This is a genomic window from Paraburkholderia saeva, assembly GCF_907164555.1.
GTDB classification, from domain to species: Bacteria; Pseudomonadota; Gammaproteobacteria; order Burkholderiales; family Burkholderiaceae; genus Paraburkholderia; species Paraburkholderia saeva.
Genome location: NZ_CAJQZC010000001.1, coordinates 284,439 through 515,124, shown reverse-complemented (window position 1 = coordinate 515,124; position 230,686 = coordinate 284,439). Strand labels below are relative to the sequence as shown.

General features: G+C 60.6%; 197 protein-coding genes, 1 tRNA gene, 3 pseudogenes and 6 riboswitches (2 of these 207 only partly in view). Of the genes and pseudogenes, 81 read left to right on the top strand and 120 right to left on the bottom strand.

Annotation, left to right across the window (positions count from 1 at the left end):
* The 3 genes from LPA36_RS02295 to LPA36_RS02285 all read right to left on the bottom strand — a co-directional run.
* Positions 1 to 1,000, bottom strand: partial view of a glycosyltransferase gene (locus LPA36_RS02295; RefSeq protein ID WP_228874528.1) — the 5' portion only. Its footprint begins 122 nt before the window's first position; only the first 1,000 of its 1,122 coding nucleotides appear in the window; its start codon is at positions 998 to 1,000; its stop codon lies beyond the left edge, outside the window.
* An 18-nt stretch (positions 1,001 to 1,018) separates the two neighbouring features.
* A complete protein-coding gene (locus LPA36_RS02290) occupies positions 1,019 to 1,699 on the bottom strand; it encodes a hypothetical protein (RefSeq protein ID WP_228874527.1) in 681 nt (226 codons plus the stop codon).
* Between the two features lie 633 nt (positions 1,700 to 2,332).
* Complete coding sequence (locus LPA36_RS02285; RefSeq protein WP_228874526.1) at positions 2,333 to 2,698, bottom strand: hypothetical protein; 366 nt, start codon at positions 2,696 to 2,698, stop codon at positions 2,333 to 2,335.
* A 536-nt stretch (positions 2,699 to 3,234) separates the two neighbouring features.
* On the opposite strand from LPA36_RS02285, the gene LPA36_RS02280 reads away from it, so the two are divergent.
* Positions 3,235 to 4,146, top strand: a complete 912-nt coding sequence (locus tag LPA36_RS02280) for a CHAD domain-containing protein (protein WP_228874525.1) — start codon at positions 3,235 to 3,237, stop codon at positions 4,144 to 4,146.
* Positions 4,147 to 4,184: 38 nt separating this feature from the next.
* Here the strand turns inward: LPA36_RS02280 and pstS (LPA36_RS02275) are convergent, their stop codons facing one another.
* Positions 4,185 to 5,216: a phosphate ABC transporter substrate-binding protein PstS gene (gene pstS, locus LPA36_RS02275; protein ID WP_228874524.1), complete on the bottom strand. Its 1,032-nt coding sequence runs from the start codon at positions 5,214 to 5,216 to the stop codon at positions 4,185 to 4,187.
* 336 nt (positions 5,217 to 5,552) lie between these two features.
* On the opposite strand from pstS (LPA36_RS02275), the gene LPA36_RS02270 reads away from it, so the two are divergent.
* Both LPA36_RS02270 and pstS (LPA36_RS02265) read left to right on the top strand, forming a co-directional pair.
* Positions 5,553 to 5,885, top strand: coding sequence for a hypothetical protein (locus LPA36_RS02270; protein ID WP_228874523.1), 333 nt, complete (start codon positions 5,553 to 5,555; stop codon positions 5,883 to 5,885).
* A 242-nt stretch (positions 5,886 to 6,127) separates the two neighbouring features.
* The gene (gene pstS, locus LPA36_RS02265; RefSeq protein ID WP_228874522.1) at positions 6,128 to 7,159 is read left to right on the top strand and encodes a phosphate ABC transporter substrate-binding protein PstS; all 1,032 of its coding nucleotides are present in this window, start codon (positions 6,128 to 6,130) and stop codon (positions 7,157 to 7,159) included.
* Positions 7,160 to 7,246: 87 nt separating this feature from the next.
* Here pstS (LPA36_RS02265) and LPA36_RS02260 read toward each other — a convergent pair whose 3' ends face one another.
* Positions 7,247 to 7,780 carry a hypothetical protein gene (locus LPA36_RS02260; RefSeq protein WP_228874521.1) on the bottom strand — a complete coding sequence of 178 codons (534 nt, stop codon included), beginning with the start codon at positions 7,778 to 7,780 and terminating at the stop codon, positions 7,247 to 7,249.
* 146 nt (positions 7,781 to 7,926) lie between these two features.
* Between LPA36_RS02260 and LPA36_RS02255 the strand changes: the two genes are divergently transcribed.
* On the top strand, positions 7,927 to 8,565 hold the full coding sequence (locus LPA36_RS02255; protein ID WP_228874520.1) for a TetR/AcrR family transcriptional regulator: 639 nt from the start codon (positions 7,927 to 7,929) through the stop codon (positions 8,563 to 8,565).
* Positions 8,566 to 8,721: 156 nt separating this feature from the next.
* Positions 8,722 to 9,087, top strand: coding sequence for a hypothetical protein (locus LPA36_RS02250; protein ID WP_228874519.1), 366 nt, complete (start codon positions 8,722 to 8,724; stop codon positions 9,085 to 9,087).
* Positions 9,088 to 9,220: 133 nt separating this feature from the next.
* Here the strand turns inward: LPA36_RS02250 and LPA36_RS02245 are convergent, their stop codons facing one another.
* Together LPA36_RS02245 and LPA36_RS02240 are read right to left on the bottom strand one after the other, a co-directional pair.
* The gene (locus LPA36_RS02245) at positions 9,221 to 10,576 is read right to left on the bottom strand and encodes a surface-adhesin E family protein (protein WP_228874518.1); all 1,356 of its coding nucleotides are present in this window, start codon (positions 10,574 to 10,576) and stop codon (positions 9,221 to 9,223) included.
* A 249-nt stretch (positions 10,577 to 10,825) separates the two neighbouring features.
* Positions 10,826 to 12,298, bottom strand: a complete 1,473-nt coding sequence (locus tag LPA36_RS02240; RefSeq protein ID WP_228874517.1) for an MFS transporter — start codon at positions 12,296 to 12,298, stop codon at positions 10,826 to 10,828.
* A gap of 240 nt (positions 12,299 to 12,538) precedes the next feature.
* Here LPA36_RS02240 and LPA36_RS02235 point away from each other — a divergent pair, with 240 nt between their 5' ends.
* On the top strand, positions 12,539 to 13,549 hold the full coding sequence (locus LPA36_RS02235) for a LysR family transcriptional regulator (RefSeq protein WP_228874516.1): 1,011 nt from the start codon (positions 12,539 to 12,541) through the stop codon (positions 13,547 to 13,549).
* On the opposite strand, the gene LPA36_RS02230 is transcribed toward LPA36_RS02235, so the two are convergent.
* From LPA36_RS02230 to LPA36_RS02205, 6 genes are all read right to left on the bottom strand, one after another.
* Positions 13,546 to 14,124 (bottom strand): DUF4337 domain-containing protein, encoded by a 579-nt coding sequence (locus LPA36_RS02230; RefSeq protein ID WP_228874515.1) that lies wholly within the window; start codon positions 14,122 to 14,124, stop codon positions 13,546 to 13,548. The two genes, LPA36_RS02235 and LPA36_RS02230, sit on opposite strands and share 4 nt — an antisense overlap.
* Before the next feature lie 86 nt (positions 14,125 to 14,210).
* Complete coding sequence (locus LPA36_RS02225) at positions 14,211 to 14,636, bottom strand: hypothetical protein (protein WP_228874514.1); 426 nt, start codon at positions 14,634 to 14,636, stop codon at positions 14,211 to 14,213.
* A 163-nt stretch (positions 14,637 to 14,799) separates the two neighbouring features.
* Positions 14,800 to 16,980, bottom strand: coding sequence for a TonB-dependent siderophore receptor (locus tag LPA36_RS02220; protein ID WP_228874513.1), 2,181 nt, complete (start codon positions 16,978 to 16,980; stop codon positions 14,800 to 14,802).
* 443 nt (positions 16,981 to 17,423) lie between these two features.
* Positions 17,424 to 18,818: an ATP-binding protein gene (locus LPA36_RS02215; protein ID WP_228874512.1), complete on the bottom strand. Its 1,395-nt coding sequence runs from the start codon at positions 18,816 to 18,818 to the stop codon at positions 17,424 to 17,426.
* A gap of 336 nt (positions 18,819 to 19,154) precedes the next feature.
* On the bottom strand, positions 19,155 to 19,685 hold the full coding sequence (locus tag LPA36_RS02210) for a GNAT family N-acetyltransferase (protein WP_228874511.1): 531 nt from the start codon (positions 19,683 to 19,685) through the stop codon (positions 19,155 to 19,157).
* Between the two features lie 275 nt (positions 19,686 to 19,960).
* A complete protein-coding gene (locus LPA36_RS02205) occupies positions 19,961 to 21,010 on the bottom strand; it encodes a LacI family DNA-binding transcriptional regulator (RefSeq protein WP_228874510.1) in 1,050 nt (349 codons plus the stop codon).
* Positions 21,011 to 21,179: 169 nt separating this feature from the next.
* Here LPA36_RS02205 and LPA36_RS02200 point away from each other — a divergent pair, with 169 nt between their 5' ends.
* Complete coding sequence (locus LPA36_RS02200; RefSeq protein WP_228874509.1) at positions 21,180 to 21,989, top strand: SDR family oxidoreductase; 810 nt, start codon at positions 21,180 to 21,182, stop codon at positions 21,987 to 21,989.
* Positions 21,990 to 22,021: 32 nt separating this feature from the next.
* On the opposite strand, the gene LPA36_RS02195 is transcribed toward LPA36_RS02200, so the two are convergent.
* From LPA36_RS02195 to LPA36_RS02170, 6 genes are all read right to left on the bottom strand, one after another.
* Entirely contained in the window at positions 22,022 to 23,035 is a 1,014-nt protein-coding gene (locus tag LPA36_RS02195; RefSeq protein ID WP_228874508.1) for a LacI family DNA-binding transcriptional regulator, read from the bottom strand.
* A gap of 36 nt (positions 23,036 to 23,071) precedes the next feature.
* Positions 23,072 to 24,154 carry an ABC transporter ATP-binding protein gene (locus LPA36_RS02190; RefSeq protein WP_228874507.1) on the bottom strand — a complete coding sequence of 361 codons (1,083 nt, stop codon included), beginning with the start codon at positions 24,152 to 24,154 and terminating at the stop codon, positions 23,072 to 23,074.
* A gap of 3 nt (positions 24,155 to 24,157) precedes the next feature.
* The gene (locus LPA36_RS02185) at positions 24,158 to 25,060 is read right to left on the bottom strand and encodes a carbohydrate ABC transporter permease (RefSeq protein WP_228874506.1); all 903 of its coding nucleotides are present in this window, start codon (positions 25,058 to 25,060) and stop codon (positions 24,158 to 24,160) included.
* Complete coding sequence (locus tag LPA36_RS02180; RefSeq protein ID WP_228874505.1) at positions 25,060 to 25,968, bottom strand: carbohydrate ABC transporter permease; 909 nt, start codon at positions 25,966 to 25,968, stop codon at positions 25,060 to 25,062. The genes LPA36_RS02185 and LPA36_RS02180 overlap by 1 nt, the downstream gene beginning before the upstream one ends.
* Positions 25,969 to 25,975: 7 nt before the next feature.
* Positions 25,976 to 27,235, bottom strand: coding sequence for an ABC transporter substrate-binding protein (locus LPA36_RS02175; protein ID WP_228874504.1), 1,260 nt, complete (start codon positions 27,233 to 27,235; stop codon positions 25,976 to 25,978).
* A 66-nt stretch (positions 27,236 to 27,301) separates the two neighbouring features.
* Positions 27,302 to 28,681, bottom strand: coding sequence for a GH1 family beta-glucosidase (locus LPA36_RS02170; RefSeq protein WP_228874503.1), 1,380 nt, complete (start codon positions 28,679 to 28,681; stop codon positions 27,302 to 27,304).
* A gap of 232 nt (positions 28,682 to 28,913) precedes the next feature.
* Between LPA36_RS02170 and LPA36_RS02165 the strand changes: the two genes are divergently transcribed.
* The 4 genes from LPA36_RS02165 to LPA36_RS02150 are packed head-to-tail and all read left to right on the top strand — an operon-like array spanning position 28,914 to position 33,382.
* Positions 28,914 to 29,834: a DUF3034 family protein gene (locus tag LPA36_RS02165; protein WP_228874502.1), complete on the top strand. Its 921-nt coding sequence runs from the start codon at positions 28,914 to 28,916 to the stop codon at positions 29,832 to 29,834.
* A 34-nt stretch (positions 29,835 to 29,868) separates the two neighbouring features.
* Positions 29,869 to 30,333, top strand: a complete 465-nt coding sequence (locus tag LPA36_RS02160) for a group I truncated hemoglobin (RefSeq protein WP_228874501.1) — start codon at positions 29,869 to 29,871, stop codon at positions 30,331 to 30,333.
* Positions 30,323 to 30,943 (top strand): methylamine utilization protein, encoded by a 621-nt coding sequence (locus LPA36_RS02155; RefSeq protein WP_228874500.1) that lies wholly within the window; start codon positions 30,323 to 30,325, stop codon positions 30,941 to 30,943. Before LPA36_RS02160 ends, LPA36_RS02155 begins: the two co-directional genes overlap by 11 nt.
* Before the next feature lie 24 nt (positions 30,944 to 30,967).
* Positions 30,968 to 33,382 carry a putative bifunctional diguanylate cyclase/phosphodiesterase gene (locus LPA36_RS02150; protein WP_228874499.1) on the top strand — a complete coding sequence of 805 codons (2,415 nt, stop codon included), beginning with the start codon at positions 30,968 to 30,970 and terminating at the stop codon, positions 33,380 to 33,382.
* A 101-nt stretch (positions 33,383 to 33,483) separates the two neighbouring features.
* Here the strand turns inward: LPA36_RS02150 and LPA36_RS02145 are convergent, their stop codons facing one another.
* Together LPA36_RS02145 and LPA36_RS02140 are read right to left on the bottom strand one after the other, a co-directional pair.
* Positions 33,484 to 33,687, bottom strand: a complete 204-nt coding sequence (locus tag LPA36_RS02145; protein ID WP_228874498.1) for a hypothetical protein — start codon at positions 33,685 to 33,687, stop codon at positions 33,484 to 33,486.
* Positions 33,688 to 33,786: 99 nt separating this feature from the next.
* Positions 33,787 to 34,296 (bottom strand): phasin family protein, encoded by a 510-nt coding sequence (locus LPA36_RS02140; RefSeq protein ID WP_228874497.1) that lies wholly within the window; start codon positions 34,294 to 34,296, stop codon positions 33,787 to 33,789.
* 320 nt (positions 34,297 to 34,616) lie between these two features.
* Here LPA36_RS02140 and LPA36_RS02135 point away from each other — a divergent pair, with 320 nt between their 5' ends.
* Both LPA36_RS02135 and LPA36_RS02130 read left to right on the top strand, forming a co-directional pair.
* Entirely contained in the window at positions 34,617 to 34,757 is a 141-nt protein-coding gene (locus tag LPA36_RS02135; RefSeq protein WP_228874496.1) for a hypothetical protein, read from the top strand.
* Positions 34,758 to 35,095: 338 nt separating this feature from the next.
* A complete protein-coding gene (locus LPA36_RS02130; protein ID WP_228874495.1) occupies positions 35,096 to 35,884 on the top strand; it encodes a sulfite exporter TauE/SafE family protein in 789 nt (262 codons plus the stop codon).
* Between the two features lie 42 nt (positions 35,885 to 35,926).
* On the opposite strand, the gene LPA36_RS02125 is transcribed toward LPA36_RS02130, so the two are convergent.
* Both LPA36_RS02125 and LPA36_RS02120 read right to left on the bottom strand, forming a co-directional pair.
* Positions 35,927 to 36,175, bottom strand: a complete 249-nt coding sequence (locus LPA36_RS02125) for a hypothetical protein (RefSeq protein ID WP_228874494.1) — start codon at positions 36,173 to 36,175, stop codon at positions 35,927 to 35,929.
* A 462-nt stretch (positions 36,176 to 36,637) separates the two neighbouring features.
* A complete protein-coding gene (locus tag LPA36_RS02120; RefSeq protein ID WP_228874493.1) occupies positions 36,638 to 36,976 on the bottom strand; it encodes a BON domain-containing protein in 339 nt (112 codons plus the stop codon).
* A gap of 584 nt (positions 36,977 to 37,560) precedes the next feature.
* On the opposite strand from LPA36_RS02120, the gene LPA36_RS02115 reads away from it, so the two are divergent.
* The 3 genes from LPA36_RS02115 to LPA36_RS02105 all read left to right on the top strand — a co-directional run bounded on the left by LPA36_RS02115 (position 37,561) and on the right by LPA36_RS02105 (position 41,027).
* Entirely contained in the window at positions 37,561 to 39,018 is a 1,458-nt protein-coding gene (locus tag LPA36_RS02115; protein WP_228874492.1) for a TAXI family TRAP transporter solute-binding subunit, read from the top strand.
* Between the two features lie 173 nt (positions 39,019 to 39,191).
* Positions 39,192 to 39,839 (top strand): 2-hydroxychromene-2-carboxylate isomerase, encoded by a 648-nt coding sequence (locus LPA36_RS02110; protein WP_228874491.1) that lies wholly within the window; start codon positions 39,192 to 39,194, stop codon positions 39,837 to 39,839.
* A gap of 204 nt (positions 39,840 to 40,043) precedes the next feature.
* Positions 40,044 to 41,027: a LysR substrate-binding domain-containing protein gene (locus LPA36_RS02105; protein WP_228874490.1), complete on the top strand. Its 984-nt coding sequence runs from the start codon at positions 40,044 to 40,046 to the stop codon at positions 41,025 to 41,027.
* 61 nt (positions 41,028 to 41,088) lie between these two features.
* Here LPA36_RS02105 and xdhC read toward each other — a convergent pair whose 3' ends face one another.
* The 3 genes from xdhC to xdhA are packed head-to-tail and all read right to left on the bottom strand — an operon-like array spanning position 41,089 to position 45,654.
* Positions 41,089 to 41,706: a xanthine dehydrogenase accessory protein XdhC gene (xdhC, locus tag LPA36_RS02100; RefSeq protein WP_228874489.1), complete on the bottom strand. Its 618-nt coding sequence runs from the start codon at positions 41,704 to 41,706 to the stop codon at positions 41,089 to 41,091.
* Positions 41,707 to 41,735: 29 nt separating this feature from the next.
* The gene (gene xdhB / locus LPA36_RS02095; RefSeq protein ID WP_228874488.1) at positions 41,736 to 44,117 is read right to left on the bottom strand and encodes a xanthine dehydrogenase molybdopterin binding subunit; all 2,382 of its coding nucleotides are present in this window, start codon (positions 44,115 to 44,117) and stop codon (positions 41,736 to 41,738) included.
* A gap of 25 nt (positions 44,118 to 44,142) precedes the next feature.
* Positions 44,143 to 45,654: a xanthine dehydrogenase small subunit gene (xdhA, locus tag LPA36_RS02090; protein WP_228874487.1), complete on the bottom strand. Its 1,512-nt coding sequence runs from the start codon at positions 45,652 to 45,654 to the stop codon at positions 44,143 to 44,145.
* 387 nt (positions 45,655 to 46,041) lie between these two features.
* Between xdhA and LPA36_RS02085 the strand changes: the two genes are divergently transcribed.
* On the top strand, positions 46,042 to 47,253 hold the full coding sequence (locus LPA36_RS02085; protein WP_228874486.1) for an MFS transporter: 1,212 nt from the start codon (positions 46,042 to 46,044) through the stop codon (positions 47,251 to 47,253).
* 78 nt (positions 47,254 to 47,331) lie between these two features.
* Here the strand turns inward: LPA36_RS02085 and LPA36_RS02080 are convergent, their stop codons facing one another.
* From LPA36_RS02080 to LPA36_RS02060, 5 genes are all read right to left on the bottom strand, one after another.
* Positions 47,332 to 48,555, bottom strand: a complete 1,224-nt coding sequence (locus LPA36_RS02080; RefSeq protein ID WP_228874485.1) for a pyridoxal-phosphate-dependent aminotransferase family protein — start codon at positions 48,553 to 48,555, stop codon at positions 47,332 to 47,334.
* A 470-nt stretch (positions 48,556 to 49,025) separates the two neighbouring features.
* Complete coding sequence (locus LPA36_RS02075) at positions 49,026 to 50,684, bottom strand: bifunctional aspartate transaminase/aspartate 4-decarboxylase (protein WP_228874484.1); 1,659 nt, start codon at positions 50,682 to 50,684, stop codon at positions 49,026 to 49,028.
* Positions 50,685 to 50,843: 159 nt separating this feature from the next.
* Positions 50,844 to 52,529 carry an aspartate-alanine antiporter gene (aspT, locus tag LPA36_RS02070; protein ID WP_228874483.1) on the bottom strand — a complete coding sequence of 562 codons (1,686 nt, stop codon included), beginning with the start codon at positions 52,527 to 52,529 and terminating at the stop codon, positions 50,844 to 50,846.
* Between the two features lie 196 nt (positions 52,530 to 52,725).
* A complete protein-coding gene (aspT, locus tag LPA36_RS02065) occupies positions 52,726 to 54,408 on the bottom strand; it encodes an aspartate-alanine antiporter (RefSeq protein ID WP_228874482.1) in 1,683 nt (560 codons plus the stop codon).
* A gap of 319 nt (positions 54,409 to 54,727) precedes the next feature.
* On the bottom strand, positions 54,728 to 54,964 hold the full coding sequence (locus LPA36_RS02060) for a hypothetical protein (protein WP_228874481.1): 237 nt from the start codon (positions 54,962 to 54,964) through the stop codon (positions 54,728 to 54,730).
* Between LPA36_RS02060 and LPA36_RS02055 the strand changes: the two genes are divergently transcribed.
* Both LPA36_RS02055 and LPA36_RS02050 read left to right on the top strand, forming a co-directional pair.
* The gene (locus LPA36_RS02055) at positions 54,963 to 55,985 is read left to right on the top strand and encodes a LysR family transcriptional regulator (protein ID WP_228874480.1); all 1,023 of its coding nucleotides are present in this window, start codon (positions 54,963 to 54,965) and stop codon (positions 55,983 to 55,985) included. The genes LPA36_RS02060 and LPA36_RS02055 overlap by 2 nt on opposite strands.
* A gap of 113 nt (positions 55,986 to 56,098) precedes the next feature.
* Positions 56,099 to 57,103, top strand: a complete 1,005-nt coding sequence (locus tag LPA36_RS02050; protein ID WP_228874479.1) for a 2-hydroxyacid dehydrogenase — start codon at positions 56,099 to 56,101, stop codon at positions 57,101 to 57,103.
* Here LPA36_RS02050 and LPA36_RS02045 read toward each other — a convergent pair.
* Positions 57,100 to 57,690 (bottom strand): plasmid fertility inhibition factor family protein, encoded by a 591-nt coding sequence (locus LPA36_RS02045; RefSeq protein WP_228874869.1) that lies wholly within the window; start codon positions 57,688 to 57,690, stop codon positions 57,100 to 57,102. The two genes, LPA36_RS02050 and LPA36_RS02045, sit on opposite strands and share 4 nt — an antisense overlap.
* A gap of 194 nt (positions 57,691 to 57,884) precedes the next feature.
* Here LPA36_RS02045 and LPA36_RS02040 point away from each other — a divergent pair, with 194 nt between their 5' ends.
* The 4 genes and pseudogenes from LPA36_RS02040 (at position 57,885) to LPA36_RS02025 (ending at position 63,041) form a co-directional block, all read left to right on the top strand.
* The gene (locus tag LPA36_RS02040; RefSeq protein WP_228874478.1) at positions 57,885 to 58,679 is read left to right on the top strand and encodes a crotonase/enoyl-CoA hydratase family protein; all 795 of its coding nucleotides are present in this window, start codon (positions 57,885 to 57,887) and stop codon (positions 58,677 to 58,679) included.
* Positions 58,680 to 58,889: 210 nt separating this feature from the next.
* Positions 58,890 to 60,071, top strand: a complete 1,182-nt coding sequence (locus LPA36_RS02035; protein WP_228874477.1) for an MFS transporter — start codon at positions 58,890 to 58,892, stop codon at positions 60,069 to 60,071.
* Positions 60,072 to 60,126: 55 nt separating this feature from the next.
* A pseudogene (locus LPA36_RS02030) lies at positions 60,127 to 61,287 on the top strand (MFS transporter); the annotation flags it as partial.
* A 104-nt stretch (positions 61,288 to 61,391) separates the two neighbouring features.
* Positions 61,392 to 63,041, top strand: coding sequence for a PQQ-binding-like beta-propeller repeat protein (locus LPA36_RS02025; protein ID WP_228874475.1), 1,650 nt, complete (start codon positions 61,392 to 61,394; stop codon positions 63,039 to 63,041).
* 52 nt (positions 63,042 to 63,093) lie between these two features.
* Here LPA36_RS02025 and fahA read toward each other — a convergent pair whose 3' ends face one another.
* Together fahA and hmgA are read right to left on the bottom strand one after the other, a co-directional pair.
* Entirely contained in the window at positions 63,094 to 64,404 is a 1,311-nt protein-coding gene (gene fahA / locus LPA36_RS02020; protein ID WP_228874474.1) for a fumarylacetoacetase, read from the bottom strand.
* Positions 64,401 to 65,723, bottom strand: a complete 1,323-nt coding sequence (gene hmgA, locus LPA36_RS02015; RefSeq protein WP_228874473.1) for a homogentisate 1,2-dioxygenase — start codon at positions 65,721 to 65,723, stop codon at positions 64,401 to 64,403. Before hmgA ends, fahA begins: the two co-directional genes overlap by 4 nt.
* Positions 65,724 to 65,949: 226 nt before the next feature.
* Here hmgA and LPA36_RS02010 point away from each other — a divergent pair, with 226 nt between their 5' ends.
* Positions 65,950 to 66,765, top strand: coding sequence for an EAL domain-containing protein (locus LPA36_RS02010; protein WP_228874472.1), 816 nt, complete (start codon positions 65,950 to 65,952; stop codon positions 66,763 to 66,765).
* Positions 66,766 to 66,822: 57 nt separating this feature from the next.
* Here LPA36_RS02010 and LPA36_RS02005 read toward each other — a convergent pair whose 3' ends face one another.
* Positions 66,823 to 67,608: an IclR family transcriptional regulator gene (locus tag LPA36_RS02005; protein ID WP_228874471.1), complete on the bottom strand. Its 786-nt coding sequence runs from the start codon at positions 67,606 to 67,608 to the stop codon at positions 66,823 to 66,825.
* An 84-nt stretch (positions 67,609 to 67,692) separates the two neighbouring features.
* Between LPA36_RS02005 and LPA36_RS02000 the strand changes: the two genes are divergently transcribed.
* Positions 67,693 to 68,883: an acyl-CoA dehydrogenase gene (locus LPA36_RS02000; protein WP_228874470.1), complete on the top strand. Its 1,191-nt coding sequence runs from the start codon at positions 67,693 to 67,695 to the stop codon at positions 68,881 to 68,883.
* A 134-nt stretch (positions 68,884 to 69,017) separates the two neighbouring features.
* Here the strand turns inward: LPA36_RS02000 and LPA36_RS01995 are convergent, their stop codons facing one another.
* A complete protein-coding gene (locus LPA36_RS01995) occupies positions 69,018 to 69,656 on the bottom strand; it encodes a peroxiredoxin (RefSeq protein WP_228874469.1) in 639 nt (212 codons plus the stop codon).
* 352 nt (positions 69,657 to 70,008) lie between these two features.
* On the opposite strand from LPA36_RS01995, the gene LPA36_RS01990 reads away from it, so the two are divergent.
* From LPA36_RS01990 to LPA36_RS01980, 3 genes are all read left to right on the top strand, one after another.
* Positions 70,009 to 70,311: a DUF883 family protein gene (locus tag LPA36_RS01990; protein ID WP_228874468.1), complete on the top strand. Its 303-nt coding sequence runs from the start codon at positions 70,009 to 70,011 to the stop codon at positions 70,309 to 70,311.
* Positions 70,312 to 70,437: 126 nt separating this feature from the next.
* Positions 70,438 to 70,824, top strand: coding sequence for a phage holin family protein (locus LPA36_RS01985; protein ID WP_228874467.1), 387 nt, complete (start codon positions 70,438 to 70,440; stop codon positions 70,822 to 70,824).
* 81 nt (positions 70,825 to 70,905) lie between these two features.
* Positions 70,906 to 71,358, top strand: coding sequence for a DUF3318 domain-containing protein (locus tag LPA36_RS01980; protein WP_228874466.1), 453 nt, complete (start codon positions 70,906 to 70,908; stop codon positions 71,356 to 71,358).
* 109 nt (positions 71,359 to 71,467) lie between these two features.
* Here the strand turns inward: LPA36_RS01980 and LPA36_RS01975 are convergent, their stop codons facing one another.
* The 7 genes from LPA36_RS01975 to glyA all read right to left on the bottom strand — a co-directional run bounded on the left by LPA36_RS01975 (position 71,468) and on the right by glyA (position 76,138).
* Positions 71,468 to 71,896 carry a type IV pilin protein gene (locus tag LPA36_RS01975; protein WP_228874465.1) on the bottom strand — a complete coding sequence of 143 codons (429 nt, stop codon included), beginning with the start codon at positions 71,894 to 71,896 and terminating at the stop codon, positions 71,468 to 71,470.
* A gap of 17 nt (positions 71,897 to 71,913) precedes the next feature.
* Positions 71,914 to 72,447, bottom strand: coding sequence for a pilus assembly PilX family protein (locus tag LPA36_RS01970; RefSeq protein WP_228874464.1), 534 nt, complete (start codon positions 72,445 to 72,447; stop codon positions 71,914 to 71,916).
* Positions 72,444 to 73,247, bottom strand: coding sequence for a PilW family protein (locus LPA36_RS01965; RefSeq protein WP_228874463.1), 804 nt, complete (start codon positions 73,245 to 73,247; stop codon positions 72,444 to 72,446). Before LPA36_RS01965 ends, LPA36_RS01970 begins: the two co-directional genes overlap by 4 nt.
* The gene (locus LPA36_RS01960; RefSeq protein WP_228874462.1) at positions 73,244 to 73,675 is read right to left on the bottom strand and encodes a type IV pilus modification PilV family protein; all 432 of its coding nucleotides are present in this window, start codon (positions 73,673 to 73,675) and stop codon (positions 73,244 to 73,246) included. The genes LPA36_RS01965 and LPA36_RS01960 overlap by 4 nt, the downstream gene beginning before the upstream one ends.
* Positions 73,672 to 74,238 (bottom strand): GspH/FimT family pseudopilin, encoded by a 567-nt coding sequence (locus tag LPA36_RS01955; protein WP_407674197.1) that lies wholly within the window; start codon positions 74,236 to 74,238, stop codon positions 73,672 to 73,674. The genes LPA36_RS01960 and LPA36_RS01955 overlap by 4 nt, the downstream gene beginning before the upstream one ends.
* A 151-nt stretch (positions 74,239 to 74,389) precedes the next feature.
* Positions 74,390 to 74,884, bottom strand: a complete 495-nt coding sequence (gene nrdR, locus LPA36_RS01950) for a transcriptional regulator NrdR (protein WP_228874460.1) — start codon at positions 74,882 to 74,884, stop codon at positions 74,390 to 74,392.
* Between the two features lie 6 nt (positions 74,885 to 74,890).
* Positions 74,891 to 76,138 carry a serine hydroxymethyltransferase gene (gene glyA / locus LPA36_RS01945; protein WP_228874459.1) on the bottom strand — a complete coding sequence of 416 codons (1,248 nt, stop codon included), beginning with the start codon at positions 76,136 to 76,138 and terminating at the stop codon, positions 74,891 to 74,893.
* A 175-nt stretch (positions 76,139 to 76,313) separates the two neighbouring features.
* Positions 76,314 to 76,414, bottom strand: a riboswitch (ZMP/ZTP riboswitch).
* Between the two features lie 441 nt (positions 76,415 to 76,855).
* On the opposite strand from glyA, the gene ydfG reads away from it, so the two are divergent.
* The 10 genes from ydfG to LPA36_RS01895 all read left to right on the top strand — a co-directional run bounded on the left by ydfG (position 76,856) and on the right by LPA36_RS01895 (position 85,135).
* Positions 76,856 to 77,602 (top strand): bifunctional NADP-dependent 3-hydroxy acid dehydrogenase/3-hydroxypropionate dehydrogenase YdfG, encoded by a 747-nt coding sequence (gene ydfG, locus LPA36_RS01940; RefSeq protein ID WP_228874458.1) that lies wholly within the window; start codon positions 76,856 to 76,858, stop codon positions 77,600 to 77,602.
* Between the two features lie 57 nt (positions 77,603 to 77,659).
* Entirely contained in the window at positions 77,660 to 78,133 is a 474-nt protein-coding gene (gene ybgC, locus LPA36_RS01935; RefSeq protein WP_324250875.1) for a tol-pal system-associated acyl-CoA thioesterase, read from the top strand.
* A 153-nt stretch (positions 78,134 to 78,286) separates the two neighbouring features.
* Positions 78,287 to 78,964 (top strand): protein TolQ, encoded by a 678-nt coding sequence (gene tolQ, locus LPA36_RS01930; RefSeq protein ID WP_090532318.1) that lies wholly within the window; start codon positions 78,287 to 78,289, stop codon positions 78,962 to 78,964.
* 10 nt (positions 78,965 to 78,974) lie between these two features.
* Positions 78,975 to 79,424 carry a protein TolR gene (tolR, locus tag LPA36_RS01925; protein WP_228874457.1) on the top strand — a complete coding sequence of 150 codons (450 nt, stop codon included), beginning with the start codon at positions 78,975 to 78,977 and terminating at the stop codon, positions 79,422 to 79,424.
* Positions 79,421 to 80,410 (top strand): cell envelope integrity protein TolA, encoded by a 990-nt coding sequence (gene tolA, locus LPA36_RS01920; protein WP_228874456.1) that lies wholly within the window; start codon positions 79,421 to 79,423, stop codon positions 80,408 to 80,410. The genes tolR and tolA overlap by 4 nt, the downstream gene beginning before the upstream one ends.
* A 118-nt stretch (positions 80,411 to 80,528) precedes the next feature.
* Entirely contained in the window at positions 80,529 to 81,821 is a 1,293-nt protein-coding gene (gene tolB / locus LPA36_RS01915) for a Tol-Pal system beta propeller repeat protein TolB (protein ID WP_228874455.1), read from the top strand.
* A 19-nt stretch (positions 81,822 to 81,840) separates the two neighbouring features.
* Positions 81,841 to 82,350: a peptidoglycan-associated lipoprotein Pal gene (gene pal, locus LPA36_RS01910; protein WP_090532324.1), complete on the top strand. Its 510-nt coding sequence runs from the start codon at positions 81,841 to 81,843 to the stop codon at positions 82,348 to 82,350.
* 15 nt (positions 82,351 to 82,365) lie between these two features.
* Positions 82,366 to 83,115 carry a tol-pal system protein YbgF gene (gene ybgF / locus LPA36_RS01905; RefSeq protein WP_228874454.1) on the top strand — a complete coding sequence of 250 codons (750 nt, stop codon included), beginning with the start codon at positions 82,366 to 82,368 and terminating at the stop codon, positions 83,113 to 83,115.
* A gap of 162 nt (positions 83,116 to 83,277) precedes the next feature.
* Positions 83,278 to 83,353: transfer RNA gene (locus LPA36_RS01900), tRNA-Lys, on the top strand.
* A 405-nt stretch (positions 83,354 to 83,758) separates the two neighbouring features.
* Entirely contained in the window at positions 83,759 to 85,135 is a 1,377-nt protein-coding gene (locus LPA36_RS01895; RefSeq protein WP_228874453.1) for a site-specific integrase, read from the top strand.
* A 398-nt stretch (positions 85,136 to 85,533) separates the two neighbouring features.
* Here the strand turns inward: LPA36_RS01895 and LPA36_RS01890 are convergent, their stop codons facing one another.
* From LPA36_RS01890 to LPA36_RS01845, 11 genes are all read right to left on the bottom strand, one after another.
* Positions 85,534 to 85,776, bottom strand: a complete 243-nt coding sequence (locus tag LPA36_RS01890; RefSeq protein ID WP_228874452.1) for a helix-turn-helix transcriptional regulator — start codon at positions 85,774 to 85,776, stop codon at positions 85,534 to 85,536.
* 275 nt (positions 85,777 to 86,051) lie between these two features.
* Complete coding sequence (locus LPA36_RS01885) at positions 86,052 to 86,666, bottom strand: hypothetical protein (RefSeq protein ID WP_228874451.1); 615 nt, start codon at positions 86,664 to 86,666, stop codon at positions 86,052 to 86,054.
* 57 nt (positions 86,667 to 86,723) lie between these two features.
* Positions 86,724 to 87,236, bottom strand: coding sequence for a hypothetical protein (locus tag LPA36_RS01880; protein WP_228874450.1), 513 nt, complete (start codon positions 87,234 to 87,236; stop codon positions 86,724 to 86,726).
* 393 nt (positions 87,237 to 87,629) lie between these two features.
* Entirely contained in the window at positions 87,630 to 88,307 is a 678-nt protein-coding gene (locus tag LPA36_RS01875; protein ID WP_228874449.1) for a hypothetical protein, read from the bottom strand.
* 521 nt (positions 88,308 to 88,828) lie between these two features.
* Complete coding sequence (locus tag LPA36_RS01870; protein ID WP_228874448.1) at positions 88,829 to 89,257, bottom strand: hypothetical protein; 429 nt, start codon at positions 89,255 to 89,257, stop codon at positions 88,829 to 88,831.
* 476 nt (positions 89,258 to 89,733) lie between these two features.
* The gene (locus LPA36_RS01865; RefSeq protein ID WP_228874447.1) at positions 89,734 to 90,576 is read right to left on the bottom strand and encodes a hypothetical protein; all 843 of its coding nucleotides are present in this window, start codon (positions 90,574 to 90,576) and stop codon (positions 89,734 to 89,736) included.
* Between the two features lie 461 nt (positions 90,577 to 91,037).
* Positions 91,038 to 92,108, bottom strand: a complete 1,071-nt coding sequence (locus tag LPA36_RS01860; RefSeq protein ID WP_228874446.1) for a hypothetical protein — start codon at positions 92,106 to 92,108, stop codon at positions 91,038 to 91,040.
* 1,274 nt (positions 92,109 to 93,382) lie between these two features.
* Positions 93,383 to 93,676 (bottom strand): hypothetical protein, encoded by a 294-nt coding sequence (locus LPA36_RS01855; protein ID WP_228874445.1) that lies wholly within the window; start codon positions 93,674 to 93,676, stop codon positions 93,383 to 93,385.
* Between the two features lie 586 nt (positions 93,677 to 94,262).
* The gene (locus LPA36_RS29565; RefSeq protein WP_407674209.1) at positions 94,263 to 94,412 is read right to left on the bottom strand and encodes a hypothetical protein; all 150 of its coding nucleotides are present in this window, start codon (positions 94,410 to 94,412) and stop codon (positions 94,263 to 94,265) included.
* A gap of 40 nt (positions 94,413 to 94,452) precedes the next feature.
* Positions 94,453 to 94,917, bottom strand: a complete 465-nt coding sequence (locus tag LPA36_RS01850) for a hypothetical protein (RefSeq protein ID WP_228874444.1) — start codon at positions 94,915 to 94,917, stop codon at positions 94,453 to 94,455.
* A 387-nt stretch (positions 94,918 to 95,304) separates the two neighbouring features.
* The gene (locus LPA36_RS01845) at positions 95,305 to 95,937 is read right to left on the bottom strand and encodes a LysE family translocator (RefSeq protein WP_228874443.1); all 633 of its coding nucleotides are present in this window, start codon (positions 95,935 to 95,937) and stop codon (positions 95,305 to 95,307) included.
* Between the two features lie 837 nt (positions 95,938 to 96,774).
* Here LPA36_RS01845 and LPA36_RS01840 point away from each other — a divergent pair.
* Positions 96,775 to 97,497, top strand: coding sequence for a nitroreductase (locus LPA36_RS01840; protein WP_228874442.1), 723 nt, complete (start codon positions 96,775 to 96,777; stop codon positions 97,495 to 97,497).
* A 32-nt stretch (positions 97,498 to 97,529) separates the two neighbouring features.
* Here LPA36_RS01840 and LPA36_RS01835 read toward each other — a convergent pair whose 3' ends face one another.
* The 8 genes from LPA36_RS01835 to LPA36_RS01800 form a co-directional block, all read right to left on the bottom strand.
* Entirely contained in the window at positions 97,530 to 98,657 is a 1,128-nt protein-coding gene (locus tag LPA36_RS01835; RefSeq protein WP_228874441.1) for an acyl-CoA dehydrogenase family protein, read from the bottom strand.
* Positions 98,658 to 98,666: 9 nt separating this feature from the next.
* Positions 98,667 to 99,863 (bottom strand): acyl-CoA dehydrogenase family protein, encoded by a 1,197-nt coding sequence (locus tag LPA36_RS01830; protein ID WP_228874440.1) that lies wholly within the window; start codon positions 99,861 to 99,863, stop codon positions 98,667 to 98,669.
* A 92-nt stretch (positions 99,864 to 99,955) separates the two neighbouring features.
* Positions 99,956 to 100,741, bottom strand: a complete 786-nt coding sequence (locus LPA36_RS01825; protein ID WP_228874439.1) for an enoyl-CoA hydratase/isomerase family protein — start codon at positions 100,739 to 100,741, stop codon at positions 99,956 to 99,958.
* A 105-nt stretch (positions 100,742 to 100,846) separates the two neighbouring features.
* Complete coding sequence (locus LPA36_RS01820; RefSeq protein WP_228874438.1) at positions 100,847 to 102,223, bottom strand: MFS transporter; 1,377 nt, start codon at positions 102,221 to 102,223, stop codon at positions 100,847 to 100,849.
* Positions 102,224 to 102,587: 364 nt separating this feature from the next.
* Positions 102,588 to 103,562 carry an NAD(P)H-dependent flavin oxidoreductase gene (locus LPA36_RS01815; RefSeq protein WP_228874437.1) on the bottom strand — a complete coding sequence of 325 codons (975 nt, stop codon included), beginning with the start codon at positions 103,560 to 103,562 and terminating at the stop codon, positions 102,588 to 102,590.
* 68 nt (positions 103,563 to 103,630) lie between these two features.
* Positions 103,631 to 104,869 carry a CaiB/BaiF CoA transferase family protein gene (locus LPA36_RS01810; protein WP_228874436.1) on the bottom strand — a complete coding sequence of 413 codons (1,239 nt, stop codon included), beginning with the start codon at positions 104,867 to 104,869 and terminating at the stop codon, positions 103,631 to 103,633.
* 121 nt (positions 104,870 to 104,990) lie between these two features.
* The gene (locus LPA36_RS01805) at positions 104,991 to 106,148 is read right to left on the bottom strand and encodes an acyl-CoA dehydrogenase family protein (protein WP_228874435.1); all 1,158 of its coding nucleotides are present in this window, start codon (positions 106,146 to 106,148) and stop codon (positions 104,991 to 104,993) included.
* A complete protein-coding gene (locus LPA36_RS01800; protein WP_228874434.1) occupies positions 106,145 to 107,332 on the bottom strand; it encodes an acyl-CoA dehydrogenase family protein in 1,188 nt (395 codons plus the stop codon). Before LPA36_RS01800 ends, LPA36_RS01805 begins: the two co-directional genes overlap by 4 nt.
* A 197-nt stretch (positions 107,333 to 107,529) precedes the next feature.
* Between LPA36_RS01800 and LPA36_RS01795 the strand changes: the two genes are divergently transcribed.
* On the top strand, positions 107,530 to 108,258 hold the full coding sequence (locus tag LPA36_RS01795) for a Crp/Fnr family transcriptional regulator (protein ID WP_228874433.1): 729 nt from the start codon (positions 107,530 to 107,532) through the stop codon (positions 108,256 to 108,258).
* A 69-nt stretch (positions 108,259 to 108,327) separates the two neighbouring features.
* On the opposite strand, the gene LPA36_RS01790 is transcribed toward LPA36_RS01795, so the two are convergent.
* From LPA36_RS01790 to LPA36_RS01750, 9 genes are all read right to left on the bottom strand, one after another.
* A complete protein-coding gene (locus tag LPA36_RS01790; RefSeq protein ID WP_228874432.1) occupies positions 108,328 to 109,158 on the bottom strand; it encodes an SDR family NAD(P)-dependent oxidoreductase in 831 nt (276 codons plus the stop codon).
* A 44-nt stretch (positions 109,159 to 109,202) separates the two neighbouring features.
* Complete coding sequence (locus tag LPA36_RS01785) at positions 109,203 to 109,622, bottom strand: MaoC family dehydratase (protein WP_228874431.1); 420 nt, start codon at positions 109,620 to 109,622, stop codon at positions 109,203 to 109,205.
* An 11-nt stretch (positions 109,623 to 109,633) separates the two neighbouring features.
* Positions 109,634 to 110,077: a MaoC family dehydratase N-terminal domain-containing protein gene (locus tag LPA36_RS01780; RefSeq protein WP_228874430.1), complete on the bottom strand. Its 444-nt coding sequence runs from the start codon at positions 110,075 to 110,077 to the stop codon at positions 109,634 to 109,636.
* 64 nt (positions 110,078 to 110,141) lie between these two features.
* The gene (locus LPA36_RS01775) at positions 110,142 to 111,335 is read right to left on the bottom strand and encodes a lipid-transfer protein (protein ID WP_228874429.1); all 1,194 of its coding nucleotides are present in this window, start codon (positions 111,333 to 111,335) and stop codon (positions 110,142 to 110,144) included.
* 64 nt (positions 111,336 to 111,399) lie between these two features.
* Complete coding sequence (locus LPA36_RS01770; protein ID WP_228874428.1) at positions 111,400 to 112,527, bottom strand: CaiB/BaiF CoA transferase family protein; 1,128 nt, start codon at positions 112,525 to 112,527, stop codon at positions 111,400 to 111,402.
* Between the two features lie 48 nt (positions 112,528 to 112,575).
* The gene (locus LPA36_RS01765; protein WP_228874427.1) at positions 112,576 to 113,733 is read right to left on the bottom strand and encodes an acyl-CoA dehydrogenase family protein; all 1,158 of its coding nucleotides are present in this window, start codon (positions 113,731 to 113,733) and stop codon (positions 112,576 to 112,578) included.
* 84 nt (positions 113,734 to 113,817) lie between these two features.
* Complete coding sequence (locus tag LPA36_RS01760) at positions 113,818 to 116,427, bottom strand: LuxR C-terminal-related transcriptional regulator (RefSeq protein ID WP_228874426.1); 2,610 nt, start codon at positions 116,425 to 116,427, stop codon at positions 113,818 to 113,820.
* Positions 116,428 to 116,776: 349 nt separating this feature from the next.
* Positions 116,777 to 117,916 carry an acyl-CoA dehydrogenase family protein gene (locus LPA36_RS01755; protein WP_228874425.1) on the bottom strand — a complete coding sequence of 380 codons (1,140 nt, stop codon included), beginning with the start codon at positions 117,914 to 117,916 and terminating at the stop codon, positions 116,777 to 116,779.
* A 177-nt stretch (positions 117,917 to 118,093) separates the two neighbouring features.
* Positions 118,094 to 120,871 (bottom strand): LuxR C-terminal-related transcriptional regulator, encoded by a 2,778-nt coding sequence (locus LPA36_RS01750; RefSeq protein WP_228874424.1) that lies wholly within the window; start codon positions 120,869 to 120,871, stop codon positions 118,094 to 118,096.
* 474 nt (positions 120,872 to 121,345) lie between these two features.
* On the opposite strand from LPA36_RS01750, the gene LPA36_RS01745 reads away from it, so the two are divergent.
* The 4 genes from LPA36_RS01745 to LPA36_RS01730 all read left to right on the top strand — a co-directional run bounded on the left by LPA36_RS01745 (position 121,346) and on the right by LPA36_RS01730 (position 126,623).
* Complete coding sequence (locus LPA36_RS01745) at positions 121,346 to 122,917, top strand: long-chain-fatty-acid--CoA ligase (RefSeq protein WP_228874423.1); 1,572 nt, start codon at positions 121,346 to 121,348, stop codon at positions 122,915 to 122,917.
* A 699-nt stretch (positions 122,918 to 123,616) separates the two neighbouring features.
* The gene (locus tag LPA36_RS01740; protein WP_228874422.1) at positions 123,617 to 124,738 is read left to right on the top strand and encodes a porin; all 1,122 of its coding nucleotides are present in this window, start codon (positions 123,617 to 123,619) and stop codon (positions 124,736 to 124,738) included.
* Positions 124,739 to 124,906: 168 nt separating this feature from the next.
* A complete protein-coding gene (locus LPA36_RS01735) occupies positions 124,907 to 125,656 on the top strand; it encodes an electron transfer flavoprotein subunit beta/FixA family protein (protein ID WP_228874421.1) in 750 nt (249 codons plus the stop codon).
* 22 nt (positions 125,657 to 125,678) lie between these two features.
* Positions 125,679 to 126,623, top strand: coding sequence for an electron transfer flavoprotein subunit alpha/FixB family protein (locus tag LPA36_RS01730; RefSeq protein WP_228874420.1), 945 nt, complete (start codon positions 125,679 to 125,681; stop codon positions 126,621 to 126,623).
* A gap of 142 nt (positions 126,624 to 126,765) precedes the next feature.
* Here the strand turns inward: LPA36_RS01730 and LPA36_RS01725 are convergent, their stop codons facing one another.
* Genes LPA36_RS01725 through LPA36_RS01715 form a run of 3 tightly spaced genes read right to left on the bottom strand, consistent with a single transcriptional unit; the run spans position 126,766 to position 129,904 of the window.
* Positions 126,766 to 127,902: an acyl-CoA dehydrogenase gene (locus LPA36_RS01725; RefSeq protein WP_228874419.1), complete on the bottom strand. Its 1,137-nt coding sequence runs from the start codon at positions 127,900 to 127,902 to the stop codon at positions 126,766 to 126,768.
* 16 nt (positions 127,903 to 127,918) lie between these two features.
* Positions 127,919 to 129,106, bottom strand: coding sequence for an acetyl-CoA C-acyltransferase (locus tag LPA36_RS01720; RefSeq protein WP_228874418.1), 1,188 nt, complete (start codon positions 129,104 to 129,106; stop codon positions 127,919 to 127,921).
* 33 nt (positions 129,107 to 129,139) lie between these two features.
* Entirely contained in the window at positions 129,140 to 129,904 is a 765-nt protein-coding gene (locus LPA36_RS01715) for an SDR family NAD(P)-dependent oxidoreductase (protein ID WP_228874417.1), read from the bottom strand.
* A 161-nt stretch (positions 129,905 to 130,065) separates the two neighbouring features.
* On the opposite strand from LPA36_RS01715, the gene LPA36_RS01710 reads away from it, so the two are divergent.
* Positions 130,066 to 131,106: an AraC family transcriptional regulator gene (locus LPA36_RS01710; RefSeq protein WP_228874416.1), complete on the top strand. Its 1,041-nt coding sequence runs from the start codon at positions 130,066 to 130,068 to the stop codon at positions 131,104 to 131,106.
* 209 nt (positions 131,107 to 131,315) lie between these two features.
* Here LPA36_RS01710 and LPA36_RS01705 read toward each other — a convergent pair whose 3' ends face one another.
* On the bottom strand, positions 131,316 to 132,812 hold the full coding sequence (locus LPA36_RS01705) for an IS5 family transposase (RefSeq protein ID WP_228874415.1): 1,497 nt from the start codon (positions 132,810 to 132,812) through the stop codon (positions 131,316 to 131,318).
* Positions 132,813 to 132,908: 96 nt separating this feature from the next.
* Complete coding sequence (locus tag LPA36_RS01700) at positions 132,909 to 133,598, bottom strand: bestrophin-like domain (protein ID WP_228874414.1); 690 nt, start codon at positions 133,596 to 133,598, stop codon at positions 132,909 to 132,911.
* A gap of 495 nt (positions 133,599 to 134,093) precedes the next feature.
* Between LPA36_RS01700 and LPA36_RS01695 the strand changes: the two genes are divergently transcribed.
* Positions 134,094 to 137,723, top strand: coding sequence for an autotransporter outer membrane beta-barrel domain-containing protein (locus LPA36_RS01695; protein ID WP_228874413.1), 3,630 nt, complete (start codon positions 134,094 to 134,096; stop codon positions 137,721 to 137,723).
* A 203-nt stretch (positions 137,724 to 137,926) separates the two neighbouring features.
* Here LPA36_RS01695 and LPA36_RS01690 read toward each other — a convergent pair whose 3' ends face one another.
* From LPA36_RS01690 to LPA36_RS01635, 12 genes are all read right to left on the bottom strand, one after another.
* Entirely contained in the window at positions 137,927 to 139,042 is a 1,116-nt protein-coding gene (locus tag LPA36_RS01690; protein ID WP_228874412.1) for a porin, read from the bottom strand.
* Positions 139,043 to 139,190: 148 nt separating this feature from the next.
* Positions 139,191 to 140,789: a purine-cytosine permease family protein gene (locus tag LPA36_RS01685; RefSeq protein ID WP_228874411.1), complete on the bottom strand. Its 1,599-nt coding sequence runs from the start codon at positions 140,787 to 140,789 to the stop codon at positions 139,191 to 139,193.
* A gap of 383 nt (positions 140,790 to 141,172) precedes the next feature.
* A complete protein-coding gene (locus LPA36_RS01680; RefSeq protein WP_228874410.1) occupies positions 141,173 to 142,033 on the bottom strand; it encodes a fumarylacetoacetate hydrolase family protein in 861 nt (286 codons plus the stop codon).
* Between the two features lie 3 nt (positions 142,034 to 142,036).
* Entirely contained in the window at positions 142,037 to 142,450 is a 414-nt protein-coding gene (locus LPA36_RS01675) for a RidA family protein (RefSeq protein ID WP_228874409.1), read from the bottom strand.
* Positions 142,451 to 142,486: 36 nt separating this feature from the next.
* Entirely contained in the window at positions 142,487 to 144,016 is a 1,530-nt protein-coding gene (locus tag LPA36_RS01670; RefSeq protein ID WP_228874408.1) for an aldehyde dehydrogenase family protein, read from the bottom strand.
* 49 nt (positions 144,017 to 144,065) lie between these two features.
* Positions 144,066 to 144,509: a cupin domain-containing protein gene (locus tag LPA36_RS01665; RefSeq protein ID WP_228874407.1), complete on the bottom strand. Its 444-nt coding sequence runs from the start codon at positions 144,507 to 144,509 to the stop codon at positions 144,066 to 144,068.
* A complete protein-coding gene (locus LPA36_RS01660; protein WP_267478891.1) occupies positions 144,506 to 145,273 on the bottom strand; it encodes a ribonuclease activity regulator RraA in 768 nt (255 codons plus the stop codon). Before LPA36_RS01660 ends, LPA36_RS01665 begins: the two co-directional genes overlap by 4 nt.
* 95 nt (positions 145,274 to 145,368) lie before the next feature.
* Positions 145,369 to 146,301 carry a VOC family protein gene (locus LPA36_RS01655; RefSeq protein WP_228874405.1) on the bottom strand — a complete coding sequence of 311 codons (933 nt, stop codon included), beginning with the start codon at positions 146,299 to 146,301 and terminating at the stop codon, positions 145,369 to 145,371.
* A 47-nt stretch (positions 146,302 to 146,348) separates the two neighbouring features.
* Positions 146,349 to 146,894: a flavin reductase family protein gene (locus LPA36_RS01650; protein ID WP_228874404.1), complete on the bottom strand. Its 546-nt coding sequence runs from the start codon at positions 146,892 to 146,894 to the stop codon at positions 146,349 to 146,351.
* Positions 146,895 to 146,943: 49 nt separating this feature from the next.
* Positions 146,944 to 148,494, bottom strand: a complete 1,551-nt coding sequence (locus LPA36_RS01645; RefSeq protein ID WP_228874403.1) for a 4-hydroxyphenylacetate 3-hydroxylase family protein — start codon at positions 148,492 to 148,494, stop codon at positions 146,944 to 146,946.
* Positions 148,495 to 148,664: 170 nt separating this feature from the next.
* On the bottom strand, positions 148,665 to 149,645 hold the full coding sequence (locus tag LPA36_RS01640) for an XdhC family protein (RefSeq protein ID WP_267478890.1): 981 nt from the start codon (positions 149,643 to 149,645) through the stop codon (positions 148,665 to 148,667).
* A gap of 63 nt (positions 149,646 to 149,708) precedes the next feature.
* Positions 149,709 to 150,248 (bottom strand): P-loop NTPase family protein, encoded by a 540-nt coding sequence (locus LPA36_RS01635; protein ID WP_228874401.1) that lies wholly within the window; start codon positions 150,246 to 150,248, stop codon positions 149,709 to 149,711.
* 145 nt (positions 150,249 to 150,393) lie between these two features.
* Between LPA36_RS01635 and LPA36_RS01630 the strand changes: the two genes are divergently transcribed.
* Positions 150,394 to 151,380, top strand: a complete 987-nt coding sequence (locus tag LPA36_RS01630) for a LysR substrate-binding domain-containing protein (protein WP_228874400.1) — start codon at positions 150,394 to 150,396, stop codon at positions 151,378 to 151,380.
* Positions 151,381 to 151,567: 187 nt separating this feature from the next.
* Here the strand turns inward: LPA36_RS01630 and LPA36_RS01625 are convergent, their stop codons facing one another.
* Complete coding sequence (locus tag LPA36_RS01625; protein WP_228874399.1) at positions 151,568 to 153,154, bottom strand: hypothetical protein; 1,587 nt, start codon at positions 153,152 to 153,154, stop codon at positions 151,568 to 151,570.
* A gap of 206 nt (positions 153,155 to 153,360) precedes the next feature.
* Positions 153,361 to 155,250, bottom strand: coding sequence for a GMC family oxidoreductase (locus LPA36_RS01620; RefSeq protein ID WP_228874398.1), 1,890 nt, complete (start codon positions 155,248 to 155,250; stop codon positions 153,361 to 153,363).
* A 155-nt stretch (positions 155,251 to 155,405) separates the two neighbouring features.
* Here LPA36_RS01620 and LPA36_RS01615 point away from each other — a divergent pair, with 155 nt between their 5' ends.
* A complete protein-coding gene (locus LPA36_RS01615) occupies positions 155,406 to 158,150 on the top strand; it encodes a LuxR C-terminal-related transcriptional regulator (RefSeq protein WP_228874397.1) in 2,745 nt (914 codons plus the stop codon).
* A 91-nt stretch (positions 158,151 to 158,241) separates the two neighbouring features.
* Here the strand turns inward: LPA36_RS01615 and LPA36_RS01610 are convergent, their stop codons facing one another.
* The 7 genes from LPA36_RS01610 to LPA36_RS01580 form a co-directional block, all read right to left on the bottom strand.
* Positions 158,242 to 159,663 (bottom strand): aldehyde dehydrogenase family protein, encoded by a 1,422-nt coding sequence (locus LPA36_RS01610; protein ID WP_228874396.1) that lies wholly within the window; start codon positions 159,661 to 159,663, stop codon positions 158,242 to 158,244.
* A gap of 92 nt (positions 159,664 to 159,755) precedes the next feature.
* The gene (locus LPA36_RS01605) at positions 159,756 to 160,943 is read right to left on the bottom strand and encodes a lipid-transfer protein (RefSeq protein WP_228874395.1); all 1,188 of its coding nucleotides are present in this window, start codon (positions 160,941 to 160,943) and stop codon (positions 159,756 to 159,758) included.
* Between the two features lie 147 nt (positions 160,944 to 161,090).
* A complete protein-coding gene (locus LPA36_RS01600; RefSeq protein WP_228874394.1) occupies positions 161,091 to 161,534 on the bottom strand; it encodes a MaoC family dehydratase N-terminal domain-containing protein in 444 nt (147 codons plus the stop codon).
* A 31-nt stretch (positions 161,535 to 161,565) separates the two neighbouring features.
* Positions 161,566 to 162,705: an acyl-CoA dehydrogenase family protein gene (locus LPA36_RS01595; protein ID WP_228874393.1), complete on the bottom strand. Its 1,140-nt coding sequence runs from the start codon at positions 162,703 to 162,705 to the stop codon at positions 161,566 to 161,568.
* A gap of 138 nt (positions 162,706 to 162,843) precedes the next feature.
* Positions 162,844 to 163,674 carry an SDR family NAD(P)-dependent oxidoreductase gene (locus LPA36_RS01590; RefSeq protein ID WP_228874392.1) on the bottom strand — a complete coding sequence of 277 codons (831 nt, stop codon included), beginning with the start codon at positions 163,672 to 163,674 and terminating at the stop codon, positions 162,844 to 162,846.
* 126 nt (positions 163,675 to 163,800) lie between these two features.
* Positions 163,801 to 163,986, bottom strand: a complete 186-nt coding sequence (locus LPA36_RS01585; protein WP_228874391.1) for a hypothetical protein — start codon at positions 163,984 to 163,986, stop codon at positions 163,801 to 163,803.
* A 90-nt stretch (positions 163,987 to 164,076) separates the two neighbouring features.
* Positions 164,077 to 164,898, bottom strand: coding sequence for an IclR family transcriptional regulator (locus LPA36_RS01580; RefSeq protein WP_228874390.1), 822 nt, complete (start codon positions 164,896 to 164,898; stop codon positions 164,077 to 164,079).
* A 114-nt stretch (positions 164,899 to 165,012) separates the two neighbouring features.
* Here LPA36_RS01580 and LPA36_RS01575 point away from each other — a divergent pair, with 114 nt between their 5' ends.
* The 3 genes from LPA36_RS01575 to LPA36_RS01565 all read left to right on the top strand — a co-directional run bounded on the left by LPA36_RS01575 (position 165,013) and on the right by LPA36_RS01565 (position 169,048).
* Entirely contained in the window at positions 165,013 to 165,783 is a 771-nt protein-coding gene (locus LPA36_RS01575) for an enoyl-CoA hydratase/isomerase family protein (protein WP_228874389.1), read from the top strand.
* Positions 165,784 to 166,103: 320 nt separating this feature from the next.
* Positions 166,104 to 167,270, top strand: coding sequence for an acyl-CoA dehydrogenase family protein (locus LPA36_RS01570; protein ID WP_228874388.1), 1,167 nt, complete (start codon positions 166,104 to 166,106; stop codon positions 167,268 to 167,270).
* A gap of 200 nt (positions 167,271 to 167,470) precedes the next feature.
* Positions 167,471 to 169,048: an acyl-CoA synthetase gene (locus LPA36_RS01565; RefSeq protein WP_228874387.1), complete on the top strand. Its 1,578-nt coding sequence runs from the start codon at positions 167,471 to 167,473 to the stop codon at positions 169,046 to 169,048.
* 143 nt (positions 169,049 to 169,191) lie between these two features.
* Here the strand turns inward: LPA36_RS01565 and LPA36_RS01560 are convergent, their stop codons facing one another.
* Positions 169,192 to 170,313, bottom strand: a complete 1,122-nt coding sequence (locus tag LPA36_RS01560; RefSeq protein WP_228874386.1) for a porin — start codon at positions 170,311 to 170,313, stop codon at positions 169,192 to 169,194.
* Positions 170,314 to 170,560: 247 nt separating this feature from the next.
* Here LPA36_RS01560 and LPA36_RS01555 point away from each other — a divergent pair, with 247 nt between their 5' ends.
* Positions 170,561 to 171,265, top strand: coding sequence for a TetR/AcrR family transcriptional regulator (locus LPA36_RS01555; RefSeq protein WP_228874385.1), 705 nt, complete (start codon positions 170,561 to 170,563; stop codon positions 171,263 to 171,265).
* 112 nt (positions 171,266 to 171,377) lie between these two features.
* Here the strand turns inward: LPA36_RS01555 and LPA36_RS01550 are convergent, their stop codons facing one another.
* Complete coding sequence (locus tag LPA36_RS01550) at positions 171,378 to 172,598, bottom strand: CaiB/BaiF CoA transferase family protein (RefSeq protein WP_228874384.1); 1,221 nt, start codon at positions 172,596 to 172,598, stop codon at positions 171,378 to 171,380.
* Between the two features lie 495 nt (positions 172,599 to 173,093).
* Here LPA36_RS01550 and LPA36_RS01545 point away from each other — a divergent pair, with 495 nt between their 5' ends.
* Complete coding sequence (locus LPA36_RS01545) at positions 173,094 to 174,035, top strand: alpha/beta hydrolase (RefSeq protein ID WP_228874383.1); 942 nt, start codon at positions 173,094 to 173,096, stop codon at positions 174,033 to 174,035.
* Positions 174,036 to 174,495: 460 nt separating this feature from the next.
* Here the strand turns inward: LPA36_RS01545 and LPA36_RS01540 are convergent, their stop codons facing one another.
* Positions 174,496 to 176,124, bottom strand: coding sequence for an electron transfer flavoprotein-ubiquinone oxidoreductase (locus LPA36_RS01540; RefSeq protein ID WP_228874382.1), 1,629 nt, complete (start codon positions 176,122 to 176,124; stop codon positions 174,496 to 174,498).
* 648 nt (positions 176,125 to 176,772) lie between these two features.
* On the opposite strand from LPA36_RS01540, the gene LPA36_RS01530 reads away from it, so the two are divergent.
* Entirely contained in the window at positions 176,773 to 177,228 is a 456-nt protein-coding gene (locus LPA36_RS01530; RefSeq protein WP_228874380.1) for an MFS transporter, read from the top strand.
* Between the two features lie 472 nt (positions 177,229 to 177,700).
* Here the strand turns inward: LPA36_RS01530 and LPA36_RS01525 are convergent, their stop codons facing one another.
* Entirely contained in the window at positions 177,701 to 179,371 is a 1,671-nt protein-coding gene (locus LPA36_RS01525) for a recombinase family protein (RefSeq protein WP_228874379.1), read from the bottom strand.
* 212 nt (positions 179,372 to 179,583) lie between these two features.
* Here LPA36_RS01525 and LPA36_RS01520 point away from each other — a divergent pair, with 212 nt between their 5' ends.
* Together LPA36_RS01520 and LPA36_RS01515 are read left to right on the top strand one after the other, a co-directional pair.
* Positions 179,584 to 180,210 (top strand): helix-turn-helix domain-containing protein, encoded by a 627-nt coding sequence (locus tag LPA36_RS01520; RefSeq protein ID WP_228874378.1) that lies wholly within the window; start codon positions 179,584 to 179,586, stop codon positions 180,208 to 180,210.
* The gene (locus LPA36_RS01515; protein ID WP_228874377.1) at positions 180,207 to 180,809 is read left to right on the top strand and encodes a hypothetical protein; all 603 of its coding nucleotides are present in this window, start codon (positions 180,207 to 180,209) and stop codon (positions 180,807 to 180,809) included. Before LPA36_RS01520 ends, LPA36_RS01515 begins: the two co-directional genes overlap by 4 nt.
* A 364-nt stretch (positions 180,810 to 181,173) precedes the next feature.
* Here the strand turns inward: LPA36_RS01515 and trfA are convergent, their stop codons facing one another.
* Both trfA and LPA36_RS01505 read right to left on the bottom strand, forming a co-directional pair.
* The gene (gene trfA, locus LPA36_RS01510) at positions 181,174 to 182,046 is read right to left on the bottom strand and encodes a plasmid replication initiator TrfA (protein ID WP_228874376.1); all 873 of its coding nucleotides are present in this window, start codon (positions 182,044 to 182,046) and stop codon (positions 181,174 to 181,176) included.
* Entirely contained in the window at positions 182,043 to 182,291 is a 249-nt protein-coding gene (locus LPA36_RS01505) for a hypothetical protein (RefSeq protein WP_228874375.1), read from the bottom strand. Before LPA36_RS01505 ends, trfA begins: the two co-directional genes overlap by 4 nt.
* A 521-nt stretch (positions 182,292 to 182,812) precedes the next feature.
* Here LPA36_RS01505 and LPA36_RS01500 point away from each other — a divergent pair.
* On the top strand, positions 182,813 to 183,988 hold the full coding sequence (locus tag LPA36_RS01500) for a DNA cytosine methyltransferase (protein WP_228874374.1): 1,176 nt from the start codon (positions 182,813 to 182,815) through the stop codon (positions 183,986 to 183,988).
* A 95-nt stretch (positions 183,989 to 184,083) separates the two neighbouring features.
* Here LPA36_RS01500 and LPA36_RS01495 read toward each other — a convergent pair whose 3' ends face one another.
* Complete coding sequence (locus LPA36_RS01495) at positions 184,084 to 184,710, bottom strand: hypothetical protein (RefSeq protein ID WP_228874373.1); 627 nt, start codon at positions 184,708 to 184,710, stop codon at positions 184,084 to 184,086.
* Positions 184,711 to 184,839: 129 nt separating this feature from the next.
* Positions 184,840 to 185,523 (bottom strand): hypothetical protein, encoded by a 684-nt coding sequence (locus tag LPA36_RS01490; protein WP_228874372.1) that lies wholly within the window; start codon positions 185,521 to 185,523, stop codon positions 184,840 to 184,842.
* Positions 185,524 to 185,883: 360 nt separating this feature from the next.
* Here LPA36_RS01490 and dcm point away from each other — a divergent pair, with 360 nt between their 5' ends.
* Together dcm and LPA36_RS01475 are read left to right on the top strand one after the other, a co-directional pair.
* Complete coding sequence (dcm, locus tag LPA36_RS01485) at positions 185,884 to 187,278, top strand: DNA (cytosine-5-)-methyltransferase (protein ID WP_228874371.1); 1,395 nt, start codon at positions 185,884 to 185,886, stop codon at positions 187,276 to 187,278.
* 901 nt (positions 187,279 to 188,179) lie between these two features.
* Positions 188,180 to 188,419, top strand: coding sequence for a hypothetical protein (locus LPA36_RS01475; RefSeq protein WP_228874369.1), 240 nt, complete (start codon positions 188,180 to 188,182; stop codon positions 188,417 to 188,419).
* Here the strand turns inward: LPA36_RS01475 and LPA36_RS01470 are convergent.
* The 13 genes from LPA36_RS01470 to LPA36_RS01410 all read right to left on the bottom strand — a co-directional run bounded on the left by LPA36_RS01470 (position 188,416) and on the right by LPA36_RS01410 (position 207,177).
* Positions 188,416 to 188,709 (bottom strand): hypothetical protein, encoded by a 294-nt coding sequence (locus LPA36_RS01470; RefSeq protein WP_228874368.1) that lies wholly within the window; start codon positions 188,707 to 188,709, stop codon positions 188,416 to 188,418. The two genes, LPA36_RS01475 and LPA36_RS01470, sit on opposite strands and share 4 nt — an antisense overlap.
* A 519-nt stretch (positions 188,710 to 189,228) precedes the next feature.
* Positions 189,229 to 192,369: a hypothetical protein gene (locus LPA36_RS01465; protein WP_228874367.1), complete on the bottom strand. Its 3,141-nt coding sequence runs from the start codon at positions 192,367 to 192,369 to the stop codon at positions 189,229 to 189,231.
* A complete protein-coding gene (locus tag LPA36_RS01460) occupies positions 192,366 to 192,929 on the bottom strand; it encodes an ABC-three component system middle component 1 (RefSeq protein ID WP_228874366.1) in 564 nt (187 codons plus the stop codon). Before LPA36_RS01460 ends, LPA36_RS01465 begins: the two co-directional genes overlap by 4 nt.
* On the bottom strand, positions 192,910 to 194,217 hold the full coding sequence (locus LPA36_RS01455) for an ABC-three component system protein (protein ID WP_228874365.1): 1,308 nt from the start codon (positions 194,215 to 194,217) through the stop codon (positions 192,910 to 192,912). The genes LPA36_RS01460 and LPA36_RS01455 overlap by 20 nt, the downstream gene beginning before the upstream one ends.
* Positions 194,214 to 195,281, bottom strand: coding sequence for a ComEC/Rec2 family competence protein (locus LPA36_RS01450; protein ID WP_228874364.1), 1,068 nt, complete (start codon positions 195,279 to 195,281; stop codon positions 194,214 to 194,216). Before LPA36_RS01450 ends, LPA36_RS01455 begins: the two co-directional genes overlap by 4 nt.
* A 903-nt stretch (positions 195,282 to 196,184) precedes the next feature.
* Complete coding sequence (locus tag LPA36_RS01445) at positions 196,185 to 196,637, bottom strand: hypothetical protein (protein ID WP_228874363.1); 453 nt, start codon at positions 196,635 to 196,637, stop codon at positions 196,185 to 196,187.
* Between the two features lie 50 nt (positions 196,638 to 196,687).
* Complete coding sequence (locus LPA36_RS01440) at positions 196,688 to 197,023, bottom strand: hypothetical protein (RefSeq protein WP_228874362.1); 336 nt, start codon at positions 197,021 to 197,023, stop codon at positions 196,688 to 196,690.
* Between the two features lie 1,099 nt (positions 197,024 to 198,122).
* Complete coding sequence (locus LPA36_RS01435; RefSeq protein WP_228874361.1) at positions 198,123 to 199,325, bottom strand: phospholipase D family protein; 1,203 nt, start codon at positions 199,323 to 199,325, stop codon at positions 198,123 to 198,125.
* Positions 199,326 to 199,436: 111 nt separating this feature from the next.
* Positions 199,437 to 199,913: a hypothetical protein gene (locus tag LPA36_RS01430; protein ID WP_228874360.1), complete on the bottom strand. Its 477-nt coding sequence runs from the start codon at positions 199,911 to 199,913 to the stop codon at positions 199,437 to 199,439.
* Positions 199,910 to 200,728 carry a hypothetical protein gene (locus LPA36_RS01425; RefSeq protein ID WP_228874359.1) on the bottom strand — a complete coding sequence of 273 codons (819 nt, stop codon included), beginning with the start codon at positions 200,726 to 200,728 and terminating at the stop codon, positions 199,910 to 199,912. Before LPA36_RS01425 ends, LPA36_RS01430 begins: the two co-directional genes overlap by 4 nt.
* A 275-nt stretch (positions 200,729 to 201,003) precedes the next feature.
* On the bottom strand, positions 201,004 to 202,230 hold the full coding sequence (locus tag LPA36_RS01420; protein ID WP_228874358.1) for a GIY-YIG nuclease family protein: 1,227 nt from the start codon (positions 202,228 to 202,230) through the stop codon (positions 201,004 to 201,006).
* Entirely contained in the window at positions 202,217 to 204,331 is a 2,115-nt protein-coding gene (locus tag LPA36_RS01415; RefSeq protein WP_228874357.1) for a DEAD/DEAH box helicase, read from the bottom strand. Before LPA36_RS01415 ends, LPA36_RS01420 begins: the two co-directional genes overlap by 14 nt.
* Positions 204,328 to 207,177 (bottom strand): class I SAM-dependent DNA methyltransferase, encoded by a 2,850-nt coding sequence (locus LPA36_RS01410; protein ID WP_228874356.1) that lies wholly within the window; start codon positions 207,175 to 207,177, stop codon positions 204,328 to 204,330. The genes LPA36_RS01415 and LPA36_RS01410 overlap by 4 nt, the downstream gene beginning before the upstream one ends.
* A 264-nt stretch (positions 207,178 to 207,441) precedes the next feature.
* Here LPA36_RS01410 and LPA36_RS01405 point away from each other — a divergent pair, with 264 nt between their 5' ends.
* From LPA36_RS01405 to LPA36_RS01370, 8 genes and pseudogenes are all read left to right on the top strand, one after another.
* The gene (locus LPA36_RS01405) at positions 207,442 to 207,780 is read left to right on the top strand and encodes a hypothetical protein (protein ID WP_228874355.1); all 339 of its coding nucleotides are present in this window, start codon (positions 207,442 to 207,444) and stop codon (positions 207,778 to 207,780) included.
* 115 nt (positions 207,781 to 207,895) lie between these two features.
* On the top strand, positions 207,896 to 208,861 hold the full coding sequence (locus tag LPA36_RS01400) for a DUF932 domain-containing protein (protein WP_228874354.1): 966 nt from the start codon (positions 207,896 to 207,898) through the stop codon (positions 208,859 to 208,861).
* Positions 208,862 to 208,876: 15 nt separating this feature from the next.
* Positions 208,877 to 209,074, top strand: a complete 198-nt coding sequence (locus LPA36_RS01395; protein ID WP_228874353.1) for a hypothetical protein — start codon at positions 208,877 to 208,879, stop codon at positions 209,072 to 209,074.
* An 85-nt stretch (positions 209,075 to 209,159) separates the two neighbouring features.
* Positions 209,160 to 209,354 (top strand): annotated as a pseudogene (locus tag LPA36_RS01390) (YqaJ viral recombinase family protein); the annotation flags it as partial.
* A pseudogene (locus LPA36_RS01385) lies at positions 209,353 to 209,625 on the top strand (phage capsid protein); the annotation flags it as partial. The pseudogenes LPA36_RS01390 and LPA36_RS01385, both read left to right, overlap by 2 nt.
* On the top strand, positions 209,622 to 210,572 hold the full coding sequence (locus LPA36_RS01380) for a hypothetical protein (RefSeq protein WP_228874352.1): 951 nt from the start codon (positions 209,622 to 209,624) through the stop codon (positions 210,570 to 210,572). The pseudogene LPA36_RS01385 and the gene LPA36_RS01380, both read left to right, overlap by 4 nt.
* A gap of 69 nt (positions 210,573 to 210,641) precedes the next feature.
* Positions 210,642 to 211,052, top strand: a complete 411-nt coding sequence (locus LPA36_RS01375; RefSeq protein WP_228874351.1) for a hypothetical protein — start codon at positions 210,642 to 210,644, stop codon at positions 211,050 to 211,052.
* Complete coding sequence (locus LPA36_RS01370) at positions 211,049 to 211,252, top strand: hypothetical protein (RefSeq protein WP_324250874.1); 204 nt, start codon at positions 211,049 to 211,051, stop codon at positions 211,250 to 211,252. Before LPA36_RS01375 ends, LPA36_RS01370 begins: the two co-directional genes overlap by 4 nt.
* A gap of 526 nt (positions 211,253 to 211,778) precedes the next feature.
* On the opposite strand, the gene LPA36_RS01365 is transcribed toward LPA36_RS01370, so the two are convergent.
* Positions 211,779 to 212,024 carry a helix-turn-helix domain-containing protein gene (locus LPA36_RS01365; protein WP_228874350.1) on the bottom strand — a complete coding sequence of 82 codons (246 nt, stop codon included), beginning with the start codon at positions 212,022 to 212,024 and terminating at the stop codon, positions 211,779 to 211,781.
* A gap of 246 nt (positions 212,025 to 212,270) precedes the next feature.
* Between LPA36_RS01365 and LPA36_RS01360 the strand changes: the two genes are divergently transcribed.
* The 3 genes from LPA36_RS01360 to LPA36_RS01350 all read left to right on the top strand — a co-directional run bounded on the left by LPA36_RS01360 (position 212,271) and on the right by LPA36_RS01350 (position 217,302).
* Positions 212,271 to 213,623, top strand: coding sequence for a hypothetical protein (locus LPA36_RS01360; RefSeq protein WP_228874349.1), 1,353 nt, complete (start codon positions 212,271 to 212,273; stop codon positions 213,621 to 213,623).
* A gap of 274 nt (positions 213,624 to 213,897) precedes the next feature.
* Positions 213,898 to 213,960: riboswitch (Fluoride riboswitch) on the top strand.
* Between the two features lie 259 nt (positions 213,961 to 214,219).
* Positions 214,220 to 215,755 carry a MutS-related protein gene (locus LPA36_RS01355; protein ID WP_228874348.1) on the top strand — a complete coding sequence of 512 codons (1,536 nt, stop codon included), beginning with the start codon at positions 214,220 to 214,222 and terminating at the stop codon, positions 215,753 to 215,755.
* Positions 215,752 to 217,302 carry a MutS-related protein gene (locus tag LPA36_RS01350; RefSeq protein WP_228874347.1) on the top strand — a complete coding sequence of 517 codons (1,551 nt, stop codon included), beginning with the start codon at positions 215,752 to 215,754 and terminating at the stop codon, positions 217,300 to 217,302. The genes LPA36_RS01355 and LPA36_RS01350 overlap by 4 nt, the downstream gene beginning before the upstream one ends.
* 108 nt (positions 217,303 to 217,410) lie before the next feature.
* Here LPA36_RS01350 and LPA36_RS01345 read toward each other — a convergent pair whose 3' ends face one another.
* Positions 217,411 to 218,172 carry a hypothetical protein gene (locus tag LPA36_RS01345; protein WP_228874346.1) on the bottom strand — a complete coding sequence of 254 codons (762 nt, stop codon included), beginning with the start codon at positions 218,170 to 218,172 and terminating at the stop codon, positions 217,411 to 217,413.
* Between the two features lie 143 nt (positions 218,173 to 218,315).
* A riboswitch (Fluoride riboswitch) is annotated at positions 218,316 to 218,388 on the bottom strand.
* A 185-nt stretch (positions 218,389 to 218,573) separates the two neighbouring features.
* A riboswitch (Fluoride riboswitch) is annotated at positions 218,574 to 218,641 on the top strand.
* A gap of 196 nt (positions 218,642 to 218,837) precedes the next feature.
* On the opposite strand from LPA36_RS01345, the gene LPA36_RS01340 reads away from it, so the two are divergent.
* From LPA36_RS01340 to LPA36_RS01290, 11 genes are all read left to right on the top strand, one after another.
* Positions 218,838 to 219,176: a DUF190 domain-containing protein gene (locus tag LPA36_RS01340; protein WP_324250873.1), complete on the top strand. Its 339-nt coding sequence runs from the start codon at positions 218,838 to 218,840 to the stop codon at positions 219,174 to 219,176.
* A 118-nt stretch (positions 219,177 to 219,294) separates the two neighbouring features.
* Complete coding sequence (gene eno / locus LPA36_RS01335; protein ID WP_228874345.1) at positions 219,295 to 220,587, top strand: phosphopyruvate hydratase; 1,293 nt, start codon at positions 219,295 to 219,297, stop codon at positions 220,585 to 220,587.
* A gap of 262 nt (positions 220,588 to 220,849) precedes the next feature.
* Positions 220,850 to 221,218, top strand: coding sequence for a DUF190 domain-containing protein (locus LPA36_RS01330; RefSeq protein ID WP_228874344.1), 369 nt, complete (start codon positions 220,850 to 220,852; stop codon positions 221,216 to 221,218).
* Between the two features lie 50 nt (positions 221,219 to 221,268).
* Positions 221,269 to 221,340: riboswitch (Fluoride riboswitch) on the top strand.
* Positions 221,341 to 221,577: 237 nt separating this feature from the next.
* Positions 221,578 to 222,525, top strand: a complete 948-nt coding sequence (locus LPA36_RS01325) for a respiratory chain complex I subunit 1 family protein (protein WP_228874343.1) — start codon at positions 221,578 to 221,580, stop codon at positions 222,523 to 222,525.
* Positions 222,526 to 222,531: 6 nt separating this feature from the next.
* A complete protein-coding gene (locus LPA36_RS01320; protein WP_228874342.1) occupies positions 222,532 to 223,212 on the top strand; it encodes a hydrogenase in 681 nt (226 codons plus the stop codon).
* Between the two features lie 2 nt (positions 223,213 to 223,214).
* Positions 223,215 to 224,690 carry a proton-conducting transporter transmembrane domain-containing protein gene (locus LPA36_RS01315; RefSeq protein ID WP_228874341.1) on the top strand — a complete coding sequence of 492 codons (1,476 nt, stop codon included), beginning with the start codon at positions 223,215 to 223,217 and terminating at the stop codon, positions 224,688 to 224,690.
* A complete protein-coding gene (locus LPA36_RS01310) occupies positions 224,687 to 226,174 on the top strand; it encodes a hydrogenase large subunit (RefSeq protein ID WP_228874340.1) in 1,488 nt (495 codons plus the stop codon). The genes LPA36_RS01315 and LPA36_RS01310 overlap by 4 nt, the downstream gene beginning before the upstream one ends.
* 12 nt (positions 226,175 to 226,186) lie before the next feature.
* Entirely contained in the window at positions 226,187 to 226,996 is an 810-nt protein-coding gene (nuoB, locus tag LPA36_RS01305; protein ID WP_228874339.1) for an NADH-quinone oxidoreductase subunit NuoB, read from the top strand.
* On the top strand, positions 226,986 to 228,977 hold the full coding sequence (locus LPA36_RS01300; protein ID WP_228874338.1) for a proton-conducting transporter transmembrane domain-containing protein: 1,992 nt from the start codon (positions 226,986 to 226,988) through the stop codon (positions 228,975 to 228,977). Before nuoB ends, LPA36_RS01300 begins: the two co-directional genes overlap by 11 nt.
* A gap of 60 nt (positions 228,978 to 229,037) precedes the next feature.
* Positions 229,038 to 229,104, top strand: a riboswitch (Fluoride riboswitch).
* Between the two features lie 76 nt (positions 229,105 to 229,180).
* Positions 229,181 to 230,491: a voltage-gated chloride channel family protein gene (locus LPA36_RS01295; RefSeq protein ID WP_228874337.1), complete on the top strand. Its 1,311-nt coding sequence runs from the start codon at positions 229,181 to 229,183 to the stop codon at positions 230,489 to 230,491.
* Positions 230,492 to 230,521: 30 nt separating this feature from the next.
* Positions 230,522 to 230,686, top strand: the 5' portion of a protein-coding gene (locus tag LPA36_RS01290) for a DUF190 domain-containing protein (RefSeq protein ID WP_228874336.1). 174 nt of this gene lie beyond the right edge of the window; only the first 165 of its 339 coding nucleotides appear in the window; it begins with the start codon at positions 230,522 to 230,524; the stop codon falls past the right edge of the window.

Below are 230,686 nucleotides of genomic sequence, written 5' to 3'. Positions count from 1 at the left end.
TCTCGAAGCGGGGCACCTGAAATCGATGCGGCGCTTCAAAGAGGTCGAAATACGCCTCACGATAGTGCTGGATCAACGTGGCCTCGTCGTAGTACGTCTCCATCCACTTTCGCGATGCCAAACCTAGTGCAGTGCGCAGACGCCGGTTCGCCAGCAGTTCCCGCAGCGGCGCCTCCGCTTCTTCCAGCCGCACGTCGACCCAGGGAAGCTCCGTTGCCCCGGTGATTTTCCGCAGTTGACCCTGTACCCGCTGGTCCAGATAACCCACAGTGGGCTTACCCTGCGAGAGCGCTTCAAGCCCGCTCAGGTGATAGTTTCCCGTCACACATTCGTCAATTACAACCGCAGCCCGTTGCTTCGCGCGAAGACATTCGTCGTGCGGCGTATCCACGACGAGATGCAGCTTGCACAATCCTTCACGTTGAAGCTTGCGCAACAGTGCGAGCGTCTGCGGCGCGCCCTTGGTTTCCCATCTCGTCTTCCACGCCGACGTGCGGCCACTTGGCGAAAACATGACGACAGGGAGCCCGTCTTGCGCTTCCATCGGCAGATAGCGCGGATCGTGCAGCGGAATGATATTGGGGACCACGCGCGCAAACGGGTAGTAGCGCTCCGGCCCCTGGGCGATGACAAGCTGCGGTATGTTTTCACTGACGATGCGCGACGCGAGCGCGACGTCGCCCTTTGCCCAGAGATCGGGCGCCGAGTGAAATTGCCGGATTACTTTCTTTTTGCCGAACCTGCCGTGAAACCCGGGCCCGAATGTCTCATCCAGCGAGAAGAACTGGTGGATGTGAATGATATCGGCGGCGGCGATCGCGTCGTGCGCCTCTTCACGTCCGGTCTTCCAGTCGATGTCGACAGCAAACGTGCGTGTCCGGTACGCCGAGCTATTGAACACGATATGACGGGCGCGAATCTCAGTGAGACGGTTAAGCGCCGATACGATATTGCCCGGGCTGCCAGCAACGGGCGTATTGGAGATGTGAACGACATTCATGACAGGTCAGGGTCGCATTCAGGCGGCGGAACGCATTGGGCTCACGGTGGACTGCACAGGGACGAGTGTCCGCCAGTCGATCTTTTCGAAAATGCTGGTGTCGAGCGCACTATCCGGCGAGAGGTTTTTCACGTGTACGCCCATGCTTCGAAGCAACGCCGAGGCACCTCGAAACGAAGGCTCGATGAAGGCTTCGAAATGGGCATCGAGAGAGCTGGGCTGCATGCTCTCCGCCGTTTCGTAGAAGCGCGGTGTACGCTTTGCGTCGAGCAGATCGAGTCCGTGCATGAACACCTTGTCGAAGCCTAGCCAGACAAGTACCTGCAGAGCCGTATAGGCGACCGTCCGGCCGTCCATGACACCGCGTCTCACATTCAGGCTAAAGCCACGCGGTGAGATTTCATCAAACAGTACGGCGTCGGAGCGCGCCTGTGCGTCGAGCAGATCGCGCGCGCGTAGCGAGCGTTTTCCCGCCGGATACAGGATGTCTTCAATCAGGAAGATACGGCAATGGATCTGCTCGAGCGGCAGACACTGCGCTATGTACCAGAGCACGAGCGGCGTGGTGAAGAGCGTGAGGTCCGCTTGAATCACGCGCGCAACGAGATCCGGACGTTTGCGCACAAATCCTGCGTCCACGATGCAATAAAACTCGAAAGGAATGGGGTGCCGGTCCTGTAAGGCAATCGCGCCGTTCACACCCATCACGTGACGAAGATCGAGCGCGTGATAGTCGATATCGTTGACGGACGGCCCGGTCGCAATCAGATGACTTGCAGCAGGTCCCACAACTGAAAGGCTTTGGGCGTTTTGGACTTGAATCTCACGCCCGCCAATTGAAATGCCGGCAAGACAACCGCTGGCGTCGCGCGCTATCGCAACATCGCGCCACAGGCGTTCGTTATGCCGGAACGCGTTGCTGTGAGTCCACCGGTAAAGCAGCTTGAAGAACGTGCCAGACAGCCGCCTGTCGGGCGCCGGCCACGCGTATTTGTCAGCTGCACGCGCATCGCGTCGCGCAGATGTCGTCAACGCCGCCTGATCCCCAGAGATCATTTCATGCCCTGCCCAGAAATGATGGACGAGCCGACAGCGGTCGTCCGAATATGGCGACAGTCTAGTTATTAAAAGGATTACTTCCGTTACCGGAAATATGACCAGAGGTTACGATCGAGAGCCTCTGCAAACAGCGGTAAGGCTGCGTCATGCGCGTGCAGAGAAAACAGGAGACTTTATGGCACGTACGCTGTTCAACCTCGAATCAAGGACGATGCCACTCGCGGTGGCGACGGCAAACGTGAGTGGTCAGGTCTCTTTGACGGACGATGCCCTTCACCTGCCTGCCCATTTGTATTGCTCAACTAGCGTCGCGGCCGCGGCAATCGCCTGATTCCGCCAGCGAATTTCGGATGCGTGGATGACGACGTCTTCGCGCGTCAATGCTTCAGGCGTCCAATGCGCCCGAACGGCTCCAACCGGTAGATAACAGGTTTCCCGATCAATCGCGCCAAACACTTGAAACACCGGCTCGTTTTCAACGCGGGTCCAGATTGCCAACAGGCAGATTACCCGCGCTGCTTCGATGATTCCCAGACGTCCCTCAACAAGATCCTTTGCTCTTGCGTGGATTTTCCGGCAATGCTTTCGCCACAGCGCCTTGTTCTTTATTCCCTCCGGGACGGCAATTTCTTCGCTCATTGCTTCTTTTGAAACCTCGGTTCAAATGTGCGACGATTTTATCGGCAGACTTCTGGTGATTGCCAGGAGAGTTGGCCTCTGAAGTGTCAAGATTTGTCAGCCGCGCTCGCAGGTCAGTGCGCTCAGGCGACTGATACGCAGCTCTTCCGCTGTTCGCCGCCTGCACGCTGCGTCGCGCATTCTCGTCGCGCTGACGATTTGTGCTGTAGTCTTTCAATCACTCGTTGTTCACAAAACGACGCACCGACGTTCGCTTCCCGCTGTGCCAGTGAGTGCGTCGAGCATGAACCTCTGGTGAGGCCGGACGACACCACACCAGCGCAGGCTGTCCACGATGCCAGCCGTTTTATTTTCGGTTTGTAAGTACTTAACAGAATGCGACGCAAGGCTCTGTCACGCCAGGCGGGCGGCGAGAATAGCGCTTTAATAGGGTCAAACGCACTGTATGACAGATGCGGGTAATGGAATGATGCTGCCTCGCAGGTCGTGGGCTTCCGCAGTTCCTTTCACGCTGCTGTAACGAGGGCGTCCCGGACATGAACTCCCAGAATGCTGCATCGACGATAGAAACCCTCGAATCAGCGTCAGAAAGGAAGCGCAAGCCGCGTCCAGTTTCGCTTGCCGAAAACACGCCTGTGGCCGAGGCATTCGGAATCCTTGCAGGATCGATTTCGGCAGAGGCTGTCCGGCGTGCCCGGGCGTTGCGCGCGAAAGCGGATCCCGAGGTGCTGCACAAGCTGCGGGTTGCGCTGCGTCGAATGCGTTCGCTCTATTGGGCCTTTGAACCGCTACTCGACAGAAAAGACTACCGGGCACAGCGCGAGAAGTTCAGATATCTGGCTTACGCAGCGGGCAAGACCCGTGACTGGGATGTGCTGCGCGACATGCTTCTGGCCGCCATATCAACGCACGAATTGACCGGTTCACTGCTTCAGGCGGTCGACGAGCAACGTGCCGCTGCACTCGCGTTCAGTCGCACGACCATTCGCAATGCGGGTATCGAAGAGATGCTGCAAAGCGCATGTGTCTCAGCGCAACAACATCTGGAGCTGTTCGCACCGGCCAGCACCCTGGCGGACCTTGCCGGGGCGCGCGTCGAGGTAGCAGAAAAAGCCCTCAAAAAGCGGATCAAACGCGCGATCCGCTCGGGGCACGGGGATTACGCCGCGCTGCACGACGTGCGGATCGCGGGTAAGCGGCTTCGATATCTGCTGGAGTTCTTCCTTCCGGTTCTCGACAGCAGTCACTCTGAAAAAATCCGGCGCTTGAGCGAAGTGCAGGAAGTATTGGGTAAGGTCAATGACCTGGTCGTCAGCGAGACCTTGCTGCGTCAGTATTCGATTCAGCTTGGCGACTCGGGTGTGACCGAACAGGCGGTGGCATTTCTCGGCGCCCGGAAAATACAGTACATGAACGACGCCCATGCGATGCTGTGCAATCTGAAGTAGTTCAGGCGTTACCGCTTCATATGACACTCACCGCGCTGCTATTCGGCTACCGGCTTTCCTGACGCATCCTTTACCTTTGATTGCCATTGCGCGCGTATCTGGCTAACCACCGGGTCTGGCAAGGAAATGTAATCGAGGTCACGCGCAGCCTGATTTCCATTTTTCATCGCCCAGTCGAAGAACTTCAGGGTCTCGCGGCCGTGGTCAGGTCTGTCCTGCGTCGTATGCACCAGCACAAACGTGGCGCCCACAACGGGCCACGCATCCTTGCCCGGTTCATTAGTCAGGATCTGATAAAAAGATGTTTTCCAGTCGGCGCCATTGGCTGCCGCCCCAAAGGTTTCCGGGTTGGGCTGCACGACGGCACCGGACGCATTTCTCATGGCCGTGTACGCCATGTGATTCTGCCGGGTAAAGTCCCACGCAACATAGCCAATCGCGCCGGGCACATGTTGCACAAAGGTGGCCATACCTTCGTTGCCTCTGCCACCTATCCCGCGCGGCCATAAGACAGTCGCCCCTTCGCCCACCCTGCTTTTCCATTCCGGATTCACCTGCGAGAGATAGTGCGTCCAGATCAGCGTGGTTCCGGAACCGTCAAGGCGGCGGACTACTGCAATCGGCATGTCCGGAAGTTTCATGCCGGGATTGAGCGCGGCAATGGCAGGCGCGTTCCAGCTGGTGATTTTGCCAAGGTAGATGTCGCCCAGCACCTGACCTGAGAGCGTGAGTTGACCGGGCTTAATGTCAGGCAAATTGACTACCGGCACGACACCCCCGACCACTGTCGGAAACTGAAGCAAGCCTTCTTTCGCGAGCGCCTCGTCCATGAGTGGCGCGTCCGAGCCGGCAAAATCCGCTTCTTTCGCGATGATCCTTTTGAGTCCCTCGGTCGATCCGACCGCCTGGTAAATGACCTTGCCGCCGCCGGACTTCAGATAGGCGTCCGCCCATTTCTCGTAGATCGGCGCGGCAAAAGTACTGCCAGCACCCGTAATGTCAGTGGCGTGTGCCGCGACGGCGAGCAGTGCACCCAGAAGGGCCGCTGCTGATTTTTGCACTTGTCTCACGAAGACCTCGCTTTGAATTGTTGTCGGACATCGCGATTACGTCTACAACTGTCTCCATCCGAAGTTGAAGTGCACCCGACGTCGCTGCATGACGAAGGCGCAACTCGACAGATTCCATTACAGGATGCGGGAGGTTGCGAGGCAAATTGAATCGGTCTATCACGCAGCCGCCGTTTCGCGCGCACCCTCGGGTTCATATGCGGTCTATGCTGGAAATCGCTCAAATACTGTTACTAATTTGCCCCGGAATTTTGCTTGAGCGCTTATAGTGGAATCGTGGGCGCCACCAGGGCGACCTCCCACCTCAAGGCATCTCACTTCAAGAGGAGCGACTCGATGACTACCTCTTCCGGTTCCGGTCCGCTGGACACGACGCCTGAGTCGTTGCTGACGCTAGCCGAATTCCTCGAACTCTCGCTCGACGAGGGCGCGCGCGTCGTCATGATGCGTCACGGCACGGACGTCTGTTCGGTATATGTCGGCGATCCGACGAGTGAAGAGGTCGCCTTGACCGACCACGGCACAATCGCAGCAACCGTGGCGAATGAGATACTCGAACGCACCCAGGCCGGCGTCAACCGGATCGCGATAGGCGACCGGACATACCGGTTCGTTCGAAGCTTCACCCATATCGACAACGTCGGCGCCGTGGTATTCGCTCCGGCGTAAACCCGCTGTTCAAGGAGCGGCGGGATGTCATTTTCTGCGTACGGTATGGCGACGCGCCGATCGTCGTCTTAAGCTCGAGACAACTCACGCTCTCCCTCCGCTTTTCACCTGGAACAGTTTTCGCTGTGCTCGCCGTACCTCCCAGACGCTCTGTAGCCAGATGCCAATGCGCTGTCACCGGATTGTCATCAAGCGGGTCTAGCTTCATTCAAGCCCCCTACAAACCTTTCGAGGAGCGCGTCATGAGACCCGCATTGATTGCGATTGCCGGCTTGAGCGGTGTTCTCGTCGCTGCAAGTGCTCATGCCGTCGACATCACGGGCGCCGGCAGCACGTTCGCGGCGCCCATCTATACGAAGTGGGCGGACGCTTACCAGAAGAGCGGCGGCGGCAAGATCAACTATCAGGGCATCGGGTCGTCGGGCGGCGTCAAGCAGGTCATTGCGAAAACCGTAGACTTCGCTGGTTCCGACGCACCGCTAAAGGATGAGGAACTGGCGAAGGAAGGCCTGTTCCAGTTTCCGACCGTCGTAGGTGGGGTGGTGCCGGTGACCAATATACCAGGCGTCAAACCCGGAGAGCTGACCTTGTCTGGCCCCGTGCTGGGCGACATCTTTCTGGGCAAGGTCAAAAAATGGAACGACCCCGTCATCACTGCACTGAACCCCGGCATCAAGCTGCCCGACACTGATATCGCCGTGGTTCGCCGTGCGGATGGTTCAGGAACCAGCTTCATCTGGACGCACTATCTGGCGCAGGTGAATGCCGAGTGGAAAAGCAAGGTCGGTGAAGGCTCAACGGTCAACTGGCCGACTGGCACCGGCGGAAAAGGCAACGACGGCGTAGCGGCTTTTGTCCAGCGATTGCCGGGCGCCATCGGCTATGTCGAATGGGCTTATGCAAAGCAGAACAAGATGGCGTACACCGCGCTAAAGAACCAGGCGGGTTCGATCGTTCGACCGGCCACTGAAACTTTCAAGGCCGCCGCGACTGGCGCCGACTGGTCCAAAACGTTCTATCAGATCCTCACCAACGAACCCGGCAAGGATGCGTGGCCCGTCGTCGGTGCCACTTTTGTCCTGCTGCACGCGGTGCAGGACAAACCGGACCACGGCAAGGAAACACTGAAGTTCTTCGACTGGGCGTTCAAAAACGGCGCGCAGGCTGCGCAGGCGCTCGACTACATCACGCTGCCGGACGCCGTGGTGAACGAGATTCGCACGCAATGGCGCGCAAAGGTGAAGGACGCGTCTGGCAAACCGGTCGCCCAATAAACACCGACCGACATTGCTCAAATCATAAGTGATGCCTCGCAAGGAGCGCAACGGCCGCGCTCCTTGCTGCGCCAGTGCATCGGCTGCTTAAGACCTGGCGGGACGCCCCGTCTTGACTGTTTCGACGGCTGAAACCGCTGCCAGCAAGCGCTTCTCCGGCACTGACGCCAGCAGTAGCAAACCGGCGCGCAGCAACTCGCTTTTCTTCACCGAAACGCCCGCGTCCACGCACTTCTGTTTCAGGATCGCGATCTTTGCGTAGTCCGACTTGGGCATGGTGAAACTGTCGCGGATGACCTTTTCCTTCTTTGCACGCTTTGGCTTCTCTTCTGCAGCAGCAGCGACCGCCTTTGCTTCAACAGTTGCGGCCCGTTTCTGATGCGTTGCTTTTGGCTCTACTTTTGGCTCTACTTTTGGCTCTACTTTTGGCTCTACTTTTGGTGTGGCTTTGCGTGCAGCCTTAGGTGCTGCTTTTAAGGCCGCCTTAGCCGCCGCCCTGGCCTTCACAACGGTTTCAACAACCGTGTCTGCCTGCTTTCCGGACTGCGCATCGGCTTCGGCTGTCGCCTTGGGGAAGTGGAAGGTCTTCTTCGTCGGTTTCTTGATAGTGGGTTCGCTCATTGCGATTTCCTCTTTATAAACGATATAAACAGTATATATCGTTTCCCGTCTTCGCAGACGGGGCGAGCATATTTCAAATCATCCGATAAAATTGACGGTATCACACCCACTTGACGGCGACACACCCACATGACAGCATCGCCCTCATGAACCCAATCGACGACGATACGCAATCATCGGGGCTGCGTGACCGCCACAAGGCCAGAACGCGCGAGAGCATTCTTGGCGCCGTCGCGCTTTGCCTCGAAAGCAATGGACTCGCGAACCTCAGCTTCGCGCAGATTGCGCGGGAAGCCGGGGTGGGCGAAAGCACGGCCTTCCGTTATTTCCCGACGCGTGACGCCCTTCTCGACGCCTTCTGGGAATGGGCGCCCAAGGCCATCCATCGGGATCAATACCCGCGTACGTACGAGGAATTGTCCGCGCGCCTGGGACCCGATTTTGTGAACTTCGACCGGCGCGAATCGCTGATTCGCGGCATGCTGGCCTCACCGGTTGGCAGGGACGCGCGCCGCAAGGCCAACGCGCCTCGCCAGAAGGCATTCCGGGAACTGGTCGACCGTGAGGTCGGGCCGATGCCCGAAGCCGAGCGCAAGCGGCTGTGTGCAGCGATCCAGTTGCTTTACTCCGCAAGCGCGTGGGCCGCTTTCAAGGACTACTGGGATATGGACGGCCGCGAAGCCGCGAGCGCGGCCACCCAGGCAATCGGCGTATTGCTCGACGACGCACGTCGTCGCATGCGACAACAGAAAAAGACTGGCTCAAAGCCTGCCCGCAAGACGTAAAAACAGGACCCTCTTTCCAATGTAAATCTTCCGTCGAGGTCTCTCATGCTCTTTCACGCTTCCATGCCTGCCCGTAACCCCGAAAACGTCGCGCGCGTTATTGCCGAACTGTGGGGCGGATTTCATGCACCGTTCCCCGCGTTTCCGAATTCATGGATGGCGATCGCGGCGGATGACCGTGGCTCCATCATCGAGACCTATCCGTCCGACCATGTCATTCAACCGGGCGACGCGCAGGAGCCCTGCGTTTCGGGCATGAGTGCTGGAGCCCAATACAGCGCGTTTCATATCGCCCTCGCCAGCACACTGACGCCCGACGAGGTGTTCGCGATTGGTGAACGTGAAGGCTGGCGCACTGTGCGGTGCACGCGGGGCGAAAACTTCTTCGACGTGATCGAGCTGTGGATCGAAGATACAACCATGATCGAAGTGCTGACGGATGAAATGCAGAAGCAGTATCTGGCATTCGCCACACCCGCAAACTTCCGGGCCTTTGCAGCAGCCGCAGCGGCTCAGGCGTAAGTCGCATCCCGGGCGCCGGACTTCCGCGGGCTGCGCCCTGCACGTTTTGGGGCCGGCGTCAGGCCGGCCACGATCGCACATGCAGTGTGCGCACATGGCAGCAATGTCGCCCGCGCAAATTCACTCGCGATAACTATCGTTCGACGACCACGCTATCGACCGACGTGTCGCTATCGCCAAAGTCCTTCGATTCCTCGTGCGTGATGATGAAATAGGCGAGCTGCTCAACGTAGTAACCCTTCGCGGAATCGCCGTTAAGCCGCTTGCACGCAAGCGGCCATGCATTGCCCGGCAAACCCGCATTCACCACGGTGGCGTCGGCGACATGTCCGATGCGGCAGTTCATGCCGAACTTCTGAAGCTTGTCGTTACCGGGTACGTTGCGTCCCTCGGTCGCGAACGACACTTCGCTGCCCTCTTTCCATGCGTCACCCTTGACGGTCAGCGTCTGCGCGACGTACACGCCTCTGTTCTCCGAGCGCCGCATGTTCATCTTCGACTTGAGCTGAACGAGTCCAAGCATGTCACGATCGACAAAGAAATCGGGGCTGTAGGTTTCCTTCACACGGTTGATATTGCCGGGTGCCGACCGGAGGTCGATCACGATCTGGCTGGTGTTCATTCGGGTGTTCTTCATCGTTTCGACAAGGCGCGCTGTCGTGAACGATGGCTTGCCCGGGAGTATTGCGTAGAACCCCTCGGCCGGCGTTACGACATCGGCAGACGCGGGAATGCTGTCGATGTCGAGATCGGTCGCGAGGGGTGCCTTTGTCCGCAATGTCTCGCCGCCAATGCCAACCCATGTCTCCGGATCGAAGGGCTTTCCGCAGGCGACAGCCTTGACTGCGACTTCGTAATCGTCGCTCGAATCGAACGGCGTTTCGGCGTCATCGCGCGCGATCATGTTGTCCGTCACCGCACCGTCGGCCGTGAAGTCATAGCCGGTCGTGATCTGAAAGCGGCTCGTCTCGCAGTTCACTTTCACGAATTCACGTTTGGAATCGTACGGCGCGTTGTAAGGCGGATCGAACTGTATCTGCGGATAGTCGTACCGGGTCCATAGCGACGTGTAAGCCCCAGACCGGCTGACGCTGCGCGCATCGACCTGGATCAGCTTGCCTTCGCTGGCGCGTCCGATATTGACGAGACGCTCCGGCCTGACAGGCAGATTGCACGCCCATTTAAAAAGCGAGCCGGCAGGCGCCGCAATGAATTGCGTGGCCTTATAGTGTCCTCGCGTTGTGCCGTAGAGGCGCACCGGAACCGGCCCTGTCGTATAGGCGTCCAGCCATGCCATGCGTAGTGTATGCGCGGAGCAATCGAACTCCAGGGGCGCCTCGATTTTCAGCGGACCTTGTGCGGTATTGCTTGTGCCGCGTTCAACCAGATAGACATGGTCGCCGATCCTGTGCACGGAATCGGCGAGATACGCGACACTGCTATTTTCTGCGACTGGCGTCCAGACTTCCGCCCCTGCAGGCAGGCTCACCAGCGACACACATACGGCCAATAGACCCGAAACCCGATAACCGTGCATTGATCTTTAAAGAAAGGAACGAGATATACGGTTATCGGAAATTCTGGATGAAGTCTTTAGCGGGAGTTCGGAGATAGGTCACGCCACACCAGAGTCGCGAAAGTTGCCCCTTTTCAGCACTACGCGCCAGGCTTCGTCGCGCGCGTGCAAGACCTTCACGAAAGCAGGCAACGTGCCCCGCTGCTCAAGCATGAAACACAGTCAGGCACTTTCTGGAATATGCCCTGCGTTGCGATCACACTTTGGAACACCGAACGCGATCGCCGCTGAAGCGAACAGCACCATGGCGACGTTGAACCACAACGCGACTGCCGCTGCGAAACGCAGACGGTCGGGTTGCGTCAAGGTTGTGAACTGCATCGATGAAAGCGCATCGCTCGTGGTGAGCGCCGTAAAGATAGCGGCCGATATCGCCACACCAAACGCGGTTCCGAGCGACGACGCCATCTTGTAGATTCCCGATGCGGCGCCTGACCTGTCGTCCGGTGCGCCGGCAAGCGCTGCGTCGGTGGACGGCGTTGCGTAAAGACCGAGCCCGGTGCCCAGCAGCGTGAATCCAGCAAACGCAATCACCATGTACTGCGCGGCCGGCAGGAATGTGAACGTCGTCAGCACGATACCCGCGCCTGATGTCGCACAACCCAGCAACATCGGCCGGCGCGGTCCACCCCATCGTTGATGCAGTCGCTCGCCAATCCGTATCGTCGACAGAATCGCCACGAGATAGCCGGCCGTCATCAGGCCGGACTGTAGCGACGACAGGCCCAACACCTGTTGCACAAGCGTCAGCACGATCAGCAACGACCCCGCAGTGCCGTTGAGGAGCAGATTCGATAGCGTGGCGCCCAGATACGTCGCGTTATCGAACAGCCGGAAATCTACGAACGGGTGGCGTCCGAGGCGTTCAGCGCGCAGAAAAACCACCGCGGCAACAGCAAATACCGCGGCCAGAACGAGGACGGCCCGGCTTAGCCAGCCAAGCGCGGCCCCTTGCCCCACCACCGTGTTAAACGCCACCATCGCTACCAGAAAGGCGCCCACACCGACCCAGTCGAATGGGTGTGCGCCTGTTGCTTCGGCCTTGCTTTCTGGCGTTCCCCGAATCAGTACCCAGCTCAAGCCGGCAATCGCAATCGACATCCAGAAGATCGAGCGCCAGCCCATCGTCGAATCGACGAGTCCGCCGAAGAGCGCGCATAGACCCGAGCCGCCCCACGAGCCGATCGACCAGTAGCTCAGCGCACGTTGCCTTGCTTCACCGTTGTAGTAGGCCTTCATCAGTGCGAGCGTCGCGGGCATGATGCAGGCCGCCGACACGCCCTGCAGGATGCGTCCGGTCACGAGACAGATCGCCGTTTCGCACGGCGATATCGCGATCATCAGCGAACCCGCGACGCTGAGCGCAAGTCCCGCATACGTCATTCTCACGCGGCCGAAGCGATCTGCAAGACCACCCGCGACCACAATGAAAACGCCGGAGAAAAGCGCGGTGATACTGATGGAAATGTCGCTGATGCTGTCATTGATCCGCAACTCTGCTTTCATCGACGGCGACACGTTAAGCGTCGTCTGGGCGAAGAGCCAGAACGTCACCACCGCGAGCACGATTCCAAAAATGAGCCGGTCGTCTCCCTGATATGAAGGCGCGACCGCAATCTCGCTGGAATACGTCATGGTGGGTCTCCTCGCTTCCAGGGTGACCGTCTGGAACGGCTGTCTCCAGACGCCTCAAACGGTCTTGTGCGAGCCAGCGACGTTGCACGTATACGGTGCACGCTCCTGTCACACACAAACGACATGCGCATCGCATCAAGCGTCGCTTGAGTCATGCGCATTTCGCGTTTCCTAAGACTAGTCGTCGCTTACGTGTGCAACAATCATGACGAGGCGAAATTGAATCTTACGGTGAGCGCAATGACGGAGATCTGGCATTTGCGTGCGTTTGTCACGGTGATCGACGCGGGTGGTTTTGCACCGGCCGCGCGCCGTCTCGGCGTGTCGGCCGCCGCGATCACCCGCTCCATTGCGACACTCGAACGCGATCTTTCCGTCCGCCTGATTCACCGCACCACGCGGCAACTGCATCTCACGGAAATCGGCGAGCATTTTCTTCAGAAAGCGCGGCAGATTCTTGACCAGCTCGCCGAAGCGGAAGGCATCGCACGTGGCGCGCATCTGGAACCGCAAGGCGAGCTTGCGATCACCGCGCCTGTACTGTTCGGCCGGCTGCATATTGCGCCATTGCTATTCGAGTTTCAGGCGACCTGGCCAAAAGTTAGCGCGCGCGTGCTGTTCATCGATCGCGTCGCTTCCCTGATTGATGAAGGTTTCGATCTGGCGCTGCGAATCGCCCCGCTACCGGATTCGACATTGACTGCCGTTTCGCTGGGCACGGTAAAGCTGATTGTGGTCGGCTCGCCGGCGTATTTTGCGCGGCACGGGGTTCCGGAATCGCCGGCGGACCTGTCGGCTCATCAGGCTATCGGCTTTACGGAAATCGGCGGCGGCGTAAGGCACTGGCACTTTTCCGCAAGCGGAACCGGGTCGCCTGGGCCTGTTGCCGGACCCCAGATCGCCTTAAGGGTGAATGTTGCCGAAGTCGCAATCGAAGCGGCACTCGCCGGTCATGGCCTCGCAAGAATCCTGTCATATCAGGTTCACGATCACATCGCCGCCGGGCGACTGCAACGCGTGCTCGAGCACTACGAGCCTGCGCCCATACCGGTGCATCTGGTGTATCCCGAGGGCCGCATGGCCGCGGCCAAGGTGCGAGCCTTCGTGGAATTTGCCGCTACGCGGCTACGCAGGCACCCCGCCCTTGGCGAGCCGCCGCCCGACGGGCGCGTGAACATCGCTCCGCCACCTTTGACGAGCCGGCCGACGCACATCGATAGCTCGCCGGCAGGCGACACCCCCGCGCGCTAAACGCCCGCAAACGCCGCGGCACAGACCGCGACGCCGATCGTCGCGACGCCGACCGCCATGCGCCGGAGCCATTTCTTGCGCGTGAGCAGCGCGATTGCGGCAAGCGCGATCGAAATCTGGATCAACGTCGTGGCCTGCGCCCAGCGATGATGCTGATGCAGCAGCGATTCACTTGCCGTATTGTCCTTGTCGACTTCGTGTTCGACCGCTTCTGCATGCGCGCGAATGGGTTCCTTCTCGGACTTGTAGCGCTGGGCGTCTGCCTTGAAGCGCTCAAGCGACGCAGGCGTCGATGCACTGAGCGCAGCGCCCAGTTCCGCGAGGTTCTGCTTTTCACCCTTTGCCTGGTAGTAGGCCCAGAGATTGGCGGCTTCAGTCTTGTGGATCGCGGCTTCGTTCTTGTAGAAGAGCGCGAGGTTCTCGTTTGCGCCGCTCTGATACGAACAGATCGCACCGATGCTGGCAAGGATCGCCGTCATCACGGCAATGCGCGAAGCGTGGACGTCGTTATCGTGGTGGCCAGCGTGCTCTACGGCGTGATCGTGCGGGCCGTGCACTTCAAATTCATCGGACATAGGCAATCCTGCGCAAAAGAACGCGATCTTAGCGCATCACCCCGTGTCGAAAAAAATCAGGTAGCCTGTCCCTTCCCACCTTCGCCTTAGCGGCCGCGCGCAGGGGGTTGGGGGTTGTTGGCGGGATTGGTGTCGAACTTCATCACGCTGACGATACCGTCGGCGCCTGCAAGCGCCAGGAGCGCTTCGTGCAGTGCATCCGCGACGTCACCGCCGTACACTTCCTCGCCACCGACGTAGACCGTGAACGACTGGAGATAGCGGGCTTTTTCCGCGGGCGCCTCGATGGTCGCACGGGTCCATTCATAGAGCGGATATTTTTCCACGCCCGTCTTTTCCGCTTCGCTGACGTAGTCGGCGAACGCGTCATACTGACACTTGAGGCTTGCATCATATCGGCGCAATACCTCATTGAGCGCGGTGTGTGCGTGGGCCGCTGCGTCGTCCCGCAACAACGTCGCAAGTTCTGCTGAAACGTTCATCCGCAACTGGTATTGCCATGCCTCTGCCATGTATGCCTCGCCTGCAAACGTGTCTGGAGATGATCGTCATGCTATCCGATCCCGCATGCGTGCAGCGCACACTCCAGGGCGTGCCTCGATGGAACCAGAAAAAACGGCCACAACGTTTCCGTTGTGGCCGCTTTCCTTGCAGCGTATTGGCCCCTGCAGTTGCCTAGAACTGCAGCGTCGCGCTCGCCACTGCAGTGCGCGTCGGCGACGGGCTCACGTAGTAGCCCCACGCCGTCGTCCAGTAGCGGCGGTTCAACAGGTTGTTGATCCCCGCGCGGAAGGTAACGTCCTTGCCCGCAATCCGCGCTTCATACTTGCCGCTCAGATCGTACGTGACGTATGCCGGTACGAACTGCGTATTCGCAGCGTCGACGGCCATGTCGCTCACGTACTTCGCGCCGAACGCCAGCGTCAGCGGACGCATGTACGACGGGTTGTATTCGATGCGGCCCGTCGCCGTAAAGCGCGGCGCGCCGTAGATGCGCTTGCCCTCGACAGTCGGGTCGTCGATATCGACGGCCTTCGTGTTCAGCCACATCACGCCGCCCAGCACGCGCCAGTCGCTTGACAGTTGCACCCAGCCGCTTGCGTCGAGGCCTTCGTAACGTTTGGTACCGTCCTGCACGAAGATGTTTGCCGAGTTCGTGTAGTTGTAGCCCTGGTCGACGCGGAACAGCGCAAGATTGGCGCCCCACTTCTCGCGATCCGTCTTGAAGCCGACTTCATACTGCTTGCTGCGCAGCGGGCCATACGTCGCCGGGAAGTTGGCGTTCATATTCGAAGCCGTACCGCCCTGCTCCAGCGACTCGACGTAGCTCGCGTAAAGCGTCGAGTACGGGTCGGTCTTGAACATCAGCGCAAGCGTCGGCGTGACCGGGTTCGCGCTGTACTCGGCCATCGCCGAGCCGTCCGTGTTGTACGTGTGCTGGCGGAACTGCGTATAGCGCACGCCTACCAGCGCGGACAGACGCGATGTGAACTCCACCGTATCGCTCGCATAGAGCGCGGTTTGCGTCGTACGCGACTGGCGGTACAGGTTTTCGCCGATGTGGACTTCTTCGTTCGTCAGCAGCGTGCTGCCGTAGAGGTTGCCGATGCCGAGGGGATAACCGACATTCCAGCCTTCGCTGTTGTCGTACTCGGTCATCTGCGACTGATAGCCGGCGCCGAACACGACGTCATGCTTCAGGCTCCCGGTATTGAACTTGCCCTGCACCATTGCGTCGACGTTCTGATAGAAGTAACGCGTCATAGCGGCGTACAGCGTGTTCGAGTAATCGCCGGCATCGTTGAACACGTACAGCAGGCTGTCCGAGTTCGTGCGGTTTTCCTTCGCGAAGCGGTACTTCACGCTCGCGTGCCAGTTCTCCGACAGACGATAGTCGAGGCCCGTGCCGAACGAGGCCATCTCGACCTGATAGAAGTTCTGCGGCTGCGTCAGCTGGTGCGTGACCGTGCTGGCGTCAGGAATGCCAAGGCCGGACCCGAACATGAGACCGAACAGCGTGCCTTCGGTTTTACGCTTCTGATAGAACGCATCGGCCGACCACGTCAGGTCCGGCGTAATGCGGAAGTCCATCGCGAGCGAAGCCATCTTGCGGTTCAGATGGCCGTTTGCTTCGGCCGTATTGCCCTGTTCGTTGACGAGGTTCAGGCGGTACCCGAAACGGTCGTCGTTGCCAAAGCGGCCGCCCAGGTCAAGCTTTTCGCTAAACACGCCGGCCGACTGATAGCCGACCGAAAAGCTGCGGTACGGCGTGTCCGTCGGACGCTTGAGCACGTAGTTGACGATGCCGCCCGGCGCGCCGAAGCCGTACATGAAGCCGGAAAGACCCTTGAGCAGTTCCACGCGCTCGAACTGCTCCAGCGCGAGATCGGTGTCCCATGAAGGGAAGCTCTGGCCGTCAACCTTGATGCCGTTCAGCGTGTCGATCGGCAGACCGCGCACGGTGAACATCGAGTTTTCGCTGATCGCGTTGTCGGAAATGGCCGACACAGCCGGATCGTATTTGAAAAGATCGTTGGCGGTGTTCGCATTCAGATCCTGCGCTTCCTCGCTCGTCACGACGTGCGTCGAAAACGGCGTGTCCACCTGCTTGCGCGAACCGAGCGCCCCCGCGCTGATGGAATCCGCAGCTGCGACCGTCGTGTCGCGCGACGCCGTTACGCTCACCGTCGGCAACGCGGCGTCGCCGGTTGCGGCGGCTTGCGCCCATCCGGCCGTCGACAGCGTGGAAAGCGTCAAACCCACGCTGGCCAGCAGCGCAGCACTGAGAAACGACGAAGGGGTACGGCTGAAATTGCGCCCCAACACAGGGCGGCGAACGGTGGTCAGGTTCGGCATATTGTTTTGATCGGGCAGAGCGAAACACCCGTGCGACGCGGGTTTGCGCGGCAAGGCGTCACTCGGACACGTGTGATTAAGCGGAAGGTTAACTGGCGAAAACCGGATCTTAATGCAAGTGATTCGCATTAACAACTGAAATATTTACGAAAGGTATCCGTCGGACATGAGACGTTTTGGAGAGATTTCGCTGAACCTGCCTGCGCCCGGGCCCGGTTCTCGCCGCTGTAGACGGGAGATGCGGGGATCGCAATGAGACCTTCGAAGGCGCGCGGCGCGCCTTCAACGCGTGTTGCACAACGGCGACAGCGAAAAGCACGAAGCCGGCGAACGCAGTTCACGCGGCGTGGCGCGACGTGTCCGCGGACTGACTCAGACGTGTCGATACGTGACTTACAGGCGCTGTCTCATCGCCAACAGATCCGCAGCGAGCCGGCGCGCTGTCACGGCTGATATCGCAACGTGTCCTGTTCGGCCAGCGTGCCAGCGGGCAACGTAACGTAGAACGTCGCGCCGCGATCGACGTTGTTTTCGGCCCAGAGCCGCCCGTGGTGCGTATCGATGATCGACTTGCAGATCGACAGGCCCAGACCGAGCCCCTGTGGCTTGGAAGTGAAAAACGGCTTGAAGATACGGTCCAGCCTGTCGGCTGAAAGACCATGACCGTTGTCACGCACCGCGATGCGAACCCTGTCGTGACCATCGGACTTGAGCGTCACCTTCACTTCACGATCGGCGGGCGGCGACGCATCCATTGCATCGAGCGCGTTGAGCAGCAGATTGAGCAGCACCTGCTGAAGCTGCACCTTGTCGCCGCGTACCGGTTGCAGCGCGCTATCGATATCGAGCGTCACGCGCACGCCGCGCAGTATCGCATTGCTGCGCAGCAGAAACACCGCATCGCGGATCACGCAGGCGAGATCGAGCGGCGCGATGTCCACGTCACCCTTCTTGACGACCGTCCGGATGCGGCGGATCACTTCGCTCGCGCGATGGTCGTCCTTCACGACGTCGTCGAGAATTTCGCGCACTTCGTCAAGATCGACCGGATCGCGCGCCATGAAACGCTGCGCGGCCTGAACATTGCTCAGGATTGCGGTAAGAGGCTGGTTCAGCTCGTGTGCGAGCGAAGCGGTCAACTGACCCATCGTTGATACGCGGCTCAGGTGCATCAGATCCTGACGGTTACGGTTCAACTCGTACCGGTCGGTGCGATCGACGATAAAAGCAAGCGTCATGTTGCGGCCGTTCACGCGTAGCGTCTCAAAGCTAAGATCGACACGAATGTCCTTGCCGTCGCTGCGTCGCGCCCACTGTTCCCGTGACGGCGACGCCCCGTGATTGCCGCGCGCCGGATTCTGGCTTGAAACCGCGGGGACGTCGTGCGCAATGCCGTTCGCCTCGGGTATGAGTAACCTGAAGTGCTTTCCGGGCAGTTCATTTGGCGTATAGCCAAGAAGCGTTGCGGTCTGTGCGTTCGCTCTCGCAATGAAGCCCTGCTCGCCCAGCATCACTGCGGGGAGGGGCAGCAATTCCATCATGTCTTCGACATTGCTGTCGGGCAGGCTGGTTTCGGCAAGTGCATTCGTACGTGAGCGCGGCAAACCGCGTAAACGCGCGGCCACGCCATGCGCCTGACGATGCGCGACGCGCGAAATACCCGTCCCACCAATGCGGTCGACGACTACAGGCTGGCTATGCGATGGGTTGTCGCCCGCTGGAGATGTCCACTGTGATTTGCCGGTATGCGGGGGCACCACGTGAAATTTGCGAAAGATGTCCGCGCGGGCAAGCCACCAGAGAACGATGGCCAGGTTCAGTATAACCAGGGCAGACATAACAATGGTCATAGCCGCGCCTCTATCAAAGGCCAACAGCAAGAGATAGCTGGCATGGTTTACCTGAAGGTACTGCCAGGCGCCACCACTGTCGCCGACGGCGACCTTCTTCACGCATGATGCCGTGCAGGACCATCGGTCTGGAAAAGCGACTGACGCGCAAATGTGCCGGGCTCGCTACGCAAACGGTATTACGTCGAACGTGAAGTACAGGTAACCCTTACAGGTCTGGCAGACATTTTTTAGGTAAGTTAATCCTAGTACGCGCCCTGCGAATAGTAAACTTCGCAAAACCCGCTGGAGCCCGCCAAAAGGCAGCCTGAAAGACACGACGCGTTAAAAGTGGCCTCTTGCGAAGACGCGGTGCGCGCGCAACGGATGATTCGCATCGAGGTCTGGATACAGAAAATCCCGCGAGGGGTCGTGACGAAAGCCGATCCGCTGCGCGGTGCTGGCCGAACGCTGATTCGGCCATGCGACCAGCGCCACGATTTCCTCCGGCACCCCGTGCTGCGATGAGGCATCGAGTACGGCAATTGCGGCTTCGCTTGCGTAACCGTGTCCCCACGCTTCGCGCCTGAAGCGCCAGATGATCTCGGTTGCCGGTGCGATGGGCAGACTGGCGCGCACGGGTTGCAGACCGCAGATACCGAGAAAAGTACCGGCCTGATCCTCAACCACGAGTACGCCCCAGCCGTGTGCTGCAAGCCGTTCGCGCATCAGGTTGAATGCCGCCTCGCTGTTCCGCACAAGAGCGGGACCGCCGAGCCAGACGTTGACCTCGGGATCCGCATTCATCGACACGAGACTGGTCAGATCGTCATCGCGCCAGGCGCGTAGCGCGAGTCGCGCAGTACGTAGCTGCATCGTTCATCTCATCACGCCGTGACCTGGCTATCGTAATCAGAAACAGGCATAAGAGACGGGATGGCCCGGTCGCAAGAATAATTGCACATAAATTTCTCGTGGAATTTCTTTTCCATTTCAGAAGGCCCGCCTGGCGTGGCAACCCGTCATGCTTGATGGCAAGCCATCATTTTTCGGAGTGAAGGTCTGCAAGGCTTCCACTATCGTTATTCCGGCGAGTGGCCGTAGCGTCTGCGAAAGCGGAGGCAGCGACGGCAACGTGAGGCGGCCTGCAGTCAGTCGCCAGGCGGAAGGTTCTCGCGCAGCAGCACCGTCACAGGTATCTGTTGAGGAAACGCGACGCCGGGATTGCGATGGTAATGACGCAGGACAATTTCAATTGAACGCATCGCTTCGCCTGCGGGATTCTGGTCGAGCACGGCGTCGAGTACGCCTTCGATCAGCAGGCGCCGTGAAGCTTCATTGAGTTCATGGCCGACGAACACGGTGGAGCGGACGCGGTCCAGCGCAAGGAGGGCCGCGCCGACACCCTCGTCGCCAACCGAAATGTTGTAGATCCCGCGCAGGTCGGGATAGCGTCGGAAAGCGTCGCGCGTCAGTCGTTCGGTCATCGCCGACTGCTCGCGGCTCTCTATCGTTTCAACGATGTCGCAGTTCGGAAACCGGCGCCGCAGCACTGACCGAAAGCCGCTTTCGCGCTCTTCATGGCCGAGGAAATCATGCATGCCCGTGAGTACGAGCACCTTGCCGCCCGCATCGCCAAGAAAGCGGCCCATGAGTTCGCCGGCCACGCGTCCCGCACATCGGTTGTCGATGCCAACGTAAGCAAGCCGGCCGGTGCCGGGCAGATCGCTGGCAAGTGTAATGACCGGCATCGTGCGACTCAGTTGCCGCAAGGCGGTCGTGATGTCGGGGTGCTCATAGGCAACGATCACGAGTGCATCGGCTTTTTGCGTCGCACGCCGGATCGTATCGACGACACGCGCAGGCTCAAGACTTTCGAAGTACGTCACCGCGCAGATCACGCGTTGCGCCTCGAACGTCTTTTGCGCCACCTCGAAACCCTGCTTGAGCGACACGTAATATTGCGCGACCGGCTGCTGCAAAAGGATCGCGATGCGCAGCCAGCGTACCGAAACCGATTCGAGCGCGCGATCGATCCTGAGCTTGCGCGCCCATTCGAGCACCGCTGTTTCTTTCTCACGCGATACGCCACCGCGCCCGTTCAGCACGCGATCGACGGTCGCTTCGCTGACGCTCGCGGCCTTCGCGATGTCGGCCATGCTCGTTTTGCGGCGCACGATGCTGGACTTGCGGTTAGCCATGAATGGTTCGTGAAGCCCGACAGGATCAGTAGCCGACGATGACACGATCATCGCATCACCGTTGCGGCACATCAAGCCGCGTGAATGAAGCACCACGAAGCACCCGCGTAGACACCGGTTCGAACCGTGACCGGTCCGCATGGATCAAACCTCGATGGAGACACACAGGATGGGACAGTTCGACTCAAAGGTGGCCGTTATCACTGGCGGATCACAGGGACTTGGCGCCGAAATCGCGGCGCTCTTCATCGAACGTGGCGCACGCGGCATCGTGATCTGCGGTCGCTCAAAGGATAAAGGTGAAGCCAGGGCCGCCCAGCTCAGCGAAGCGGGCAGCGCCGAAGTACGCTTCGTGCAGGCCGATCTTTCGCGGGTCGAGGACTGTCAGGCCGTAATCGCCAGCGCCGATCGACACTTTGGACGCGTGGACGTACTCGTCAATGCCGCCGCGATGACCGATCGCGGCACGATACTCGATACCACGCCGGAACGCTTCGACAGTATCTTCGCGACCAACGTCCGCGCGCCGTTTTTTCTCATGCAGGAAGCCGTGAAGATCATGCGCCGCGAGAAGACGGAAGGCACGATCGTCAATATCTGCTCGATGTCGGCAAAGGCAGGGCAACCGTTCATTGCAGCGTACTGCGCATCAAAGGGCGCGCTTGCCACACTGACGCAGAACACGGCGTATGCACTGCTGCGCAACCGCATCCGCGTGAACGGCCTGAATCTGGGCTGGATGGCAACGGATGGCGAAGACCAGATCCAGCGCACCTATCACGGCGCACCGGAAGACTGGCTCGACAAAGCCAACGCTGAGCAACCGTTCGGCCGTCTCATCGATCCTGCCGAAGCGGCGCGCGCGGTGGCGTTTCTAGCGAGTGACGAATCGGGTTTGATGACAGGTTCGATGGTGAACTACGACCAGTCGGTGTGGGGTGCCTTTGACGATACGCCCCATCCCGTCAACGCGCTCTAGCGGATCACGCTATCAGGTTGTCCGATCAGGCGTCACGCGCGTCGCGGCGCCCCAACCGAAGCACGCATCGTCACGGTTACCGGAAAGTCGCGGAAGATTTCCCACGACGTGCCGTAGCATTGATTGACGAGCCAGCGCACGGCGTTCTGCGTCAGCTCTTCAGTGGGAATATGAACCGACGTGAGGCCGGGCGCTGTATAGGCGGCGGAATAGTCATCGTCGTAGCCGATCACCGATACGTCATGCGGCACCGAGATGCCGGCCTGCTGAAGGCGCGCCAGCGCGCTGACAGCCATCGTATCGTTGGCACAAAAAAGACCCGTGAAACGCCGCTTCGAATCAAGCAGCGTCTGCACGCCCGCATAACCGCCCTCCAGCGAGAAGTCCGATTCGACCAGCGCTACATCGGAACGTGCGATACCGTGGCTTGCGAGTTCGTCAAAGAAACCTTCGATACGCGCCTGATTGTCCGATGCGGAGAATGGCCCGGAAATCACGGCGATTTCGCGGTGTCCATACTCGACGAGCGTGCGCGCCGCGAGCATGCCCCCCCGATGATGATCGGCGCAGAACGACGCTTCCGGCAGCTGCCCGGACACGCGATTGAGGAATACGATGCGCGAGTGCATGCTATGCAGCTTCGCGATGTCTTCGTCGTGCAGGTCGTGGCTGATCGCGACAACGCCGTCGCAGTCGCGACCGATCAGAAACTGCACGGCTTCGATCGCACGCTCGCGGGGCGAGGAATCGCCGCATCCTGTCGCGACGACGACGTGACGATGCACCGCACGCAGTTCGGTATCAGTCTGCTTGAGGATCGTGCCGTAGTAAGAGCCGAAAAACGTCGGCACGAACAGTCCGATTATGCCAAGCGATTGCGTCGCCATCGCGCGGCCGATCGACGACGGCCGGAAGTTCAGCTGCTCGATCGCAGCCTGCACGCGCGCGACGGCTTCGGCCGAAACCGGTCCGTTGCCCGATATTGCCCGCGATGCCGTCGACATGCCGACCCCGGCGAGTGCCGCGACGTCTTTCAAGGTTGCCACGCGTGCTCCGATGATCGATATGTTCTTGTATGTCCGCTACAAACGCGAACCGTCGGCTTCGTCAAACAGCGAAACATGTTCGCCATCCAGCGTGAAGTCCGCCGATTCGTCTACAGTAAACGGTGTCTTGTCCTGCGCAATGGAAGCGATCTGGGTGCCATGATAGTCGAGCCATACCACGCGATGGTTGCCCATCGGCTCCACGAGTGAAACCGTTGCCTTGTGCGTCGCAACGGCGCCCAGCCTCACGTCTTCCGGACGAATGCCCAGCACACACGGCGTGTTCACAGTAGGCGTCGTCCTGAACGGATAGTGCGACACGTTCAGTTCCAGATGTGGAAGACGAAACCAGATGCCGTTCTCGCGGCGCTCGAGATGACCCTTTAGCAGGTTCATCGGCGGCGAGCCGAGGAACGTCGCGACAAACAGGTTATCCGGCTTCGCATAGATCTGTGCGGGCGTGCCGGTCTGCTGGATCACGCCGCCACGCATAACCGCCATGCGCGTCGCAAGCGTCATCGCTTCGACCTGATCGTGCGTCACGTAAATCATCGTCGCGCCGAGCTGCCGGTGCAGATGTTTCAGCTCACGCCGCAATTCCGTACGCAGTTTCGCGTCGAGATTCGAAAGCGGTTCGTCGAACAGAAACACATCGGCCTCGCGCACGATCGCGCGGCCGATTGCAACGCGCTGACGCTGCCCGCCCGAAAGCTGCGCCGGGCGACGCTTGAGCAGCGGCCCCAGCTGCAGCATTTCCGCGGCGCGATTGACGCGGCGCGTGATTTCGTCCTTCGGCGTGCCGTTGATGCGCAACGCGAACGAAAGATTGCGCTCGACGTTCATCGTCGGATACAACGCGTACGACTGGAACACGAGCGCGATGCGGCGGTCCTTCGGGTCGGCCCATGTCATGTCCTGGCCGCCGATTTCGATGTTGCCGTCGGTCACGTCGATGAGACCCGCGATGCTATGCAGGAGTGTCGATTTCCCGCAACCCGACGGGCCGAGCAACACAAGGAATTCTCCTGGCTCGACTTCCAGGTCGAGCGCCTCGATCACGGTATTTGCGCCCAGCTGGATCTTCAGATTGCGGATCGATACATTCGATACGTTGGACATGCGTTAGCCCTTGACTGCACCGGAAGCAATACCGCGAACAAACCAGCGGCCGGAGATAAAGTAAATCGCGAGCGGCACCATCGACGTGAGAATCGTCGCCGCCATGTTGACGTTGTAGAGCCGCTCGCCGGTTGTCGTATTGATGATGTTGTTCAGTTGCACGGTCATCGGCAGATTCTTCGTGCCGGCAAATACAAGGCCCAGAATGAAGTCGTTCCAGATGCCGGTCACCTGCATGATGATCGCGACGACAATGATCGGCACCGACATCGGCAGCATCAGCTGCAGGAAAATGCGCCAGAACCCGCCGCCGTCGATGCGCGCCGCCTTGAAGAGCTCTAGCGGAATCGATGCATAGTAGTTGCGAAACAGCAGCGTCATCACCGGCATGCCAAAGATCGTGTGAATGACGACAATGCCGGGCAACGAACTGAAAAGATGGATGCTTGCCAGCACGCGCACCAGCGGATACACCATCACCTGCACAGGAATGAACGCGCCGACCAGCAGGATGGCAAAGAGCGCGCCCGCGCCACGGGGTCGCCAGAACGACAGCGCGTAACCATTCACCGCCCCGATGAAAATAGACAGGAGCGTGCTTGGCACGACGATGCGCACCGAGTTCCAGAACCCCACCTGGATGCCGTTGCAGTCAAGACCCGTACACGCCGACTGCCACGCGGTGCTCCACGGCTCCAGCGTGAGATGAGCCGGCAACGCAAGCAGATGGCCCAGACGGATCTCGGACATCGGTTTGAGCGACGTCACGAGCATCACGTAAAGCGGCAACAGGAAAAAGAGCGCTGCAGTCAGCAGGAACGCGTAGACGCCGATGCGTGCAGGCGTGAAGTGCGAGCGCCGCCTGACAGCTGGCACCGCAGGACGAGCGGCACGGGATACGTTCATCAGACGTCCTTGCGCAAAGCGGCGCGGCTGCGCGCATAGAAGAACGGCGCGAGAATCGCGAGCACCGTGGTAAGCAGCACGATCGAAGCCGCCGAGGCGAGCCCGATATTGGCGCGTCCAAACAGATAGTCCATGATGAATTTCGCCGGCACTTCGCTGGCCGTGCCGGGTCCGCCCTGCGTCATCGCGACCACGGCATCGTAGAGTTTCACGACCATCACGAACAGCAGCACGAACGCCGTCGAGATCGAGGGCCCAAGCATCGGCACGACGATGCTGGCGTAGACACGCCAGCGCGGAATGCCGTCAACGCGCGCGGCTTTCCAGATCTCGTCGTCAATGCCACGCAGGCCCGCCAGCAGCAACGCCATCACGAGGCCGGACGCCTGCCATACGGTCGCGATGACGAGCGTATAGATCACATAGTCCTGCTCGACGATCCAGTCGAAATGCGCATGCACAAAGCCGAACTTGTGCAGGACTTCCTGAATCCCGAGTTGCGGATTCAGGATCCATTGCCATACGAGCCCCGTCGCGACGAACGACATCGCATACGGATACAGAAACACCGTGCGTAGCGCACCTTCCGCGACAACCCGCTGATCGATGAAGATCGCGAGCAGCAGACCAATCACCATGCACGCGACGATAAAGCACGCGCCGTAGATCACGATGTTCTGCAGCGACAACAGCCAGCGGTCGTTGTGAAAGAGCCGCACGTACTGCGTCATGCCCGCGAAGTCGCCCGAAGGAAACGTTCGCGAATTGCTGAGCGATACGCGAGCGGTCCACAGCATCGTGCCCAGGTACGCGAACGCGACCGTGAGCACCATCGGTATCATTGCGACCCAGGCGGCGAGCGGGAACCGCCTGCGTCGCAGGCGGGGTGGCAATGCAAGCGCGACCATCGCGCCGTCAGCTCTTGAGCGCGCTGGCAAACGCCTTCTGCGCGTCGTCGACCGACTGGCTCTTGTTCCAGAAGTTCGTGATCACGTCCGTCAGCGCGCCCTGCACGTCAGGCGGAATCAGCATTTCCGGATTCGGCAGCTGGCGCGATTTGTCCTTCATGATCGCAATGCCCTCTTTCGCGCACATGTCGAGCGACGACTGATCGACGTCGGGACGAATCGGAATCGAGCCCTTCTTCGCGCTGAACGCAACCTGCGCTTCGGGCGACGTCATCACCGTGGCGAGCAGGTTTTGCGCCTTGATCGCCGCCGCGTTGTCGGTCTTCGGGAAGACGAACACGTCGCCTGCCACCATATACGGCGACTTCGGACCAAAGCCCGGGAAGCAGCCAAAGTCTTTGCCCGGCACCTGCTTCGCCGCCGAGAACTCGCCCTTCGCCCAGTCGCCCATGATCTGCACACCGGCCTTGCCTGAAATCACGAGCGCGGTCGCATCGTTCCAGTTACGGCCCGGCGAGCCCGGATCGACATAGTTGTGCAGACGCTTGAACGTGGTCATCACATTTTTGAAGGCAGCCGAGTTGACGGCGTTCTGGTCGCGATCGCGATACACCTTCAGATAAAGATCGGTGCCGCCGACATCTGCGAGCACAGCATCGAACGTGATTTTTTCCTGCCAGGCCTGGCCGCCGAGCGCGAGCGGAATCACGCCCGCCGCTTTCAGCTTGTCGAGGTCGCCGAAGAACTCGTCGAACGTTTTAGGCTCGCCTGCAATGCCGGCCTTCTGGAACGCCGGCTTCGAATAGAAGAACCAGTCCTGCATGTGAATGTCGACGGGCGCCGCGTAGAAATGCCCGTTGACCTTGATGCTGTTCAGGATCGATTCGGGAAAGATCGCATTCCAGTTTTCCTTTGCAGCCACTGCGTCGACGTTGTTCAGAAGGCCCTGGTCGATCAGGTCATGGAACTGCTTCGACGTGTTGAACTGGGCCGCTGTCGGCGGATCGCCACCGACGATGCGGTTGATCGCCGTCGAGCGCGCCTGATCCGCGCCGGCTACCGCGTTGTCGACCCATTGCCCGCCTGCCTTGTTATACGCATCGGCGAACTGGCGGATCGCGGCCGATTCGCCGCCCGACGTCCACCAGTGAATCACGTTGGCCTTGAGCGGCTCGGCGGCCCGCGCGGGCTGCGTTGCCTGCGTTGCAAAAGCGCCCATCGCGATGGATGCGATGATGCCGGCGAGCACCTTTCTTCTACTGTTCATTCCGTCTCCTCCAGGCTTTGCGCCCGTGTTTCCAGACCGATACAGGGACAACCGATATAACCCGCGTCAGGCGCGTGCAGCACGCTCCTTCAGAAACTTCGCGATCAGTTCGGCACTGCGCTTGAACGTGCGCTTCTGCGTATCGTAATCGACATGCACGACACCGAAGCGGCGTTCATAGCCAAACGCCCATTCGAAGTTATCCATCAGCGACCACACGAAGTAGCCGCGAATATCGACGCCCTTCCTGATCGCCTCGTCGACAGCGGCAAGGTGACGCTTGAGAAACGAAATACGCTGCGGGTCGTCGACGCGGCCATCGACCACCTTGTCGTCCGACGCCATGCCGTTTTCCGTGATGTAGATGGGCGGCAGCGCCGGGTAGGTCTGGTTAAAGCGGATGAGCAGATCGCGCAGCCCGGCCGGATACACCTCCCAGCCCATCTGCGTGCGCTCGACGCCTTCCAGCGGCACTTCCGTAAAGCCGTGCGCGCCGTCGCTCTTCACGTTCGTGCGGAAATAATAGTTGATGCCGAGGAAATCGAGCGGCGTTGCAATCGTCTCCATATCGCCCTGAAGCACGAGCGGATCCGTGCCCGGCCACAGTTCGAACAGGTCTTCCGGATACGCGCCCTTCAGGAGCGGATCGAGAACCCATGCGTTGTGCTGCACCTCGAAGAGATGCGCGGCGTGGCGGTCAGCCACGCTGCCGGAGTCCGGTGTGCCACGGCCGATGTTTGCAACGATGCCCTTCTGCGACGCCGGATCGTTCGCGCGCAGCACCGGAAGCGCGGTGCCGTGCGCAAGCAGCAGATGATGCATCGCCTGCGTCGCAAAGCGGCCGTTCGCGAGACCCGGCGCGTGATGGCCGTTGCCGTAGCCGAGAAACGCCGAGCACCACGGTTCGTTCAACGTCGCCCATGCATCGACCTGACCCGCGAGTTCGCGGCTCATCAGATCGGCGTAATCGGCAAAGCGATAAACCACGTCGCGATTGAGCCAGCCGCCGCGATCTTCCAGATGCTGCGGCAGGTCCCAGTGATAAAGCGTGACGAACGTCTTGAGGCCTTTCTCCTTCAGGCGGCCGAGGAGCCGCTTGTAGAAATCGAGACCCTTCTGGTTGGGGCGACCCGCTTCGTCCATGACGCGCGGCCACGCAATCGAAAGACGGTACGCGTCGACGTTCAACGCCGACAGCATATCGAGGTCGCTTTCCCATCGGTTGTAGTGGTCACAGGCGACTGCGCCCGTGTCACCGGCGAGCACCTTGCCGGGAATCGCCGAGAACGTGTCCCAGATCGACGGCAGACGGCCGTCTTTCTGTGCGGCACCTTCGATCTGGTACGCGGCAGTGGCCGCGCCCAGCAGGAAATCCCTGCGCCAGAGCGCGGAATCGGACGGCGGCGAAAACACGTCGTCAGAAAGAGCGGATACGTCGTTTGCCACGGATTCTCCTGCGCGCGTTCGTTAGGACAGGTCGTTGCGGGGCGCAGTGTGGAAGCGCTTCCACAAGACCCGCCAACGATAGCAGCGCGCAATTCATCGCAGCAATCAGGGTTTGTCTTTAGAGCGCTCAAGTAATGCGTCACGGGGCCGTTATTTCCCTGTGGGACAGCGTCCGCTCTGGCTGCGCTCCCGTCACGCATTTCCCAAACTGCAGGTTGCTTCAGGAGTCCGGATGTCGAAGTTGAGAACGAACTGGCGGCGGCACGTCACGCATTTCATGCTTGCCGTCGCTCCCGTTTTCCTCATCGCGACGGCAGCGCATGCGGATGGACTCGCGCCCACCTTCGGCCCGAGCACCGGCGGCAAGCTGTTACTGACAGGCGGCGTCTCGGAGATCGAAGGCGCGGCCGGGGGCGGCCTCGTGCCGTGGGCAGTCATCGGCGGTTACGGCGCCAGCAATCAGGTCGGCGGCAGCGCATTTGGCACTTACGTGCGCACGCAGGATTACGCGCTCGGCGCGTACGGCGCGGCAATTGGCTTTGCCAACCGCCTTGAGCTTTCGTTCGCGCGCCAGACGTTCGACACGCGCGACATCGGTCCGCTGCTTGGCCTTAAAGATGGCTTCACGTTTAACCAGGACATCCTCGGGCTTAAGGTCCGTCTTTTCGGCGATGCCGTGCTCGATCAGGACACCTGGATTCCGCAGATTTCAGCGGGCCTGCAGTACAAGCACAACGAACAGGGCGACATCGTGCAGGCCGTCGGTGCAAGGAGCAGTTCGGGCACGGACTTCTATCTCTCCGCGACGAAACTGCTGCTTGCGCAAAGCCTGCTGTTGAACGGCACGCTGCGCATGACGAAGGCGAACCAGTTCGGTCTGCTCGGCTTCGGCGGAGATCGCTCTAACGCATACCACCCGGAATTCGAGGGTTCGGTGGCCGTCCTGCTTTCGAGGAACATCGCGCTCGGCGCCGAATACCGCACGAAGCCGGACAACCTCAGCTTCGCGCGTGAGCAGAATGCTTACGACGCGTTCATCGCGTGGGCGCCGACGAAACACATTTCACTGACCGCTGCGTACGTGCAGCTCGGCGACATCGCGACGATCAGGAACCAGCACGGCGCGTATCTCTCCGCGCAGCTCAGCTTCTGATCGCCATGAATCGCACGCCTTGCAGGATGACATCATGAATGCCCTGATACGCCGCACGTCGCTCGCGATGCTGATGGCCATCGCATCGCTTTCATACATGAGCACGCCGGCACGCGCCGACGAAGCGCTCTTCAACGACTTCGGCGGCACAGCCGGTCTCGCGAAAATTGCCGACGACCTGATGACGAACGTGCTCGCCGATCCACGCACGCGCCCCTATTTCGAGGAAGCACCGCAAAAGCGGATCAAACAAAAGCTCGCTGAACAGCTGTGCGTGCTGCTCGACGGACCCTGCACCTACACAGGCCGCACGATGAAGCGCGCACACGAAGGCCTCGGCGTGACCCGCGAAGCGTTCAACGCACTCGTCGAGAACCTGCAAAAGGCGATGGACACAAATAACGTGCCGTTCCGCTCGCAGAACAGGCTGCTGGCGAAACTCGCGCCGATGTATCGCGAGATCGAAGAACGCAATCAGGAACCGCAAGATGCGAAATAACGTCGTCCGCATACTCGTGATGCTGCCCGGCCTTGCCGCTGCGGTTTTCTCGCTCGCGGCAGCGGCAGCGGCTCTGCGCGTGCAGGTCGCGGACCAGAGCGGCGCGCCGGTGGCGGACGCGATCGTCTACGCCGTGCCCGCCAGCGGCAAGCTGCCTGCGAAGCCGCCGGCAGGCGCGATCATCGATCAGGTACACCGGCGCTTCGTGCCGCTCGTCTCCGCGATCCAGACAGGCGGGGCCGTCTCGTTTCCGAACAAGGACAACATCGAGCACGACGTCTATTCGTTTTCGCCGGCGAAGAAGTTCGAACTCGATCTCTATCACGGCGTGCCCGCGCATCCGGTGGTGTTCGACAAGGCGGGGCTCGTCGTGATGGGCTGCAATATCCACGACACCATGGTCGCGTATCTGCTCGTCGTCGATACGCCCTATTTCGGCAAGACCGATGCGAGCGGCGCGGCCGTGATCGATGGCCTGCCGGCCGACAGCTATCAGATCGTGGCGTGGCACTTCCGGATGACGGACCCTGACGCGAAGCCCACGCAGAAGATAAGCCTGACCGTGGATGCTTCCACGAAATTCGCCTTGCAGTTAAAGCCCGCCGAATAAACGCCGGATCAACCGGGAGGCCGTATGCGCATTCATAGCCTGCGCACCCGCATTTCGCTGGTTTTCGTACTGCTGTTGCTGGTCGTGCAGGTGACCGCCTTTGTCGCGATCAATACGGTCATCGCATCGAACGCACGCCGCAACGTCGACGATCAGCTCGCCGTCGGCGAACGCGTGTTCCAGCAGGTGTTGCACTCGAATGGAGAAAAGCTGACCCAGGCCGCAGGCGTCGTCGCGGCCGACTTCGGTTTTCGCGCGGCCGTCGCGACCCACGACCAGAAGACGGTCGCGTCCGCGTTGCAGAATCACGGCGATCGCGTCAACGCGGATGTGGTAATGCTGGTCGGACTCAACGGCAAGCTGATCGCCGACAGCCATCATCCCGGGCGTGCTGGCGAAACGTTCGCGTTTCCCGCGCTGATTCGCATGGCCGAACTCAAGGGCGATGCGTCGATCGTCGGCATCATCAACGACCGCCCATATCTGCTCGTCGCGGTGCCCGTGAAGGCGCCGCTGGTAGTTGCCTGGGTGACGATGGGCTTCGCGATCGACAATGCGCTCGCGCAGGAAATGCGCAACCTGTCGGGGCTCGACGTATCGTTCCTCGGCAGCGCGAACGGCGCGCGCTGGTCGATCCTCGCCACATCGCTGCCGCCGGCCGTGCGCGAGCCGCTGCTCGACACCATCGGCAGCACGCCCGCGGCGCAGTTGCACGCGGCCGCGCCGCGTCTCGCGAAAGGCGCCCGCGACGGCGACTACGGCATGCGTGTCGTAAAGCTCGCGTCGGACGGCGAGCCGGTGCTGGTCGTGTTGCAGCGCTCGCTGAAAGAATCGATGGAGCCGTTCCGGCGTCTGCAGACCACGTTGATCGTGCTGACGCTGATCGGCGTGATCGTCTCGATTGTGGGCAGCTGGTTCACCGCGCGCAGCGTGACGCGCCCGATTCGCGCGCTGACGGATTTCTCGCGCCGCATCGGCCAGGGCGATTACACGCAACCCATCGAGGCTTCGCATGACGACGAAGTTGGCGAGCTTGCCACCGCGTTCAACCAGATGCGCGAAGGCATCGCCGAACGCGAAGGCCGCATCATGGACCTCGCGTATCTCGACCGGCTCACCGGCCTGCCGAACCGCGCGCTCTTCAACGACCGGCTGCAGCAGGCCATCAGCGTCGCGCTGCGTCTCGGCCATCCGTTGTCCGCGATGATGATGGACCTCGACCGCTTCAAGTACGTGAACGACACGCTCGGCCATCACATCGGCGACCTGCTGCTGTGCGAAGTCGGCAAGCGTCTGCGCGCCACGCTGCAACGCAGCTCCGACACCGTCGCGCGGCTTGGCGGCGACGAGTTCGCGATCCTGTTGCCCACCGACGATGTGTTCGCCGCGAAGATCGTCGCGAGCCGGCTGCTGCGCGCACTCGAAGAGCCGATCATCGTCGAAGGCCAGGTGGTGGACGTGGGCGCGAGCATCGGCATCGTGACCTGCCCGGAAAATGGTTCGGACATGCACGTGCTGCTGCGTCGCGCGGACGTCGCGATGTACGCGGCGAAGCGCGCAAATTCAGGCTATGCGGTCTACAACGAACGCGATGACCAGCACAGCGCCGAGCGGCTCTCGCTGATGAGCGAACTGCGCCAGGCCGTCGAGCGCGACGAGCTCACGCTCTACTATCAGCCGAAGGTCGATCTCGTGACGCACGCGGTGAAGTACGTCGAGGCGCTGGTGCGCTGGGACCATCCGGTGCGCGGCTTCATTCCGCCCGACGACTTCATTCCGTTTGCCGAGCAGACTGGCTACATCAAGGCGGTTTCACGCTGGGTCGCGAACAAGGCGATCTCGCAATGCGCGACATGGCGCGCGATGGGCATCGATCTGAAGGTATCGATCAACGTGTCGGCGCGCGATCTGATGCATGCGGAACTGCCGGAAACGTTCGACAGGCTGCTGCGCAAGTACGCGCTACCCGCGAACTGCGTGTGGGTCGAGATCACCGAAAGCGCGATCATGGACGACCCGAATCACGCGATTGAAACGCTGGATGCGCTGCATCGTCTTGGCATCCGTCTGTCGATCGACGACTTCGGCACGGGCTATTCGTCGCTGTCGTACCTGAAGCGGATGCCGGTGGACGAGCTGAAAATCGACAAGTCGTTCGTGATGGGCATGGCCGACGACCGCGACGACGAAACCATCGTGCGCTCGACCATCGATCTCGGTCATAACATGGGCCTGAAGGTGGTCGCGGAAGGCGTGGAGACCGAGGCGGTGCTCGATCATCTGAAGACCCTGCGCTGCGATCTTGCGCAGGGTTATCACGTGAGCCGTCCGTTGCCGCCGGAAAAACTCGAGGTGTGGCTGACCCAGTGGCACGAAGAGAACAACGTCGAAACCGAAACGACGGCGGGCTTGACGGATCTGAGCGAGGAGCCGACCTGACGGGCATGGGCGGGGCGAGGGTCGCGCTTCGTGCGCAGGAGCTCAGGTGTCCTCACGCGTCGCGACCCACGCGCGACACGTCGATGGCTTGCATCAAGGCATTACGAATGCGTGCGGCCGATCGCTTCCTTCCACTGCATTGCGCGCATTGCCCAGCGCCTCGGCGCCTTGTAGCGGATCTGCACGGATGTCACGGATTTCGCTTCCGGCGCGGGCGGCATACCGTCATCGGTCGCCTCGAGTCCGGCCTGACGCAATCTGCGGTTCTCAGCTATCTCTTCTGTATCCACCTGGTCATCGATCATGATGTACTCCTTGTGTGAAGGCGAAAGCGGCTTGCGCCGCGACCGTTACCGGTCCGGCGCACGTCTCGTTCAATACGTGAATGAATGCGCTACGAATGCTCAGGCCTGAACCTGATCGGGACTTTTCACTTCCGGAGACGGGGCAGCGCCTGGCATGTAGCGGAATGATTCGTGCATCGCGCCGAGCGACTGGTTGAACGCCGCAACGGCGGGCTGCATCGCGCTCATGACGCCATTCGGTCCGAACGGCTCGGTGTGCTCCATGCTGGTCGCGAGCTTCGACCATGTCGTCCTGTACTGCTCAACGACGTTTTGACCTGCCTCGATCACGGCGCCCTGGAACTTCGCATCGATGTCCTGCACGTGATGGGCATAAGCCATGCTGCGTTCAATAATCTGGCGAGGCAGGCCCGCGCCTGAAGCAAACGGAGCCGAGGCAAACTCACCGGACGACAACGCGCCCTGCACTTCATCGAGGGAAGTCTTCATCGCGGCAAGATTGAGTTGCGTCAGCTTTTGCAGCCACTCAAAGGCTTCCAGCTGCAAACTGACGAGAACGGGGAAAGTGCGCTGCCCAAATGCGGTGGACTGTTCGACTGCGGTGTTCATTGAGTGCTCCCGAATCGACCTGGCACATGCGTCCAAGGGATTCGGAGGCGAGTGTCTCCTGAAGAGACCTGCAGGTCGAACGATGCAACGCCTGTGCTGCGTCGCAACATCAACTCACTGTATACCCTTCACGCAGGATGTACAGACATTCCGGAATTCAATCCGGCATGCCGAAGCGGGCGATGAAGCACGGGCTCGCGCACCACGGGACAGCCGCGCTGTGGAAGCAAAAATGATGCGCGACAGCAATGCTGAAACAGCGCACACTCACGGGACGCTAGAACCATCTGGTCAGCGATATACGCAACGGGAGTAGCGCCATGGCAAAAGGTCAACTACGCAGCAATCGCGAAGTCAAAAAACCCAAACAGGCGAAGAAAGCAACGCCCGCTTCCACACCGTTCGGCTCGACACCGATCAAGGTCGCGCCGCACGTAGCCGAAGCGCAGAAAAAGCGCTGAATCGCAGCATTTTCATCGCATGACCGGGCGGCTACGCCGTCCGGACTTCACCGTTTCTTTCACGCAGATTCCCCGCTGATTCTCCCCTTCAACGCGCTATCGCGCGAACAGATTCCGCGTCACGACAACCCACGCGCAAGTCGCTTCTGATGAAGCATTCCATTGCGACAATCCAGGCACCCGCACCGCTGAAAACATCTGTTCCGTACGCAGGGTCGCCGGTTTTGCGACAATAGCGGATTGTCGACGCGCCCGTTCCGGGCATCCACCTGGTATTTCGCCCTCGCAGCGATCCGCCTTTATTCTGACCGCCCGCGGTTAGCGAAGCCACGACCTCGATGTCACTACCTCATATCAACCTGCTGTACTCGCTGTCCGGCCTCGGTGTCGGTTTTCTGGTCGGACTGACGGGTGTCGGCGGCGGCTCCCTGATGACGCCGGTGCTCGTGCTGCTGTTTGGCGTTCACCCGGCCACCGCGGTGGGCACGGACCTGCTGTACGCCGCCGCGACCAAGGCAACCGGCACGCTCGTTCACGGCCTGAAAGGCTCGATCGACTGGCGCGTCACGTTACGGCTCGCGGCCGGCAGCGTCCCCGCCGCGACCCTCACGCTGATCCTGCTGCATCGCTACGGCATGGACAGCCCGCGCGCCAGCACGCTGATCCAGGTCGTACTGGGTGTGGCGCTGCTGATCACGTCGGTGGCGCTCGTATTCCGCCCGCAGCTCGCACGCCTCGCCGCGCGTCGCGAACGGCCGGAGGCGCCGGTGCGCACGTTCTGGCTGACCGTGCTGACGGGCGCAATCCTGGGCGCGCTGGTTTCGCTGACATCAGTGGGTGCCGGCGCCATCGGCGTGACCGTGCTGTTGCTGCTTTATCCCGCGCTGCCGACTACCCGCATCGTCGGGTCCGACATTGCGCACGCGGTGCCGCTGACGCTCCTCGCGGGCGCCGGACACTGGCTGCTGGGATCGATCGACTGGTCGCTGCTGGTGTCGTTGCTGGTGGGGTCGCTGCCAGGCATTGCGATCGGTAGCTTTCTGTCGTCGCGCGCGCCCGATGCGCTGCTGCGCAATGTGCTCGCCGCTACGCTGACGCTCGTCGGCGCGAAGCTGGTGATGAGCTGAACGCCGGGCGCGTCTGATCGAGGCTCACCCGGCGCGCGATCGCTATTTGAAAAACCGGCAGGTCAGGTCGACCTCGAATTCCTTCACCCACTGGCCGACGCTGTCCGCGTGATATGACTGCGCGCGGCCGCCGTAGCGCCGCACCGTCACGAAGCGGCCATGCGCGCCGCTCGTATCGTCGACAAAGTTCGTGATCTCGAACTGACGCGTCGAAAAACCATACCGCTCGCACGCGAGTTCGAACGCCGCCTGTTCGCCGGTCGGCAGGTCGCTGTCGTCCTGATGTGCCATGTCGCCTCTCCGCAAGCCCGTTCCCACAGTATGCGCCGCAAAGAAGACATTCTGTTGTCAGGCGCACGGAGCTGTTCAGGCGACACGGCACGTCCCCGGGATTTATCGCGGCACGTTCACCACACCTGCGCTCACCCTGATCGGGTTCGCGCCGGGCTGGCCGGGATCGACGGCAAACGCGTCTTCCGTCTGAACTGAAATGCTGGAGAACGCCATTCACGCGGCCTTTGACGCGCTTGCGCGTTGTAATACGTGCGCCGTCTCCGTGTAGAGACGACTGACGCCCACCCCGGACGGGCGCGCTACGCCGCATCCGGGCGTGCCAATGAAAACGGGCCCCGGCTTTCACCGGGACCCGTCGTCCGACCGTGGCGCGTGCTCATCCAAACGGAGCGTCGCGGCGGCGGTTTGCCACTCGCACTGTCAGGACACGCGCCTGACAGTGCCTGCGCGCGCGCCCGCTTACTGTTGCTGCACCGTCAGCTTGTTGCTCACCGACGTCACGCCGGCAACGCCCTTCGCCACGGTACCTGCCTTCTCGATCTGGCTGTTGTCCGGCACCGTGCCGGTCAGCGTCACAGCGCCGCCGTGTGCGCGTACGGAGATGCTCGACACATCGACCGAGCTCTTGGCGAGCGCCTTGCGCACCGAGGTGCCAAGCGAGCGGTTCGCCTTCTTCGCGGACGGAGCGGCCATCGTGCCGCTTGCTGCCATCGCGTCGCTAGACTGGGCGTATGCATTGCACGCCACCACGACACACACCACACCACCCAACGCCTTCAGAAAATCGACCGGTTTCATGACTTCTCCTTTTTTACTGCGATTGGACCGCATCTACCCGCGGCTTCGTTACGACTGCGCGCGGCCCGCTCGTGCGGCGTCACAGGACGCGGCAGGCGAGAGCCGACTTTGACTTCGACACGGAGTGCGAGAGACAGGAGAGAGGCGATGGCGATGTGAACCGGCATGCGGAGCATCGACCAGCCGGCCGCGGCATGACGAGCGCTTCCGGTTCTCTTCTGAACGGCCGGATGGCGCGACGCACGCGTTGAATTGCGGCAGCGACGCCAATTTAATCTAGCTGCGCCAGAAGCGCAAAGGGTTTACTGCGCTGGCCCAACGCCCGGTGCGGCGCCTGCCGGCCGCCTGCGCGCCGGCGCATGGGTTGCGCGCAGCCCATGCGCGGCTTGCGTGGCGGTCATGCGTGGTTCACGCGTGGTTCACGCGCAGGTCACGTTTTGTTACGCGTTTGTCCGGCCTCCGGGCCGTCCCCCGGGTGGTCGGGCCGTCAATCTCATGTACCATCGGCGCGAGCGTGCGCCGCCTGCCTGCCGGCATTGCGCGGCGTGTTTATTCACTGTCCGTCTGCCCTGCCCTGTCGACCGATGAAGTTTTCCAGTGGCCGTCCCGGCCCCACCGACCGTAAGGCGCCCCGCCTCGTTGCCCGCTTCGTTGCGATCTCGTGGCGCGATCTCGCCGTCACGTTCGGCCCGATCCTGCTGATCAGCGCCGCCGCGATCTACCTCGCCGTGCGCCTGATCCAGCCCGCGCCGCCCAGTACGCTCACCATCAGCACCGGCCCCGAAGGCAGTTCATTCTGGAACGCCGCGCAGAAGTACAAGGCGATCCTCGCGCGCAACCGCATCACGCTGAACGTGCTGCCATCGGAAGGCTCGCTCGACAACCTCAAGCGCCTGTCAGATCCCAACTCGAAGGTCGATGTCGCGTTCGTGCAGGACGGCATCGCGCCGCCTTCGGCGATCAATGGCCTGATGTCGCTCGGCAGCGTGTCGTACGTGCCGGTCGCGGTCTTCTATCACGGGCCGTTCGTGCGGCGTCTTTCGGAGTTCAAGGGTCTGCGCATCGCCGTCGGTGCGGAAGGCAGCGGCACACACGAACTCTCGCTTGCGCTGCTGAAGGCCAACGGCATCGAGCCAGGCGGCTCGACAAAACTCCTCCCGCTATCCGGCGACGACGCCGCGCAGGCGCTGATCGACGGCAAGGTCGACGCGGCATTCCTCACCGGCGACTCCGCGCAGCCGCCGACGATGGGAAAGCTGAACCGCACGCCGAACGTGCAGTTCTTCGACTTCACGCAGAGCGATGCCTACACCCGGCGCTTTCCTTACCTGACGGCGGTCACGTTCCCGATGGGCTCGTTCGACCTCGGTCGCAACCTGCCGGCGCAGGACATCCATACGGTCGCGCCGACCACCGAGCTGGTGGCGCGCGATTCGCTGCATCCGGCACTCTCCGACCTGCTGATCGAGGCCGCACGTGAGGTGCACGGCAGGGCGAACATCCTGCAACGCGCCGGCGAGTTTCCGGCGCCGCTCGCGCACGACTTCCCGATCAGCGACGACGCCGCACGCTACTACAAGTCGGGCAAGAGCTTCCTGTACCGCACGCTGCCGTTCTGGCTCGCGAGCCTCGCTGACCGTCTGATCGTGCTGCTGGTGCCGATCATCGTCGTGCTGATTCCGGGACTGCGGCTCGTGCCTTCGCTGTACGCGTGGCGCGTGAAGTCGCGCATCTACCGCTGGTACGGCACGCTGATCGCGATCGAACGCGAATCGATGGGCGAGACGTCACCAAAAGAAAGAAAAGCGCTGATCGCGCGGCTTGACGCGATCGAAGACGCCGTGAACGGCCTGAAGATGCCGCTCGCCTACGCGGACCAGTTCTACGTGCTGCGCGAGCACATCGGCTTCGTGCGGAGCCGGCTCGAACACCCGCTGGAGACGGCCGCCGAAGAGCCCGCCGCCGCGCACGATGCCAGCGGCGACGAGCCGCACGACGACTCCGCCGCACCGCCGCCTCCAAAGCCGACGCAGACCGCATGACCACTGTTTCGGCATGCGGGAACGGGCTGGGCGAAACCCGCCAGGAGAGGCACTTTCCGGATCCGCTGAACAATCTTTCAGCGCAGTCGTGCTGCAGTCGTAGCCGCGTTTGCGTAAGATCAAGGCAAAATCGCCGGGCGCGCTGGATCGGCGCCTGAACCAGGGAGACATACATGACATACGCGATCGACACCACGCAGCCGATCTGGTTTTACGACTTTGTCTCGCCGTTCACCTATCTTCTGCTCGAACAGCACGAAAAATGGCCGGACATGCCCTTCGCGCTGACGCCCGTTTCGTTGCATGAGCTGTACCGGCACTGGGGGCAGCAGCCACCGGCGACGGTGCGCGAAAAGCGCACGTTCATTTACCGGCATGCGCTTTTCAGGGCCGAGCAGTTGGGCATTCCGTTCCGCATGCCGCCCGCGCACCCATTCGATCCGACCAAAGCGCTGCTCCTCGCGACTGCCGCGAAAGCAGACCTCGTCTGCGTGCGTGAGATGTTCCGCTTCATCTGGCGCGACGGACGCGATCCGTCCACCGACGAAGGCTTCGCCGCGCTGTGCGAGCGCGTCGGATTGCCGGACGGCCAGGCGATGATCGAACTCGAGGAAACGAAGGAACAGCTGCGCCGCAATACCTCCGACGCGACGACGCTCGGCGTGTTCGGCGTTCCCACGTTCTGGATGAACAAGCAGCTGTTCTGGGGCGAAGACGCGCTGCCGATGGTGCTCTACTGCGCCCGCACGCCGAACTGGCTGGATTCGAAGGAAGTGAAGCGGATCAGCTCGCTGCCGTCCGGGTTCAAGTACGCCGGCTGAGGCAACGATGACGCGCGGCAAGGTATTGTGATCCCGGCCATACCGCGCGCGCTATGGCCGGTGCGCCACAAAGGGCTAAGGTTATGGACTACGCAAGGTAACCGGTGCGGCTATGCCGCGGCGGGTTGCCTGACGATCCGTGCAATCCCTTGTCGGCCCCTTCGGACCGAGAGTGCCTGAACCGCCTGAGACGCCTGCCCGCGCATGGACGAAACCACTGATTCCCTCGATATCTGGCTCGTTCGCGTGCTGCGTACGCTGCTCGTCGAGCGCAGCGTCACGCAGACCGCGCTGCGTCTGAACCAGACCCAGCCGGCCATCAGCACGGCGCTGCGCAAGCTGCGCGAAACGCTGAACGACCCGATCCTCGTGCGCGGCAAGTCAGGCATGGTGCCGACGGAATATGGCGAGTCGCTGCTCGCTTCGGCGCAGCGCGTGCTGCGCGAAGTCGACTTTGTGGCGACGCCGCACGGCGACTTCGATCCGGCGCGCTCGCGCCGCACGTTCCGCGTCGCGGCGCCCGATTACCTGAACGACTTCTTCATGCCGACCGTCATCGCCCAGTTCCGCGAGGCGGCGCCGCACGCGCGTCTGGAGATCGATTCGCTGTATCCGACGCTCGATCACACCGCCGCGCTCGACGCGGGCGAACTCGATCTCGTGATCGGCAACTGGGCGAAGCCGGATGCGCGTTTCGAGCGAAGCGACCTGTTCTCGGACACGGTCGTGTGCATGATGCGCGCGGATCATCCGCTCGCGAAAGCGCCGCTCACGCGCGACGCCTATCTCGCAGCCGCGCATCTTGCGCCGACGCCCTACACGGGCGGCAACGCTGGCGCAATCGACGTCGGTCTGGCGAAGGCGGGTGCGCATCGGCGCGTCGTCGCGACGCTGCCCTACTTCGGCCTCGTGCCGCAGGTGCTGCTGCAATCGGATCTGATCTTCACGACGACGCGCCGCTTCGCGATGCACTACGCGCACATGCTGCCGCTTGCGGTCATCGAGGCGCCGATTCCGTTTCCGAGGATCAAGTGCTATCAGATGTGGCATCCGCAGCCGGACCGGCCGAGCGATATCGGCTGGTTACGCGGCTTGATGGCGCAGGTGTCGGACGGGCTGGTGGCACGGAGTGGGGGACGGGGGAAGAAGGTGCGTACGGCGGTTACCACCGATACCGCCGGCCGGTGAAGGGTTCCATGCGCGGCAAACGTAAGCGCGGCATGCCCAGGGCGTGCACGCCGCTCAAGGTTCAGACCTTCTCTAGCTGCGGCAACGAAACGCGACGGGTTTCGTAAGGGGTTTCGCATGTCGCCGCCATCGCCGCTTCCCGCGAACGCACCTTGAACAGCTCCGCCGCCACCGCAATCGCGATCGAAGGCGGCGCCTTGTCGACGATGCCGGGCACACCGATCGGGCAGGTCATCTCGATCAGCCGTTCCGGGTCGACGCCGCGCTCGATCAACCGGCGCTCGAACTTCACACGTTTCGTCTTCGATCCGATCATCCCGAAGTACGCGAAATCGCGCCTTCGCATGATGCGCGCCGCCAGCGAAAAATCCAGCGCGTGGTTGTGCGTCATCACGAGGAAATACGCGCCGGCAGGCGCCTGATCGACAATCGCGTCGGGCGTGTCGGTCGCTTCGACCTGCACGTTGGCCGGGACTTCGTCGGGGAACAGTTCGTCGCGCTCGTCGACCCACTGCACGACGCACGGCAGGCTGCCCAGCAGCGAAACCAGCGCATGACCGACGTGGCCCGCGCCGAACAGCACGATATGCATCGGCGGCGGCAGCGGTCGCGACGGCGCGACGGCGTTGCGTCGGCCGATCTGGAGTGGAACCGCGGAATTCGTCGCTAACATGTGCATGGCTCCGGTTGGCTTTTCGTCGACGCCCATTAGCCGCGCCGGTCCGCGCCCACCGCAGCGCTAGCGCGCACTGCGTTGATGGCCTTGAGAATCTCCTCGCTCGTCGCGGGCGCGTTGAGCGGCGGATTGACCTTGTAGTCACCGACGCTCGCCACCGCATCGCGGATCGCGAAGAACACCGAGAACGGCAACAGGAGCGGCGGCTCGCCCACTGCCTTCGAGCGGTGGATGCTGTCCTCCGCGTTGCGGTTTTTGAACAGGTTCACGCGGAAGTCCGGCGGCGTGTCGTTCACGGTCGGAATCTTGTACGTGGACGGCGCGTGCGTCATCAGCTTGCCGCCCGCGTTCCACCACAGTTCCTCGGTGGTGAGCCAGCCCATGCCTTGAATAAAGCCGCCTTCGACCTGCCCGACGTCGAGCGCCGGATTGAGCGATGCGCCCACGTCGTGCAGCGCATCGGCGCGCAGCACGCGCATTTCGCCCGTCAACGTGTCGATCACGACTTCCGACACCGCCGCGCCATACGAGTAGTAATAGAACGGCCGGCCCTGCAGCTTCGCCTGATCCCAGTAGAGCTTCGGCGTCGCGTAGAAGCCATCGGACCACAACTGCACGCGGGCCAGATACGCCTTCGAGATGACTTCTTCGAACGGCACGGCCGTGTCGCCGACCACCAGGCTATCGTTCGCGAAGCGCACGTTCGCCGCGCTCACTTCGCCCGCGCCGAACTTCTCAGCGGCGAACGCGGCGAGGCGTTCGCGCAGCTGGCGCGCGGCGTCCTGCGCGGCCTTGCCGTTCAGGTCGGAACCGGTGGAAGCCGCCGTCGCCGACGTATTCGCCACCTTGCTCGTATCGGTCGCGCTCACGCGCACGCGTTCGAACGGAATGCCGAGTTCATGCGCGACGACCTGCGCGACCTTCGTGTTGAGGCCCTGGCCCATTTCCGTGCCGCCGTGGTTCACGAGCACCGAACCGTCGGTATAGATATGGACGAGCGCGCCCGCCTGGTTGAAGTGCGTCACGTTGAACGCAATGCCGAATTTGCACGGCGTGAGCGCGAGGCCCTTCTTCAGGATCGTGTTCTTCTCGTTGAATGCGCGCACCGATTCGCGTCGCGCGCGATAGTCGCTCGTTGCCTCGAGTTCGTCGATGAGTTCGTGGATGATGTTGTCTTCCACCGTCTGGCCGTACGGCGTCAGGTTGCGCTCGGTCTTGCCGTACAGGTTGCGGCGGCGCACGTCGAGCGAGTCGAGGCCCGTCGAGCGCGCGACGTCGTCCATGATGTACTCGATTGCGAACGCGCCTTGCGGGCCGCCGAAACCGCGGAACGCCGTGTTCGACTGCGTGTTTGTCTTGCCGCACTGGCCGGCGATCGAAAGATCCGGCAGCCAGTACGCGTTGTCAAAGTGGCAGACGGCGCGCGTCATCACCGGGCCGGACAGGTCGGCGGAAAATCCGCAGCGCGAGGTCATGTCGACCGAGACGCCGTCGATCAGGCCTTCGTCGTCGTAGCCCACTTCGTACGTGTAGTGGAAGTCGTGGCGCTTGCCGGTGACCATCATGTCGTCGTCGCGGTCCGGGCGCAGCTTCACCGGGCACAGCAGTTTCCATGCAGCCAGCGCCGCACAACACGCGAAGAGCCCCGATTGCGATTCCTTGCCGCCAAAACCGCCGCCCATGCGCCGGCATTCGATCAGCACGTTATGCGAATGCACGCCGAGCACATGCGCCACGAGATGCTGCATTTCGCTCGGATGCTGCGTCGAGCACCAGACGTGCATGCCGTCGTCGTCCTTAGGCACCGCGTACGAAATCTGCCCTTCCAGATAGAACTGTTCCTGGCCACCAAGTGTCATCTCGCCCGCTTCGCGGTGCGCCGCGCGCGCCATCTTGCCGCTGGCGTCGCCGCGCGCGAGCTTCATCGGCGGCAGCACATAAGACTGCGCGGCGCGCGCCTGCTGCGCGGTCAGGATCGCGGGCAGTTCCTCGTAGACAACCTGCGCGCGACGCGCCGCAAGCCGCGCCGTTTCGTGCGACGTCGCGACGACGATGAACATCGGCTGGCCGACGTACTGCACGACGCCATCCGCAAGCACCGGATCGTCGTGGATGATCGGGCCGCAGTCGTTCGTGCCAGGGATGTCATCGGCGGTGAAGACAGCGACGACACCGGGCGTCGCGCGCACCGCGTCGAACGACATCGACACGATCTTTGCGTGCGCTTTCGCCGACAGGCCGAGCGCGGCGTGCAGCGTGCCGGCGACGACCGGAATGTCGTCGGTATAGGTGGCGCGCCCGCTCACGTGCAGATGCGCGGATTCGTGCGGACGCGATACATGGACCTGCGTGAAATCGGCGAGGTCCTCGCGCGCCTGGGCGTCTTTCAGGAACGGTTCAGCTTGCTGGTTCATTTGAATGTTCTCCGTTTCCTGTTCGTTACGCGCCGGCGGCTTCAACTGCGCGGACGTCGAGCGCTTCCTTCGGCAGCGGATCGTTCGGACGCGTTTCCAGCCAGAAGCGATACAGCGTGTTCTTCGCGGCTTCGAGGCGGTAGCCGTCGGTGGCGCGCATGTCGGACAGCGGCGCATAGTCGTTGCCGAGCGCGATCATCGCGGCCTGCGCGGTCGCTTCGTGCCAGACGGCGTCGTTCAGCACGGCTTCGGCGTGCGTCGCGCGCTTCGGCGTCGCGGCCATGCCGCCGAACGCAATGCGCGGCTCGCGCACCGTCTCGCCATCGGCGATGAACGAGAACGCCGCGCACACGGCGGAAATATCCGAGTCGAAGCGTTTCGAAATCTTGTACGTGCGGAACTGCAGGTTAGCGCGGCGGCCGGTGCGCGTCGGCACCTTCAGGCCAACGACGAACTCGTGCTCCGCCATGTCCTTCTTCTGATACGCGAGGTACAGGTCTTCGAGCGGCAATTCACGCTCGATGTCGTTGCCGCGCAGCACGACGCGCGCGCCGAGCGCGATCAGGCCTGGCATCGAGTCGCCGATCGGCGAGCCGTTCGCGATGTTGCCGCCGAGCGTGCCCGCGTTGCGGATCGGCAGGGAAGCAAAACGCTTCCACATTTCCGTCAGCTCCGGATAGTGCTTCGCGAGTTCGGCGTACGCGCGCTCGACCGTCACGCCCGCGCCGATGCTGATCCAGTCGCCGGAGGTTTCGACGTGCTGGAGCGCCTCGATCTGCCCGACGTAGACGATGTTGCCGAGATCGCGCATCAGCTTCGTGACCCACAGACCGATGTCCGTGCTGCCCGCCAGAATGCGCGTCGCCGGTTGCGCGGCCTTGATCGCGGCGAGCGCCTCGAGCGTGCGCGGCGCGTCGAACTGCTGGCCCGCGTGTTCATAGTGGAACGTGTCGGTGCGCTCGAGCGTCGCCAGCGTGCGCGACAGCGCGGCGATGTCGACCGGCGCTTTCGGCGGCGGCGCATCGAACATCTGCACCGCGGCGTCGATGATCGGACGGTAGCCCGTGCAGCGGCACAGGTTGCCCGTCAACGCGTTGTTGATATCCGTGCGCGACGGCACGGTTTTGTTCGCACAGGAATGCTCGTGGCCGTGCTTTTCATACAGCGACCACATCGACATCACGAACCCCGGCGTGCAGAAGCCGCACTGCGAGCCGTGGCAGTCGACCATCGCCTGTTGCACCGGATGCAGGGAGCCGTCCGGCTGACGCAGATCTTCGACCGTGAAAAGCGCACGGCCATCGAGCGTCGGCAGAAACTGGATGCACGCGTTGACGGACTTGAAGTCGACGCCGCCCGCTTCGTTGCGCTCGCCGATGACCACCGTGCACGCGCCGCAGTCGCCTTCGGCACAGCCTTCCTTCGTGCCCGTGCAATGCGCGTCTTCGCGCAGGTATTGCAGGACGGTGCGGGTGACGGGCGCGTCGCTCACTTCGCGAATCGCGTTGCGGTGATAAAAGCGGATCGGCTGGCTCATGTCTCTTTCCTGTTTCTCTGCGCCCGTGGGGACGGTCGTGCAGTTGATGTCTCGAAAACTAACATCATCAATATTCACAACCCATAGCGGCAATCGCATGCGGGACATATCGTTGCGGCGATAAATCACTCAGGGATTTACCGCGGGTGCTTATATTGGCTTGTCTGTTATGCCGTATTTTTCCAGTTTATGCCGTCTTGCTGGAGTTGCCTTCGCGTGCTCTGGCCTGCCTTAGCCGCGAATAGGGATAAAAACTGGTTACCTGATTCGATCTTTTTTCATTCGACACCGTTTTCCAATGCCGGAAAATATTAAGCAAATCCTGCAGAACATTCCATTCCATGGGAAAATCACGGCTTCCTGCCGTTTTCAAGTATCGTTTTCCCCATGTCCGCCGACTCTGCCTCATCCCGCAGTGAATTTGCGACCACGCTCCAGATCATTCCGGTCGTCTTTTTTACGTTTCTTTGCTACCTGACGATCGGCATTCCGCTTGCCGTGCTGCCGGGTTATGTCCATGACGACCTCGGGTACAGCGCGATCCTCGCGGGTCTGGCGATCAGCGTGCAGTACTTCGCGACGCTCGCCTCGCGGCCGCTTGCCGGTCGTTCTGCCGATACGCTCGGCCCGAAGAAGACCGTCACTTTCGGCCTGATTGGTTGCGGCGTGAGCGGCGTGCTGCTGCTCGCGGCGGTGCTGTGCGGCCGCTGGCCGGCGCTCAGCCTCGGCCTGCTCGTGATCAGCCGTCTCGTGCTGGGGTGCGGCGAAAGCCTGTGCGGCACGGGCGCGATCCTGTGGGGCATCGGACGTGTCGGCACGGCGAACAACGCGCGCGTGATTTCGTGGAACGGCATTGCGACTTATGGCGCGCTCGCCATTGGCGCGCCGCTTGGCGTGGCGATCGTGCATGCGGTCGGATTCGAAGCGCTCGGGTTTGTCGTGGTCGCGCTGGCGGCGCTCGGCTTCTACCTTGCCCGGCCGATCGCGCCGGTGCCGGTCGTGCATGGCGAGCGCATGTCGTATCGCAGCGTGTTCACGCGCGTGTTGCCGCACGGACTCGGGCTCGCGCTGGGGTCGGCCGGTTTTGGTTCGATTGCCACGTTCATCACGCTCTTTTACGCGGCACGCCACTGGCCGAACGCGGCGCTTTCGCTGACCGTGTTTGGCACGCTCTTCGTCGGCTCGCGTCTGCTGTTTGCGAACACGATCCGCACGTACGGTGGTTTTCGCGTGGCGATTGTGTCGTTCGCGTTCGAGTGTGCCGGTCTGCTGATGCTGTGGCTCGCGCCCGAGCCGCATTTCGCGCTGGCCGGCGCCGCGCTCACCGGCTTCGGCTTCGCGCTTGTGTTTCCGGCGCTGGGTGTCGAGGCGGTCGCACTCGTGCCGCCGGCAAGCCGCGGTGCGGCGCTTTCCGCGTATTCGGTGTTTCTGGATCTGTCGCTGGGGATAACCGGGCCGCTTGCGGGCTATATCGCGGGCGAGTTTGGGTACGCGTCGGTGTTTCTGTTTGCGGCGATTGCTTCGGCTGCGGCAGTTGCGCTTTCGATGATGCTGTATCTGCGGCACACGCGCATTTCGGGCGCACCGGCCGCGCTATAGATCCACGCTGGCGTCGACATCGCGCGACGGACACAAAGAGCCCGCGGCTGAGTACATCAGCTGCGGGCTCTTTTGCGTTTACGCCGCGGCGCGGGCCGCGATACGCGATCCGTTCGACAGCGACTTTTCCAGGGCGGCGACACCTGCTGGCAGATCGATGGCGACACCGAGATCGACCATCGTGCGGCCGAGCGCGTGCAGCGTACGGAACAGATTGTGTTCGCGGCACTGCTCGCCCATTTGCCCGATGCGCACGATCGGCAGGCCGAACGAGCCGGAGATTTCGACCTGATGCTGGCGCGAGATGTGACCGCAGATGTCACCTGGGTTCAGGCCGCTGGGTACTTCGATACCGACGACCGAATTCAGACGGCAGGCTGGTGGCGCATAGAGCTTGAGGCCCATCGACGTGACGCCTTCCTGCAGCGCGACTGAGCATTTCAGGTGACGCGCGAAGCGCTTTTCGAGCGTTTCCGCGCAGACGAGCCGGAGCGCCTCATGAAGCGCGAGCACGCCCGAGACCGGGGCCGTGTAGTGATAGCCCGCGTTATGCCAGAAGTTTTCGGCGAGCGACGCGTCGAGACACCAGTGCGCGTTCGACTGGGTGCGACCTTTGACACGCGCCCATGCCGCGTCCGAAAACGCGATCAGCGACACACCGGGAATCGACGAAAGGCCTTTCTGGCCGCCCGTGATGACGGCATCGATGCCCCACGCGTCCATTTCGAGCGGCATGGTGCTGAGCGTACAGACCGCATCGACGATGACGAGCGCGCCGGCCGCTTTCGCGAGTGCGGCGATGTCTTTGAGGTGATGATTCCAGACCGTGTTGGACGTTTCGCCCTGGACGATCGTGACGATTTCCGGGCGTTCGCGGCGCATGGCGTCTGCGACCTGTTCGAGGCTGGCGACTTCACCGTCGGGGACATCGAGCATGGAGACGTTGGCACCGACACGGCGCCCCATTTCTGCCATCCGCTCGCTGAAGAAGCCGTTCTTGATGGCAAGTACGCGGGTGCCGTTCCAGGCGAGGTTGGAGATGGCCATTTCCATTGCGGCCGATCCTGGGCCTGCGACGCCCAGCACCCATTTCGAGTTGGTCTGGAAGACATAGCGGGCCATGGTCTTGACCTGGCCGATGACCTTGACCATGGTTGCGCCGAGATGGTTGATGACGATCGTATTCGCCTTGGCGACGGCGGCCGGAATGGGGACTGGGCCGGCGCCCATCATCAGGAGGGGTTCTTCGGGGAGGATTGCGTCGAGGGATTCGACGGTGGGGCAAGGGATGAGGGTCGACATTCTGTTCTCTGGCGTTCAGCTGAAGCTGGCTGCTGTGCGGTTAGTGCTGCGACGGGTTTTTGATCATTCACCGGAATGGTGCTTTACGCAAGAGGTTCGTTGGTTTTGTAGCAGCCAGACGATGCCCCAAAAGCAACGAGAGAGACCACCCGAACGGGACCGCACGGCGAGGCGCGAGCGCCAAGCCGGTTGAATGACTGCTGTACCACAGGGGGAACTGTGCGGGGGAACAGATCGCGCGCGGACCAGCGCGACGGGAAAAGCGAGGGCGCCATCTCACGGGTTGCCATTCCCCGAAGATGACACACTGGGAAAGGACGAGTTATCGAAGCGCCTTTCTTTTGCTTACTTTTCTTTGGCAAGACGCCCCGAAGGAAGTCCCCTTGGGGGACAAAGAAAAGTAAGTGCCGCCCCGCACAGGGGCGACACTAATACACCGACACGAAATCAAGGAAAGGCCAAGAAAACCCTCACTTAACCTTGCTCTTGTCGAGCTTCTTCCCGGTAGCCGAATTAAACCGCTCGACATACTCTTCGATAAGCTTCCGGACGGCACGTCCAATCGCCCGATAATCGGATTCATTGAGGTTAGCGAGGGAAACGCGCCCGGAAGGATGCGCGGTCCCAAACCCGAGCCCGGGCAACAACACAACGCGCGCATCGGCGGCGAGCCGGAACAGCAACTCCTGCGGTTCAGTATTCTTGAGCAGCCAGTCGACGAACTCCCGCCCGAACGCCCGCTCGCCGAGATACTCCATATCGAGAATCGTGTAGTAATCGACCTGATTCTCGTCATCGTCGGGGAACGTCAAACCGATCTCTTCGAAGAGCGCCTTCTTCCGGCTGCGAATCAGCCGCTTCAGCGCGTTCTTGTACGCATCGGGCGTATCCATCAGCGAGAACAGCGAGAACAGCACCATCTGCACCTGCTGCGGCGTCGACAACCCCGCCGTGTGATTCAGCGCCACCGTGCGGCTGTCGGCAACCAGCCGGTCGATGAACTTCAGCTTGTCCGGCTCCGTCGTGATCGACTCGTAACGATGATGCAGTTCCTTCTTCGCTTCCTTCGGCAGTTCGCCGATCAGCCGGTCGAGCACGTTGTCGCGGTGCGTCGCGATCGTGCCGAGCCGCCAGCCGGTTGCGCCAAAGTACTTCGAGTACGAGTACACGAGAATCGTGTTCTTCGGCGCGAGCGCAAACAGCGAAACGAAATTGTCGGCGAACGTGCCGTACACATCGTCGGTCAGCAGGATCAGGTCCGGGCGTTCCTTGACGATCTCGGCGATATATTCGAGGCTTTCATCGTTGATCCGCACCGAAGGCGGGTTGCTCGGATTCACGAGGAAGAACGCCTTCACCTTCGGATCGCGCAGCTTGTCGAGCTCCTTCTTCGAGTACTGCCAGTTGTTCTCGACGGCCGCATTCAGATTCACCACGTTCAGCTGGTAATCGTTCAGCCGCGGAATCTCGATGTACGGCGTAAAGATCGGCATGCCCAGCGCAATCGTGTCGCCGGGCTTGATCAGGTGGTTCTCGCGCATCGTGTTGAAGATGTACGTCATCGCGGCGGTGCCGCCTTCCACCGCGAAGACATCGAATTCGCCCACGAACGGATGCTCGCCGATCATCTCGCGGCGCAGATACTGCCCGACGATGAGTTCCGACAGCTTCAGCATCCGGTCGGGCACCGGATAGTTCGACGCGAGAATGCCTTCGCACATTTCGTACAGGAAGTCGCCCGCGCTCAGGCCGAGCTGGTCGCGCACATACGACACGGCGCCCGCCAGAAACGAAATGCCCGGCACGCCCTTGTTCTCACGCACGAAGAGCTCGAAGCGCTCGGTCAGCCCCTCCCGCTTCGGAAAGCCGCCGACGCCTTCCGGCATGTACGCGAACGAGCGCTCCGACTCGCGCATCGCGAAGAGACCCAGCTGCCAGAAGCCATGGCGCGGAATCGTCGCAAGAAAGTTCGGGTTGCCGCGCCCGGCGTTGAGCATCGACGCATTGGCCGGGCGCGCGACCGCGCCGCCGCCCGCGGCCTTGATCAGTTCATCCTTCAGCTCGAACGGGCTGAGTGCGGCGAGACCGGCCTTGTCCTTGTCGCCATTGCCGCTTTTTCCTTTTGCCATGATGCGTTCTCCGTTGGACCAGATGTAAATCACCGGGCTTGCGCAGTTTCGGGCGCCCCCGGCGCGAGACAGAAGACGAAGCTGAGTACCGTCGTGCATCTCATCCGGATTCAGGTTCGTCGTGGTATCAATGCATCCATCAACATTCTCGAAAAGCCGCTAGACAAGCCCGACGACGAGCGGCCCAAGCAACGTCAGCAACACGTTCGCAATCGCATACGTGATCGCGAACGGCACGGTGGGGACCGCGCTTTCTGCCTTGTCGAGGACGCCGCCGAACGCCGGATTCGCACTGCGCGATCCGGACAGCGCGCCGGCAAGGAGCGCGGCATTGTTATAGCGAAGCACATACCGACCAAAGAGCATCGTCAACAACAGCGGGAACAGCGTGACGAACACGCCGAGCAGGAAGATCGTCATGCCGCTCTGCTTGACCGTCACCACCGCCTGCAACCCGGAATTCAGGCCGACGACCGCCACGAACGCGGCAAGCCCGAAGTCCTGCAGCAGGCGCGATGCCGCAGAAGGCATCACGCCATACATGGGATGCTTGCCACGCATCCAGCCGAACAGCAGCCCGGCCAGCAGGCACCCGCCGCCCGAACCGAGCGTGAGCGGAATGCCGCCCATCCGCACCACGATCAGGCCGATCAGCAGACCCAGCACCAGACCGACACCCATATAGATGAAGTCGGTCTTGATGCTGTAGGGCAGCTCGTAGCCGGCTGCGTCGACGGCGCGTTTGGTGTCCTTCGGCGAACCGTAGAACGTGATGACGTCGCCGTGTTCCAGCTTCGTCTCCGGCAGGATCGGCAGCGGCTGGCCGGCACGCGTCGCGCCCTCGACGAACACGCCATGACGCATGTCGCGATCGACGGTCGTGCGTACGGCGGCGATCGTCGTGTGATTCATGCCCTTACGCGTGAACACGCCCTGACGCGTCTGCATCACGAGGCTCATGCCGTCGGCATCGGCAACCTCGGTGCCGATCAGCGGCGCGATGTCGACCATGCCTTCCCGGCGCCCGACGATCAGCACGAAATCGTCCTTCTGCAGCACGATGTCGGGCCGCGGCTCGATCGCCTTGCCCGCGCGCCGGATGCGTTCGATCGTGATCGTGTCGTTCTGGCTCAGCTCGAGTTCGGCGATCTGCCTGCCCGCCGCCGGCCCGACGCGATACGCGCGTCCAACCAGCTCGGGCAACGCCGAAAGCTGCCCTGGCCCACGCACAACCGTGTCGCCCGCGAGCGCCTTTTCCGCATCGATCGACGCGTCGCGCAGGCTCTGGCCCATGAACTTCGGCAGAATGTTCACGCAGACGATGATCGCCCCGAGCGAGCCAAATACATAAGTCACAGCATAGGCAATCGCCACATCCGACTGCAACGATTTCACCTCGTCGGCCGGCAGCCCGAGACGCGCGATCGCATCGCCGGCCGTGCCGATGATCGCCGACTGCGTGAGCGCGCCGCCCGCAAGCCCGGCGGCCAGCCCCTTGTTCAAACCGAAGATCTTCGCGCAGACGACGACCGTGACGAGCGCCGACACCGCGAGAAACAGCGCCATCGCGATCTCACGCAGGGTCTTGCGGTTGAGCGAGTTGAAGAACTGCGGACCCGAGTCGTAGCCGACCGCATAGATGAAGACGGCGAACATCACCGACTTCACGCCGTTGTCGATCGTGACACCGGCCTGGCTGATCACGACCGCCGCCAGCAGCGAACCGCCGACGCCCCCGAGCTGGAACTTACCGAACTTGATCTGGCCAATCAGGTAACCGGCCGCCAATGAAAGAAACAACGCGATTTCAGGTGACTTTTGAAAGATGTGATGTAGCCAGTCCATCGTGTCCTCAGGTTAGTTAGTCCCGTTATTGCCTGACGTTACTGGTCCCCTTGCTCCGCGCGCTGGCTGCCGCGTCTCTGTCCCGCTGCCGGCGCCTCGCGGCGCCTTTGCTCTGCGCGATGCCGGTGATGCATATTGCGTGAAACTTTCCTTGCGGCGTGCCTGCCGGCGTACCGGACGGAAGCAGGTAGCCGCCTCAGCCGAACTTGCCCGACAGCCCGACGACGAGCGGTCCGAGCAGCGGCAGCAGGATGTTCGACAAAGCATAGGTGATCGTGTAGCCGATTACCGGCGTCGAATTGCCGGTCACGCCGACGAGCGCGCTGATCGCGGGCGTGCTGCATTGCTGGCCCGCGATCGCGCCGAGCAGCATCGGTGTTTCGAGTTTGAGGAAGACGCGCCCGATCCACAGCGAAAGCAGCCCGGGAATCAGCACCATCAGAATGCCGGCAACCGGCAGCGCAATCCCGTACTGATGGACGAGCCGGATCGCGTCGGGCCCGGCCGACAGGCCGACCGCGGCGATGAACGTCGCGAGGCCAAAGTCCTTGAGAATCTGCGCGGCGGCCGAGGGCAGCGAGCCGACCAGCGGATAGTGCGAACGGATCCAGCCGAACAGCAGGCCGGACAGCAGGCATCCGCCGCCGGTGCCAAGCGCGATCGACACGCCGCCGATCCGGCCGCCCAGATGCCCGATCGCCATCCCCACGAGCACGCCGAGGCCGAGATAGACGAAGTCGGTCTTCTGCGTCGCCACGAGGACGTAGCCGAGCCGCTTCGCGCCTCGTGCAACATCCGTCTTCGTGCCGACCAGCGTCAGCACGTCGCCGCGATTCAGCTCCGTGTTCGGCAACGCGGGCACCGTCGTTTCGAGCCGCGTGACGGCGGCGATATAGACGCCGCGCCCTTCTTCCGGGCTCGCCCGCTCCCGTATCTGCGAAATCGTCAGGCCGTGCGCCTCGCGCAATGTCAGCACGACATCGACGCGCTCGCCCATCACCGGGCCGACCTGTTCGCCGCCGACTTCGTCGCCGATATGGGGCGACGCTTCGACGAGCGCCGCGCGCCGGCCGACCACCAGCACGAGATCGCCGGCTGCGAGCGTCAGCTGCGGCTCGAGCGGCAGCGTGGCGCCGCCGCGTTCCACCTGCTCGACAGTCAGGTTGCCGCCGTACTGCAACTCGAGCGCGCCGACCGTAACGCCCGCCGCACCGACCACCTTGAATGCCCGGCCGACGAGCGGCGGCGCGGCGAGCCGCTGGCCTTCGTCGAGCGCGCCGCTGCCGCCGAGCTTGCGCCACACGCGCTCGGCCTCCTCGCGCAGGTTGACGCGCAGCAGAAGCGGCGCGAACTGGCTGGTGAAGAGCACGATGGTGATCAGGCCAAACAGGTAGCTGACGCTGTACGCGGTCACGATATTGGCCTGCAGACGCGTCGTTTCCGCGTCGCCGAGACCCAGTTTCGAGATGGCTTCCGAGGCCGTGCCGATCACCGCGGATTCCGTCGCCGCACCCGCGAGCAGGCCGGAAGCCGTGCCCGGATCGAGTCCGAGCAGCACGACCGCGATCATGATCAGCACCACCACGGAGACGATTTCGACCACCGACAGCAATCCATACCGCCAGCCCCGCCCGATATTGGCGAAGAACTGCGGGCCGCCGGTAAAACCGAGCGCGAAGATGAAGAGTGCGAACGCGATGTTTTTCAGATCCGGAGCAATGCGGGCACCCGTCTGACCGAGCAGCAACGACACGATCAATGTGCCGCACACACCGCCCAGCTGGATCGGCCCGAGCTTGAACGAGCCAATGAAGTATCCAAGCGCGAGACTCGCAAACAAGGCGATCTCGGGTTGAGCCTTGAGCAATTCACCAATCATGTGGTTTTTCGCCGGTTTACAGGTTTAATTAATGAAAAACCTTAAAAAATCCTAAAATAAACATGCTTAAACATGGATTGCAACAACCTGCACGCGACCGTCAACTGTTCCTGGTTCAGGAATTTGACGAACGACATTCGATCTGGCGTTTATTGCATTTCAATGACACGCGCGGCCCGGGACGACCATGCGGCGCGCTTGATGGTTGCAGGCGAAGGCTGCATGAAGTGAATGGCAGACATCGTTTCCTCGTGAAGTTGTCCAGCTACCCGGAAAACCACCAGCCGCCCGGTAAAGCCGGATTTTAATGTATTGCGGATTACAGAAAATCAACGACGCTTTCTTTTTCCGCACAGCAACATATAGACTCTTTTACGAAGCGAAACGTTGTCGCCTTTTTAACTAAATATTGTAATTCTCCGAAACTGTCAATATGATTTTTTAGCGACGGATTTTTTCTGCGGGCCGGTGATTCTGAAAACCGGCCCATGCCACAGCGCCGCAGTATGGCCAACTCCGCACGGCTTTGCTGTGCCAATACGAGGCTTGATGCCATGAACCAGATTCATGCCATGCGTGTTTTCGTGAGAGTCGCCGAAACCCAGAGTTTTCGCCGCGCCGCCCAGCAGCTCGACGTCTCGAATGCCCTCGTCACGCGCTCGATCGCCATGCTCGAAGCGCATCTGCAAACCCGGCTCATCAACCGCACGACGCGCAATCTTTCCCTGACCGAAGCCGGCACCCGTTACCTGGAAGGCTGCCGCGGCGTGCTCGAAGATCTCGATCATCTGGAAAACACGGTCGCCCATACCGAGCGCGAGCCGAGCGGCACGTTACGGATCGTGGCTTCGGGCGCGCTGTCGCTGCTGTCGCTCACGCCGCTCCTGAACGGCTATCGCAAGCTCTATCCGAAGGTGCGCATCCGCCTGACGCTCGCCGAGCGCCATGTCGATCTTGTCGAGGACGGCTACGACGTCGGCATCGTGACGGCGTTCATGGTGTCGAGCACGGAACTCATCGAGCGTCCGATCGGCACGAATGCGCTCGTGACGTGCGCGTCGCCCGGCTATCTTGAGGAGCACGGCGAACCGGCGCGGCCCGCGGAACTCATGAAACACGCGTTTGTTGCGCTGCCCTCCGAGCAGCGCAGCCCGACATGGCACTTTGCGGATGCGCGGGGGCATACGGAACAGGTCACGCTGCAACCCGCCTATACGGTCAACAGCGCGCTGATGGTGCGGCTCGCGGCGCTCGCTGGAATGGGCATCGCGATCCTGCCATCGCAACTGGTCGCCGACGATTTCGCCGCCGGCACGCTGCGCCGCGTCGTGCCGGGTTACACGGTGGACGATCCGGAGGTGAAGGTATCGATCGTGTATCCGAGCCGCCAGTATCTGTCGGCGAAGACCCGCGCTTTCATCGATTACACGCTCGAACATTTCGGCCACGGCGAGTCCGCCGGGAATGGCGCTGCGGCAACTGCGGGCGCTGCTCCAGCCATGAACGGCCTGCCTGCATCGACGCTCGCGCCGCCCGATTCGATGCTCACGAATCTGCACGAAGTTCCGGGCGTATAGTTGGCTGGCTATTTCCGGGACGACCCCGGACTGCCGGATTCCCCGGACCCGACGCGCCACTCCGTGCGTCCGTCCGCGCCGGCCTGACTCACATGAGGCACAGGGAGAATCGCATGCGCATGATCCTCTTTAGCAGCCGTCAGTACGACGTCGACACGTTCACCGAAGCGAAGCCCGCTTACGACTTCGATGTCCATTTCCAGGAATCGCACCTCGACGCCGAGACGGCCATTCTGGCGAGGGGTTACGAGATCGTCTGCCCGTTCGTCAACGATTCCGTCGATGCCGCCGTGCTGCAGGCGCTGCACGCCGGCGGCACGAAGCTCATCGCCTTGCGCTCGGCCGGTTTCAATCATGTCGATCTGGCCGAGGCCTCGAAGCTGGGGATTCCCGTCGTGCGGGTGCCGGCCTATTCGCCGTATGCGGTTGCGGAGCACGCCGTCGGGCTGATTCTGGCGTTGAACCGGCGTCTGCCGCGCGCCGTCGCGCGCACGCGTGAAGGCGATTTCTCGCTGCATGGGCTGCTCGGTTTCGATCTGCATGGCAAGACGGTCGGCGTGATCGGCACCGGCACGATCGGGCGCGTGTTCGGCCGCATCATGGCGGGCTTCGGCATGCACGTGCTTGCCTATGATCCCGGCACGCCCGCAGAGGACCTGCTCGCGCTCGGCGCGCGGTACGTGCCGCTCGACACGCTGCTCGGCGAATCGGATGTGGTGAGCCTGCACTGCCCGCTGCTGCCCGCGACGTATCACCTGATCGATGGCCGCGCGCTCGAGAAGATGAAGTTCGGTGCGATGCTGATCAATACCGGCCGGGGCGGACTTGTGGAAAGCAACGCGCTCGTCGGCGCGCTGAAAAGCGGCCAGCTCGGCCACCTCGGGCTCGACGTCTACGAGGAAGAAGGCGGACTCTTCTTCGAGGATCACTCGAACCTGCCGCTCCTCGACGATGTGCTCGCGCGTCTTTTGATGTTCCCGAACGTGATCGTGACCGCGCACCAGGCGTTCTTCACGCGCGAAGCGATGAACGAAATCGCCGACACCACGCTCGGCAACGTCAAGGCATGGATCGAAGGCAAGCCGCGCAACGTCGTGCAAGGCGCGAAGTCCGGCTAGGCGCGCGCCTGTTCCGGCGCGCCCGGGCTGGCAGCGGTGGCTGCGGCTGCGGCCGTCACAGCTTCCAGCGTGGCGGCTTCGATTGCGGCGCGGGCTTCTTCGGAGGCCCCGCACATCTGGTGCAGCAGCGCAGCCTCGCGCTCGTGCACCTCGACCGGAAAGCAGCGCGCGCCCGCCGCCGCCAGGTAGCGCGCGCGATGCTGGCCGTTGCGAAACGCGACCACGCCTTCCTTTTCGAGGCCGAGCAAACCCGCGAGTCCGCGTGCGCGGCGTGTGCATACGGTTACGTACGGCATCTCGGGTATGCGTGCGTTTGAAGGGTCGAGGAATTCGCGGATGCCCCGCACCTTTCCGGGGTGCCATTCGTTGACGGGCCGCAGGACATAGTCGGTGTTGTCGCGATCGGCACAGGTGAGGAGCCGCTGCGGGTCAACCAGCACGACCTGATGGCGCGCGCCATCGGCGGTGAAGACGCGCTTCACCCGGACATGGCCGTAATGCGGATGGCTGGTCAGCGTGACGATCCAGAACGGCTCAGCCGGCGAAGGCACGAGATTCGATGCGGGCAATGAGATGGACACTGACAGTACGGGCTCGAGACGCCGGCGCTCACGCAACCGGCACGTTAAAAAGGTGGCTTACGCTACGTCGACTTGATGAAAATGGCGTGACAGTCGCACGACGGCCCCTGCACGTCGCGTCGCGCATCGTCATGCCGCATCGCTTTCCCGCTATCCCTTTCGCTCTCCAGACTTCCAGCCAGACAACGCGGAGAACCGGCATGACAACCGAAACCTTCGGCGAACACGTCCGCATCGAGGCGGCCGGTGCGATCGCCACCGTGGTGCTCGACCGGCCGGCGCGCCGCAATGCCGTCGACCGTCCGGTCGCCGACGCGCTCAGCGCCGCGTTCCTGCGCTTCGAGACGAATCCCGCGTGGCACGCGGCCGTGCTGTTCGGCGCGGGCGGCTCGTTCTGCGCGGGCGCCGACCTGAGTGCGCTCGCCGACGAAAACCGCCGCAACGAACTGCACGCCGACGGCAGCGGCCCGGGGCCGATGGGCCCGACGCGCATGGCGTTCACGAAACCGGTGATCGCGGCCGTTTCAGGATACGCCGTCGCGGGCGGCCTGGAACTGGCCGCGATGTGCGATCTGCGCGTCGTCGAGGAAAGTGCGGTGCTCGGCGTGTTCTGCCGGCGCGTCGGCATTCCGCTGATCGACGGTGGCTCGATCCGGCTGCCGCGTCTCATCGGACTTTCGCGCGCGCTCGACCTGATCCTGACCGGCCGCGCAATCGATGCACACGAAGCGCTCGCTTTCGGCCTTGCCAACCGCGTGGTGCCCGAAGGCACGGCGCGCGCGACGGCCGAGTCGCTCGCCACCCAACTGGCCGCGTTTCCGCAGGCGGCGCTCCTTGCCGACCGGCGCTCGGCGCTGGAAAACAGTCTGCTCGAACCGCTCGCCGAAGCGTTGCGCCGTGAAGGCGCGGGCGGCTATGCCGCTGTTTTCGAACAGGGCATTGCCGGCGTGGCGCGTTTTGCGAATGGCGCCGGGCGCCATGGCGATACTGTCTAGCCACGGGAATATCGCACGCCGATATTCCTTTCGGCCCGGCGCGACGGGTCACCAAATGACTATTTGCGCCAAAAACAACAGGCCATCCGGTCTACAGCGGGCAATTACCAGCTTAGGTACAATCCCCTACTGATTTCCCCTGGCTGTCGCCTGCGCCCTTCGCCCCGAAGCCGCGCGCCCGCCCTGCCTGTCGCGCCGAAGCTCCTCATCATGCCCTTACCTCTGCTTGCCCTTGCCGTCGCCGCTTTTGGAATCGGTACCACCGAGTTCGTCATCATGGGCCTCCTGCCCGATGTCGCGCGCGACCTGTCCGTGTCGATTCCGGCCGCCGGCATGCTCGTGTCGGCTTACGCGCTCGGCGTGACGATCGGCGCGCCGATCGTCGCCATCGCGGTCGCGAACATGCCGCGCAAGAAGGCGCTGATGAGCCTGATCGGCGTATTTATCGTCGGCAACCTGCTGTGTGCGGTTGCCCCGGGCTACGGCGTCCTGATGGCCGCGCGCATCGTGACCGCGTTCTGTCATGGCGCGTTCTTCGGCATCGGCTCGGTGGTCGCGGCGGGTCTCGTCGCGCCGAACCGGCGCGCGCAGGCCATCGCGCTGATGTTCACCGGCTTGACGCTCGCCAACGTGCTCGGCGTGCCGCTCGGCACGGCCCTGGGCCAGGCGGTCGGCTGGCGCGCCACGTTCTGGGCTGTCACCGGCATCGGTGTGCTGGCTGCTGCGGCGCTTGCCGTCTGCCTGCCCGCGAAAATCGAAATGCAGAAGGCGAGCCTCATCCACGAATTCAGCGTGCTGAAGAATCCGCAGGTGCTGATGGTGATGGGCATCAGCGTGCTGGCTTCGGCGAGCCTCTTCGCCGTGTTCACGTACATCACGCCGATTCTCGAGGACGTCACCGGCTTCACGCCGCATAACGTCACGCTCGTGCTGTTGCTGTTCGGGCTCGGGCTGACAGTCGGCAGCACGCTCGGCGGCAAGCTCGCGGACTGGCGACTGATGCCTTCGCTGGTTGCGTTCCTGCTCGCGCTCGGCGTCGTGCTGACCGTGTTCGCCGGCACGATGCATCTGGCCATTCCCGCGATGATCACGATTTTCGTCTGGGGCGTGCTCGCTTTCGCGATCGTGCCGCCGCTGCAGATCCTGATCGTCGACCGCGCAAGCGCCGCGCCGAACCTCGCTTCGACGCTCAATCAGGGCGCGTTCAACCTCGGCAACGCAACGGGCGCGTGGCTCGGCGGCATGGCGATCGGCGCGGGTGTGCCGTTGACGTCGCTGCCGTGGGTCGGCGTTGCGATGGTGAGTGGCGCGCTTGCGCTGACGCTGTGGTCGGTGCGGCTCGAACAGCGCGCACAGCGCGTCGCGCTGCCGGGTTCGGCCGGCGCGGTGTGAGCGCAGCACGTGCCGCACGCGCGAACCGGCTGAACCCGCTGTAGTAGCATCTGGCCCGATGAAGGCTATCTTTACGCGCGATTTTCTCGCGCTCATTCTGAGCGTCGCCGTGGTCGGGCTCGGCACCGGCGCCACGCTCCCGCTCACCGCTATCGCACTGACGCAGGCTGGCTACGGCACCGATGTCGTCGGCCTGCTGACGGCCGCGCAGGCTGGCGGCGGTCTCGTCGTCGTGCCGTTCGCCGGCTGGGTCGCGGCGCGCTTCGGCGGCCGGCAGGTGATAGTCGGCACCGTGATCATCGTAGCCGTCGCGACTGCACTGATGCAGCTCACCGCGAACCTGTACGTCTGGGCGCTGCTGCGCGTGCTGTGCGGCGCGGCGCTGATGCTGCTCTTCACGATCGGCGAAGCGTGGGTCAACCAGCTCGCCGACGACGCCTCGCGCGGTCGCGTCATCGCGATTTACGCGACGAATTTCACGCTGTTCCAGATGGCCGGCCCGGTGCTGGTGAGCCAGATTGCGCACCTCGATGCATGGCGGTTCCTGCTGTGCGGCGCGATCTTTCTGACCGCGCTGCCGATGCTCGCCACGATCCGCGTGACGCCGCACACGGGTGGTGAGGACGAACCGCACGACAGCTGGCAACACGTGCTGCCGCAAATGCCCGCGCTCGTGATCGGCACGGGTTTCTTCGCGCTCTTCGACACGATCGCGCTTTCGCTGATGCCGCTCTTCGCGATGGCGCACGGCGTGTCGAGCGAGGTCGCCGTGCTGTTCGCGTCCGCGCTGCTGCTCGGCGACACGACGATGCAGTTTCCGATCGGCTGGCTCGCCGACCGGCTCGGCCGCGAGCGCGTGCATATTGGCTGCGCGGTGGTCGTCGTGATGCTGCTGCCGGCGCTGCCGTGGGCGGTCGCGTCGCCGTGGCTGTGCTGGCCGCTGCTCTATGTGCTCGGCGCGGCGGCGGGCGCGATCTACACGTTGTCGCTGGTGGCGTGCGGCGAGCGGTTTCGCGGCGCGGCGCTGGTGTCGGCAAGCTCGCTCGTCGGCGCATCGTGGAGCGCGGCGAGCTTCGGCGGCCCGCTGGTTGCGGGCGCGTTGATGAAGGGCATTGGAAACGACGCGGTGGTCGGCGTACTGCTGGTGAGCGCGCTCGCGTTTCTCGGCGCCGCGCTGTGGGAGAAGCGGCGCGCGGGGCTGGCGTCGGCGCAGTAAGGCGTCGGTCACGCGGGCGTCAGCGGCCTGGGAATCTTTAGCGCGATAATTGCCAGACACGGTCGTTTCGTCCCGCGACGGTTCCGTGCGATGGGAGAACGCCCATGACGTGCCTGTCCAGCCTGCTACGCTCGCGCCTGCTACGTTACTGCCTGCCGCTTTGCATCGTCGCGACGCCGGCCTGCAAGGGCGGCTCGGACACGTCGCGTGGAGGAGCGGGCGGCCCGGCGCCGCAACCCGTCGCTGTCGACGTCGCGACCTATCACAACGACATCGCACGCACCGGTCAAAACCTCAGCGAAACGATCCTCACGCCAGCGAACGTCAATGCGGCTTCGTTCGGCAAGATCGGCTTCTATCCCGTCGACGGCAAGGTCGACGCCGAGCCGCTTCTCATCTCCTCGCTCGCCATTGCGGGCGGCACGCACAACGTGCTTTTCGTCGTGACCGAACACGCGAGCATCTATGCGTTCGATGCGGACGATGGAACGCAATTGTGGAAAGTGTCGGTGCTGCCAGCTGGCGAATCCCCCAGTGACGATCACGGTTGCGGCCAGATCACACCTGAGATCGGCATCACGGCGACACCCGTCATCGACCGCACGCGCGGTCCGCACGGCGCGCTGTACACCGTCGCGATGTCGAAAGATGGCGCGGGCGTCTATCACCAGCGGGTGTATGCACTGGACCTCACGACAGGCGCCGGGCTTTTCGGCGGACCGACCGAGGTTGCCGCCTCGTATCCCGGCAGCGGTGCGAACAGTTCGAACGGACGCGTCGTGTTCGACCCGAAACAATATGCCGAACGTGCATCGTTGCTGTTGCTGAACGGCGTGGTGCACACCGCCTGGACATCGCACTGCGATCAGGGCGTGTACGGCGGCTGGATGATGGGTTACAGCGCCGACACGCTCAGGCAGACCACCGTCCTGAGTCTCACGCCGAACGGCTCTGGCGGATCCGTCTGGATGAGCGGCGCGGGCCTCGCTTCCGATGGCGCGTCCATCTTTCTGCTGGACGCCAACGGCACATTCGATGCGACGCTCGATGCCAACGGCTTCCCGGCGAACGGCGACTTCGGCAACGCGTTTATCAGGCTCGGCACCGCGAATGGCCTCTCCGTCGCGGACTATTTCGCCATCTCCAGCACGATCGACGAATCGGCGCGCGACGAGGATTTTGGCTCGGGCGGCGCGCTCGTGCTTCCCGATCTCAAGGACGCGAACGGCGCGGTGCATCACCTTGCGCTTGGCGCGGGCAAGGACGAGTCGATCTACGTGGTGAACCGGGACGCGATGGGCAAATACAGTCCGACGGCAAACAACATCGAGCAGCAGGTCACCGGACAGTTGCAGGGCGGCGTATTCAGCATGCCCGCGTACTTTGGCAACACGGTGTACATCAACGCGTTCGGCGACCGGCTCAAGGCGTTCACCATTACGAACGCACGGCTTTCGACGACGCCTTCGAGCCAGAGTGCCACGACGTTCCCGTTCCCCGGCGCGACGCCGGGCATATCGGCGAACGGCAGCGCGGGCGGCATTGTCTGGGCGATCGAGAACGGCACCATCGCGGTACTGCACGCGTTCGACGCCGGCAATCTCGCGAACGAGCTGTACAACAGCAACCAGAAAGGCACCCGCGACCAGTTCGGTGCGGGCAACAAGTTCGTCACGCCGATGATCGCGAACGGCAAGGTCTATGTCGGCACGACGAACGGTGTCGCCGTCTTCGGACTGCTGCCGAAAAGCTGATGGCGCGGGCGGCGGGCGGCAGGCGGCAGCCAACTGGCAAAGGTCGGCCGGATCAGCGATGCGCCGGCAGGATTTCCCCCACGCACGGCCCAAAGCCGACGCGATAGCCGTCGCCCTGACACCAGCCCGAGAGCGTCAGCTCATCGCCGTCCTCGATAAACGTGCGCGTGCCGCCGCCGTTCAGTTCCAGCGGCTTCTGCCCGTTCCAGGTCAGCTCCAGCAGACTGCCGAACGCGTCGTCAGCCGGCCCGCTGATCGTGCCCGAGCCCATCAGGTCGCCGACGCGGGTGTTACACCCCGACACCGTGTGATGCGCCAGCTGCTGCGCCATCGTCCAGTACATGTGCCTGAAGTTCGTGCGCGAAATGGTCGTCGGCTGCGGGGCGTTTTGTGGACGCAGCGTCACTTCCAGCGCGATTTCGAACGCATGCTCGCCGGCGTGACGAAGGTAATCGAGCGGCTTCGGTGCCTGCACCGGCTGCGCGACGCGAAACGGTTCGAGCGCATCGAGCGTGACGATCCACGGCGAGATCGTCGTCGCGAAGGTCTTTGAGTTGAATGGGCCGAGCGGTACGTATTCCCATTGCTGGATGTCGCGGGCGCTCCAGTCGTTCAGGAGCACCATGCCGAAAATGCGCGACTCGGCATCCTCGCACGCGACCGGTTCACCGAGCGCGTTACCGCGTCCGATGATGAAGCCGGTCTCCAGTTCGATATCGAGCTTGCGGCACGCGCCGAACACCGGGCGCTCCGCGTCGGGCCGCTTCAGCTGGCCGTTCGGGCGGCGCACCGGCGTGCCGCTCACCACCACCGACGACGCCCGTCCGTTATAGCCGATCGGCATCTCCGACCAGTTCGGCAGCAGCGCGTTCTTCGGATCGCGGAACATCGAACCGACGTTCGTCGCGTGTTCCTTCGACGAGTAGAAATCCGTGTAGCCCGGAATCTCGACCGGCAGATGGAGCGTGGCGTCCGCGAGCGGAATCAGCGCGCGCGTCCGCAACGCCGGGTCGTCGCGCAGCGCGGAACTCGCGGTTTCGCGTGCGAGCAGCGCGCTCAACTGGATGCGCACGCTGCGCCACACTTCGCGGCCGAGCGCGATGAAATCGTTGAGCGAATCCCGCGTGAACACGGCTCTCCCGCCAGCGGGAAGCGTCAGCAAGCCGGCCGCTTCAAGCGCGGAAAGATCGACGACACAATCGCCGATTGCAATGCCAGCCCGGGGCGTTGGGTTACGCGTGTCGCTGAAGATGCCGAATGGCAGGTTCTGGATCGGAAAATCGCACTGCGGGTCGTTCGCGGTTTCCAGCCAGCATTTGCGGGACGCGTCGCGCGTCGCCTGAAGATCGCCCGATGCGCTCATCGTTGCTCCGGATTGAAGTGTTTCCTGAGACCCTGCCAGCACTCGAAGTAATGCGCCTGAAGCTGCGCGGTTTCGAGCGCGAAACGCGTCGGCTTGATGAGCGTGCGGGTTTCGAACATAAAGGCCATCGTGTCGCCGACCTTGTTCGGCTTGGATGTGTCGCTGTGCGACGCCTTTTCGAAGGTCTCCGCATCCGGGCCGTGCCCCGACATGCAGTTATGCAGGCTCGCGCCGCCCGGCACGAAGCCTTCCGCCTTCGCGTCGTACACGCCATGCACGAGACCCATGAATTCGCTCGCGACGTTGCGGTGAAACCAGGGCGGCCGAAACGTATTTTCGGCCGCCAGCCAGCGCGGCGGAAAGATCACGAAGTCGATCGTATCGACGCCCGGCGTATCGCTTTGCGCCTGCAGCACGAGAAAGATCGACGGGTCCGGATGATCGAAGCTGATCGAGCCAATCGTGTTGAAGCGCCGCAGGTCGTACTTGTACGGCGCGTAGTTGCCGTGCCACGCGACCACGTCGAGCGGCGAATGCCCGATGTCCGCGCGCCACAGGTGTCCGTTCATCTTGGCGACGAGTTCGAACGCGCCTTCGCGGTCTTCCCATGCGGCATGGGGCGTCAGGAAGTCGCGCGGGTTCGCGAGGCCGTTCGAGCCGATCGGCCCGAGATCCGGCAGGCGCAACTGCGCGCCGAAGTTCTCGCAGATATAGCCGCGCGCGGCACCGTCGGGCAACGTCACCGAGAATCGCACGCCGCGTGGAATCACCGCGATCTCGAACGGCTCGAGATCGATGCGCCCGAGTTCCGTCGCAATGGAGAGACGCCCTTCCTGCGGCACGATCAGCAGCTCGCCATCGGCCGTGTAGAAGTAGCGGTCTTTCATCGAAGTATTCGCCGCGTACACGTGAATCGCACAACCGTTCATGCTTTCCGCCGACCCGTTACCGGCCATCGTCACCCAGCCGTCGATGAAGTCGGTCGGCTCGGCGGCCATCGGCAACGGGTCCCAGCGCAGCTGGTTGGGCGGCGTCGGCGGCACGTCGGCGAAATTCGCGACGAGCCGGTGCGACGGGATCGGCGTGAACGGCTGATGCACAGCCGCCGGCCGGATGCGGTACAGCCACGAGCGGTGATTGTGTCCGCGCGGCGCCGTGAAGGCGGTGCCCGAAAGCTGCTCGGTGTACAGCCCGTAAGGCGCGCGCTGCGGCGAGTTGCGCCCCGACGGCAGCGCGCCGGGTAACGCCTCGGTCGCGAATTCGTTGCCGAAGCCGGACTGGTAGCCTGCTTCGATCTCGTGTCGCGTGGAATGGCTCATGCGGATTCTCCTGGAATAGCGATCGATGTCGCGTCCCCCGTTTCAATTTACGTATGGTAAAACTAATTACGAATAGTGAAACTAACGTAAACCCTTGCCGGCGGTGACTGTGACGATATCGATATCAGCATTTTGTTCATGCCCCCGGCACGCACGCTGCTACCATCGAGACATGCGGCCCGTGCCGCCCTACTCGATGCGCCGTCAACGGCCACCACGCGAACTCATGATTCCGCCGACCATTCCTGAGCTTGTCTCCCGCGCCGCCGAGCATCCGTTCCTCGGCGAGCACGTCGAGATGGGGACCGGCGAGCAGCACGATCATGCGATCGCCCGCCTCGACGATCTCGTGATCATCAGCCGCTACGAACCGATTTTCGACATCAGCGTGCATGCGCTGGCGCAGTCGCTTTCGACGGCGCCGGGCAGCGTCGACCGCTTCGGCGATGAACTGGGTGTGCAGGCGGTCACACAGCGCATCGATAGCACGCCGTTCGATCCGTTCGATGAAATTGACGACGCCCCTGAGCTGGTCGCGATCGACCGTATGTCACGGGCGCTGCACGCAATCAATTTCTTCGGTGCGCAGCGCCACGGGCTGCTGTTTTTGCGCGTGCACGAGCGACTTCTGAAGAGCGTGAAGTACGACCACGGAAAGCACTTTTCGAGCGTGCTCATCTCGTTCGGTCTGAATCCGGCGCGCGTGGTGATCGAGCTGCCTTCGGCGGCGGTCGCGCACCGGACCTTCCTCGGTTATCTCACGAAGAGTTATCAGCGCTACGGCTTCAAGGTGGCGGGGAACCTGCAGAATGCCGGCCAGATTCTGGCCGTCTCGGATACGCGGCTCGATTTCATCAAGATGGATGCCGGCACGGCGTTGAGGGAAGCGACCGTGAAGCCGCTCGTCGGCTACGCGGGACGACTGAAGATTCCCCTCATCTTCGACCACGTCACGGACGAGAACCAGTTCGACCTGTTGCAACAATATGACGTGCGGTTTGTTCAAGGTCCGCTGTTCGAAACGCACGACCGGGCGGTCTGACTGATGTGTTGCCAGGCCTTGGGGTTTGTTGACCCGATGGGGCTGCCAGCGCCTGCGTCACGCCGTATCGCCCAGCCGCCGCGCGAGCGACTTTAGCCGCGGCGCGACCGTATCGCGAAACACGGCTTCGCCCATCGAAGAAGCCGGCCCGCTGCAACTCAGCACCAGCCATCTTCCGTCGCGCGGCTCGCGAAATGGCACGGCCACCGCGTTCACGTCGTCGTGCCAGTCGCGAAACGAATAGCAGCAGCCTTCGCGCATGAAAGTGTCGATCTCGCGCTGTGTATCGGCCAGCATCGCAGCGCCCTCCCTGCCCGCAGCCTTTCCGAGTTCCGCGAGCAGCGCGGCCCTCACATCGGGCGGCTGGACCGCAAGATACGCGCGCCCCATCGAACTCGTCAGCATCGACAGCCGGGAACCCGACGCGAGCCCGAGCGTCAGCGCGGTCTCGCTGCGGATCGTGTCGAGATAGATCATGTCGAGACCATCGCGGCAACCCAGCGACACCGCCGCGCCCACCTCGCGCGCGAACGCACGCATGTGCGGCCGCGCGAGTTCAAGCGTGTCGGTGCCCGACAGCAGCGCAAACCCCAGCGACAGCACGCCCGCATCGAGCGCGTACTTGCCGACCGACTCGTCGAGGCGCAGATAGCCCAGCACCGTGAGCGTATAGGCAAGCCGGTTGACCGTCGCCTTCGGCAGCCCCGTGCGTTCGACAAAATCGCGGTTCCCAAGCATCGATTCGCCTGGCCGGAACGCGCGCAGCAGTTCCAGGCCACGCGCGAGCGCAACGACGAATTTGCGATCGTCGAGCGGGTCAGAGGGGGTAGATGCAGTTGTCATCGGGTGATACACTCAGGTCTCATTTGCAAAACATTGTTCCGCATAGCAGAACTCGCGTCAAGCAGAAATCAGGAGAGATACATCATGGCTGAGGCCGCGCATTTTCATTGGGAAGACCCGCTGCTCCTCGATCAGCAGCTGGGCGAAGACGAGCGCATGGTGCGCGACGCCGCTGCCGCATACTCGCAGGACCGGCTCGCGCCGCGCGTGCTCGAAGCGTTCCGCCATGAAAAGACCGACATCGAGATCTTCCGTGAGATGGGTGAACTGGGCCTCCTCGGCCCGACGATTCCCGAGCAATATGGCGGCCCTGGCCTGAACTACGTCAGCTACGGGCTGATCGCGCGCGAAGTGGAGCGCGTGGACTCTGGCTACCGGTCGATGATGTCGGTGCAGTCGTCGCTCGTCATGGTGCCGATCTTCGAGTTCGGCTCCGAGGCGCAGAAGTCGAAGTACCTGCCGAAGCTCGCCTCCGGCGAATGGATCGGCTGCTTTGGCCTCACCGAGCCGAACCATGGTTCCGATCCGGGCAGCATGGTTACGCGGGCAAAGAAAGTCGACGGCGGTTTCTCGCTGTCCGGCTCAAAGATGTGGATCACGAACTCGCCGATCGCCGACGTGTTCGTCGTGTGGGCCAAGCTCGAGGAAGACGGCAAGGACGAGATCCGTGGCTTCATCCTGGAGAAGGGCTGGAAGGGTTTGACGGCGCCCCCGATCCACAGCAAGGTCGGCCTGCGCGCGTCGATCACCGGCGAAGTCGTGATGGACGAAGTGTTTGTTCCCGAAGAAAACATGCTGCCGAACGTGAAGGGACTGCGTGGTCCGTTCACGTGTCTGAATTCGGCACGCTACGGCATCGCGTGGGGCGCGCTCGGCGCCGCTGAGTCGTGCTGGTTCACGGCACGTCAGTACGTGCTCGACCGCAAGCAGTTCGGCCGGCCCCTCGCCGCGAACCAGTTGATCCAGAAAAAACTCGCCGACATGCAGACCGAAATCACGCTTGGCCTGCAAGGCGTGCTCCGGCTAGGCCGTATGAAAGACGAAGGCACGGCCGCCGTCGAGATCACGTCGATCATGAAGCGCAACTCGTGCGGCAAGGCGCTCGACATCGCGCGTCTCGCACGCGACATGCTTGGTGGCAACGGTATTTCGGACGAATTCGGTATCGCGCGCCACCTCGTGAACCTCGAGGTGGTCAACACGTACGAAGGCACGCACGACATTCACGCGCTGATTCTTGGCCGCGCGCAGACGGGAATTCAGGCGTTTTTCTGATTTTTGCCGTTGTCTGGCTCCCTGCGTAAGAAAACCCCCGCCTTCCGGTTACGGAAGCGGGGTTTTGTCTTCTTGCTGGCCTATTGCCTTGCGAGCGAATGCGTCAATCCGTAAACTCTCCGGCGAGCCTCGCCTTACCTGTTCGGCTGCGGCGTCATACGCAGATACGGGCGCAGCGCCTTGTAGCCCTTCGGGAATTTCTGCTTGATGACCTCTTCATCCTTCAACGAAGGCACGATCACCACGTCGTCGCCCTGCTTCCAGTTGCCCGGCGTCGCGACCGAGTGGCTATCGGTGAGCTGAAGCGAGTCGATCACGCGCAGCACTTCGTCGAAATTGCGACCCGTACTGGCCGGATAGGTGATCGTGAGACGCACCTTCTTCTTCGGATCGATCACGAAGAGCGACCGGACCGTGAACGTTTCGCTCGCATTCGGGTGAATCATGTCGTAAAGCTCGGACACCTTGCGGTCACCGTCGGCCAGAATCGGGAAGCCGACACCGGCAGCCTGCGTTTCGTTGATGTCCTTGATCCACTCCTTGTGCGACTCGGCACTGTCGACCGACAGCGCAATCGTCTTCACGTTACGCTTTTCGAACTCACTGGCGAGCTTCGCCGTCAGGCCGAGTTCGGTCGTGCAGACCGGCGTGAAGTCGGCCGGGTGGGAAAACAGCACGCCCCAGCTGTCGCCCAGCCATTCGTGGAACTTGATGCGTCCAATGCTGGAATCCTGCTCGAAATCCGGTGCGACGTCGCCCAGACGTAGACTCATGGTGCCTCCTTTACGGTTCGAATGATCCGCACGCGTCCTGCGCTGCGGTACCCAGGAAAGTTAGAGCATACGGGAGCCGCCATGCACAATGAACGAACATTGCGTCACTCCTTTATGAATTTTTGTAATTTCCTCCGAATTGGACGAAACTTAACGGGCCACATCAACTCAATCGGAAACCCGGATGACGTGCAGCTGACGCGGCGCGCCACGTTGTCTGATTTGGTCAAGCGGCAGTCCGCGTGTCGGGAACGGTTCCTGCAGCCATGTCGGGTATGCAGTGCGCTACGCTCGCCAGCGGTCGTTTCTTTAGTTACGATTCACGCGTAACGTGCCACGAACGGAGCTGTCAATGTCGGAAGTTAACAAGGAGAGATTGATGTCGGATATCAAAAACGTCCTCGCGGACGCAGAGGACCTGCTGAAGCAGGCGGCAAGCGCAACCGGCGAGCGCGCTTCGGAACTCCGTGAAACGGCGCTCACACGCCTGAAGCAGGCCAAGGAAAAGGCTGCGGACGTCCAGGTCGTCGTCGTCGAGAAGGGCAAGAAAGCGGCGCGCGCCACCGACGACTACGTTCACGAGCATCCGTGGGCATCGATTGGTATTGCCGCTGGCGTGGGCGTGCTGGTCGGGCTGTTGATCAATCGCAAATAAGCAGTTACGGCAGTTGCCGCCGGACTCGCGTCCCGCGCACTTCCGACACGGTTGACCGGCGCAGCCCTGGCCGGTCCGCCTCTTCTGGCGTATCTTCCGCCTCCCCATGCGCACCGCGCGAAAGTTATGACGATCGACAACCCATCGCAGCGCGCTGACCACGGTCCGGTACGCCGCATCATCAGCTCAGTGTTTGCGATCCTGCAGACGCGGCTCGAGCTGATCGGCATTGAACTGGCCGAGGAAAAAGATCGCCTGCTCGCCGTACTGTTTCTTGGTCTCGCGGCCATGATGCTGGCAACCATGGCACTCATCGCGCTGACTGCGCTGATCGCCATCACGTTCTGGGATACGTATCGCTGGCAATCGCTGGCTGGCATCACAGCGGTGTATGCGCTGGCCGCGCTCATTTGCGGGTTGAAAGCCCGCAACAGCCTGCACAACGCGCCTGTCGTTTTCGAAGCCACACTGAACGAGTTCGAGAAAGACCGAGAGATGTTCCGCAAGCAGTGAGGCGAGCCCGGCCGACGTTCTGCGGGCCTTGTTCCGACCTCCCCGACTCCCCTCACTTCCTTTAGACGCCTTCGACCGAACATGAGCCAACTGCACCCAGACCACACGTTTCGCAGCAAGCGCGCTTCGAAGCAACTGGCGGCGCCGCACCTGCGCGCGCTACGCAAGGAAATCCTGATCGTGCGAGCGGACGTCGAACGCATGGAACTCGTGCAGGCGACTGTGGAATTGCGCCAGGCCGTGACGCACTTCAGCTGGCTCAAGTTCTTTGTCCCGGGCTTTGGTGGAATGCGCTGGGGCGCGCCGAAAGGCAACGCGGCTGGTATCGCCGGCCTGCTCAAACAATATCCGCTACTGAGTTCGCTCGCGTCTCTGCTGCTCGCCAAACCACTCCGTGCAACGGTCGCTGCCGGTGCCAAGCCGGCCATCAAGTGGGGCAGCGTCGCATTTGCGGCGTGGGAAGCGTATCGGATCTGGCAGCAGGTTAAACAGGACAACCGCGACGCGAAGGCGGGCGCCACGTCCGACGCCTGAGAAGCTGGCGGTGATTCGCTGCACAAACGCAGCTGGGTTTCTGCGCGACGCCGGATCTTGAAAAGCCTGTGCCGTGCGGTCGGCAATGTCTTCGTAGGCTGCCGCAAGTTCATCGTGTGCTCCAGCATTCGTCCGTATTCGCCATCGCGGCGCCTCCAGTACCCTGGTTTTTCCGCAACCCCGTCGCATCGATGACGAACGTTCCGCATGCGTCTTCGCGCATCGGCCCGGTTTCGACCGGTCGCGCTTCTACTGAATAGCCCCCGTTCGTATCGTCCGCGCCGATCACGCGCAGGCGATAAACCGGTGTCCCGAATGCCGGAGCCTGATCGAGGCCCACTGGCAAACTACCGGCGCTCTTCTCCGCCGACGTTTCCACGTACTGCGCCGCGCGATACAACGCTGAGGCCGCATCGACCCGGTGACTGCGTGCCACCTGCGCGTGCCAGGACGGCAACGCAAATACAGCGAGCACCGCGGCGATCACCATTGCGATGACGAGTTCAAGCAACGTGAATGCGCGTACCTTCGAGTTCATGTCGTGTTCCACTCCGTTCAGAACGGACGCGCAGCGACGCGCTGCCAGTGTCGTTCGGTCTTGCCGCCATCGATGACGATCTGCATCTGCAGCCATACCTGCGTGTCCGGCGCTGCGCCGAAGCCTCGGGCGGTCAGCAGATAGGCCTTCGCTTCCGGACGGCCCGCCAGTCGCCACCCTTCCGCAAGACATTCTGGTGGCCGTCCTGAGCCGGGCCATTGCGCAACAGGCTCGATGGCGCCGGCGACAAAGATTGCCTCGCGCTTCCATCCCGTGGGCTCGCCGGCGACGGCTGGCAACGCGCCAGCACCTTCCGGACTGACGCTGTCTGCGCAGAGGAGCAACGCCGAATCCGCGGCGTGAAATGCCTGCAGGTAGTCGTGCAGATTCGCGGTGCCGCGCGCGGAGGTGAACGACGCCTCGAACCACGCCGCAGGCGTTGCCAGCATCATCGATGCGAGCAGCAGGACAACCGGCAACGCGGCGCCGCGCGTTCGTCCGGCGAGGCAAGTGGCTTGCCTCGGAGCTCGCGGATAGATGGCTTTCGTCATGGCTGAACTCCCGGACCATTGCGAATCGCGACGCGCCGCCAGAACGCCCTTCTCGCACGCGTGTCGCCAGCGGTGGCCGACGCGCCATCGCAATCCACATAGCGCACGCGCCGACCGAGCGGAGCGCCGCGCACCTGAACACACAGGTCCACCGCCACGACCCGGACCCATTGATCTGGCGTGAGCGCCGAGGCGTCGAACGGTTGCTGCGCATTTGCAAGCCAGTACTGGACGCGCAGTCGCTCGATACCTTCGAAGACCGGTTGTCCGTAGCCCACCTTGCCGTTGCCTTCGCAGTACAGTTCCGGCTCGCCGGTCGAACCGCTCGCCTTCGCGTAGAAGCGGTTCACCACCGGTGCGCCCGCAGCCGCGCCACTGACGGCCTGGCCGAGACAGTCCGTAGGCTGGCCGCTCGCCGAAGGCCAGGTCGATACTGCGTCGCCGGAATAGCGGACCACGATGCCATCCGAATGGCTCGCCAGTGCCTCGCAGCGAGGGGCTTCATCGAGGCCGACGGGCCGCGCACCGGAACAGCCAAAGACCGCAGCAGGTGCATTCGTCAAAACGGGCGACGCGGCGTCGGCCGACCTGAACCCGGCCATCTGGATCTGCTGCCCAAGGAGGGTCAACGCGCCGATGCCGGTTTCTTCGATGTGGGCGGCGTCGCTGGCGTTCACGAAAGCCGCGCGCTGTGACCGGTAGAGCGCTACGGCGCCAGCTGTCACCACCAGCCCGAGCACAGTTGCGATCACCACTTCGAGAAGCGTATGCCCGCGTGAAAAGTAGCGACAGTGCGTCATTTTGCAAACGCGATCGCAACGCACGTGGTTCCGGCTGGCAACGCCGCCTCTCCGCAAAACTCCGGGAGATCGATCAGGCTACCGGGCGTGACATCCTGCGTTTCCCGCGCGGCTGCCCACATCACACGCGCCGTCGCGAGGCCAGCCGCCTGCGCGACCATTGACGTTTCGCCCATCGACACCATGTTGGCTACCCGGCCTTTCCACGTGGCCGAGTCCGCTCCAATTGCCGGTGACACACGGAACGACTCCACCAGCGAGTCAGCCACGAATGCCGCACGCTCGCGCGTGGCCGTCGCGTTGGCGTGACGTGTCATCCACAGTTGCGTAGCGACAAGCCCGAGCGCGGTGACTGCCGTCACGGCCACAGCCACCATCACCTCCAGCAGCGTGCTACCGGAGCAGCTTCCAAAGCGTCGCTTTTTCATGACGATGCCCCACAGGCGCCTTCGATCATCCGCGCGCGACCACCGGCCGCGATTCGCACGCAGCGTCGCCAGCGATCGCCCCGCGTGGCTGCCGAAGACGAGCGCGGCGCAAACTCGAAACTGCGAAAACTGCCGATCACCTGGCCCGCGGGCGGTGTGAATGCCACTTCGGCTAAAGTTCCCGTAACGCTGACCGCGGCGAGATCCGGCTGCACGCGCAGCAGTGACGACCGGCCTGCCCGTTCCGCCATTACCGCCCATCCACACGACCAGTCAGCGCTACCGGCCGGACATGGCTTGCCAGCCGCGAGGCAGTGAAACGCGCTGTCGATCCGGCACACGGTGACGCGCGCGCTCCGCCTGAGCGCTTCACCGCGCGCAAACGCGAGCGTCGAGACAAGCGCTTTCGCACGCGCATCCACCTGATCACGCACACGCCACGCAAAAAAAGACGGTGCGGCCAGTACTGCGAGTACCGCGAGCATTGCGACGACAACGAGGGTTTCGACAAGCGTAAATCCGCTGTCACGCGGACCCGGAACGACATTGAATTTCATCTGCATCCCTGAATGATTCGAAGAATGCAGACAATCTACCGGGCTCGTCGAACGCCCACAATATGTCGAATGGCCAGGTAGCGGACGCGCGCGATTACACGCCAGAATTCAGGCGTGACAGATACTGAAGGGAAGGAAAATGCGAATGCGCGAAAAGCTAGCGCTTGCGGGTGGGCTTGCCGGGCGCGGCAGGCGGGGCAGCCATGCGCCGGAATTCCTCGATTACGTCTTCGAATTCGGAGACGTCTTCGAAGCGCCGGTACACCGAGGCGAAGCGGACATAGGCGATCGTATCGAGCTCACGCAGCTCGTTCATCACGAGCTCGCCCAGACGTTCGCTGCGAACTTCACGTTCGCCACTGCCAAGCAGCTGGTATTCGATACGCGAAGCCGCCGCATCGATTGCATCGGCAGCAACCGGACGCTTGCGCAGCGCCAGTTGCATGCTCGCAATAATCTTGCGACGATCGAATTCAGTGCGGCTGCCATCCTTCTTGACGACCGCCGGCAGCGCCAGCTCGACCCGCTCATACGTCGTAAAACGTTTGTCGCAGGCCGGGCAGCGCCGGCGCCGGCGAATCGCGGCGCCATCTTCGGACACGCGCGAATCGACTACCTGCGTGTCGTCATGCCGGCAGAAGGGGCAGCGCATGGCTGGTTAGCCGTACACGGGGAAGCGCTTCGTCAACCCGGCGACCTCTGCGCGCACGCGTTCGATCGTGGCGGCATCTTCCGGGTTGTCGAGCACGTCGGCGATCAGGTTGCCCACCTGCTCCGCTTCCTTCTCACCGAAGCCGCGGGTCGTCATGGCCGGCGAGCCGAGACGCACGCCGCTCGTGACGAACGGCTTTTCCGGATCGTTCGGAATGGCGTTCTTGTTGACCGTAATGTGCGCTGCACCGAGCGCCGCTTCCGCAGCCTTGCCGGTGATGTTCTTTGCGCGCAGGTCGACCAGCATCACATGGCTTTCCGTGCGGCCCGACACGATACGCAGGCCACGCTTCACGAGCGTTTCCGCCAGCACGCGCGCGTTGTCCACCACTTTCTGCTGGTATTCCTTGAATTCCGGCGACAGCGCTTCCTTGAACGCAACAGCCTTGGCGGCGATCACGTGCATCAGCGGCCCACCCTGAATGCCTGGGAAGATGGCCGAATTGATCTGCTTCTCGAACTCGGCCTTCATCAGGATCACGCCACCACGTGGGCCACGCAGGCTCTTATGGGTAGTCGTGGTAACGAAGTCAGCGTGCGGCACCGGATTCGGATACACGCCTGCCGCCACCAGACCGGCGTAGTGCGCCATGTCGACCATGAAATACGCGCCCACCGATTTCGCGATCTTCGACATACGCTCGAAGTCGATGCGCAGCGCAAAAGCCGACGCGCCTGCAACGATCAGCTTCGGCTTGTGTTCCTGGGCAAGCTTTTCAGCCGCGTCGTAATCGATGTCTTCGGCTTCGTTCAGGCCGTAGCTCACGACATTGAACCACTTGCCCGACATGTTGACCGGCGAACCGTGTGTCAGGTGACCGCCGTGGGCGAGGCTCATGCCCATGATCGTGTCGCCCGGCTTCAGCATCGCGAAAAACACGCCCTGGTTTGCCTGCGAGCCCGAGTTCGGCTGCACGTTCGCGGCTTCGGCGCCAAACAGCTGCTTCACACGGTCGATCGCCAGCTGTTCGGCGATGTCGACGAACTCGCAGCCGCCGTAGTAGCGCTTGCCCGGATAGCCTTCCGCGTACTTGTTCGTGAGTTGCGAACCCTGTGCTGCCATGACGGCCGGGCTCGTGTAGTTTTCGGACGCGATCAGTTCGATGTGATCTTCCTGACGGCGGTTTTCCTGTTCGATCACCTTCCAGAGTTCGGGATCGACATTGGCGATGGTGCTTTTGGCTCTGTCAAACATACGGTTTCCGTTAAATGTGTTCAGGTTGACCGGATCGTGCGCCGAATAGGGTGCAGAAGGCGTAGCGGGTATGCAGCGCTGCTGGCAACTGGGCCAGCCTTGACGTGGCGGATGAAGATATACCGTACACGCGAGGCAAGGCAGCCACCGGCGGCGCAAAACGTCGCGCGCGGATCACGGCTGCCCAGGCGAACGGCAAAAACGGCACCCTGCGCTTCACGGTGGGTTGTTCCACCTTGAACCCAAAGGGTTCTATCGCCAGTCACGCAGGGGTGAGCGCGTTAGTTTATTTGAAGCGCATCGAATAGGCAACCGCGCGACAGGCCCCGCCGGAACGGGCCTCGCAGCGTGGTTTTGAGGGCGAAATTAACCGGACGGTGGGTGGTGTAACCGGACGGTGGGTCGTAGAAATCGCGGCGCGCGGCATTTCGTGGCCTGACGTCGGACTACGGCCTGGGCGCGCCAGATCCAGTGTGGCGGGCTCCGAACGCCAGGCGTCGCGTCGGCGCTGCCAGTCGTTGCGCCTTGTTTCGGCTCCGGGCATTCGTCTCCGGGCGCCTGCTGTGCTCAAAAAGCCCCCAACCGTACCGCAAAGCCATGAATCCAGCCGCAACCACGAGGCCCTCCCCCACGCAGCCAGGGTCTTCCCTTGCCGCAGGGCCGCATTGGAAGTAGGCTTGGCACCTTCCATTTTTCTCCACCGACCAGGGAGCAGCAATGATCGTCTTCGTCACAGGGGCGTCCGCAGGGTTTGGCGCCGCCGTCGCCCGCGCCTTCGTCAAGGGCGGCCACAAGGTCGTCGCCACCGCCCGCCGCAAGGACCGCCTCGACGCACTCGCTGGCGAACTCGGCGACGCGCTTCTTCCGTTCGAACTCGACGTGCGCGATCGCGCGGCCGTCGAAGCCGCACCGGCCTCGCTACCGGCGGAATTCGCCGCCATCGACGTGCTTGTGAACAACGCCGGCCTCGCGCTCGGCCTTGAACCGGCACAGCGCGCGGAACTCGACGACTGGACCACAATGATCGACACGAACTGCACGGGCCTCGTGCAGATGACCCGGGCGCTGCTGCCCGGTATGGTCGAACGCAATCGTGGCCACGTGTTCAACCTCGGGTCCGTCGCGGGCACCTGGCCGTATCCGGGTGGCAACGTCTACGGCGCAACCAAGGCTTTCGTGCGCCAGTTCAGCCTGAACCTGCGCTCGGATCTCGCCGGCACCGCGATCCGCGTGACCGACATCGAGCCAGGCCTGTGCGGCGGCACCGAATTCTCTAACGTGCGCTTTCGTGGCGACGACGAGAAGGCGGCCAACGTCTATCAGAACGTACAGCCGCTCACTGCCGAAGACATCGCCGATTCGATCTACTGGATTGCGACGCGCCCGGCGCACGTCAACATCAACACGATCGAACTGATGCCCGTGGCACAGACGTTTGCGGGCCTTAGCATTCATCGCGGATAAGAGAAACCAGGCGGAACGCGCACCCGAAATCGGGATAGCGGCGCGCGTTCCGGTAAAATGCGCGCCATGGATATGTCTACCAGCCAGCCCGGCACGGAAATCGGCTTCACCTGGCCGATCCGGGTGTATTACGAAGATACCGACGCGGGCGGCATCGTTTTCTACGCGAATTACCTGAAGTTTTTCGAGCGGGCGCGTACCGAGTGGCTGCGCGCGTGCGGTGTGGACCAGACCCGGCTTGCGGACGAAACCGGCGCGATCTTTATCGTGCGCAGCACCGCGCTCGACTATCGTGCGCCGGCCCGTCTCGACGACATGATCACCGTCGTCAGCCGGGTCGAGCGGCTTGGCCGGGCATCGGTCGATTTTGTGCAGGAAGCATGGCGAGAAGGTACGTTGCTTGCTACGGGAAGCATCCGGGTCGCCTGCGTCGAGCGTACTGCGATCAGGCCAACCGCCATTCCTCCATCTGTGCTTGCCGCGCTGCGGCGTGGTCCAGCCGGAGCCGGCGTGTCAACGGCGAGTCTCTGAGCGCCGTTGTTTCGGTGCCGGTGAACTCGTATCGATCAGGCAACACAAAGCATGGTTCGGCCAGTGCCTGGCCGAAGTTTTCCGTTTTCAGGCGGCAAGCTTCGACAGGCCCTTCAGCCGGACGCCCCTTCCGGGACGTTACAGCGAACCTATATGAACACTACACAAGATCTGTCGATCATTTCCCTCGTTCTTAATGCGAGCCTGCTGGCGCAGGCAGTGATGGCGCTGTTGCTGCTGCTGTCGCTGATGTCGTGGACTTTCATCTTCCGCAAGTGGTTTGCGATCCGCCGGGCGCGCGCGCAGACTGAACGCTTCGAACGCGATTTCTGGTCAGGCGGTGACCTGCAGGCGCTATATCAGAGCGCCGCGAACAACCGTCATACGATTGGCGCGCTCGAACGTATTTTCGAATCGGGCATGCGCGAGTTTCTGAAGGGCAAGGAAAAACGTCTCAACGATTCCGGCGCGATCCTCGACGGCGCCCGCCGCGCAATGCGTGCTGCTTTCCAGCGCGAAATGGACGTCCTCGAAGCAAATCTTGCGTTCCTCGCCTCGGTCGGCTCGGTCAGCCCGTACATCGGTCTCTTCGGCACGGTCTGGGGGATCATGAATGCGTTCCGCGGTCTCGCGAACGTGCAGCAGGCCACGCTCGCCAACGTCGCGCCCGGTATCGCCGAAGCGCTGACGGCCACTGCGATTGGCCTGTTTGCCGCCATTCCGGCCGTGGTCGCGTACAACCGCTACGCACACGACATCGACCGCCTCGCGATCCGCTTCGAAACTTTCATCGAAGAGTTCTCGAACATCCTGCAGCGCCAGGCGCACTAAGGAGTCCACGATGGCCGGTTCCTCCCGTTCCAGCAGCATGCGCGGCAGCCGTTCGCGCCGCGCGATGTCGGACATCAACGTCGTGCCGTACATCGACGTGATGCTCGTGTTGCTCGTGATTTTCATGGTGACGGCGCCGCTCGTCGCGCCATCGATCGTCAATCTGCCGACCGTCGGCGGCGCCGCGCCGCAACAGCAGACGCCGCCCGTCGTCGTCAACATTCGCGCCGACGGCAACATGAGCGTCAAGTACAAGGACGACGCGGGCACGCAGCAGCAGGAAGACATGACGAAGGCGGACCTGAACGGCTTCATCACCGACCGTGCGCAGACGCATCCCGATCAGCCGGTGGTGATCGCCGCCGACAAGACCGTCAAGTATGAAGTCGTGATGAACGTGATGTCCGACCTGAAAGCTCGCGGCGTCAAACGCGTTGGATTGCTCGTCAAATCGCAATGATCCGGAAGAATTCCGCCGCTCCCGTCCGACCGCCGCGTGAACGCGGCACATGGCGTGCGTTCGCGCTCGCGCTGGTGATGCACGTGCTGCTCGGGTTCTTCCTGTATCACGGCATTCACTGGCAGAACAGCACGCCCGCCGGCGCCGAAGCCGAACTGTGGACCGCCGTGCCCGATACGCCGATGCCGCGGCCGGTTCCGCCCCCGCCGCAGCCGGTCGCCCCTGCCCCGCCCGTCCCGGACGAGCAGGCCGATATCGCGTTGCAGGAAAAGAAACGTCAGCAACAGGAAGCCGCGCGTCAGGCCCAACTGGCCGAGCAGCAGCGCCAGAAGGTGCAGGCGCAGCAGGAGGCCGAGGCGAAACGTCAGCAGCAAGTCGCGCAGCAGCAGGCCGCCGATCTCGCCGCGCAAAAAGCCGCGGCGCTCAAGCAGAAGCAGCAACAGCAGCAGGCCGACAAGCTCAAGCAGCAACAACTTGCCGAGCAGCAGAAGCAGGATCAGTTGAAGCAGCAGGCCCAGGCGGAAGCCCAGAAGAAAGCCGACGCGGACAAGGCCGCGAAGGCAAAAGCCGCGCAGGCGCAGGCCGATGCGCAGGCGAAGAAACTCGACAGCGAGCGTCGCGCGCGTCTCGCGCAGATGCAGGGTATGGCCGGCGGCGAAGGCTCGTCCGGCGAAGGCCTCGCGAAGAGCGGCACGGGCAGCGGCGCGGGTGGCAATGCGGCGTCGGCCGGTTACGCCGAGAAGGTACAGCGGCGCGTGCGTCCGAATATCGTATGGGCAGGCGACCCGCAGGGGCTGGAAACGGTCGTGGCCGTGCGCTGCTCGCCGACGGGCACGCTCCTGAGCGCAACGATCACGCGTGGCAGCAGCAACGCCCAGTGGGATGACGCTGCCCTGCGCGCGGTCCAGCGTTCGGACCCGATGCCGCTCGACACGAATGGAAAAACGCCGGCCAGCTTTACGATTACGTTGCGGCCGGCAGGTTGACCGCAGACGCAGCGCCCTTGTGCTGCAAGGTGCGCGCCCGGGAACGAATTGTGCAATTCCGGGTCTGTCTGCTGTCGTATTGTGGTAGAAATCCCGTTTTTTGGAGAATCCATACAGCATGAGTTTGATGACCAAGTCAGGCCTGAGGGTGCTCCTGGCGTCGTGCCTGATCGCGGCGGGCAGCAGCGCACACGCGCAACTCAACGTCCTTGTCACGGGCGTCGGGTCCACGCAGTTTCCGATCGCTACGGCGAATTTCGCTAACGAAGCGAATTCTCCCCAGCAGGTCAGCACGATCGTGCGCCAGGATCTGCAGCGCAGCGGCAAATTCACCAACATCGACGCAGGCGCCACGCCCGTAGCCGAAACCGATTCCGTCGACCTCGGCAGCTGGAAGGCCAAGGGTGCTGACGCGTTCGTGTCCGGCAGCGTGAACCGCCTCGCGAACGGCCAGTACGAAGTGCGCTTCAAGCTCTACGACACCGTCAAGCAGCAGAGCCTCGGCGGCCTCGTGCTCGTGAGCCCGGAAAGCGGTCTGCGCATGAGCGCGCACAAGGTCGCGGATTACATCTACGCAAAGCTGATGGGTTCGCGCGGCGTATTCGCCACGCGTCTCTCCTACGTCATCAAGACGGGCGGCCGTTACCAGTTGCAGGTTTCCGATTCGGACGGCCAGGACGCGCACATTGCGCTCTCCAGCCCGGAACCGATCATCTCGCCGGCATGGTCGCCGGACGGCACGAAGGTCGCCTATGTATCGTTCGAGAAGAAGAAGCCGATCGTCTACATTCACGATCTGCCGACGGGCCGCCGGGTTGTCGTCTCGGATCAGAAGGGCAACAACAGCGCGCCTGCCTGGTCGCCGGACGGACGGACGCTTGCCGTTGCGCTCTCGCGCACCGGCAACACGCAGATCTTCGGCGTCAATGCCGATGGCAGCGGTCTGCGTCGCCTGACGCAGGGCAGCTCGATCGATACGGAACCTGCGTACTCACCTGACGGCCAGTGGATCTATTTCACGAGTGACCGTGGCGGCGCACCGCAGATCTACAAGATGCCGGTTCAGGGCGAAAGCAGCGGCGCTGCGCAACGCGTCACGTTCTCGGGCAGCTACAACACCAGCCCACGCGTGAGTCCGGACGGCAAGGAACTCGCGTACATTTCGCGCACGGGTGGCGGGTTCAAGCTGTATCTGCTCGATTTGCAGACCGGCTCGGCAACTGGCCTCACCGACACGACACATGACGAATCGCCCAGCTTCGCGGCGAACGGTCAGTACATTCTTTACGCCACAGAGGTGAACGGCCGTGGCGTGTTGGCCGCGGTGTCGACCGATGGTCGTACCCGGCAGGTCCTGTCCGTTCAGGGCGGCAACGTTCGCGAGCCGTCCTGGGGCCCGTTTATGCAATAACACACAAGGAGAGTAAAAAATGATGTCCAAACTTCGTATCGCATTTGCCGTATTGATGCTCGGCGCGCTTGCCGCCTGTCATTCGGGTGTCAAGCTCGACGAAAACGCCAACAAGGGCGGCGCAGTCAGCACGCAACCGAACCCGAACGCGGTTGCCCAGGTGAACGTCGATCCGCTGAACGATCCGAACAGCCCGCTCGCCAAGCGCAGCATCTACTTCGACTTCGACAGCTACTCGGTCAAGGACGACTACCAGTCGCTGCTCGGCCAGCACGCGCAATACCTGAAGAGCCACCCGGAGCGTCACGTGCTGATCCAGGGCAACACCGACGAACGCGGCACGAGCGAGTACAACCTGGCACTCGGCCAGAAGCGTGCTGAAGCTGTGCGTCGTTCGCTGTCGCTGCTGGGCGTGCCGGATTCGCAGATGGAAGCTGTGAGTCTTGGCAAGGAAAAGCCGCAGGCAACGGGTCACGACGAATCGTCGTGGGCACAAAACCGCCGTGCGGACCTCGTGTATCAACAGTAACGGATGATGAGCCGAATGACGCATCGTTTCTCCTGGCTGCGGGTTGCCGCAGCGGCCTGCGTCGCGGGGACGGCCTTGATGGCCGGACCGGCGCACGCGGGCATGTTTGACGACGATCAGGCCCGTCAGGCGATCCTCGATCTGCGCACCAAGACCGACAGCCTGTCGAGTCAGTTGTCCGCTGCACAGCGCACCATCCTCGATCAGTCCAACCGTCTCGACCAGCTGAACCAGCAGGTTGCAACGCTGCGTGGGCAGAACGAGGACATGGCCAACCAGCTCGCGACTGTGCAAAAGCAGCAGAAGGACTACTACACCGACCTCGATGGCCGGCTGAAGAAGTTCGAGCCGCAGCAGCAGACGGTCGATGGTGTGCAGGGCTCGGTGCAGCCGGGTGAGACAGACGCATTCAACGCCGCCTCGCAGCAGTTCCGCAGCGGCGATTTCAAGAACGCGGCTGCGTCATTCCGCGCGTTCATCCAGAAGTATCCGCAGAGCCCTTATCAGCCGACCGCGCAGTACTGGCTCGGCAACGCACAATATGCATTGCGCGACTACAAGGGTTCGACGGCGACGTGGCAGGGCGTCGTGAAGAATTACCCGCAGCATCCGCGTGCGCCTGAAGCGCTGCTCGCGATTGCGAACAATCAGCTCGAGCAGGGACAGAAGGCAGCCGCCCGCAAGACCCTGGAGCAGATCGTTGCGCAATACGGCGGCTCGGACGTGGCACAATCGGCTCAAAGCAAGCTGTCGCAGATCAAGTAAAGCAGCTGCTCGCAGTACAGCGCGTAGTACCTGTCTGACGCAACGCGCGCCTCTCGCTGAAAAGCCCGGAGCACCCAGTGCCCGGGCTTTTCTCTTTGATCCGCCGGCTGCCCGGCAGGTTGACATGGGCCAACCCCATCGCTATAATCTCGCTTCTCTTTTGGGTCGTTAGCTCAGCTGGTAGAGCAGCGGACTTTTAATCCGTTGGTCACAGGTTCGAATCCCGTACGGCCTACCAAAGATTCCTGTAGTAAAACAAAGGGCCTGCGCAAGCAGGCCTTTTGTTTTTGTACTTCAGGTGCCCGTGGGAGGCAGATCGGGAGGCAGCAGTGACTGCGGTCCACTTCGGTCGACCGCGTCACGCTACCGTTGACTGCGCCCCACTGCCGCCGGCTGCGGACACAGTTTCCAGTGATCCGTGCTCCGGTCCGTTGGGTGTCCGGCCAACCGACAACCTGACCATTGGCCACCACGACGTCACGAATGTTCGTGCCGTCTGCATGGTCACCGGTTGCGAAAGCCGCGGATAAAACACAGGTCTACACGTTGCTCCACTCACTACCGGAGCAGCCCATGAGCCGTACCCGTCCCCGCCTTAATCGCCCGCCTTCCGTTTCCAGCTCCTGCCGCAAGGAGGTGTGACATGGCCAGCATCTATCGTCACCGCAACGCGTGGCAAGCCAGCGTCACAGTCGCCGGAGCCAATCACAAGAAAAACTTCCGCACCCGCAAGGAGGCCGAGACCTGGGCTGCGGAGCTGCATGGTGACCTTCAGCGGGCGCATGCGCCATTGCTAGGCGGTCCCGCAAAAGCCACCGTTGGCCGCATGCTCTACGAGTACGCCCATCTCTACACCATTCACAAGCGCGGCGCGAAGCAGGAAATCAACCTCATCAACCGCTATCTGGCGGCCGCTAGCCTGCCGACCCTGCATTTGCGGGCCACTGAACAGGGCGGCCTTGACCTGACTGACGCGCCGCCTCCGACGGAACTGCCTTCCAGCTTCGCAGGCCTTCGCGACAGGCGCGCTTCGTCGCGTGAAAAGACGAACACCTTTCGCGCCGGGCTCGCCCTTCTGCCGGTCACGCAGGTAAGCGCGCAGACGGTGCTCCGGTTCATGTCCGAAATGCGTAAGGACGGCCTCACGGATAGCACAATCCAGAAAGAACTGGCGCTGCTCAAACACTGTTTCAACTGTGCGCAAAAACACTGGAACTGGGCGGGATTCGAAAACCCGATGTTAAGTGTTGCAGTTCCCAAAGGCGGCCCAGGCCGGTCCGCAGTCCTCGATGAGGATGCGGAGCAGGCGCTGTTCCACGCGCTGGGTCGGTGCGATAACCCGTTCTTCCTGCCCATCGCTCAGTTGGCGATTGAGACCACCGGCCGGCGAGGCAGTCTGTTGAAACTGCGCTGGCGCGATGTCGATCTTGCGGGACGGACCGTCACGCTACGGCTCACGAAAGCGGGTGAGAACCAGGTTGTGCCGCTCACGCAAAGGGCAGTTGAAATCCTTTCCCGCCTGCCCCACGACGGTGACGATGGTCGCGTCTTCCCGGTCACCGCCGACGCACTCGACTCCGCATGGGACCGCGCCACCAGGGAAGCTGGACTGCCCGACCTCCGCTTCCACGACCTCCGGCACGTCGGCACCACTCGGCATGCTCGGCGGCTACGCAATCCCCAGATGCTCAAACGCATCACCGGCCACAAAACGGACGCAATGCTCGCGCGTTACACGCATCTGTTTGTCGATGACGTGCTCGATGCGCTTGATGCTACCGAGCCCTCGTTGATGCCGTCATTACCGCCCGATCTGCGCGGGCAGTCGGCCAGTAAGGCGCGCGCGACAACGCAGGCGCGACGTCTCAACGCGCGGTCCCGTGTGGAGCATGAGGCATCGCATCCGGGGACGACAGCATCCACGGCAGACGAACAGCCCACGCCGCCCTGTGGAAATTCATCTGGGGCAAACGGAAGCATTGTCGCCGTCGATTTCCGCAACCGCCGCCGCGCTGCCTAGCAACGCAACCGCAAACCCCGTAGCGCGGCCCCACAAGTAGGGGTCGTGCTTCTGGCGTGGTATCCGTCACTCGCCTGGAGTAGAGCTGACGAGCAGACTATAGTGGTTTCATGGCCCGCTACAACCGGAGCAGGTGTGAAACCAAGTCGCGGCGGACCGGATGATCGCCCCACACGGGACAACCCGACGCGGGAGCAGACAGAACAGCGAGAGGCGCGAGTCCGGATTCCCGAGATGGAACAAACGGGCATCGTTGCCGACAACTTTTGTGACGCCGCCGGGTTTCTCGACCGACTGGATGGCGAGGACGACGATTGACTGATGGCCAGTTTCAGCGCTGAAACTTTTCTGGAGTCTTACGAAATCCGGCATGCAGTCTGAAGCCGTACTCACGCAATTCACCGCGTCTTCTGCTTTGTACTGGCAGGGACGCCGGTCGGGCGGCGGCCGAGGGAAGGGTTAAAGGCGAGCTGTGCCGCAAACTGCGCCGCGTACCAGGTCTGAATTGCCTCAGCTGCCCAGTAACAACGCTTGCCCACCCGTACCGGCGGCGGAAACCGTCCCTCACGAACCCATCCGTCCAAAGTCCGCTCGGAGATGGCGAGCTGCTCGCAGACCGTCGGTTTATCCAGTGTTTGCATGATGCTTTCCATTACTGTTGTGATGGGAAGTAGAGCGACCGGTTTTATCCATGCTGGCCGCCGCAAAGGCAGCAGCGGCCCACACAGGCTTCGTGCGCTTCGCGATCACGTGGCCGTAGAGGCAAATTTCTGTACTAATGGGAGGCCAAGCAGACGCCCTTCCCCGGATGGCGGACGCAGGACGTCAGCCAGAAGCCGACGTCCTGCTAACCGGAACTACGACGGACTCTGACCTGACCCGCCCCGCCGAAGAGGTCGGCGAGCGTGCCCAGGCACTAGTGCAACACCTCCGGTGAGACGTTGTGCATCGCAGACAACGCCTCCGCGCACAGGGCTACCTTCGGCGTCGCAACAATAAAGGAACCTTGATGCACGACATGCGGAAAATAGGCCCGAGCCGCTTTTTCCATTTCCCGGTTACCGCACGCGAAGGAGGCGCGCGCCAGGAACTTAATCGTCTTGTCTTGGCCACCAGTGCTGCGGATATCGGCGAACATGGCGCTCAGTCGGACTCCTTCAGGCAGGCGCTGGATCAACGGAAGAGTTTCGTCTCCGCCGTCGTGGTGAACCAGAAGCTGGAACCCGCCCTGTTCGTCCCACGCGTTCAGTGCACGCCAGGTATCCTCGTCGCTACCGTCCAGAAAATAGTGAAAGGCAAACACCTCATCGATGACGGCCGTGACAATGATTACAGAGGTTTCCTGTCCGCCTGATGATGTCAAACAGAGATGCAGGTCTTCGGTCACCTCCGGCGGCAACGGCATGTGCGAGGGCAAACACGCGCTGAGAGCTGGCCCTGAGGCGAAGTCGGCCAGGAGACCGTCTCCGAACGGGTTGAGCAGTTGGACAAGCTGGGAAGACTCCAGCGCGAAAGGATTTGATATCTGCATGGCAATTAACCTCGAAGCATCAGATTGGAACGGAGTAAAAAAGAGAGTGCATTTCCATCAGGAAATACGTTGGCGACGCTGGCCACGGCGGCCACGCTTGGGCACGCACTCAGGCGGCACGGCAGGACTTGAACCGAGGGACGCAACCATTCGATGGATGTGGGCGATTGCACTTCTGCCCCCGGACTCCAGGCTACTCAATGGGAAAAACTCACCCCGGCGCAAAAGTTCGGCATGCAGCCACTGATAGGTATCGGTCATACTGTGCGGCCGTGAATCACTGGGAGCATCAAGCAGTAGCTCAGCGCACCGTTCGAGCGACTGGAGCATGAACATGCCCTCCTCGATACGCCAGACAAACTCCGTGTGGCTGCCAATCTCAAACCGCTCCTGCGCAGCCCGCAAGTTGGGCGCGTGGCAGTGGATAGCCTCCAGCACGGTGTTCGGGTCGAGCTCGCGCCAGTATCTTCGGCGCGGTTCGTAGACTGACTCGAGCACCTCGAAAACCGCCTGCAGGTCTAGCTCATCCGGATGCTCTGTGCGTGTACTGAACCCGGTTGTCAGCCGCATGAATGTGGCCTGCTGGGAGCCCTGGACAGGGGGCAGGTCAAATAGCGGTCTCCTGCTTCTGGCCGAAGGGCTGGCGTCCCGGCCAGCGCCGGATTGTGCGACGTCTTTGGGGGGCAAATTTCTTTTTAGGTTCATGTTCCGATCCTCATCGGGTGTGGGGTTGCAGGAAAAGTTGTGAACCGGCGCGAGCAAAATTAGTGCGCCCGCCGGCGCTTCAATGCCGCGTCGTCGCTAAGAAAAAACAATGGTCAACCCATAACTTTTAAATAGGATTACTAATTACAGGTCCGTTATGGCCAGTTCATACACGTACCTTCAAACCATTATCGATAATCAGTTAGCCACGAGCGAAATCCACGCGGAAGCCGGCCGCATGACCGTTTTCTCAGGCCATCAATGAATCCCGCCGCTAGGCGAGTCAGGCAGCAAAATTACAGGAGGTCCACCTGCCGACAAAGGCGCCCCGATGTACTTGGTCAACCGCTCCGGCATGAGGATGTTGACCTCAACGTGGGAAAGTTCGATACCTTCCAGGTCACTTGTGGCTCTGCGTTCGATAATCCCGCTTGCGGCCAAGCTTGAGCAGAACTCCATAAACGGCACCGACGTGTCTCTCTCACACTCTCGCCGCAAATAATCAATGCCACTCGTGCTTTTCCCGGGCGTCCAGTCAATTTCAGGAAGCGAGTACAGTATCTGACTATCCTCAATCAACGCGACAGGCGCCTGCCGGTTTCCGCGCCACGTATCGATGGCAATCCAAGGCTTCCTGCAGCTCGCGTCTGCCAGAAAGTAAATCTGGGCCGCCCCAATTTGGACGCGGATAGTCACCACTGAAAGACCAGGTCCCGCTATGTGCCCGAAACCCACGCTCCCGCTTCCATCTGCCAGCGCCCCAATCCGCCTCAGATTGGAATGTGCAGCCAGAACAGGACCAAGCGGAGGTCGTGACGTCTGGTTTTGTACCAATTCCAAGAAGACTTCTTCCGGCATGAACACGCCGATTTTTTGCAAGCTGCCAGGCATGCCCTTGGGGGCTTGAGCTTTGACATTTTTATGGTTCAATTTCATATAAACATTTCCTCGTGGTGAAAAGTCAGACAATGGGCCCGGCTCGCTCCGGCAATCAACCAGCGAGTTGAATCCGCCGCTTCTTAAACAGGATCGGAAGACTGTTGCTTTGAAGAGAACTTATCGAGATACGTTGCTGCCGACTTGAACCGCCAGAAACTCCGGCACTGCGCGTGCACCCCCTTGCATCCATCACGTTCGAGATAGTCCTAATATTCGAACTCATTTTTTAACTTGCTTATCCAGCTTCATATCACAATCTTCCTTGTATCAAAGCGCGTGGGGAGACGCTCATCCTAGTCCCGGCACGGATCATTCGTCCGTACCGCTCGGTGTGAAAGCGGAGAGGAATCCGCACCAATGGCGACGGTCTAGAATATGTATATAGCTCTACGAATCAAATAGATGTCCAGTTGCGCAATAGTTCCACCCGTATCGCCCCGTCTTAGTCCAGGTATCCAGTCATGGGATACGCGAAATACCTCCGTATGTCGCTACACACATCGCTACAGGTGCGTAACTCAAACAGGTTGCGCACCGTTCGCCGCTCCAGAGGCGGGTGCGCCGAACGGCGGCTCCGCCGCGACAATCGGACAAGCCTCTGCACCAGCATCCTCGAGTCGGTGCATGAACCCCAGAATCGCACGCGTTGCCTTGCAGTCGGAGTCCAAGTGGTCCGCGTATTCGTGCTCGCCCCTCTTCTGGAAATCCGCCATCAGCCAGTCATAGACCTGTTCAGGTTCCAGGGGACGCTCGCTTGCCGGCAATGCGAGGAGGCGCATGGCACAGCGCTCGTCGAATTGCCGCACGTAGAGGAGGTACGCGATCCACTGTCTAACGGTCATCCGCGAGTCCAGCTTCGTATCCGGGCTGAGCTTTGGAAGATAACTGGAATGCACGAAAGACCGTTTCCGGATCCAGTTCACACCAGAAAGCGGGGCGAGACTCATAGAGGTCCTCAAGCATATTGCCGGTCCGGTATGCTGCCTCCCCTGGGCCGGCCGGCGGATTGCGCGTCATGTAGCCGACCAGCCGGTCGAAGTACGGCTGCTGTCGTGAATCTGCTGGCTTCGTCATTGTGTCTTTTCCGGCGTCTAAAAGAATAGGCCCAACCCGGTTTTTCGCGCCCCTGCTGATGAGGATGGGAAGCGAGGCGAATAGCTGCCGAGGATGGCGGAAGCGGCGGGGTGCTGCTGTGTCAGGCAGCGCAGGTGTGAGGTAGGGTGGCAGCCGGGCAATCCGGCGCGGCGGCGATCGCCGCCGCAGGCATTGCTGTAGGCAGATGGAATGCATTTCGTGGCCCCGGATAATTGGGTTGAGTGCCCAGCCCCCGAGGTCCCCGACATCTGGGCCGGGTCCCCGGGACCAGCCCGAGCACTTGGAGCCACTATGAATTACACGGCCGCCACCTCCGAAGGGCGTGCACTTATTTCCCGTGTCGACGCGGGGTGGCGCGGGGCCACAGCGAGGGTCCCGGGTATTTTCCCGTGTATTTGAGGAGCAGTTCAGACCGAGCCTTTTCCCATTGCTCCTTCCAGGCTTTCAGGGCAGGAAGGTCGAAAGCCACATCGAAAACGCGGGGGTCGATCTCGTGCTGCTTCAAAACGGCCTTCGCAAGTTTCACAGGATCCCAGGTCTGCCGGGCCTGTTTGAGCCCCTGTGCGCCCTTCTTCAGGCGGGCACCGTTGACCCAGACGAGATCCTTCTTGCCAAGCTTGTGGGTCCAGTCTCGGGCGACCCACTGGATCCCGTCAAATGCCCGTGCAAGATCGCCCGTCTCGACACCGGCTATCCCGTGGTCATGGTCACCGAAACCATGGGGAATCCGGGTGGCGTCGAGAAATCGGACCACCTCGGACCGGTCGAAGCCGATACTGAGCGAACGGAAGAATTCGTTTTGGTCCCATTGACCGTTTTCCTCGACCACGGGTTCCATCAGCGGCGTTACAATTTGTCTGCCCTGCCTGAAGCGCGAATCTACCGCCACAAAACAGAGGCGCCTGCCCTCCTCGTACTCATACCACGCGGCAGCGCTCTCGATCAGCGACATGCCCTCAGCAGCCACGCCCTCGTTAAAAATGTGCCGGTTGCGTCTGTTTTCTACCCACCTCGGATGGGGATCTGGTGCATTGCACAACTGCTGCTGGAGGTCTTTCGCTGCTTCGGTAATCTGCCATGCGCGCCGAAATTCCGAGTTGCCGACAATTCTGGCCGGGTCCTTGCATTTCGCAATCTCGTGCAGTACATGATGTAAGGATTCAAATTTCATCAGCGGCCTTGCGCTCCCGTCGCACAAACACTTCATAACGGCGGGCGGCGTCAGACCTTGAGGTATCGGTTCCCCGATGGAGCGTTGGGCTATCGGTGCGGAGCAAAATAAAAATTCGATCAGCGGGGCACAACCATGCCCGATCTGTAGGTCGAAGACAGCAAAAAGCCAGACGATCTGCCAGCGCTGCGTAAAACTATCGCGACAACGTTAAGGCCTTCGGGCGCCCTAGCCAGAGACGGACAAGGCATGGCCCAAGACATCTGTCTGTCGGTACGTGACGTATGCGACTCCGTAGTCGCCCGCCAATCGAGTCAGCATTGGCCTGGAGAATCGGGGTTGCGAAAGGGCTGTTCGAGGCGCGGATGACATAGACAGGAACGATGACGACGTCTGAAGCCTGCTCGACCGGCAGTTGACGTTCGCTTGCCGTACGCAATCCGGGCAGTACGTCAATGCATTTAAAGGCTGCCGATCTGCCGTCTGAGTTCGGCGGCCCTTGCCTGCGAACAGCCGAGATGACGCCGGATGTCGGCAACTGTCGCCCGAAGATGCCCAGCTGCAATGTCCCGGGTGAGTTGCAGGCTGGTTTCGTCGCGACGGTCCTCGCGGTCGTGGGCGACCAGCGAAGCAGTCACGGCTGACCGGTCCCGAGTCACGTGACAGTTGGCGAGTAACGTGTGACTCTCGGACTGACCCGCCGTGACCACCGGCGTGACTGAGAAATCGGCAGCCTCGTCAACGGGAATCCTAGCCGTGCTGCCCGGTCGAAGCGCCAGGTACCAGCACAAGCACGCCACACCTTCCAGTTCGGCTGCAAAGACAAACGCCAGCAGCAGGTTCACTTTTCCCTCAGTCATGCCCAAGCAACCGGCCAGTCGTGCCGTGACTGGGTCGTCACGCGCGGAGTCACGCAGAGTCGTCACGTGACTCGCTTGCTCAATCCGCCGGTCTTCTGCCCTTTCCCGCCGTTTTGTCTCGTCCGCCTCGACATTGAGCGCGTCGAGCTTTGCGGTCAGGGCAACCCCGTTCGCGCGAACACTCGCGCAGTTTCGGGCACAGCGATGCGCTTCAATGTCCCCTATCGCTGCCCTGACCGTCGCTTGCTCTGCGGAAATGGCCGTCAGAGTGCGGCCGGATGGATAGATTTTAGGAAAGTGCTCGGCAGCCAAGGTGATCGCCTCTGCTCGGCGCTCGCCCGCATGCAGTTGCGACATCAGGAAGAACGTTACGTGGCTGAAGCTGACTGCAATCGCGCAGACCGCCCACACTCCGGCGGCGATACAGCGAACCGGGGGCGGCGCTGCCCGACATAACGCAGGCAACAGGTGCACGCACAGGACCAGAACAATGCTGATCGCACACCAGAGTAGCCGTTCCGCCAGCCAATCGCCACGTTGCCATCCGGCTAGCACGGATATGCAGACGGTGGTTCCGGTTGCTGCGATGGCGAGTAATAATGACCCGCGCGACGGGAAGTCGGAGAACCGTCTGTTCCCAGCAATTTTTTCGTTATCGACTCCGGTCTGCACGCAGCCCCCGTTTCATGGAATGATACGTATAGATAGCTATCGCCGTGAATCAGGTACCAGAAGCAGACACGGATGTCCGCAACTCCGATCGAATGTGGCTCTCCGCGCTCGCGGATTATGGATGGGAATCCAGCGAAAGCAATTGACGTATGTGCAGGATGCCCGTCGTCCTGAACGTTCGCGCGGTAGCGGACACCTCTAAAATTTGTGTGCATTGAACCGAGGTTGCGCACGCACATAGTCACGAGATTTCTCTGAGCGATCTCTCCGTATTCGAGCCGCTCTCCCGCCGCGTCGCTTCATCCGCTTTGACATTTAAAACATCGAGCTTTGCGGACAACGCGATCCGGTTCGCAAAGGTTCGCGCAGCTGCGCGTACGCCCCTGTGTGTTTAAGGCAGACATCGCGTCGACGGTTGCCTGTTCCAAGCTATCGCTCCAAGGCTACAATCTCACGGAGCAACAGTCGCGGCCGGCCCGACAAGCACTACTATCGCGTCCGCCCGAAGCTCGCCCGTATGCTGCTGCGACAGCAGTAAGAACGTTGCATGGTTAAACGAAACGGCGAGCATGAACGCGACCCACAATATGCCGGCAATTCAGCAAGCGATAGTCGAGGCTTCGACGCATAGCGTCGGCACTAAATGGGCGCACGTGACGAGCACAACGCTAAACGCACACCGGACAATGCTTTTCGAAAGTCGACGGCCTCGTTGCCAATCAGCAAGCATCGACATGCAGAATGCTGTTCCCGTTGCCGCGATGGCTAGCATGAATAGGCCATAGAAGCGAATATCGCGAAACTCTTCACGCTTCAGGTCTTTCACTGCGATGTCCAAGGTTTTTTGCCTGCACCCCCGTTCTTCAAATACCAAATGTAGAGGCCGCTCTTCGCAGGCGTGACTTGTATCACAGTCGTACCCACATATCGAACCCGACCGAGCCACTAGGTGAACTATCTCAACCGTTTAGAAGATCGAAGCTCAGAATTCGGTGGGATTCACGAACGGTTTGGCGAGAGAGTCTCAAAAACAAGCATGAATCAAAAAGAGCTAAATGGATCAATCCTGGCGCCATCGCAGCTCTCGCCACCTTCGGTTTGAAGCGCGCGAAGGAGGAATCGCTCGTGCTGCGGAACTATGAGCCGCAGGAGGGACAGCCCCGCGAGCTGGTCGAAAGGCGCATCAGCCTGCTGTCTTCTGCACGAAGAGGGTTTCAGCGAAAAAGCGGAGCCGCCGGAAGTTTACGTACGCCATGCCGACATCAGGCTCGTGACTAAACCTTCAACAGCAGGCGAAAGTTTCCGAGCTCCTCTCCAATCAGGACCACCCTGACCCGCTCGACCTTCACGTTTGAATACAGCGGCTCTCGCTCTTCCGGGGCGCCCGGATAGAAGACTTCATATGGACGCCCGCCATACAAGCCGGATTCATGGTTCCATAAGTCATCGCGTACGATGACATCGCCGAGAACGGCACCATCGGAAACATCTGCGTAGGGCAGAAATACCAGAACAAGTGCTTCGGGATCGGCATTCGCCAGACGCTCAAGCAGTTGGTAGACTTTCATGAAACGTTGCCCCGCAATCCATGCCGACCGAGTCATTGACTGGTCGGCGACAGGAGACGTATGAATACGTCAAGGATACTGTGGGACCGTTCAATACAGACCGGATCGAGATCAATGCGCGTCTGATTCCGTACCAGCAGACTTCCATCGGCACTGCGCTGTTCTCGCGTCATATCGAGACGGGCAATCGCGCCGCTGGTCTTGCCGTCGAGAGACTGGAGCCTATCGACAAACACCGTCATGTGGCGACGCACGGGCGGAAAGGGCGGCAGCGGATACTGACGCTCCTGATCGGCACGGAGGGCAGTTACGACAGCAACGAACTAGTGCTAGGCTACGCACCTCGGTATCGGCCCACTCTGCTCCAGAGTCAGCTCGCCGCGAGCCTCGGATACGAAAGGCAGCTCTGCACCGTGCGCGAGATACTCCCCCTCATATGCTGCCACTCGCCATGTGAGGTGGCAGATTCCTCTTCGCTTCTGGCGCATAACGTGCCCATGTCTCGACTTCACCGCCCCGACAGCTGCAAACGGGACTGCCATACATCCAGTCGACCATTGGCCATGCCTCCCGTGCAGGCGCGGGGTTACCATTTTTCGTCAGGATCGCCCCAGACGGCGGGCAAGACTTTCGCCGTCCAGGCGAAATGCATCTTGTCCGGGAAATGCCGTAACAGGCTTAACGCGCGATCTCGCAGTTCGTCCATGGCCGGGACGTCACTCCCTGATGCAAGCATTTGGAGTAATTCCCGCGTGCGCAACACGGACCGCGTACGCTCATGCGGCATGGTCATCGGCGTCCTCCATAAAGTCGGTGCCCCAAACATCTCGACGGTCGAAGTCAGCCATATCGGATACAGCCGATGCCCCGTTCCCGGCAGCGGTCGGACCAACCTCATCGCACTGACCAACCGGCAACGGTCGTCGCCAGTCCGGCACGAGTTGGGCGGTCACGTCGCTCCACTTCTGAATGCGCCACTGTCTTACCGCCCACTGCCAGACATATTCAGCATCCCTGTCGAATCCTGCACGCCCGACCAGGACGTAGCGACGGCCAGTTGCAGTGACGCCCGTGCGCGTTGTCGCGTCGAACGAAATGATTGCCGTGCTGACACGTCCGTCGCGCTCGGCAAGGTTGAATCCGACGAAATGCCGTGCGCCAGTACTCGATTCGCGAATAGACCAGGACTCCAGCGAAACGATCGGGTCATCGCAGACCGACGAGCTTGCGTGGATAGACATAGCATTCCCCGTTCAAAACGTTTTCATCAGTCCCGGGGGGCATGTAACGACGCCTCACGGAGCCCCGCGTCAATACCCCTGTTTACTGATATCGATATGCTGCAGCATACCCAGATGCCGAGTCGTTCGCGATGCTCGTTTCTTCATGTTCGGGTCCCCTATCGATAGAAATTGTGTACAGCTGCGCCGGTAGTCGATTTCTCCCCAAAAATTGCTGGACCGCCGGAGAGATTTTTTACTCGTCGCTGTTTCGCTTGCTGTGTTGGGGGCCGTCTCGGTCGCTGAGATGCTGAGCAATTTCTGAGAGCGATGATGATGGCTTTGAGCTCGTCGATCTTTTGCACGGTTGCGAGCATGTCGATCTGGTGGGCAGCGTTCCTCCAATGCTCAGCTCCGACTAACAACAGCAAGCCTCGCCGCGAGTCCGGCGAAAACGGACGCAAGCAGGTATTGAGGGGTCCGGGACTGATGGCGTCGGCATAACCACCTTTGCGTAAGTCGGCTTGCAAAAATGATGACGATGCCGTTCACGATCAGACCGATGAAATTGAGCACGGTCGCAAGCGTCAATATCTGAAAGGCCACTGCACCGTCTTGCGGACGCACGAATTGCGGGAACAGCGCAAGGACGAACAAAGCCATCTTCGGATTGAGCAGATTGGTCAGCAACCCTTGCCTGAAAATCCTTTGAACAGAAAAACGAGCTCCGCTGGCGGCGGGCGAAATGGACAAGGGGGACGCGCGAAGGGTCTTCCACGCAAGGTAGAGCAGGTAGGCGGCGCCAGCGAATCGGACGACATCGTAGGCTACCGGCACGGCGAGAAACAGTCGGGACAGGCCAAACGCCGCCAGCATTGCGTGGCAATAGGTTCCAGCCAATATGCCGGCAAGCGATGTGAAGCCAGCAGACCGTCCCTGAGTAACGCTTCTCGATGCTATGAGTAGCATATCCGGACCTGGCGTCATCGTGAGCGCGAGACAGGCCCCTGAAAAGAGGGTGAGAGTAGCAAAGCCAAGCATGGAAGGTCCCCTTGCGCCAGTTGCGCAAAAGGGATCTCAGTTTAATGAAAATCATGTACTGAATCAATCGGTTTGACCGGCCGATTTCGGTCGTGCAGCCAGCTCGTTCCGGGTCGAAAGTACGCATTCGTCTTCGTCGCAGTAACAGTTCGCGATTTCCGTTTTCGAACGACCGCTGTCCTTGGATGAGAGAGCGTGGAGGGAATCAACACGCGAATGGCGGCCTAGGCCGAACTACGGTTCTTAAGAAACCGGCTTGGATGGCCGGACCGCTCAGATTCGCAGCCCCCAAGACTGATCGATAGAATTCCTTCTGTGCAGAGTAAACTTACGATGACAACTGCGCCGCTGTCAGGCAGCGTCTTTATCCAATTCCCCTTTATCGGGTGATATTGTTCCTACGTGGACATGGTGCTTCCATCTGCGTCGTCGAAGACAGCACGGCATCATCGTCGGTGTCAACAGCTAGCTATTCGATGGCCGCCTATTGGAGATCGCAATCGCTTTTTCCTCGGGCTCGATGACCAGGGATATTGGGGCTTATTGTCGCGAAGCAGCTTCAAAACACACAATGGATAGCTATCCACATAAAATAACCGGATGCCCTATTCCGGCTGAAACAGACGCTTAGGGATTTGCGGGATTCAAGCGCTCCATTGCCGAACACTCGCATCGCAAATTCAAGTCAGAAGTTCTGTCTCTCGCCACCTAAAAACAGATACATTAGCGTTGTCCCGCTATCGGGCGGTAGCGTTTGAACCGTCAGAAAGATCTCGATCAAATGTGGATCCAGCGTGCCAGCCCAACCAAACATTTCCCATCACAATCTGGATCCATATGAATTCATCCCACCCCGAAGAATTTTCGGCAACCACGCGCGACGATAATGATTTCAAAGTCGTTCGACGTCTTCTAGACGAGCGCTATAGTTGTCGATCATTTCGGCCGGATCCTGTCCCCCGAGACGTCATTGAGAAAATTCTCGCCACCGCTCAACGGACCGCTTCCTGGTGCAACAGTCAGTCATGGCATGTCGCGATCACAGAGGGCGCGGGTACTGAGCGACTCATGCGCACACTCTACGACCACGCGTCGAACGAAGCGCCTCCCGAACCCGACTTTACGTTTCCGCGCGAATACACTGGGGTCTATCTGGATCGCCGGCGCGAAACTGGATTTCAACTCTACAACGCATTGGGAATTGCCCGTGGCGATAAAGCGGCCTATGCCCAGCAGGCGCTAGAGAACTTCCGATTTTTCGGCGCTCCGCATGTGGCGATTATCACCACGAACGAGGCACTCGGTATCTATGGTGCAATCGACTGTGGATGCTACGTCAGCAACTTTCTGCTGGCCGCGCACGCAAGCGGCATCGCGACAGTTCCTCAAGCGGCGCTGTCGACGTACGCGAAGATTGTCAGACGGGAGTTGAACCTGGGCGAGGACCGGCGAATGGTGTGTGCAATATCCTTCGGCTATGCCGACGAAGGACATCCCGCCAATTCATATAGAACCAGTCGCGCCCCCCTCGAAGAAGCGGTCAAATGGATCGCTGATTAGAAAACGGCTCGCAACATGCGAGCCGATCACGCTTAGCTTTGCATGGCATCACAGTAACGCGCGACATGATAATCAGAGTCGCCCAATAACGAATCGAACATCGTGAGCCGCTTCAGATAATCGCCGACTTCTAGTTCGTCGGTCATACCCATTCCACCGTGCAGTTGCACAGCCTGCTGACCCACAAAGCGCCCTGCCTTTGCGACGCTGACCTTGGCGGCGGACAGCATGCGGCGGCGCTGGGCCGGATCCGCTTCGTCGAGCGCCTGGGCCGCAACATAGGCCATCGACAGCGCCAGCTCCTTCTGGACGAGCATGTCGGCCATGCGATGCTGCAAGGCCTGAAAAGCCCCCAACGGCTGACCGAACTGACGGCGATTACGCAGATACTCCACCGTGATCTCAATCAGCTTTTCCATCGCGCCGGCCGCGTCCGCACACAGCGCAGCAATGCCATGATCGAGCCCGTGCGTGAGCGCCTTCAACCCGTCTTTCGGTCCGCCTATCATGGCATCTTCACCGACGACAACGGACTCCAGTTTCAGGTCAGCGGCGCGCAGTCCGTCCATCGTCGGATAGGCGGTGACGGTAAGGCCTGGTGTGCTGCGCGGGACGATGAAGAGCCCAATGTCGTTGCCGCCATCGAGTCTCGCCGTGACCAGCATAGCGTCGGCTGTCTCGCCGTGCCAGACGAGTGATTTGACACCGTTGAGGACGTAACCGTCTTGCGTACCATGCGCGCCCGTGCGAACTGCCTCCGGCCGATAACGCGTGCCCGGTTCGAGCCAAGCAGCAGTCACAATGCGTGTGCCGCTTGCAATGGCCGGAAGCCAGTTGTCCTTCTGCGCCGGGCTGCCAAACGCATTCAGCACTTGTGCCGCGACCACCCCGCTCGGGATGACCGGTTCCAGCGTCAGCGCCCGCCCCAGTTCGAACTGCACAACGAGCCTGCTCGCGGCGCCTTCGCCGAAACCGCCGTACTCTTCTGGCACCGTGAGGCCGATCACCCCCATATCCGCGAGCAATGACCAGATCTGCGGGTCGAAGCTCGCTGCCTCACGTGAGCGCCGGCGCCGCTTTTCAAACGTGTATTCTGTCTCAACGAAACGGCGCAGACTGTCCACGAGCATTTGCTGCTCTTCGCTGTAAGTGAAATCCATAATTCTTTCCTAGAGGCCGAGAATCATCCGGGAGATGATGTTTTTCTGCACTTCGGTCGCGCCGCCGTAAATAGACGTCTTGCGCATGTCGAAATACGTCGACACAGCAGGTGCGGCCCATGCCGGTCCGTTGACGGGACACTCGGCGCCGGCCTCCAGCCATTGCGGCGAATAAGGCCAACCGTGCGGCCCGGCAACCTCCAGTTGCAGCATTGCGATGTCCTGCTGGAGTTCAGAGCCGCGGATCTTCACGATCGACGCCTCCGGACCCGGCGCTTTCCCGGCGTCCGCAGTCGCCACGCGCAGCAACAGCATCTCCAGCGCCATCACATCCATTTCGATTCGCGCAATCTTGTCGCGCATTCGCACGTCGTCCAGCATCGTGCCGCCTTCGCCGTTGGGCGACTGCGCGGCATAGTGCTTCAGGAGGCGCAGTTCGCGATAGCAATGGCCGATTCCGGCAATGCCGGTGCGCTCGTGCCCAAGCAGATACTTCGCATAAGTCCAGCCGCGATTTTCTTCGCCCACCAGATTGGCGACCGGTACCTCGACGTCTTCGAACCACGTTTCGTTGACGTCGTGTCCGCCGTCGAGCGTAACGATCGGTCGCACGCTCACACCGGGCGATTTCATGTCGATCAACAGCAACGATATGCCTTCCTGCGGCTTTGCTTCAGGATTCGTGCGCACCAGGCAGAAGATCCAGTCGGCAAAGTGCGCCATCGTGGTCCACGTCTTCTGACCGTTCACGATATAGCGGTCGCCTTTCCTGACCGCGCTTGTCCTGAGAGAAGCGAGATCGGAGCCGGAACCGGGTTCGGAATAGCCCTGGCACCAGAAGTCGTCGATCGCCGGAATACGTGGCAGAAAGCGCGCCTGCATCTCCGGGCTCGCGTACTTGATCAGCACAGGCCCAATCATGTTGATACCAAACGGCAAAAACCACGGTGCGCCCGCGCGTCCAGTCTCGATATCGAAGATCAGCCGTTGCATCGTATTCCAGCCGGTGCCGCCGAATTCTTTCGGCCAGCCCGGCGCGCCCCACCCGTGCGCGTGCAGGATGCGATGCCAGCGCACAAAGTCGTCTTTCTCGACGCGCTGGTGGCCGAGTACCTTGTCGCGGATATCAGCCGGAAGGTTGGCTTTCAGAAAGGCCCTCACTTCCTCGCGGAAGGCCTGTTCCGTTGCGGTTGGACGTAAATCCATCTGCCTGTCCTTTGTTCAAAATCGATTCACTTCACCACTCAGGTTAGGACTGTCATGTCCACGCAAGAGCAGTCGCTTTCAACGCTTCATGCCTACCCTGCGACCCACTGGAAGCGCGCGGGCTGCTTCTCCTTGAAACGCTGTACGGCGTCCTGATGAGCTTGCGTGGTACATGCGATACCTTGGGCCGCCGACTCCATTTCCAGCAGTGTTCGCAGATCGCTGCTGAGCGACATGTTCAACGCCCGTTTCGACAGTCCGAACGCGATAGACGAAGCGCCGCTGAAGCTTTGCGCGATCTGTTCGGCTCGTTGATACAGCGCGTCGGGCGAGTGGATTTCGAATACCGCGCCGATTCGCTGCGCTTCGTCAGCGCCGATTTCACGTCCGGTGAAGACCAGGTCTTTCGAACGCGAAAGACCAATCACACGCGGCAACGTATAGAACGCGCCGCAATCCGGCACGAGACCGACCTTGATGAACGGCAGACAGAACCGTGCGCGCGGCGTGGCGATCACGAAGTCGGCGGTTAGCGCGAGGCTGAAACCCGCGCCATATGCAACGCCATCTACGGCTGCGATCACGGGCCGGTCCAGATCGATGAGAGCGCTCACGAACGGATGCAGATCATCGATGCGGTTACGTCCGTCCTCTGCGCTTCGCGGCGACATGCCGCGCACGTCACCACCGGAACAGAAGTCGCCACCGGCTCCGCGCAAAATGACGGCGCGAATGTCGCGGTCTTGGCGAATCCGTCGGACCGCATCGTCAAGCCCGTCACGCATGGGCAGATCGAGCGCGTTCTTTTGCTCGGGACGGTTCAGTGTCAGCGTGGCGACGCCGTCTTTTACATCAAACAGCAGTTGATCATGTGTCATGCGGCGGACCCCAGGAATGTATGCTTCACTTGATGGGACATAGATTTCTCCCTCGGCTGCAGGCCGGTTCATTGAAATGTTGTGGGTAGTTGGCCAACCAGAACGCTATACGCCGCGCTTCAAGGGTTGCGCCGCGTCGGAGCGGCTCGCTTCATAGGCGACGGAGCGCTGTGCGTCGGCGCTCTCGCGAAGCATGCGCAGCCGCTGCAATCGCCGCGCGGATTCTTCCGGGTTCATCAGCCAGGCCCCCAGCAGTCCCGCCGGAATCAACAGGCCGCCGAGAATTGCAAAGCCATGCTCGAATCCCGCGGCGGTTCCGTGCGCGGCACTCACGAAGTGACCCATCAGGGGCGGCGCGAGTACGCCGGCGAATGTGCCGAGCGCTGTGACGACGGACAGCCACGCCCCTCGCTGCCGGGTCGCCACCACCTCACCGATCATCATCGGCGACAGCGTCATGCCGCATTGGCTCAAAACGCTTGCGATGGTGTAGCAGACGAGTTTCGCACTCGCACTGATGTCAGCCGTCGTGCACAACATGAAGATGCCTGCCAGGGCGACGGGCACACTGGCCAGAACCCCACGCGACAGATGCGACGAAGCGCCTCTGTCTTTCAGCACGCGCGAAATCCATGCAACTGTGAGCATGCACGGTATAGACAGACCCGCCATTAGCGAAAACAGCCAGCCGGCATCGCTCGCAGGGTAGCCAAGTCCCGTGCGCAAGTAGGCAGGGAACCACGTGAAGTTGACGGAAACGACAGCGTATCCAACGAAGGTCAGAATGATGCCGCCCACCAATGTCCTGTCGGTTGCGATCTGCTTGACGATAGAGCCCACGCTTTCCGCAGGCGCGCTGGCTACGGCCACGCTCGACGCTTGCTCGCCGGCAGAAGACGTCTCATCGACAGTGCCATCTTCGCCCACGACCAGCCACAACGCTGTCCAAAGGCATCCGACAATGCCAAGGGCGAGAAACGCAGCATGCCAGCTGTAACGCGTGATCAGGAAAGTCAGACACGGACCTGCCAGCAGAAGGCCCACACTCGCGCCTTGCTGAACGATCACTGTCGGAAAGTTGCGCTTCGAGTTGTCGAACCATTTGTAGCTAGCGTGAGTAGCGAGCGCGTAAGCCGGTCCCTCGCCTGCTCCGAGCAACACACGGCACGCGATCAGCACGGGATAGCTCACGACTCCGACAAGCGGAAACTGTGCAATCGCCCATACCGCCGACAGGAACGCCAGCAGCCACCGGGTTTTGATGCGAGTGGACGCCAGCCCGAACAGAAGTCCCGACACCGTGAACAACAGGAAAAAGCTGCCGCCGACGAAGCCGAACTGCTGGTGCGATAGCCCGAGGTCGTGCATGATCGGCACGGCGGCGAGTCCGATGACGGCTTTGTCCGCGAAATTGATCACCATGAACAGAAACAGCATGGCTACCACGATCCAGGCGCGCAATCGACTGGTTTTCTGAAACATGTCTCCTCCTTGGATCGCTTGGACCGGTGTCGGTGAAATGCACAACCCCGACTCCGACAGGCAATTAGATTTGTAGTAGCAAAACGGGACGCGCACCGGACCTTTATAGGTCTCTTTTGCGACGACGCAGATACCAAACGACGCGGCCGGCGATTAAAGAACCGTGCGGCCCGGTCAATGAAGCGAGTACGGGTTCTTTAACGATGCCGCCACGGCTCTCGAATGGCTTACATCGTAGGGCCGAAACATCCTGCACGACGGTCAATAACTTGACAATCCAGTGTCATTCGACCTGCACGGTTTCCCTGAGCGATGCCTCAACGGGAACTATCGTGCAGCGCCCGCGCCGACCCGTTTGACCGCCTTACGCGGCGGCAAGTGAAACGGCCGCTGTCAGCCGCTCGCGGCACTGCGACACAATGCGCGCCAGCAAGGCTTCACAAGTCGGAATATCGTCGATGAGTCCAACCACTTGCCCGGCCCAGACCAAACCCGCATCGACCTCGCCGGTTTGAAGTGCGTCGTGCCCGCGACGGCCAGCAACCAGATGCCGGATATCTTCGAACGCACATCCGCCTGGACGCCGCTCGGTGGCGACCACCTCGTCGGACACAGCGTTCTTCAGCACGCGTGCCGTATTGCGCAATGAGCGGAAGATAAGCTGTGTATCCCGTTCGCTCGCTCCCACAAGCCTCTGCTTGATGCGTTCATGCAGCGGCGCTTCCACTGTCGCACAGAAACGGGTTCCCATGTTCACCCCTTCGGCGCCCAAAGAGAGCGCAGCAGCCATGCCATATCCGTCGGCAATGCCACCGGATGCGATGACCGGAATCTTCAGCGCGCGCGCGGCGAGAGGAATCAACACCAGACCCGGGACGTCATCTTCTCCCGGGTGACCGGCGCATTCGAATCCGTCGATACTCACGGCATCGACGCCGTTGCGCTCGGCAGACAGCGCATGTCTGACACTAGCGCATTTGTGAACGATCTTCACCCCGTTGCGCTTGAGCTTCTCGATGAATTCCTTGGGACTATTCCCCGCGGTTTCAATCACCTTCACGCCGCTTTCGATAATCGCGTCGAGATACTCTGCATAGGGCGGAGGATTCGCGGACGGAAGAATGGTGAGATTGACGCCAAATGGCTTGTCGGTCATCGCGCGACAACGCACGATTTCCTGAGCCAATGCGTCCGCTGTCGGCTGGGTCAGCGCGGTCAGCACGCCGAGGCCGCCTGCATTGGAAACGGCCGACGCCAGTTCTGCCCGGCCCACCCACTGCATGCCACCCTGAATGATGGGGAAACGGATGCCGAGCAAATCTGTAATGCGTGTCTTCATTGGAGACCTCTAATACACTTAAAAGATATTTTTTAATCTGCGAATCAGTGGAGTCAGGCTGCGGGCGTTTAGCGGCCCGGAACGGCTGTTTCGCCGTTGTGTTGCGTGCGCGTTTGCTCATTACGCGCGCTGTCCGGATTTTTGAGCGAGAGGTCAGCGAGCACTTCCGCCGTATGCTCGCCGATATCCGGCAAGCGTCCATCACGTCGGTGATAGTCGTGAAATGTCGTCGGGCACGCTGGCAGCGACACCGGTCCTCGTCCCGATGCATGAACTTGCACAAACAGGTCAGCCGATACGCCTGCCTCTCCTGGCGTTACCTCCGCCATCGTTCGCACCTGGCCGAAAACAACACCGGCGCGGGTAAGGCGCTCGCATAGGTCAGCGGTACTGAACTGGCTGGTTGCGTGGCGCAGATCGATCAGCATCGCGTGTCGATTTTTCAGCCGGGCCGCGTTTTCGCAGAATCGCGGGTCGGCGGCGATGTCCGGCCGATCTAGCGCGCCACATAGACGCGCAAAATGCTCCTTGGTGTAAGCCGAAATCACGACGTTCCCGTCGACGGTGGGCATTACCTCGGCAGCGGGCGTCGCGTTCGTCTGACCGTTTCCCGAGCGCACCGGTACCACACCATTCAGGCGATACTCGGCCCAGGTGCTGGACAGCGCGGACACAGCGACATCGACGAGAGAGACGTCGACAATGCCGCCCTCGCCGCTTACCGACCGTCTGAGTAAAGCCGCAAACACACCGGAGGTCAGCGCGTTAGCAGCCATCACATCGACGACGGTAAAGCCCACGCGAGTCGGATCCCGATCGCCATCGCCGTTGATGCTCATCATGCCGCTTTCCGCTTGCGCAGCAATGTCGAAGCCGGCTCGCTGGCTCGCCGGTCCGGTCTGCCCGAAACCGCTGACTTGCCCGTACACGAGACGCGGTACCGTGCTGGTTAGTGCCGCTGCGTGGAGCCCGAGTTTCTCCATCACGCCGGGGCGGTAGTTCTGAAGAACGACATCCGCAGTGCACGCCAGCGCGAACGCGTTTCGTCGTCCCTCCGGATCGCGCAGGTCGAGCACAACCGAACGCTTCGACCGGTTCCACGCAGAAAACAGGGGGCCAAATTGATCCTTATTCCAGCCCGCATAACGCCCCGCATCGCCCTCGGGCGGTTCAACCTTGATAACGTCGGCGCCCAGTTCCGCCATCGTCTGGCCGCACGCCGGCACCGCGATGTACTGTCCGAATTCGACAACACGCAATCCCTTCAGGGGCGCGTTTTCACGCGTGCTTTGCTGGTCATGCGACATGAGCGATCCTTACCGTCCACGAAGGACGGCTTTGAGCTATCGAGGAACCCGACCGACTATGCCGGTCCATGGTCGGTACAGCGATTCACCACGGCGATTCGCCGCGGCATTTGCGGCCGCGTTAGTCGCACGTAGCTAGTGGTCCTTCAAGCACCGTCGTTGCAAGCCGCTCGAGTTGCTGCTCGGCGCCTCCGTACAGCGTCGAAGCGGCCGCCAGTCTCTTGACGAAATGGCCGAGCACATATTCTTGCGTCATGCCGATCGCGCCATGGAGTTGCACCGACTCTTCCCACACGTGCGTCGCGGCTCGCGCCACAAACGCTTTGGCAGCCGCGCTGTAGCGGCGTCGGGCGGTTGAATCGTCGCCGTTCTCCTGATCGATCACACTGGCGGCAGCGCGAGTCAATGCGCGTGCTTCCTCGATTTCGACCATCAGATCGACCATGCGATGCTGGATCACCTGATTCGCGCCGATAGCGCGCCCAAACTGCTTGCGTGTGATGAGGTACTCGCGGGTCGTTTCGAACGCGGCCACCATGACGCCCACGGTCTCGGCGCAGTGCGCGACAGTTGCACGGTCGATCGCGCGTTCGATCAGTCGCACCACCTCCTCGCGCGATCCGGTCACGAGTGCCACAGCGCCTTCCACGCCATCCAGCACGATATCGGCTACGCGCTGGCCGTCGTACAGCGAGCGCGGCGTCACGGTTAGCCTTGGCGAGCCCGCGTCCACGAGGAACAGGCCCATGCTGTCCCCCGACGTCATGGCGGCCAGCAGAAACGCATCCGCACCGGCGCCGCCGGGCACGAGCGTTTTCGTACCGTTCAGCGAGAAGGTCTGACCGCTCTGCTGTGCGGTCGCGGTAACGGCGCCTCCTTCGAACGAGATGCCGGATTCCCACGCTGCGAACGCAAGGCGTTGGCTGCCGGTGACGACGCCTGGAAGATAACGCGCACGGAGTTCGGGCGTGGCCACGTCGACAAACAACATGGTGGCCAATACGGCAGCAGCGATGAAGGGCTCGTTGACCAGTCCGCGTCCGAGTTCTTCTGCCAGCACACAGATGTCGCCAAGCGAACTACCCAACCCATCGTCGGCCTCAGGAACGGGCATGGCGAGCCAGCCGAGTTCCGCAAACTCCTTCCAGCGCTCAGGCAGACACCCCTGCGGGTGAGCGAACGACGCTTCGCGCACCGCAGTGCCATAGCCGCGAGCAATGTATTTTCTGGCGCTATCGGACAACATGTCCTGGTCGTCGTTGAGAGTATGTTCGCTCATAGTCCGAGTACCGCTTTGGAAAGAATGTTGCGTTGGATTTCACTGCTTCCGCCTGCAATCGTGTAGCCACGCGCGACGAAGCGCCGCGATGAGGCAGTCGCTGAAATCGGGTCCTGCTGCTGCGATGGCGGCCCCACTTCGAGCACCTCCGGATCGAGTACCAGGCCTTCCTGGCCCAACCCATCGACAATCAGCTGCTCCCACAACTGGATCAGGCGGCTTCCCCGCAGTTTCAGCATGGAGACCTCAGCGCCGATCGGGTGGCCCGAAATGGCGCGCTGGATAAAACGCGCGGCATTGGCTTCGAGTGCCATCAACTGCATCTCCAGCTCCGCGAAGCGTTGCCGGAACCAGGAACGGTCGGCAAGACGCACGCCGCCTTCGGTGCGAGTCATCCCGACTTCCTGAGCGCGCGCCCTGCGCCGCTTGTTCTCGCCAATTCTCGCGAGCTTGAGCCGTTCGAACTCAAGCAATGATTTCGCAATCGTCCATCCTTCGTTTTCCTGACCAACAAGGTTCTCGAAGGGCACTTCCACGTTGTCGAAGAACACTTCGTTGAAAACTACCCAGCCATGGATACCGACGATCGGCCTGACCGTGACGCCGGGAGACTTCATGTCGACGAGCAGGAACGAAATGCCTGCCTGTGGCTTCGCATCGGCATCGGTGCGCACGATGCAGAAAATCCAGTCCGAATACTGCGCGTAGGACGTCCAGATTTTCGAGCCGTTGATCACGAATCCGTCATTGGTACGGTGAGCCCGTGTTTTCACCGATGCGAGGTCTGAACCCGCGTTCGGTTCGGAGTACCCCTGGCACCACCATTGCCTTCCGGCCGCGATTTCCGGCAGGAATCGCTGTTGCTGGGCGGGAGTACCGAAGCGCATCAGGATCGGCGCAATCATCGAAAAACTGACCATGATGATTTCGGGCGCGTCGTTATTGCAGAGCTCCTCTTCGAACGCCAGCTCCTGCTGAACCGTCCAGCCCTGTCCGCCCCATTCACGCGGCCAATGCGGCACGAGGTAGCCGTGGCTCGCAAGAATCTGATACCAGGCAATCGTGCGCTCACGCGGAATCTGTCGTCCGCTTCGAACCATGTCGCGAATATCGGACGGCAAATTGGCCCGAACGAATTCGCGTGCCTGGCTCCTGAATTCCGTGAGTTCACGCGTCTCAAACATGTTTTTCATTCCAGAGGAAGTGGTGTGGAGTTCCCGAACGAACTCAAGTAACGGATAGGATAAAATGCGCGTTATCCAGAGTCAGTCGATGAATTGACAATCTCGCCGACTGTGGAGTCAGGACATTCCCGCATTCGGCTTTCGCTTTTTGCTTCCCGTATTCCTGCTTTTCGCTTTCTCAGTACCTGGAGATGTCTATGCGCCACCAGCCGAACGCCGCAGATCCGTTCGCACTGATCTGCCGGGCGCTTCGAGCCAGTACGCTTTTCGCCGAATGGCCGCTTGCCAGCGTCGAACGCCTCGCAAAGACCGCGCGTCTGGAACAGCACAAGAAGCACACACAGGTTCTGGCAGCCGACAGGGAGCGGCGCGAAGTTCTTGTCGCCGTTTCCGGATGCGTCGAGGTGAGTCGTACAAGCGCCGACGGTTCCAGGTTCGTGGGCATTCTGATGCGTGCAGGTGACTGCGCGGGTCTCGTGCGCCTGCTTCAGGAAATTCGCGCACCTTACGATTACGTCGTGCTTGAAGATGCGTTAATCGTCCATGTGCCGAGCGATGCGCTGATCCAGATCCTGAACGACGAGCCTATTCTGTGGCGTTCGGTTGCACTCTTTGCGCTCGCCCGCCAACGCGACAACGCCGTCGCCATGCAGCAACGCGTGCTGAGCGATCTGTCCACTCAACTTGCCGCGCGTATCGTCGAACTGTTGGCGGCTTCCGCCATTTCCGGTGCAAGCAGCCCCGGCCGGTCTCTATCCCTAAGCCAGGGCAAACTGGGCTCGATGCTTGGAAAATCGCGTCAAACCATCAACAAAGAATTGGGCAAGTTGTCCGACAGAGGACTGATCGCGATCGATTACGGAAAGATCGAAGTGCTGGATTTGCCTGCACTAGAAGCGCTGGCCGGCAGCGGCTCCAGCCGCTAAGCGAACACGTCTGCGAGCGGCAAACGCCGCGACCCTGGAGAACATTCCGCAGAGCCGCGACGACATCAATCACAGGTTGCTATAGCCGCCGCCGCACACCAGCACCTGGCCCGAAACGTAGTTCGACTCTGGCGAGCAGAACAGATACACCGACCCTGCCGCTTCTTCGGCTGTACCCGGACGGCCCAACGGAATCATGCGGCTCGCACCGTCGAGCATGGCCTGCTGCACACCGACTTTGATCTCGCGACCTTCGATGCTCACGGTCTTGCTTTCGTCGCCCGCCAACGCCTGCGTCAGACGAGTTTCGATGAGACCGAATGCCACCGCGTTCACATTGACCTTCAGGCGACCCCACTCCTTGGCCAAGGTTTTGGTCATGCCCAGAATGCCGGACTTGGCCGACGAGTAGTTGATCTGCCCCGCGTTGCCGCCCGCTGCCACCGAAGAGATGTTGACCACCTTGCGGAACACCTCACGGCCTTCGGCGGCTTCTGCCTTCGCAGCCGCGCTGATCACCGGATACGCTGCGCGCAGAATGCGGAACGGCGCGGTCAGGTGGCAATCCATGATGGCGTACCACTGCTCGTCGGTCATCTTCTGAACCACGTTGTCCCACGTGAAGCCAGCGTTGTTGACAATGATGTCAACGCCCTTGAATTTCTCCACCGCGGTGCCAATGAAACGCTCAGCGAAGTCGCTCGCCGTCACGCTACCCACGCACACAGCCGCCTCACCGCCTTGCGCGCGGATCAGTTCGGCCACTTCGTTGGCGGGGTCCGCGTCGAGATCGTTGATGACAACCCGAGCGCCTTCCGAAGCCAGCTTCAACGCCACTTCACGGCCAATGCCACGGCCGGAGCCGGTCACCAATGCGGTCTTGCCTGTGAGCTTGCTCATCTCAATCTTCCTTTCCGTTTGATACGCGTTGTTCTTGAATAAAATCAGTTCAGTGCCACCACGGCTTCACCCAGCAGCTTCTCGTCGCCAAACTGGTTGATGCACCTGAGCGCGAGCTTCACGCGCTGTTCGCCGTCGGCTTCGAACTTCTCCACAACCTGACCGAAGCACGATGGCTTATTGCCGAGATGCGTGATGCCGGTGAAGCGCACTGCCACACTGCGAATCTGCGTCTGCGGCACCCAGCCGGTCAGCAGACGCCCCAGATACGCCACAGACAACATGCCGTGCGCGAACACGTCCGGCATGCGCGCCTTGCGGGCGAAATCGATGTCCACGTGGATCGGATTGTGGTCGCCCGAGGCGCCGCAATAGAGCGCCAGCGTGGTGCGGTTGATGGCCGGCAGTTCGAGCGCGGGCAATGCGTCACCGACCTTTACATCGTTATAGCGAGGTACTGACATCGCATGTCTCCTTAACCGTTGCGCTGCACGATCACGCCGCGCAGATCGGCAATGTGCTCACCCTTCTGGCTCGTCACGCGGGTTTCCTGCACGACGAATTGCAGTGCACCGCCCTTTTTCTCGTAGACGTCAGCCAGTTTCGTTTCGAAACTCAGCGTGTCGCCGGCATAGGCCATGCGGTGATAGGTGAACGCCTGCTCGGCGTGAAGGATGCGCGCCAGATCCATGTCCAGAAATTTCAGCGTCGCGACCAGGTCGCTCGTCTCACTGTTCATGCAGAACAGGAACGTCGGCGGCACCGGCAAGCCAGGGTGGCCCGCATCGCGAGCGACGGATTCGTCCGTGTACACAGCGTCTGTCTCGCCGATGGCCTTGGCGAAAAAGCGCAGGCGCCCCTTCTCGACATCGACGGTGCCGTGCGACAGCACGCGGCCGATCATGCTTTTATCTGCCATTACAAAGTCTCCTCAAAGGAAACGGCACGCCGCATCAAGGCCGCGCGCCATTTCCATCACGCGGTCAGGCGCGGCCGTAGAGCGTCACGACGCACGCGCCGCCCAGTCCCAGGTTGTGTTGCAGCGCGAGCTTCGCGCCATCGACCTGACGTGCGTCGGCCGTGCCGCGCAACTGGTTCGTGAGTTCATAGCACTGAGCCAGACCCGTCGCGCCCAGCGGATGACCCTTCGAGAGCAGACCGCCCGACGGATTGGTCACCACTTTGCCGCCGTACGTGTTGTCACCGTCGTTGACGAACTTCTCGGCGCCGCCTTCCGGACAGAAGCCGAGCGACTCGTAGGTGATCAGTTCGTTGTGCGCGAAGCAGTCATGCAACTCGCACACCTTGATATCCGACGGGCTCACGCCAGCCTTCTCGTACACCTGACGCGCAGCTTCACGAGCCATGCTGAAACCGACCAGCTCGATGGCCGAGCGCTTTTCGAACGTTACCGGGCTGTCGGTAGTCATCGACTGCGCGAGGATCTGCACGTCGGCGCGGATGTTGTGCTTCTTCGCGAAGGCTTCCGAGCAGATGATCGCTGCCGCAGCGCCGCACGTCGGCGGGCACGCCATCAGACGCGTCATCACGCCCGGCCACACGACCGGATCAGCCATCACGTCTTCGGCACTCACCACCTTGCGGAACATCGCGAGCGGATTGTTGGCGGCATGACGGCTCGCCTTCGCGCGAATCTTCGCGAAGGTCTCCATCTTCGTGCCGTACTTCTGCATGTGTTCTTTGCCCGCTCCGCCGAACATCATCAGCGCGCCCGGTACTTTGGCCTCGACTGCGTCAGGATTCAACTCCTCGGCGAGAACGGAGGAAGCGCCCAGCGGACTCGGTCGGTCATGCCAGATGCCGCCGAGCGCGCCCGGCTTCATCTGTTCGAAGCCCAATGCGATCGCGCACTCCACTGCACCGCTTTCGACGGCCTGGCGTGCCATGAACAACGCGCTCGAGCCGGTTGCACAGTTATTGGTGACGTTGAGCACCGGAATCTGCGACAGGCCCAAGGGGTACAGTGCGGCCTGCCCACAGCAGGAGTCGCCATAGACGTAGCCGACATAGGCTTGCTGCACGAGGTCGTACGAAATGCCTGCGTCCGCGAGCGCGGCGCGCGCTGCTTGCGAGCCCATTTCGACGTACGAAGCACTCGCACCCGGCTTCTTGAACTGGATCATGCCAACACCGGCGACTACTACTTTCTCAGACATCGTCTCACTCCTTCTCTGGTTCATCAAACTTCATTAGTTAATAGATGCCGCTCGCTGGCGGCATTCAGCGGGACACGTCTCGCCATTCACCCAGCACATTGGCGAGCGTCGCATCCTGGCCTTCGGCTGAACGGAGCACTTCGGGCACCGTGCGGCTAAAACGCGGGGCAGGAGCCGGTTGCACTACACCATCGATCTCGATGAAGGTATTGCGTGCGACGTTGTGGCGATGCTGTGGCGCCTCGTCCATGTCGAGCACGGGCGCAAAGCAGGCGTCCGTACCTTCCAGCAGTTCTGTCCATTGCGCACGTGTGCGAGTAACAAAGTGCGCGGCAAGCCGGCGCTTGAGTTCCGGCCAGTGACGCGGCTCGAACTGCTGGGAGAAAGCCGGATCGGTTATCTCGAGGCGTTTGAGGAGATCGCCATAGAATTGCGGTTCGATGGAACCGATCGCGATGTACTTGCCGTCGGCGCATTCATAGCTATCGTAGAAGTGCGCGGAGCCGTCGAGCAGATTGCTGCCGCGCCTGGCGCTCCATCGGCCCTGTGCCTGCATGCCGTAGAACATGGCGCCAAGGAGTGCCGTGCCGTCGGTCATCGCTGCGTCAATCACCTGTCCCTTACCGCTGTTGCGGGCCTCGACAAGCGCACACGCCACCCCGAACGCGAGCATCATCGCGCCACCGCCAAGATCGCCGACCAGATTGAGCGGCGGCGGCGGCGCTTCTTCCGCGCGGCCCATCGCCCCGAACATGCCGCTGATCGAGATGTAGTTGATGTCGTGTCCCGCCGCCTGCGCGAGTGGACCCGACTGTCCCCAGCCGGTCATGCGGCCATAGACAAGCTTTGGATTGCTCTGCAAACATACTTCCGGGCCCAGGCCGAGGCGCTCCATCACGCCCGGGCGAAACCCCTCTATCAGCACGTCGGCCTGCTCGACGAGCGCCAGCACCTGCTTTGCACCTTCGGCCGACTTGAGGTCGATCGTGACTGTGCGCTTGCCGCGCGCCGTGACGTCATAGCGAAGCGAATCCTTTGCAGGCGGCGTGCCGTCTAGGCCCGCACGCTTCGTCGCGGGCCGGTCCACGCGAATGACATCGGCGCCCATGTCCGCGAGCATCATGCCGCAGAAGGGTCCGGGCCCGATGCCCACCATTTCCAATACCCGAATGCCCTGTAGTGGTCCGCTCATGTCAAGTCGTCCTGATTCTTTTCAAGTGAGGTTTTGAGGTGGCCAAGATCAGCCCAGCTTGCGGTCGTCCAGACCGAGGCTGCGGCCGATGATCTCTCTCATGATTTCGCTGCTGCCTGCGTAAATGCGTGAGATGCGAGCGTCGGTGTACATGCGGCTGATCCGATATTCGTCCATGTAACCCGCACCGCCATGCAATTGCACACCTTCATCCGTCATGCGACCCTCCAGCTCTGAACAAAGCAGCTTGGCTGCAGCCGCCGTTTCCGAATTCAGCTTGCCCGCGTTGTGCAGCAGCACGCACTGGTCCACGAAGGTCTGCAGCGCGTCGATCTCCGCGCGCAATTGCGCCAGCTTGAAACGCGAGTTCTGGAAAGTGCCGACCGGTCGGCCAAATGCCTTGCGCTCCTTCACGTAGTCGAGCGTCAGGTCGAAAGCGACCTGCGCGCTGGCTATGTAACCGCACGCGCCCAGCAGACGCTCCTCTGCCAGGTGGCGCGTGAGATACCGGAAACCCTGCGCGGCATCGCCCAGCACGTTCGCCTTGGGGACCCGGACGTTGTCGAAGAACAGCTCCGCGGTGTCCTGCGACTGCAGGCCCATTTTCTTCAGCTTGCGTCCGCGCTCGAAGCCCGGCATACCGCGCTCGACGATGAACAGTCCGATAGCATGGGGATTGTCCGGCGAGGTTCGCGCAGCGACCACCACGTAGTCCGCGAGAATGCCGTTCGATATGAAGGTTTTCGCGCCGTTGAGCAACCAGTAGTCGTCCTTTTCTTCGGCTCGCGCGCGAATGCCTGCGAGGTCGGAACCGGTCTGCGGCTCGGTCATCGCAATGGCGAGAATCGCTTCGCCACGGGCTGCCTTGGGCAGAATCCGGGCGCGCTGCTCGTCGTTGCCCAGCTTGCCGATATAAGGACCGACCAGGCGCGAGTGCAGCGTGTGAAAGAAGCCCGAATCGCCGTAGCGGGCGTTTTCTTCCATCAGGATCTGTTCGTAGCGAAAGTCCGCAACGCCTGCGCCGCCATGCTCCTGATCAGCCCACATCAGCAGATAGCCTTGCTCACCCGCCTTCAGGAAAGCCTCGCGATCGACACAGCCGCGCTCGCGCCACTGTTCACCGTGCGGGCCAACCTCGCGCTGATAGAAGCGACGAGCGGAATCGCGGAATATGTCGTGTTCCGCTTCGAAGATCAGGCGTTCCATTTATTTTGTCTCCTCAGTAGTGAAGCATTCTGGCCGCGCAGTCGAACGTTGTCGTCGTCCGATCTACCTATTTAGCGGCCGCGTCTAGCCAAGCAGTCCCAGCTCGCGCGCTCGTGCGACGGCTTCGGTGCGATTGTTGGTGCCGAGCTTTCCCGAGATATTGCGCAGATGCGCGCGTATCGTCGCTTGCGACAGGAAGAGCGCTTCTGCAAGGGCTGCATTGGATTTGCCGAGCGCCAGCAGCTTCAGAACGTGGATTTCACGTTGCGTCAGTGCATCCCCACCACTGCCCTGTTGAATCACCGCAGAATGCGAATCTGCTTCGACATCGCCGGCGGCACCCGCACACGCGAGTTGCAGCCGCTCGAAGTAGCCGGGCATCGCGCCCACCGGCGTCTTGCCCGACGCCAGCACGGCACGCGCGCGCGACAAGGCCAACGACGCAATCACAGGCCCTTCGTCAGCGAAAGGCTGAACGATGCCTTCGGTGCAGGCATAGGTCAGCGCCTGTGCCATGCGCTCGCGCGCGGCGTCCGGCCGCCCGGCGCGCTGCAGCGCCTCCGCGAGCAGCAGGCTGAGCCGAAGAGCCAGGCGCTGACAGCGCTGCGCGTGAAGCTGTTCGATGGATACAGGCAACTCCGCCAGCAGGGCCTCACGCGTTGCGCCGCCTTCTGCTTCGCCCGCTCCGTGCACGCGCAACCGCAGGCGTCCCATTTCCAGCGTCTCGACCTCATGCAATGGCGCGGGAACCGCGCGTTCCGGGCTCCACAATTCGGGGGCCTCGGCTCGGCGCAGACACGCTGCGGCAGCGGCGGCATCGCCCTGAATCAAAGCCAGGCGCGAGCGTTCAAGCTCGGCGCTGACGACGAGACGACCGAGGTTCTGGCGGTGGCCTATCAGCTCCAGCTCACTCAGCACGCCGTAAGCGCGATCCGGCTCGCCGCGCTGCCATGCGAGTCGCGCTTGCGTGATGCAACCGCGCACCATCTGGCCGCTTGCTCCGGACTCCCGCGCCTGCGCCATGTAGATCGAAAGGACCTGTGCGGCCTGTTCGAGGTGGCCGGCTTCGTACAGTGCTTCGGCGAATAGCATCGCGGACGGTGCGCTGCCGGTGGCCCGGCCCGCGACATCGTCGGTCATGTTGTTCGTCGCCAGGCGAAAGCGTGCGATGGCATCCTGCAGCCTTCCCTGCCTCAAACTGATCGTGCCTTCCAGCGCTTCGGCCATCACCAGACTGAACGTGCTGCCGATCTCGATGTGCGAACGGCGCGCCTGGTCCAGCAGCGCACGGGCTTCTTCATAGCGGCCGAGCGCGGCGTAAAGCTTCGCCACCAGATTGGTCAGCAAACCGTATGGAAACGCATAACGGGGATCGAGCCGCGCGTGATTTTCGATGCCGATGGCGAGCCCCTGCGCCTGATCTGTCATCACGAGCAGCACGGGACGCAGCGCGAGCATGTGAGCCTGCAGTTCTTTATTTCCGCCGACTTCGTCCCGTTGCATGGTTTCGTCGATGCGCCGCACGAGCACCTGCGCATCCGCATAACGATGCGTGAAAATAAGCGCCCACGCGCGGACGATGTTCAGCTTGCACTGCGTATCCGGCAGAAACTGCGGCATGCTATCGAGCCAGCGGGCGAGCAGGCGGAAGCGGCCGAGATCGAGGAGTCGCTGCGCGTGGATGCCAAGCAGGCGCGCGGCGCAGTCGTAATCGCGTGCGCGCAATGCATGCTCGATGGCAGGCACCGGCCGCCCTTCGTCTTCGTACCATTGCGAAGCACGTTTATGAAGAAGCGGTATCGCGGAAGGATCGGCCTGAGTCGACTGCGCATACAGAAATTCCCGGAAAAGGCTGTGATACCGGTAATGGCCGGGATTGTCCGACGTCGTCAAAAAGAGGTTCGCACGCTCGAGTTCCGCGAGCAACGCCGCGCTGCCGGTATGTCCAAGCAGAGCGTCGCAAAGGGGCGCGCTGAGCTCATGGAGCACGCTCGTGCGCAACAGAAAATCGCGCTGCGCGTCCGGCAATCTGACGAGCACGTCTTCGGCCAGATACTCCGTGATCGCGGCGTGAGCGCCGGAGAACGTCGCGAGAAAGGTGCCCGGATCGTCATGTCCTTCGAGTGCCAGAGAGGCGAGCCAGACTGCTGTGGCCCAACCGTCGGTGACCTTATGAAGTCGACCCAGTTCAGTGCTGCCCAGCTTGAGGCCGCGCCGGTTCTGCAGATATTCAGCGGTCTCTTCCAGTGAAAAGCGTAATTGCCCCGGCCCGACTTCGAGTAACTGCCCGCGTGCGCGCAGCCGGCCCAGGCCGAGGCCCGGCGCGACACGCGAGCCGATCACGATTTGCCAGCCAGACGGGAGGTGATCGACGAGTTGCCGGATCAGATCCAGCACAGCAAGGCTTTCGATGACCTCGAAATCATCGAGAAACATCGTGAAAGCGGCACGTGACGCAGCAACGCGATCGATCAGTTCGAGCAAGCCGGGCTCACCGGAAGCGTCGCCGACGTGCGGCGCGACCTGCTCGATCGCCGCATCGAAGTGGGCAAGAAAGCGGCCAAGATCGTTGTCTGACGCGTCCAGATTCAACCATCTGATCGCAGCACCAGTGGCCTGCCGTCGCGCCGCATACTGCAGCATGGCCGTCGTTTTGCCGAACCCGGCCGGCGCGCGCAGTACGATCAAACGCACGTCGCCGGCATCGTTGATGCGCTCACCCAATTGCGCCCGCGGCAATTGAAATGACGGCGGACGAGGTGGAGACAGTTTGGAGGGCAAGAGATTTTGATGCATGGCGTACTGAAGTTGGAAAACATGCAGTCGCACGCGCGTACTGCCTACGGCCACCCGCTTCGCGCCGATGCTGGGAGCCCGTGCGAGATGTTTTCGTGCCCCTCCCGAGTTGATGATCATCGCGCTCGCGGATGCAAGCGGCGGGGCGCGGCGGCCCCGAGATACACGCTAGATACACGCTAGATACACGCTAGATACACGCGAGGACACGCAAGATACGCCGCGCGCCGGAAGGAGCAATCTGGAACTAGAGCTTGCGGGAAATAAGTTCGCGCATGACCTCGTTCGTACCGCCGTAGATGCGCGATACCCGCATATCCACGAACGCGCGCGCAATCGGATATTCGAGCATGTAGCCGTATCCACCGTGCAGTTGCACCATGTCGTCGATGCATTTCCACATGGTTTCACTCGCGTACAGTTTGGCGACGGCCGCTTCTTCGACCGTCAACTTACGCCGTATGTGTTCGCCGATGTAGTAATCGACCATGGTGCGCAAGGCCACGGCTTGTGCCTTGACATCGGCCAGCTTGAAACGGGTGTTCTGAAAGTCCCACACGGTCTGGCCAAATGCCTTGCGGTCTTTCACGTATTCCAGAGTCTGTTCCAGCAGGCGCTCAACCTTGGCGGCGGCGTTCACCGCGATCATGAAACGCTCCTGAGGCAGGTCCTGCATCATGTACGCGAAGCCTTTGTTCTCCTCGCCCAGGCGGTTATCAACCGGCACCCGTACGTTGTCGAAGAACAGTTCCGCGGTGTCTTGCGCATGCATGCCGACTTTCTCGAGCTTGCGCCCCCGGCGAAAACCCTCGCGGTTCGTCTCCACCATGATCAGACTCACGCCCTTCGCGCCGGCGGCCGGATCGGTCTTGCAGACGACCAGCACCATGTCGGAGACGAAGCCATTGCTGATGAACGTTTTGCTACCGTTGATCACGTATTCGTCGCCCTCGCGCACGGCCGTCGTGCGGACCGACTTCAGATCGCTGCCGCCGCCGGGTTCGGTCATGGCAATGGCAAGGAGGGTTTCGCCGGCGCAGACCTTCGGCAACCAGCGCATCTTCTGCTCTTCAGTGCCGAGCCGGTTGATGTAGGGCGCGACGATGTCCGAGTGCAGGCCGATCGACCATCCGCTCACACCGCCATAGGCCAGTTCTTCCGCCAGGATCGCCGCATGGCCGAAGTCACCGCCGCCGCCGCCGTACTCGGTGGGCAACGTCGTGCACAGCATGCCTTCGCGCCCCGCCTTGAGCCAGGTCTCGCGATCAACCTCGCCCTCCTGGTTCCACGCTTGCTGGCGTGGCGCGCACTCACGCTCCATAAAGCGGCGCACGGATGTGCGGAATTGCTCGTGATCTTCACGATAGACGCGGCGAACAACTTCCATCTACTACTCCTCGCAGAAAGGGGAAGCGCGTCGCTCGCTTGTCCGCTCGACCTTTCGGCGGTACGCGAGACGACGCATCAATGCTTTCGATCATGCAGGAGGCGTTTTCGCAGGAAAGCCACCCATCTTGGGGGGGCCGGGCGAGGTATTGGTGGGTTGGGGTGCGGTCGTTTAGACCTACTCGGGGCGCTGCACCGGCGGAATGCCGCCGGAGAAATCCCGCAGTCGGGCTGCGGCCTCGTCACGCCCGGAGACGCCGAGCTTCATATAGATATTCTTCAGATGCCACTTCACCGTTTCAGGAGCCACACCGAGCACACGCGCAATTCTTTTGTTCGGCATAGCCATCGCGAGAAGTTCGAGCACTTCGGTTTCGCGCTCGCTAAGCGCTTTTATCCCACCGCCCGCATCGGCAGCCTGTGCGGCTGAGAGCCCAGCGCCGGCGGTATTGGCGCACGCGTCAAGCCGCTGAACGTAGAACGCCAGGACGGGCTCAAGCGCTTCTCTCTGAAGAATCGCGTCCAGCAATTGTGGCAAATCCGGCGTAGCGTCGACGAGCGTTCGCTGCAATCCCAGACGATGCCCGAGTTGAATGGCCGCCAGCAGATTGTCCCTGGCCGAGCGGTCGGACCCGCGCGCCAGTTCGGCCAAGGCGAGTTGCACACGCAAGCTCGCCGCACGCCGCCATCGCCCGCCTTCTTCGGACATTGCGACGAGTGGAAGAAGCCGCGAACGGGCGTCGTCAAATGCCTTTCGGTGCAACGACATGTCGATCCGCGCTCTCTCCGTGGCGACCCGGACTTCCAGCGCGGTGCCGCGCGTTGCATCGGCATAGCGGGCGCCGAGCGCTGCGGCGCGTTTGAGCGCTGCGTCAGCCTGATCCATCTCGCCCTGCATGAGGCTCAAGCGCACCGACTCGCGAAGGGCGTGAGCTAGCAGCCGGTCAAGCCGATATCTGAGCGCGTAGTCCTCCAGCCGTTCTATATAGGCATAGGCCTCCAGAGGCCGCCGCTCGAGGCTGTGGGCGGCGCTCAGCGTGACGAACGCACTCAGGACGATGTCCGGGATGGAGACTCGCTCCATGAAGTCGACGCGCTCCTCGATCATCGTGCGCGCGGCATCGAAATCATTGAGCTCATACAGCGCGTCGCCGAGCAAACCTGTCGCCATACAGGTGGCACCGATGTACGCCGCGCCGAATTTTTCCGCGTCTTTGAGCACCTCACGGTAAATGCCTTCGGCGATGACCATCCGGCCTTCCAGCGCGTGACTCATGCCGGTCAGACAGCGTGCAAGCAGGTCGACGCGTGGCGCGCCCTCGCGGCGGGTGCCGTTTTTCAGCACTTCGCGTGCCGTTTCGTACTCGCCCCTGTACATATGCATCCAGGACGTGATGGTGCTGCACCCGGATAGCTTGAAGTCGTCGGTATGTGCAGGCGGTCGTTGCAGTTCCGGCAGAATCGCCGCCAACGCCTCGGTGTCGTCGCGCTGCAGTGCGACCAGGCCGCATAACAAGGTCAGCGTAAAACGTTGATGCTCATCGAGCCCACCGCCTGCAGCTTCGACTTGCATCGACTGGATGGACTGTTCGGCAACGTCGAGATTGCGCGCGGCCAGTTGCAGATGGGCGGCCAGAAGGCGCAGATCGAACCGCGCTTCGACCACGTCGTGCGGTAGCTGCCGCAGCAGACCGGCGATCTGGCCAAGCTCGCCCTGCGCGACCAGTGCCGGCGCGCACGCCTGCACCATATCGGCCGCGGCTTGCGGCTCGTCGGCAAGAACTGAGTGACGCACCGCTTCATCGACAAAACCATGCTGGTCGAACCAACGCCAGGCCTTTGCGTGCAGCGCTCGCCGCTCAGCCTCCGAAAGCGTAGCGACGCGGGCCTGCAATACCTCGCGCAGCAGCGGATGCAGCCGGTACCATGTTTCCCGGTCGCGCCCGCTCACCTGTTCGAGGAAAAGATTTTCAGCCTCCAGATGAACGAGCCGGGTCGACATGGGCACGAGAGCATGCGGTTGGCCCATCAGGGTCGCGCATAACGAAGGACAAAAACGGTCGCAGATGGAGAGGCACGCCAACAGTTCGAGGTCCTCCGGTGCCAGCCGGGTCAGTACTTCGCGCTCGAAATAATCCGCGAAAGCGCGAGCGTCATGCACCTGAATACAGGCATAGCGCCCGTCGCGGCGACTCTTCAGATCCACCGCGAATAGCTGCAGGCCAGCAATCCAGCCGCCGGTCAGTTCGTACAGAACCTGTGCGTCGCGAGAATCGATTTCGCCTAGCTGGTCACGCAGAAACTGCTCGGACTCGGCGGGCGAGAAGCGCAGATCGCGCAGGTCGAACTCACTGCACTGTCCCTGAGACTCGAAGCGCCACAGGGACAGTTGCAGCGCGCTTCGAGAGGCGACGATCAGATGAAAATGAGCCGGGGCATAGTCGATCAGATGTTGCAGCGCGAGCGTGACCAGCGGATCGGTGAGATGCTGCACGTCGTCAAGCATGAGCACCAGTTCGCGTGACCGGCGGGCCATGCCGCTGACGAGCATGATCATGCGGTGTTCGATTTTCGAGGCTTCCCAGTCCTCGCCCGACAACTGCGCGACTTCGCACACCATGGCCGGATCCACTTCTGCGAGACTGGCCAGCAAACAGTCGAAAAAACGCGCAGGATCGTTATCGTCAGCGGTCAGCGAAAGCCATGCGACGTCGAAATCGAAGGAAAGCAACGCCTGCCGCCATGTCACCAGCGTCGTCGTTTTGCCGCTGCCCGCGGGTCCGCGGAGCAATACGACGCGCTGCCGCCGCGTTGCAACGAGCCGTGCGAGCAGCGCTTCTCGCGGCAGCAAACGACGCGCCGCACGCGGCGGAGTCAGTTTGGTGCCGGCAATCGAGGCTTCAATGTGGCTAGGGGGACGGGACACTTCGCTCAATGGCGTATCGGACTGGAACATGAGGCGAAAACTTGATGCACGGCTGGGCGCAAGTACACGTGTACCCCGCAAATGCAATCAGGAGCAGCAGAATCACGGGGAATTATATCCCGCCGTCAATCGCCGGGCCGCCGCCACTGCTCGTTGAGGATGCGCGCACTAGCCTCTAGCCGCTCACCGGCGAGGCACCCGCGAAGTGCGCGCCGTCGAACGAAAGGGTTGCGAACGCCGCTTAAGGCGGATTCACCTGACGAAAGAGCCGTATGCCCGGGAGGCTGTACCTGCTAACGCTGTCGGTCACTCCCTGAGCCCCACCCGGAGCGGCCATGCGGGCGCTTGAGCGCCCCCCTTTAATGGGGGGGGGTCCGCTGGAAAGGCCCCGTGGATACTGCGATGATATTGGCTCGGGCCAGCAGTGGAGCGGTGTGCGCTAGTTGACGCAATGCCGTCTGCGGAGCCCGGCAAGTAGCAAAAAACGATCGACGGAGACGAGAGATGTACTTGACACAAGGGCTGCATCGCAGCGTGCAGCAACGGCCGAACGCGACAGCGATACATTTCGACAGCGAAGCACGGACCTTCGCCGAACTCGGTGCGCGCGTCGCGCGGCTCGCAGGAGCGCTTCGGCAACTGGGCGTCGGCAATGGCGAGCGGGTCGCCATGCTGTCAGTCAATTCGCCGCGATACATCGAGTACTACATGGCAACGCCGTGGGCGGGCGGCGTATTGAATCCGCTCAACATCCGGTGGAGCGCGAGCGAACTGCTGTACGCGCTGAACGACTCCGGCACGTCCATCCTGATCGTCGATGAAACGTTCCGCGACCTTGGCCTCAAACTGGCGCGCGAAGCCGCCACACTGCGTCATGTCATCTACGCCGGTGACGACGATGTTCCCGAAGGCATGCTGAGTTACGAAAGCCTGATCGCCCAATCTGAAGCGGTAGAAGATGCGGGCCGTCAGGGCGACGATCTCGCCGGCATCTTCTACACGGGCGGCACCACCGGTTTCCCGAAAGGCGTGATGCTGAGCCATACGAACCTCGGCGTGGCCATGCTCGCTACACTCGCGGTCGGTCACGTTGTGCCAGGCACGGTGTTTCTTCATGCAATGCCGATGTTCCACCTGGCAGGTTTCGCGGCAATCAATGCGCTCCTCGCGTGCGGCGGTGTGCATGTCGTCACCCCGGCCTTCACGCCCCAAACGACGATGGAAGCTATTTCCAAACATGGCGTGAACCGGGTCATGCTGGCGCCAACGATGCTTCAGATGATGCTCGACTGGATCGACAATCATCCGGATCAGAGCACGAGCCTGAACAAGTCTTCTCTCACGCGGATCATGTACGGCGCTTCACCGATTTCGCAGTCGCTGCTACGGCGCGCGCAGAAGATGTTTCCTAAAGCCGAATTTGTTCAGGGCTACGGCATGACGGAACTCTCGCCCGTCTGTGCTTCGCTCGGGGCGGAATACCATACCGACGAAGCCTACGCGAGCGGCAAGATGCGCGCCGCGGGTCGACCCTTGATGTGTGTCGAGGTCAGGATCGTCGACTCAGAGGACCGGGAAGTACCGCGCGGCACAACGGGCGAAATTATCGTACGTGGTCCGAATGTGATGCTGGGTTACTGGAACCTGCCGGAGGCAACAGCCGAAACACTGCGCAACGGCTGGATGCACACCGGCGACGGTGGATATATGGACGACGACGGTCTGCTCTATGTTGTCGATCGCCTGAAGGACATGATCGTCTCCGGCGGTGAAAACATCTATTCCGCCGAAGTCGAAAACGCTATCTCCAGCCACCCGGCTGTCGCTCAATGCGCCGTAATCGGAATACCCAATGACAGATGGGGCGAATCCGTTCACGCGGTGATCGTCGCGAAGCCCGGCGAGGCCGCGACAGCCGAGGACATTCAGGCGCATTGTCGTGAACGCATCGCGGGATACAAGTGCCCCCGTAGCGTGGAGTTCCGCGAATCGCTTCCTATCTCGCCTGTTGGAAAAATTCAAAAGAACACACTGCGCGAGACGTTCTGGTCAAACCGGAAACGTGGCGTAGCTTGAGGAAGCCGCCGCCGACCTGGCGTTCCCTCGGGTCTGCGGCGCAAATGCAGGTCACAACCCCACAGTTGTTTCTTCGAGGAAACAGGCATAACAGCGGGGTTTGCTTATTCTGTCGGACGCCAAAGCCGGTCGTACAGGCGTCGTTGATCCCGACAATTCTCTAGCGCCCATGTCTGCGCGGCTCTTCATGTTGGCGTTAACGTACAAAGCGACGTTGCCGCCCGGCGAACTTCGTTCTGCTTTGAGTCCCGCATCGATCGCGACAAACGCATCAATCGCGCACGCGTTCCGGCACAAGCTCAACAAACTTGCGCGCCATCTTCCACGCAGTCTCGCGGCAAAAAGATCAACGCCCTCCATCTGGCGATTACGCGAGATACCAGGGAAAACGACTGGCCAGCTCTTCCAGTAAATAGGTAGATCGGACTACGACAGTCCGCGATTGAGAAACGACAATGTCTCTCAATTGAGGAGACAAACGAAAACGTAAAGCCGAACGTACGCCGTACAAGCTTTGGCTTCAGGCGAATGCGGGCGAGTGACATTGCCGGTACGAACGTCAACGCTCACCGAAGCACCTCTCAAAACACCGACAGAATCGCAAACGTATGCACCGCATCGATGGACGCTCGGGCGACGAAAGTAGTCCCGAATCGATCTCTGTATTTCGGCCTTTTATAACAACGAAGAGGAGACGCAATGAAGTTGAAATGGTTTGTGGTGGCCACCATGGCTACGATTGGCAGCACGGCATACGCGGAATCGTCAGTGACGCTCTTTGGCGTGCTCGACTCGGGTCTGCTGTATCAAAGCACGTCCGCAGCATCGTTCAACCCGGCGGGCAAGAACCTCGGACGGCTTTATACACTCAAGGACGGTGGAATCTATTCGAGCTTGTGGGGCCTTAAGGGTACCGAAGATATCGGCGGAGGATATTCCGTCAATTTCAGGTTGCAAGGCGCATTCACCAGCACCTCCGGCGCACTCCGCCTGTCGGATACGCCGGGCGTGTCGGCAATGTTCAATCAGGAATCGAGCGTCGGCGTGTCCGGCCCGTTCGGCTCGATCAACGCAGGTCGTCAGTTCGCACCGATGGCTTACGCGCTCGCCGAGACCGACGTACGCGGCGGACAGTACTTCGGCAGCATCCTGACTAGCTGGTTAGGTATGAATCAGTCCGCGGGCTGGGTCGGCACCTCAACCAACGGACCGATAGGCGCTCTGTATGACAGTAACGCGATCGTCTATAACTCGCCCAAGTTTGCTGGCGTGAGCGTGGCGCTGGAATATGCGCCCGGCGGAGTGGCGGGCAGCATCCAGGGCGGCACGCGTGAATCAGCGGTGCTGAAGTATTCCAACTATGGGCTGAGTCTCGCGGCCATTTACTACAACGGTCACGACTCGAATCCTGGAACCACGGTCCCCACTGGCCGCGATAACAATCGATTCATGTATGCCGGCGGAGAATATACGACTCACGGTTTCTCCGTGTCCGCGTCATACGCAAATGGTCGCGACCCGTCGCGATCGAACGTGGTGGACCTTGACATGATTTCAGGCGGCCTCGGCTATCGGTTCACGCCCGCGTTCAGGGTCACGAGCGGCATCTACTATCTCAAAGACGCCAACAACTCCGCCAATAAGTCCCTCGAATTCGCCGTGGGCGTTGATTACAGCCTTTCGAAAGCGACGACTTTGTATGCGCAGGCTGGCCACGTGAACAACGAGGGAACGATGACCACAACGCTCACGTATGGTGCTCCAGTAGCGCCCCATTCGGCGACGACTGCGGTCAACCTCGGCATACGCCACACATTCTAAAAACTCGACAGACCTTATCGCGTGCCGGATCGACATGCGAGAAGGTCTTTAGTACACGTCTTGCCCTTCGCGGCGACAGGCGTGACGTCGGAAACACACTGCTTTCGGTGTCGCGAGGATGTCACCTGCGATACCAGATTATGTTTGCTTTGAAGTCCGGAGAAGGAAATGAGAGTGTTTGTAGCAGTAAAACGGGTGATCGACGCCAACGTAAAAGTGAGCGTCAAATCGGACAATACAGGTCCCGACCTCGCAAACGTGAAGATGTCCATGAATCCGTTCGACGAGATCGCCGTGGAAGAAGCGGTGCGCCTTAGGGAAGCCGGTGTGGCAACGGAAGTCGTCGCCGTGTCGTGCGGTGTGACGCAATGTCAGGAAACGCTGCGCACGGCGCTGGCAATCGGCGCGGACCGCGCGATCCTAGTCGAGTCGAATGAAGATCTTCAGCCGCTGGCCGTGGCCAAGCTGTTCAAGGCACTGATCGACAAGGAACAGCCGCAACTGGTGATCCTTGGCAAGCAAGCCATTGACGATGACTCCAACCAGACCGGGCAGATGCTGGCGGCGCTCGCTGGTCTGCCGCAAGCCACCTTCGCCTCGAAGCTGACGGTCGCCGACGGCAAAGCGACGGTAGCGCGCGAAGTGGATGGCGGCGCGGAAACACTCTCGCTGACGCTCCCGGCTGTGATTACGACGGACCTTCGCCTCAATGAGCCGCGCTACGTGACGCTGCCCAACATCATGAAGGCAAAGAAGAAGCCGCTGGAAACGCTCAAGCCCGAGGACCTTGGTGTGGACGTCAAGCCGCGCCTGAAAACGTTGAAGGTAGTCGAACCGTCGAAGCGTAGCGCCGGCGTGAAGGTCGCCGACGTGAACGCGCTGATCGAGAAGCTGAAGACCGAAGCCAAGGTCTTGTGAGAGAACCTGAGAGATCAAATAAATGACGATTCTGATAATTGCAGAACACAACAATGCTTCAGTGAAAGCAGTCACGCTCAACACAGTGGCGGCGGGAGCCGTGCTTGCCACGCTGGGTGTTGGCGACATCCACGTGCTGATAGCAGGCCACAACGCGCACGGCGCGGCCGAGGCCGCTGCGAAGATTGCAGGCGTGAGCAAGGTACTTCTCGCTGACGCGCCCCAACTCGCGGCGGGACTTGCGGAAAACCTCGAAGCGACCGTGCTGAACCTGGCGAAGGACTACTCGCACATCCTCGCGCCCGCGACGGCTTACGGCAAGAACATCGCGCCACGTATTGCCGCGAGGCTCGATGTCGCACAGATCAGCGACATCACTGCGGTGGATAGCGCCGACACATTCGAACGCCCGATCTACGCAGGCAACGCGATCGCAACGGTGCAATCGTCTGACCCGATCAAAGTGATCACGGTCCGCACGACCGGCTTCGACCCGGTCGCGGCGGAAGGCGGTAGCGCCGTGATAGAGACGATTCAGGCGGCAGCGGATGCAGGCATCTCGCAGTTCGTGAGTCGTGAGGTGACAAAACTGGACCGTCCGGAACTGACGAGCGCGTCGATCATCGTCTCCGGTGGTCGCGGGCTTGGCAGCGGCGAAAATTATACGAAGGTGCTGGAGCCGCTCGCCGACAAGCTCGGTGCCGCATTGGGCGCCTCGCGCGCGGCAGTGGACGCGGGCTTCGTGCCGAACGACTACCAGGTCGGTCAGACGGGCAAGATCGTCGCGCCGCAACTGTATCTTGCAGTCGGTATCTCGGGTGCGATCCAGCACCTCGCGGGGATGAAAGACTCGAAGGTGATCGTCGCGATCAATAAAGATCCGGAAGCACCCATCTTTAGCGTCGCCGATTACGGTCTGGTAGGCGATCTTTTTGCCGCGGTGCCTGAGCTTACTTCGGCGCTATAAGCGTCTGTTGCCAAAGGGGTTGCACCAGCAACAGTCACGCCGTTGCCCACATCGACGTGATAATGCCGACATCGGTGCAACTTGCCAGGTTGTTCCGATGTCGGCATATTTCCGTTATGCGCTCAATGCTTCAATCAGATCACTAGTCTTGGGCAATCGCTCGACCAATCACAATACGCTGAATATCGTTTGCACCTTCGTAGATCTGACACACGCGCACATCGCGGCAAATGCGCTCGACGGGAAAGTCGGAAAGGTATCCGTAGCCACCGTGAACCTGGACAGCATCCGAGCACACTTTCTCAGCCATTTCGGACGCAAACATTTTCGCCATCGAAGCTTCTTTCAAGCAAGGCTTACCCGCATCCTTAAGCATGGCGGCCCGCCATACCATCAGACGCGCGGCGTCCAGCTGTGTTGCCATATCGGCGAGACGGAAGCTGACCGCCTGATGCTCGATGATGGGCTTGCCAAACGTCTCGCGCTCTTTCGCGTATCTGACCGCGGCATTGAATGCGGCCCGCGCCATACCCACCGCTTGCGCTGCAATCCCGATGCGCCCCGCTTCGAGATTGGAGAGCGCAATCTTGTAGCCCTCTCCTTCAGCGCCCATCATCGCACTCGCCGGCACGCGGCAATTTTCGAAAACAATCTGCGCAGTGTCCGATGCGTGTTGCCCCATCTTGTCTTCAACACGCGCGACGATGTAGCCCGGCGTCGCGGTCGGCACGAGGAAGCATGAGATGCCCTTCTTGCCGGCAGTCTTATCCGATACCGCAAAGACGATGGCGACATCGGCGTGCTTGCCTGTGGTGATGAACTGTTTGACGCCGTTCAGCACCCAGTGGTCCCCATCCTTCACCGCCGTGGTTCGCAGTGCCGAGGCGTCGGAACCTACGTGCGGCTCGGTCAGGCAAAAGCAGCCGAGTGCTTTTCCTCTCGCCAGCGGCTTTAACCATTCCTCCTTCTGAGCATCAGAGCCATACTTGAGCGTGATGCCACACGCGAGAGAGTTCTGCACGCTGACAATGGTCGACGTCGCGCCATCGCCTGCAGCTATTTCCTCGATCGCGAGCACAAGGCTCATGTAGTCCATGCCGGCGCCGCCCCACTCCTCCGGAACAGTCATACCGAGTGCGCCCAATTCGCCGAGCTCTCTCAGCGCTTCCGATGGGAAAGTGTGATTGCGATCCCACTCAGCGGCATGCGGAGCCAGCCGTTCTTCGGCGAAGGCTCGCATGCTGTCGCGGATCATTTCCTGTTCTTGCGTCAAGATCATCGTGTCCTCCTGAGACTCAAAGCATCTCAATGGCCATAGCCGTTGCTTCCCCGCCGCCGATACACAAGCTGGCGATACCGCGTTTGCCGCCGCTATTCCTGAGTGTGCCGATAAGCGTCACCAGAAGACGGGCGCCCGATGCCCCAATAGGATGACCGAGCGCGCACGCGCCGCCATGCGTATTGACCTGCGAACGGTCGAGTTCGAGATCTCTGATGGCAGCCATCGCAACGACCGCAAATGCTTCGTTGATTTCCCACGCATCGACATCATGGACTGCCCAGTCGGTCTTCGACAGCAGCTTCTGTATGGCGCCTACCGGCGCCGTCGTGAATAACCTGGGTTCCTGCGCGTGAGTCGTATGACCCACGATCATCGCGATTGGCTTGACGCCGAGCTTCTCCGCAGTGGATCGCCGCATCATCACCAAGGCGGCCGCACCATCGGAAATGGAGCTCGAGTTCGCCGCGGTCACCGTGCCGTCTTTCCTGAACGAAGGCTTCAGCCCGGCGATCTTGTCGAGGCGAGCCTTGGGCGGCTGCTCATCGTGCTCGATCACACGGTCTCCGGATTTGCCGACAGCGGTCACAGGCGCAATTTCCCATGCGAATACGCCGTTCTTTATCGCGTCCTGTGCGCGGATTGTCGACGACGTCGCGTAGGCATCCTGGTCCTCTCGCGTGAAGCCATACTGGGTCGCACACTCTTCTGCAAAGGTCCCCATCAGGCGGCCTTTGTCGAAATAGGCGTCTTCCAGTCCGTCGAAGAACATGTGATCGAGAACCTGGCCGTGGCCCAACCGGAAGCCGCCCCGCGCTTTGGGCAGGAGATACGGTGCATTGGTCATGGATTCCATGCCACCGGCCACCATCACGTCGCTGCTGCCCGCCGCCAACGCGTCATGCGCAGCCATGGCGGCCTTCATGCCGGAGCCGCAGACTTTGCCAACCGTCGAGCACGCGACAGACAGCGGGAGCCCCGCGTTGATGCTAGCCTGGCGCGCCGGAGCCTGGCCGAGGGCCGCCGGAAGCACGCAACCCATGACGACTTCGTGAACATCTGCGGCGTCGATACCCGCGCGCTCGACAGCGGCCTTGATGGCGACTCCGCCGAGTTGTGGGGCACTTAAGCCGGACAAGTCGCCTTGAAAGCCGCCCATCGGCGTGCGAGCGACTGAAACAATGACTACGGGATCGTTACTCATCGAATCTCACCTGGAAAGAAGCGGAATGCCTGATCATTTTGCGGCCATGCGAATCGCGCCATCCAACCGGATGACTTCGCCGTTCAGGTACTGATTCGTCAGGATGTGCTCCGCGAGTGCAGCAAATTCGAGAGGCTTGCCCATACGTGGTGGGAACGGAACCGTTCTCCCGAGGGATTCCTGAACCTCGCCGGGCATGCTCGTCAGCATGGGCGTTTCCATGATGCCAGGGGCAATGGTCATGAGGCGGATCCCGAAGCGAGCCAATTCACGCGCAACAGGCAATGTCATGGCCACCACGCCGCCCTTGGAGGCGGCGTAAGCGGCCTGCCCCACTTGCCCGTCGAATGCCGCCACAGAAGCTGTATTGATGATGACGCCACGCTCACCGGCCACGTCGGGCTCAGAGGCCGACATGACTGCAGCGGCAAGGCGAATCATGTTAAACGTGCCCACCAGATTGATGGTGATGGTTCGCGCGAACGCTTCGAGCCTGTGCGGTCCGTCGCGTCCCACCACTTTTTCTGCGGGAGCTACTCCGGCGCAATTGATAAGCCCGCGTAGGGTTCCCATTTCGCCCGCAGCGGCCAACGCAGCGCCGGCGCTTGCTTCGCTCGTCACATCGGTAAGGACGAAACGGGCTCTTGCACCTAGCGCTTTCGCCGTCTCCACACCAGCCTGCTCGTTGACGTCGGCCAGCAAGACGCTACCGCCTCGATGAACGATCAGCGCAGCCGTCGCGGCACCGAGGCCAGACCCGCCACCCGTCACAACAAATACGTTGCCTTCAATCTTCACACATCACCTCTTTTTTAGAATCCTGAGAGCCTGTCGTCGGTGACAGTTGTCTGCTTTCGATGCGTGAAGTCTAAAAGCGGCGAGCTCCGACTCCTAGGGCGAAAACCGTCAACCCAGGTGATACTATTGGCCACCATTTCTGCCCGCTTTCGCAACTTCGTATGCCCCCCAACATTGAAAGAGGCACCATAGCCATCAGCTTTGTACACGAGGCACTCGAGGGGGTTCGCCGCGGCGGGCACGACACGGCAAAGCTTCTGGAGCGGGCTGGCATTTCACCGGATTTGCTGGGACTGCGTCAGGCCCGCGTCTCAGCTGGCAACTATGGCAAGTTGTGGCACCTGATAGCCCGGGCTCTGGACGATGAATTCTTCGGCATGGATAGCCACAGGATGAAGGTGGGCAGCTTTACGCTTCTGTGCCATACCGTCATTCACTGCAAGAACCTCGACCACGCATTGACGCGGGCCCTGAGATTCATGCGAGTTGTCCTCGACGATATGGAAGGCGAGCTGATTCGGGAAGGGGATCTCGCAAGCATCGTCGTTTCAGATCGGCGAGAGAACGATGCAGAAAGGAACGAACCGCTGCCGGGACGCGCCTTCGCGTATGGAACATTTCTGCTTATTCTGCATGGCCTCGCCTGCTGGCTGGTCGGACGACGTATTCCGCTGCAGTCAGCAGATTTTCGGTGTGCGGAGCCGGGTTATAGCGGCGAATGGCGAGTGCTTTTTTCACCGACTCTACGTTTCAATCGACCGGACACCCGGATCGTTTTCCCGGCTGAGTTTCTAGACATGGCAATTGTCCAGAATGAACGTACGATGAAGGAATTCCTTCGCGTCGCGCCAACCAACTTCCTCGTCAAGTACAAGAATAGCGCGAGTCTGACGGCTCAAATACGCCGTCGCCTCCGGGAGGTCGAGCCAGCCGAGTGGCCTGATTTTGCAGATCTCGCGAAACAGTTCAACACGTCGCCGTCGACGCTGCGTCGCCGCATGGATGCGGAGGGGCAATCCTACCGAGACATTCTCGACGACTTGCGTCTAGATCTGGCTGTTTCACTGCTCAGCGATTCCAACCGGACGATCGCAGATATTGCAACCGAACTTGGTTTTGCGGAAGCGAGCACATTCCATCGTGCGTTCAAGAAATGGACCGGTGCGCGACCCAGCGAGTATCGCGCAGGTAAAGCAGCGTAGAGAATCAAGGCCCGAGGTTCTTTTGCCCGCAGGCAAACAGTGTTTCGTATCCACCAACGTCTTGCTTCCCACTAGGGGGAAGCAAGACGTGCCGCGTGAATCAGCGGCGCGGACGAGATCGCGCTTTGCCCCCGGTAAGGCTCATCCAGAATGACAACCAGTGAAAGGACCATTCCAATAGCACCCATATGTAGTCGGACCTGCAAAATTCAGTTTGCGTAGCGAGCTATGCCGAAGGTGTGGCCTGTCGGCGAACGGTAATCAGCCCATCGAAAGTGGTTGTGACGAGCAAGCGCTGGTTTCAGCGTGACATTGGCGAGCCAATGCAGCAACGCGAGGATAAAAAATACGGACCTCAGGCCCAGGCGGACGATTGCGCGCAGTAACCAGCGCAGGTTGTAGCCGGCAGCACACAGCACCGCGTGTAGCGCATCGCCGGTTTGCCCTTTGAGCCAGCAACGCCGCATGCCGTGGTCGTGCTTCACATGGCCGATGATTGGTTCGATCGCCTGCCGTCGCTTGAGCCAACGGCGCTGCGTGCTGGTCAGGGTCTTGTGTTTGCCACGATGAATAAGGTGTACTGACGACACTTCGGCATCGACGCCACGAAACCCGAGATCAACCAGCGCGGTCTTCGGTTGCGGCGTACCGGGCAGATCCTGCAACAGGATGGCGCTCTGTTCGAGCTGCTCCGCCAGCGTGTGGCCGTCGTAGGGGTTGCCTGGAAACGCCCGTGCACCGACGATCAGTCCTTGTTTCTCGGTGATCGCGAGGCTTACCTTGACGCCGAACTCGTAGGGTTGCCGCGCCTTACCTTTGCCGATGCACTCAACTTCAGGCGCGTGCAGTGCGTACAACTTGTTCTTGTCCTTTGGACGTTGGCGGCAAATGCGCCATGCACGCTCGAGCCACACGCGCAGTTGCGTCTGCCGTTCGTCCGGGGCACCGGACAGCTTGCGTTCGATGTCGCGCAGTAACCTTCCCAATACTGTTCGCTGACGTTTGAGTACACGCCGTAGCCGCTTGAACTGCTTTGCATGCGCATAGCCGCCGGCGCGGCGACGCAGCCGTTTGCCTTCACGTTCGTACGTCTGCTTCAGTGCAAGACCAGCGCGTTGCGCCAACTGCACGAGTCTGGCGCGTGCCACCTCAAGCAGACGGCTGTCGGTCGGATACGCAATTGCCTTCTCCTGCACCGTTGTGTCGACAATCACGCGCTCAAATTCAACCGGTTTCACCGCCTTCATCTGCACCGCAGCCGCTATCGTCGCCGCCAGCAGTTCCTCGACGCCCGCTTCGCCCAGCGCCTGCCGAAAGCGCACCAGGTTGGTCGGATCGCACGGCAGACGCGGCTGAAAGTACTCCTCGCCACAGAAGAACTGGAAGTACACGTCCTGCGCCCAGCGCTCGCAAACCGCTTCGTCACTTTCGTTGTACGCGTGCTTCAGGTAGAGCAGTCCGACCATCAGCCGGATCGACAGGCGCGGACGCCCGGCAGCGCTTATGCCCGCACCCGCCAGCTTAGGCGCGACGCCGAACAGGTCGACCTCCTCGCTCACCCGGCCTTCGCGAGCACGCCCCTCGAAGATCGGTGTCAACGTCGCTTCAATCGACGTCCATGGCATCCGGTTAGCCAGCACGGCCAGCGGGTGACGCAAATCGATCATCGCATCCAGGCGGCTGCGAAAGAAATCCGGCGTGCTCATGGGCGGCTCTCACTCCCAGAAGATATGCCAATTCCATATTGAATCTGGGAGTTACGCAACCCTTTATTTACGCTTGTTCCCACGCCGCGTGTGCCTTCACGTCATTCTGCAGGACCGACTATGTACTGCAACGATGACCTTGTCTCTCCGCGTCATTTCAAACCGGCCGTTCATGATCATCGCGGCCAGCAGAAAAACGGAAATAACCCACCAGAACACCTGCGGAACAGTACCCATCGCATTTTCCAGCCGTAGCTGGCGAACAGTCTCCAGATCGTACATCGAACTACTGAGCGAGGATGCAAACGCCGGATTGTCGAATGCAATCGCCTGGATATCCGAAGCGACCTTATCCAGATCCGCGTCCGCCTCAACAGAAAGCGCAGGTACTTCTCTGCTAAGGGTTTTCCAATCTCTCGTTGACGCGTTTTGCACATAACGCTGCAAGTCGCGACGAGCGCCCTGCGCAGACGGACTTCCAATAAGCTTCAGATCCCGATTGACTCTCGTAATGATGGATGCCTCCCGGAGCACGGTATCTTCCGCCTTACTCAGATTCGCCCTGACGTCCGAGAGAACGTTGGACATAACGAATACCACGAACGCCAGCAGGCTTGCGTGCACTACGTCGGCGAGCGCGCTCCTCGACTGGACCTGTGCGTTGCGCTCAATCATTTTTCTTATGCCCACGGCGATGCCAACTGCTGTGACAGCGGTAGATATCCCCCCTACTGCCAATATGACGATATCAGGAAGGTGCGCAACAGCATTGATAAGCCAGATCATGGACATTCCAGGTTAATACCGGCAACGGACACGGGGGCTCCAGTGCACGTCACCCTATGCACATCCATACGCTGAACCTGATGCGATGGGCGTTTCGATCTTCTTCTTTCCCCGGCCGCCAAATGGCTGCCGATAATTGGAAGCACCGACCCATCTCGTACATCTTAGGTTGTTAGAAAATCGCGTGCAGATTTTTGCCGTCTTTGTATACCGTAGAAATTCCCCGTCAGAAACAGGAGCACGGGTCAATTCCGTGACCTAGGATATATGAATGCAAAACGTTTATTTTAACGTCGTGCTTAATACGTCTCTTGATCCATTGGTTATCGTCCGGTAGCAGCACTATCGGAAGACGCCCGTTATTAGACGGCACCATCCACGATCGGAAATTCGGCTCGCATCTGCACGCGAATATGCGAAATGAATAGACGGACCTGAACGTGGAGAGGAGGCAGAGATCTCCGCTTTCACTGTTACTCAGTTACGAGGAAGGTCATGCCTATTCCAGACCGGGCGAAGCGCGCCTGCAAAAAAAAGACCTGTTCTGGCCATGCGATCCATGAAATTCCCGCGCCTGCCATGCGCTTCAATCCGGCGACAATGGCGGTCCTGATGGCAAGCGCAGCGTACAGCGTGCAGCCATCCCCAGCACGAGCACAAACGACCAATCTGCCCTTTATCAGCAATGAGAACACGACCTACACTGGCACGATCAATGTCACTTCGACCAACCGCGGTCGCACCGGCGCTGTGGGCATCTCCTCCGGTGTGACCGGGTATACGACCACTCTCAACGGGACTACCACGATCAATTCGTCCCAAACGGTCTCCACGGGTACAAATCCGACCTACGACGACGCTATTACCGCCAATTCGGGTTCATCGGTTGCCGCGGCGCTGCGCAATACGATCAACGTGATCGGTACTATCAACGTCACCGCCGATGCGTATGCAGCAAATGCAATCTATGCAGGCGGCGGCATCGTGAACCTGACATCGTCGGCACCGATCACACTCAGCATTGTGAGAGCGCTTGGCACGACCGGCACCAACGCTGAAGCGGCAGCCGTCTATGCGCTGGGCACGGGGACGGTCAACATCAACGGCGATCTCATCGCAAACGCCGCACAGGTGCGTGGATATGCGTTGTGGAGCGGAACGGATAACAACACGATCAAGGTCAATGGCAACGCGACGTTGACGACCACCGGCGATCAGGGCTTCGGAATTCGCCAGGACGGCACGGGAACAACTGAAATTACCGGCAACACCACAATCAGGACAACGTCGGCTAGCGGCGCAGCCGGCATGCGTGGGGTTGCGGGTTCGCTGCTTTTCGACGGTGATCTCAGCGTCAGTACGGTTAGCTCGACCGTCAACACCAGCACGAGTGGTAGCCGCTACGAATCGGGCTTTGGCGTGTGGAATTCGTCGACGTCGGGCGTCGCAGGTCCCGGTGCGCAAATCACCGTCAAGGGTTCAACGCAAATCTCCACCACGGGATCAGCTGCGTTTGGGGTGTACAGCAATTCGACAAGCGGCATCATCACGTTTACGGGGCCGGTCAATATCACGACCTCGGGTGGCACCGGCACAGTGACGTATCTGGGGCCGAGCATACTTTCGCTTTACCCCACTGAAGCAGTGGGCGCGTACGGTGTCGATTCGAACAGCGGCACCACCAATTTCGGCGGCCTGACTACTATTTCGGTGAGCGGTGCCTCGGCCACCGGCGGCGGAGTCCGCGTGACGGGCGGCACGGTGAACTTCCTCAACGGTCTGAGCGTCGACGTGAATTCAGCAAAGGGCGGATATGGTGTCTGGCTCGCATCGAACTCAAGTACCGGCTCGCCAGGCGTCGCGAATTTCTCCGGGACGACCAGCCTTTCTACGAATGCCAGCAGTGTCGCCGCGGTACGTGTCGACAAAGGCACCGCCACTTTCACCGGCCCGGCCACGTTGAATGCGACGGGTACGTCCGATTACGGGCTATGGGTGACGGGTGGTGCAACAACGTTCAGCGGCGCGACGCAAATCAGCGCGACGAGCCACGGCATCAACTCGACTGGCGGAACATCGAATCTCAATGGCACGACCCAGATTACTTCCGGAGCGAACGGGGTCAATGCGTCTTCAGGTACCGTCAATTTTGGAGGCACCTCTGTTATCAATGCGTCCAACGCCGGTGTGAACGTGGCAGGCGCGACGGTTACGTTTTCCGCTCCGAGCACGATAGCCGCGGCGGGCGCAGACGCCGCGGTTGTCTCCAAGGGCTCACTGAACTTCAATGCGGGTGCCACAATCAACTCGGTTGCGGCAGGTGCGTATGCGATTCACTCGTCTGGCACAGGCGTATTCAGCGGAAGCGGAAAGTTTGACGTGACCGGCGATCTGCTCGCGGAAGGCGCCTCGAGCTTCGATTTGACGCTCAATAGTGGATCTATGCTAACGGGGGCAGCCAGCACCACCACGTCAAAAGCGCTCAACCTCACCCTGCAGGGCGCTTCCAGCTGGAACCTGAACGCCACGTCGAATGTGACGAACCTGAGCAACGATGCGAGCCTGATCGCGTTTTCAGAGCCGGTCAATCACGCGTTCAAAGCCCTGACGATAGCGGCGAACTATGCCGGGGACAACGCGACGGTGCGGCTCAATACGCTGCTCAACGCAGGCGGCCCGCTTGCCAATCAGCAGACAGACCGGCTGCTTGTTCGCGGCAATGCGACAGGCTCAACGGTCATCGACATCAGGCCCACACCGGATAGCGCGGATGCCATCACGTCGCCGACGGGCGTCATCAACGCGGACGAAGGCATCTCGGTCGTGCAGGTCGGGGGAAGCTCAACGCAGCAGGCGTTTCAACTGGCGGGCGATTATGTCGCCGGCCCGCACTCGCCATACCAGTACCGGCTGTACGCGTACGGTCTAGGTTCAAATCACGGAATAGCGGATTCTTCGCAGTCTCTAGTTGGCGGCAATGCCAACGCCTGGGATTATCGGTTGCAAACTGCCTATGTGACGCCCGGAGGCGATGTCGATCCCGACCCATCGCCAACTCCAACACCGACTCCGACTCCAACTCCAACTCCAACTCCAACTCCAACACCAACACCAACTCCAACTCCAACGCCAGGACAGGATGTAATCGTCCCGCCCGACGCGCGTCTTGCCGTGGCGCCCCAGGTTGCGTCGTATCTGACGGCTCCCGCGGCTCTGCTCTACGCTGGCCTCGTCGACATCGACACGCTGCACCGCCGGCTCGGTGAAGTTCGCGATGACCGCGACCTGGCACGAGACAATGGACCGGGCGAGATGTTCTTTCGCGCCTACGGCGGCACATTTCATTACACGACCAATCAGAATTTCACCAGCTACGGCTATAACGCGACCGGCAACTACTCTGCCATTCAGGTCGGGGGCAACCTCTACAAACATCGGGACGACAACGGCAGCATCTGGCGCTTCGGCCTCGCCGGCACGATGGGCTGGCTGAACTTCACACCCGAGGCCGTCGATGGCGAGAGCAGCGGACAATCAACTATATATCGACTGTCCGGCTACGCCACTTACCAGAACCAAAAAGGCTGGTACGTCGACAGTATTCTGTCGGTCGGGTGGTTCGACGGCCAGGTGAACACCGACGCGCGAGGGAAAGCAATGAATCTGAACGGCAACGCGTACGCAGCGTCGGTCGAAGGTGGCTACCCCTTCGCGCTGGCAGCCGGCCTGAACCTGGAGCCCCAGGTACAACTGGTCGGTCAGCACCTGAGCTTTCGCAACGAAACAGATATCGACGAACTGCCCGTCAACATCGGCGCGCAGAACCAGTTGACCGGTCGGCTCGGCGTGAGACTTACCCGTCCATTCGAACTCGACAAAGGCCGCGTCACACCGTATGGCGCAATCGATCTGCTGCACTCGTTCACCGACGGTACCAACGTACAGGTTGCCGATGCAAATTTCGTTTCGGGGAAGGCAGGCGATGCATTGCAGTTTTCCGCGGGCATAAACGGCACCGTCACACCAAGGATGTCGCTCTACGGACGCGTTTCCTGGCAGCAGGCGATCGGCAACGCCGGATTTCGCGCATGGCTATTTAACCTTGGCGGACGGTACCTTTTCTAGCGACCCGTTTGCGCTGAACGGGATATCGGAAATCGACGCGGCAAAAAATGTGACTACGTCGCGCACCTGTCGCGTCCTCGCGCCGTTCCGTTTCTGCCACCTCACAGTGCTCCCGAAAGCCGCCCGATCGGGCGGCCCCGTCCACTTTGGCCTCAACCGCGCCGAGCCATGGACCGTGCCGCGCGAAGTCCGTCAGTGCCAGTCTAGAAACGCGTCTCGACACCCACTCGGGTAAGGAACTGGCTCGGCCCGCTCGATGTTCCGTCAGCATCGAGCACACCGCTGATCAACGCCTGCGCACCCGAATTGGTGCGCTGATACACCGCCTCCACATACACCAGCGTACGCTTCGACAGGAAGTAATCCGCCACTGCGGTTACCTGATGAGCGTGGTTATTGTTCAGGAAGTCGTTGCCCTTCATGTACATATAGTCCGCGCCCAACTGCACGCTCGGCGTCACGAGATATTCGACGCCGATTTCGCCCTCTGCAATTGCACCGCCGTTCTGCGTATTGCGAACCGTTGTGATGAGGGCATTGGTCGTCAGGCTACCGAGTTGATAGTGCGCACCGACGCCCCAGTTGCGGATGCCGACTTCAGGCGCGCCCGCGCTCAGATACTTTGCCTCGGTGTAGGCCGCAGCCGCGCCAAACGGTCCGTTGTCGTAATTGATGCCCGCGCTAACCGTATTGCCACTACCGATCGACCCCGGTACGCCGCCGAAGCCGTACAGCATGCCGAAACGGAAGCCCGCCAGCGACGGTGACGAGTACTTGACGGAATTGGTGACCGTTTGTCCTGACATACGATCCCAGTCGAACTGCCCTGCGTATGGCGGGTTATAAGGAATCGCGATCTTGTTGAACGGACCCGCGCGGAAATTGTAGAGGCCGCCCACCGACATCGCCGCATCGGTACGTCCAAAAAACAGCGCGTCGGTCATGAAGTCATACTGATTTCCGAGCGTCAATTTTCCGTATTGATCGCTGTCGAGTCCAATCCACGCGTTGCGGCCGAAGATGCCTTTACCAGGTGGCTGAATCGCGCCCGTCCCAACTGCAAATTGATTGACCAGCGTGAATACAGCATGTAATCCGCCGCCCAGGTCTTCGTTACCCTTCAACCCGAACATGTTCGGCGAAAGGATACCGTCGTCGAACTTTGCATTGCCGTGGCCACCTTCATTGCTGACATAGGTGATGCCCGCGTCCATCACGCCGAACAGCGTCACGCTGTTATTGCCCGTGTCCGCCTGCGCCTGTGCCTGCGCACCCGCGCACACGATCAGCGCCCCCCACCACTTTAGCGACATCTTCATTACCTGCTCTCCTTAAACCCGATTTCAAATTTCAACTTTTAATTAGATATACGAATTGATCAGATATACGAATTGAATCGACGAGACACGCACCGCCGTCACGTTCCTTATCCACTCATAAAGCGAGCGGATAAGGACCCATCTTGAATCAATCAGCGGTTGCTGCAGAGAGCGGAGACGCGCTGCGCACACCCATGCACGTCAAAGTCGCGCACTCGTCACAAATCGCACTACCCTGTTGCGGGTCGCGATCCGTCTCATAGGCTGTGTAGCCATTGTTGCAACTCGCGCACTCGATCCAGGCGTGGCGCGGATCACTCACTTCACGGCGAGGATCCAGCGCGTGACCTCGGGCGCGCACCGGCATCAGTTTCCACAGCAGCAGATAAAGGCCTACCCCGACAACCAGGGAAATAGGCGAAGCAAGCGCGTTGGCGAGCGCAGGCACCGACCTGCTTTCCGTGAGAGCAATGCCCACGGCACCCGAAATGATCCATGCGATCAACCCCGGCGTAACGAGCGCCACACGATTCGCGCGAAACTCGAGGCCATCTTTTCGCTCATGCGGATTGAGCCAGAGGTGGGTCGCCACGATCGCGATCCAACCTAGGAAGAACGCGCTCTGCCACTGCAATGCGCGCATCAGATAGCTGAATACGTCAGTGAGCATCAGCACGAAAGTCAGTACGCCGACAATCAGCACCCACGCCATGCGTCCGAGCTTGATACCGAGCGTGCCCGCTGCAAGGCGCTCGAAGTTCATCGACGCCTCGTAGTAGTTCAGTGTGCTGATACGGGTTTGCGTGACGATGATCAACAGCAATCCGAGCAAGCCTCCGCTCGACAGAATCGCCTGTACGACACCCGCCTCCTGAGTCGGATCATGCGGCAGCATCGTGCGGACCAGATAGATGCCAGCGAGACCGTTCGCGCCGTACAGCCAGAGATAGAACAGAAAACCAAAGGTCGTGTGTTCATGAAAGCCGCTGTCCTCGACCTTGCCGAAGCGTGCGAAATCGGTACCCGTCAGAATCAGCGGCCACGTGCCCATCAGCAGGCAAAAGCCCATTAGCCAGCCCGGAATGGGACGGGCGACCTGCGGAACGACGCCGCTGAAATGCAGCCACGCACTGCCCTGATCCGTGTGGAACACGGCCATACCCACCACCGCCGCCAGTCCGACGACGTAGAACGGCAACAGAAAGCCGTTCAGCTTCGCCATCCAGCTCTGTACGCTGCCCAGCATGAGCGGCAGCATCGCCAGCGACACCAGCGCATACCAGAACCACATGGGCAGTCCGCCGCCAAAATACAGCTTGAGCGAGACCGCGAGCGTGCTGCTCTCGAAGATCGTGTAGTACGTGACCATCGCGGCCATCAGCAGGGAGGTCAGCGTACCGCCGAGCAGTCCGAACGGGCGACGCGACAGCAGCGTACTGCTCAAACCGCCGAGTACGCTATTGCGGGTGAACATCGGCCCAAGCAGCGACATGCACGCAATGGTGACAGCGAGCGCGATCAGCGCGGGGACCGTACCGTACAGCGTGGCGGCCAGCGCGCCGAAGAACACCCAGCACATCGCGCTCAACAGCGACCAGTAGGACATGGTGAGTTGCCAGCGTCCCACACGTGCGGTGAGCGGCACGGCGTGGTTGACGTAATCGGCCTGGCGCTGTTTGGCCGCGGCGACCGGATCTTCGGTTGCGCTGACGCGCAAGGCAGGCGCCTGTTGTTTATGGACATGCATGTTGCGACTCCTCCTGATGAGGCGAATGCAGCACCCGACGGACCACCCTGTGCAGTCGCGGCAAGCTGCTGCTTCCAGCCCTTACTGGTCTGGAAACGGATAAGGGAAAGGCCGATGGCAATCGGCCCCTGTAACGGTTGGACAACGCGACACAACACCCTTGCTGCGGCCCCGGAACCGCGTCGCTCACACGCCATGCCGCTTAACCTCGCACAGCGACGGTGAACGCCCGGTAATGGACCGCACGCTCCATTCCGTCCTCCTTTGCAGTACTGACTGCTATTGCTTTTATGGTGCACGAATCAGGTAGCGCGACGTGTCTCCTCCATCTCCCCTGATTCGCGACGTGCGTCAGCTGACGGCGCGACGCCGCGCCTCGGACGTCACGCCGCGCGCCGCTCTTTGATCACCGGATTGCGCAACGTTCCAATACCGTCCACTTCGACTTCGACCACATCGCCGTCTTTCATGAAAAGGGGTGGCGTGCGCTTGAAGCCGACACCGCCCGGCGTGCCCGTCACGATCACGTCGCCCGCTTCGAGTGTGGTGAATGTCGAAATGAACGCAACCAGCCTGGCGAGCGGGAACGTCATCAGGTCGGTCGTCGTGCGCTGCACTTCCTTGCCGTTCAGACGCGTCACCAGCGAGATGTCACGATCCAGCGGCAATTCGTCCGGTGTGACCAGCCACGGGCCGAACGCACCCGTCGCCGGAAAGTTTTTGCCGGCGGTCCACTGCGTCGAGCGGGCCTGCCAGTCACGCACCGAGCCATCGTTGTAGCAGGACAGTCCCGCCACATGGGTGAGCGCGCGCGCTTCGTCGATACGTCGGCCGCCCGTGCCGATCACCGCCGCGATTTCGCCTTCGAAGTCGAATGCGTCCGATTCGATCGGGCACAGCAGCGGCCGTTCGTGGCCAGTCTGCGATTGCGCGCCGCGCATGAACAGCACCGGGTCCGGCGTATCCGCGCGGTTCGTTTCCTCGCGATGCGCCTTATAGTTCAGACCCACGCAAAAGATCCGCCCCGGGTTCGGAATCAGCGGCAGGAAGACGATGTCGCTGACGCGGAAATCCGCGTCGCCCGCAATCAAACGCCCAGCGATCCGTGCAAGCGCATCATTCGCCAACGCACTCTTCAGATCCGGACACGACGGCCCAAGACGCAGCGCGAGGTCGTATACCCGTTCACCTTCGACGAGGCCATAGCTCGCGCCTTGCGAGGTGACATAAGACATCAGCTTCATCGATCAGTCCTTGTTCGCCGAGCATCCGATATGCGCGATAGCCTCGATCTCCAGCAGGATCTCCGGCTTCGCGAGCGAGCGCACTTCAACCAGCGTGCAGGCGGGAAAATCACCTGTGAAGAACTCCTTGCGAGCGCGCCACACTTCCGTGTTGTGACCGATACGCGTAACGAAAATCGTCATCTTCACGACGTCGTCCATCACACCGCCCGCAGCTTCCACCATGTCCTTGATCTTCTGGAACACGACTTTGGCCTGCTCGTATTCGTTATCGCCGAGCACGCTCTCGCGATCCGGCCCGCGCGAGGTCATGCCCGACACGTAAGCAACATCGCCCACGCGCAGACAGTTCGACCAGAGTTGCGCGGGCGGTTCGTTCACGGCCGCAGAAATGATGCGTTCCTTCTTGGCTGCCATTGCGGCACTCTCCTGATAGTTCGGTAATCGGTTGGTTCAGAGCTTGATGCGTGCATCCCAGGGCGATTGACCGCCCCAGTTCACGCAGACGCTCTGGCGTCGCATGTAGCCTTTCCACGCGTCCGATCCCGCCGTACGGCCACCACCTGTTTCTTTCTCGCCGCCGAACGCCGCGCCGACATCCGCACCGGTCGTGCCCATGTTGACCTTGGCGATGCCGCAGTCGCTGCCCGCTGCCGAAAGAAACAGTTCGATGTTGCCCAGATGCATACTGTGAATGCCCGACGCAAGCCCTTGCGGTACGTCGTTGTGAATGCGTAGTGCTTCTTCGAGATCGTCGTAGACCATCACGTAGAGAATTGGCGCGAAGGTCTCGTGCTGCACGCATTGCCATTGCGGCTGAACACCGGTGACGATGGTCGGCTCGACGTAGTAGCCAGGACGGTCGATCCGCTTGCCGCCATACACCACGTTGCCGCCCAGTTCGCGCGCCATCGTGATTGCGTTGGCGAAGTCGCCGACGGCGGCACGATCGATCAACGGACCGACCACGGCGTCCTGCTCACGCGGATCGCCTACCTTGATCTGCGCGAACGATTGTTTCAGCAACTCAGTCAGCTCACGGACCACGCTGCGATGCGCGATCACGCGGCGCGTGCTGGTGCAACGCTGGCCGGTCGTACCGACTACGCCGAACGTGATGCTGCGCGCCGCGAGCTTCAGATCCGCGGTTTCGTCGACGATGCAACCGTTGTTACCCGAACACTCGAGCATGTAGCGCCGTCCCAGCGTGCCGCCAACGATGTTGGCCACCTTGCGGCCCACCTGCGACGAACCCGTGAACGACACGAGTGCAATGCGCGGGTCGGTGACGATCAGCTCGGCCACCTCGTTGCTCTCGGGAATGAAGAGTGAAAAGACGCCTTCGCAGTCCATTTCCTTCATCGCCTGATTCGCAATGTTCTGGATCGCAATCGCAGTCAACGGCACCTTGGGGCTCGGCTTCCAGATCACCGTATTCCCGCCGATTGCAGCCAGAAAACCGTTTTGCGCCCACACTGCCGCGGGGAAGTTGTAGGCGGAAATCACAGCGGCGACGCCGAGCGGCAGCCACTGGTCATACATGCGGTGTTTCGCGCGCTGTGATTGCTGCGTGAAACCGAAGAGCATCCGGGACTGACCGGCGGCGAGCGTCGCCATGTCCACGCACTCTTTCAGCTCGCCGCGTGCTTCCATGAGCGACTTGCCGGTATCGAGCGCGACGACCGCGGCGAGCGTCTCCATGTTCTGCGCGATCAGTTCGCCAATGCGATGCACCAGCTCGCCTCGACGTGGCGCCGGTACCATGCGCCACTTACGCTGTGCGGCGACGGCCGCCTGCGCGATGGATTCGTATTCGGCTTCGGTAGCGCCGGCAATACGCGCATAAGTTTCGCCGTCCGCGGGACAGGTGACGTCGAAGGTCGCGCGGCCTTGCGTTGCGGTCCAACCCGCGTGGGGAACGTAGGCGCCTGACTGCACGCGTGCAACGCCAGCCGCCTCGAGGATAGTTTTTGCATCAAACATCGTGGTTCTCTCGTGAAAGGATTAACAGGTACGCAGCGCATCGAGGCGCTTACGCATCCTCATCCAGTGGGGCGTTTTTCGACAGGAATCCGCCAATGGTTTCGTCCGTATGAAACACGGGCTTCTCGTCGTAGTGCGGGCCGTCATAGATTTCGATCAGCACGCTACGCTCGTGTGCGATGGTCGGTCCGTGCGGATTGCCCTTCGGGTTCATGTAAAACGAGCCGGGGCGCAAACGCAGGCTCACGTCCGTGTACTCGTAATCGCCTTCGAGGCAGTACATGAACTGATTGGATGCATGCTTATGCTTCACCGGAATGCGGCCGCCCTTCTCGTATTCGAGCAACGCGATGCTCGCGCCCGTTTCGGTGTTTTTCCACAGGAAGTACTGACGAAACCCGTATTCAGGAAAGTCGATCCATTGCGCCGGATCGAGCTCCTGCGTGCGGATCAGCACTTCGAGCGGCTTCATCGTGTTGACGTCGGGCGTCATTGCGCATCCTCCAGTGATGGACGGCCGGCGGCCACCCATTGGTCATATTCAGACCGGCTTTCCGGCGTCGCGGGAAAGAGGCCAAAGATCGAGCGGCCGCGCGCGATATGCAGCGCCGCAAACGCTTCGTATTCGACGGCGTCGAGCGCCTGCGCCGCGACTTCGTCGACCAGCGCGGCAGGAATCGCGACGACGCCTTCCGCGTCGCCGACAATCACGTCGCCCGGATAGATCGCAACGCCCGCGCAGCCAACCGGTCCGTCGAGTTCGACCGGATGCATCGCGATCGGCGTGGCGGGCGGCGCCGCCTGCTTCTGGTAGCAGGGCAAGCCGGTTTCGCGGATCGCCGGAGCGTCGCGATAGCCGCCGTCAGTGACGACGCCAGCCACGCCTCGTTGCTTCAGGCGCGCGGCCATCATGTCGCCCATCGCGGCGGAGCGTGTGCTGCCCATCGCGTCGATCACGAGCACCGCGCCCGGCGGACACTCTTCGATCGCCCGGCGATGCTTGTTGTCGTCGCGGCCATAGTTCGCCATCGAGTCGACGTCCTCGCGGGCCGGCATGAAGCGCAGCGTGTAGGCGCGGCCCACCAGTTGCCCCTGCTCAGGCGCGAGCGGCGCGACACCGAGCAGATAGACATTGCGAAAACCGTGCTTGAGCAGCACGTTCGCGACATTGGCGGAACCTACTTTCATCAAACGTGCGCGGGTCTCTTCCGGGAGCGGCACGGCCGCCGGACTGGGGTCCAATTGCGTTGTGATCATCAGGTATTCGCTCGATTCAGGCGTGAGCGCGCCCCCGGCCGGGATGAAACGGCCGTTCAGAACGCGCAGTGACGCGGGTTTGCGGTGTTAGGGCTTTACTGGAAGAATTCCAGCGGCGGCTCCATGCCCCATTGCGTAGTTTCGGCGGCAGTGCCGGTAAAGACACCCGGCTGGTGCGTCGCATCGACGACGTCGCCGTCGGTGTAGTGTTCGACGCGGAACCCGAACGGGTCTTTCCAGTAGTCGAAAATCTGGCTGCCCATCAGATGACGTCCAACGCCGACATCGAGTGTCCAGCCTTGCGAGAGGAGATAGTCGTGCGCGCCCATCACCGCATCGAGATCGGTGACCTCAAACGAGCAATGGTGCAAACCGACCTTCTCCGACTGCAGCACGAGGATGCTGTGATGATCGACGAGTTCAGCGCCACGATTGAAGCGCAGGAACGTGCCGAAAATCCGCGCCTCTTCTCCAGGCAATCCAAAATGATCGGATGGCAGAAGATTGAAGCGCTCGGTGAGCCACTTCACCGACTCGTCGTGATTGCTCACGTGCAGGACGAAGTGACCGAGACGCAAGGCCTCGCACGGCGCACGCTTCACTCGCACCGACGCATTCACACGCGGCTTGCGAACGGCGTCGTTGAGCGCGTTGGGTTCGCGCAGCTCGACCGCGGGAGACGAGGCGCGGCCCCACATCGCATCGATCGCAAATCCGTCGGGCATTGTCATGCGCACGAGCCAGCCGCCGCCCGGCTCGTCGCTCGCCGTCACGGGCGAAGATCCCGGGAGCGCGGCCAGTTCGTCGAGTTCCGCGCGGCTCGCGACTTCGAGGCTCGCACCGGCAAAACGCGCGCGCTCGGCACGACGCGTGACGTGCAGATGATGCTGACGTCCCGCGCCGCGCATGTACAACGTGTGAGCATCGCCGTCGGCGCGCGTCAAACCAAAATCGGTCATGAAGCGCTCCATCAGGGCGAGATCCGGTGCCTCGTAGGTCACCTGCGCGATGTCGATTGCTGTTGGCATGGCAGTCACTTTAAATGTGCGTAATCAGATGATGCGGCGATGCGCGTTCAGTTCGACTCGGCGAGCCGGCCATACCGGCCCGCATGAAACAGAAGTGGTTGCGGCGCGTCGGTGTGCGTGAACATCTCGTGCACCTCGCCGACGAACAACGTGTGATCGCCGCACGGATACGCATGCCGCAACTGCGCGGCAAGACGCACCGCCGCGCCTTCGATCACCGGCACACCACCCACGCGCTCGAACACCGGCGCGTAGCGCTCCGAAGGCTTGCCCGCGAAATGCTGGCTGATGTCGTCCTGACCATGCGCCAACACGCTGATTCCGAACATGCCCGCATTCCGGATCTTCTCGTGCATGCGCGCCGTGCAGGCAACCGATACCAGCACGAGCGGCGGTTCCAGCGAACCGGACATGAACGCATTGGCGGTCATCGCATGCGGCTCGCCGCCGATTTCGGTCGAAATCACCACGACGCCCGTCGCGAACTGGCCCATCGCGTTGCGGAACTCACGCGCGGTGAAAGCCGGTGTGGTCTGTTCGTCCGTGCTTGCACCCTGGCGCAAGGCGTCGCTTGCGGGTGGGCGCGATGTCATGCTTTGCAACATAGTTCGTCTTCTCCACTCATCCGTTATCGCGCGCGCTTTACCGGCGCGTCAGGATGCTGACGTCATCCGGATTCACCAGGTCGGGGACGGTCCAGCCATTGAGGTCGTACTCGTCCATGGCCGATTGCGCGAACGCCTTGAAGCGATCGAGATTGCCGCTGCCCTGCGCCGCATACAGATTGGTGAGACGCGTCACATCGTTACTGCCGATGTAGTTGATTTCATAAAGCTCGTGGCGTGCGCCGAACTCGGTGCCGATCGCATCCCACAGCATCTTCATCACCTTCACGCGTTCTTCGGCGTCAGCGCCGCCCGAGCCGCGCACATAGCGGTCCAGATAGCCGCGAATCTCCGGCACCTTGAAGTCGTTGGCATGCGAGTTCAGATAGATCAAACCGCTCGCCACCACCTGCTCGATGATGTTCTTCACGCGCGGCATTGCTTCCTGATTCAACACGCGATACGCGCCAGCGAAATGCGGGTCGGGGCGAATCATGTCGTTCCAGGGCACCTCGCTCTTGGCCATGGCGTCGGACAATGCCCAGAACGTGTTGCGCCATGCGATCACTTCGCCCAACTGCGCCTGCACGCCGAAGAAACTCTTCGCACCCGTGATTTCCAGAGCACGCGTCAGCAACCCGACGATGAAATCCATCTTCACGGCGAAGCGCGTGCAACCATGCATCGACGCCCGCTCGAGGAAGCCCGAACCCGTGTTGAACTTGTTCGCTTGCTCGACATCGCCGTGCATGAACACGTCTTCCCACGGGATGAACACGTTGTCCATCACAAGGATCGCGTCGTTTTCGTCTAGGCGGCTCGAGAGCGGATAGTCGAAGGGGCTGCCGAGCACCGCAGCGCGATATTCGTTCGACACGCGACACAGCAGCTTCACGCCTGGCGCATTGGTCGGCATGATGAAGACCGGGCAAAACTTGGGGTCCTGTACCGGCACCTGTGCAATGTGCGCAATGAAGGTGTAGTGCGTGAGCGCCGATCCCGTCGCCACCACCTTCGCGCCGCTCACATAAATGCCGGCATCGGTTTCCTTCACCACCCGCACGAACACGTCCGAGGACTCCGACGGCGGCAGATCGCGATCGACCGGCGGATTCATGATCGCGTGATTCACGTACCAGGTGCGCTCCTGCGCCTTGCGGTACCAACGCGTGGCGTTCTCTTCGAAGCCCTTGTAGAACTGCGCGTTCGCGCCGAGCGTGCCGAGGAACGAGCCTTTGTAGTCCGGCGAGCGGCCCATCCAACCCCATGCGCAGCGCTGCCATTCAGCAATGGCGTCACGTTGCGCGACCTGCTCGGCCACTGTGTGCGGCGCGCGAAAGAAACGCTGTGTGAAGCCGCCCCACTCGGTCGGCGTGGTCAGGATTTCCTTGCGCTTCGGATCATGCAGCGCGTCATACATCCGCGCGATCATGCGTGCCGAATTGCGAAACGCCGGATGTTCCGCGACATTTTTCACACGCTCACCGTAAATCCAGACCTCACGGCCGTCGTCGAGGCTCTTCAGGAATTCCGCGCCGGTGAAAGGAATAAAGGCTTTGTTATCGGCGTTGTGCAAATTTTCGGACATCTATCCGTCTCCGTCGGTACATCGTCTGCTGCTTGGCAGACTGGCAATCATTTGAAAACAGGTCAGCCGTGCGGGCTTCATCGATGGGTAGATCTTCGCCAATCAAAACATTACTGTCGAATGAAAAAACACGCCGCTTGAATAACCTTAGAGTAATGTCGGCAGTAACCCTATACCACTGGCTCAGCTTCCAGCCACGCCGCATCCGGCACGCGCCGGCCATCGCTTTGCGCACGTGGTGCCGCACGCAGCTCGATCAGCGCGGCGACCGCCATTACGGCAATCTCCTCAGGCGTCCGTCCGGGCGACACAAACACTCTGGAAGCGCCTTCCGTGGACAGAGTGGCGCCCGACATCGATTCGGGTTGGACCTGCACGCATGAGCGCGCCTGTGCGGCGGTAACCGCATCGCTCAGGACGGCCTTCAGACGCTGCGGCACATCGTCGAAGACCAATGCGATAGTCAGGGGGTCGAGATCGGCGAGTTCGATCTGTTCTGCGTCCACCATCGTGCCATTCCAACCATTATCGGCCTGGGAGGCGGAGCCGGCCGCCACGGCCAGCAGGTCCGCGTCGGCGTCCACGACCTCGAAGTTCACGAAGCGCGCGAGTCGCCGCACGATCTGCGCGCCCGGCGTCTTACCCACGGGCCACACCCGCCAGGATGGCTGCAGAACGGTGCGCACAGTATCAGGGCCAGCGTTGATCGCGCCGCTCGCCGTCGCGTGCAACAGACGATGACGCACGAGTCCAGTTTGCAGATCGAGTTCCCGCGCGACCACGCGGCGCGCGCGCAAGGCATCGGTCACCGCGACCGCGTCGTCCAGTTGCGGCGCCGGCTCCAGTGCGAGCGTCAGGTGCGCACCTGCAGGCAACCGGCTGACCGACGGGTCGTCTGAATCACTGGTATAGCGCAACAGGCGCGGCGGCCGGTTCCAATAAGTCCCGGCGCGGACCAGATCGATCAATTCGTCTTCGATCAGACCGCCTGACACCGAACCGGAAAGCCGCCCATCCTCGCGGATCGCGCATAACGCGCCGCATGGGCGCGACGACGATGGCCAGGCGTGGATCAGCGTCAGCAGGACCGCGCGGTGGCCTGTGCTTAGCCAGCTACGCAGATCTTCGAAAACTGCCAGTTGTGGACTCATGATGGGGACGCCTTCGGCCGACGCGGGGCGTCGCAGACGCCTTTGCAGTGCCCCGACGCAGACTCAATGAGAGAAGTATTCAAGGATGGACGGCTCGTGAAAATCGGGACGTTCGAATTCCGCGACGAGGCGACCTTCGCGCATCACCGGAAGGCGATGTGAAAGAGCCATCAGCGCGTCCAAATCCGGAGAAATCAGCAGGATCGCGGCGCCCTGTTCAGCCAGCTTACGCAGTCGCCGATGGCGGGCGGCCCGTGCGGATACACCTTCGCCGCACACCGTCGATTCGTCGACGATATAGATGCCGGAAGGCTCGCCAGTAATACCGGCCGCAGCCGCATCCTGAATTGCGCGCACGGGGCGCTCCGAACGGATCGACCCGCCTTCCACCGCGCGCAGGCCCAGGCAGGCGTCCGCCAGCGCCCGCTGGCCACTGCCCGGCGCACCTGCAATCCCAACGATTTCACCGGCCTTCACTCGCAGACTGACGTTCACCAGCGCGCCATCGCAAGTCGTGAGCGCATTAAGCGCAAGGCGCACCGGTGCTTGTCGCAGCGCGCGGCAGGCATGCACGGCGAACGTGCCGTCAGCGTGGTAGCTCATGTGTCTTCCTCCATTTTTCTTGACCGCAAGCGGGCGCTCAAATAGCTGGCCGCACGTCGGCACGACAAAGTTTGACGGATTGACAACATGAGATCCATTGAATAATCTGCCCTTTATTTATTCCGTTAAGTTATGGGTGATCGATGTGGCGAAACTTGACTGGTATATCCGCACCAACCTCAAACTGCGCCATCTGCAGTTACTGGTCGCGCTGGACGATTTTCGCAGTGTCGGGCGTGTGGCCGGCTATCTGAATGTCAGCCAACCGGCTGTCTCCAAGACGCTCGCCACGATTGAAGAGGGGCTCGAGGTCACACTGTTCGACCGCACCACGCGCGGCATGGAGCCGACAGAACACGGCGAGTGCCTGATCCGTCACGCGCGCGGCATCCTCGATCAGTTGTCGAATGTGCGTGACGACATGCGCGATATCAGCGAGGGCCGAATCTCGCGCGTGTCGATGGGCGTGCAACCCGCGGCCGCCACGGTGCTAATGCCGCAGTTCATCGCGCGACTCGAAGCGGAATCGGTCGAAACCACGGTGTCGCTGCTCGAAGGCACCATGGATGCGCTGCTGCCGCCGCTGCGCGCGGGCGATATCGACATCATCGTCGGCAATCTGCCGCCTCGCCCGTTGGGCGCCGAGTTTTCAAGCGAGTTGCTCTATCAGGATCCCATTGTCGTGGTGGTGCGCCGCAATCATCCGCTCGCGAGCGTGCAGCGGCTGCGTTGGGACATGCTCAACGGCTACCCGATGGTGTTGCCGCCGACCGGCGCCTTCACGCGCGGCCCGATCGACGACTTCCTCGCGCATCACAAGGTCTCGGTGCCACGACGGCACATCGAGTCGATTTCGACGTTAACCAATGTGGGCGTATTGCAACTCACCGACTCGATCGGCTTCCTGTCACGCGGTATCGCGCGGCATTTCGCGGCGCTGGGGCTGCTGGTGGAGTTGCCGCTGGTACTGCCCAATGTGCGCATGCATGTTGGGCTTGTGTGGCGCAAGGAGCGTCATGCGACCACGTCACATCAACTGGTGCGGCGCGTTTTCCATGAGACGCGTGACGGGATGTTGGCAGCGCTGGGTGAGAACTTCAGCGACGACGCAAGCGTGGGTGTGCCGGTTTAACAATGCGTTCGTCAAGTATGCACCTTCGATGGAAGGCCGAAGCAGTTGGCCGCCAGCGGTCGGGAACTGCGGCGACGCTTGGATTCGGCTCGCAACTAAGACTTGTGTCTGATTGACTTGGTCGCGTGAGAACTCAATAGAATTTCCACGCGACCATGGATGCGCCCATTCGGACGTTGCGCGCGTCCTACTGCTTCGGCTGAATCCGCAGTGGACCGTAAAGTCCGCTAAGCATAACGCGTCCGTTGCCATCGATCACCGGTTGCGAGTAGAAGCTGTTAAAGCGAGCGCCTCCGAGCACGTAATGAAACTTTGACTGTCCAGTGGCCCAGTCGATGCCCTCCAGGGTCCATTGGTCGTTTCGCGCACCCGACATGTACACCAGGCCCGAACCGGTCGAGACAAACGGCACGCCGTTGATGTCACTGACGTCGTTGTTGACCCAGGCCGGGTTGAGCGTTCGCGTCTTCGGATCCCATTCGAACTTTTGTACTCCGTGCGGCAGATATTCTTTCAGATACGCGAGATACCCGATGAACATGTTCTTCGATAACCGGTCGGCCTGGATGGGAGCAGGCACGTTGCGGGGCTCGTTATTCACTACCAGCATGCCGTATCCGGTACTCACGACCGACTGTTCCGATTGAGCCGCAGCAAGCTTAGGATTACCGAAGTTGGCGGGACGCAGACCAGCGATCCGGCGCGACGGCGCGTCGGGCAACTGCTTCCAGTCAGCCGGAATTTCATCGCGCCAGTAAGCCGTCACGTTCATCAGCTTGTCACCGTCGGTGATGACTACCAGCTTGTCGGGATCGCTCCCAAAGCCAACCAGTGTGGGGGTCGAGCCGGTGCCTCGTCCCAGCGAGTTACGGAACGGCTCGTTCCACGCGCCGTCCTGTTCACTCGTTGAGAGACGGGAACCGGTCCACACTACTTTGTGGAGATGCTGCTGGGAGGCGATGTAAATGCCGCCTTTCTCATCGACCGCGAAGCTGTTGCGGATCCATGCCACGCCTTTGGGCTGCTTGGGTATCTCTTCCTCGGCACCCGGCAGGCGAATGATCTGAACGTCGCTGAAATCACGCGAAAGCACCACGACATAGCCGTCTGCCGTCGCCAGCACGATATGCCCATCAAATGTCATGTTCATTCCGATGGATTCGCCTGTGACGTTGGCGGGCTGGTTCCACTGCGCCTTCACGACTATGCCTGAGAGATGGTCACCAGGCGTCGCATCTCCGTAGATCCTGACAAATCCCTTGCCCGCGGCGACATACTCGTTGTCTTTATCGAGGAGGGTATAAACGCTGGAGAGCGACGGGTATCCCGACTTCCGCGCAATTGCCCACTTCTGATCGAAACTCGACTTCGAGTCGAGCGCTTTTATAAACTGTTCGTGCGTGAGCGCATCGGCATGATCATTCCCTGGTAAGCGGAGTGTAGCGACGAGATCGAACGTGTCGTAGTCGAGCTTGGCCAGGAACTGGCTACCGCTCGTCCAGACCACCCGCTTGCCATTCTTGTCCGGACCCGAAATCAGGTAGGCGAGGTTGAACATCCCCAGATCCTGATATCGCATCTCATCGTCGCCAAGCTGACGTGTCGGCCCGACCGGCCCTGCATCCACGGTCGAGTCGGTCTGTGCGGAATTGGCGTGACCGATGCTGTAATTGGAATCGGCCAGATAAGGATTGTGTGGTGGCTGCGCGGGCGGTGCACTGAAAGCCGATGACGCAGTGAGCAATGTGGCAGCAAATGCAGTAGAAAGTTTCATGAGACGGACCCTAAGCTGGGAAACACCCTGTTTGAGAAAGTAGTTCGAGCTTCTACCGGATTGCATACGAGATACTAATCAACTTTCGGACATGAGAGGTGGCTTTTCATTGCACCTCAATTCATAGCCGAAAGAGCGGCCGGTATTGCACGCTCAAGGACCGAACCCGGTTGCCCGTCATCTTTCTGAAATGCAGTCTTAAGGTACTACGCGTCCGCGAGAACCATATCAGCCCCCTTCTCCCCAATCATGATCGTTGGTGCGTTGGTATTGCCGGAAATAATGGCCGGCATGACCGACGCGTCAATGACGCGCAGGCCGTCCACCCCACGCAGACGCAGCTTCGGGTCGACCACTGCATCGGTGTCGCTACCCATGCGGCATGTGCCCACCGGATGATAAATCGTCGCGGCGGAACGGCGCAGATAGTCGGCGAGCGCCTGGGGATCGCCGGTATGCGGCCCCGGCTCGGACTCGTTCTGGATCAAACCGGCAATGGCATTCTGCTTGAGGATCGCGCGAACTTTATCGATACCGGTGGCCAGCATGTGCAGATCGCGTTCGTCCGACAGGTAGTTCGCATCGACCAGACCCCGTACCCGAGGATCCGATGAGCCGATACGCACGCAGCCACGACTATGCGGATGCAGCAGCGCCGCTGACGCCGTAATTCCAGGTGTCTCGTCGATTTCGATGGCACCGCCCGGAAGCGCGTGGAAGGTGTACGGACGCATGACGATTTGCAGGTCGGGCGCGGCGACCTGCGGGCGGGATTTCACATAGCCCACCACTTGTGCCGATGTTGTGTTGAGCTCGCCGCGCCGTGTCAGCAGCCACTTGAGAGCTTCCACCGACATTCGCGGCTTGCTCCGCATGAGGCTGTTCTTGCTGTCGGTTTTCTTACGCATTCGTAGCTTGATGTGCGCGAACAGATGATCCTGCAGGTTTTTTCCAACAGCGGGCACATCCGCCACCGGCGTGATCCCGAGGGACTGCAGGTATTGCGCGTCCCCGATGCCGGAATGCTGAAGAATATGGGGCGTGCTGAGGGCGCCAGCGCTGAGAATGACTTCCTTCGTACAGCGAACAGTAACCGGCGCAGCGCCATCGATCTCATACTCCACGCCGATGGCACGTCCTCCTTCCACCACCACGCGACGCACCAGAGCATGGGTGACGACCCGAAGGTTGGGCCGTCCCATTGCTGGCCTGAGAAACGCCTTGGCCGTGGATTGCCGCTTGCCGCGATAGATCGTGCCCACCGGCACACCGATGCCGTGATGGTCGCCTCCGTTCATATCGCTGTTGAACGGGATGCCTTCCTGAAGCGCGGCATTCAGAAACGCATCCGCGGAATGATGCCGATCCGCGATCCAGCTAAGCTTCAGTTCGCCCGTGTGACCGTACGTCTGCCCGTTCCCCTCCGCGAAGCATTCGCCGCGCTTGAAGTACGGCAGCACTTCGTCCCATGACCAGCCGGCGCAACCCATTCGCGCCCAGTTGTCGTAGTCGTCACGGTGGCCGCGAACGTAAAACATGCCATTGACCGAACTGCTGCCACCCAATAGCTTGCCTTGGACCAGCGCGAGGGACCGGTCCCCGAACGCCGGTGTCGGCCTTGTGAGATTCGGCCAGATGTATGCCGGGTTGGACAGCAGAAACGCGATGCCTGCGGGAACGTCCACCCAGAAATTGTTGTCCTTCCCGCCCGCTTCGATCAGCAGCACGCTATGGCGCCCGGACGCACTGAGCCGGTTGGCGAGCACGCAGCCGGCAGAACCCGCGCCGACGATGATGTAGTCTGCCACCGGCTGCGTGGCCCCTGAATTGTTCATGTTGAAGTCGTATCCGGCCAGTTCAAAGGTGTCCGATCGGCCTGGCGGCCTTAGGGACGTGCCGTGCCGAGCGTCGCGCGATGCGAGGCCTTGGTGCGGATAGCCCAGTATTCCTTTATCGTGCGCGACGTCGCTAGCCGCTATTTTCATCCTGTGAAAATCTGCCGGGCCGCGGGTCGCTTTCATCGTTAACGCGTTCGTCTTATCGGACTCATTCCGGATCGCGCCGGACGGCCTGTGGAGGCTGATCGGAAGGTCCATGCTGCACATTGCGGACCAAGGCAGAGGCCTTCTGACCGCAACAACCTCTACCTGCCGGATCGTTCGGGAACGCCCTATAATTCGGCTCGACCGCCTTCGCTCTTCCCGCAGACAAGCCAGTGCCCTACTCCCCGCAGACACAGCCTGACTCCCCTATGCTTGCCGCCATCGGCACGAAGATCGTGCCGCCCCGAGGCGCTCGTCGCGTGATGGCGCGCGAAGCGCTAATGGCCCGCCTGATGGAGCTCAGGCGCAAGCGGTGCCTCGTGCTACGTGCGCGGGCTGGAAGCGGCAAGACCAGTACGCTGCTGGCGTGGCGGCAAACCCTGATCGGCATGGGGTTCGACGTGTCGTGGCTGTCGGTCCATCCGGACGACAACGAATGGCAGCGGTTCAGCAAGTGTCTGCTCGCCACGCTGACCGAGATCGATCCTGCCATCACACGCGAAGCTGACATGCTGCAACGCGGCTGTGACGACGAACTGGCCATCGAACGCTGGATCATCGTCCTGCTGGACGGTCTGGCCGCGCACATACGCCCGGTCATGATGATGTTCGATGACCTTCAGCACTTGACCCATCCGCATGTGGTGTGGGCAATGCGCTGCCTGATGCAGTACGCGCCGGCACACCTGCATTTCGCTTTCGGCACCCGGACTGCACTGCCGTTACTGCCCGCGCATCTGCTGGCACAGGACGAAGTGGCGGAACTGGGACTGCAAGATCTCGCCTTCACGGAAGCCGAATCAGAAGCGTTCCTGCATGTGCAGCTTGACCGCATCGACAAGCGCGAAGCCCGGATCCTGCACCGTATGACCGAGGGGTGGGTGGCCGGTCTGCAACTGTTCGCGCTGAAGCTCAAGGCACAGCGCGACGCTCCCACGCAGCACGTGCCGTTGCACGACCCGGCGGCGTTCTCGAGCTACTTCGAGAGCGAACTGCTGGTCCACATGACACCGGAAGACCTGGACCTGCTCACGCGTATGTCGGTGTGCAACCCGGTCAGCGCCTCGCTATGCGCCGAGCTGGTGGGACACCCAAACGCCGTGGCCGCTACCATGACGCGACTGAACCGGCTCGATGCCAACGACCTCTTCATCACGCAGATGCACGGCCGCGACAGCGAGACCTGGTACAAGCTTCACCCACTGCTGCGGGAAGCCCTGCAGGTACGCGTGCAGAAGTTGCCCGAGACCGTGCAGAGGGCGCTGCACGGTCTCGCGTGGCACTGGTTCGACAGACGCGGCATGCTCGACGAGGCGGTGCACCACGCCGTGCAGGCCGGCGCCATCGAAGCTGCGGCCGAACTCGTCGACGCGGCGACCGTGGACCTGATGGCGCGCGGGGAAATGAGCAGACTGGCAGGCCTGCTGCGTGTGCTGCCGCACGACCATGTCGACTCACGTTTCCGGCTGCGGCTCGCCGAGGCTTACCTGCTACTGCCAGCGCGGGGGCAGGACGCGATCGCCGCTGCAGTCGAACGCTTCGACGCACAGATCGTGGCCGGCGAACTGAACGCGCGTCAACGCTTCTCCGTCAATGTTCTGCGTGGCGCGCTGGCGCTGCGTAACGATGACGCCGCGAGCATCGCCCGCCTGGAATCGGCACTGCTGGATGCGCCGCGAGACATCGACGTCCATGAGTGTGTACTACGTGACAACCTGCTCGCGTGGATGTATCTGTCGAGCGGCGACTATGCGCGCGCACGTGCGATCGTCGCCGTGCACGAACACACCGAGGGCGCCCCGCGTGAACAGTTGCTCAGCCGTTGCGTCCTCGCTACCACCCATGCCGTGGAAGGCCGGCTGGGACTCGTGGAATCGCTGTTGCGGCCTGTCATGCAGGAAGCCGAAAAGCGCGGGCCCGCTTTCATTGAAGTGCACTGCGTCGCCGCGGGACTGCTGGCGCATGCGATGTACGAGCTGAATCAGACGGAAGCCGCGCGGCGGCTGCTCGAGGGCCGCATCGACATCATCGAACGCATCTGGCTGCCGGACATCGTGATGCGCGCCTTGTTGATACAGACCGGCGCATACCTGGCAGAGCATCGGCATCTGGATGCCTTTGCCTGCCTGGATCGCCTGGAAGACTATGCCGTCACGAACGACCTCGACCGGCTGCGCGCGCACTTGCTATGCGCTCGCGTGCGGCTCTATCTGCGCTCGGGCGAGATGGACCTTGCCGATGCTTCGCTGAACCGGCTCGATGCCATGGTCCGCCGCCGTTGCGACGCGACCGATGGGGGTATGGCGCTCGACATCCGCCTGTGCTGGCTGCGTGCCCGCATCGAGCGTGATCTGCACCGGAACGCCTTCGACGCCGCACGCGAGCATCTTGGAGCAGCCGTGAACCTGTGCGAGAAACACGGGCGACCACGTCAAGCCGTCGGCCTGCGCCTGCAACTCGCCCTTGCGGAGCAAGGCTGCGTCCGTCCCGAGTCCGCGCGAGTGAACTTGCTGGCAGCGCTCCAGGACGGCCACCGCCTTGGGCTGATACGCACGCTGCTCGATGTGTCTCCTCGCATACCGCCGATGCTAAAAGAACTCCTGGCATCAGACCGACTGGATCCGGTCATCGCCTTGTATGTACGACGGCTGCTGAGCGCAGCGGGAGCACATGACGCTTCGGACCGCGAACAGGCCGCGGCGTCGCAGAATGCCGGGCCGACACGCGGCGTGATGCCGCTGCCTGCCCTATCGGTAAGGGAGCGCGACATTCTCGAACTGGTGGCACAGGCCATGCCGAACAAGAAGATCGCCCGGGCCCTGAACATCACACCCGAGACGGTGAAATGGCACCTCAAGAATATCTTCTCGAAGCTTGGGGTAAGCGGCCGGGACGAAGCCGCGGAACGCCTGCGCCATCTCAAGCTGGACGTCGAGGCGGAAAGCCCGCGCTGAGACCCACGCCGCCTGCGCGCGGGGGGCAAAACGCGTAAGCCGACAGTCGGTGCCGCCCAGGCATAGCCACGGCCGCACCGACCTTGGGCGATCAGCCAGCGATCGACTTGTGTTCGAGATATTCGGCGAGCCCGTAGATGCCCAGCTCGCGCCCGTTTCCCGAACGCTTGTACCCGCCGAACGGCGCCGCGTTATCCGGGCTGGCGCCATTGATGCGTACCGAGCCAGCGCGTAGCCGGCCTGCCACCCGACGCGCGCGCGCGGCATCGCCCGACCAGACGTAGGCCGCCAGACCATAGTCGGTGTCGTTGGCAATGGCGACGGCGTCGTCCTCGCTGTCGTAGGGAATGATCGCCAGCACGGGGCCGAAGATCTCTTCGCGTGCGATGGGCGAGTCGTTGCTGACATTGGCAAAGATGGTCGGACGAACGAAGTAGCCTTTCTTCACGCCTTCGGGCCGGCCAGGACCGCCTGCCACCACGGTGGTGCCGTCCTCGATACCGACAGCGATCATGCACTGAACTTTCTCGAACTGCGCCCGGCTCGCCAGCGCGCCGATCTTGTTTTCGTCCTGGGACGGATCGCCTACCTTGAGGCCGCCCGCGACCTGCGCCGCGATGCGGGTGGCCTCTTCGTGGAGATGGCGCGGAACTAGCATGCGTGTCGGCGCCACACACGTCTGGCCTGAATTCAGCATGCACGCGATGACGCCTTCCCGAACCGCTACGGCCAGGTCCGCATCATCCAGAATCACATTGGGCGATTTGCCGCCCAGTTCCAGCAGCACGCGCTTGACCGTCGAAGCCGCGGCGGCGGCGACTTCGGTGCCGGCGCGGGTGGATCCGGTCAGCGAAATGACGTCGACGTCCGGATGCCGCGACAGTGCCGCGCCGACCACCGGGCCGAGGCCGTACATCATGTTGAACACGCCAGGTGGGAAGCCGGCTTCATGCACGATCTCTGCGATCAAGCGGGCGTCGAGCGGCGCCACCTCCGACGGCTTGAGGACGACTGTGCAGCCTGCGGCGAGCGCGTAGGCGACTTTGCCCATGAGCGTACCGGCCGGCCAGTTCCACGGGGTGATGAGCGCGGCCACGCCGATGGGCTCGCTCACCACCTCCGTGTTGCCGAGATTGCGCGTGAACTCCATCTCTTTCAGCGCCGCAATCGCCGACTCGAGCACACGTAGGCCGAGCGGCGCCTGGCGAGAGCGGCACAACCACAGCGGCGCGCCGATTTCCTGGTGGATCGCCGTCGCGATGTCGTCCATCCGGGATGCGTACAGTTCGGCCAGCCGCCCCAGCAAACCCAAACGCTCGTCGCGGCTGGTCGCGGACCAGGCCGGAAAAGCTGCGCGCGCGGCCGTGACCGCACGCTTCACATCGGCTTCGGTGCCGAGGGCGAGCGTACCGATGACTTCCTCGGTCGCCGGATTGACGATCTCCGCGCTGGAGGCGCCCGGTGCCGGCAACTGCCAGACGCCGTCGATATAGAAGGTGTTGAGGTTCTGCATGGTCAGGCGTGTCTCCGTTGGTATTTTCTTGCGACACGAGAGCTTGCGCCAGGCCGAGCCCGCGCCCCCCCACCCGTCGCAGGGGGGCGGCCTCAGTGCTTGCCGTAGAGCGTCACCACGCAGGCGCCACCGAGTCCGAGGTTATGCTGTAACGCGAGGTTCGCGCCTTCCACCTGACGTTTGTCGGCGGTACCGCGCAACTGATGCGTCAACTCGTAGCATTGCGCGAGGCCGGTTGCGCCCAGCGGATGCCCCTTGGAGAGCAGGCCGCCGGACGGGTTGGCCACGACCTTGCCGCCATAGGTGTTGCTGCCGTCCATGATGAACTTTTCGGCTTCGCCGGTCGGGCAGAAACCCAATCCTTCATAAGTGAGCAGTTCGTTGTGGGCGAAGCAGTCGTGCAGCTCGCATACCTTGATGTCCTCCGGCCCGACGCCGGCTTTCTCGTAGACTTCCTTCGCGGCAGCGCGGGTCATATGGCTGCCCACATAAGAGATCAGCGACGGCGGGTCGAATGATTCGACAGGGTCGCTCGTCATGGACTGCGCGAGGATCTGCACGTCGGTGCGGAGATTGTGCTTTCTGGCAAAGCGCTCCGAAACGATCAGCGCGGCGGCGGCACCACAGGTCGGCGGGCAAGCCATCAGGCGGGTCATCACGCCGGGCCACACCACCTTGTCGTTCATGACATCGTCGGCGCTTACGACGTTGCGGAACAGCGCCAGCGGGTTGTTGGCCGCGTGGCGGCTGGCCTTGGCCCGGATCTCAGCAAAGGCACGCATGCTGGTGCCGTACTTCTGCATATGCTCGCGGCCGGCACCGCCGAAGCCGCGTAGTGCCTGCGGAACGTTCTCGGCGTCTGCGGTCAGGTTCATCAGGATGGGCAGGAAGCGCTCGCGCGGACGCGGACGGTCGTCCCAGTGAGCCTTCAGTGCGCCCGCCTGCATCTGTTCGAAGCCCAGTGCCAGCACGCAGTCGGCCGCGCCCGTCTCCACGGCCTTGCGAGCAAGCCACAGGGCCGTCGAGCCTGTCGAGCAGTTGTTGTTGACGTTGACGACCGGGATGCCGGTCAGGCCCACTTCATACAGCGCGGTCTGGCCGCAGGTCGAGTCGCCGAACACATAGCCAACGTACGCTTCCTGGATCGATTCATAGCCGATGCCGGCATCGCGCAGTGCGAGACGCACGGCTTCCGCGCCCATCTCCGTATAGCTCGGGCTCGCGCCCGGCTTGCTGAAGGGGATCATACCGACGCCGCCGACTAAGACTTTCTCACTCATAGTGTTCTCTCTTGAATTGGAGCCCGCCTCAGGCGGACGGGCAGTTGGATGTTTGCGCGGTCAGAGACTCGGCGCGCTCGTGGCTTCGCCGGCTTTCACGTCGTCAAAGCGGTGAGCTTGCAGCGTCGCCGTCTTGATGACCTTCGCTCAGCCGCGCCGCTCGACTAGCGTGCTGCGCAGGTCGGCCACGTGTTCGTCGTGCTGGTTAGTCACTCTCGTGGCCTGCACGACAAAGTGCAGCGCGCCGCCCTTCTTGTCGTAGATGTCTTCGATCTTCGTCTCGAAGCGCAGCGTGTCACCGGCGTAGGCCATCCGGCGGTAGTCGAAAGCCTGTTCGGCATGCAGGATGCGGCCCAGGTCCAGTTGCAGAATCGCGAGGCTGGCCCGCGTGTCGCCGATGCCGCTATTCAGACACATCAGGAAAGTCGGAGGCACCGGCAGCGCCGGATGGCCGGCAGCGTGCGCGGCGGCCTCGTCGGTGTAGATCGGACTGGTCTCTCCGGTAGCCTTGGCGAAGAAGCGCAGGCGCCCGTTCTCCACCTCGACCGTGCCGTGGGACATCACCCGGCCGATCAGACTCTTGTCTGCCATCTCGTCGTCTCCTCGTGTCGGGGTGCCGCGCTTACAGCTTGCGCGAGATGATGTCGCGCATCACCTCGTTGCTGCCGCCGAAGATGCGCGCGATGCGCTGATCGGTGAAGATGCGGGCGATCGGATATTCGATCATGTAGCCGTAGCCGCCATGCAGTTGCACCATGTCGTCGACGTGCTTCCACATGGTCTCGGTGGCGAACAGCTTGGCGACCGCCGCTTCTTCGCTGGTCAACTCGCCGCGCAAAAGCTTCGCGAGGCAGTTGTCGACCAGAGCGCGTACCGCCATCGCGCCTGCCTTCGCGTCGGCCAGCTTGAATTTGGTGTTCTGAAAATCCCAGACAGTCTGGCCGAAGGCCTGGCGGTCCTTCACATAGGCCAAAGTGTGTTCGAGCGCTGTTTCGAGTTGGGAGGCCGCGTTGAGCGCAATGCCCAGGCGCTCCTGCGAGAGGTCGTGCATCAGGTAGCCGAAGCCCTTGTTGACCTCGCCCAGCAGATTGCCGGCCGGCACGCGCACGTTGTCGAAGAACAGCTCGGCGGTATCCGCCGCGGGCTGACCGACCTTCTGCAACTTGCGGCCGCGGCGGAACCCCGGGCGGTCAGTCTCGACGAAGATGATGCTGACGCCCTTCGCGCCGGCGTCCGGATCGGTCTTGCAGACCACCATGATCAGGTCGGCCGTCATGCCGTTGCTGATGAAGGTCTTGCTGCCGTTGATCACCCACTCGTCGCCGTCAAGGACGGCGGTGGTGCGGCATGCCTTCATGTCGGACCCGCTGCCCGGCTCGGTGATCGCAATGGCGAGGATGGCTTCGCCGGAGCACGCTTTCGGCAGCCAGCGTTGCTTCTGTTCCTCGTTGCCGAGGCGCGTGATGTACGGTGCGACCACGGAAGAATGCACGCCATAGCCGAAGCCGCTGACGCCCGCGCGCGCCGCCTCTTCGGCGATGACGGCCACATGGCCGAAGTCGCCGCCACCGCCGCCATACTCAACCGGGGTCGTGACGCACAGCAGCCCGTCCCGGCCGGCCTTCAGCCAGGTCTCACGATCAACCATTCCGGCTGCGTTCCAGGCCTCCTGACGCGGCACGCATTCACGCTCGAAGAAACGCCGCACCGACGTGCGATATTGCTCGTGATCCTCTCGAAAGACATCGCGACTGACATTCACTGTGTGTTGCTCCCTGTTCGGTTCTGTGGCTGTGGGGTGGCAGACTTTCTGCACATGATTGCGCCGTGCGGCGAGGCGACCGCGTCCTTCAGGAGGACCGACTCCCCTCGCACACAGACGGGCGTCCGGGACGAGTCGTCAGATGGCGCCGTAGCCGCCGCCGCAGACCAGCACCTGGCCGGACACGTAGTTGGACTCCGGCTGACAGAACAGATACACCGCGTTCGCGGCTTCGTCGGGCGTGCCCGCTCGACCAGCGGGGATGGTCCGGCCAGCGTTGTCGATCATCGCCTTCTGCACGCCGACCTTGATCTCGCGCCCCTCGATGTTCACCGTCTTGCTCTCATCGCCGGAGAGCGCCTGGGTCAGGCGCGTTTCGATCAAACCGAAAGCCACCGCATTGACGTTCACCTTGAGGCGTCCCCACTCTTTCGCGAGACTCTTGGTCATGCCCAGGATGCCCGACTTCGCCGACGAGTAGTTGGCCTGCCCGGCGTTGCCGCCTGCAGCGGTCGACGAAATATTCACCACCTTGCGCCATACTTCGCGGCCCTCGGCAGCCTCCGCTTTGGCAGCGGCGGAGATGACGGGCTGGGCGGCGCGCAGGATGCGGAACGGCGCCGTCATGTGGCAGTCGATGATGGCGTACCACTGCTCGTCGGTCATCTTCTGGATGACGTTGTCCCAGGTGAAGCCCGCGTTGTTGACGATGATGTCGATGCCTTTGTAGTGATCGACGGCCGTCCTGATGAAGCGGTCGGCGAAGTCCGGCGCGGTGACGCTGCCGGCGCACGCCACCGCTTCGCCACCCTGCTGCCTGATCAGTTCGACGACTTCATTGGCCGGATCGGCGTCGAGATCGTTGACGACCACGCGCGCACCGTCGGACGCCAGCTTCAGCGCCAGCGAACGGCCGATGCCACGGCCCGAGCCGCTGACCAGCGCCACCTTGCCTGCGAGTTTGCTCATTTCCGTACTCCTGAGTGATTGCGGATTGATTCGATCGGGGTCGGGCCGCTGACGCGGGGCGAGGCGAGGTACAACACCGATGGCCCATCGAGCAAGCGATGTTCACGTTGCCGAAGGCATTCGACGTCATGCCGGCCAGTAGTGCTCCGCCTGTCGCTTTGTATAGCGATATACGCCGACGAGTTGCTGGCCCGTGTCCATCACGTCGCCCTGGAGCTTCGTGAGTCCGAACCCTGATCCGGGAATGACGTCGAGGATAGTGGCAGCGCCGTCGCACAGGCACCATGCGCTGCGGGGGGGATGGGTAGTCATCTGCGCCCCCCCGCTACGGGGTGGGGTCGCTGCCGCAAAAATCAGCGGCGTAGAAGGTGATGGCGCGCGCGATAACGCGCGCCGGCGCGCTCACGCTTGCCAGGCTGCCTGGATGTCGGTCACCAGGGTCCGCAGGCTAGTCACATGACGAGAGATGTCGGCGTCGTTGCTCACCTTGTCAGGGAAGCTGATGTTGACCGCGTAAAGCTCCCGGTCCGCGCCGACGAAGGTGGTGGCGACCGCACGCATGTGCCCTGGCTGATAGGCCGCCGTGCAATAGCCCCGCTGGCGCGCCTCAACCATGGCGCGCTCCGCATTTGCGCCGAGCGGCGCCCACGCGTCGCCGTAGCGTCCCGCGATTTCTTCCAGAAGAGCCACTCGCACGTCCTCCGGCAATGCCGCGAGATACGCGAGACCGATGGCCGTCAGTTCGACCGGCGCACGCGTTCCCGGCACGACGCGCCGCGTGCGCGTCACGCTGTCGCCGCTGTGCCTGACGGACGCGAGATACACCATGTCGGGACCGTCGCCCACAGCCAGCCCGACGTTGACCCTGCCAGCCAGCGCGACGGCTCGCATCAACGGCAGAGCGGCTTCGGGCACGCGGCTCGCCTGCTGGAAGGCGTCCGCGAGACTGAGGACGGCTGCGCCAAGCCGGTAAGCGCGTTCACCGACGTCATAGCGCAGGAAGCCTGTATCGACGAGCACCCGCGTCAACCGGCTGACCGTAGGGCGCGGCAGACCGGTGCGTGCCGCCAGTTCTCCGTTGGTCAATGCACCGGCTCCCGCCCGGAACGCTTTCAGAAGTGACAAGCCCCGGTGCAGCGAATCGCTGCCGGCGGTTTCGCGGGTGAAGCGCCCCGTCTCGTACGTCACACGCCGGGTGGAGGTCTTTCGTTCGCTGCTATCCATGGAGTTGCATATTTTCGCCAGATGAAAATTCAGTATAGCTAGGCTCTCTTCGCAGCGGAATACTGCACTTCCCGCGTACCGCAGGAATACAACCCTCCACAGGAGCGCCCAAGCATGACATCCGCCACCGACCTCCAACTCTCACACGACGGCCACGTGGCTCGCATCACGCTGACGCGGCCGCCGCAGAACTTCGTCGACACCGCGACGATCGAGCAACTCGTGAACATGCTGGCGGCCCTGGATGAAGACGACACGTGCCGCGCGGTAGTCCTGCAATCCGGAGTCGACGTGTTCTGTGCCGGCGCGGATTTCAGCGCGGCTCCTGGCGGCGGCGCGCCAGGCGACCCCGCCGTGTTCTATGGCCACGCGATGAAACTGTTTCGCACCCGCAAGCCCATCATCGCCGCCGTGGCGGGTGCCGCGGTCGGCGCGGGACTGGGCCTCGCGCTAGTAGCGGATTTTCGCGTGAGCTGCGCTGAGGCGCGCTTTAGCGCCAACTTCAATCGTCTCGGCATTCACCCGGGATTCGGCATGAGCGTGACGTTGCCGCGTGTGGTGGGCGAGCAGCGCGCAGCGGAACTCTTCTTCACCGGCCGGCGAATCACCGGCAAGGAGGCGCTGGAAATAGGCCTCATCGATCATCTCGTGCCCCAGGCTGACGTTAGCGCCCAAGCGCGGGAGCTGGCGCGCGAAATTGCCCTTTCCGCGCCATTGGCGGTGGAGACCACCCGCGCGACGCTGCGCCGGGGTCTGGCGGAGCGCATCGCGGAGGTCAACCAGCGCGAACTGGAAGTCCAGCACAGCCAGTTCCGCAGCGAAGACTTCCGCGAAGGCGTGGCCGCCATGTCGGCTCGCCGCGCACCGGTGTTCCAGCGGCGCTGACCGAAGGCGACGACGTGCGAAACGGCTCGCAAGCCTGCCGCCGACCGCCCATGTCGACGTTCCTCTGCGTGACATGGCTCGGCCTCCATGCCTCGTTCATCAGACTGCTCCCGTTGATCGACCATTCATACATGCGTGGCCTTCCGGTTCCTGGGCACAGAACGCTCGCCTTATGACCGCTATACGAGCCGTGCCTTCCCGCTTCATCGCTAAATTGCTTGCCCAGTGTCGCTAAGCATCGACGCGGGTGAGCACAACACCGCCGACCTCCTGCGCGAACTCGACGCAAGCCGGCAATCCTGTTCTCACTGGAATCCATTATGAAGTTCGAACTCGAGAGTGAACACCGCATGCTCAAGGATCTCGTTGCACGCTTTGTGCGCGAGCAACTGATCCCGCTGGAGACCGCCGTCATGGCGCGCGAGGCCGAAACCGGGCAGCTTGCATTGCTGCCGGCCGAACATGAGCGCCTGAACGCGATGTCGCGTGAACTCGGCCTGTGGGGTCTGGACGCTCCCGAAGAAATGGGCGGCTCGGACCTGCCCGTCGTGGCCGTGGTCGGCGTCAACGAAGAACTCGGCAAAACGATCACGCCATACGAACTGCCGCCCGACTCGCCGAATCTGCGCATGCTGATGCTGAGCGCCAGTGCGATGCAGCGCGAGAAGTACCTCGCTCCGTACGCCCGCGGCGAGACCGCCTCGGCAATGGCCATCTCCGAGCCAGGCGCAGGCGGCGATCCCGCCATGATGACCACGCGAGCCGTCCGCGACGGCGACGACTGGGTCATCAACGGCCGCAAGATCTGGATCAGCCGCGCCGCGCAGGCGGACTGGACCATCGTCATGGCCGTGACAGACAAGGCTCTCGCCGCACGCGGCGGCATCTCGGCCTTTATCGTCGATCGCGGCACGCCGGGGTTCCAAGTGGGGCGCCGCATTCCGATGATCGGCGGCGTGTCCACCTATGAGGTTGTGCTGGAAGACTGCCGTGTGCCGGCATCGCAACTACTCGGGGTTGAGGGCCAAGGCTTCGCTCCCATGCAGGCACGGCTATCGACTCGCCGCGTGCAGATGGCCGCGTGGTGCATCGGCCGCGCCCAGCGGGCTCTCGACATGCTGTGCGAGTATGCGCAGCAGCGCCAGACTTTCGGCGCGCCGCTGGCGCAGCGCCAGGCAATCCAGTGGTGGGTGGCGGATGCCGCCACGCGCATCCACGCCTGCCGCCTCATGACCTACGAAGCCGCCAGCCGCATCGATGCTGGCGAGGAAGCTCGCACCCAGGTGTCGATGATCAAGGTCTACGCGACGGAGATGGCGTGGGACGTAATCGATTACGCGATGCAGACCTTCGGTGCAATGGGTATGACCAAGGAACTCCCTCTGCAGCAGATGGCCAACGACACGCGTCTGATGCGCATCTATGAAGGGCCGAGCGAGGTGCACCGCTGGGTGGTTGCACGCGATCTGCTCGGTCTGCGCCGCTAACGCGCGAAGGGACGCGGAGATGAGTCCATTCCATAAGAACAGGATGCGACGGTGGAACGACTCTCAGGCATCGCTGCGATCCCATTCCGGTCAGATGCATTGACTGCGCGCGAACGGCACGCAAAAACCGCACACACACAGAAACGCCGGCGAGGATGCTCGCGTACGGTCCCCGTCGGCCTCAGGAGGAGACGTTACCCATGGATACATCAGGCTGGACCTATCCCGGCGACCACGCCCGCCGCACCCCCGATAAAGTTGCCATCATCAACGGCACCACTGGCACCTCGCTGACTTACGCCGAACTGGAGGCGCGCTCGAACCGCTACGCCCACTACCTCCGGGAACAGGGCCTGCGTGCGGGCGATCACGTGGCCGTGCTGATGGACAACCACATCCGCTACTTCGAGATCGTCTGGGCCGCCATGCGCTCGGGGCTCGTGATTACCGCCATCAACCGTTTCCTGACGCCCGACGAGGCGGCCTACATCGTCGCGGACAGCAACGCGAAGGCGATTGTCTGCTCGCATGGAGTGCGTGCGCTGGCCGAAGCTCTATCGGAGCGCATGCCCGCTTGCCCGCACCGCCTGATGGTGGACGGCACCGCCGACGGCTGGCCGTCGTTCGAGGCTACCGTCGCGGCATATCCGGCCGAGCCCATCGCCGACGAGCAACTCGGGGTCATGATGCTGTATAGCTCGGGCACCACGGGGCGGCCCAAAGGCATCGTGCGCACACCGCATACCACGGATGTGCGCGGCATGCTGGATCCCTTTCGCCGCAAGCTCAACGCCGAGCATTACGCCTTCTTTGACGACATGGTCTACCTGTCGCCGGCGCCGCTGTATCACGCCGCGCCGCTCGGCTGGGCAATCAGCATTCACGCCGTTGGAGGCACCGTCGTATTCATGGAGAAGTTCGATCCGGCCCACGCTCTCGCACTGATTCAGCGCTACCGCATCACGCACAGCCAGTGGGTGCCGACCATGTTCGTGCGCATGCTGAAGCTGCCGGACGCTGAGCGCCTCGCCTACGATCTCTCCAGCCTACGCTTCGCAATCCATTCCGCAGCACCGTGCCCGGTCGACATCAAGCTGAAGATGATCGATTGGTGGGGCCCGGTGATCTTCGAGTACTACGGTTCGAGCGAAGGGGTCGGGCTGACCACGATCACCAGCGAGGAGTACCTGGCACACCGCGGCTCAGTGGGCCGCTCTGTACTCGGTACCGTGCATATCTGCGACGACGATGGCAACGAACTGCCAGTGGGCGAGACCGGGCTGATCTACTTCGGGCGCGACAACGTGGCCTTCCAATATCACAATGCCCCCGACAAGACGCGTTCGACCCAGCATCCACGCCATCCGACATGGATGGCGGTGGGCGACGTCGGCTACGTGGATGCGTACGGTTATCTCTATCTGACGGACCGCACGACGTTCATGATTATTTCGGGTGGTGTGAATATCTACCCGCAGGCCATCGAGGACGCGTTGATCTCGCATCCGAAGGTGAGCGATGCGGCGGTAATCGGCGTGCCGGACGACGAAATGGGCGAGGCCGTGAAGGCGGTCGTGCAAGTGGAGCCTGAAGTCGGGCCGGGGTTGGGTCCGGAGCTGGCTGAGGAACTGATAGCGTATCTGCGCGGCAAGGTGGCGCGCTATATGGTGCCGAAGTCTGTTGACTTCGTCGATCAGTTGCCGCGCCTGCCCACCGGCAAGCTCTATAAAACAGAGCTGCGCAAGCGTTACTGGACATCCACCGACACCAAAGCCTGACCCGGGCGACGGCGAACCGGGACGGACGTGCGTCCGTCCCATTGGTCTCAATAACTCAGGACACTCCTCTTCGAACCGGGGAATGTCCCCGGTCAGGTCGGTATCAAGCAGCAGCGGCCGGACACCGTCCCGAGCGGCGCTCCCTAGAAGCGATGCGTCATACCCACCACGGCGAGTGTTTGTGTTGCCGCGGCTTCGGTGACGGCTACGCCCGGCCAGCTCGTCGTCGCCGTTCCGTTGTTCTTCAGGTAGCCGGCGCGCATATAGACGCTCGTCCGTTTCGAAATGCTGTGATCAATGCCAATCTGCACACCCGGCGTATTGTCGTGTGCGCCACGCACATCGCGCTCGATACCCGCCACTTCAATCGTATCCGCCGGCGTCGCCTGGATCGTCACCCCGAGCTCCATGGTGCTCACCGAATGCCCCGCGTCGAGGAGCGCGGCGAGAGAACCGGCCGGCGCATCCTTCGGGCGGGCATACGAATAGTTGAACTGGAAGTTGACAATACCGAGCCGATACGCGAGCGCACCAATGAAATGCTCGGTGCCGAGCATGTTCAGAACCTCTGGGAGGCCGGGGAACGTCTCGATGGCCGCATGCTGATTCTGATAGCCGATCCCCGCGTAGAGCCCGTAACCCGTATAAGAAAGCCCTAGGTCGACCATATTGCCAAGCGTCTCAGGTATCGGTTGCGTCACCGTCGCCGCGAACCCGTACATCGCGGAGAACTGCACGCCGCGCAGATTGGGCGACTGATAAAGCACCGAGTTGCTGGTGCGGCCGACGATGAACTGCGTGGCGAGCGTGTTGCGATCGATCGCCAGCACCGCGGCGGATAGCGGCGACAGGTTCTCGTTGGCCCGGAACGGGTCGGTTGGATAGACCACGCGGAAGCTCGGCTGATATTGACGACCGAAACTCACCGAACCGTAATTGCCATCCGATAGTCCGACCCAGGCCTGACGATAGAACAGCGTCGTCGTATCGGCATAGGGCGTTCCGTTATTGATGTTGAAGCCATTCTCGACGTCGAAATCTGCCTTCAGGCCGCCACCCAGATCTTCACTGCCCTTGAGCCCGAACAGCGATCCCGTCGAGCCGCCGCTGCCCTCCGAGAAAGTATGCGTACCGCCGTTGCCCAGATATTGTCCGAACACATCGACAACGCCGTAGAGCGTCACATTTGTGTCGGCCATCGCGGTGCCCGCCGCGGCAATCAGGGAAGCGCCGAAAATACCTTTACCGATGTCGCTAAACCGCATGCATGTCTCCTCTTTCTGTCTCCGCCACAAGGCAGATTTGATTTGCATTACTTATTACTTACTTTCGTATGCGCAAGTGGCCACTTCGTCCCTGCCTCCCGCTCAACCACAGTCTAATGTTATTAGCTTATTTGTTGACCAACAAGCAAAAGCATGCCGGTGTAAACGCTGACGCCCACGAATCGGGAGCGGAAGTCCCGCGTGATATTCTTGCTTCCAATCAGTTTGTTGAAAGGTCGCCAGATTCATGTCGTCGAAAAAAAATTATCAGGACGTCGCTCCGCCCGCTGACGACGCCCAACAGCCCAGACGAACCCAGGAACAGCGGCGCAGCGACGCCGAGGCCCGACTGCTGGAAGCTGCGCAGGAGATCGTCGCGCACAAGGGGTGGGTCGGGATGACGCTCGGCGACGTAGGTATTGCCGCCGGCTATAGCCGCGGTCTTGCTACTCATTATTTCGGCAGCAAGCCGGAGTTGCTGCGCTCGCTCGCCGCTCAGATCGGTGAGAACTTCAAAACCATGGTCACTGAAGCACCGAGCCGTGGCGATGGTTTCCATGCGGTGCTGGAATTTATTCGCATCTATTTTGGACGCACCGACGACGGCTGGATCAGCACGCGCGCGCTGCTGATACTGATGGCGGAAGGAATGACTGACGGGACGGAAGCCGGCGCCAATCTGGCCATCTACAACGAGACTGTCATCGGCATCCTGCAAGGCTACTTCGAGCAAGCGATCGCGAAGAAGGAAGTTCGCGAAGACGTCGTCCCGGAGGCGGCCGCCGTCGCTTTACTGGGTACCGTCCGCGGTGTCATGCTGCAGAGCCTTCTCAAGAATTCAAACATAGACCTGACCAAGGTAGCAGCGGAAGTCATGACCATGACCATCCGGGCATATTCACGGCGGCCCCAGACGTGGCTGGCGCTCTACGCCGGACGTGCACGCGCTTGAACGCAAGAATCCGGCTTGAACCGGATGCGGGGAAACCACCGTGCTGAATTATGTTTGTTGTTTGACGAACATAATTCAGACCCGGACTCGACTTCTTTCGCAGAATCTCGCGCTATGTTGCGGCCATGGCGACAACACCGCGCTGCACGAGGGCGTCTATCTCCGTTCTGTCCATACCTAGCGTCTGCAGGATTTCTATCGAGTGCTCGCCGAGCAACGGTGCGTGCCGACGGACGCTTGCAGGAGTCTGACTAAACAACGTGGTCGGCCGAATCATGCGCAAGCTGCCCTCGGTCGGATGCTCAATCGACTGAAACAGATTGACCGCACTGAGTTGAGGATGATTCGGCAACTCTTTCAGATCATGGATGGCGGCCGCCGGAATATCGAGTTCGTCGCAAATCTCCACCCATTCCCGCGTGGACCGATCAGGCGCGATTGCCTCGAGTTGCCGATACAGGTCGCTCAGACATGCATTGAGCTTGTGCCGATCCGACAGATCATAGCCGGATATAAGATCATGATGATCGACCCGCTGGAAGAGACTCATCCACTGTGAAGGGCTATAGGGCAGCATGGAAATGTGACCGTCGCGGGTACGCACGGGCCTGCGCCCTCGCTTCAAAATTCGTGCGTAACCGACATCGCCTAGGGTCGGTTCAAACGCGAGGCCGCCCATATGCTCGGCCATTGTGAAGTCGACCATCGTTTCCAGCATAGGAACTTCAACGTACTGCCCGCCGCCTTCGCGCTCGCGATGCAGCAATGCAGCCAGGACCGCGTTGACCAGCGCCATGCCGGCTGTCTTGTCGGCCACCAGCGCAGGGACGAAGGCAGGCTCCGCTCCGACCTCCCCCATCAGGCTCGCCAGGCCGCACGTGGCCTGAATGATGTCGTCGAAGGCAGGCTTGGACCGGTGCGGCCCAGCCTGTTCAAAACCCGTCGCCGCGCAATACACCACTGAAGGATTGACGGCACGCACGGCTTCGTAGCCCAGACCCAGTCGTTCGATGGCCGAGACGCGCATGTTGTGGACCACCACGTCAACCTGGGAAGAAAGCCGCAAACAGATCTCCCTGCCTTCCGGTGTCTTGAGGTCGATCGCCAGCGACCGTTTGTTGCGATTGATGCCTAGAAAGATGGAGCTCATGCCGGCGTGACGCGACGTGCCATTCGCGCGCATCACGTCGCCGTCGATGCCTTCTACTTTAATGATGTCGGCGCCATAGTCGCCGAGAATCCTTGTCGCGAACGGCCCAAGCACGACCGACGTGAGATCGAGGATTCGGATGCCACGCAGCGGGCCGGCCGCGGTACCAGAAGAAGAATTCACATGCACTCCTTGAGAAAAGCCAGGCTCTCGGCGTCGCGCGAGTCAACGCATCGTATCAACTTACTTGTCAATGGACAAGTAAGTTGATACATTCATATCGGAAAGCGACTTGCCGGGATGTGACGCCGGAATCGCGAACGATTCTGTCAGCTGCTATTCATGCTGCCACGGCGACCGTTGCGCAAGCGTGCCAGTTTCTCGGAGAGCTTGATCGTGGTGGTGACTGTAGGGCGAAAGTGGTGGACTTTATGATTAGTTTCACTAAATACAACGCAAGCCTTAGCCTCGCCAAAAGCTCGGCCGGGACGCTTAACGTCATCGGCACCGGTGTGTTGCTTACGACTGCGAGCCCGCGCTTTCCGTCTTCCGGGCCCTCGTTGTTGATATCGAAATCCAGGAGTCGTTCCGCTCGTCAATACGCTTCATGGGCGCGCATGGATCGCGCGGATGCAGCATGCAATCCCTGCCCAATTAAATATATCGGAGACTTACCTTATGGCCAGCATCCAGTCGGCTGAACTCACTCAACTTTACGCAAGCTGGGGCACCAGGATGCGCGAGAATCCCGACATGCCGCTCGAAGACATTCGCCGCATCTTCTCGCACTGGGGTGATGTGACCGCTGAGCCGGGCGGAGTCGATTACATCGAAGTCGACGCAGGCGGCGTGCCGGCAATGTGGGCGATTCCCAAAGGGGCGGCACAGGACTGCGCGCTTCTCTGCTCGCATGGCGGTGGGTATGTCATGGGGTCGATGTTCTCCCATCGCAAGATGTTCGCGCATATCGCCAAAGCGGTCGGCTGCCGGGCCTTGATCGTCGATTACCGACGCGCGCCGGAAAACCCGCACCCCGGCCCGCTGACCGACATGCTCATGGCCTACGAGTGGCTGCTCAAAACAGAACGCCTTAATCCGGCACGCGTCGCGTTGACCGGCGACTCCGCGGGCGGCGCACTTGCGCTCACGACAATCGCCGCAGCGCGCGAGAAAGGGCTGCCGCTTCCTGCTGCTGCGATGCCAATGTCGCTATGGGCTGGCCTGGACACGTCAGGTGAGAGCTACGACACGAATGCCGCCCGCGACGCGCTAGTATCCCGTGATACGACGAATGCGCTCGGCTCGCTGTTTGTTGGCCCCGATGGCGATCCGAAGCATCCGCATGCCAACCCGCTCTACATCGACTATCACGGTTTTCCGCCGCTCTACATGACGGTTGGCGACGCAGAGGTACTGCTCGACGACAGCCGTCGTATTGCCAGTCGGGCAAAAGCCGCCGGCGTGGAAGTGAAGATCGATCAGGTCCCCGACATGCAGCACGTCTTCCAGTTCCTTGCCGGCACCGCGCCGGAAGCTGACGCAGCGATCAATTCAATGGCTGCGTGGGTTCGACCGAAGCTCGGACTCGGTTCTTCGACGATAGGCGGTGGGGACCTTTGACCTGCAATGGTCCAGCATTCAAAGGGCGGCGGGGTTCTGCAGTGGATTGCCGGATCGGGCCTCACGCTTGTAGAGGTCTTCTGTGTTCCCGGCGCGTGCACTCCTGATGGCAGGTCGGAAAGTCAGAGTGCGCGCCCCGTTCTGTTTTCAACATATCGAAGAGACGAGCCATCAACGTGCTGACGCTCCTTTGTCAAAGGCAGGTGTGAAATCAGCAATATCAGCCGGAATTAGAGGGCATAACTCCCGGACGAGATGGCGATCAACTGACGGCGGATTTCGTTGAACAGCTAGCGGGTTCGTTCAGAACCCGCTAGCCGCACGCACGGTGCGGAGTTTTCAACCATTAAGCGGACATGCGTCGTGCCAGGTTTTTGACTGGACTGAACGGACCAAAACAATTCACTTAGCTTGCAACTCGCCCGGAATTTCGACCGGGCAAATCGCCATGCAGCTTTCATTACATGTTCGGATAATTCGGACCGCCGCCACCTTCCGGCGTCACCCACACGATGTTCTGCGTCGGGTCCTTGATATCGCACGTCTTGCAGTGCACGCAGTTCTGCGCGTTGATCTGCAGGCGATCGCCGTCATGCTCGTCTTTGACGAACTCGTAGACGCCCGCTGGACAGAACCTCGCTTCCGGTCCTGCGTACGTGCGCAGATTGACCTTGATGGGAATGCTTGCGTCCTTGAGCGTCAAATGAGCTGGCTGGTTCTCTTCGTGATTCGTGTTCGAGATGAACACCGAAGACAACCGATCAAATGTCAGCTTGCCATCAGGCTTCGGATACACGATCGGCTTGCATTGCGAAGCCGGTTTCAGCATCTCGTGATCCGAATGCTGATGATGCAGCGTCCACGGCACATTGCCGCCCAGCAGCTTCTGTTCGATGCCGACCATCAGCGTGCCGAGGTACAGGCCCTTGCTCATCCACTGCTTGAAGTTGCGTGCACGATGCAGTTCCGTGTGCAGCCACGAGGTCTTGAACGCTTCCGGGTATGCCGTGAGCACGTCGCTCGTGCGGCCTGCCTGCACGGCTTCAAACGCGGCGTCGGCAGCCAGCATGCCGGTCTTGATCGCCGCGTGCGAGCCCTTGATACGCGATGCGTTCAGGAAGCCCGCGTCGTCGCCGACCAATGCACCACCCGGGAATACGAGCTTCGGCAGTGACATCAGGCCGCCTGCGGTAATCGCCCGCGCGCCGTACGACACGCGCTTGCCGCCTTCGAGCACCGAGCGGATCGCCGGATGCGTTTTATAGCGCTGGAATTCCTCGAACGGCGACAGGTACGGATTCGAATAGCCGAGACCCACGACGAACCCCACCATCACCTGGTTGTTGTCCATGTGATAGAGGAATGAGCCGCCGTAGGTATCGCTCTCGAGCGGCCAGCCGGCGGTGTGCATCACCAGACCCTGCTTGTGCTTCGAAGGGTCGATTTCCCACAGTTCCTTTATGCCAATACCGTAGACCTGCGGATCGACGCCGTCGCGCAGCCTGAACCTGTCGCTCAACTGGCGGCCCAGATGCCCACGCGCGCCTTCGCAGAAGAGCGTGTACTTCGCGTGCAATTCCATGCCGAGCTGGAAGTTCTCGGTTGGCTGGTCGTCCTTGCCGATGCCCAGATTGCCGGTGGCGACGCCTTTAACGGAACCGTCGTCGTTGTAGAGAATCTCCGCAGCCGGAAAGCCCGGGAAGATTTCCACGCCAAGCGCCTCGGCCTGCTGACCCAGCCAGCGCGTCACGTTGGCGAGACTCACGACGTAATTACCGTGATTCTTGAAGTTATCCGGCAACGCCCAGGTGGGCACATTCCTCGCGCCGGTTTCGGTCAGGAACAGGAATTTGTCTTCGGTCACGTCCACCGTGAGCGGCGCGCCTTTTTCTTTCCAGTCGGGAATGAGTTCGGTGATCGCACGCGGATCCATCACCGCGCCCGACAGGATATGCGCCCCGATCTCCGAGCCTTTTTCCAGCACGCACACGCCCAGCTCGACGCCTTTCTCCGCCGCGAGCTGCTTCAGGCGGATCGCTGCGGACAAGCCAGCCGGGCCGCCGCCAACGATCACCACGTCGTACTCCATTGATTCGCGCGTGGGCGCGAAATCATCCGTCAAGATTGTCGGGATACACACAGAACTACGTCTCCATTTTTATAGCGAATACTTCGCGTTTTTACGCACCTCGTGCCGCACACAAGCGAACGCTCGACGGCAGAAAACCGATAGCGCATTGCGGGTGATTAAGGGTGCAGTTCAGGCGCAGCGGCATGCAAAGCGGGCGCCGCAACGGACGCCTGCTGCACGCCGGGTTCAGCGCCCGCCTACGAAGCCATGCCTTGCGCGACGTTCATCGTCGGTCGGTGGCCCTGCGGAGGGAAGACGCGCCACGAGCCGTCGTCATGGCGAAAGAAGACAATTGAGAGCGTGCCGGACGTGCGCAGCGCTTCCACACGCACGCAACGCCATGGGTTTTGCCTGGATCGACTGAACCGCGTTACGCGAGTTTGCGAGGATGACGCTGAACCTAACCACTTCTCGACCTGAAAGCGTAACGACCTGTCTACGGTGCCCATTTACTTCCCCAGAACCGCCAGAATACGAAATTACATGTTGCGACCGCCCGGACAAAGCGCGCACAAGGCCGCCAACTGCACGCCTGTCGCGATATGCTCCGCCGGTAACTAGGGTAGAAGAGTTCATCCGCGCCGCCCCCCCCTCACGTTGGGGGGGATGTGGCCAGCATCGGCCTCTATGCCGCCATTCCGAATGCTGTTTATGGCCACGATGATCGTGGTGGCAATCCATGCCGACCGAACCGGCGAGCGCCGCTGGCACACCGCCATCGCGGCGCTGATTGGTGCAGCGGCGTTGACAGCGCTGCCTCATGCTTCGGCCAGCATGGGGCTGTCGTTCACACTGCTCTGCGTCGCAGCGGCGGGAATTTTCTCGACCTTGCCGCTGTTCTGGACGATACCAACAGCGTATCTGTCCGGATCAGATGGCGCGGCGATCGCCATCGCGACGATCAGTAGCCTCGGGTTGCTAGGCGGCTTCATCAGCCCCGCGACGATCGGCTGGCTGGTCACGACCACAGGCACCATGACGACAGGCCTCCATGTGTTTGCGACACTCTTTGCTCTCGGCGCCGTGTTGCTGCTGATGATCACACGCGTCGCGCTGCGCTGACGGACGGCAAGGTCATGCCGCGACGATGTACTCATGCAGGTCACGGCGTGATGGTTGAGCCGGAAAAGGAACGGGCCCCATCAAGACCAATGGGTCGCTTTGATCTTCACAGTTTGCATCCCTACGATCCGAATCACGACCCGGGATCGGAATTCGCGTAGAAAAACCCACACCGTGAACGCCCACTACGGCAACGTTCTCGCAGCAAACCCAGGCGAGATCCAGATGTCAGCGTGGGTGTCATGTCGGTCTATCACGCTAATTCCGGCACCCGTCGAGGCACCGTAGGTGGATCGTGCCGAACGCATCACTGATGGCCTGTACTGGATACCCAGAACCTCATCAGCTAGCTGTGAGCGCACATTGGACCCTCATTCAAAAGCCGCACAGATATGTGAACAATATATAAGCACGTCACCGACAGAAGTAGACGCGTCGAAAAGAAGCGGGGCGCGAAAGCCCCGCAAAATCACTAACTATCTTTTCCTCTGCTGCCCTCCACCAACACACGCCAGGATGTTGGCCGCGTCGGACCCGTCTCGACTCGAACGACATACTCGACTTCTTCCTTAATTACCGGCGGCGTCCCGGACAGGTTCGCCAAAACCGCACCTTCGCACGTCGTTACGGTCCAAACCGACACAAACTTTTGAGGACGGTCAGAAAGCACGATTTTCGGGAATACCCGTGAAAGAACCGCCCTCACCTGTTCAACCGCCGCATCTCGCCCAAACAGTGCTGGAATGATGTCGAGAGGCTCGACTGCCAACTGGCGCTCCAGATTCCCGACATCGAGCGAGGCTGCATACGCCTTGAGCCTTGCCAGTTCATCAGCCAGCCGCTTCTTCTCATCGCGTTGTTCGCGATACGCCTGTTCAAGGAAATCCTCTCCATCCGCCTCCAAACGACGCATGCGCTGGGCCAAACTTTCGAGTTGCCTGTCTGCACGCGCCACTTCGAGATTTAGTTCAGTAATTCGAGTCTCGTGCCCCCCGTCCAGTCGCGCTTTCAGCCGGCTGCGGAATTCCTTAACGCGTTTATCGTCAAACATGCATCGCAGCAGATGTGTCAGTGCATGTTCTAACGCCTTCACTGAAACATAATCCACACGCTCCGGCGCATTTTCAACGGCAACTCGACGTCTCTGCGCACACGCTGCGCAGTAGAGTTGAGGCGCAGAGCCTCCCCCTGCGACACTCATTCTCCCGAGACAGAAACCACAGGTCACCAGCCCGGCGAATGGGCGCCGGCCCCCTCCCCGGAATGCCTGTGACGATGAACCGAGATTGCACGCGTACCAGACATGGTCATCCACGAGCCGCAACTCCGGACGGGCATACTCAATCTCCGTAACGTTCTGCTTCTCCTTTTTAGCCTTTGCCTTCGTAAAGCTACTGCCTCCATATACGAAAACGCCGCGATAAATGGTATTGGTAAGAACCTGCCTTACCGTCGCCGGCCGCCAGTACCCCGCGCCATCATGTTTCGATGGGCGAGGACAGGCAACGCTTTCACGGTTCAGGTGTTCTGCGATGGCATTGAGCGAGCTACCTTTGTATCGCATCGCAAACATCTCTCTCACCCGGTCTGCCGTCGGCTCGTCAATTTCCCAGACTGTTCCTCCTTCGTTTTCGCGCTCACCCTGCCTGACCGCCCTATATCCGTACGCCGCCTTGGCAATCATAAATCCGCGTATCAGTTGCCCCTGCATACCCCGCTTAACCCGGTGGCTGGTTTCGCGCACAAAGTGGGCGGCGATGAGACCCGAGATGCCAAACTGCAACTGCCATCCAGGTATCGAGCTATCGGTGCCGTCGCAACTGACGACGCGCACGCGGGTCCGTTCGATGCGTTGCTCGAGATGAGCGAACTCAAGCGTCGAGCGCGCGAGCCGGGATATTTCATCGACCACAATGGCCTCAAACTCTCCCGCCTCCCAGGCGCTGATGAATCGCGCATACGCGACACGCTTCGCCAAGCCCTTTTGTTGCCCGGTCACCGCTGCGTCGACAAAAACGTGCTCGTCGCTGACCGTAAAACCTAACTGCGCCGCTGTTTGCCGCGCCCTTCTAACCTGGTCGTCGATTGATGTCGACCGGCTTTCATCGTCTGAATATCGTGCGTAGATTCCTGCTGGCCGCATATCTCTCCCTTTGACTGGTAGGTTGCTGCGGCGAGCTCGACCAACAGGTCGATTAGTTCCGAAATCGGTCTTGGTATTGCCATCTAGGTGTCCTCGTTATGCCTCAGCAAAACGTATAGCGAATGCTTGAGCGGGACTGGTGTGAGCGATTGCTATACGTTTTGAGCGACCCGCTCACGGCCGGATCTGGCCGAAACGTTCGAGGACAACAAATGAACATGAAGCACGAAGAAGGACATGCCGGTCGCAGTGCGCGCCGGCAAAAGCTCACGCTCGACACCGAGCAGTTGCAGAAGCCAGGTTCAAGACTGCTTGCGGCGTTGTTCCAACAAGCAAACTATCGCGACCATTCGCTTGCTGCACTTGCTAATGAGCTTGGATGTACACCGGGTTACCTCTCGCAACTGAGAAACGACACACGATGCGCGAGCAACGTTTCGCAGAAGTTTGTCGACGCAGTAGCGCGATACCTCGGAGTACTGCCCATCATCGTCAAAATCCTGGCAGAGCAGGTTCGGGCAGACGATTTTGTCATGCCATCCAGTTCTATCGACGGCCGTCTAGACCAGGTAATGCAGTTCATCCGGGACGATGGGGCTTTCGGCGCCTCGGTGCCGGGCAATATCCTCTCGGCCAGTCGTGAGATGAAGGTCTTCGTTATCGAGTGCTATCGCGAGGCAACGGGTCTTGACCTAACACCGGGCATTTCGCTCACCCGTCGGCTGCGCGACACGATGGAAGCCGCGCTGGTTTTCGACAACGAAGTCAAGCCGCGCCAACGAGTTGCCCAGCGGCAATCGGCAACGGGCATCGTTCCAACGGTACTGGAGGTCCAATGAATTCGACCTTGCTCAGGCAGCGTGGACTGCGTCCGGGCTACATCGTTCCTTCGGCTCACTGGTCCTCAATCGAGCGTATATGCGGAACAGAATCGTCCGAAAGAAGCGCGCTGCTCGTCGAGGTTCCTGAGGAAATGCGGCGCGCATTCGAGGCCACCCACGCATTAGGACAATCGAGACTGAGTACGCTGCGCTCGGGCGGTGGAATGTTTCTCTTCGCTATCACACTGCAGATTGGAACCTGCCAGACCAGAGTGGTGCTGAACCTGTCGGAACCGCACGTAAGGCAATACCTTCAGGAAGCGACTGCGAGTGGCGAATTGCTGGTTGGACTACATACGCGCGATGAGAGCTGGGTACACTCGACCCTGCTCGCTATCGAGCCCGACGCATGCGGTCGGCTACTGGAAACGTGTGCCGGAGCTGTAGCGTTCTCCACCGAGGATGCCTGGAACGAGAAGGTGTCGGCCTGCTGCACGTTGTTACAGAACACGACGTTTATCGTGTTCGACGAGAAGCCTGCGAGCTGCATAAGCGTGGTCTTTGTTAAGGACACTTCGCTGTTTTTGAAGCCTGGCGATTTCGAGGCCATTCTTTGATTCAAGGCGCGAGCGATGCTCGCGCCTTTTCTATTACAGAGTCCACGGATGATCAATCTAGGACGAAGTTGGCGGCTGCACCTCCAGTCAGTCGCGAAAGATCAAGCACCGCGCACATAGGGCTTTGCGCAATTGCCCCACCCGGAGGCAAACGGTTAGCCGTCTTCCCTGATAGCCACTTAAGGCGCAGCCTTGGCCAACGAAAGGGCGGCACATCGGAAAAACTCGTCCATTGAGGGAAGTCTCCGCCTGGTTAATGGTTAAGAGGTTATAGGTTACGTGTGAATTTTCTCTTCCGAAGACCCGCCAGGCGGGCTTCCGTTAGTCCTATCGGTGGGCTGATCGCGCGATTCGGGTGGGACATTTACGCGATTCCGGTGGGGCAACTGCGCGATTCGGGTGGCGTAATTGCGCGGCGGCAACTGACCGTCCCATCGGTAAGCGAGAACGACTCCAGGAACTTCACCTCGACGAGTTGTTGTAGCGCAAGAGTTGCTTTGCGCCTGAACTCCTTGCGCGGCGTCACGTCCCCGCAGAGACTCTGCAATCTGTCGAGAGGGAATGCTATGGGCTCGCGGTGTGACGCATAAAACCCCAGCAGCCAGGACGCGAGATACGAACGTCGGGTCAGTTGGTCCTCATAGACGCGCAGTATTCGCGTGTAGTGCTGGTCGCTAAACAGCTCCGCGATCTCCCGGTCGAAATACACTCGGATTTCCTTCGAGTCCGGCACGAATTCCAGACGGGCAATCAGGGACACGGCCGCTCCTTGGCGTGCAATGCGCGGAACGAACATGAGAAGACATGTCGCCTTGAGCCGTGTGAGCGTATCAATGAGTTTTTCATAGGCCGCGTTAGATGTGCCCCAGCCGATGTCCCTACAGAATCGCCGTGGCCTGAAGGTCGCGGTACCGGGCATATCGCCTTCGAGAGAAAGGGCATGCATGAACACCCGCCGGTCGTCCTGACGCAACTCTTCACCCGAGTACTCCATATAGCCGTTCCTCGCAGCTTGGATCGGTAACCGGTGTCGAGAAAACGACCGTCGTGGCGACGCCGGGTCGGCGACACGAAACAGCGCACAGCGCACCAGTTCGTTCGGAATGATGGGCGCACTTTCCGGATGGTATGGCACAAGCGGATAGGGTAGCTGCCAGATCTGCGGACCTGGTGCAGCCGACTCTCCACCGTCGCGGTCACGCTCCGCGACTAGCGCATCAAGGAGAAGGTCGCTCATTGCCCTTCTCCGCCATCGACATCACCGTCGAGAGGCAGCATCGCCAGTTCAAGGCCGCGTTCGAGTGCCCGACCGAGAAAGTCGAATCCCTCGAACCCCCCAAATCTTCTGGCCTTCGACGGGTCCAGCGTCCAAGGCGAACCATCGGGCCCGGGTTTCTCCAACAGATAACGCATTGGGTGGGTCGCATCGGCCTCGACGATTGCGTAAATCTTGACCAGTCCCGCGTTGCGGTAGCCCCTCATCGACCACCTCCACTCGACATACTGGAGTTGTTCGCATGGATAGACCGACGCGGTATACGCGGTACATGTCCGCATCTCGCGGAGAAAAGTGGCACACCGACAAGCGGGTTAGCTATTTGCATCTGTTGCTCCTTGGGTTGGAATAACAGATACAGCTACGCAGTTTATCGGGCCTAACCGGCCTCGTTCTATGGCATCGAGGGGCCGTGCTCCGAAAAGACGCTGGACGTTTCGCTACGTGGAGCGATCCTGCCGTTGCTGCAATCGAAAAGCGCGTTCATAAATCCGACGTCAACGACCAGCGGCATATCCGGCGTTTGCCCATTTGATGCCACCGGCAGAGCAGGTGGCTTGAGACAGGAGGCGCTCTAACGGCACGGATATAACCCGCAGTAGATTGCTAATCGGTCAGGAATCTGACCCGGCAATTTTTCAACATCCAATCGGTAAGCGAAAAAAATTCGCTGGCCGGATAAAACCGGCGCCTACACGAGACTCACCCACTTATGGAGTCCGTGAATATGACCACCTCGCAACATACTGTCAACGCTCTTCAGTCGTCGCTGTCCGGCATCAACAGCAATGCCGAAACATCCACTCGTCCACTAGAATGCGTTGAACTCTTCGCTGGATGCGGTGCAATGGCCTTGGGCCTGCAGCAGGCGGGCTTCATTCACCCGGTGATGGTCGACGTCGACGCATACGCATGCCGGACACTATCTGCAAACCGGACCGCGTTCGGCAAATCGGACCGTTTATCAATTACGCAGACCGATGTCCGCCATGTCGACTGGCAAGCGTACGCAGGTATCGACCTAATTGCAGGCGGTCCACCGTCACAACCGTTTTCTGGTGGTGGTTTGGGCGCCGGTCAGCATGACCACCGGGACTTGTGGCCTGAGGCCATTCGCGCCGTTTCGGAGGCGTTGCCAAGAGCGTTTGTTTTCGAGAGCACTCCGGGCCTGCTGCGTCCCTCGTTCAGTCAGTACCTCGACAGGTTGGTCGCACGACTAGAGCAACCCTGCAGTATTCAAGAAGATATGCATTACAAGGTCACTGTCGTACCGCTGAACGCGGCCGACTACGGAGTGGCTCAGAACCTGCGGCGCGTACTCATCGCTGGCATACGAGAAGACTGCGGCAACCTGCTGAAATTTCCAGCCCCGACACACAACCATGAGCGACTCGTATGGGACAAGTGGGTTTCCGGCGAGTACTGGGAGCGACATGGATTAGTGCGACCCGACGCCTCGTTTGTTCCGAAGGAGGAGGTATCTATTTACAAACGGCTGCTTAAAGGCAACACTCGCCCCGCCGGAGCGGCGTGGCGCACCTGCCGCGACGCCTTGGCTAACAATGGTACGGCGGCGCCGGCCGCTCGCTTTGAGGATTGCACCGTTCGCCGCGCTGCGCGTCAGTATCCTGGTCATACGGGCAGCCAACTCGATTTGCCATCTAAGGCCCTCAAAGCGGGCGTCCACGGTGTTCCCGGTGGCGAGAACATGTTCATTGATGACAAAGGCGCTTGCTGGCAATTCACAGTGCGCGACGCTGCGCGACTACAAGGCTTACCCGACAATTTCGTCGTAGAAGGCTCGTGGTCGCAGGGCATGCGCCAACTCGGTAACGCATTGCCAGTGCCCGTCGCGACGGTTACCGGACTCTGGCTCAACGACTGCCTCAATCTCCCGGTGTAAAAAAACGATGGTCCGCGCAAGCGGACCATCTTAATCAACGTTATTGAGCGCACAGAACGCTTTTTTACTTGGAAAAAAGTGAAAACGTCTCAGAACTATTGGAGTGTGCCTTCGTCACGCAAACTCGTCTCGACGCATTCAAGCATACGTGTCGGCAGCATCACCGACACGCTCAGGTCCCTCACGGGCGGTTGCCCGAGCAACGCCGGAAACGTCGTGATAGTGCACACCTTGCTAATGATGCTCGGCACACCCAGGATGACTTCCTCTCCGTCTACGTCGAAGGCAGACTGAACCAGTTTTTCGACCGGTGCAATCATCTCCCACGGGAGATGCGCCGCAGAAACGGCCGCCGTTTCCTCCCCCGCATCGCCCATCGCTACCTGCATAGGGGCCATCCGCAAAGAGGCAAGGAACTCAGGAACCGGTGGCTCAAACAGCGGAAGCAAAAACCGGTGCTGGAACATGCCAAGCTGCTGGGTGAACACCACGTAGTTGCCCGCCCGGTCGCCGCTAAAGGCTGCCACGTTAAGGTCGCGCGCTGCTGGCTCTTTGGCGATGGCGGCAAACATAGGTGCAGAAACATCTCCGCACAAAAACCATCCTGCGAGCCCCGCTCCTTTCCGCTGCTGCCCGCCAATAGCCTCCATAACGTCCTCCGGACGCATCACGCGCGCGGGTGTTAGCAGCGCATCGCAATATCTTGTCGGTTTCTCTAGCATTGTTCGTGTCCTATATAGACGCGCCGGGATGGCGCAATACGTATAGGCACCGAAATGACAGCACACCATTCGCCCGCGCGCGGCTACCCAAAAAATGGACGACCGGCGCGCGCAAGCGTTTAACAGAAGTTAGTGCACGGTGCGGATCGCACGCCTGGCATCAGCCGGCACCGCAGACAGTTCCGTTCTGCGTGCATGGAAAACAGTCGCCCCCGAGCCGCTCGAAGGATATGCAATCTCGTACCCCAGCCGCTTGAGCGCTCGGTCGACCCGGCGCGTATGGAGCACACATGAATTCCTGTGAGCCGGTGCGGGTGCATATGGATGTTCGTAACCGTCGAGCATTCCCAGCTTGCAAACCTCAATCGCCTGCGTGACGAACGCGTCCGTCGCCGGTTTGTTGTTGAGACGCCGGAGCTGATTGACGGGGTCACCAAGCTTTTCCAACAGCGGAATGACGAACGTGTGCGTGTCTCCACGACTCAGCGCCACCGGCACGGCGCCCTGACGATTCCAAGTGTCAATCGCGCGCCACACCTCCGGCTCCGTTGGGTCCGCCAGCCAGTTCAGCAACACGTCCTCAATGCAGAGCGCAAACAAAATCATCGGCATCTGTGGACCGCCAATGACGAACGCATCGAACACGGCGCGACGGGCCTTCGCATACTTGCCTGGGTCGAATTCGACCATCTGTTCAAGGACAGGCCCCTTCAAGCGTGGACTGGTCCCGCTGTATTCGCTCGCGGAAGCGATGAGACCCAATCGGATAGAAGAGTCCTGCGCCGGTTGATAAATACTTGAGTCGCTTTTCATTTGAAAAAATCTCCTTTTTATTAGCCCGATTCCGGGAACAAAAAGAAGATTAATTAATAATGTCGCATAAATCAACGTATAAATTCAATAGCCTCACTTCTATTTTTATACATTTAAATATTTATCCAGTTTTATAAATAGCATTACCCCAGGCAACCAAGCACCGGCAGACCGCCAGGGGCCCACCCGCAACCATAATATCTCGCGGGCCACCGCCCTAAGCCTCACGTCCGCATTGCGCCTCCATTATTTGAGAGCGCGTAAACTTTTTTAATATAAATAATTAAATTTCAAAAAATCTGCAAAACCGGATAAAACACGTTTCTCCACTTGTTTCCTGCAACCACCAAAGGAAACAAAATGGAGCAACAAAATGCCACTCTCAATGTCATCGAACTTTTTGCCGGCGTGGGCGGATTCCGGCTCGGCCTCGAATCCGTGCCCGGGCAGCCTTTTCGCGTCACCCTCAGCAATCAGTTTGAGCCTTCACAGAAGATTCAGCACGCCAGTCTCATTTACAACCAACATTGGCCGGACTCGGTCCACCTAAACCAAGACATCAACGAGGTGTTGGCCACACGTGCCGGCCAACAGGCGATACGCGACGCTGCGCCTGATGTTGTTGTAGGCGGCTTTCCTTGCCAGGACTACTCGGTCGCTAAGCCAATCTCGCAATCAAAAGGCATCGAAGGCAACAAGGGGGTCTTGTGGTGGTCGATAGTGAAGCTCTTGCATCAGCGCATTGCGGACAGCGCGCCGGTTAAATACGTTGTCCTCGAAAACGTAGACCGCCTCCTATCGTCTCCAGCCTCGGCTAAAGGCAGAGACTTCGCTATCGTCCTGTCTACTTTGAATCGGCTGGGTTACGCGGTTGAGTGGCGCGTGATCAACGCCGCCGACTATGGGCTTCCTCAGAAACGTAAGCGCGTGTTCATCGTCGCGTATCACGAAACGACGGGGCTTTATAACGGCAATGTAGCTACTGAGTATGTGGATCCTGGCCGCTGGGTCTCAGGAGGCATCTTGGGAAAAGCTTTTCCGGCAACCCCTCGCGACCGTGCCGAAGCGGAAAGAGAGTGCTTCAATGTACCGATAGACCCGTTCATGGCGCAGTCAACGTTTCGACCGCTACCGAATGGCAAATCGCCCTTCGCAAATGCGGGCTTCATGTTCAACGGCCACGTCTTCAGCGCGGCGGTCGACGCCAGCATATGCGGCGACTACACGCCCTTTACCGGTACAGCCCGAGCCCTGACGCTGGGAGATATCGTCAACCGGACGACAGATGTACACGACAGGTTCTATATCAGCGGCGAGGCCGAACAAGCCTGGCAATTGGCCAAGGGCGCGAAGTGCCTTCCCAGACTGAAAGACGGGTTCAGATACAACTACACAGAAGGAGCGATGGCCTTTCCCGACCCGCTCAGCAAACCAGCGCGTACTATCATTACCTCGGAAGGCGGAATGTCTGCATCCCGGACTCGACATGCTATTCGCGCGACGAATGGGCGATTGCGTCGACTGGTTCCCGAAGAGCTCGAAGAGCTAAACGGATTTCCACGGGGGTTCACCGAGCATCCCAAGGTCACGGACTCAAAGCGAGCGTTTCTGATGGGCAACGCCTTGGTTACCGGCCTGGTCGCACGCATCGGTACAGCACTTCACGATGCTCATCAATCGGAGATGAGGTTGAGGCCGTCGCTGGATCGCATGGAATTCCACGACCACCATGCGCACGTTGGCGAATACTGCTAACGGACCAGATTCCGGCCGTCGACCGTTGTTAGAGGATACGCAGGTGCCGGATACGCCCGACGTCCGGCGACCGGTCCCGGATTAAGTTCGCGATGTACTCTGGCAGCAGAGCGCGCGGAATCGACGCAGGAGCGTCAACCACCATCTGCGATGGAACGTGGACAATGTACTCGTCAGGTGCAGATTTGAGCCTATGTTCGTAACTGACGCGGTATTCCACGGATCACCTTGCACGCGGTATGAGACGGATAGGTTCCGATTCTATCCGTCCTCGATCCGGTGCTACCGGCAGATTTAGACGACTTTGAACAAGTATGAGTGTATGAGATTTGACATTCACGGTACAACGGCGACAGTCTCGATGCCAGCCTCACTCAGGCAACACATGAGTGCTTGCACAAAAAAAGCACCTTAGTATTACGAGTTACCGGGATAGGACCTGAAGGGAGCGCTCGGCAAATCGGCTTTCCATGGTGGCCTCGGTTCGTTGAATTGCCAGATGTCGGGCTCAAATGCGGCTGCAAGAGCATGCGGATGGGGCCCATTCGGTCTTCGGTTGACCCGTTTCCCCGTTGCTGTTCCGCATGGCGCTCGAGTGCGGAGATCGACCGCGCAGATGTCGTTTCTACAGGTTTGCGCAGTGGCCGGACGGCAAGGCTCTGTACTCGGTTCGGAGCAGTGAGTGGCAACGCAGATCTTGCCTGCTTCGATCCGGAGATGCCCTGGATCGAACCCCGGGTTCTGAAAAACGCTTCACATCTTTTCGTCGCCGATCGGCCACCAAGAGACGTTCACGTGATGTCGCGGTTGGACAGCCGAGCGTCGGCAGGACGCTGAAGCTATCAACGATAGCTGCCACAGTCGATGCAGTTCATCCGCCGCCATTGACGTTGAGGCCGGCTTGGTTCTACGTCAGCAATATGGCGGATTGCTGACTATGGCGGGATTGAGCAACCCGACCGCAGCATCCCGCATCTGTGAATTCACACTCCCGGGTCGCTCAGAGGCGAACGCCAACGTCAACGTATCGGCCTACCTTCCCGAAGGCTCGGCACAATGGAAGCAGTGGCTTGCATCGAAGCGCCATCTGTTCGGCACGGGATGGCTCGATGATTCCGTATTGATGCGGCTGGCCTTTTAGGCGCCGATATTGATGATTGAGCCGACCGCTGTCGTACTGGAACCGGTAGTAGTTTGTGACTGCGATGGCGAAGAATTCGCCAATGCGCTCAACGCGCCGTGCGCGTGATGGTGATGCTCGCTCTTGCCGAGGCTGCTCTGTGACGTTGCCGTCTTCAGATGTGCCGCAAAACTCGACTGGCTCGATTCGCTCGTTGAGCTTTGGCCTGTCAGCTTCGACAGCCCGGAACCAATGGCGCTGCTCACGCCGCTGAGTAGAGTGGATGCTGCACCGATTGCGATTGGAATCATATCGACATCCGTCAAAATAGGGCAACCGAAATGCCCGAGCTTTCGAACTATACCGAGTTTCGGCGTGCATGAGCGTTTCGGCTTGATATTCGATCAAAATCTCGGCTGTGTTTTGACGCGGGCTTGGGCCCGGCCCGCAGTCGAGACGGCTTTTCGGGCGTTCGGAGCGCGAAAATAGCGAGTCGTGGATCGACGCAAACGCTGCGGGTTTGATCGACCACGCGGCCAGGCTTCTGGACAATCGTCGCTGTTCGGCCACTTTCTGCCGTTCGCCCGAGTCATGCGGTGGTCGTTTGAACGACCGGTCTATTCCGAACCCGCCCGATGCTCAGTGCGTAGTTGTCGGCCAAAGCCGACAACGGGCGGGCTGGGTGCGACGGCAGCAATATGGCTGGCTGCTGACGTTGGCGGCACTGAGCAGCCGGACGGCAGCTTGCCTTCGTTGCATGTCACGCGGAATTGTTCGGTATGCATTGCCCTCCAGGAGATTTCGCATTTCGTCTTCATGCTGTCGAGCTGCTATGAAGGATCCGTTTCACCCGTTCGCGCCTTTATCCGCCCAAACGTCTCCAATTCAAGGAACTTTGACTCATAGTGATATTCGGGAATCTTTCGCTTGAGCAGTTCGAAGAAGCTCCTATCGTGCGTCGATAAGATGATCTGACGGTCAAATTTTTTGGAGATAGTACGCAACAGGTCTATCGTAGCCAATACGTTAATTGAATCCATAGAATGAATTGGATCATCAATGAAGATGCATCCAACTGGCTCTCCATGCGCCTTCACATGAAGAGCGCGTGCCAGAAAAATGCTTAGGCTAAGGATGTTTACCTGAGCTGCACTGAAGTAAAGGTTAGGTGCGATGCAGTCGCCGGCCTCGTCCGAAACTAGGACGTGGAGACGCGGTTTTTCCCCTTCTGGGAACTCGCATGTGAAGCGAACCTCTTTGAAGTCCGGGTGTGGATCGATCTTCCTGTATATCGAATTGATTAAATCAGTAAAAAAGAAGCTACTGATTCTCGAATCCAACCTTTGGATGATGTGCGCGTATTCGGCATCAACTTTAGCGCTGAGAGCCTCATGCTCAGCCTTCTCAGTTAGAAGCTTGTCGAGTTGCTTCCGCGCTCCAATCGATTCGACATAGGGGAGCACGAGCTCCAATTGTTCGCCTAGCAGCACATATTGCCTAGCCAACCCTGTTGTTGTCTCTTTCTGTTGCGCATACATCGCGTTTGCGGAATTAATGCCTTCCACGATTCTTTCAGGCAGCCACGACGAATCGTACCTTGGCAGATGCGAGCCGATCTTCGATACGAACGTAGAAATTTCCGCATCCGCTTCAAGCCGTGAGCGTTGGTTCGATTGTTCCTCGCGCTCTAAGGAGGCCAAGTCTTCCGTGCGCGGGTTAGGCACCGTGACCTCCACCTTCTCTAACTGATCTCGCGCGTCCTTCAACTGCTGCAAAGCAGCTGCTGCTTTAGCCTGGCTCTCTTCCAGCATCTGAGCCACGTGCTGTCTTAGTTGTGCGGGATCGAGGGCACTTGACGAACAAACGGCCATCGATTCCTTATATACCTCGCTACCCTTAGCTTGGTCGGCCTTTGCCCTCGCCTCATCAATCGCTTGATTCAGCAGTTTCACCGCGTCTCTGCGGAGTTGGGCCTCATCCTCCGAACGAGAGAGGTCCGACTGTTCCTTCGCACGACGCTCGGAAACCTGACGAAGATCTTCTGCTAACTTTTGGCCAAGTTGCTCTGCGCTGAGATTCAGCACGAGCTGAGCTGAAGTCTGTACGCGAGGGGCCGCAGCTTGAATGTCGCGGTCGAGCGACTTTATTTCTAATGTGAGCGCGTGCAACTCCCGTTCGGTCTGTAAGACGCGAGCCCGGAAGTCAAGTACTGCCTTATCTTTTCTCCGGTTCCATTCCTCGATTAAGACGATGACTTGCTGACATGACTCGTCGAAGGCTGCCTGCGCGTCATTCTGCTTCTGGAGCGCGGCTGCTTCCAGTTGATTGAGTAAATGATTGCCCAGAATGTTGTGCAACAGGTCGTCGGGGCTCGCGTGTTCTTTCGTACACAGCGGACATTGATTCGAGGGCGTCTTCGCTAGGATCTCGCAGCCGAGTGACACCAAGGTCGCAAATTGGTCTTTTTGAGCATCGAAGGCTGCGAGGGCCTTTCCCGCCGCCACAAGAAGCTCAGCTCGTCGGGCTTTCTCAAGAACAGCTTGCCGGAGAGGAAGTACAGAAACGCCCTCTTCCGAAATGATGGTCAAGTCAACTGCGTTGATTGATTCTTCGGTGATCTCTAGGCCAATCAGGCTTTCGAGATTGCTCTTCTCCAAATCACGCTTCGCGGTTAGCACATCAAGACGTTGTTGGCGGTTGTCCCTTTGAGCCTGTCTTTCGTTGATAACAGCGCGCCCTTCGTCGAGATCACGATATATTTCGGGGGCCCGCTCTCGCAGAGCCACTAGCGCATTCGCATTGAGGTCCAAATCCTGCAACGACGTCTTGCATGTTGCGATGCGGAGTTCCCAGCTTTCAAGCTCCGCTTTCTTGACTTGAAGCTGCGCCTCCGACTCTTGCTCTCGTGTAGTGATTTGAGCAATTTGACTAAGCAGCTCTTCGAAAGAGGGCACTTTGCTCGACAAGGTCTGATGCCTTGTCGTGTCCGCGTGTGCTCGTTCAACGGACTCAGTCCAATGCGCGACTTTCTCTTTGAGCTTGGCGTAGCGAATCACAGCATGACGCCGTTTCTCGAGTTCGGACAATGCCTTGATTGCTGCCCCTCTCGTAGCCATGGAACCCGCTACAACAGGCAACTCGACGAGCGCTGCCTGCAAGGCGACCAGAAACCGCTCCAGGTCCGCGCTACTATTGTTCAGTTCGTGCAGCCGTTGCGTAATCAGATTGCGAAGATTGCGCTCGCTGTCCGCATCAAAGCTCTCTGATACCGATTCAATGCGCTCACCACGATCGACCAGACTCTGAATAGTCCGATTAACACTCTCGAAGATCCCGGTGTCGGTCTGTTTTGCGAGAACTTCTTCGTATCTTCGCTGCTCCTCGGACATACCCTTGAGCAGGATTGTCAATTCGCGCCTAAGGGCAACGAGATTGGCGCGATAGGTATCATCACTATCTCCGAAGTTTTGCATAAACCGGTCATAGCGCGCGTCAGGTTTCTCCTCTCGAAGGAATCCGTCGATGGCCTCTTGGGACAGGAAGATGCCAGCGACTTCCTCCATTCCGCGCACCGGTGCTTCGCGTTTGAAGAGATAGTCTCGGCTACCAGCGCGCGCCTTCGGCACATCTTTAATGACATCGCCGAATCCGATTCCTGTGACGGTCACTCGTGAAGGCGCAGACTCTGGGATCGCACGATTTCGCAAGATGTGTTGACGACGACTCTCCTGATTCTGAGCTCGAGAGATATTATCGTTTTCAACGCGAGTGTAATCGCGAACGAACCGTTCGATGTTGTTCGTAAGCGCCCACTCTACGGCATCGTAAAAAGATGTTTTACCGAAGCCGTTCGGGGCATAGATGGAAACAAATCGTGCAGGGTCGCCCAACGGAGTTGTGAAGTCAAAGGTCCCATCACTCTTCGTTTCATATGCGCGGAAACCTTCAATGATGACTTTTTTGATCTTCATGAGAGAGATCCTAGACGCTCGAGAAGTTCGTTGATGCGACGGCGCCGAACTTCGGACGAACGCTCTTTTCCATCGAGAGGAAGTTGCGAGGAGGTCGAGAGAAAGTCACGAAATCGATTCGAGTTCTCAAGCTGGTCATACAGTCCGTCCCCCACATCCGAAAGCTTAAGATCTTGTCCTAGTATCGAATTCTCCAGCGCCTCTCGCACGACAGCGTCAGACTCCGAGGCGAACGTCGGCCCTGCTAGTACCAGCTTTCTGAGCGCGAACCGATCGTTCTCAATGCGGTACTTCAGGTGCTTGTCCATCGCTGACGGTGTCACCAAGGCGAGGTAGATGTTCCAAGACGAAAATTCGTCTTGCAACGATGATTGAAATTCAACGGCGATTTCGTTGTTGATCAATCGCCAATGTTTTGCGCAGGTTTCATTGTCCGAAAAGCGAGCGACAAAGCAACTGATGAAATGCCTCGCGTCATCTGAATGGAAGAATGCAAAATCGACATCCGACGCGATGTTTTTCAGAAAACCGAGATTTAGATCATTGAGCAATAGATGCACGATAGGCCTCCGCTAGCAACTGCAAGACGATATGTTCATCAAGTCCGAGTTTATTGTCGTAAAGTTCTTCTTGCCGAACAATACAATCCATGTGAAGGCCATCAAGATGGAAAAGTTTCACCTTGCCGATTGGTTTACGTGGAATGCCGATGTCTAACGCCCCACTCAGGGGAAGACCGATATCCGGCACCACTCTGGATAGGTCTCTGATTGACCTGGTTTTGGCAGGCGACCCTTCGATCCGATTGCTAACGAGCACCAAGCCGTCATCAGCAAGATCACCAAGGTCAGATTGGATGATCCGTTCGACGAACGCTGTCCACTCGCCGTCGGAGCCACTGTATAGAAATCGACGTCGTGAACGTAGTGTCTCGATATAGTCCGCATCGACAACTTGTGGCCTGTCGAGCAATACAGACAGGGTCAGGTACTCTAGCCACGAAATCCAAAGCTTCCTGTCAAGCAGGCTGCATTCGGGATCCTCTTGAACTAACAGCCTCTTCCCAAAGGCGCTCAGGATTCCATTGGGGGTCGGAGAGTCAGTAGCGAGGTTCGTTCGAATAACGCTAAGAAGGACCGTTCGCAGACGTTGCAGCGTTGCCGGGCATTCGAAGCCTGGTAGCGGAAATGCTGCATCCGCAAGCCGAGAAAACGACAGCAAGAAGGGCGGCAAGATCGGAGGGAATCCATGCTCTCTGATCAAGTCGTCGAACGCAGGTATTCCGATGCAACGCAACCAGTTGTGTCCCTCTTGAAGCCGACCTTCCATCTCGCACTCGACCGCGACGAGAATCCAGCGCTTTGCGGCCTTGATATACACGCCACCGCCTGAGACCCCTCGAACTTCATCAACTGGCGCAAAGCTCTTTGTCGAGACATCGATCGACATCGCGCCGAAGCTCTCTATCTGCCCTGTGAAGAGCCGGAGCGGGTCGTTCAAATTGCGTCGAATTTCCGGAAATCCGACCAACCACATCGATTGCTCCATCTCGACCGACGTCGATGTCGCCGTAGGTTCCAGCGTCTGACTGACCACCACGATCACTGCAATATCGAGCATTGGGGAAACGATAAGCTGCCTGACTTCAATCTCGGTGCCATCCCGCAATTTCACGACAGTCTCGTTCGGCTCCATGAGCGACGCGACATTAGTCCGCTCTTTAAGCAGATTATGGCGCGCTGTCAGAACGTACGAGTGGTCGGCGCTGAGCGCTGTCACCAGCACGCCAGACCCATCGTTGACCATCACCGCCCGCTGATATATCTCTTCTGGTCCAAGCGCGCTCACAGTGTCAAGTCTCCTGTGAGCGCTTTTATGTTCCCGCAGGCAACACGCTCCTCCAAATTTGGAAAGACGTCGTCTCTGACTGCCCCGTAATTGAACAGTATCTCGCTATTCGGTTGCAATTCATTGATTCTGGCGAGGGTGGTTTTGCTCGGCAAGGCATGACGCATGCCATTGGTCGAAACAACGAATTTCTCGCATCGAATTAACGAAAGCAGTTCCTCGCTTGTGTTCGCTTTGCTGCCATGGTGCGATAGCTTGCACACAGAGACTTCTAGTGGGTTCTCTGACGATACGCCTAAATGGTCTCGAAGCGTCTCGCAGACTGTCGATGGGAGCGCGTCTCCGAGAAGTAAGACTCGATGTCCCTGCGTTTCGATGAGTACCGCTATCGAGCTTGCATTATGTACAGAAGTGTCTTCGACGAACTTGTCGTTGACCAGCAATTCGGAAAGCGATAGGTGGTAGTCTCTTGCCACGCCAGAAGTGAGCGAATCAGTTTCCTCCGTCTCCCACTTGGAAAGCAACCTGGTTAGCTGCTGCTCCGTCGGGGAAAGGATAAATATCTTGCCGTGCTTGAACGAGATCTCGCGGCCATCTACGAACCTTACTTGCCGACGCGAGGTACAGTGTCCATCCAAGAGGGTGTCGAACTCTACGCCCTGAGCAATGCTCGTAAGTCGGTCTTCAGGATCGTCTATCCAGATGTCCGATCCGTCAGGTACCTGCGTGTTGAAGGCTCGGGCAATTAATTTTCCCGAGTTGAACCAGACGTCATTCGCCATGACTGAACGGTACTTATCGTGCCGGCAAGCCTTCAATAGGCCGCCGATATGATCGTCATCGACATGGGTCACAATCGTGAGGTCGAATCGCTCGCCTCTCTGTCGCAGATCCTCCAACACCTCTTGCAACGGGCCCGCTGTTCTCTTCCCACCTTGGCGACGCTCGTAACACTCTGACGGGCCGCCGTCAATCAAGATCCGGAACGTTTCGGTGCCGACGCATGTCTCAATGACAATCGCATCGCCGTGTGCCGCTCTCAGGAAGCTTACTTTTAGAGTCATCAATAGCTCAGGTAACGTTATCTTCGGCGACCGTGTCAGAAGATCGCGTGTGCCTTACGATTATATCTTGGTCTACCCGACCTATCTGGCGACAAAGTAATCTCTGACACCGGCGACAAGAGAGGCCATCGACGCATTGGGGGTCCATGAAAGCGACCATAACGTACTTCAGCCGCCACGCTGGATCAGTGCGCTGAAGATTCATGCATCGTACAGGGGGCAAAGGTCGAACATGCCGCCGTAGAGCCGCTACAGCTTATCAAGGGCTCCGCACCGTCGGAAACCGGATGGCCGAGGTGGTCGTAACGGCGAATTTGCTGATTCAATCAGCGGGATCCGACACCACAAACGCTGACAAGATTCGCTATACGCCAAGCTGCCGACCTTGGACGCGAGCACCGTCAATGTCAGCAAAGGCTGACGACTTGCCGGCCGATATGCCGCGCAATGGCCCTTTCAGTTTTCAACCGGCCATAGGCCTCACGTTGGGTCGAGAGGCAGTTGTGGGTCGAACTATGCCGTTCAAAGTCACTTTGACGGCTCTCCCCAGGCGGCGATAGTTCAGGGGGTCGAATGACAAGCGCAAGGCCTGTCAGATAAGGATTGCTATTATCGCTGTAGCAAATCTGTAGCGCACAAAAACTCCCCACTTTGAGCGTCAGCCGGCTGCCTCGCGAGTTCCTTCTCGCGCGCCCATCCGCCGTCACGCCTTCTGGAGCGGATGCGACGTGTCTTCGTCGAGATCAAGACGTACGGTGTGGTTGTTGTACGGCGCGGAAGGCACGAGACGAGCGAGAGGTCAACTCGTCGCGCCCGAGAAGTCGAGGATGATCATGGAGACGGAGCGCCCTCGGAATCACTAAGTGGTGGCGATGAAAAAGTCTGATTTCCCTGTTTCAAGCGTCAGGTGCGCGCAGCTTTTGACGAAGAGTGGTGCTTTGCTCTTGCTTCTCTATCGCTCTCTGTCAAATCGGCAAGTCGTTGGTCTGACAATTGATCCGCCAGAATGCGTCGTTTTGTTGAAGATATCGTGAAAATGATGAAGAACGTGATGTCTATCGCAAGCATTGCATACGCGAAGCCCCCAAAGAGTCGCAGCGACGCCGCGCTCCCTGCTTTCACCTCTATGAGCCAGTTAGCGGTATGCAGCATGGCAACTGAAGCGATGAACAGGAACATGAAAATAATCAGGGATGTTGCCAATGATCCCAGATACCATGCGGACGACGCAGCCGCCCGAACCTTGAAGTAGTCGGCGGGCAGGACCAATTTTTGATGACCATCATACGACGTAGCCGCCTCGCGCGGCACGCTCCCGATGACGCGGGTAATGTCAATAAGTTGAGATAACTGCATCGCCCCTCCGTTACTTGTGACTGCCTTCACAATCTCAGCATTACAGAAGCTCAAGTTTCGCTTAGGTGCCGAGCGAGCTTTTTTATGATCACAGCGAGATCCGCTAGCAATATTGCGCCTTCTACCGCCTTCAGACAGCAAAACGGGAACGCGTCCCCTACCAGTAAAGCGAGTTCGCGCCACCCATGTGCATTAAGTAATTGCTTCAGAGTAACTGGTTCAAGCCAATGTATCGCAACAAGTCCCCGCGAAAAAAACTCCAAGGCAATCGCTGCTAATGCAACGATCCCATACTCCAGGGAAATAATGACCACATCAGTGGCGAACCGGCGAACGCTATTTTTTTTGCTTCGTGCAGCCGTCAAGACTCGCGGATCGTCTGACATGAGCAGATTCATTGGCAATGACGGATTGATTTATCGAATCATCATAGTCCTAACACTTGTAGCGGTCAAAAAACTTGGACCTGGTGCCATCGAAGTGCAGTGCTTACAATCGTGCGGCCGTTTTGAGAGACGTCGTGGCGAGAGTTGAAATCAACTTTTCGATCGCGTGATCTCAAGCGTTGCCACTCGCACGCTTTCACGCTGCCAGAACCGGTCTTTCGTCGCGGCCGCCAGCAATGATTTGGCCGTCGCCCCCAGGAAGACCAGACGATCGAACGCCCGTTGTAGCTGGCCAACAGCCATCCGGCCAGTTCATCGCGAAGAGCCGCAATGGGTCCGACTACGGTCCTCGGTCTCGCTGTCGAGCGGCCGTTCGCTGGGCGACCAATGCGACGGTTTGCGTTCCCCACTGACGAAGCCGAAGTCAATGCTGGGTCTGGTCAACTGTTACAAAAGGTCGAAGAGCAATCGGCGCGTGCCGGTTTTGACTACTCGGCCATCTCGCGCGATACAGCGTGAGCGCGCGCTCATTCCGACGCGCCTTGGATTGCCGTCCGGCTGCCCGCTCGACGGGCGAGAGTCGGCGGAATCCGGAGGCAGATTGGGAGGCAGACAGGGCTACGAACGACTGCTTCCGACTGCGGGCGACTGCGGTCCAGTTGCGCCAAGTCATTGATTTTTGGTAGAATAGGTACGCAACGATGTACCCTGATTCGCACTTTTAATCCGTTGGTCACAGGTTCGAATCCCGTACGGCCTACCAAAGAAATCAAAGGGTTACATGCCATGTGCATGTAACCCTTTTCTCGTTTACGATCAAATGTAGGCACCGTGTAGGCATTTCAGGTCGGCACGAATCAATCTCGATCCATTGAGCTGCATACGGCACCTCCCCAATTTTCCCCTCTTCGAGGAAAATAAGCCGCACGCTGATGCCCACTTCTCCCGTGCGGACCCGGGCTGAACCCCGATTGGACTTGCGTGCTGTGCAAATCGGTTGTCTGCTGCGCGCTTACACGGCCAAGCTCGAAAGCTGCGCCTGATTCAAAAACCTTTACTCTGGTCAAAGCTGGGTCTAGTCGAAGACTATCCTTGTTGCTTATACCGTCTGCTTCCCTTCGTAGAAGATGGCATCCAACATAGCCGCGCGAGCATGCCAAGCTTCCCGTCCTAGACGGTCAGAAGGCTCAGGGGACTGCCACCACGGCGACTCCATGATGCGAAGAACCACTTCTTCCCAGTACCGTTCGTAGTCAAGCTGATCGGACTTCTCAAGGCCAACGTCCTCCGCAAGCTTTCGCTTGTTCTGGGCGTCAACGCACAGAAAGATGTCAGGCCGTTTCATTGCAAGCAGTCTGGTAGCCGTTGCAAGACCATGACCACCGCCCGTATATGCCGCCAAATAGTGCCCGATATAGGCATCGTAATGCCCCTTGCTGATTTCCCCCTCCAGCGGAATCTCATCCAGGGCTCGCGAGTAAGCTTCGTTCCCAGCATTAATTTGACCTGCGAAAGTGCCTGCCCCTTTCATGCTGCCAAACCATGCCCAATTCTCGATGGCCTTCACTTTACTGGGAAGCCCAGCAATCCCTTTTCGTACTCCAAGGTCCATATCGTTGAAGTGGCTGTAAGTCTGGAAATATTCCCGAATCTCCTTAAGCAAGGCAAGCCGATCCTTGAATCCGTGATATTTGTCCTTCTTGACTTCAGCCAAATAATCCTCCCACTCCATTGACATCACTTTGGACTGCACTGCTGGTTTCGATGTCGCCCTGTCGCCGAAGATGTCCGCGACCTTTTTCAAGTCACGCGCTTTGAGCCTCCACAACTTACGATAGCTGTCAGCCTCACTCTGATGAACCGTCTGGGCCTCACACCAATACTGGGAAATGACCTCAGCTATTTCCTGCTTCAGTGTGGGTTGGCCGTCACTGCTACTGACGAGAACCGATAGCTCTGTATTCTTCGTCAAGGCTCCTACAGTAAGATTCGGACTACCAATGACAACCTCCCAAGCATCATCGCTCCAGAAGAGATAAACCTTGGGGTGAAACACTCCGTCAGGTTGCAGCATGAATCTCACCTTCTGCGACCCCACGAATTGATCGAGAACGTCAGGATGCGTTTGGTAGAAGTGCGTGCCAATGACGGCTTGGACAATCCGCTCTTCGTTTCGCACCAGTGACTTGAAGACCTCAGTTTCTCCCGACGCCCAAGCCGTTGCAATAGCGATGCAGGGATACTTCCCTACAAGCCGTTTCAGTTGCTTACTTAGTTCCGCACTCGTGCTAATGAGTCTCATCCGATCCTCTTATTTTCCTATCATGTCGGTCCGGTAGCGCCAGCCACACACCGAGAAAAAACGATCGCTCTCTGACTACCTCGCACTAGAAATGATAGGTCTTATTGCGAATCACGATTTTCCCGCATACTGCGAAACTTCCTCCTCCACGCGGGTCTGTGCATTATAGATACTAAAGGTACAAATCGCAGACCCGGCAATTGATATTACAAGAGAAACAACATGGAACGATGATGGATGCTTCCAGTCGCCCATCCATGCATATATGGAAATAAGCATAAAAATCAAGTTCCATGCCAGTGCGGCATGGAAGCACACCTTCAATCTCCAGTAATCCTGCCATTTTTGCAAGATACTGCTTTTATCTTTCTCTGGGAACAGCAGTTTCCGGCCTGACACTAACGACCAGCACAAAAGAGCACTAGGTATAGCGATCGCCCACTTGAATAGATCATCAGAGATGTTAACCCCTGACAAGAGATGATCGATCCTCTTTCCTAGGGCACACTGAATCGCAACTCCGGCAATCACTAATGGGAATTCTAGAGAAATAAAAAATGTCCGCGCGATCTCCAATATTATCCTCATGGATGCCTCATATCCCGTTCTGAGCTTGTTCGACGAAAATGCTTTTCAGCCTCTTCAGCCAAGTCATTAGGCACGGGCTCTTTCGAGAATAGGAAGGTTTTCTGGGCATCCGATGTACGGATAGTGACTTCCTCACCATCTTGCTCCCCAACAACTCGACCTGAGCCATACCCATCTGCCGCCATCAGTACAGCCGCATCACCAATTGCGACATCGAAGTCGGGTTGGTAATTGGAATTTTCCAAAATGCGAGTTACCAGCTCCGCAATTTTTGTCACCAGCCCTGCTCCAGAATCCTGAGTCTCTTTTAAAATAACCTCGGATGCATTTCGTTGCGCCACGTAGTTATTAAGAGACCCCCACAAACGGCCAAAAAGCGGATTGGGAGGATGAACTCGTGCCGATAGCTCGCGGATACGCTCAAGTCCTTGCAGCTTTACACCAAATGTACGGTAATCCGATACCGCCTCAACGGAACACCCGACAAAGAAATTTTCGTACGTTGCCTCGATAATTTCCTTGAATCTACGCGCAAAAACATCCGCCTCAACGTGATTCCAGACGTGCATGTATGCCAAACCCGAATATTTCGGAAGATATACAAAATTGGCGCTTGCAATAAGAAGATTCTGTGCGATGGCATCAATTTCGTGTCGATTCTTGGTATCAACTAGCTTTACATGCCCTTCATCGGAGAATTTCGAGAGTCGCCCAAAAATAAATGGAGAGTTCTCGCCTCGTTTGTCTAGAACGTTGGTAATAGTCCAGCGTGCCTTACCCACCGCGATCGTCGCAGCATTCGAGATGGCATCCATCAGACGTTCTTGGTCTAACGTCCCCATCTTGATTACCCGACCAAGATAATAACGGCCTCGTCGCATGATTTCGATTTATAATTTATTTTAATAAAAACTTTAAACCCATCGCTTCTCGGATGGGGGCATCAGTTTATCCGTGCAACGGCGTTAGCGGTGTCCACAGGCGTCACATTTGATATGAAAAATGCATCTCTTGGCGCTGCATTCACATCCGTTGCAGATATTGGACATTACTCCTTTGATAGTCGTGAAATCGGTAGCAGCCAAGCTGCTCACCTGTTCACGAGTTTCCCTTTATCTCGGTCATAGACCTTATTCAAAATCGTCCCATCTAAAATGCTCCGAACGGCCTCGTCGATAGCAGACAATGGCACCAAGAACCACTCCCGTGGACGTACCGGCTTACCGAAACGCGGAGGCAGAGTCATATCGAACTGTGCACCGGCAAACACCTTATGGAACAATCCCTCTACCTTCGTGCGACTGACTCCCGCCAGTTTGTAAGTCGCGACGACTTCAACTGGCGCACATAGGTAAGTCGGATCGTTTTCAGCACCGGCTATGCGGGTTCCGACCTTGCCGCCAGTAACACCGATCTTGTGGATGAACTGACGATATTGCGCAATGAGTGGCTCGTCGGACAGACTACGCAATACGTAGATCGTACCGCTCTGCACATCACCATCCTCCCACTCGCCGCTGAATAGCGGACCGACTTCGATTTTTCGCAAGCGGCGCGGTGTCTCGTCACGGTAGATCGCTTTCTGGAATGAGCGGAGCAATAGATCGCTTTCCGTTGCGTTGTCGTAAATAACGCGAAGCCGTGCATCTGGATTATCACCAACAGACGTTCGAATCGCTTCACCGCGATGGGCGATATAGGCAATTTGACCTTGAAGAATGAAAAAATCACCCTGCTGGATATTGGCTGTTTTGATTTCAGAGTCTCGGGCAAACGGTTGAGACTCCCAAGTGCCGTCCATCAGTCCGGCCTTGGCATCGTCGAATAGGGGCTTGAAATTGTCAAAGTCAATGCAGGGCGTACGGTCCGCGATTTGCTCGGCCGCCGTCTTTTCCGCGGAGGAACGAACATGCCGAAGTACTGTGATGTCGTCGTCACCGTTCGGCTCGACCCCAAGTTCCGCGAGCAGATCATCGTCCCCCAGTTGGTCCGGGTCGACGACGGCCTCGCCAGCCGGCTCTGCGAGGAGACCTTGGGTGTCGAACGTTGCAAGCAGAGCAAGCGCCGTCGTGTTGCGGCGTAGTTGATCCAGACGAACGGCGTAAAGGCGCTCGAAAATGTCCAAATCTTCACCGTGACGAGGCGCGTGTCCGTGCTGCTCGACGAAGCGCTGGATCTCCTCGAAACCGGCGATGATGCGTTCCTCTTGGGCCGTACGACCACCCGTTACCTCGACCTCAACCGAGATGCCCAACTGTTCAAGCAGATCGTCGTCGGACACGTCGTTCGGTACTTGGCTCTTTTTACGCGTTGCCATTGCCTTCCTTCCTCTTCTCGGCAGCCTTGAAGCGAGCAAGAACAGCGATGCCTTCGGCCATGCGCTTCTCCCACGGATCGGCGGCGTTGATGTCCGGCAGGCGACCACGATCATGCTTGAACGCCAGCGCCCGCTTCGCCAGGTCGCGCGCCTCCTCGATCGGAATGTTGATCTTGCGTGCCGCGATTACGGCTTGCACTTGCTTCAGGGTCTTCTCGTCCATCGCCTTCGCGAGGATTGCGTAAGCGGTGTCGAACGGGTTGATCCGGTCGATCAGGTCGATATCCAGTTCCTTGACGCTCATTGCAAACTGCTTCACCCCCTCAATGAGGGCAAGGTTCGCTTTCGGCGTGCCGTCGTCGGTGTCGCAGGTTGCTTCATCGGCGGCAAGCATTTCGACCTGCTTGGCCTTCTGTGTAAAGGCCAGTGCAGCGACCGCGTACTGACGCACGGCCTCCTGATCGTCCTCTTCCAGGTGTGGGTACTTCTCGCGCACGATCTTTCCCATTTGAAGGATCGTTAGTTCCTCGGGAATCGTGTTGTCGTGGTCGAACAAACCGCGTTCGAGCGTCTTGCTGTTCTGCACGAACGAGGCGAGCACTTCGTTGATGTCCTCGCGGCAGATGCGCGCAGCTTCCTCGGACTTCGGTTCGACCAGACCCTTGACCTCGACGTGCACACGCCCGTCGTCGTGGTTCACGCCGATGTTGAGTTGGCCGTCCTTGTAGCCGTCGGGGCCGTAGTCGAAACCTGGTTGTTCGCCGGCATTCTTGGGCGTGAACTCGAAGCGTGGGGCCAAGACCTGCTCCATGAGCAGGCTTGCGGCGATCGCCTTCAAGGTATCGTTGATCGCGTCGGCCACCATGTCCTCGGATGCATCCGGTTCGGCAATCAGGTTCGTGAAGCGTGCGGTTTCCTTGCCCGGTGCGTCGCGGGTGGCACGACCGATGATCTGAACGATTTCGGTCAGGCTGTTGCGGTAGCCGATGGTCAGCGCATGCTCGCACCAAATCCAGTCGAAGCCTTCCTTCGCCATGCCGAGCGCGATGATGATGTCCACGTGATCGCGGTTGTTTTTCTGCTTCGGGTCTTTCAACGCAGACAGCACAGCGGAACGGCCGTCGCCGTCGTCCACCAGATCGGCGACCTTGATCACACGGCCCCCGGGCAACTCGACCAGATGAAAGCCAGTTTGGGAATCGGTGCCTCTCCAGGTGCCGAGGCTGTCCATTATCTCCTCGACCTCTCGGTGCTTCCTTTTGAGGCTCTCGCGCGAGTTGACGTTCGGAATGTGCACAATCGTTTTCAACGACGGATCGAGCACACCCGTGATCGAGTCCAGGTACGGGCCGGTGTAAAAGTAGTAGCCGATGTCGAGCGATTTCAGGTACTCGTAGCCGTTCAACTGCTCGTAATAGGTGTACGTCACCGTCTCGAAGCGAGCTTCGTCGTCCGGTGCGAGCACGGCTTCAGCGTCGCCGCGGAAGTACGATCCGGTCATGGCGACCATGTGTACCTTATTCCGCTGAATCAACTCGGTCAACTGCCGGCCCAGGATGTTGTCCTGGTCGCTGCTGACGTGGTGGAACTCGTCCACCGCGATCAACCGATCGTCGAACGCGGCCGGCCCAAGTTCCTGGTAGGCAAACCGGAACGTGGCGTGCGTGCAAACCAGCACCTTGTCGTCGCTGGTAAGGAACTCGCCGACGGCCTTGACCTTGGACGGAGCCACCCTGACGTCGTCAGCCCCGGGCGCGTTACACAAGTTCCACTGCGGCCTCACGATCCAATCGGCGAAGAAGCCGTACTTGGACAGCGGTTCGTCGGCAAAACTGCCCCCGATCGAGCGCTCGGGCACCACGATCAACGCCTGCTTGATGCCCTGGTTCGCCAGTTTGTCGAGCGCGATGAACATCAACGCACGCGACTTGCCGGAGGCCGGCGGCGACTTGATCAGCAGGTGTTGCTCGCCCCGTTTGGCGTAGGCGCGTTCCTGCATGGGACGCATACCCAATGCGTTCGACTTGCTGGACGCCCCTGTCCGATCCGTTTTGATGGTAACAGTCGGAATCGAATAGCGTTTGGTCTCTTCGTTGCTCATTGCGCGGTCTTCCCTGCTCGAATGGTTTTCTTGGCCGGCTTCGCTCCCGCCGCAGTCATCTTCGTGTACTGGTCAAACAGTTTTTCCAGTCGCTCAGTGTCGTTGCGGAACCGGCGCCCGATGTAGACGCGTTCAAGCACTTCGTCGTTTCGTTCATGGGCGCGGCGCAAATCCTCCGGCATGTTGTCCGGGTCGTAAAGGTCGGCGATCGTCGCCGGAAAGTGCGCTTCTCGAGCAAGCAGGATGTTCTCCGCACATTCGGTCAGATCAGTTTTGTTTTGCTCCGTGAGTGTGGGGACCGGAAAGGTGTTCCAACCTAACGTGTTCGAGTAGCGATACCGGGTTTCGAGCTTGCCACAGACGGTTGCAATCCAAAGGAGATGGAGCTTCGAGACCAGCAACGCCATAGTCCATATCTCTGCACCGAATACGCCGAAGGCTCCATCAGCGACAATGGCACCAGCTTGAAAATATGAGATAGGTAAATATTCGCGTCGCTCAGATGAGTGACGCGGGACCAGGATCACGGTTTCATTATCTCGCTGTCGAACTTGCTGGAAAGCATACGGAGTCGCGGCGCCATCTTTCGTTAGTTCCTTCGAGCTTTCTGATCGCATCTTGATAACCTCATCAGTGCGACTCTTGATCAACGGTATGGACATCGCATCGGCGGACTCACGGTCTTTGATCCATAGGCAATATCTAAAATCGCCGTGGATCGTGTCTTCTGTTCCAATAAACGGTCTAATATACGAGGCCGTACGAGAATCCTTGCGGGCAAAATCGCGTGCTTCCTCTGGGGAGAGAATGAGGTGGCCGCCATCAGCAGGTTTGCTTCCATTGGTCATTTCCTTGATTTGAGAAATGACGCCGGATCGTGCATCAACATAAACATCACGGTACGGGATTAGGTACGCATTGATATTGTCAACGTCGCGACGTTTGATCCCATCTGCACCCAGGTCCTCATAGAGAGCGACGCTTCCAGGCGATTTCCGAGCCAATCCAACGATTACGACTGTAACTCCTGCGTTGTTTGCCGCGAGATTTGCCCACTTGAACGAAGTGTATGCGAAATTTATTCGCAAGGACTCGCCTAGGATCAGGGGCCAAAGGCGAGAGACTTGCTCTCCCTGCATAACAGAATTGGTGCTTACGAAAGCACATGCAGATTGTGTGGCCTTTGCATATTTTGAAAACTGCATAAACCAGCCGGAGACATAGTCCAAGGACTTCCAGCTAGATGTTTCGTTGGCAAATAGAGTTTCAAGGTCGGCTTTTCGACTCTCTGCCTCTCGCTTTAGGCGTTCCTTGGTTTCTGCACTTGCACCCTTCGGCGGCTTAACTGTGGCGCCGACATATGGCGGATTTCCGCAGATGTAAGTCTCACCACCTTCGTTCGCGAAGTCGATTTCGGACTGGTCGAGTGGCGTCTCGAAGAGGTCGTCCGCGACGACCTTTACGCCCGTTCCCGTCGGCGGGCAAAGCGCCAACCAATCTAGGCGGAGAGCATTCCCACAGGTGATCCAGTTCTCCGCTTCGAGCGGCAGAAAGTCTTGCACCGCCTGCATTTGACCGCGGTACAGAACGTCACATTGGTATTCAGCGATGATGAGTGCAAGGCGCGCAATCTCTGCCGGGAAACTGCGGAGTTCGATGCCTCGGAAGTTGGTCAAAGGGATAACGGATTTCAAGTCGGCCGGTTCTTCTCGACGCCGATTGATCTCGGCCTCGATCTCGCGCATCTGCTTGTACGCGATGACCAGGAAGTTGCCCGACCCGCACGCCGGGTCAAACACGCGGATGCGTGCCATACGTTTGCGCAGGTTAAGCAACTTCGCTTTGTTATCGCCCGAGGCTTCCAGTTGCGCGCGCAGATCATCGAGGAACAGCGGGTTGAGTACCTTCAGGATGTTCGGCACGCTCGTGTAGTGCATACCGAGAGAGCCGCGTTCTTCGTCGTCAGCGACCGCTTGGATCATCGACCCGAAGATATCGGGATTGATTTCGTGCCAATCCAGTTGGCCGGCGTGGAGCAGGTAGGTGCGGGCCATGCGCGTGAAGCGCGGTACGTCGTTGCTGCCGCCGAACAGGCCGCCGTTCACATACGGGAAGGCATCGGTCCATCCGGGGATTTTTGCTTCCGCACGCGCGTTACCCTTGGTCGGTACGTTCATCGCGTGGAAGATCGTGCGGATCACGTCGTGGGTATTGCCCGATGCCGCGTCGCTCATCCGATCGACGGTCTTGGTGAACAGGCCATTGCTGCTGAAAATCCCCGTGTCTTCGGCGAAGAAACAGAAGATCAGGCGGCCCATGAAATGATTCATGTCCTGCCGACGCTCATCCGTCGCCCAATCCGGGTTCTCGCGCAACAGTTCCAGGTAAAGTTTGTTCAGCCGGCCGGTCGCCCGAACGTCGATCGCGCTGTCCTTGATTTCCTTGATCGTCGAGATGCCCGCGAGCGGCAGGAAGAAGCCGAAGTGGCCGGCGAACTTTGCGTACTCGCAGGCGATCGTTTCGCCGTTCGCCATGTCCTCGGCTTCGAGCGTGTCGCCGTCCGTCGCCAGGATGAACTTGACCTTGCCTTTCGTGGTCTGCGGGCTCGCGCGCAACGCGTTCAGCGTCGCATTGACCTGGCCGGATGCGCAGATGGCGAGGTGGATGTGGCTGCGTTGCAAGACACCGCCAGGCACGTCCGATTTGTTGGTGTCCCCTTTGCGAAGACGGGCGATCGTGGTCTCTTTGTTACCAAACGCGGCCAAGAAAGCAAAAGGGAATTCTTGAGTGTCACAAGGGGACTCTGCCAGCTCGGAGACAGCGGCTTCGATTTCAACTGCGTTCATGTGTGTGGCTGCTAGGGTATTTATCCGCAATTATGCCAATAGATATTGGGGGCAGATAAACAAACTTGCTGGTGATCGGCTGCGCTAGGGCGCTGTCACACTGCCTCGGACGTTCTGAACAGGGCACTGACGTACAAATACGACAGCAATCGCCTGAAAATCGATCAAACCCAGAAAAATTTCATCGATATATCACCGACGTGAGCTTACCACTCGGTATGCCTGGGCAACGCCGCTTGCTCTGAATCTTCACGAGGCTGATATATGACCCATTCCCTTTCCTGTCCCCGCTGTGGTTCGCAGCACATCACTACTCGCGACTACGCCCGTAAGGCCGGCGGATCCATCGGCGCTGCGGCCGGGGCTGCTGGTAGCGCCGCCGCCGCACTCGGCGGTGCGGAAGCTGGCGCGGCCCTTGGTCTGATTGCGGGCCCGGTCGGCTCGATCTTCGGTGGATTAGCCGGAGGTTTGCTGGGTGCTTTGTTCGGCGGTGCGGCCGGTTGTGCCGCCGGTTCGGCCATCGGTGAGCAGATCGACTCGCATCTCGACAACTATGAATGTTCGGCATGCGGCCATGCCTTCAGCCAGCAAAGCACGACCTAACCGACCTCGACGTTTCCGCTGTTCCCCTTTCACGCGTGATGCCTACTACAGCCCTACCGGGCTGTAGTAGGCATTTTTGCTTTCTGCTTCCCGTTATCTATCAGGAGATTCTCAAATGCACCTCGTTTCCAGCATGGCCTACGTCGGCGAAACCCCGTGGCATGGCCTCGGCAATCCACTCGCACCGAAGCAACCGATCGAAGTCTGGCAGAAACAGGCCGGCATGGACTGGACGATCGAATCCGCCGACGTGCGCTATGTGTCGGGCAGCGCCGGCACGAACCTCGGCTCGATCCACGCGTTCCCCGAACAGAAAGTGCTGTACCGCTCGGACACGAAGGCACCGCTGTCCGTCGTCTCGTCGCGCTATCAGGTCGTCCAGCCTTTTACTATCCTGGAGTTCTATCGCGACCTCGTGGACGCGGGCGGCTACGAATTGGAGAGCGCCGGTGTCCTCAAGGACGGCAAGAAACTGTGGGCACTCGCCCGTACTGGCCAGTCGGTCGCGCTCAAGGGCAAGGACACTGTGAATGGCTATCTGCTGCTGGCAACTGCGGCAGATGGAACGATGGCGACCACCGCGCAGTTCACTTCCGTTCGCGTGGTCTGCAACAACACGCTCTCGATTGCGCTCGGCGACAGCTCGGGCGCGATCAAGGTGCCGCACCGTTCGCAGTTCGACGCACAGGCCGTCAAACGCCAGCTCGGCATTGCCATCTCGTCCTGGGACGGCTTCATGGCCCGCATGAAAGCCCTGTCCGAATGCAAGGTCAACGATACCGCAGCCGAAACCTTCTTCCGTCGTGTGCTGACCTATCCGGTCGGCTCGGGCCAGCTTGCTCCGGCCACCAACGATTCCGCAATCAAGGCTGTGCAGACGCTCTATACAGGCAAGGGCATGGGCGCGACGCTCGCCTCGGCATCCGGCACTGCATGGGGACTGGTAAACGCGATTACGGAATTTGCCGATTACCACCGTCGCGCGCGCAGTGACGATAACCGGCGCGATTCGGCCTGGTTCGGTACGGGCGCGACTCTCAAGCAGAAAGCCTGGGACGAAGCCTTGCGGCTCGTGGCGTGAGGCGCGGAGGCCGTCATGAACGAAACCGGAATGCTTCCTCACGAGGAAGACGCTATCGCTCATCTGCGCTCACGCGGCTACGCCGTGGTCGTGTGGACGCCGGCCGAACTGCGTGGAGCGCGCGCCAGCGTGATCGAGGACATCGGCATTGAGCGCATGTCCGATGCGATCGGTATGCTCGCCACCGAACCGCTGGACGAGGAGTCGGGCTAACGCCACCTCCGTTGCCCCATCACTACCGCATACGGCCCGGCCGGGATCGCTCCCGCCGGGCCCTTCTGCTTTCTGGAGGAATGAAATGCCTTTACCTGAATCAGTCGGGCGTGGCCGGCATCGGCCTGCGTTACGGCTTGTCGACACGAAATCACTCTCGCGCGAGGACTGGCTTGAGGTGAGAAAAACCGGGATAGGCGGAAGTGACGCGGCCGCTGCCGTGGGACTCAACCCGTACAAATCTTGCCTCGAACTCTGGCTAGAGAAAACGGGCCGGGATCATCGGAGCGCGTGAGCTGGATGCACGACGCCGTGCGGCAGGTTTCGATCAGGCCGCACTCGATGCTGCTGCGCGTGCTGGATTCGCCAATGGTGCATTCGAGGACAGTATCGAAGAAAGCGCCGCTGTTGCCGAAGAGTTCTATCCGGAGGAGTCCGGCGATGGCGGTAGTCACGATGCTGGTCGCGTCAATGCCACGGTGACCAGTACGCCTAGCCTGAAAGACCGGCTGGATCAGCGTGCCGCACTGCTCGGCGGGAAGGCCGCATGATCCGTCGCGTGGCGCTCGTTCTGGCAGTCGTGACAACGGGCACCGCCATCTGTATGTCGGTACTGGCCGGCTGGCAGCGCGGCGGGTGGCTGTCGGAACGGCTCGTGTGGGTCGCAGTCGGCATTGTGCTGGTTGCTGGCGCACATCTGCTTCCCACACTGTGCCGGTCAGCGCCGCTCGCCGTGCGCGGTGTCGGTACGCTGCTGTGGCTCGGCTGCATGGCGGCAGCCTCATTCGGCCACGCGACGTTCTTCCTGCTGTCGCAGTCGCACGCGGGCGATGTTCGGGTATCGCCATTGGGGGACGCCAATACGCCCGCGCATCGCAGTCTCACCGCAGTCATGTCGGATCGCGCATCGGTGACGGTGCAACTGGCTCAGGCCAATGCGCACCGTTGTGTCGGTGACTGTCCGCTACTACGTGGGCGCCGTGCCGGACTAGCCGCGCGATTCGATGCACTGGATGCCGAGGCCCGCGAAGTCCGGCGGGCGCAGGCCGTCGAAGATCGAGCCGAAACGCGCCGCGATGTGGTTCGCGCCGATCCGGTCACGCTCCGGCTCTCAGCGCTTTGTGGGTTGACGGTCACAAAACTCGATCTACTGGCCGGGCTGGCGTTCGCCGCCATCCTCGAAAGCATGGCCTGTCTGCTCTGGTGGCTCGCATTACTTCCACGCACGACTACCGGGACGGCACCCCGTCACGAAGCCGTCGCTTCGGTCACGCCGGAACGACTGAACCCGCCTTCGGCAGTCATGCCCGCCGTTTCGTCCGAATCACTGCCCGCTGTCACGGCGACGACGGAACCGGAAACCGACCTCGTGAAGCTCGTTCGCGACGTTCAGGCTGGCATCGTCAAGCCCACCGTTACCGGCATCCGCCTGCATCTGCGGTGCTCGCAGGCCAGAGCTACGACACTGCGCCGCCAGCTCACCGACCTCACGCCGTAATCCGGGCGCGTCCTGCGCCAGGTTTTCCATTCATCCTGCGATCACGTTATCCGGCTCTGCCGGAGGCCCGTGCTCGTCCTGTTTCTGGAGGCATTCATGAACAATATCACCCGTCTCAAACCGTTGTTCCATCCGGGCCGGCTATTGATCACGCCCGAGGCGCACGCAAAACTGCAAACCAGCCAGATTCCCGTTATCAGCGTCATGCTGCGACATATCGCTGGTGACTGGGGCTGCGTGTGCGACGAAGACCGGGCGCAAAACGACCTGTCGATCGCAGCCGGCCTGCGCCTGCTGTCGATCTATCCACTGCCGGACGGCGCTCGCATCCTCGTCGTCACCGAGTGGGATCGCTCTCAGACCGCCATCGAGTTGCTTGAGGAAGCCGCACCGAGCGGAATTTCCCACCCGCAACCGACTGTCCGTCGCAGCTATCCGGCGTGGCCCGATGTGACCTACCAGGCGAGGATCGCAGCATGAGCCAACAGACGCACAATCGCCCCCGGTTTCCGATGCGCAGGACGCTCATCACACCCGCCGCACTGTCCATGCTGGAACAGGTCGGGCTTTCGCCGGTCGCCTTACTGGATCGGCATTGCGGTGGAGACTGGGGTGAGCTTGTAGCTGACGACATCGCCGAAAACGAACTGGCGTTGCTGACCGGCAAACGCCTACTGTAGAGCTACGTGATACCGGGTGGCGGCAAGGTCTGGGTCATCACCGAAGCCGACCGCTCGGTCACGACTGTCCTGCTGCCGGAGGACTACTGATGTCCGGCCCTGATCCAGAAGTTGCACCCAGCGCTGTATCCGGGAGCGCGGCTGATGCTGGACGATATCCGCCGGCCGATTTTCAGCCAGCAGGGCGACTGGATGCCGGCAGGGCCGCTGCCGCGCTCGGTGGCGCAGAAGCTGGGCGGCCCTCGGTATGGCCGCTGCTCCGGTTGGCTCGATCTTAGGTGGTCTGGCTGGCGCTCTGATCGGCGCGGCGGCTGGATGCGCTGCTGGTTCCGCCGTCGGCGAGCAGATCGACTTCCATGTCTTAAACAATTTGGAGTGCTTAGAATGTGGGGGCGTACTTGGTTCGAAACGTACATCTTAACAGGTATTTCACCACATTCCTGCCTAGCCCTTTCCCATTCAATGCCTACCACCCCACAGGGCGGTAGGCATCTTTACGTTCCATTTTTCCGCTGTTTCAATCGATTCAAAGGCCAGCATCGGCCAATAGCTCCGAGGGCTTGCACTGAATTGCCTTAGCGATACGCAGAATGTTCAGGAACGTGATGTTGCGTTCCCCGCGCTCGATCTTCCCCATATGGGATCGGTCGATGCCTGCATGGTCTGCCAGAGCTTCCTGTGACAGTTCCAATGCTTTACGGCGTGTGCGCACCGCCTCTCCGAGGCGGACCAAATACTGCTCCTGATCAATCTTTCCAGATACCCGTTCCATGCCGGGTATCGTCCAGCTTCCACGTCTATTCGACCACGGCATTTACGGACGCGGCATTTACGACTCAAGAACTTCTGTAAGACGCCGTAAACGAAGATGGCAGGGCAGTCTTAGCAACAACTTCAGGCATGGATCGCGGGCACGAAATGTTCGACGCCAGAGGCTTGCTGATCCGTAAAAACTGCGCTGATCGGGCAACCGATCCTGACCTCTACCCATGACCTCAACAACCAAAGGAAATAGGCAGTGAAGAACAACAAACTCAATACGGGGATCACCAGACTCGCGCTCGGCGCGTCGATGTGCGCGGCGCTCGCTGCCTGCGGCGGCGGTGGCAGCGACAATTCGTCGGCCAGCAACCCGGCCGACAATACTCCGACCGTGACCACGGGCGGCACAGCCGCGATTGGCGCGCCAATTGTCGGCGGGGCCGTTTCGCTCAAATGCGCGTCGGGCGCAACCGCTTCGGCCACAACGAGTTCGGACGGTAGCTGGACCGTTTCGATCAAGAGCACGGACTACCCTTGCGCTGTTCGCGTTTCCGATGGACAGGCCAACGGAGCCGCGCTGGCCTCGCCCTTGCATTCGGTCGCCGTCGCCTCGGGCACGACCAATATCACGCCGCTGACCGATCTCGAAGTCGGCGTGCTCGGCAAGGGCGATCCGGAAACGTGGTTCAACGGCGCGAAGAACGGCGATCTCGCGGGCGCGATCACGAACAGCAATCTGGCCGATGCACTGACCAAGCTCACGAACGCGCTTGCGACCTTACCCGGCAAGCCAGCGCTGCCGAACGGATTCAATCCGCTCACGACCAGTTTCAAGGCCGCAAAGGGCGACGCGGGTGACAACCTGCTCGAAAGCTACGGCGCGGCGCTGACGGCCGCCGGCTTGTCGCAGTCGGACGCGGCAGTGAAGACGGCCAGTGACACGGCGCTGACTCAAACCGCGTACTCCGCGACGGCCTATACGACGGGCCTCGGTTACACGACGGACCCTGTCTCGATCCAGATGGGTTCGTCCGTGAATCTGGACGGCACCTTCGGTATCGCCATCGCCGATCCGAATCGTGGGCAGTACACGGCCAAGGCCAAGATCGACTCGGACGGCAATGTGACTTCGTTCACGGATGCTGGGAAATTCACGGCGGTCGTGTCGTTGCTCGGAAACCGTGTCGGCCAGCTCTGCACGGCCAATGGTGTCGGTAGCGTCGCCGCTGCTCAACCGGGGCAGTACGTGTATGTGTCGAGCGACCTGACCGAAGTGACCGACCCGAGCGAACTGAACGGCAAGACGTTCGACGAGTATGAGGACTGCACGAAATCAGGTACAACGACATTCGCGAACGGCAACTCCACGTTCACCGGCATTGATGGTGGCACGGATGCACCGGTCAGCGTTGCTCAGGCACTGACGGCCGACGGGATTGCGGATCCAGCAAACCATTCGGTCGAGCATGCCAAGGTTTACAGGTACACCGATCCGGCATCCGGCATGACGAAGTACGCCTATATCACCGTGAACAGCACAATCGGAACCGACGATCCGCTCACGTTCGATACCGACACGAAATACGTAACGATCGGGCTGTCGCAGTAAGCCTACGGCTGTCCATGCCTCGGCCCTTCCGGGTGCGGCGGCATCTTTCCAGGCGCAGCGGCTGGTGGTTTCGGCCGACTGCGCTTTCTTTATCAGCCGAGCGAGCTTCCGTCGGCTGCGCGCGCCAACCTCAACTGACGTCTTTGCTGATGAACATGAAATTCACCACGCTTGCCTCGGCGGCGTTCCTAAACTTAGCATTGGCCGGCTGCGGCCACTCCGAAGTCGATACGGTCAGCAGCTTGTATCCGCGTGTTGCACAGCGTAGACTGAGAATTGAAGTGGAGATGGCATTCCTCCATAACCGCCCGCAGGGGCTAATGATGCCTACAGGCCTGGGTTAGGGTACTGTGGGCACGCCTCGACTCGCTTCGTTTGTCTGAAGCGCGCGCCATCGTCAAGCTGGCGTCCCCTCCCAGTTTTCATCACCGTACCGATCACGTCTGTTCGCCTCGCTGATTGCGGGCGAGCGCGTAGCCGGACGTCGGAATCTCTGCTCAGGCTCCATCCCGCCGTGTTGAACCAGTGTCTCGCGCGGTCGACGGAATCTGGTTGCAGGCGCTCGTGTGCGGCTGCCAAACAGGAAGGGGATACGCATGGTCTTTCACAGCATCCTGTTCGAAAAACCGGAGGACGGACCAAAGCGCGATGACGTGCCGGAGCCAGATTTTTTTGGCGATCTCAATCTCGACCAGATTGTCTCGGCAGTCACGATTGGTTGGAACGACTACAACCTGAAGCCGTTCTTTTATACCGAGCTGTCGCGTGAGGAAGCGATCACGTATCGGCACGAGGTCATGCAGGATCTCGACGATGCTGTTGTGCTCGACAGCATCAATGCTTTCACCCAGGGCATGCGCAAAATGCGCGAGCACCTGGCACAGGCGGAAAAGCTCCGCTACCGGCTCCAGAAGGAGTGGTGGTTCCTCGAAGCGATCGTTGTCTATTGCGAGACACTTGCAGCCTTTGCCCGGGATCTGCCACTGGCACCGCCCACATCGAAAGGATTAAGGGCGTTTCATCAATACCTGACTGGATATGTTGCATCGGAGCGCTTTCAGTCGCTCACACATGACGCAGACCGTATCAAGAAGCACCTCTCGGCGATTCAATATTGCGTGCTCATCAAGGGAAACGCGGTCACGGTACGCCACTACGATGCGGAAATTGACTACAGTGTCGACGTTCTGCAGATCTTCGAAAAATTCAAGCAGGGGGCGGTCAAGGATCATCGCGTCGAGCTGCGCGACTGGCTGGACATGAATCACGTCGAAGCCCACGTCCTGGATTTCGTCGCGCAACTGTACCCGCAGGAGTTCATGGAGCTCGCCACATACTGCGCGAACAATGCGAGCTATCTCGATGCCACGATCCGGACATTCGATCGCGAAGTCCAGTTCTACTTCGCGTACCGCGGCTACATCAATATCTGCAAAGCGGCGGACCTGTGCTTTTGCTACCCGCGCGTGTCATCCAGCAACAAAGCCGTGCGCTGCGACGAGACGTTCGATCTGGCACTCGCGCACAAGCTCACAAGCGAAAACGCGTACGTCGTCAAAAATGATTTCCATCTCGATGGCGAAGAGCGCCTGATCGTTGTATCGGGTCCCAACAACGGCGGGAAAACGACCTTTGCTCGCACCTTTGGCCAACTGCATTATCTGGCGAGGATCGGTTGTCAAGTTCCTGGTCGCAATGCCACGCTCTTTCTCTACGACCGGCTGTTTACCCATTTTGAGCGCGAAGAAAATACCAAGGATCTGCGCGGCAAGCTCCAGGACGACCTGATGCGCGTTCATCACATCCTGACGCACGCCACGTCGCGCAGCGTCATCATCATGAATGAGATATTCAGCTCGACAACGCTGACTGACGCATTGTTTCTGAGCAGGAAAATCATCAGCGAGATTCTGGAGCGCAACACGTTGTGCGTTTGCGTGACCTTCGTCAAGGAGCTCGCGCATCTGGGCGAACAGACCGTGAGCATGGTCAGCGAGATCAAGCCGGGTAACCCGTCCTCCCGCACATACCGGGTAAGGAGAAAAGCGGCTGATGGTCGCGCGTATGCGGTGTCGGTCGCAGAACACTATGGCTTGACCTATGACCATCTGAAGGAGCGGCTCGGGCTATGAAGGCATATCTTCTCTACAGGGACCGCGACTTCAATATGCACCGCGAGGCCGAGTGGAACGAGCCGGCGCTGGTACAGGACCTCGGACTGAACACGCTATATCAGACGATGGCGCAGGGTGACGCGTTTCTCTACGACGTCATCAAGCGGGTCGTCCCGGTCAGCTCGGTAATTCTGGACGAAATTACCTATCGCCAGACCATTCTCAACGACTGCATCATTCACGAAACCACTGTGCGACAGCTCTACGCCATCGCGATCGAGGCGATCGAAACAGAGCGCAAGAGCTACTACAGTTTCTTTTCGGCATCAGCCAGTTCGGTGTTGTACGGTGCGCGGGAAATGATCCAGCAATTTGTCGACGTGCTGAAGGCGCTGAGGGCCGTGGCGGACTCGCAGGCGGGGCAGTTCCAGTCAGAAGGGTTTGCCCAATTTTTCTCGATGATTCAGCGCGAGTTGACGGACGAGTATTTTGTGACGATCCGGCTGTGTCTCAAGGAGCTCAAGTTCGGTGGCGGAGTGCTGATCAGTGCCGGACTGGGCACGGGCAACAAGGGAATCAGCTACGTGCTGCGCAAACCGCACGAAAAGGATCCCAATTTTCTGAAGCGGCTGCTCGGCAAACGATCGCCCTCATTGACGTTTCGTATTGCCGATCGAGACGAGAATGGCGCCCGTGCATTGGCGGAACTGGAGGCGCGGGGTATCAATCTAGTCGCCAACGCGCTTGCGCAATCAGCCGACCACATTCTCAGCTTCTTTACGATGCTGCGCACCGAGCTGGCTTTCTACCTCGGGGGCGTCAACCTGCACAACGAACTGACACGGCGGGGCCTCGCCGTGTGCGTTCCGGCTCCGCGGGAGCGTGTTGAAAGATGGCACGCCATTGAAGGGTTGTACGACGCGAGCCTGGGACTGCGCAGTGGACGCGCGCCCGTCGGCAATGACGTGCACGGGGATGGCAAGGAACTCGTCGTCATCACGGGTGCCAATCAGGGCGGCAAGTCGACGTTCCTGCGAGCGATTGGACTGGCGCAGATCATGATGCAATGCGGAATGTTCGTCACGGCGTCGTCGTTCTCGGCGAACATGTGCGACGGGATCTTGACCCACTACAAACGGGAGGAAGATGCATCGATGAAGAGCGGCAAGCTCGATGAGGAACTCAAGCGAATGAGCGCAATTATCGAACACATCAAGGAACACTCACTGTTGTTGTGCAACGAATCCTTTTCCGCAACCAACGAGCGCGAGGGTTCCGAGATCGCGCGACAGATAATCGTGGCGTTGTTACAGAAACGCGTGAAAATCGTATTCGTGACGCACCTGTACGCGCTGGCTCACGGGCTGCATGAGCAGAAGACGCAGGGCATGATGTTCCTGAGAGCGGAGCGGCGACCCGACGGAGAGCGGACGTTCAGATTGATAGATGCTGAGCCCTTGGAGACCAGCTATGGAGAAGATCTGTACCAGCGGATTTTTCTGTCGCAGAGTGATGAGCAAACGCATGACAAGTCCGCCTCTGCCGACCTGTCGAAGGTCGAGTAGCGTGCCGCCTATCGCGCAGGCATCAGTCCGAACGGGCACGCCCGATGCACTCGCCATTTTCTGATTGCCGTAGCGGACGGAGCCGGGACGCCGTCATGACGTTCATGGCTAGCACAGCTTCCCCTCAAGCGGCAACAGACTTCGGACCAATTCGGCCCATCCGCTGCACCAGCCGATGGCGCCAACGAGTGCGCCCCGATCTTCCTCCGTGTCGGTGCCCCGCAGGTCCCATCGGAACGCGTTCTCGAACGTCGAAAGGTGGGCGGAAATGCTGACGATGTTTGCGTACTGGGACTTTGCGATTTGCGCACCTTCACGCTCCATCGCCTCGATCAAATGCAAGCGACAAAGGACGGGCGAATCGGCCCCTGCGCATCGGCCGCATACATACGGGAGCCATCCACGTCGGTTGTCGGCGGCGAAGCGCACTGCGTTCGTCATGTCCCGTCCCTGCGCCAGCCGATCCGGTGGCACATTGCCTTCGGAGCGCTCGTGGTAGCCAAGGTCGCACAGATGGCACGGGCCGGGCGCATGCAGGAGGTGCCGCGCGACACTGCCCGGGACCAGGCTGTGGATGCCTCGATCGTCCAGGACGTGCATGGCGCGACGCATCAGTTCCCCGTACAGAATCGTGCAGCCGTGAATCAGATGAGGGCGGAACGCTGCTTCGACGACAAAGAAGGCGAGGCTATGGCGCGAGCACAGGCCCCAGTGCGCATAAAGGCGCGCGCGCACGCCGGGGTCCATGATGCTGCCCTGGATAAACCACCAGAGGAAATCTACCTCACCGTCTGAAAGCACGAAGGTTCGCGCGGATTCGGCTTCGCCTGCTTCATACATGGCATCGCCTCCCGGATAGGTCGTGGCCACGCGTGCGCGTAAACCCGCGACGTCGGCACGTGAGATGCAATTTGAGGAAACCGGGGGAAAGTTGCGCACGTCAGAACGCCCAGACTACGGACAGCGAAGCAAACCTGGGCAGAGGGGATTGCGACTCTACAGTCCTTCTCCACGGAACTGTAGGCATCATCAGCCGCAGCGTATGCAAGCGGCGATTCAGGGAGGAATGCCATCTCCCATCTCGACGCTTTCATTCTATTCATCGCGTTCGCGCTTTGCAAAGCGTGCAGCGGCAGGTTCTGCGGCGCTTGTCGCGAGCCTTTTGATCGGAGCGTTTGGTCAGAGGATCGAGCTGCTGCGGTGCGAGATGCAATCGGACCGTATGCGGTACAAGCCACAGCTGAACCGCCCTGCAGTTTCCTTGCTACACTGAATGCAGTGGAGATGGCATTCCTCCCCGAACCGCCGGTCTAGCCCGGCTGATGATGCCTACGAGTTCCTGAGTCAGGAGGTCGTGGACATGCCCCCGCGTCCTGCTGGCCAGATTTGTACCCCACTCGAATCTGGATTCTTATGCTTATCATCATCGCGCCAAGGTCGTACTTGCCCGTCACTCGAAGCATTCGTGCGTATCGTGGCGCGTCCTGCACGCAACGACGGTTCATACATCCTTCGGCGATCAATCGGAGCGCCTCATGAAAGGCAGCCAATTGACACTGTTCGCAGCCAATCAGAGCCACCGCACGAGTCGTATGACCGTCGTCGAATGGATTTTGGACAAAACGAAAGAAGCCGGTATCGAGGGCGCGACGGTGATCGAAGTGAGCGAAAGCATCGACGCGCATGGCAAGTATCACGCGGCGCGCTTCTTTGAATTGGTTGACCAGCCCGTTGTGGTCACGGTGGCCGCGGAGGATGCACGCATCGACGCATTGCTCGACAGCCTTCGACACGGCGGTGTTGAACTCTTCTACACACGCTGTCGTATCGAATACGAGGTGTTGGGCGCAGGCGTGAGAGACGGTGGCGAGTAGCGGACTCCAGTGCTATGCCGAACGGCGAGAACTTACTGCGGGAGGTCATTCAGGCCCGCGCGACGATCCGTCATGGAGTCAGTTGATGTCGGCGACAGCGCCGGCGAGGAGCACGACGATGGGCACGCTTGCAGCGATTGAGCGCATTACGGCGGACGAAGTGCTCGATTCCCGGGGCAACCCGACGATCGAGGTCACCGTGGAACTGCTGGATGGCATCCAGGCGAGCGCTGCGGTTCCTTCTGGTGCGTCGACGGGGGAATTCGAAGCCGTTGAGTTGCGCGATGGTGATAGCGCTCGCTACGGTGGCAAGGGCGTGCTTGATGCCGTGCGCAACGTCAACGAATCGATCGCGGAGACGCTGCAAGGTATGCGAGTGGACGACCAGCGACGGATTGACATGACACTGATCGAGCTGGACGGCACGGAATCCAAGAGTCGCTTTGGGGCCAACGCGATTCTCGGTGTATCGCTGGCATGCGCGAAGGCTGCCGCACAAGCCTGCGGGTTGCCTCTGTTCCGTTACCTTGGAGGTGCCAACTCACACGTGCTACCTGTGCCGATGTTCAACGTGTTGAATGGCGGCAAACATGCACATAACGGTCCCGATGTTCAGGAATTCAAACTCGTGCCGCTCGGCGCGCCGACGTTTCGGGAAGCACTGCGCTATGGCGCTGAAACCTATCACGCGCTGCGCGAAGTTCTCGCAGAACTGGGGGCTGCGACGAACGTAGGCGACGAGGGCGGGTTCGTTCCGCACCTGCCATCGAACGTCGCGGCAATGGAAGCGATCATGCGCGCAATCGAACGTGCGGGCTATCGTCCAGGAGACGATGTCGCGATCGGTCTGGACCCTGCGGCGTCGTCGTTCTATCACGATGACCGGTATCAGCTGACACGTGACGGTTTGACATTGTCGTCGGACGAGATGATTGACTACTGGAAAACGTGGGTTGCCCGGTACCCCATCGTCTCGCTTGAAGATCCGCTCGCGGATAGCGATTGGGCGGGATTTGCCCGTCTGACTGCGCAGCTTGGCGGGCGCGTGCAGATCGTCGGTGATGATCTGTTCGTCACAAACCGCAAGTTCCTGAGCCGTGGTATCCGGGAGGGCTGCTGCAACAGCATACTGATCAAGCTCAATCAGATCGGCACGGTGACAGAAACGCTCGACACTGCCCGGCTCGCGCAGTCTTCGGGATACACGTGCCTGGTCTCGCATCGTTCGGGCGAAACGGAGGATACGAGCATCGCGGACCTCGCTGTCGCGCTTAACTGCGGACAGATCAAATCCGGGGCGCCCGCTCGCGGCGAACGCGTGGCGAAGTACAACCGTTTGCTTGCGATCGAAAGGATGCTGGGGCGGGACGCCGTGTTTGCCGGCAAGGACGCCTTCCGGCAGCGCCCATAGAGGACGCCTGACGGCAACGCCGGTTGCGATCATGGTGCGTCGAGCGCGAGTTCCGTTACCCGGCAGGGAGGATCGCCCGCTGCGCGGGCGCGATGCTGCACAGCACAATCGTGTGTTGCGGTGGCTGTGAACTAGAATGAATCAAGCGGTGGATGACCGGGCCTGCCTCGATCGAACACCGCCGCGTTACTCCGGGTAGTGGACGCAGCCACGTGCGTGTCGCTCGGAGTTGCAAGGACCCGTTGGGCGGCGGAGATGCGCGATGAACGGCTATCAACTGACGTTCTACACAGAGCAGAACAGGAAGCACGGCCATCAGACCGTATGCGAATGGCTGCTGCATGAGGTCCGCCAACTCGGTATCGGTGGCGCAACCGTCATCAATTGCGCCGAAGGCATCGGCCACGCGGGCTCGCATCATGCGGCCCACATGCTCAGGCTCGACGATCAACCGGTGCAGATCATTCTTGCTGTGACTGAAAAGGAAGCTGGGCGGCTTCTGGATCTCGTACGCGCCGAAAACGTGCACGTTTTCTACATGCGCTTTCCGATTGAGTTCGGTGTGATCGGTGACGACGTCCCGCATAAACCGTCGAAGCATTTTTCCCTGTTCGGTCGGTCAACGGGATAGGCGGAAACGCTGACCTTGCATGCGTCGGCGCGTCACCTATACTCAAAACTGATTTTTGCGGAGATGGCATTCCTCCCTAACCGCCGCTAACGCACTTTGCGGCTAATGATGCCTACAGGGTCCCCGGGCGCTTCGGGGCCGGTAGGCATTTTTCAGCCGGCTCGCCTTTTCGAGCATCCTGGGCATATCGTTGCCTACAAGAACGTAAAAAACATGGGATGCGTAAGCGAGTCGCCGTGCAGCAATTATTGCCGCCCCCGTCCATGCGCTTCGCAGCGCCGTCGCGTAGCGATCCGCGCGTGCGATAAGCCGCGGTCCCAATGCGTCGTCCGTCAGCCCTTCGTCTTCGCGGAGGGTGTATGAACACGCGCGACGTCGTCCTCCAGATTGCCCAGGTGGTGACCGTCATCGTACTGTCACCGCTTCTTCAAGGCGTCATTCTGCAGTGGGAAGAGCGTGTGCAACGCGCGCGCGGCCCTGGCATCTTCCAACCCTATCGAGACCTGTGGAAGCTCTTTCACAAGCAACTCGTCGTGCCTGACTCTGCTTCGTGGATTTACTGGACTGCACCGGTAGTCGCGTTCACCTGCATGCTCACGGTGCCGATCCTTATCCCCGTGCTCACTGATTTTCCACTGCCTCTCTCCGACATGGGTGACATCCTTGGCGGTGGCCTTATCCTGACATTCGGATCATTTGCGGTCGTATTGGCGGGTCTGGATTCGGGAAGCGCCTATGGCGGCGTTGGCTCAAGCCGCTCGGTGATGCTCGGCATTCTCGCGGAGCCCACGCTGATCCTCGTGCTGGTCGGCATCACGCTGCTCGCCAAAGCCATGTTGCCGTTCGTCGTGAACCATCTGCTCGTGGCACAGCCGTCCGTGTACTGGAGTCCGGCACACCTGTTTCTCGTCTTTGCGTTCTTCGTCCTGCTGCTGGTCGAGACGGATCGCCTGCCGATCCACTCGAGCACGCACATCGAGGTATACATGATCGAGGAGGCGCGCATCCTTGAATACTCCGGGCCGCTTCTGGCGCTGCTCAAATGGGCGTCGATGATGAAGCAGTTCATTCTCTACACCATTTTCTGCAATGTGCTGACCCTACCGTGGGGACTGTCGCAGCACGGTACGGCGCTGGGTGCATTGGGGGCGGCGATCGGTCTTTTCCTGCGCATGCTGCTGGTCGCGCTCGTCGTCGTGCTCGTCGAGACGGCGCAATCCAGGTTGCGCTTCTTCCGGTATCAGGAGCCGCTTGCGGCGTCGTTCATGCTGGCGGTGCTGGCGATCGCCGCCAACCAGCTTCGGTGACACGTCATGCTGCTCGCCCACCTGAGTCCGCTCGCCGCATCGCTCTTCAGTCTGCTGGCGATAGGCAGCCTGCTGCTTGCGTTTGTGATGCTGGGTTCGCGCTGGCTGAAGGACTATCTGCTCGCGTTCATGGCCGAGTCATGGCTGATCGCGGCACTCTCCGGTACGGTGGGCTACTACGGCAACTACCACGAGCTGTATCTGATCGCGCTGCTCACCGCGTTTTTTCGGGGGCTGGTGCTGCCTTATCTGATCTGGCGAATCATCATCCGGCTGGAAGTCGAGCGCGAATTGCATGTGATCCTGCAGCCAAGCTCAAGCATCGTGCTGGGTGCATTACTGGTGCTCTTCGCGTTTGTCGTGTCGAACCATCTGGGCAATGCGCTGGGCCTGGGCGGCACGGTGGTCGTGCTGGCGCTCACGGTGATGCTCTCGATGAAGCTCATCGGCTTTCTGATGCTGGCAGTGCGCCATGAGGCGATCAGCCAGGTGCTGGGCCTCCTGATCCTTGAGAACGGCATCTTCCTGGGCTCCCAGATCCTCGTGCCAGGCATGCCGATGCTGATCGAGCTGGTGCTGCTGTTCGATCTGCTCGTTATCGTCGTGAGCTTTGGCGTTTTGGTTCGCTATCTGGTCGCACACGTCGGCAGCACGAGCAGCCGTGAACTTAGACGGCTGGTGGGGTAACCATGATCGGAACATGGAGTGTCGTGATCGTAGTTGCACCGGTTGTCGCGGCAGCAATTTGCGCGGCGAGCCGGCGCGCACACGTCGCTGAGTATGCGAACCTTGCCGCGTCGATTGTCTGCGTGGTCGCGGCGGTTTCGCTCGTCTGCACGGTCAAGGATGGACATCGCTTTTTGCACGACTACGTGGTGGTCGATGCGCTGGCTGCGTGGACCCTTGTTTGCACGGCGCTCGTGTATTGCCTCGCTTCGATCTATGCGGTCGGCTATATGCGGCTGTTAGCAGAGGAGCGCGAGCGGCTGCCGAACTTCTATGCGCTCTTCGCGCTATTCGCGGGGGCGATGATCTGTGGGCCGATTATGAACAATATCGGTGTCTACTGGATCGCGATCGAGCTGACCACGCTCGTTAGCACATTCCTCGTCGGCTTTGAGCGCGGCCAGGAAGCGATCGAAGCGGCATGGAAGTACATCATCGTCGTCTCCGCGGGCATCAGCCTTGCATTGCTCGGAACGGTACTCTTCTACTGGGCAGGCAGTCTTGTCATCGGCCCGACCTATGACATGACCTGGGACACACTGCGCCGGGCGGCTCCGAGGATGAATCCCGCGCTCACCCAGATGGCGTTCCTGCTCGTACTGGTCGGCTATGGCACCAAGGCAGGCCTCGCGCCGATGCATACATGGCTGCCGGATGCGCACAGTGAGGGGCCGGCGCCTGTGTCCGCGATGCTCTCCGGTGCGTTGTTGAATACGGCGATGCTTGGCGTCGCGCGCTTCCTGACGATCACCGATGCTGCCAGTTCCTCGCTGCTGCCGCGCACCGTGCTTGTCGCGCTCGGCGCGTTTTCGCTCTTGGTCGCCGCGCTGTTCATCGTGCGTCAGGAGGGCGTCAAGCGACTGATGGCGTATTCCAGCGTCGAGCATATGGGCGTGTTGGCGCTCGGACTGGGATTCGGCGGCCCGCTAGCGATTGCCGCCGTGCTGTATCACATGCTGAACCATTCGCTGAACAAGTCGTTGATGTTCTTCGGCGCCGGAAACGTCATGCGTGTGTTCGGCACCAAGGAGATCGGTGAAATCCACCATGTGTGGGATCGCTTTCCTTTCACTGGCGCACTATGGCTGGCAGGCGCGGTAGCGATCACGGGAGCGCCGCCGTTTGGTCTCTTTCTGAGCGAATTGACCTTGATGCGTGCAGGGATGGCGAGCTCGAACGTTTGGGCCGTGATCGTGATGTTGATATTGCTGATCGTGATCTTCATCGGCTTTCTCAACCACTTCAGGGCCATGTACTTCGAAGCCCGAGCCGTGGGCGAGGTGTACCAGGTCAAGTGCGCGGTGAACGTCAGCGCATGGATGACGATTCCGATGTGGCTCGCCTTTGTGCCGGTACTGGTCCTCGGTGTGTGGTGGCCGCAAGACCTGTGGCGTTTCTTTGAAATGGTTGCTGCGGATCTGGGAGGGCAGACGCGATGAACAACTGCGCGCTCAAGGAAGTTACGCTGGCCGGACTCGGCGCGGCCGCTGACGATCTGCTCGGTCGCGGGGGACGCATGCAGGCCGCGTACGCGTGGTTCCCGCGGCCGGACGCTCCGGAAATGCGCTATATCGCGACGGAACCTGGCCGGCGCGAGTTCGTGAGCTGGCGCGTCGAAACGGGCAACGCACCGGTTCCCAGTCTTGCGAGTAGATGCCCGCTACTCGGCTGGTACGAGCGCGAGATCATGGAAATGAGCGGCATCGCATTTGCCGGACATCCGGAACCCGAGCGCCTCGTCACCGCGTTCTTGCCGCCGACGGGGCGCGGCCCGCTCGAACCGGCGGATACGGCGCAAGTGAGCGTCGTGGGCACGCTTGCCGCTCCGACCCTACCGCAAGTGTCAGGCAAGCACGTGCAGTTATTGCCATTTGGTCCGGTGCGCGCTGATGTCGTCGAGTCGGCTCAATTCATCTTCTACTACGTTGGCGAAGGCATTCTTCACTATCACCCGAATCTGTTCCTCAAGCATCGCGGAATGGAAAAGCAGTTCGAGGGGATGGACATCGAACAGGGTGTTCTACTGGCGGAGCGTGTTGCGGGCATCGATAGCGTCGCGCATGCCCTCGCGTATGCGCAGGCGGTCGAAGACGCCGCGGGCTGTATCGTGCCGCCGCGTGCACGTTGGCTTCGCGTGATCGCGTCGGAGCTTGAGCGTGTCTACAACCACTTGCATTACCTCGGCCACTTGTGCCACACGACCACACTGAAGGTCGGCGAAGCCCAGGGCAAGCTGCTTGAGGAGCGCGCCAAGCAAACGAATGCGCTGGCCTGCGGTAGCCGCTTGTTGCGCGGCATTGTGTGGCCAGGCGGTGTGCGCCGCGATCTGGACGCGGTGGCGATCGCCGAGGGTGTTGCGGCGCTCCGCCCCGAACTGGAACGGTATGTCGATCTGATTGAGCGAACCACCAGTCATCTCGATCGGCTCATTTCCACGGCACCGCTCAGTCAGCAGCTCGCCTTCGATCAGGGCGCGACTGGACCGGTCGAACGGGCATCAGGCGTCGACCGGGACCTCAGACGGGATCACCCCTATGCCGCGTACGATGAACTGCCGCCCGTTGTCGCGACCCGGAGCGAGGGGGACGCGTTTGCCCGGATGAAGGTGCGGATCGCGGAACTCCGGGCAAGTCTGGTGCTGCTCGACGACTCGATCATGCGCGGCATTCCCACCGGGCTACTTCTCGAGCCTTGCCGCTGTACGCCGAATGCCGAGGGCCTTGGTTGGGCGGAGTCGTCACGGGGCACGGTGCTCTATGCGCTGCATCTCGATGAAACGTCACGCATTGCGCGAGCGAAGATCAAGTCGCCATCGTTTTCCAACTGGCGCGTTTTTCCCTTCACCGTGCATGACAGCAACATGATGGACTATGCGATCAACGAAGCGAGTTTCGGTTTGACCATTGCGGGTTGCGCGCGATAGGACGGAGCGACTATGTCTCTATGGAGCTGGTTTGGGCTGACGAGCGGCAGCGCAAGTACCGAATGGCCGCTCAAGGGCGATGCGCACGGTCAGCAGGGCGCGCTCGGCATGCCGCGTTACGATCCGGCCAGGTGCCAGGAGGGTTGCGACGCGTGCGCACAGGCATGCATCACGCACGCGATTGCCTTTTCTGCCGGGCGGGGAGCGCACGTCGCTCCGGAGGTGGACTGGGGCCGCTGCATCGTCTGCCAGCGCTGTACCGAAGTGTGTCCCACAGGCGCCTTCTCGCCATCGGCGGACTGGGCGGTCGGCGTAACGAACCGGGACGACCTCGTGTGGGACGAGGCGCTGGCTTCACGCGTGCCACGCGAGATGGTCGAACGGACGCGCCACACATTCAGCCGGAGCCTGCATATCCGCCATGTCGACGCGGGATCGTGCAATGGTTGTGAATCGGAACTGCAGGCGTTGAACAATCCGTTCTACAACCTGCACCGGCTTGGCATCTTCTTCACGGCATCACCGCGCGCGGCTGATGTTCTGCTCGTTACCGGCCCGGTGACTCACGCGATGCGCGCGCCACTGCTGGCGACGTATGAGGCGATGCCTGATCCGAAGTGGGTCATCGCCACAGGAACATGCGCGGTCTCGGGTGGCGTGAGCGGGGGAAACTACGCTTGCGGCAGCGGCCTCGACGGCGTCTTGCCGGTCGACGTCTACCTGCCGGGCTGTCCGCCTAATCCCGCTGCGATCATTCACGCGTTGCTGTTGATCGTGGGTCGCGCGGAGCAACGGATGCGAGGAGGGCAACTTGAGCGCTGACCTGATTCTGGCGGCGAGCGTCCTGTGGCTCGCCACCGCCATGTTGTCGCCGATGCGCTCAGTCCGTGCGTTGCTCCGATATTTGCTGAGCGCGGGCTGCGTGCTGGGCGTCGCGGCATGTCTGATCGCATTGCCCACCGCAACCCCCAGCGTTGAATTTCCGTTTGCGCTCGCTTCGCAGCGCATCGCCTTCGCGCTCGAACCCTCAGCGCTCTGGCTGCTCGGCTTCGGTCTTGTACCTGCGATCTTCGCCTGCTGGCTTGGCTCGCCCCTCTCGGGCCGTTCTGGCACGTGGTGGGCGGGGGCATCGCTGAGCCTGCTCGGCGCACTGGGTGTGTTCGGTCTGCAGGACGGTATATCGATGCTCGTCGCCTGGGAAGTGATGAGCCTGGGGGGCGCGGTGATGCTTGCCGGCGAGCGCGCGCGCGAAGCCAATGGCAAACCCGTGCTGCTCATGCTTGCGCTGCTCGAGGTGGGCGCGATTGCACTCGTCTTCGCGATTCTGCTACTCGATCAAGCGTCGGCCGGCATCGGTTTCGACGCATTTATTGCCCATGGGCCCCGCACGTCAACGCTTCTGTCGTGGGTGGCCGGCATGGCTCTGCTCATCGGTTTCGGCGCGAAGCTCGGCCTTATCCCTTTCTACGAGTGGTTTCCGCGTGCGTACTCGAGCGGCAGTGGCGCGACGGGCGCGCTGTTTTCGGGCGTCGTACTCAATGCGGCCTATTTCGCGCTGAGCCGCGGCTGGAACAGTTGGCTGGGCGTCGCCAGCGATAGCGGCACGGCGTTCGGGCTCGGTGTGGTTGCGATCGCGATTGGCGTTGTCAGCGCGGTGCTGGCGATCCTGTTCGCCTTCCAGCAGGACGACTGGCGAGCGCTGCTGAGCTACTCATCCGCGGAGAACGCGTCAGTCGCGGTGGCGATGCTCGGCGTGACGCAACTCTTTCGCAGCGACCATCTGAACGATCTCGCCGGCCTCGCGTGGACCGTAGCGTTGTTGCATCTCGCCGGCCATTCACTTGCCAAAGGCGCGCTGTTTCTGGTCGCCGACGGCATTCAGGCGTCGACGGGCAATTACGACATCGTACCGCGCGGCTGGATCAGAAACAGCCGCTTCATGCTGGGCCTCGGCGCACTGTTCGCGGTGATGAGCCTGGCATCGATTCCCCCGCAAGCGGGGTTTGTCAGCGAGTGGTACGTGTTCCAGTCGGTGTTTCAAGGCTTTCATTTATCGGCTTTCACTGGGCGTCTCGTGCTGGTGCTGGCTGGTGCCGGTCTCGCACTCGCCGCCGCGGTGGCGCTTGCCACGTTCGTCAAACTGTTCGGGCTGGGGCTGTTGGGAATGCCAGACCCGGACTATCAACGTCCGGTGCCCCGGCGAAGCGCCGTGGCCGTCGGCTTGCTGGGACTTTGCGTGCTTGCGGTGGCCGTCGGTGCACCGTTGTGGCTCAACGCGCTGGCGAGCGGAGCCCAGACGCTGTTTCAGGCCAACAGTCCACAGGCAATGCTATCGGGATGGCTGCTGGTGCCGCTGACTGACAAGTTTGCATTTATTTCGCCGTCGAAGCTCGTCATCGTGATGCCGTTGCTGGCGCTTATCCCGCTCGCCCTGTTGCGATTCACGAGAACGCGCCCGGCGCGGCGCACGGCGGTCTGGTTTGGCGGCATGACCGCGCATGGCCGTGACGCGATGACTACACCGCTGACGTTCTCGAATGCGATGCGTACGTTCTACAGCTTCGTGTATCAGCCGACCATGAGCACAGAGCGCGAACATGAGCAACGCGAGTACTTCATCAAACGACTGGTGTTTTCCGAGGGAGTGACGGACCTGTTCGAGCGGCATCTCTTCGAACCAGCAGTCCGTTTCGTAACGTGGTATGCCAACAGGCTGCGCGCATTACAGTCCGGTAACCTGAACTTCTACCTCGCACTGATCGGCGGTCTGCTGGTGGCGATACTGGCGTTGACACTCGTATAGCCGGTTTTGAGCGGACGATTGAGTAATTCTTGCGCAACGCGGCGTTCCTCGATTAAAATCACGCCCGCTGGAGATGGCATTCCTCCAAACAACCGCCGATCCCCCGGCTGATGATGCCTACGAATTCCTGAGTGCAGGAGGTCGTAGGCTGTCCACGCGGCGTCCTGTCGCTCAGGTTTGATGTTCTATCGAACCTGAAAATCATGAAACATCTCAAGTCTGTTGAGCAGTTCGCCATGGTGCCGTATCTCGCGCGCTGGCTGCTGCTTTCAAGCGTGTTGGGCACCCTGGCCGGCTCTGCTTCCGCGCTTTTTCTCTTTGCGCTGGATCGTGCAACCGACACACGGATGGACCACACCTGGCTCATCTGGCTGCTTCCATTCGCGGGATTCCTGACCGGCTGGGTCTATCACCGCATCGGCAAGAGCGTCGAGGGCGGCAACAACCTGCTGATCGATGAGATTCACGATCCGCAGAAGATCGTACCCAAGCGCATGGCGCCGCTCGTCCTGTTCGCCACTGTGATTACCCACCTGTTCGGTGGCTCGGCTGGCCGCGAAGGCACGGCGGTCCAGATGGGCGGGGCGCTGGCCGATCGTGTCACGCAACTCTTCGGCCTCGGGCGCGAGGAGCGTCGCATTCTGCTGATGGGCGGCATCGCGGCGGGCTTTTCGTCGGTCTTCGGCACGCCGCTCGCGGGGGCGATTTTCGGTCTTGAGGTGCTGGCGATTGGCCGACTGCGCTACGACGCGTTGTTCGCCTGTCTCGCTTCGTCCGTGATGGCTGATGTGGTGTGCCGCCTATGGGGCATTCACCACACGGTCTACACGGTCCCGTTTGTGCCGCCTCTCACGGCCCTCGGGGTGGGCTCTGCAATCGTCGCTGGCATGGCCTTTGGCGTGGTCGGGATGCTCTTTGCCGATTCAACGCATGCGTTGTCGGCGCTCTTCAAGCGCAAGATTGCCTACGCACCGGTGCGGCCCCTGATCGGCGGTGCCGTGGTGGCAATCCTCGCCACGATCTTCAAGGTTCCGCAATACCTCGGTCTCGGCATTCCGACCATCGTGCAGGCCTTCAACGGGTCGCTGCCGGTGTATGACTTCGCGGGCAAATTCGGCTTTACGGTGGTGACGCTCGCGTCGGGATTCAAAGGCGGGGAGGTGACGCCGCTCTTTTATATCGGTGCGACGCTTGGCAATGCATTGGGCCACGTGCTGGCGTTGCCGGTGCCGGTGCTGGCGGGACTCGGGTTTGTTGCCGTGTTCGCCGGCGCGGCGAATACCCCGATCGCCTCGACCGTGATGGCGATCGAACTGTTTGGCCCGCAGATTGGTGTGTACGCCGCATTGGCCTGCGTCGTTAGCTACTTGTTCTCCGGGCACACCGGTATCTATCGAGCGCAACGGGTCGGCTACGCGAAACATCCACTTCTGCCTGCCGGCATGCGCCTCGCCGAAATTCCCGCGTTGCGTCGCGCAGCCCGCAAGGCCATGACCACCTCAACGCAATCCTGAATAGTTCGAAACCTCTCGCTGATTGACATCATGACCAAGCTGATTTCGCTTCGCCTGTATTTCCACCACTCCGAACGAGCCCATCCGACGCGTTTCTGGCACCGGGTGTCGCGCCCATGCCTCGCTTCGCATTTACTTCGCCACGCGAAGAGAGCCGGCATCGAGCAGGCGCTACTGCATCGTGTCCATGCGGGT

Bases quoted from the DNA above. Each gene is read 5' to 3' on its own strand.
- LPA36_RS01465 (WP_228874367.1), bottom strand. From the start codon at position 192,369: ATGAAGATCAAAAAAGTCATCATTGAAGGTTTCCGCGCATATGAAACG.
- LPA36_RS02150 (WP_228874499.1), top strand. From the start codon at position 30,968: ATGCGCATTCATAGCCTGCGCACCCGCATTTCGCTGGTTTTCGTACTG.
- LPA36_RS01755 (WP_228874425.1), bottom strand. From the start codon at position 117,916: ATGGAAGTTGTTCGCCGCGTCTATCGTGAAGATCACGAGCAATTCCGC.
- LPA36_RS01575 (WP_228874389.1), top strand. From the start codon at position 165,013: ATGACATCCGCCACCGACCTCCAACTCTCACACGACGGCCACGTGGCT.
- LPA36_RS01650 (WP_228874404.1), bottom strand. From the start codon at position 146,894: ATGACATCGCGCCCACCCGCAAGCGACGCCTTGCGCCAGGGTGCAAGC.
- LPA36_RS01705 (WP_228874415.1), bottom strand. From the start codon at position 132,812: ATGAGCACGCCGGATTTCTTTCGCAGCCGCCTGGATGCGATGATCGAT.
- LPA36_RS01435 (WP_228874361.1), bottom strand. From the start codon at position 199,325: ATGAGACTCATTAGCACGAGTGCGGAACTAAGTAAGCAACTGAAACGG.
- LPA36_RS02255 (WP_228874520.1), top strand. From the start codon at position 7,927: ATGAACCCAATCGACGACGATACGCAATCATCGGGGCTGCGTGACCGC.
- LPA36_RS02050 (WP_228874479.1), top strand. From the start codon at position 56,099: ATGCGCATGATCCTCTTTAGCAGCCGTCAGTACGACGTCGACACGTTC.
- LPA36_RS01885 (WP_228874451.1), bottom strand. From the start codon at position 86,666: ATGCAGATATCAAATCCTTTCGCGCTGGAGTCTTCCCAGCTTGTCCAA.
- LPA36_RS01790 (WP_228874432.1), bottom strand. From the start codon at position 109,158: ATGAGCAAGCTCACAGGCAAGACCGCATTGGTGACCGGCTCCGGCCGT.
- LPA36_RS02185 (WP_228874506.1), bottom strand. From the start codon at position 25,060: ATGAACGTATCCCGTGCCGCTCGTCCTGCGGTGCCAGCTGTCAGGCGG.
- LPA36_RS01410 (WP_228874356.1), bottom strand. From the start codon at position 207,177: ATGAACGCAGTTGAAATCGAAGCCGCTGTCTCCGAGCTGGCAGAGTCC.
- LPA36_RS01675 (WP_228874409.1), bottom strand. From the start codon at position 142,450: ATGGCAGCCAAGAAGGAACGCATCATTTCTGCGGCCGTGAACGAACCG.
- LPA36_RS02130 (WP_228874495.1), top strand. From the start codon at position 35,096: ATGTCACTACCTCATATCAACCTGCTGTACTCGCTGTCCGGCCTCGGT.
- eno (WP_228874345.1), top strand. From the start codon at position 219,295: ATGGGCACGCTTGCAGCGATTGAGCGCATTACGGCGGACGAAGTGCTC.
- LPA36_RS01440 (WP_228874362.1), bottom strand. From the start codon at position 197,023: ATGTCAGACGATCCGCGAGTCTTGACGGCTGCACGAAGCAAAAAAAAT.
- LPA36_RS02010 (WP_228874472.1), top strand. From the start codon at position 65,950: ATGATTCCGCCGACCATTCCTGAGCTTGTCTCCCGCGCCGCCGAGCAT.
- LPA36_RS01840 (WP_228874442.1), top strand. From the start codon at position 96,775: ATGAATTCATCCCACCCCGAAGAATTTTCGGCAACCACGCGCGACGAT.
- LPA36_RS01395 (WP_228874353.1), top strand. From the start codon at position 208,877: ATGAACGAAACCGGAATGCTTCCTCACGAGGAAGACGCTATCGCTCAT.
- fahA (WP_228874474.1), bottom strand. From the start codon at position 64,404: ATGAGCGCATCGGGCGATCTTCAGGCGACGCGCGACGCGTCCCGCAAA.
- LPA36_RS02220 (WP_228874513.1), bottom strand. From the start codon at position 16,980: ATGCCGAACCTGACCACCGTTCGCCGCCCTGTGTTGGGGCGCAATTTC.
- LPA36_RS02135 (WP_228874496.1), top strand. From the start codon at position 34,617: ATGGCAAAAGGTCAACTACGCAGCAATCGCGAAGTCAAAAAACCCAAA.
- LPA36_RS01710 (WP_228874416.1), top strand. From the start codon at position 130,066: ATGCCCCCCAACATTGAAAGAGGCACCATAGCCATCAGCTTTGTACAC.
- LPA36_RS02230 (WP_228874515.1), bottom strand. From the start codon at position 14,124: ATGTCCGATGAATTTGAAGTGCACGGCCCGCACGATCACGCCGTAGAG.
- LPA36_RS01955 (WP_407674197.1), bottom strand. From the start codon at position 74,238: ATGCAGATGAAATTCAATGTCGTTCCGGGTCCGCGTGACAGCGGATTT.
- LPA36_RS01315 (WP_228874341.1), top strand. From the start codon at position 223,215: ATGATCGGAACATGGAGTGTCGTGATCGTAGTTGCACCGGTTGTCGCG.
- LPA36_RS02035 (WP_228874477.1), top strand. From the start codon at position 58,890: ATGCCCTTACCTCTGCTTGCCCTTGCCGTCGCCGCTTTTGGAATCGGT.
- tolR (WP_228874457.1), top strand. From the start codon at position 78,975: ATGGCCGGTTCCTCCCGTTCCAGCAGCATGCGCGGCAGCCGTTCGCGC.
- LPA36_RS01720 (WP_228874418.1), bottom strand. From the start codon at position 129,106: ATGAGTAACGATCCCGTAGTCATTGTTTCAGTCGCTCGCACGCCGATG.
- LPA36_RS01340 (WP_324250873.1), top strand. From the start codon at position 218,838: ATGAAAGGCAGCCAATTGACACTGTTCGCAGCCAATCAGAGCCACCGC.
- LPA36_RS01405 (WP_228874355.1), top strand. From the start codon at position 207,442: ATGACCCATTCCCTTTCCTGTCCCCGCTGTGGTTCGCAGCACATCACT.
- xdhC (WP_228874489.1), bottom strand. From the start codon at position 41,706: ATGCACATGTTAGCGACGAATTCCGCGGTTCCACTCCAGATCGGCCGA.
- LPA36_RS02180 (WP_228874505.1), bottom strand. From the start codon at position 25,968: ATGGTCGCGCTTGCATTGCCACCCCGCCTGCGACGCAGGCGGTTCCCG.
- LPA36_RS01820 (WP_228874438.1), bottom strand. From the start codon at position 102,223: ATGTTTCAGAAAACCAGTCGATTGCGCGCCTGGATCGTGGTAGCCATG.
- LPA36_RS02165 (WP_228874502.1), top strand. From the start codon at position 28,914: ATGTCGAAGTTGAGAACGAACTGGCGGCGGCACGTCACGCATTTCATG.
- nuoB (WP_228874339.1), top strand. From the start codon at position 226,187: ATGTCTCTATGGAGCTGGTTTGGGCTGACGAGCGGCAGCGCAAGTACC.
- LPA36_RS02105 (WP_228874490.1), top strand. From the start codon at position 40,044: ATGGACGAAACCACTGATTCCCTCGATATCTGGCTCGTTCGCGTGCTG.
- xdhA (WP_228874487.1), bottom strand. From the start codon at position 45,654: ATGAGCCAGCCGATCCGCTTTTATCACCGCAACGCGATTCGCGAAGTG.
- LPA36_RS02120 (WP_228874493.1), bottom strand. From the start codon at position 36,976: ATGAAACCGGTCGATTTTCTGAAGGCGTTGGGTGGTGTGGTGTGTGTC.
- LPA36_RS01590 (WP_228874392.1), bottom strand. From the start codon at position 163,674: ATGAGCAAACTCGCAGGCAAGGTGGCGCTGGTCAGCGGCTCGGGCCGT.
- LPA36_RS01555 (WP_228874385.1), top strand. From the start codon at position 170,561: ATGTCGTCGAAAAAAAATTATCAGGACGTCGCTCCGCCCGCTGACGAC.
- LPA36_RS02250 (WP_228874519.1), top strand. From the start codon at position 8,722: ATGGCGATCGCGGCGGATGACCGTGGCTCCATCATCGAGACCTATCCG.
- tolQ (WP_090532318.1), top strand. From the start codon at position 78,287: ATGAACACTACACAAGATCTGTCGATCATTTCCCTCGTTCTTAATGCG.
- LPA36_RS02280 (WP_228874525.1), top strand. From the start codon at position 3,235: ATGAACTCCCAGAATGCTGCATCGACGATAGAAACCCTCGAATCAGCG.
- LPA36_RS01325 (WP_228874343.1), top strand. From the start codon at position 221,578: ATGAACACGCGCGACGTCGTCCTCCAGATTGCCCAGGTGGTGACCGTC.
- LPA36_RS02005 (WP_228874471.1), bottom strand. From the start codon at position 67,608: ATGACAACTGCATCTACCCCCTCTGACCCGCTCGACGATCGCAAATTC.
- LPA36_RS01580 (WP_228874390.1), bottom strand. From the start codon at position 164,898: ATGGATAGCAGCGAACGAAAGACCTCCACCCGGCGTGTGACGTACGAG.
- nrdR (WP_228874460.1), bottom strand. From the start codon at position 74,884: ATGCGCTGCCCCTTCTGCCGGCATGACGACACGCAGGTAGTCGATTCG.
- LPA36_RS02270 (WP_228874523.1), top strand. From the start codon at position 5,553: ATGACTACCTCTTCCGGTTCCGGTCCGCTGGACACGACGCCTGAGTCG.
- aspT (WP_228874483.1), bottom strand. From the start codon at position 52,529: ATGGACTGGCTACATCACATCTTTCAAAAGTCACCTGAAATCGCGTTG.
- LPA36_RS02080 (WP_228874485.1), bottom strand. From the start codon at position 48,555: ATGTCGACCCTCATCCCTTGCCCCACCGTCGAATCCCTCGACGCAATC.
- ybgC (WP_324250875.1), top strand. From the start codon at position 77,660: ATGCGCGCCATGGATATGTCTACCAGCCAGCCCGGCACGGAAATCGGC.
- tolB (WP_228874455.1), top strand. From the start codon at position 80,529: ATGAGTTTGATGACCAAGTCAGGCCTGAGGGTGCTCCTGGCGTCGTGC.
- LPA36_RS02040 (WP_228874478.1), top strand. From the start codon at position 57,885: ATGACAACCGAAACCTTCGGCGAACACGTCCGCATCGAGGCGGCCGGT.
- LPA36_RS02125 (WP_228874494.1), bottom strand. From the start codon at position 36,175: ATGGCACATCAGGACGACAGCGACCTGCCGACCGGCGAACAGGCGGCG.
- LPA36_RS01365 (WP_228874350.1), bottom strand. From the start codon at position 212,024: ATGGAACGGGTATCTGGAAAGATTGATCAGGAGCAGTATTTGGTCCGC.
- LPA36_RS01470 (WP_228874368.1), bottom strand. From the start codon at position 188,709: ATGATTCCAATCGCAATCGGTGCAGCATCCACTCTACTCAGCGGCGTG.
- LPA36_RS01990 (WP_228874468.1), top strand. From the start codon at position 70,009: ATGTCGGAAGTTAACAAGGAGAGATTGATGTCGGATATCAAAAACGTC.
- LPA36_RS01770 (WP_228874428.1), bottom strand. From the start codon at position 112,527: ATGAGCGGACCACTACAGGGCATTCGGGTATTGGAAATGGTGGGCATC.
- xdhB (WP_228874488.1), bottom strand. From the start codon at position 44,117: ATGAACCAGCAAGCTGAACCGTTCCTGAAAGACGCCCAGGCGCGCGAG.
- LPA36_RS01800 (WP_228874434.1), bottom strand. From the start codon at position 107,332: ATGTTTGAGACGCGTGAACTCACGGAATTCAGGAGCCAGGCACGCGAA.
- LPA36_RS02140 (WP_228874497.1), bottom strand. From the start codon at position 34,296: ATGAACACCGCAGTCGAACAGTCCACCGCATTTGGGCAGCGCACTTTC.
- LPA36_RS01970 (WP_228874464.1), bottom strand. From the start codon at position 72,447: ATGACGAAAGCCATCTATCCGCGAGCTCCGAGGCAAGCCACTTGCCTC.
- pal (WP_090532324.1), top strand. From the start codon at position 81,841: ATGATGTCCAAACTTCGTATCGCATTTGCCGTATTGATGCTCGGCGCG.
- LPA36_RS02060 (WP_228874481.1), bottom strand. From the start codon at position 54,964: ATGGCATCAAGCCTCGTATTGGCACAGCAAAGCCGTGCGGAGTTGGCC.
- LPA36_RS01815 (WP_228874437.1), bottom strand. From the start codon at position 103,562: ATGAAGACACGCATTACAGATTTGCTCGGCATCCGTTTCCCCATCATT.
- LPA36_RS01835 (WP_228874441.1), bottom strand. From the start codon at position 98,657: ATGGATTTCACTTACAGCGAAGAGCAGCAAATGCTCGTGGACAGTCTG.
- LPA36_RS01855 (WP_228874445.1), bottom strand. From the start codon at position 93,676: ATGAAAGTCTACCAACTGCTTGAGCGTCTGGCGAATGCCGATCCCGAA.
- LPA36_RS01975 (WP_228874465.1), bottom strand. From the start codon at position 71,896: ATGAACTCGAAGGTACGCGCATTCACGTTGCTTGAACTCGTCATCGCA.
- LPA36_RS01570 (WP_228874388.1), top strand. From the start codon at position 166,104: ATGAAGTTCGAACTCGAGAGTGAACACCGCATGCTCAAGGATCTCGTT.
- LPA36_RS01825 (WP_228874439.1), bottom strand. From the start codon at position 100,741: ATGACACATGATCAACTGCTGTTTGATGTAAAAGACGGCGTCGCCACG.
- LPA36_RS01890 (WP_228874452.1), bottom strand. From the start codon at position 85,776: ATGCAAACACTGGATAAACCGACGGTCTGCGAGCAGCTCGCCATCTCC.
- LPA36_RS02160 (WP_228874501.1), top strand. From the start codon at position 29,869: ATGAATGCCCTGATACGCCGCACGTCGCTCGCGATGCTGATGGCCATC.
- LPA36_RS01425 (WP_228874359.1), bottom strand. From the start codon at position 200,728: ATGGATGCCATCTCGAATGCTGCGACGATCGCGGTGGGTAAGGCACGC.
- LPA36_RS01540 (WP_228874382.1), bottom strand. From the start codon at position 176,124: ATGGAGTACGACGTGGTGATCGTTGGCGGCGGCCCGGCTGGCTTGTCC.
- LPA36_RS01960 (WP_228874462.1), bottom strand. From the start codon at position 73,675: ATGAAAAAGCGACGCTTTGGAAGCTGCTCCGGTAGCACGCTGCTGGAG.
- LPA36_RS01515 (WP_228874377.1), top strand. From the start codon at position 180,207: ATGAATTCGACCTTGCTCAGGCAGCGTGGACTGCGTCCGGGCTACATC.
- LPA36_RS01805 (WP_228874435.1), bottom strand. From the start codon at position 106,148: ATGAGCGAACATACTCTCAACGACGACCAGGACATGTTGTCCGATAGC.
- LPA36_RS01585 (WP_228874391.1), bottom strand. From the start codon at position 163,986: ATGACTACCCATCCCCCCCGCAGCGCATGGTGCCTGTGCGACGGCGCT.
- LPA36_RS02025 (WP_228874475.1), top strand. From the start codon at position 61,392: ATGACGTGCCTGTCCAGCCTGCTACGCTCGCGCCTGCTACGTTACTGC.
- LPA36_RS01865 (WP_228874447.1), bottom strand. From the start codon at position 90,576: ATGAAATTTGAATCCTTACATCATGTACTGCACGAGATTGCGAAATGC.
- LPA36_RS02000 (WP_228874470.1), top strand. From the start codon at position 67,693: ATGGCTGAGGCCGCGCATTTTCATTGGGAAGACCCGCTGCTCCTCGAT.
- LPA36_RS01785 (WP_228874431.1), bottom strand. From the start codon at position 109,622: ATGTCAGTACCTCGCTATAACGATGTAAAGGTCGGTGACGCATTGCCC.
- LPA36_RS01565 (WP_228874387.1), top strand. From the start codon at position 167,471: ATGGATACATCAGGCTGGACCTATCCCGGCGACCACGCCCGCCGCACC.
- LPA36_RS01730 (WP_228874420.1), top strand. From the start codon at position 125,679: ATGACGATTCTGATAATTGCAGAACACAACAATGCTTCAGTGAAAGCA.
- LPA36_RS01845 (WP_228874443.1), bottom strand. From the start codon at position 95,937: ATGCTTGGCTTTGCTACTCTCACCCTCTTTTCAGGGGCCTGTCTCGCG.
- LPA36_RS01660 (WP_267478891.1), bottom strand. From the start codon at position 145,273: ATGATCACAACGCAATTGGACCCCAGTCCGGCGGCCGTGCCGCTCCCG.
- LPA36_RS01310 (WP_228874340.1), top strand. From the start codon at position 224,687: ATGAACAACTGCGCGCTCAAGGAAGTTACGCTGGCCGGACTCGGCGCG.
- LPA36_RS01610 (WP_228874396.1), bottom strand. From the start codon at position 159,663: ATGCAGAACCTCAACACCTTCTATATCGACGGCGTCTGGCAGTTGCCG.
- aspT (WP_228874482.1), bottom strand. From the start codon at position 54,408: ATGATTGGTGAATTGCTCAAGGCTCAACCCGAGATCGCCTTGTTTGCG.
- LPA36_RS01895 (WP_228874453.1), top strand. From the start codon at position 83,759: ATGGCCAGCATCTATCGTCACCGCAACGCGTGGCAAGCCAGCGTCACA.
- LPA36_RS02240 (WP_228874517.1), bottom strand. From the start codon at position 12,298: ATGACGTATTCCAGCGAGATTGCGGTCGCGCCTTCATATCAGGGAGAC.
- tolA (WP_228874456.1), top strand. From the start codon at position 79,421: ATGATCCGGAAGAATTCCGCCGCTCCCGTCCGACCGCCGCGTGAACGC.
- LPA36_RS02075 (WP_228874484.1), bottom strand. From the start codon at position 50,684: ATGGCAAAAGGAAAAAGCGGCAATGGCGACAAGGACAAGGCCGGTCTC.
- LPA36_RS01655 (WP_228874405.1), bottom strand. From the start codon at position 146,301: ATGCCAACAGCAATCGACATCGCGCAGGTGACCTACGAGGCACCGGAT.
- LPA36_RS02175 (WP_228874504.1), bottom strand. From the start codon at position 27,235: ATGAACAGTAGAAGAAAGGTGCTCGCCGGCATCATCGCATCCATCGCG.
- LPA36_RS01400 (WP_228874354.1), top strand. From the start codon at position 207,896: ATGCACCTCGTTTCCAGCATGGCCTACGTCGGCGAAACCCCGTGGCAT.
- LPA36_RS01625 (WP_228874399.1), bottom strand. From the start codon at position 153,154: ATGAAACTTTCTACTGCATTTGCTGCCACATTGCTCACTGCGTCATCG.
- LPA36_RS01765 (WP_228874427.1), bottom strand. From the start codon at position 113,733: ATGGAACGCCTGATCTTCGAAGCGGAACACGACATATTCCGCGATTCC.
- LPA36_RS01725 (WP_228874419.1), bottom strand. From the start codon at position 127,902: ATGATCTTGACGCAAGAACAGGAAATGATCCGCGACAGCATGCGAGCC.
- LPA36_RS01355 (WP_228874348.1), top strand. From the start codon at position 214,220: ATGGTCTTTCACAGCATCCTGTTCGAAAAACCGGAGGACGGACCAAAG.
- LPA36_RS02205 (WP_228874510.1), bottom strand. From the start codon at position 21,010: ATGGCTAACCGCAAGTCCAGCATCGTGCGCCGCAAAACGAGCATGGCC.
- LPA36_RS01850 (WP_228874444.1), bottom strand. From the start codon at position 94,917: ATGTCTATCCACGCAAGCTCGTCGGTCTGCGATGACCCGATCGTTTCG.
- LPA36_RS01420 (WP_228874358.1), bottom strand. From the start codon at position 202,230: ATGGCAACGCGTAAAAAGAGCCAAGTACCGAACGACGTGTCCGACGAC.
- LPA36_RS01495 (WP_228874373.1), bottom strand. From the start codon at position 184,710: ATGCTAGAGAAACCGACAAGATATTGCGATGCGCTGCTAACACCCGCG.
- LPA36_RS01490 (WP_228874372.1), bottom strand. From the start codon at position 185,523: ATGAAAAGCGACTCAAGTATTTATCAACCGGCGCAGGACTCTTCTATC.
- LPA36_RS02055 (WP_228874480.1), top strand. From the start codon at position 54,963: ATGAACCAGATTCATGCCATGCGTGTTTTCGTGAGAGTCGCCGAAACC.
- LPA36_RS01680 (WP_228874410.1), bottom strand. From the start codon at position 142,033: ATGAAGCTGATGTCTTATGTCACCTCGCAAGGCGCGAGCTATGGCCTC.
- LPA36_RS01320 (WP_228874342.1), top strand. From the start codon at position 222,532: ATGCTGCTCGCCCACCTGAGTCCGCTCGCCGCATCGCTCTTCAGTCTG.
- LPA36_RS01605 (WP_228874395.1), bottom strand. From the start codon at position 160,943: ATGAGTGAGAAAGTCTTAGTCGGCGGCGTCGGTATGATCCCCTTCAGC.
- LPA36_RS02155 (WP_228874500.1), top strand. From the start codon at position 30,323: ATGCGAAATAACGTCGTCCGCATACTCGTGATGCTGCCCGGCCTTGCC.
- ydfG (WP_228874458.1), top strand. From the start codon at position 76,856: ATGATCGTCTTCGTCACAGGGGCGTCCGCAGGGTTTGGCGCCGCCGTC.
- dcm (WP_228874371.1), top strand. From the start codon at position 185,884: ATGGAGCAACAAAATGCCACTCTCAATGTCATCGAACTTTTTGCCGGC.
- LPA36_RS01430 (WP_228874360.1), bottom strand. From the start codon at position 199,913: ATGAGGATAATATTGGAGATCGCGCGGACATTTTTTATTTCTCTAGAA.
- trfA (WP_228874376.1), bottom strand. From the start codon at position 182,046: ATGAGCGACCTTCTCCTTGATGCGCTAGTCGCGGAGCGTGACCGCGAC.
- LPA36_RS01645 (WP_228874403.1), bottom strand. From the start codon at position 148,494: ATGTCCGAAAATTTGCACAACGCCGATAACAAAGCCTTTATTCCTTTC.
- LPA36_RS01695 (WP_228874413.1), top strand. From the start codon at position 134,094: ATGCCTATTCCAGACCGGGCGAAGCGCGCCTGCAAAAAAAAGACCTGT.
- LPA36_RS01620 (WP_228874398.1), bottom strand. From the start codon at position 155,250: ATGGACCTTCCGATCAGCCTCCACAGGCCGTCCGGCGCGATCCGGAAT.
- LPA36_RS02215 (WP_228874512.1), bottom strand. From the start codon at position 18,818: ATGTCTGCCCTGGTTATACTGAACCTGGCCATCGTTCTCTGGTGGCTT.
- LPA36_RS01545 (WP_228874383.1), top strand. From the start codon at position 173,094: ATGGCCAGCATCCAGTCGGCTGAACTCACTCAACTTTACGCAAGCTGG.
- LPA36_RS01875 (WP_228874449.1), bottom strand. From the start codon at position 88,307: ATGAAATTGAACCATAAAAATGTCAAAGCTCAAGCCCCCAAGGGCATG.
- LPA36_RS01810 (WP_228874436.1), bottom strand. From the start codon at position 104,869: ATGTCGCATGACCAGCAAAGCACGCGTGAAAACGCGCCCCTGAAGGGA.
- LPA36_RS02200 (WP_228874509.1), top strand. From the start codon at position 21,180: ATGGGACAGTTCGACTCAAAGGTGGCCGTTATCACTGGCGGATCACAG.
- LPA36_RS01780 (WP_228874430.1), bottom strand. From the start codon at position 110,077: ATGGCAGATAAAAGCATGATCGGCCGCGTGCTGTCGCACGGCACCGTC.
- LPA36_RS01870 (WP_228874448.1), bottom strand. From the start codon at position 89,257: ATGAGTCTCGCCCCGCTTTCTGGTGTGAACTGGATCCGGAAACGGTCT.
- LPA36_RS02110 (WP_228874491.1), top strand. From the start codon at position 39,192: ATGACATACGCGATCGACACCACGCAGCCGATCTGGTTTTACGACTTT.
- LPA36_RS01445 (WP_228874363.1), bottom strand. From the start codon at position 196,637: ATGCAGTTATCTCAACTTATTGACATTACCCGCGTCATCGGGAGCGTG.
- LPA36_RS02085 (WP_228874486.1), top strand. From the start codon at position 46,042: ATGTCCGCCGACTCTGCCTCATCCCGCAGTGAATTTGCGACCACGCTC.
- LPA36_RS01520 (WP_228874378.1), top strand. From the start codon at position 179,584: ATGAACATGAAGCACGAAGAAGGACATGCCGGTCGCAGTGCGCGCCGG.
- ybgF (WP_228874454.1), top strand. From the start codon at position 82,366: ATGACGCATCGTTTCTCCTGGCTGCGGGTTGCCGCAGCGGCCTGCGTC.
- LPA36_RS01330 (WP_228874344.1), top strand. From the start codon at position 220,850: ATGAACGGCTATCAACTGACGTTCTACACAGAGCAGAACAGGAAGCAC.
- LPA36_RS01560 (WP_228874386.1), bottom strand. From the start codon at position 170,313: ATGCGGTTTAGCGACATCGGTAAAGGTATTTTCGGCGCTTCCCTGATT.
- LPA36_RS29565 (WP_407674209.1), bottom strand. From the start codon at position 94,412: ATGCTTGCATCAGGGAGTGACGTCCCGGCCATGGACGAACTGCGAGAT.
- LPA36_RS01670 (WP_228874408.1), bottom strand. From the start codon at position 144,016: ATGTTTGATGCAAAAACTATCCTCGAGGCGGCTGGCGTTGCACGCGTG.
- LPA36_RS01370 (WP_324250874.1), top strand. From the start codon at position 211,049: ATGAGCCAACAGACGCACAATCGCCCCCGGTTTCCGATGCGCAGGACG.
- LPA36_RS01740 (WP_228874422.1), top strand. From the start codon at position 123,617: ATGAAGTTGAAATGGTTTGTGGTGGCCACCATGGCTACGATTGGCAGC.
- LPA36_RS01530 (WP_228874380.1), top strand. From the start codon at position 176,773: ATGTGGCCAGCATCGGCCTCTATGCCGCCATTCCGAATGCTGTTTATG.
- LPA36_RS01690 (WP_228874412.1), bottom strand. From the start codon at position 139,042: ATGAAGATGTCGCTAAAGTGGTGGGGGGCGCTGATCGTGTGCGCGGGT.
- LPA36_RS02260 (WP_228874521.1), bottom strand. From the start codon at position 7,780: ATGAGCGAACCCACTATCAAGAAACCGACGAAGAAGACCTTCCACTTC.
- LPA36_RS01745 (WP_228874423.1), top strand. From the start codon at position 121,346: ATGTACTTGACACAAGGGCTGCATCGCAGCGTGCAGCAACGGCCGAAC.
- LPA36_RS01830 (WP_228874440.1), bottom strand. From the start codon at position 99,863: ATGGATTTACGTCCAACCGCAACGGAACAGGCCTTCCGCGAGGAAGTG.
- LPA36_RS02145 (WP_228874498.1), bottom strand. From the start codon at position 33,687: ATGATCGATGACCAGGTGGATACAGAAGAGATAGCTGAGAACCGCAGA.
- LPA36_RS01735 (WP_228874421.1), top strand. From the start codon at position 124,907: ATGAGAGTGTTTGTAGCAGTAAAACGGGTGATCGACGCCAACGTAAAA.
- LPA36_RS02115 (WP_228874492.1), top strand. From the start codon at position 37,561: ATGAAGTTTTCCAGTGGCCGTCCCGGCCCCACCGACCGTAAGGCGCCC.
- LPA36_RS01880 (WP_228874450.1), bottom strand. From the start codon at position 87,236: ATGCGGCTGACAACCGGGTTCAGTACACGCACAGAGCATCCGGATGAG.
- LPA36_RS01600 (WP_228874394.1), bottom strand. From the start codon at position 161,534: ATGGCAGACAAGAGTCTGATCGGCCGGGTGATGTCCCACGGCACGGTC.
- LPA36_RS02210 (WP_228874511.1), bottom strand. From the start codon at position 19,685: ATGCAGCTACGTACTGCGCGACTCGCGCTACGCGCCTGGCGCGATGAC.
- LPA36_RS01965 (WP_228874463.1), bottom strand. From the start codon at position 73,247: ATGACGCACTGTCGCTACTTTTCACGCGGGCATACGCTTCTCGAAGTG.
- LPA36_RS01505 (WP_228874375.1), bottom strand. From the start codon at position 182,291: ATGAGGGGCTACCGCAACGCGGGACTGGTCAAGATTTACGCAATCGTC.
- LPA36_RS01995 (WP_228874469.1), bottom strand. From the start codon at position 69,656: ATGAGTCTACGTCTGGGCGACGTCGCACCGGATTTCGAGCAGGATTCC.
- LPA36_RS01350 (WP_228874347.1), top strand. From the start codon at position 215,752: ATGAAGGCATATCTTCTCTACAGGGACCGCGACTTCAATATGCACCGC.
- LPA36_RS02285 (WP_228874526.1), bottom strand. From the start codon at position 2,698: ATGAGCGAAGAAATTGCCGTCCCGGAGGGAATAAAGAACAAGGCGCTG.
- LPA36_RS01665 (WP_228874407.1), bottom strand. From the start codon at position 144,509: ATGACGCCCGACGTCAACACGATGAAGCCGCTCGAAGTGCTGATCCGC.
- LPA36_RS01640 (WP_267478890.1), bottom strand. From the start codon at position 149,645: ATGAGTCCACAACTGGCAGTTTTCGAAGATCTGCGTAGCTGGCTAAGC.
- LPA36_RS01615 (WP_228874397.1), top strand. From the start codon at position 155,406: ATGCTTGCCGCCATCGGCACGAAGATCGTGCCGCCCCGAGGCGCTCGT.
- LPA36_RS02190 (WP_228874507.1), bottom strand. From the start codon at position 24,154: ATGTCCAACGTATCGAATGTATCGATCCGCAATCTGAAGATCCAGCTG.
- LPA36_RS01525 (WP_228874379.1), bottom strand. From the start codon at position 179,371: ATGCGGCCAGCAGGAATCTACGCACGATATTCAGACGATGAAAGCCGG.
- LPA36_RS02225 (WP_228874514.1), bottom strand. From the start codon at position 14,636: ATGGCAGAGGCATGGCAATACCAGTTGCGGATGAACGTTTCAGCAGAA.
- LPA36_RS01980 (WP_228874466.1), top strand. From the start codon at position 70,906: ATGAGCCAACTGCACCCAGACCACACGTTTCGCAGCAAGCGCGCTTCG.
- LPA36_RS01415 (WP_228874357.1), bottom strand. From the start codon at position 204,331: ATGAGCAACGAAGAGACCAAACGCTATTCGATTCCGACTGTTACCATC.
- LPA36_RS01700 (WP_228874414.1), bottom strand. From the start codon at position 133,598: ATGATCTGGCTTATCAATGCTGTTGCGCACCTTCCTGATATCGTCATA.
- LPA36_RS01380 (WP_228874352.1), top strand. From the start codon at position 209,622: ATGATCCGTCGCGTGGCGCTCGTTCTGGCAGTCGTGACAACGGGCACC.
- LPA36_RS01775 (WP_228874429.1), bottom strand. From the start codon at position 111,335: ATGTCTGAGAAAGTAGTAGTCGCCGGTGTTGGCATGATCCAGTTCAAG.
- glyA (WP_228874459.1), bottom strand. From the start codon at position 76,138: ATGTTTGACAGAGCCAAAAGCACCATCGCCAATGTCGATCCCGAACTC.
- LPA36_RS01295 (WP_228874337.1), top strand. From the start codon at position 229,181: ATGAAACATCTCAAGTCTGTTGAGCAGTTCGCCATGGTGCCGTATCTC.
- LPA36_RS01750 (WP_228874424.1), bottom strand. From the start codon at position 120,871: ATGTTCCAGTCCGATACGCCATTGAGCGAAGTGTCCCGTCCCCCTAGC.
- LPA36_RS02235 (WP_228874516.1), top strand. From the start codon at position 12,539: ATGACGGAGATCTGGCATTTGCGTGCGTTTGTCACGGTGATCGACGCG.
- LPA36_RS01450 (WP_228874364.1), bottom strand. From the start codon at position 195,281: ATGACTCTAAAAGTAAGCTTCCTGAGAGCGGCACACGGCGATGCGATT.
- LPA36_RS01685 (WP_228874411.1), bottom strand. From the start codon at position 140,789: ATGCATGTCCATAAACAACAGGCGCCTGCCTTGCGCGTCAGCGCAACC.
- LPA36_RS01635 (WP_228874401.1), bottom strand. From the start codon at position 150,248: ATGAGCTACCACGCTGACGGCACGTTCGCCGTGCATGCCTGCCGCGCG.
- hmgA (WP_228874473.1), bottom strand. From the start codon at position 65,723: ATGAGCCATTCCACGCGACACGAGATCGAAGCAGGCTACCAGTCCGGC.
- pstS (WP_228874522.1), top strand. From the start codon at position 6,128: ATGAGACCCGCATTGATTGCGATTGCCGGCTTGAGCGGTGTTCTCGTC.
- LPA36_RS01500 (WP_228874374.1), top strand. From the start codon at position 182,813: ATGACCACCTCGCAACATACTGTCAACGCTCTTCAGTCGTCGCTGTCC.
- LPA36_RS01795 (WP_228874433.1), top strand. From the start codon at position 107,530: ATGCGCCACCAGCCGAACGCCGCAGATCCGTTCGCACTGATCTGCCGG.
- LPA36_RS01985 (WP_228874467.1), top strand. From the start codon at position 70,438: ATGACGATCGACAACCCATCGCAGCGCGCTGACCACGGTCCGGTACGC.